A 204,463-nucleotide genomic window follows, 5' to 3' on the forward strand; every position below is an offset into this window, starting at 1 on the left:
ACCTGTTCGAGCTGGTGCCCGAACTGACCCGTGCCCTCAGCTGAAACCCCCACCCCCGCCACTCCCCCTGCGCGCGCAACCCCGGGGGCGCGCGCCGTAACCGATCTCCAGGAGCCGTACCGTCATGAGCAGCTACACCGCACCGATCCGCGACATGAGCTTCGTCATCAACGAACTGGCCGGCCTCGATGCCGTCACCGCCCTGCCCGGTTGCGAGGAGGTCGGTGCCGAGCTGGTCGAGGCGGTGCTGGAGGAGGCCGGCAAGCTCGCCGCGAGCGTGCTCGACCCGCTGAACCACGCCGGCGACCGCAACGGCGCGCGCTGGACCGAGGCCGGCGTGATCGCCGCGCCGGGCTTCAAGGACGCCTACTGGCAGTTCGTCGAGGGCGGCTGGAACGGCCTCGCCTGTCCGGTCGACTACGAGGGGCAGGGCCTGCCCGAACTGCTCGGCACCGCCACCCACGAGATGTGGAACGCCGCCAACATGTCCTTCGCGCTGTGCCCGATGCTGACGCTCGGCGCGATCGAGGCGATCAACCACTACGCGGTCGACGCGCTGAAGGACGCCTACCTGCCGAACATGGTGTCGGGCCGCTGGACCGGCACGATGAACCTGACCGAGCCGCAGGCCGGCTCGGACCTCGCCGCCGTGCGCAGCAAGGCGGTGCCCGACGGCGACGCCTACCGCATCACCGGGCAGAAGATCTTCATCACCTGGGGCGACCACGACATGACCGAGAACGTCGTGCACCTGGTGCTCGCGCGGCTGCCCGACGCGCCCCCCGGCGTCAAGGGCATCTCGCTGTTCCTGGTGCCGAAGTTCGTGCTCGACGCCGACGGCGCGCCGGCGACGCGCAACGGCGTCCACTGCGTCTCGATCGAGCACAAGCTCGGCATCCACGGCAGCCCGACCTGCGTGCTCGCCTTCGAGGACGCCGTCGGCTACCTGGTCGGCACCGCCAACAAGGGCCTCGCGCACATGTTCACGATGATGAACGAGGCGCGCCTGAAGGTCGGCCTGCAGGGCGTGGCGATCGCCGAGCGCGCCTACCAGCAGGCGCGCTGGTACGCCAACGACCGCGTGCAGGGTCGCACCGTGCGCGACAGGGGCGAGGCCAGGTCGCCGATCATCGGCCACCCCGACGTGCGCCGCATGCTGCTGACAATGAAGGCGCAGACCGAGGCGATGCGCGCGCTGGCCTACACCACCGCCGCGCAGGTCGACATCGCCCGCCGCCACCCCGACGAGGCCGAGCGCCGGCGCGCGCAGGCGCGCGTCGACCTGATGATCCCGATCGTCAAGGGCTGGAGCACCGAGACCGGTCAGGACGTGACCTCGATCGGCATCCAGGTGCACGGCGGCATGGGCTACGTCGAGGAGACCGGCGCGGCGCAGTACTTCCGCGATGCGCGCATCACCACGATCTACGAGGGCACCACCGCGATCCAGGCCAACGACCTGGTCGGGCGCAAGCTCGCGCACGACCGCGGCAGCGCGATGCAGGCGCTGCTCGCCGACATGCGCGCCACGCTGGCCGAACTCGCCGATGCCCCCGGCGACGACCTCGCCGCGATCCGCGCCGGCCTCGCCCCGGCGGTCGACGCCCTCGCCGAGGTTACCGACTGGGTGGTCGCGAACCACGAGACCGATCCCGCCGAGGTGCTGGGTGCCGCCTACAACGTGCTGATGCTCGCCGGCTGCGTCTGCGGCGGCTGGCAGATGGCGCGCGCCGCGCTCGCCGCCACGCGCAAGCTCGTCGCCGGCGACGATCCGGCGTTCCACGAGGCCAAGCTGCTCACCGCGCGCTTCTACGCCGAGCAGATCCTGCCGCGCGCCGGCGCGCTGCTCACCGGCGCCAAGGCCGGCGCGCGCACGCTGATGGCGCTGGCGCCCGAGCAGTTCTGAGCTGCGGGCCGCCGATGCGGCCCGATGCGGGGGAGCAGGGGGGCGGCCGTGCGGCCGCCCCCTTCGCTCGTCGGCACCCGCAGGCGGCATCGCTCCGACATGCGCGGATCGTCACGGCGGTCGCGGGGCGCCATCGCCGGGTGGCTGCGCCGGCGCCCGGCCCGGCGCCCATCGGCTATACCTGACGGGCGCGGACGTCGAGGATGTCATGTGCTCCGCCGCCCGCTGCGGTGGGCGGGGCGCAGGCAGGGCAGGCGCGGGGCCGGGCGTGCCCGGCCGGCCATACCTGTCATCGAGCGGATTCGGCCAGCGACGGCTGCGCCCCATCAACCCGAACGCGATGGAGGAGGCCCGTCATGCTCAGCCCGGCGCTCTATGTGAAGGCGTATGCCGACCTGTGGTCGTGGATGGTCGTCGACGGCGACTGGGTCTACACCAGCACGCCGATCGTCAACTACCTGCAGAACGGTCTCGGCGGCCGTTCCGCCAGTGCGAAGCTCGCCTACAAGACCTTCATGTCGAAGCTCGCCACGGTGACGAAGATCCCGGGCGTCGCCGTCGCCAAGACCTTCAACTATCAGGACTACGACTACATCAACGCGTCGATCGCGCGCACCTTCATCGGCAAGGCCTGCCCGTGGGAGATCCAGGAGACGATCCAGCTCGGCTCGCTGATCGGCGCGGTCGGCGCCGATGACACCTACACCTACTGCAACGACAGCATCGGCACCGACTGCGGCGGCTTCGTCGCCAACTACTGGGGCATCGGCGTGCCGCACATGGACAACCCGAATCCGTTCGGCGCGACCGGCATTTCGCCGCGCAGCTTCTGGGCCGACAGCAAGACCTGGCCGGACGTGCTGCGCCGGCGGCGCACCGCGGCGAGCGCGATCGAACCCGGCGACGCGGCGATCTTCTTCAAGGACATCAAGGACAACAACCCTGACATCGCCAAGCAGCGCAACGCCGACGGCAAGCTGATCGCCGGCACCGGCTCGGAGGCCTTTCACATCGGTGTCGTCAACCGGGTGTCGGCGGCGGGCAACACCCTCTCGATGCTCGAGGTCGCCGAGTCGAGCGGTGGGCGTTCGATCTACGGCGGCGACGGCGTCAACGTGCGCGCGGTGGGCGTCAGCGGCAGCGGCAAGTCCGGGCCGTACGCCTACGCCGAAACCGGCAGCAACGAACGCATCTACTTCGTCGCGCCGCCGGCCGGCTGCGGACCGGAGATGCCGTACAGCTACGGCGAGGAGTGAACCGCCGCAGCGGGCAACGCCCTGCGCGGGGTGCCGCCTCGAATCGCCCGCCACCCGTTCGAAGGGAGCCGCTCCGGCGGCTGCGCGGCCGTTCCGCGAACGCCTGTCATGCGCTGCGGGCACGCTCGATGCCCGTCCAGGATGCGCGGGCCGGCGGCATGGTCTACGTTTATGCGCATTGCCTGCCGCTATCGGGGATGTCGATGGCGGTGGATTTCGCCTAACCACGGTCCGTCCGCATCTCCCCCTATCGAGCGCCATCGAGGCTGCGGCCATCGGCGCGACGGGCGCGACCGTAGCCGGAGGACAGATGAGCGACGACTTCGTGCTGGAAACCCGCCAGCTCGTGAAGGAGTTTCGGGGCTTCGTCGCGGTCGACCACGTCGACCTGAAGGTGCGCCGGGGCCACATCCATGCGCTGATCGGCCCCAACGGTGCCGGCAAGACCACGGTCTTCAACCTGCTGACCAAGTTCCTGACGCCGACGCGCGGCCAGATCCACTTCAACGGCGCCGACATCACCTATGCCAAGCCGGCCGAGATCGCGCGCAGGGGCATCGTGCGCTCGTTCCAGATCTCGGCGGTGTTCCCGCACCTGACCGCGCTCGAGAACGTGCGCGTGGCGCTGCAGCGCTCGCTCGGCACCTCGTTCCACTTCTGGCGCTCCGGGCGCTCGCTCGAGGTGCTGAACGCGCGCGCCGAGGCGCTGCTCGCCGACGTCGGCCTGAGCGACTACCGCGACACGGTGACCGTGGAGATGCCCTACGGACGCAAGCGCGCGCTGGAGATCGCCACCACGCTCGCGCTCGAACCCGAGCTGATGCTGCTCGACGAGCCCACCCAGGGCATGGGCCACGAGGATGTCGACAAGGTCGCCGAGCTGATCAAGCGGGTGTCGGCCGGGCGCACCATCCTGATGGTCGAGCACAACCTGAGCGTGGTGTCGAAGCTCGCCGACCGCATCACCGTGCTGGCGCGCGGCGCGGTGCTGGCCGAGGGCGACTACGCGACGGTGTCGCAGGACCCGAAGGTGCGCGAGGCCTACATGGGCAAGTCCGACGACGCGGCCGGAGGCCACTGAACATGACCAGTGCCTTCCAGCCCGACTTCGAGCAGTTGCACGTCGAGGACCTGCACGCCTTCTACGGCGAGTCGCACATCCTGCACGGCATCGATCTGCGCGTTAACCGCGGCGAACTGGTCACGCTGCTCGGGCGCAACGGCGCCGGCAAGACCACCACGCTGCGCGCGATCCTCGGCCTGACCGGCCGGCGCACCGGCCGCATCAGCCTGAACGGCCGCGACATCATCGGCTGGCCGACGCACCGCATCGCGCACCTCGGCGTGGGCTACTGCCCGGAGGAGCGCGGCATCTTCGCCAGCCTGTCGGTGGAGGAGAACCTGCTGCTGCCGCCGGCGGTGCGCTCGGGGGGCATGGGCGTGGAGGAGATCTACGCGATGTTCCCGAACCTCGCCGAACGCCGCCGCAGCCAGGGCACGCGGCTCTCCGGCGGCGAGCAGCAGATGCTGGCGATGGCGCGCATCCTGCGCACCGGTGCCAACCTGCTGCTGCTCGACGAGATCACCGAGGGGCTGGCGCCGGTGATCGTGCAGAAGCTCGGCGAGGTGCTGACGGCGCTCAAGGCCAAGGGCTACACCGTGATCCTGGTCGAGCAGAACTTCCGCTTCGCCGCGCCGCTCGCCGATCGCCACTACGTGATCGAGCACGGGCGGGTGGTCGACGAGATCGCGCGCGCCGCGCTGCCCGGCAAGATGGATGCGCTGCACACGCGGCTCGGGGTCTAGCCCCGGCACCGCGCACGGCCGCGTGAGGGGCGCGGCCACCCCGCTTCGCTACCCGAACACAACACCCGAGGAGGACCTCGTCATGCATTTCGCCCGTACGCTCGCCGCCACTGCCGTGACCGTCGCGCTCACCGCCGGCGCGGCCGCCCACGCCGCCATCTCCGACGACGCCGTGAAGATCGGTATCCTCACCGACCTGTCGGGCACCTATTCGGACCTCGCCGGGCCGGGCGTGGTCGTCGCCGCGGAGATGGCGATCGCCGACGTCGGCGGCAAGGTCGCCGGCAAGCCGGTCGTGCTGCTCAAGGCCGATCACCAGAACAAGGCCGACATCGCCGCCAACAAGGCGCGCGAATGGGGTGACGTGGAGAAGGTCGACGCCTACGTCGACCTGGTGACCACCAGCACCGCGCTGGCGGTGATGGAGATCGCCAAGCAGAACCAGAAGGTGGTGCTGATCTCGGGCGCTGGTTCGTCGCGCATCACCAACGAGGACTGCAACCCGACCACGGTGCACTGGACCTACGACACCTACGCGCTGGCCAAGGGCACCGGTTCGGCGGTGGTGAAGGAGGGCGGCAAGACCTGGTTCTTCCTGACCGCCGACTACGCCTTCGGCCAGAACCTGCAGAAGGACGTGGCGGCGGTGGTCGAGGCCAACGGCGGCAAGGTGCTCGGCGCGGTCAAGCACCCGTTCCCGGCGAGCGACTTCAGCTCCTTCATCCTGCAGGCGCAGGCCTCGGGGGCGCAGGTGATCGGGCTCGCCAACGCCGGTTCCGATACCACCAACGCGATCAAGGCGGCGAACGAGTTCGGCGTGGTGCAGGGTGGGCAGAAGCTCGCCGGCCTGCTGGTGTTCATCTCCGACGTGCACAGCCTGGGGCTGCCGGTGGCGCAGGGGCTGACGCTGACCACCGGCTTCTACTGGGACTACGACGACAAGACCCGCGAGTGGTCGAAGCGCTTCTTCGACAAGACCGGCAAGATGCCGACGATGGTGCAGGCGGGGGTGTATTCCTCGCTGATGCATTACTTCAAGGCGATCGAGGCGACCGGCTCCGACGACGGCCCGACGGTGGTGAAGAAGATGAAGGAGACCCCGGTCGAGGACTTCTTCGCGCGCAACGGCAAGATTCGCGAGGACGGGCGCATGGTCCACGACATGTACCTCGCCGAGGTGAAGAAACCGGCCGAGAGCAAGGCGCCGTGGGACTACTACAAGATCCTGCGGGTGATCCCCGGTGACGAGGCCTACCTGCCGCTCGCCGAGAGCAAGTGCCCGCTGGTGAAGAAGTCCTGAGTCGGGGGCGGGGCGGCGAGGCGCTCGCCGCCCCGGAGCGCATCAGCCGTCTGCCCGGGGAGCCGTGATGGACCTGTTCAACATTCCGCTGCCGGCGATACTCAGCCAACTGGTCGTCGGGCTGATCAACGGCTCGTTCTACGCGCTGCTGAGCCTGGGGCTGGCGATCATCTTCGGCCTGCTCAACATCATCAACTTCGCGCACGGCGCGCAGTACATGCTGGGCGCCTTCGCGGCCTGGTTCGGGCTGCAGTACCTCGGCATCAACTATTGGGTGGCGCTGCTCGTCGCGCCGCTCGCGGTCGGTGCCTTCGGCATGCTGCTCGAACGCACGATGCTGAGCCGCCTGTACCGCGAGGATCACCTCTACGGCCTGCTGCTGACCTTCGGCCTGGCGCTGATCATCGAGGGCCTGTTCGTGCAGGGCTTCGGCGTCTCCGGCAACCCCTACGCCACGCCCGAGGCGCTGCGCGGACCGGTCAACCTCGGCTTCATGATGCTGCCGAAGTACCGCCTGTGGGTGATCGTGGTCTCGGTGGTGGTGTGCATCGCCTGCTGGCTGGTGATCGAGCGCACCAAGCTCGGCGCCTACCTGCGCGCCGGCACCGAGAACCCGCGCCTGCTGCAGGCCTTCGGCGTCAACGTGCCGCTGATGATCACGCTCACCTACGGCTTCGGCGTCGCCCTCGCGGCGCTCGCCGGGGTGCTGGCGGCACCGATCTTCCAGGTCAGCCCGAAGATGGGCTCCGACCTGATCATCGTGGTGTTCGCGGTGGTGGTGATCGGCGGCATGGGGTCGATCCTCGGCTCGATCGTCACCGGCCTCGGCCTCGGCGTGATCGAGGGCGCAACCAAGGTGGTGTGGCCCGAGGCCTCGAACACGGTGATCTTCGTGATCATGGCCATCGTGCTGCTGGTGCGCCCCGCCGGCCTGTTCGGCAAAGAGAAATGAACCCGCGGCGGCAGCCCGTCCGCCCGTAACGAGACCGCCATGTACCAGAAGGCGCTTTACACCGCTCTGCTGCTGCTCGGGCTGGTCGCGCCCTACGCGATCTACCCGGTGTTCCTGATGAAGGTGCTGTGCTTCGCGCTGTTCGCCTGCGCCTTCAACCTGCTGCTCGGCTTTGCCGGGCTGCTGTCGTTCGGCCACGCGGCCTTCTTCGGGCTCGCCGGCTACGTCTGCGGCCACGTGCTGAAGGTCTGGGGGCTGCCGACCGAGCTCGGCCTGATCGTCGGCACGCTGGCCGCGGGCGCGCTCGGGCTCGCCGTGGGGGCGCTGGCGATCCGTCGCCAGGGCATCTACTTCGCGATGATCACGCTGGCGCTGTCGCAGATGGTGTACTTCTTCTTCCTGCAGGCGCCCTTCACCGGCGGCGAGAACGGCCTGCAGGGCGTGCCGCGCGGGCATTTTCTCGGCGTCGTCGACCTGCGCAGCGATCTCGCGCTCTATTACGTCGTGCTGGCGGTCTTCGTCGCCGGTTTCTGGCTGGTGCAGCGCACCGTGGACTCGCCGTTCGGGCAGGTGCTGAAGGCCATCCGCGAGAACGAACCGCGCGCGATCTCGCTCGGCTACGAGGTCGATCGCTACAAGCTGGTGGCCTTCGTGCTGTCGGCGAGCCTCGCGGGCCTTGCCGGGGCGCTGAAGTCGGTGGTGCTGCAACTCGCCTCGCTTGGCGACGCGCACTGGCACATGTCGGGCGAGGTGGTGCTGATGACCCTGCTCGGTGGCATGGGCACGATCCTCGGCCCGGTCGTCGGCGCGGCCACCGTGGTGACGCTGCAGAACTACCTGGCTTCCAGCCCGATCGGCAGCTACGTGCCGGCACCGGTGGTGCTCGGCGTGATCTTCGTGCTCTGCGTGCTGGCCTTCCGCCGCGGCATCGTCGGCGAACTCGCCGCGCTGGTGCGCAAGAACCTCAACCTCGGCTGATCACCCGCCGCCGTACGTGCCTGCTGCGGCTGTCGGCGGCATCGCGCCCGCGGCGTCCGCGCGGCAAAAAAGAAGGCCGCCTTGCGGCGGCCTCGAATCTTGGTGGAGCTAATCGGGATCGAACCGATGACCTCTTGCATGCCATGCAAGCGCTCTCCCAGCTGAGCTATAGCCCCGATGTACGGGTGGCGTCCCCAAGGGGATTCGAACCCCTGTTACTGCCGTGAAAGGGCGGTGTCCTAGGCCTCTAGACGATGGGGACGCGGAAATCAAGTGTCCTGCGACGGGCGGGTGGTGGAGCTAATCGGGATCGAACCGATGACCTCTTGCATGCCATGCAAGCGCTCTCCCAGCTGAGCTATAGCCCCGTCTCGCCGGAGACGCGCATTATAGGGAGGAAGGGGCAGGTGTCAATCGGCCTGCCCCGCGGCGTGAACGCTCAGGTACGGCCTGCGACCTTCGACCAGGCGTCGCGCAGGCCGACCGTGCGGTTGAACACCAGCCGCGCCGGCTCGCGCGCGTCGCGGCAGAAATAGCCCTCGCGCTCGAACTGGAAGCGTGCGCCGACGTCGGCCGCGGCAAGCACGGGCTCGACCACGCCCTGCGCGATCGCGAGCGACGCCGGGTTGATGAAGGCGAGGAAGTCGCCTTCTTCACGGTCGGGGAAGGGCACGTTGAACAGGCGATCGTAGAGCCGGATCTCGGCGGGTACGCCGAAGCGTGCCGACACCCAGTGGATCACCCCCTTGACCTTGCGATCCGACGGGTTCGCGCCGAGCGTCGATGCGTCGATGCTGGCGCGCAGCTCGATGACCTCGCCGTCGGCATCGTGGACGACCTCGTCGCAGCGGATCACGTAGGCGCCGCGCAGCCGCACCTCGCCGCCCGGCACCAGCCGCTTGAAGCCCTTCGGCGGGTGTTCGGCGAAATCCTCACGGTCGATCCAGAGTTCGCGCGTGAACGGCACCTGGCGCTCGCCGAGGGCCTCGTCCTTCGGGTGGTTGGGCAGCGCGAGGTATTCGACGTGATCCTCCGCGACGTTGCCGAGCACGACCTTCAGCGGACGCAGCACCGCCATCGCGCGCGGGGCGGTGGCGTCGAGGTCCTCGCGGATGCAGGCGTCGAGCAGTTCCATCTCGACGAGGTTGTCGGACTTGGTGACGCCGATGCGTTCGCAGAAGGCCCGGATGGCCGCCGGCGTACAGCCGCGGCGGCGCAGCCCGGCGATGGTCGGCATCCGCGGATCGTCCCAGGCGTCGACGATGCCTTCGTTCACCAGGCGTGTCAGCCGGCGCTTGCTGGTCACCGCGTACTGCAGCGTCAGCCGCGAGAACTCGTACTGCCGCGGCCGGCTCGCCAGCGTGACGTGCTCGACCAGCCAGTCGTACAGCGGGCGGTGATCCTCGAACTCCAGCGTGCAGATCGAGTGCGTGATGCCCTCGAAGGCGTCCGACAGCGCGTGCGCGAAGTCGTACATCGGGTAGATGCACCAGGCGTTGCCGGTCTGGTGGTGCTCGGCGCGGCGGATGCGGTACAGCGTCGGATCGCGCAGGTTGATGTTCGCCGCCGCCATGTCGATCTTCGCGCGCAGCACCCGGGCGCCGTCGTCGAACTCGCCGGCGCGCATGCGCCGGAACAGGTCGAGGTTCTCGGCCACGCTGCGCTCGCGCCAGGGGCTCGCGCGGCCCGCCTCGGTGAGGGTGCCGCGGTATTCGCGGATGGCCTCGGCGGAGAGGTCGTCGACGTAGGCCAGACCCTTGGCGATGAGTTCCTCGGCGCAGGCGTACAGGGCCTCGAAGTAGTCGGAGGCGAAGTACAGGTGATCGCCCCAGTCGAAGCCGAGCCAGCGCACGTCGGCTTCGATCGCGGCGACGAACTCGGGGTCTTCCTTGGCCGGGTTGGTGTCGTCGAAGCGCAGGTTGCACTGGCCGCCGTAGTCGCGGGCGATGCCGAAGTTCAGGCAGATCGACTTGGCGTGGCCGATGTGCAGGTAGCCGTTGGGTTCGGGCGGGAAGCGCGTGCGCACGCCGCCCGCCGCGATGCGGCCACTGGCGATGTCGGCGTCGATGATCTGACGGATGAAGTTGGTCTTGCTCGGCTCGTGGCTCATCGCGGGGTCCGAAAAGGCTCGTCGTAACGGTCGGGTGGGGCGTCGGGCCGCCGCCGCCGGGCGGCCGCGGCACTCGCGGGTCAGTCGTTGCCGCGGTCGAGGTAGGCGAGGGCGCGGTCGATGCGTTGCAGCACCGGTTGCCGGCCCACCAGCCAGAGCGTCACGTCGATGCCGGGGGAGGCGGCACGGCCGCACACGGCCACGCGCAGCGGCTGCGCCACCTTGCCCAGCTTCAGGTCCAGCGCCGCGGCGCTGGCCTCGACCGCGGCATGGATCGCGGCGGCGCTCCACTCGGGCAGGGCGGCGAGCGCGTCGCGCACGTGGCGCAGCGGCGCGCTCGCCGCGGCCTTGAGGTGGTCCTTCGCCGACTTGGCTTCGTAGTGGTCGAATTCGCGGTACACGTACGCGGCGACCTCGGCGAGCTCCACCAGGGTCTGGGCACGCGCCACGTGCGCCTTGACCACCTCCACCAGATGCTCGGTGTCCTCGGGTTCGATGCCGATCGCCGCCAGGTGCGGTCGCAGCAGCGTGGCCAGGCGCAGCGGGTCGGCCTGCATCAGGTACTGCTGGTTGAGCCAGCGCAGCTTGCCGGTGTTGAAGGCCGAGGCGGCCTTGTTGACGTCACTGGCGTCGAACAGCCGGATCATCTCCTCGCGGCTGAACAGCTCCTGGTCGCCATGCGACCAGCCGAGGCGCACCAGGTAGTTCACCACCGCCTCGGGCAGGTAGCCCTCGTCGCGGTACTGGGTGACGCTGACCGCGCCGTGGCGCTTGGAGAGCTTCAGCCCGTCGTCGCCGAGGATCATCGGCACGTGCGCGTAGCGCGGGATCGCCGCACCCAGGGCGGCGAGGATGTTGATCTGGCGCGGGGTGTTGTTGATGTGGTCGTCGCCGCGCACCACGTGGGTGATGCCCATGTCCATGTCGTCGACGACGACGCAGAAGTTGTACGTGGGCGTGCCGTCGGGGCGGGCGATCACCAGGTCGTCGAGTTCGCGGTTGTCGAACTCGATGCGCCCGTGGATGAGGTCGTCGACCACCGTCACCCCCTCGGCGGGGTTGCGGAAACGCACCACCGGGGCCACGCCCGGCGGCGGCGGTGGCAGGGCCTTGCCCGGCGCGGGGCGCCAGCGCCCGTCGTAGCGCGGCTTTTCCTTGCGCGCGAGCGCGGCCTCGCGCATCTGCTCGACTTCCTCCTTCGAGCAGTAGCAGTGGTAGGCGGTACCCGCGGCGAGCATCTGCGCGATGACCTCGCGGTAACGGTCGAAGCGCCGGGTCTGGTAGTAGGGGCCTTCGTCGTGGTCGAGTCCGAGCCAGTCCAGGCTGTCGAGGATCGCCTGGACCGCTTCCGGCGTCGACCGTTCGAGGTCGGTGTCCTCGATGCGCAGCACGGTGCGGCCGCCGTGGTGGCGGGCGTGCAGCCAACTGAACAGCGCCGTGCGCGCGCCGCCGATGTGCAGGAAGCCGGTCGGGCTGGGAGCGAAACGAGTCTTTACCATGGTGGACCAGACGGAAGGTGACCTTGCGAAGCGCCGCATTCTAGCGCGGAAACCCCGCATCAAGCCGCCCGTTCAGGGGCTTGTCGCAGTGCAGCAGCCGTGCTTGCCTGCATCTTGGGTGACGGTTAAGGTGCGCGCAGACTGCGGCAAGGCCGCACTGTGCACTCACTCGGGGCGGCAGCGATGAAGATCACGATTTTCGGATCGGGTTACGTGGGGCTGGTGACCGGTGCCTGCCTCGCCGAGGTCGGCAACCACGTGCTCTGCGTGGACGTCGACGCCGGCAAGGTCGAGCGCCTGCAGCGCGGCGAGATCCCGATCTACGAGCCCGGGCTCGACGAACTGGTCAAGCGCAATGCCGCCAACGGGACGCTGGCGTTCACCACCGATGTCGGCGCCGGGGTGGCGCACGGCCTGTTCCAGTTCATCGCCGTCGGCACGCCGCCGGACGAGGACGGCTCGGCCGACCTGCAGCACGTGCGTGCGGTTGCGCGCTCGATCGGCGCGTACATGGAGGAGTTCCGCGTCATCGTCAACAAGTCGACCGTACCGGTCGGCACCGCGGACGTGGTGCGCGAGACGGTCACCGCGGAACTGGCCGCGCGTGAGGTCGACCTTGAATTCGACGTGGTCTCGAACCCCGAATTCCTGAAGGAGGGGGCGGCGGTCGAGGACTTCATGCGCCCCGACCGCATCGTCATCGGCACCGACAACCCGCGCACCACCGAACTGCTGCGCATCCTCTACGCGCCCTTCAACCGCAGCCACAGCCGGTTGGTGGAGATGGACGTGCGCTCGGCCGAGCTGACCAAGTACGCGGCCAACGCGATGCTCGCGACCAAGATCAGCTTCATGAACGAGATGGCCAACCTCGCCGAGCGGCTCGGGGCGGACATCGAGAAGGTGCGCATCGGCATCGGTTCCGACCCGCGCATCGGCTATCACTTCATCTATCCCGGCTGTGGCTACGGCGGGTCGTGTTTTCCGAAGGACGTCAAGGCGCTGGAGCGCATCGCGCGCGATGTCGACTACCCCGCCGAACTGCTGCAGGCGGTCGAGGCGGTCAACGACCGGCAGAAGCGCGTGCTGTTCGCGCGTATCCGCGATCATTTCCGCGGCGAGCTCGCCGGGCGGGTGATCGCGCTCTGGGGCCTCGCGTTCAAGCCGCGCACCGACGACATGCGCGAGGCGCCGAGCCGGACGCTGATGGAGGCGCTGTGGGCCGCGGGGGCGAGCGTGCGGGCCTTCGACCCCGAAGCGATGCACGAATGCCGCCGCCTCTACGGCGAGCGGCCGGACCTCGTACTCTGCGAGCGCCCCGAAACCGCGCTCGACGGTGCCGATGCGCTGGCCGTGGTCACCGAATGGAACGTGTTCCGCAGCCCCGACTTCGATGCCGTCAAGGCGCGCATGCGCCAGCCGGTGGTCTTCGACGGCCGCAACCTCTACGACCCGGTGCAGATGCGCAAGTCCGGCTTCGTGCATTACGGCATCGGCCGTCGCGCGCCGGCGTGAGCGTGTCCGCGCCGCCGGTGGTCGGCCAGCGGCGGCGGCCGGCTGCCGCTCGACCTGTCGCCCCGGCGTGCCGGGGCTTCGCCCGTCGTCAACCTCGCAAGGAACTCTCGCGCCCATGATCGTCCCGGTGATCCTGTCCGGTGGCAGCGGCACGCGGCTGTGGCCGCTGTCGCGCGATGCCTATCCGAAGCAGTTCCTGCCGCTCGCCGACGCCCGGACGATGCTGCAGGCCACCGCGTCGCGCGTGCGCGGCCTCGCGGCCGTGACGCCGCCGCTGGTGGTGTGCAACGAGGAGCATCGCTTCATGGTGGCCGAGCAGTTGCGCGAGATCGGCGTGCAGCCGACGGCGGTCATCCTCGAACCGGTGGGGCGCAACACCGCGCCGGCGGTGGCGGTGGCGGCCTTGCACGTGCTCGCCGGCGGCGACGATCCGCTGCTGCTGGTGCTGCCGGCCGACCACGTGATCGCCGACGTCGCGGGGTTCCGTGCCGCGGTGGAGCGCGCCGCCGCCGCCGCCGCGGCCGGTTTCCTGATCACTTTCGGCATCGTGCCGACCGCGGCCGAGACCGGCTACGGCTACATCAAGGCCGGGGCGGCGGCGGGGGAGGGGGTCAGCCGCGTCGAGCGCTTCGTCGAGAAGCCCGATGTCGCCACCGCGTCGGCCTACGTGGCCTCGGGCTCCTACCTCTGGAACAGCGGCATGTTCCTGTTCCGCGCTTCGCGCTATCTCGAGGAACTGCAGCGCTTCAACCCGGCGATCGTCGAGGCCTGCCGCGCGGCACTCGCCAGCGCGCGCGCCGACGTGGACTTCCTGCGGCTGGAGCGTGCCGCGTTCACCGCCTGCCCGTCGGACTCGATCGACTACGCGGTGATGGAGCGCACCCAGACCGCGGCGGTCACGCCGCTGGCCGTCGGCTGGAACGACGTCGGGGCGTGGTCGGCGCTGTGGGACGTGGGCAGCCGCGACGAAGCGGGCAACGTGTTCTGTGGCGACGTGTACGCGCTCGACACCCGCAACACCTACGTGCGTGCCGATCGCCTGGTGGCGACCGTGGGGCTCGACGACGCCGTGATCGTGGAGACGCCCGATGCGGTGCTGGTGGCGCGCCGCGACCGCGTGCAGGACGTGAAGAAAATCGTCGAACGGCTGAAGGCGGAGGGCCGCGGCGAATGGCACCACCACCGCAAGGTGTACCGGCCCTGGGGCGCCTACGACTCGATCGACAACGCCGACCGCTTCCAGGTCAAGCGCATCAGCGTCAAACCGGGGGGGGCGCTCAGCCTGCAGATGCATCATCACCGCGCCGAGCACTGGATCGTGGTCAAGGGCACGGCGCGCATCACCCGCGGCGACGAAACCTTCCTGCTCACCGAGAACCAGTCGACCTACATCCCGCTCGGCATCACCCACCGCCTCGAGAACCCGGGGAAAATCCCCCTGGAACTGATCGAGGTGCAGTCGGGGGCCTATCTCGGAGAAGACGACATCGTGCGCTTCGACGATGTGTACGGTCGCCAAGATGGCCAGTAGAGGGAATCCGATGCCTGCGCTGCGCCTCGACTGCTTCAAGGCCTACGACATCCGCGGGCGCCTGCCCGACCAGATCAACGCGGACATCGCCTGGCGCATCGGGCGTGCCTATGCGGCCGAACTGGCGCCGCGCCAGGTCGTCGTCGGCCACGATGTGCGCCTGCAGAGCCCGGCGCTGGCTGAGGCGCTCACCCGCGGGCTGACCGAAGGCGGCGCGGACGTCATCGACATCGGCCTGTGCGGGACCGAGGAGGTGTACTTCCACACCTTCCACCGCGGCGCCGATGGTGGCGTGATGATCACCGCCAGCCACAACCCGCTGGACTACAACGGCATGAAGCTGGTGCGCGAGGGCTCGCGCCCGATCAGCGGCGACTCGGGGCTCGACGCGATCCGTGCCCGCGCCGAGCGCGGTGCGTTCGCGCCGGCGCCGCGTGCCGGCGTGGTCCGCGTCGACACCGACAAGCGCGCCTACATCCAGCACCTGCTCGGCTACGTGAGCGTGCCGGCGCTGTCGCCGCTGAAGATCGTCGTCAACGCCGGCAACGGCGGTGCCGGCCTGGTGATCGACGAACTGGAGCGCTTCCTGCCGTTCGAGTTCATCAAGGTCCATCACGAGCCGGATGGCCGCTTTCCGCACGGTATACCCAACCCGCTGCTGCCGGAGAACCGCGCGGCCACCGCCGAGGCCGTGCTGGCGCACGGCGCGGATCTCGGCATCGCCTGGGACGGGGATTTCGATCGCTGCTTCTTCTTCGACGAAACCGGGCGCTTCATCGAGGGTTATTACCTGGTCGGCCTCCTGGCCGAGCAGATGCTGGCGAAACACCCCCGGGCCAAGATCATCCACGACCCCCGCCTGACCTGGAACACCGTCGAGACGGTGCGTGCGGCCGGTGGCACGGCGGTGCAGAGCAAGACCGGGCATGCCTTCATCAAGGAACGGATGCGCGCCGAGGATGCGGCGTACGGCGGCGAGATGAGCGCGCACCATTACTTCCGCGATTTCGCCTACTGCGACTCCGGCATGATCCCGTGGCTCCTGGTGGTGGAGCGCCTGTGTCGCAGCCGCCAGCCGTTGTCGGCACTGGTGGAGGCGCGCATGGCGGCCTTTCCGTGCAGTGGCGAGATCAATTTCGAGGTGACCGACAGCGCAGCGGTGATCGAGCGCATCCTCGCGCACTACGAGACCGAAGGCCCGCAGGTCGACCGCACGGACGGTGTCAGCGTGAGTTTCCCCACCTGGCGCTTCAACCTGCGGGCCTCCAATACGGAGCCGCTGCTGCGCCTGAACGTCGAGACCCGCGGCGATGCCCCACTGCTGGCGAGCAGGACTGCCGAGTTGCGTCGCTTGATCACGGCGTGAGCGCGTCGGACGAGGCGCCCTCAGGGGCGGGGTGCACGTCGTAATAGAGTTTTATTTTCATGGGGTTGAATGCCGACCGTCAGGATTTTTGACACGGCGTCGCCATCGTTCGACCGGCTTTCGCGAAAGCCCCGAAACCAGCGCCGGGCCCGGCGCGCGGGCACCGGTGCGGCGGGCGATTCGTGACAGTTGGTTGTGTGTGATCCATCCCGGCCGCTGACGACGCCGGAAGCAGGTTTTAAAACATGATCTTTAACAACATCTTGGTGGTCTGTGTCGGCAACATATGTCGCAGCCCGATGGCGGAGGCATTGCTCGCCGATGCGCTGGCCGACAACGCCGGCGTGACGGTGTCGTCGGCGGGGATTGCCGCCCTGATCGGAGAACCTGCAGACCCGATGGCACAGTCCGTGCTGTCAGAGCTGGGGTTGGACTTGTCGTCGCACCGCGCGCAGCAGCTCACACCTGAACTGACGCGGGCCGCCGACCTGATCCTGGTGATGGAGAGCGGGCACCGCCGGGCGGTGGAGTCGATCGACCGCAGCGTGCGCGGCAAGACGTATCGCTGGGGGGAGTGGGGGGGCTTCGACGTGCCGGATCCGTACCGGCGGCCTCGGGAAGCGTTCGAGCAGAGTCTGGCACTGATCCGCCAGGGGCTCGAAGACTGGTTGCCAAAACTCAAGGGTTGAGTCTGATGATACGAATCACATCGACGGTAGCGGTAGCCGCGCTGATGCTGAATGGCTGCGGCTTCGCGCCTGGCATGATCATGATGAACACCGATGGCGAGTCCAGCGTCGAGGTGCCGGTCGTCGAGAACGGCGTCCCGGTGACGGCCAAGGCCAAGATCACCGAGATCAATGCCCAGGTCGTCGTCGAGCAGGTGGAGCGCCAGCGCCTCGCCTATGCCAATGCGGAACGCCCGCCGCGCGAGAAGTACGACCGCTATCGCCTCGGCCCGCGAGACATCCTCTCGATCACCGTCTGGGATCATCCCGAACTGACCATCCCGGCTGGTGAGTTCCGCTCGGCCGAAGCTGCCGGCACCCTGATCAACGAAGACGGGACGATCTTCTACCCCTACGTCGGCGTACTGAAGGCCGCCGGGCTCACGACCGATCAGCTGCGCGATCAGATCAGCCGGAAGATTTCGACGTACATCGAAAACCCGCAGATCGACGTGCGCGTGGCTGCATACCGCAGCAAGAAGATCTACGTCGTGGGTGAGGTGAAAGAGCCCGGCATCCAGTTCATCAACGACATCCCGATGACCGTCGCGGAGGCGATCAACCGGGCCGGTGGCGTCACCGAGCTCGCCGACCAGCGCACGATCACGTTGTCACGCAACGACAAGGTTTACCGCATCGACCTGCAGGGGCTGTACGAGAACGGTGACCTGCAGCAGAACGTGCTGCTCAGGGACGGTGACGTGCTCAACGCCTGGGACCTCAGCCTCAACAAGATCTTCGTGATGGGAGAGGTCGACAAGCCGCAGTCGCTGCTGATGAGCAAGGGCCGCAAGACGCTCGCCGAGGCCATCAGCGATGCTGGCGGCATCAGCCAGAGCTTCGGCGATCCCGGGCAGTTGTACGTGATCCGCAGCGGCAGCCCGAAGCCCGAGATCTTCCACCTGAACGCCCGCTCGCCCGATTCGATGCTGCTGGCCGACCGTTTCCCGCTGCAGCCGCGTGATGTCGTCTACGTCGATACCGCGGGTGTCACGCGCTGGAACCGTGTGATCTCGCAGATCCTGCCGACGGCACAGGTGCTCAGCGAGTCGACGGTGACGCACTTCCCGCTGTTCCAGGGAGGGACGACCAACACCTTCCAGCACGTCGTGCGCTGAGCGGGCGATGCGCACCGACCCTTCCGATCGCGCGGAGCGCGGCCAGCCATCGGCTGGCGGCGCCGTGCGACCGAACGAACCAGACACTGGCGTGAAGATGAAACAGAACCCCGAATTGCAGCAGTACACCCTGAGCCCGCTCGAGGCCGCCGACGATGACGTCGATCTCGGTGAGTACCTGGCGATTCTGGGCGAATCGAAATGGTTCATCATCGCCGTGGCGCTGGCCATCACCCTGCTCGGCGTGGCGTACGCCTTCCTCGGGCGGCCCACCTACGCGGTCGACGTGCTGATCCAGGTCGAGCAGGACAAGACCTCGGTCGACTCGGCGCTCGGCGACATGGCCTCGCTGCTCGGCAGCCAGTCGCCGACCGAAGCCGAGATGCAGATCCTGCAGTCGCGCATGGTGCTCGGCCAGACCATCCGCAACCTGCGCCTCGACATCCAGACGGAGCCGGGATACTTCCCGGTGCTCGGGCGTAACTGGGCGCGCTACATGCCACCGGACGAAGGGCTGAACGCGCCGCTGTTCGGGCTGGACACCTTTCCCTGGGGCGGCGAGGTGCTGCAGATCGACAGCCTCGAGGTGCCGGTGTCTTATTACAACCAGAAGCTCAGGTTGATCGCCGGCGCCAACGGCCACTACACGCTGCTCGACCCCGACAAGAACCCGGTGCTCGAGGGCGAGGTCGGCAAGCCGGCGGCGAAGACGATCGGCCACGAAACGCTGCGCATCTTCGTCTCCGACCTGCAGGCGCGCCCCGGCGTCGCCTTCAAGGTATACAAGTACGACGAACTGACGGCGCTGACGAACCTGACGAACAATCTCAAGGTCGCAGAGCAGGGCAAGTCGTCGGGCGTGATCGGCGTCGACTACAGCGATTACGATCCCGAACTCGCCACGCGCGCCATCAACGAGATCGCCGACCTCTACCTGCGCCAGAACGTCGAGCGCAAGTCGGCCGAGGCGCAGTCGACGCTCGATTTCCTCGGCAAGCAGTTGCCGCTGCTCAAGCAGAACATGGACACGGCGATGGCGGTGCTCAACGAGTACCGCATCCGCGCCGGCTCGGTCGACATGCCCAAGGAAACGCAGGTCGTGCTCGAGCAGTCGGTGGATCTGCAGTCGCAACTGGTTGCGTTGCGGCAGAAGCGCGAGGAGCTGGTGCAGCGCTTCACGCCTTCGCATCCGCAGGTGGTGGCGATCGACGCGCAGATCGCGCGCATCACCGGGCTGATGAAGACCCTGGACAAGAAGGTGCAGGCCCTGCCCGATGAGCAGAAGCAGATCCTGCAGCTCGAGCGCGATGCCAAGGTCGCGACCGACCTCTACATCACGCTGCTCAACAACGCCCAGCAGCTCGAGATCGCCAAGGCCGGCACCGTCGGCAACGTGCGCATCGTCGACCATGCGGTGGCGCCGATCCAGCAGGACAAGCCCAAGCAGCCGCTGGTGATCGCGATCGCCGCCGTGCTCGGTCTGTTCATGGGGGTGGTGACGGCATTCGTGCGCCACGCCTTGCGCGGCGGCGTCGAGGACCCCGACGTCATCGAGAAGCACCTCGGCCTGCCGGTGTACGCCACCATTCCGCACAGCAAGCTGCAGGAACGCATGGGGCGGCGTCTGCATTCCAACAAGGGGCAGAATCTGGTGCTCGCCACGCAGGATCGCGAGGATCTCGCCATCGAGAGCCTGCGCAGCCTGCGCACCACCCTGCACTTCGTGCTGCTGGAGGCGAAGAACAACGTGCTGATGATCACCGGGCCCAGCCCGGGGCTCGGCAAGTCCTTCATCAGCATGAACCTCGCGGCCGTGCTGGTGGCGGCGGGCAAGCGGGTGCTGATCGTCGACGCCGACTTGCGGCGTGGTCACCTGCATGAGTTCGTCGGGCTGCAGCGTGGTGTGGGCGTGTCGGACTTCGTCAGTGGCCAGTGTGACCTCGATGCCGCGATCCGTCCCTCGGGCGTTGCGGGACTCGACCTGATGAGCACCGGCGCGGTTCCGCCGAACCCGTCGGAGCTACTGCTGCACGAGCGTTTCGCCCAGGCTGTCCAGGAGGTCGGCAAGCGCTACGATCATGTGCTGATCGACTCCCCACCGGTGCTCGCCGTCACCGATGCCGCCGTGGTCGGGCGACTCGCCGGCGCTTCGCTGCTGGTGATCAAGGCCGGCGCGAATCCGTTGCGCGAGGTGGAAGTCAGCGTCAAGCGCCTGCGCCAGGCGGGGATCAATCTGCGCGGCGTGATCTTCAACGACGTGAAGAAGATCGGCAGTCGTTACGGTGCGGGCAAGTACGTGTACCAGTACGCCTACACGAAGAGGAAATAGCGCGGGCGCGGCGGTCCGGGGCTGGTCCGGCCCACGCGATGCGATCCCGTGGCGGCAAGCGTCCGTAGAGCCCGGTGCGGTGCGTGGCTCCCGGCAATGGCACCGGCGGTCGTGCACCTCGCTGAACGGAAAACCACTTGGGCCACCCCCCTCCTTGGTGTCGTTGGCAGCTTGCGCTGCATGCGGTTGAAGCAGGTGGACCTGCGACGAGGAGAGGCGGGGGGGGGGCCGTGGTGCCGGTGCCCGGCCGCAGCAGCGGCTTCCCGGCGCTGTCATCAACCGCATGCTCGCCACCGTGTGGCCGCCTTGCAGGCCACGGTGCCCGTCAGGCGACCCGGGGGGCCGGAATCGTGGGGCTCCTCGGAGCGCTTTCCGCCATGTCCGAGTGTCCGCGATCTCTGCAACGTCGTTGCTCGTGTGGCGTGGTTGCGCGAACACCTGGCACGACCGCGTGGTCAAGACTGCCTGACCACTTCCCGTTCACGGAGTCCATCACCATGCCCCGAATCACCGGCCGCCGCATTTATCGCGTGTTGTTCCAGAGCCAGGGCAAACTCTACGAGGTCTACGCGCGCAAGGTCGTGCAGAGTGACCTGCCTGGCTTCATCGTCATCGAGGACCTCGTTTTCGGCGAGCGCGGCGGCCTGCTGGTAGATCCGGCCGAAGAGCGCCTGCGCAGCGAGTTCAGCGACGTGCGGCGCAGCCTGGTGCCGTTCCATGCGGTGATCCGCATCGACGAGGTGGACAAGGAAGGCGTAGGCAAGCTGACGACGTCCGAGGGCGGGAGCAACGTCGCTTCCTTTCCCGGCTTGCCGCCGCTGCCGCGCGACTGAGCCGCGTGTCACGAGGCGTGTCGGCAGTGGCCGGCGAGGTGGATTCGCCGGGGGCTAAAGGTTATCTTCCGGCCCCGTTTCGATTTTGTGGACTGTTCCGATGGCGACCTTTGACGATGTCCGTACCCTGATCGGCGACGTACTGCAGCTCGGCGAACGCACCGCGCAGATCGTGCCGGACACCGTGCTGCTCGGCGGCATTCCCGAATTCGACTCGATGGCCGTGGTGAGCCTGATCGCGGCGATCGAGGATACGTTCGGCGTCACGGTGGACGACGACGAGATCAGCGCCGACATCTTCGAAACGGCCGGGACCCTGCACGCTTTCGTCACCCGCATCGCCGACTGAGCCGGCTCGGTATGGAGCCGCTGTTCATCGACGCCGGGCGCAAGCGCCTGTTCGCCCTCTTCCTGCCGCCATCCGCCGACAGGCCGCCGCGCGGTGGCGTGCTCTACGTGCCGCCGTTCGCCGAAGAGATGAACAAGTCGCGTGCCATGGCAGTGAGCGCTGCGCGAGCCTTTGCCGCGGCCGGGTGGGGCGTGCTGTTGCCCGATCTCTTTGGCACGGGCGACAGCGAGGGCGATTTCGGTGACGCCCGCTGGGAAGGGTGGCGCGGGGATCTCACCGCCGCGGCGGCGTGGCTGGCGCAACGCTGCCCGGGGACGCCGGTCGTGTGGGGGCTGCGCCTCGGCGCGCTGCTCGCGCTCGACGCCGCGCAGCGGGGTGCACTGGATGCCCGTGCGTTCCTGTTGTGGCAGCCGACGAGCAGCGGCGAACAGGCTCTGACCCAGTTCCTGCGTCTGCGGCTCGCCGCCACGCTGCGCGACGGCGAGCCGGAAACGCCGGCGAGCCTGCGCGCCCGCCTCGCGGCGGGCGAGTCGATCGAGGTGGCCGGCTACGCCCTGAACCCGGAGCTGGCGACTGCCATCGATGCCTGTCGGGCGCCGGCGGCGCCCGCCATGCCCACCGCCTGGATCGAAGTCGTCGCGGAATCGGGCCGAACGCTGTCGCCGGCCACCCGCCGGACACTCGATGCATGGGCCGCCGCAGGATGCTCTGCGCAGGCATCCGCAGTGGTCGGCGAGGCCTTCTGGGGGACCCAGGAAATCGCCGCGGCACCGGCGCTGATCGCTCCCAGCCTGGCCTTTCTGCAGGAACTCCCCGCATGAGCGCTGACGAGCGCGCCTTCACCTTCGACTGCCGCGGCATGCGCCTGCCGGCGATCCTCCATCCGGGGGCCGCCGGCGCCACGCGTGGCGTTCTGGTCGTGGTGGGCGGGCCGCAGTACCGCGTCGGCAGCCATCGGCAGTTCGTGTTGCTGGCGCGAACGCTCGCCGCGGCAGGGATTCCCGTGCTGCGCTTCGATTACCGCGGCATGGGCGACGCGGAGGGCGAGGCACGCGACTTCACCGGCATCGACGCCGACATCGAGGCCGCGATTTCCGCCTTCATAGAGCAGGTGGGCGGCCTGCGCGAGGTGGTGATCTGGGGCCTGTGCGACGCGGCATCGGCCGCCCTGTTCTACGCCTGGCGCGATCCGCGCGTCGCCGGTCTGGTGCTGCTGAATCCCTGGGTGCGCACCGAGGCCGGCGAGGCGAAGGCCTACCTGACGCATTACTACCGCCAGCGCCTGTTCAGCCCGGAACTGTGGCGCAAGGTGTGGCGGTGCGAGTTCGACTGGCGGGGCTCCCTGGTGGCGTTCGCCGGGATGGTGCGACGAGCCCTCACACGTCCGGCCGCGCCAGCGGCCTCCGCCCTCGCCGGCGATGCCGATGCCGGCCTGCCGCTGCCCGAGCGCATGGCCGCCGGGTGGCGCCGTTTCGGCGGACCGGTGCTGCTGATCCTGAGCGGTGACGACCTGACGGCAGCGGAATTTCGTGACGTTACGGCAACCCACGTGGCCTGGCATGGTCTCCTCGAACAGCCCAGGGTCGGCCGGCGCGAGTTTGCCGAGGCGAACCACACGTTCTCCCGCCGTCTCTGGCGCGACCAAGTTGCCCACTGGACCCTGGAGTGGCTGCGTTCATGGTGAACCGAGTCCTGCTCGTTGCCTTTCATTACCCGCCGGTGCGCGAGAGCAGCGGCCTGCAGCGCACGCTGAAGTTCTCCCAGTACCTGCCGGAGTTCGGCTGGGAGCCCGCGGTGCTCAGCGCGCACCCGCGTGCCTACGTGACGACCGGTGACGAACAGTTGCACGAGATTCCGGCCGGCATGCCGCTGAAGCGCGCCTTCGCGTTCGATACCGCGCGCCATTTCGCGTTGGCGGGGCGTTATCCCGGCTTTCTCGCGCTACCCGACCGCTGGGCGCCCTGGTGGCTGGGAGCCGTGGTGTCGGGGCTCGCGCTGATCCGGCAGTTGCGTCCGCGCGCGATCTGGTCGACCTACCCGATCGCCACGGCGCACCTGATCGGCGCGACGCTGGCTCGCCTCAGCGGGCTGCCCTGGATTGCCGACATGCGCGATTCGATGACCGAACCCGGTTACCCCGAGGAGGCCGCCAAGCGGCGCTGGTATCTGCGCATCGAGCGCTGGGCGGCCGAACGCGCCGCGAAAGTGGTGTTCACCGCTCCCGGTGCGCTGCGCATGTATGCCGAGCGCTATCCGCATATTCCCGCGGAACGCTGGGCGGTGATCGGCAACGGCTACGACGAGGAGAACTTCACCCGCGCGGCCGCGATGGCGAGTGCCCCCCCTGCTGCCCCCGGGCATCAACTGCGCCTGGTGCACAGCGGCATCCTGTACCCGTCGGAGCGTGACCCGCGCCCCTTCTTTGCGGCGCTCGCAGAACTGCGCCGCCGCGGCGTGATCGATGCCGCCAACCTGCGCATCGTGTTGCGTGCCACCGGACACGATGCGCTGCATCGCGAGCATGTCGCCGCCGCCGGCATTGCCGACCTCGTCGAGTTTGCGCCGTCGATCCCCTACGAAGCGGCGCTTGCCGAAATGCTCGCCGCCGACGGCCTCCTGCTGTTCCAGGCCGCCAACTGCAACCATCAGATCCCGGCCAAGCTCTACGAGTACCTGCGGGCAGGACGGCCGGTGTTCGCCCTCACCGACCGTGCGGGCGACACCGCCACCACGCTGCTGCAGGCGGGCATCGACACGCTGGTGCCGCTCGACGATGCGACGGCGATCGCACAGGGGCTGGAGCGTTTCGTCGCGCGTGTGCGTGACGGCAGTGCCCCTGCCGTCACGCCGGCGGCGGCGGCGGCCTATAGCCGCTACGCGCGCACCCGCGAACTCGCCGTCCTGCTCGACGAGGTAACGTCGGGACGTCCGCTGCGCTGACCGCAGCGGGCGGCATTGCCGTCATGGCCTGTGGGTTCCGTGCCCATGCGGCGTACAGACGTTGTGTCAGCGCGGTGCCTGATTGGGATGACAGGGGAGCTTGCCGAATTCGATTGCACCGAGATCTGGCTGCGAGGGGTTGCGGGGGTTGCCGCAGAGGTCGTCGGTTACGCCCGGCAGCGGCTTGCCGTGGCTGACGATCGCATCACCATCGCGTAGCCCGAAATCGGCGACATCGGGCTCCATGAACCAGCGCTCGAATTCGCGGCGGCTGCCGATGAGATTGTCGGCCTCGTTCACGCTGGCGCCGTCCCTGCCCTTGATGCGCCCGGTCAGGACATTGTTGCGGATGTCGGCGTCGGTTTCGCCAAAGCGGGCGTCGATGCCGACCGTGCGATAGAGCGTGTTGTTGTAGACCCTGCTGCCGGCGGCGCGGTTGAGATAGATGCCGACGTCGTTGGCGCAGTTCAGCACCAGATTGTTGCGGATGATGCCGTCACGGTGTTCGGTCGAGCAGTCGTTGGCACGGCAGTACGATGCATCCGTACCGCCGCCGCCGAGCGACAGCCCGATGCGCACGCCGGCTTGTCCGCTCAGATGCATCTCGCAGATCACGAGGTTGCGCTCTATCACCGTGCCCTGTGCATTGCCCTTGACGAAGGCCCCGTAACTGGTCCGATCGCTGCGCCCCTTGATGAAGTCAGCGATCAGGTTGCCGCGGATCACCCAGCCGTCGGCACCGACGACGTCGATCGGCGTCACCGAATTGCCGGTGTTGCGCACGGCCGTGTTGTAAAGGGAATTGCCTTCTATCAAGGCCGCGTCCGGAGCGGTGAAGCGCCCTTCGATCTCGAAGCCGTTGGCCTTGATCATCGCATTGAAGTCATAGAGGCGGCTGTTGCGCACCACGGTATGGTGGCCGCGCCCGACGATGTGGAAGGCGTGTTCGCAATCATCGTGATCAGGGCATACGCCGCGGATATCGAGGTTTTCGAAGCGCCAGTACGGTGCTCCGACGACGAAGCCCTCCAGGGTATTCATGCGCAGCTGGGCATCTCCCAGGCGCGCTGCCCTGACCACGATCGGGCGTTCCGCGGTGCCGCCGCGCGACACGTCGATTCCGCGTACGTTGAGCGGGTATACGCCCGCCGCGAGTTCGATCACATCGCCCGGCTGGGCGGCCCGGATTGCCGCGATCAGGGTGGCCGGGTCGTGCACCTCGACGCGACGGAATTCCAGCGGCGGAGGTACCCCGGAGGCTTCGGGTTGCGCACCGATGCCCTGCCACTGCGCAACCGGCGGGAAGGTGCCGGCGGCGAGGGGCAGGTCGCGCAGCCCGAGGACATCGAGGGTGCGTCCCAGGGGCTCCGCGAGCGCGGGAAAGCGTCCCGTCGCCAGTGCTTCCAGCTTGCCCACGGCGACCGGCAGGGGCAGTTCGTTGCGCTGATAACCCCAGATGCCCACGGCGACCACGCTCAGCACGACGAGTGCCAGAAGCGCGATGACGGCCCTGAGCAGCCACTGGGCGAGACGTTTCATGAGCAGCCTCCGGGCTCGCGGTTCAGACCAGCACCTCGACGGCTGCCGGGTGGCTCAGGAAGGCCGCCGGGCTGGCGGTCGGGCCGTACGCGCCCGACTGCAGCACGACCACGAGATCGTCGACGTCGGCACGGGCCAGTTCCATCCGGTCGGCAAGGAGATCGAGGGGCGTGCACAGCGGCCCGACGACGCTCGCGACCTCGCGTGCGCTGCCGCGTACGCGGTTGCCGATGACCACGGGGTAGTTCTTGCGCACGACCTGCCCGAAGTTGCCGCTGGCGGCGAGAGCGTGATGCAGGCCGCCGTCGGTGATCAGGAACACCTGCCCGCGCGAAATCTTGCGGTCGATCACCCGGCACACGTAAACGCCGGCCTCGCCGACCAGGTAGCGCCCGAGCTCGATGATGGGGGCTGCGCGCGGGTGGATGGCGTGCAGGCGCTCCAGCAGGCCGGCGAGATTGTCGCCGACCGGTGCGAGGTCGAGCGGGAGATCGCCGGGAAAGTAGGGGATGCCGAAGCCTCCGCCGAAATTGAACATCGTCAGTTCGGCGGGCGCCTGCTCGGCGAGGCGCAGGCCGAGCTCGAAAGTCTTGTCGTGGGCCTCGATCAGCGCTTCGGCACGCAGGTTCTGCGAGCCGCAGAAGATGTGGAAGCCGCGGAAGTCCAGTGCGCGGGCGCCGATCGCGGCGAGCAGCGCCGGTACCCGTTCGGCGTCGACGCCGAAGGGCTTGGGGCCGCCGCCCATCTTCATGCCCGAACTCTTCAGCTCGAAATCGGGATTGACGCGCACCGCCACCTGCGGACGGCGCCCGAGCGCTTCGCCGATGCGCGTGACGCGTTCGAGTTCGGTCTCGGACTCGAGGTTGATGGTGATGCCGGCGGCGACGGCACATTGCAGCTCGGCGGGACGCTTGCCTGGCCCGGCGAAGCTGATGTCGTGCGCCGGCATGCCGGTGTCGAGGGCGACGCGCAGTTCGCCGGCCGAAGCGACGTCGAGCCCGTCGACCAGCGTGGCGAGGTGCTGCACCACCGCCGGCATCGGGTTGGCCTTCATCGCGTAGTGGATCTGCACGCCGTCGGGGAGCGCCGCGCGCAGCGTCGCCACGCGCTCGCCGATCAGGCGCCGGTCATAGGCGTAGAAGGGCGTCCGGCCGACGCGCGCGGCGAGTTCGGGCAGCGCGATGCCGCCGACCACCAGGCAGTCGTCGACCACCGGAAACTGCGTCAGCGGGGCATGCCCGGGGCGCGTCGCGCTCATGCCTCGGCTCCCGTGAACAGGCCCTCGATCTCGGCGGCCAGCGATTTGCGGTCGATCTTGCCGTTCGGGTTGCGGGGCAGGGCATCGCGGTGTACCACGGCGAGCGGCACCATGAAATTGGGTAGCTGGCGCCGGCAGTGCGCGAGCAGCGCATCGTCGCTGCCGGCGTCGTCGGCCGGCTTGATGACGGCGACGATGGCCTGGCCGAGCGTCGGATGGCTGATGCCGATCGCCGCCGCTTCGGCGACCAGGCCCGAAGCGTAGACGACCTCCTCGACCTCGGTGGGGCTCACGCGGTAGCCCGAGGTCTTGATCATGTCGTCCTTGCGGCCGATGAAGTACAGGAAGCCGTCCTCGTCCATCCTCACGGTGTCGCCCGACCACACCGCGAGTTCGGGGTTGACCAGTCCCGTCGGCTGTCCGGGCGCCGGGCGGTAGCGCTCGCGGGTCTTGTCGGGGTCGTTCCAGTAGCCCAGACCGACCAGCGAGCCACGGTGTACCAGTTCACCCGGCTCACCCGGCGCGCAGGGCGAGCCGTCCTCGCGCACGACCACGATCTCGGCGTACGGGATGGCCTTGCCGATCGAATCGGGGCGCCGGTCGAGCTCCTCCGGGGGCAGGAAGGTGGAGCGGAACGCCTCGGTGAGGCCGTACATCAGGTAGGGCGTGGTGTGCGGCAGGCGTGCGCGCAGGGTGTCGAGCGTCGCGCGCGGCATCTTGCCGCCGGAGTTGGTGATGTAGCGCAGGCTCGCGACGGCGCCGGCCGGCCACTCCAGCTGCGCCAGCTGGACCCACAGCGGCGGCACCGCGGCCAGCCCGGTGATGCCTTCGCGGGCGACCGCGTTGACCACGTCGCGCGGCAGCAGGTAATCCATCAGCGTCACCCGGGCGCCGACATGGAACGCCGTGGTGAGCTGCGACAGGCCGTAGTCGAACGAGAAGGGCAGCACGGCGAGCAGGTGGTCGTCGGCGGTGTTGCCGAGGTAGCTCGATACGCTCCAGGCGCCGCTCAGCATGTTGCGATGCGACAGCACCACGCCCTTCGGCCGACCGGTGCTGCCCGAGGTGTAGAGGATCGCCGCCATGTCGGTGTCGATGCGCCGGTGCGGGCGCCCGGCGGCGCCGGCCTCGAGCAGTTCGTGCCAGTGCAGGGTTTCCACGTGGTGCAGGCGCGGCGCGGCGCCGGTTTCGGCGGTCCCGTCGAGCACCACCCGGGTGTGCAGATCAGGACACTCGCGCAGCACCGGTTCGAGCAGCGCGGCACGCTCGCGGTCGGTCACCAGCACCCGCACGTTGCAGTCGCGCAGGATGTAGGCGACCTGCTCGGCTTTCAGCAGCGGGTTGACCGGCACGAACACACCGCCTGCGGCAGCGGCACCGAAGATGGCGGCGACCGTTTCCGGGCGCTTCGGCAGGTAGACGGCCACGCGCTCGGACGGCCCGAGCCCGAGGGCGGCGAAGGCGCGCCCGAGGCGTTCGACGGTGGCGGCGAGTTCGTCGTAGCGCATGGCGGACTGCTTGTGGCGGATCGCCGGCGCATCGCCGTGGCTGTGCGCTCGGCGCACGATCAGCTGGTGAAGAAGTTCCTGCATGGTCCAAGCTCCGCTTGATCGGAGGGCGGGCGGGCCCGCGGCGGCGGTATTGTGGCAAGTCGCCGCCATCGCGGACACCGGAGGCGGCCGTCGGCCGGCAAATTCTCGCAAACCGTGGCGTCCCGCGGCGGGCGGGTCAGGAGTCGTGGGCGTTCGCGGAGAGCTGCCGGTCGATCATGTGCAGCAGCTTGTACAGCTCGGACGGCATCTGGGAGAAGGCGCTGTCCCGGCGCCAGACGAAGGGCGCGCGCGGGCCGTGGTAGTCGACGACCTCGCCGATCTGCGCGCAGGGCAGCCCGAAGCGACGGATCAGCCGCGCCAGCGGCGGCTCCATCATCGCCACCACGTATTCGCAGCCGGCGTTGAGGCCCATCGCCGTCATCGCCATGAACAGGCTGACCGGCAGGTAGGGGAAGTTGTCGCGTCCGGCGATGGCGACCGGATGCTCCGCCGGCAGGCTCACCGGCTTGTGCTGGTCGGTGGCGCGCCGGCGGAACTGGGCCGGGATCGCCAGGCGCGAGCATTCGCCGATCAGGCGCCGCTCCACCGTCGACGAATCGAACAGGTCGCGACGCAGTGCGTGGCTGCAGTAGCGTTCGAACGGCAAGGGCGCATCGGGATCGGCGGGGTCGGTCAGCACCAGCCGAACGCAACCGGCGGCCTGGCCGGTGGGGCGATGCACAGCCAGGCAGTGCCGCGACTGGTCGTCGTAGTCGTCGCGCTCGAGTCCGTCGGGGCAGTCCTCCTCGCGCTCGAAGCCGAATTCGCGGCAATAGACGTCGTAGCGGATGCGGTGGACACGCTCGCGCAACTGCGACGTGTCGGCGGGGGTGACGTAGAAGTAGCGGTTGAACGCCTCGGTGATCGACGGAGCGTTCATGTCGTGAGGCGCCGGGAGGGGAGGGCGTGCCACGGTGCCTTCGCATACCCCGGCACCCGACGAGTGTCGGGTGCCCGGTTGCATGGATCGGTGAGTGGCAAAAAAACTGACATCATCAGATCGGCGGTATGGACCGCTACACTCCCCATGCTGCGCGTCCGGCTTACGGGGCCGGACGCTTAGCGCACCTCTCGCGGGCCTCTAGCCGCGCCAGCGGTATGATGCGATATCCAATGGATTCATGAGCTTGCGTTCACAGACGAACTGGTGTCGACGCCCACGTGCCCCACGGTATCCGTTGCCTGCGGTGATCTCCGCCGCGTGCCTCACGAAGTCCTTATAGTGACACACACCCGTATGTCAGCAAATGGCGCGCCGACCCACATCGGTGCGACACTTCATCACAGTCGGGAACTTCCGGGCAATCAGCATGTCTTTTTGTTTTCGCATGCAAAGACATGCGTGCTTGCCGACAGGCCACCAGAATCCCTACCACGGAGACGATTGATGAAGTCCTTCCTCGCGATGTGTTTGCTGTTCCTGACGGGCGCGTGGTTCGTGCCGGAGGCCGAGGCTGCGCGCATGGGCGGCGGCAAGAGCATGGGGCGGCAGGAATCCACGTGGTCTCGCCAGGCCGCGCCGGGCCCGTCCGCACCGGCGGCGCAGCCGCGTCCCGCGGCCGACCCGGCGATGGCCAGGCCAGCGGGCAGTCGGTGGGCGGGGCCGATCGCCGGGCTCGTCGCCGGCGGACTGCTCGGCGCCCTGTTCTTCGGCGGTGCCTTCGAGGGCCTGCAGATGGCCGACGTGCTGGTGCTGGTGCTGGTGCTCGCCGCGGTGGTGTTCTTCGTCAGGCGCATGCGTCGCGCGCGCGTCCAGCCGGTGCCGGCGACGGCGCAGGCCTACGCGGCGCCGGCCGCTGCCGCTGCCGCCGGTCGCGTGGCCGCGCCGACGATCGGCTCCGGGCTCGGCGGGCAGGCGGGCGAAGCCCGTCCGGCATGGTTCGACGAGGCCCGCTTCCTGCAGGGCGCCAAGACCCACTTCATCAACCTGCAGGCCGCCTGGGATCGCGGTGACCTCGAGAAGCTGCGCGAGTACGTGACCCCCGAACTGCACGCCGAACTGGCGCGCGAGCGTGCGCAGCCCGGCAACGAAGCGCCTTACACCGAGGTGGTGGAACTGCATGCCGAACTCGTGAGCTTCCGCACCTACCCAGACCACGTGCTCGCCAGCGTGCGCTACTCGGGCCTGATCCGCGAGGCGCGTGGTGCCGAGCCGCAACGCTTCGTCGAGGTCTGGAACGTGCAGCGTGGCATGGGCGATGCCCGCGCCAACTGGTACGTGGCCGGCATCCAGCAGCAGACGGATGCCTGAGCGCGTGAGCGGCGTGCGGCTGTACTCGACGGTGGGCTGTCACCTCTGCGAGCGGGCGCAGCGGATCGTGCTCGAATGCTTGGGGCAGCCGGCGGTCGAGGTCGACATCGCCGACGACGAGGCACTGATGGCGCGCTACGCCACCCGCATCCCGGTGCTGGCGCGCCTCGACACCCGTGCCGAACTCGCCTGGCCGTTCGGGGCCGACGACCTGCGCGCCTTCCTCGGCGCCTGAACGCCGCCGCGCCTGCGTGACGCCGTCACCAAAAAAGAACCCGCCTGACGGCGGGTTCTTTCGTCTTGGGCAGTCGCCTCAGAATTCGCGGCGGCGCTGGGGGCGTCCGTCGGCGCTGGGGCGGCGTGCCGGCGTGCCGTCACGCGGAGCGCGGTGCGATTCGCCGCTGCCGGTGCGCGCGTCGCGGCCGAAGCCGTTGTTGCTGCTGCGCATGCCCTCGCCGCTGCGGCGCGGGCCATAGCCCTTGCCGCGCGGGCCCGAGGAGGACGGGCGGCGCGGGGGCAGGCGGCGCAGCCGGCGCGTCGGCTCCAGGCCTTCGAGCACCGATTCCGGCAGGGCCTGGCCGGTGTAGCGCTCGATGCGCTCCAGGTGGCGGATGTCCTCGGGCGTGGCGAGCGCGATGGCGATGCCCGAGGCGCCGGCGCGCCCGGTGCGGCCGATGCGGTGCACGTAGTCCTCGGCGAACTTCGGCAGGTCGAAATTCACCACGTGGCTGATGCCGCTGACGTCGATGCCGCGCGCGGCGACGTCGGTGGCCACGAGCAGGCGCACGCGCCCGCTGCGTAGGTGCGCGAGGGTGCGGTTGCGTACCGACTGCGGCATGTCGCCGTGCAGCGGCGCAGCTGCCAGGCCGCGTTCACGCAGCGCGTCGGCGAGCGCGTCGACGTCGCGCTTGGTGGCGACGAACACGATCGCCTTGTCGACGCTCGAGCAGCTCAGTACGCGTTCGAGCAGGCGACGCTTGTGGGCGTGGTCGTCGGCGACGTGCAGGCGCTGCTCGATGTTCGCCTGGTTCTCGGCGGTGACCTCGATCGCGACGCGCACCGGGTCACGCAGCAGGCGCTCGGCCAGGCGCTGCATGGTGGCGTCGAGGGTGGCGGTGAACAGCAGGGTCTGGCGGTCTTGCGGCAGGGCGGCCGAAATGGCTTCCACGTCGTCCTTGAAGCCCATGTCGAGCATGCGGTCGGCCTCATCGAGTACCAGCAGTTGCACCTGCGACAGGTCGAGCCGGCCGCGCTCCATGTGGTCGAGCAGGCGGCCCGGCGTGCCGACGACGAGGTCGAGCGGTCCGGAGAGCGCGCGCAACTGCGCGGCGTAGGGCATGCCGCCGACGATGCTGGCGGTGGCGACGCGCAGGTAACGGCCGTACTTCTTGGCGGCGTCGGTGACCTGGGCGGCGAGTTCGCGGGTCGGGGTCAGCACCAGCACGCGCGGCGTGCGGCGGCGTTCGGTGAGCGGCGTGGTGAGGGCCTGCAGCGCCGGCAGCATGAACGCGGCGGTCTTGCCGGTGCCGGTCTGGGCCGAGGCGATCACGTCGCGGCCGGCGAGTGCTTCGGGGATGGCTTCGGCCTGGACCGGCGTCGGCGCGGTGTAGCCGGCCTCGGTCAGGGCGCGGAGGATGGCGGGGTCGAACTGAAAATCGGCAAAGGACATCGGGCGGTTCCATTGTGAGTCACAACGGCACGGCGCACGGACCGCGAGCAGCGGGAGCGGGCAGGACGGGAGGCGCCGGTGCGGGAAACATCGTCGCCAACCGGACTAACGAGGGGCGGCGCGGGCGCCATCCCGGGGAGGGTCAGAGAGCGATGAAGGCATCGCGTCGTGGTCGACGCGAAGGCGCGCACTATACGCATCTGCGCCCCGCGCCGCCAGCGACATCGGCTGCGCGGGGCGCGCGCCGCGCCGCGATCCGCAACGCCGGCGGGTGCCCGCGCGCTACGGGTGTACGCCGAAAGCCACCGTGGCGGGCGTTCGCGGGTGGTTTCACCGACACAGCCGCGTCCGGGACTTGACCTTGTACGGAACTGGCACAGGCTGTTGTTCAGCGCCGGGCGCGTGCCGCCCCGGTGCGGGCCCGACGGCCCCGCCCCCCGACCACCCCAGCAGGGAGATTCACGATGCGACAGCACCACCTTCACGCGGCACTCGTGGCGCTCGCCACCGGCAGCGTGTGCGCCGGCACGGCTCACGCGGCCGGCTTCCAGATCACCGAAGCCAGCGTCGCCGGGCTCGGCCGCGCCTTCGCCGGTGCCGGCCTGGTCGGCGACGACCTCTCGGCGGTGGCCTACAACCCCGCCGGCATGACCCTGCTGAGCGGTACCGCGGTGCAGGGCGGGCTGACCTTCATCGATGCCGACGCCTATTTCAGCGGCAGTTCGACGCGCCACGTCGGCCCGCTCGCGCGCAGCGAGAGCGGACGCGACAACGCCGGTGCCGGTGCGGTGGTGCCGAACGGCTACTTCGTCACCGAGATCAACGAGCGCATGCGCTTCGGCCTCGGCGTCAACGCCCCCTTCGGCCTGCGCACCGAATACGGCCGCGACTGGGTGGGGCGCTACCACGCGGTCGAATCGGACCTGACCACGGTCGACATCAACCCGTCGCTCGCCTTCCGCATCAACGAGCAGTTCTCGATCGGCATCGGCGTGAGCTACCAGTACGTCGACGCCACCCTCACCCAGCGCATTCCCGGCCTGCGCCCGACCGGCACGGTGCCGCCGCTGGTGCCGGCGGCCGACGGCTTCGGCAAGGTCGAGGGCGACGACTGGAGCTGGGGCTGGAACCTCGGTGCGATGTGGGAGATCGACCCCGACACCCGCCTCGGCATCAGCTTCCGCTCGAAGATCAAGCAGGAGCTCGAAGGCGATCTCGAAACCACGCGCAAGGCCGGCACCCTCGTCAACAACCGCCCGCTGCCCGCCGACGTGACCGTGCGCAGCGACGCCTCCGCCGAGGTCGACCTGCCGGAGACGGTCGGCCTGATGTTCTACAAACGGCTCGACCCGAAGTGGGGCGTCGCCGCGGCGGCGCGCTGGACCAACTGGAGCCGCTTCCAGGAACTGCGCATCGAGTCCACCGGCTTCGCCGGCGGCGCCTCGGTGACCGAGGAGAACTGGGAGGACACCTGGGCGCTGTCGGTGGGCGTGGACCACTACTACAACGAGCAGTGGACGCTGCGCGCTGGCATGGCGTGGGACCAGTCGCCGGTGCCGAACAGCGGCGATCGCACCGCGCGCATCCCCGATTCCGACCGCTTCTGGCTCAGCGTCGGCGCGAGCTACCGGCCGAGCAAGAACGTCACCGTCGACATGGGGCTCGCGCACCTGTTCTTCCGCGACGCCGACACCTCCGACGCGATCAGCAGCGGCCCGACCTTCGGTGACCAGCTCAACGGCAGCTACAACAGCAGCGCCAACCTGGTCGGCGTGGCGGTGCAGTACCGTTTCTGAGCGACCGACGCCGCGGCGGCGCCGCAGCCGGCGCAAGGAGAGACCCGATATGACCCGAGGACCGTTCGTTCGCCGCGTGGCCGTGCTCGGCGCCGGCGTGATGGGGGCGCAGATCGCGGCGCACCTCGCCAACGTCGGCGTGGAGGTGTGGCTGTTCGACCTCCCGGCCGACGCCGCCGACCCCCGTCGCACCGCGCGCGACGCCATCGGCCGGCTGGCGAAGCTCGACCCGGCGCCGCTCGCCAGCCCGGCGCGCGCCGGGCTGATCCACCCGGCCAGCTACGCCGGGGACCTCGGCCAGCTCGGCGCCTGCGACCTGGTCATCGAGGCCATCGCCGAGCGCATCGACTGGAAGCACGCGCTGTACGCGCGCATCGCGCCGGCGCTGGCGCCGCACGCGGTCCTCGCCAGCAACACCTCGGGCCTCGGCATCGACCGCCTCGCCGAGGCGCTGCCGGCGGCGCTGCGCGCGCGCTTCTGCGGCGTGCACTTCTTCAACCCGCCGCGCTACATGGCGCTGGTGGAGCTCGTGCCCGGCGCGGCGACCGCGCCCGAGGTGCTGGACCGGCTCGAAACCTTCCTGACCACCACGCTCGGCAAGAGCGTGATTCGCGCCCGCGACACGCCGAACTTCATCGCCAACCGCATCGGCGTGTTCTCGATCCTCGCGGTGATGCACCACACGCAGGCCTTCGGCCTGCCGCTGGACCTGGTCGACGCGCTCACCGGGCCGGCGATCGGGCGGCCGAAGAGCGCCACCTACCGCACCGCCGACGTGGTCGGGCTCGACACCCTCGCGCACGTGGTCAGGGGCTCCGCGGCGGTGCTCGCCGACGACCCCTGGGCCGCGCACATGGTGCTGCCGGCATGGCTCGACGCGCTGATCGCGCGCGGCGCGCTCGGGCAGAAGAGCGGCGCCGGCCTCTACCGCAAGGACGGCAAGGCCATCCTCGTGCTCGACCCGGCGCGCGGCGACTACGTGCCGGTCAGCGCCGCGGTCGACCCCGGGGTCGCCGCGCTGCTCGCCCGGCCCGACCCGGCCGAGCGGCTGGCCGCGCTGCGCGCGAGCGCGCACCCGCAGGCGCGCTTCGTCTGGGCGATCCAGCGCGACGTGTTCCACTACGCCGCGCACTGGCTCGCCAGCATCGCCGACAACGCGCGCGATCTCGACCTGGCGATGCGCTGGGGCTTCGGCTGGGCGCAGGGGCCGTTCGAGACCTGGCAGGCCGCCGGCTGGCGCGAGGTCGCCGGCTGGATCGCCGAGGACATCGCCGCCGGGCGCGCGCTCGGCGCCACGCCGCTGCCGGCCTGGGTCGCGACGGTCGACGGGGTGCACCGGCCGCAGGGCAGCTACGCGCCGGCCGGCGACGCCTGGCGGTCGCGTTCCGCGCTCGCGGTCTACGCGCGCCAGCCCTACCCGGAGCGGGTGTTCGGCGAGGCGCCGCCGGCGTACGGCGAAACCGCCTACGAGGACGCCGGCGTGCGCCTCTGGCACGACGGCGACCGCATCGGCGTGCTGTCGTTAAAGAGCAAGCTGCACACCCTCGGCGCGGCGGTGATCGAGGGTATCAGCGCCGCGCTCGCGCTCGCCGAGACGCGCTTCGACGCGCTGGTGATCTGGCCGACCGAGGCGCCGTTCTCGGTCGGTGCCAACCTGGTCGAATTCGGCCCGCTGCTCGCGGCGGGGGATCTCGCGGGCTTCACCGCTGCCGTCGCGCGCTTCCAGCAGACCCTGCTGGCGCTGCGCGACAGCCCGCTGCCGGTGGTCGCCGCGGTGCAGGGGCTCGCACTCGGCGGCGGCTGCGAGCTGCTGCTGCACTGCGACCGCGTGGTCGCGGCGCTGGAGAGCTACATCGGCCTGCCCGAGGCCGGCGTCGGGCTGCTGCCGGCCGGCGGCGGCAGCAAGGAGCTGGTCCGCCGCGCCGCGCTCGCCGCGCAGGGCGCGGACCTCTACCCCTTCGTCAAGTCGGCCTTCGAAACCATCGCGATGGCCAAGGTCGGCAGGAGCGCCGAGGAGGCGCGCACGCTCGGCTTCCTGCGGCCCGACGACGTGATCGTCGCGCACCCGCGCGAGCTGCTGTACGTGGCGAAGAGCGAGGCGCGCGCGCTCGCCGAGCGCGGCTACCGTCCGCCGCCGGCGCAGCCGATCCGCGTGCTCGGCCGCGGCGGGCTCGGCACGCTGAAGCTCCTGCTGCTGAACATGGCCGAGGGCGGCTTCATCTCCGCGCACGACCACGCCATCGCCGTGCGCGTCGCCGAGGTGCTCTGCGGTGGCGACCTCGATGCCGACAGCGAGGTGACCGAGGCGTGGCTGCTCGACCTGGAGCGCCGCCACTTCGTCGCGCTGGCCGCCACCGCCCCCACGCAGGCGCGCATCGAGCACATGCTGAAAACCGGCAAGCCGCTGCGTAACTGAGGAGAACGCCGATGCCGAGCATCCAGGACGCCTACATCGTCGCCGCCGTGCGCACGCCGGTCGGCAAGGCCCGCGGCGCGCTGCGCAACGCCCGCCCCGACGACCTGCTCGCGCACGCGATCCGCGCGCTGCTGGCGCAATGCCCGGGGCTCGACCCGGCGCGGATCGGCGACGTGATCGTCGGCTGCGCGATGCCCGAGGCCGAGCAGGGCATGAACGTCGCCCGCATCGGTGCGCTGCTCGCCGGCCTGCCCGACGCCACGCCGGGGATGACCGTCAACCGCTTCTGCGCCTCGGGGCTGAACGCGGTGGCGCTCGCCGCCGACCGCATCCGCCTCGGCGAGGCCGAGGTGATGATCGCCGCCGGCACCGAGACCATGAGCCTGATCCCGATGATGGGCAACAAGGTGGTGATGAACCCGGCGCTGTTCGAGCGCGACGAGCTGCGCGGCATCGCCTACGGCATGGGCCTGACCGCCGAGAAGGTGGCTGCGCGCTGGCAGGTGTCGCGCGAGGACCAGGACGCTTTCGCCGCCGCCAGCCACGCGAAGGCGCTGGCGGCGATCGCCGCCGGGCACTTCCGCGCCGAGATCGCGCCCTACACGGCCACCGCGCGCGCGCCGGGTGCGGGCGGCGAGGTGCGCCTGACGCCGCGCGTGGTCGAGCACGACGAAGGGCCGCGCCCCGGCACCACGGTCGAAGCGCTGGCCAGGCTCCGGCCGGTGTTCGCCGCACGCGGTTCGGTGACCGCCGGCAACAGCTCGCAGATGTCCGACGGCGCCGCCGCGGTGCTGCTGATGAGCGAGCGCGCGCTCGCGGCGAGCGGTGCCGTCCCGCTCGCACGCTTCGCCGGTTACGCGGTCGCCGGGGTGGCACCGGCGCTCATGGGCATCGGCCCGGTGGCGGCGATCCCGAAGCTCCTGGCGCAGACCGGGGTGCGCCAGGACGCGGTCGAATGGATCGAGTTGAACGAGGCCTTCGCCGCGCAGGCGCTGGCGGTGCTGCGCGAGCTCGACCTCGACCCGGCGCGCGTCAACCCCCTCGGGGGTGCGATCGCGCTCGGCCACCCGCTCGGCGCCACCGGTGCGATCCGCACCGCCACCGTCGTCCACGCCCTGCGCCGCAGCGGCGCGCGCTACGGCATGGTGACGATGTGCATCGGCACCGGCATGGGTGCCGCCGGCCTGTTCGAACGCTGCTGAAGGGGGAAACGACGATGCCGGCGATCCGTAACTGCCTGTTGGCGCTGCTGCTGCTCGGTCCGGCCGTCGCGCCGGCGGTCGAGGTGGGCGGCGCGAACCTGCCCGACAGCGCCACCGTCGAGCGCACCCCGCTGCCCCTGAACGGGGTGGGGGTGCGCAGCAAGTTCTTCGTCAAGGTCTACGCCGCCGCGCTGTACCTGCCTGCGCCGGCGCGCGAGTTCGACGCGGTGCTCGCGCTGCGCGGGCCGAAGCGGCTGCTGATGCACTTCGTCCACGACCGGGTGGAGCGCGACAAGCTGGTCGAGGCCTGGCGCGAGGGCTTCGCCGCCAACACCGCGGCGGCGCAGCTGCCGGCGCTGCAGGCACGCATCGACACCTTCAACGGCTGGTTCGACACCCTGGTGGCCGGTGACGAGGTCGTGCTCGACCTGCTCGCCGACGGCTCCACGCGGGTGACGATCCGCGACCAGCTGCGCGGGACGATCCCCGGCGTGGATTTCCAGCGGGCCCTGCTCGCGATCTGGCTCGGCGAGCATCCGGCCGACGCCTCGCTCAAGCGCGGCCTGCTCGGCCAGGACAAGCGTTCGTAGGGGAGGGTACAGGCCATGGCGACACTGCAGGGCAGGACGCTGTTCATCAGCGGCGGCAGCCGCGGCATCGGCCGCGCGATCGCGCTGCGCGCCGCGCGCGACGGTGCCAACGTGGTCATCGCCGCCAAGACCACCGAGCCGCATCCCGAGCTGCCCGGCACCATCTACGACACCGCGGCCGAGATCGAGGCGGCCGGCGGCCGGGCGCTCGCACTCGCCGTCGACATCCGCGACGAGGCGCGGGTGCAGGCCGCGGTGGCGCAGGCCGCGGCGCACTTCGGCGGCATCGACGTGCTGGTCAACAACGCCAGCGCGATCAGCCTGACCGGCACGCTCGACACGCCGATGAAGCGCTTCGACCTGATGTTCGGCGTCAACGTGCGCGGCACCTTCGTCTGCTCGCAGGCGTGCATCCCCTACCTGCTGCGGGCGCCGAACCCCCACATCCTCAATCTCGCACCGCCACCGACGCTGGCGCGGCGCTGGTACCGCGACCACGTCGCCTACAGCATGGCGAAGATCGGCATGAGCCTGTGCGTGCTCGGCATGTCCGAGGAGTTCCGCGCGCAGGGGCTCGCGGTCAACGCGCTGTGGCCGCGCACGGTGATCGCCACCGCGGCGATCCGCCTGATCCCGGGGGTGAAACCCGAGAACTGCCGCACCGAGGCGATCCTCGCCGACGCCGCGCACGCGATCCTGCTGCGCGATGCGCGCAGCTGCACCGGGCGCTTCTTCATCGACGAGGAAGTGCTGGCCGAGACCGGCGTCACCGACTTCAGCCGCTACGCGGTGCAGCCGGGCGCGCCGCTGCTGCCCGACATCTTCCTCGACTGAGCCCCCGGCCCGCGCGCAGCGGCGGGGGCGGCCGTCACCACGGCCGGCCGATCAGCATGTAGAAGCCGGTGTCGCCCTCGTCGTTGACGCCGACGCCGAAGTAGGCCGGGCCGAGGAAGGAGTCGACGCCGAAGAACACGCTCGCCGCACCGTGTTCGCCTTCGGCGTCGAGCGGGCTGTGGCTGTCCCAGACGCGGCCGTATTCGAGCGAGCCGCCGAGGTAGAGGTCCATATTCGCCGGGCGCGCGCCGAGCCGGTAGTAGTAGGTCAGCCGGCCGAGCGCGGCCTTGTCGCCGCGGAAACGGTCGGTGTCGTAGCCCGACAGGCGCATGAAGCCGCCCAGCGTGAACTGGTTGTAGAACGGCAGTTCGCCGCTGAAGTTGCTGCCGGCGTAGGCGCTGGCGAGCAGCGTGCCCTGGCCGACGGTGAAGGCGCTGAGCCAGTCGGTGCGCACCCGGCCGTACTCGCTGTCGGCGCCGAACGCCTCCAGCGCCCGGTACGCCGACACCGCGAAGCGGGTGCCGGCGTGCGGGAAGTCGAGGCTGTCGAGCGTGTCGTAGACGAAGCGCAGGCGCAGCCCGCCCTCGTCGAGCCGCTGGTCGGGGAAGGCGTCGACGCCGGTGTCGACGTCGCTCGAACTGCCGCCATACAGCAGCCCCAGGCGCAGTTCGGCGTCGTTGCCGATGGCGCTGCCGACGTCGACGCCGAGGTCGTAGGTCTTGACGTCGTAGCGCGCCACGCGGCGGTCGCCGTCGAACAGGCTGATGGTCTCGCGCTGGCCTTCCACGTAGGGCGCGACGAACAGCCCCGGCCCGGCCTGCAGCGGCTGGTAGAACTCAGAGACGAAGCCGGCGGTGTTGCCGAGCTGGATGTCGGTCTTCCACTCGGCGCCGAGGGCGTTCATCCAGGTGCTGTTGATGCTGCTGCGCAGCGCGAAGTTGCTGTCGCCGCGGAAGTCGGTCGACATGCCGAGGCCGAAGCGGATGTAGGTCGGGCCCCAGGTCTTCTCGACGGTGTCGACGATCGCCAGGTCGCGGCCGTTCTCGCGCAGCACGCGGTAGTCGATGCGCTCGAAGTCGCCGTAGCCGTAGAGCTCGCCGACGCGCTTCTCGAGGTCGGCCCGTGGCAGGCCGTCGCCGCTCTTCGGCGGGATCAGCACGCGCTCGGCGACCGTCGGATTGACCCGCTTCAGGCCGCTGATCCGCACCTCGTCGAGGTGCTCGATCGCCGGGCGCTGCGCGTTGTGCCGGGCCTGCCACGCGGCGTAGGTGACGGGGTCGACGCTGTAGCGCGCGAGCTCGGCGGCGACGGCGCGCGCGGCCCGCTCGCCGCTGGCGATCGCCTGCGGCGCGCGCTCGAAGTCGGCCGCGCTGATGTCGCTGAGCTGCGGCAGGATCAGCACGTCGCGCCCCGGGCGCAGCGCCTGCAACTGCGCCTGCACGTTCTGCTCGGTGAGGATGTTGATCATCTGCGCGGTGACGCCGATCACCGAGCCGAGTTCGTCGCGCTTGAGCAGCGGGGTGCCGAGGTTGACGGCGATCACCACGTCGACCCCCATCGCGCGCACCACGTCGACCGGCAGGTTGCGCGTCAGGCCGCCGTCGACGTACAGGCGGCCGTCGATCTCCACCGGCGCGAAGGCGGTCGGCACCGACATGCTGGCGCGCATCGCCAGCGCGAGGTCGCCCGAGTCGAACACCTTCATCCCCCCGCTTTCGAGGTCGGTGCCGATGGCGCGGAAGGGGATGTTCATCTCGTCGAAGTTGTGGATGCCCTCGGCGTTGCGCGTCAGGTCGCGCAGGAAGATGCCGAGCTTCTGTCCGTTGACCGCGCCCTTGGGCAGGCGCAGCGTGCCCTCGCCGTAGCCGAGGGTGGCGTTGACCACCGAGCGGCGGTCGTCGAGCTTGCGCCGCACCGGCTTCTCCTGGCGCGGCGGGTCGTCCTGGAACAGGTCGCGCCAGTCGATGCGGGTGACGATGGTCTCGAGCTCGGCGGCATCGCGCCCGCTCGCCCAGGCGCCGCCGACGATCGAGCCCATGCTGGTCGCCGCCACCACGTGCACCGGGATGCGCATCTCCTCCAGCACCTTGAGCACGCCGATGTGGGCCGAGCCGCGCGCGCCGCCGCCGGACAGCACCAGGCCGATGCGCGGCGGCTCCGCGGCATGGCCGGGCAGGCTCAGGCCGAGCAGGGCGAGGAGGAGGGGCAGCAGCGGACACAGGCGCGGCATGGGCAGGGCTCCTGGGGATGCGGGGACGGTGTCCGCGCGCCGCGGGCCTGGCCGGCGCCGGACGGGATGGGCGGGGGCGCCGCGCGCGGGCTAGCCGGGCGGGCGCGCGAGCGGCTGGCCCATGCGCACCGGCGCGTCGGCATGGATGCCGGCATCCCAGGCGATCGCGCCGGGGCCGAAGGCGAGGATCACCGTCGAGCCCATGTTGAAGCGCCCGAGTTCCTCGCCGCGCGCGAGGTGCACGCGCGCCTCGCCGCTCGCCGGGTAGTCCCAGCGCCGCACCCGCCCCCCGCGCGGCGGCGTGATGGTGCCGGCCCACACCGTCTGCATCGAGGCGACGTTGATCGCACCCACCAGCACCAGCGCCATCGGGCCGACGGCGGTGTCCCACAGCGTCACCACGCGCTCGTTGCGCGCGAACAGCCCCGGCACGCAGCGCGTGGTGAGCCGCGACACCGAGAACAGCCGGCCGGGCACGTGCAGCATCGCGCGCAGCGTGCCGTCCACCGGCATGTGGATGCGGTGGTAGTCGCGCGGGCTCAGGTAGAGCGTCGCGTAGGCGCCGTCCTGCCAGGGCGCGGCATCGACCGCGGCGCCGCCGAGCAGTGCGGTGAGCGAGTAGCCGTGGCCCTTGGCCTGGAAGACCGTGTCCCCGGCGATCGCGCCGGCCTGGCTCACCGCGCCGTCGACCGGACAGACCAGCGTCGCCGGTTCGGCGGCGAGCGGGCGCACGCCGTCACGCAGCGCGCGCGTGAAGAAGGCGTTGAAGTCGGCGTAGCTGCCGGGGTCGGCGTTCGCCGCCTCGGACATGTCGACGCCGTAGCGGCCGATGAACCAGCGGATCAGCCGGTCCTTGAACCACGGCGCGCGGATGCGCGTGAGCCGGTGCACCCAGGCGGTGACGGCGCCCTGCGGCAGCAGGTACTGCGGCAGGTTGCGCAGGTGCTCGCCGAGGCTCGCGGCGTCGGGGGAGGCGGGGGGCTTGGCGGTCATGGCGCGGGCTCGTGGTCAGTGGGCGGCGGCGTAACGCGCCTTCAACGCGAGCAGGTCGGGCAGCACCGTGTCGGGGCTGTGCGGCGCGGTGAACACCGCGTGCAGGCGCCCGTCGGGGTCGATCAGCGTCAGCGTCGACGAGTGGTCGACCGTGTAGGCGCCGTCGCTGCTGCCGGGCGCGCGCATCGCGATCACGCCGAACTGCGCCATCAGCTTGCGCAGCTCGGCTTCGCTGCCGGTGGCGCCGGCGAAGCGCGGGCTGAAGAAGCGCACGTACTCGCGCAGGCGTGCCGGGGTGTCGCGCTGCGGGTCGATGGTGACCAGCCAGTAGGCCATGTCGCCGTCCTGGCCCTTTTCGGCGAGCGCCGCCTGCACCGCGGCGAGGTCGGTGAGCGCGGTCGGGCAGACGTCGGGGCAGTAGGTGTAGCCGAAGTAGAGCAGCGACCACCTGCCGCGCAGGCGCTCCGGGCCGAACGGCTGGCCGTCCTGGTCGGTGAGGGTGAAGGCCGGCAGCTCCAGCGGCTGCGGCAGCAGGATGCCGGTGATCTTGGGCGGCGGTTCGCTGGCGAAGTAGCGGTTGCCGATCAGGATGCCGCCGAGCAGCCCGCACAGGGCGAGCAGGGCCGCGAAGAGCAGTTTGCGGACGTTCATGCCGGTCGGAAGCGGTGGCGGAAGGCGGCGCAGTGTAGCGCATGCGTGCCGGGCTACCCCATACGGGGTGGGGGGCCGGCGTTCAGCGACGGCGGGCGCTGTGGAATACTGCCGCTCCGATTCCGCGAGCCCCGACCATGACCGACGATCCGGCTGCCCACCTGCGTACCGTGCGCGACTTCATCCGTTGGGGTGCGAGCCGCATGAACGCCGCGGACCTGCACTTCGGCCACGGCACGGTCGACGCCATCGACGAGTCCGCCGCGCTGGTGCTGCACGCGCTGCACCTGCCGGCGGACCTGCACCATGCCTACTTCGAGGCGGCGCTGACCCCCGATGAGAAGGCCGCCGTGCTCGCCCTGTTCGCGCGGCGCATCGACGCGCGCGTGCCGGCCCCCTACCTGACGCAGCGCGCCTGGTTCTGCGGCCTGCCGTACTACGTCGACGAGCGCGTGCTGATCCCGCGCTCGCCGATCGCCGAGCTGATCGAGGCGCGCTTCCAGCCCTGGCTCGAACCGGAGCACGTCACCGCGATCCTCGACCTGTGCACCGGCTCGGGCTGCATCGGCATCGCCTGCGCGCATGCCTTCCCCGAGGCCGAGGTGGACCTGGTGGACATCTCCGCGGACGCCCTCGAGGTGGCCCGCATCAACATCGGGGACCACGGCGTCGGCGAGCGGGTGACGGCGATCCGCTCCGACCTGTTCGCCGGGCTCGCCGGGCGCTGCTACGACCTCATCGTCAGCAACCCGCCCTACGTCGGCGCCGAGGAAATGGCCGGGCTGCCCCCCGAGTACGCGCACGAGCCGGCGCTCGCGCTCGCCGCCGCGGACGACGGCCTCGCCGTGGTGCTCGCCATCCTGCGCGACGCGCCGGCGCACCTGAGTGCGCACGGCGTGCTGGTGGTGGAGGTCGGCAACAGCCAGCACGCGCTGGCCGAGCGCTTCCCGCAGGTGCCATTCCTGTGGCTGGAGTTCGAGCGCGGCGGTGACGGGGTGTTCCTGCTCACCGCCCGGCAGTTGCGCGAGCACGCGGCGAACTTCGCGGCCGGCGTTTGACCGCGGTCAAACGCCGGCGCGAGGGGGCACGCTAGCGTGGCCGGCGGCGGCAGTTGCCGTCGCGACCCGGCGCCGCCCGCGGGCGGCGGCACACACGGCAGGTGACGATGGATACTGCAGCTTCTTCCCAGATCGTCTTCGATCCCGCGCTGATCGCCCGTTACGACACCTCGGGGCCGCGCTACACCTCCTACCCGACCGCGGTGCAGTTCCACGAGCGCTTCACCGCCGCCGACTACGGCGCGCTCGCGCGCGCCAGCAACGCCTCCGGCAAGCCGCTGTCGCTGTACCTGCACATCCCGTTCTGCGACACGGTGTGCTTCTACTGCGCCTGCAACAAGATCATCACCAGGAACCGCCGCCGCGCCGGCCCCTACCTGCAGCGCCTGTGCCGCGAGATCGAGCTGCAGGGGGCGCTGTTCGACCGCGCGCGGCCGGTGGTGCAACTGCACTGGGGCGGCGGGACGCCGACCTTCATCGCCGACGACGAGATGCGCGCGCTGATGGCGGCGACGCGCGAGCACTTCACGCTGCTCGACGGCGACCGCGGCGAGTATTCGATCGAGATCGACCCGCGCGAGGCCGACGCGGCGAAGATCGGGCTGCTGCGCGAGCTCGGCTTCAACCGCCTGAGCATGGGGGTGCAGGACTTCGACCCCGACGTGCAGGTGGCGGTCAACCGCATCCAGCCCAAGGCGGTCACCCTCGCCGCGATCGCCGCGGCGCGCCGCGAAGGCTTCCGCTCGGTCAGCGTCGACCTCATCTACGGCCTGCCTCGGCAGACCGTGGCGAGCTTCGAGCGCACCCTGACGCAGATCCTCGAACTCGATCCCGACCGCCTGTCGGTGTTCAACTACGCGCACCTGCCCGAGCTGTTCAAGACGCAGAAGCAGATCGACGCCGCCGCGCTGCCGAGCGCGGCCGACAAGCTCGAGATCCTCAAGCGCGTGATCACGCGGCTGACCGAGGCCGGCTACGTCTACATCGGCATGGACCATTTCGCCAAGCCGGACGACGAACTCGCCGTCGCGCAGCGCGCCGGCACGCTCTACCGCAACTTCCAGGGCTACAGCACGCACGCCGACTGCGACCTCGTCGCGCTCGGCGCGACCTCGATCGGCATGGTCGGCGACTCCTACAGCCAGAACGTGAAGACGCTCGACGCCTACTATCGTCACCTCGACGCGGGCGAGCTGCCGCTGCTGCGCGGCGTGCACCTGGACGCCGACGACCGGCTGCGCCGCGAGGTCATCACCCGCCTGCTCTGTCATTTCACGCTCGACTTCGCGGTGGTCGGGGCCGCGCACGCAGTGGACTTCGCGCGCTACTTCGCGCCCGAACTGGCGCGCCTGGCGGCGATGGCCGACGACGGCCTGCTCGTGCTCGACGCCCGCGGCATCCGCGTGCAACCGGCCGGGCGCCTGCTGATCCGCAACATCTGCATGGTGTTCGACCGCTACCTGCAAGGGGCGAAGGGCGCGCGTTACTCGAAGGTCATCTGAACCCGTCGCGGCGAGGCTGAGGCGGCCGGCGGGCGTTCGGGAAGGGGGAAGGTCACGGCGACATGCGCCTGCATCACAAGCTATCGCTCGCCCTGCTGCCGGCCGTGCTGCTCGCGGTCGTCGGCTTCGGCGCCTGGGCCTACGCGGCGGCCTACGAGGCCCTGAGCAGCCGCGCGCTGCAGGGCGTGGGCTGGCTCGCCGAGCGCTTCGTGGAGGAGCAGCTGGCGGCGCGCTACGGCGGCGAGGTCGACGCCCTCGGCCGCCAGATGCGCCAGGCCGACGCGCTCGCCGCCATCGCCGGGCTCGCGCGCAGCGGGCCGCAGCGCGTGGTGCTGCTCGACGCCGAGCGGCGGGTGCTGCACGCCTCCGGGGCGGACGTCGCCGAGTGGCCGGCGCGCTGGGGCGATCTGCTCGCCGGCACCGACGCGGCCACCGGGCGCTTCGAGGAGCCCGGTGGCCGTGCCTGGCTGTACGGCGTGCAACGCTTCGAGCCCTGGGGCTGGAGCGTGATGGTGCTCGAACCCGAGGACGACCTCGTCGCGGCGATCGCGCGCATCCGCTGGATCACCGCGTGGACGGCGCTGCTGACCGCGCTGGTCGTGGTCGCGATGGTGCTGTGGGTGTCGCGCGAAATGCTGGCGCGGCCGATCCGCACGCTGCAGCAGGCGGCCGCGCGCATCGCCCGCGACCCGGCGCCGGTGCGCATCGCCATCGACAGCGGCGACGAGCTGGACGACCTCGCGCGCTCGATGGAGGCGATGGCGGCGGCGCTCGCCGCCGAGATCGGCCGCCGCGAGGAGGCCGACCGCCAGCTCGAACGCGTCAAGAACCTCTACGCGGCGCTCGGCGAGACCAACCAGGCGCTGGTGCGCATCCACGCGCGCGGCGAACTGCTCAACGCCCTGTGCCGCATCGCCGTGCAGCACGGGGGCTTCCTGCTCGCCTGGGTCGGCGAGCTCGACCACGCCACCGGCTGGCTGGTGCCGTGCGCGGTGGCGGGCCCGGCGGCGCCGATGGTCGAGCGCATCCGCGTCTCGGTGCTCGGCGAACGGCCCGAGGGCCGCGGCGTCACCGGTCGCGCCTGCCGCGGCGACGGCTGGGCGATCGAGAACGACTTCCTCGGCAACCCCGACATGGCGCCGTGGCGCGAGGCGGCACGCGGTTTCGGCATCGGCTCCGCCGCGGCCTTCGGCCTCTACGAGGAGGGCGAGCTGACCGGGTTCCTGGTGGTCTATGCCGCCGAGGCCGGGTTCTTCCGTGCCGACCTGGTGGCGCTGCTGCGCAGCCTCGCCGCCGACATCTCGTTCGCGCTGTCGGCGCTGCGCCGCGCCGAGGCCCGCGAGCGCGCCGAGCACGCGCAGCGCGATGCCGAGGAGCGGCTGCATTCGGCGCTCGAAGCGAGCGGCGACGGCATCTGGGAGCTCGACCTGGCGAGCGGGCAGTTGATCGCGACGCCGCGCTGCCTGGAGATGCTCGGTTACGTGCCCGGCGACATCCCCACCACCTACCAGGCCTGGGACGAACTGCTGCACCCCGAGGACCGCCGCGACACCGAGGCCGCGATCGAGGCCCACGTGCGCGGCGACAGCGTGCAGTTCGTGCGCGAGCACCGGCTGCGCTGCGCCGACGGACAGTACCGCTGGGTGCGCTCGGCCGGGCGCGTGATGCGGCGCGACGCCGACGGCCACCCCCTGCGCATGTTCGGCACGCTGCACGACATCAACGACCGCAAGGCCGCCGAGGAACGCATCCTGTTCCTCGGCTACCGCGACGTGCTCACCGGCCTGCCCAACCGCGTGCTGTTCGCCGACCGGCTGAGCCAGGCGCTCGCGCACGCGCGGCGCAGCGGCCGGCGCGTGGCGGTGATGTTCCTCGATCTCGACCGCTTCAAGGTGGTCAACGACACCCTCGGCCACGGCGTCGGCGATGCCCTGCTGCGCGCGGTCGCCGACCGCCTGCGCTGCAGCGTGCGCGAGGCCGACACGGTCTGCCGGCGCGGCGGCGACGAGTTCGTGGTGGCGCTGCAGGACGTCGACGAGATCGACAGCGTCACGCGCGTCGCCGGCAAGATCCGCGACCGCCTGGGCGAGCCCTTCGAGCTCGACGGCCACACCGTGCACGTCGGCGCGAGCATCGGCGTGGCGCTGTTCCCCGACGACGGCGCCGAACCGGAGGCGCTGATCCGCCATGCCGACACCGCGATGTACGCTGCCAAGGACGCCGGGCGCGGCACCGTGCAGTTCTTCATGCCGGCGATGGGCACCCGTGCCGAGCGCCGGCGACGGCTCGAAACCGCGCTGCGGCGGGCGCTCGCGGACGGTTTGCTGCACCTCGACCTGCGCGCGCAGGTCGCGCTCGCCGACGGGCGCGTGGTGCGGGGCGAGGCGCTGCTGCGCAGCGACGAGCCCGCGCTGGCGGGCAGCCCGGCCGCCGACATCCTTGCGCTCGCCGACGAATGCGGCCTCGCCGATCCGCTCGACGACTGGCTGATCGCGAGCGCCTGCCGCGAGCAGCGCCGCTGGCACCGGGCCGGCCGACCGCTGCTGCCGGTGGTGGTGAAGCTCGCGGCGGCGCATCTGCGCGGGCAGGAACTGCCGCGACGGGTGGCCGAGGCCCTGGCGGCGGCGCAGATGCCGGCGGAGTGCCTCGAACTCGCCTTCGCCGAGAGCGTGGTGGCGCGCGACCTCGATCTCGCCGGGGCCAACCTGCGCGCGTTGCGGCGCATGGGCGTGCGCATCGCCCTCGACGGCTTCGGCAGTGGCGGTTCGAGCCTGGTCTCGCTGAAGCGCTTCCCGGTCGACCGCCTGGCCATCGACGCCTCGCTGGTCCGCGACCTGCCTGACGATCGCAGCAGCGCCGAACTCACCCGCGCCATCGTCGCGATGGCGCACGCGCTGCAACTGGAGGTCGTCGCCGCAGGCGTCGAGCGGGCCCCGCAGCGGGACTTCCTCGCCGGGGTCGGCTGCGATCATGCCCAGGGGGACGGCATCGCCGCGGCCTGTGACGGCGATGCCTTCGTCGCCTGGCTGGCGGGCCGAGACGCTGCCGGGCCCGGCACCTGAGGCGCGTGCGGGGCCGGCAGCACGGCGACGATGCAAGGCGCCGCGTCGCGCGCTAGGCTCTCGCCGCCCCGTTCCCCGGCCATCCAGAGGAAACCCCGCATGTCGGTCCAAGAGCACGGTCGTATCAACAACGTCAGCGTCGTCTGCAAGGCCAACGTCTACTTCGACGGCAAGGTGATCTCGCATACCGTGCTGCACCCCAACGGCGACAAGCAGACCCTCGGGCTGATCCAGCCCGGCGAATTCCGCTTCGGCACCGAACTGCCCGAGCGCATGGACATCATCGCCGGCGCCTGCCGCGTCAGGCTCGCCGACGCCGACGGCTGGACCACCTACGGCCCCGGCGCCGTGTTCCACGTCCCCGCCCACTCGCACTTCGACATCGCCGTCGACGAGGGGCTGTGCGAGTACCTGTGCAGTTTCGGCTGAACCCTTCGCTACACGCGGGCGGCCCTGTTCCGCGACGCTGCCGGATGTTGGCTTCTTGCGCAGTACAGCAAGCGCGGCGCGGGTCGCGCGATGCTGCGCGGGAGGTCGCAGGTGCTGATGGAGGGGGCCGCCCTCGTCGCGATGGGGGACAACCGCTCTTTCCGCGGCGACGCCGGCCTCATGCTCGGCATCGGCCCGTTCAAGGTCGCGCTGGAGTATGCGAGCGGTCGCAGCGCGAGCGTGATCGGCAAGCCTGCGCCGGCTCTTCCTCGCCGGCTGCACGCGCCTGGGGTTGGCGCCGGCCGCGGTGACGATGCTCGGTGACGACGCCGAGGTCGATGCCGCCGCCGCGCTGGCCGCCGGTCTCGGCGGCTGCCTCGTGCGCACCGGCCAGTTCACGCCGGGCGATGCCGCCAGGTGCCCGGGGGCGCCGGTGTGCGCCGATCTCGGCGATGCGCTCGACAACCCTGTGCGGCACGGCGACCGCCGCCTGAGCGGGGCGGTGACGTACCTTCAGGCGCTGCCGCTCGCCAGGCTCTTGATCCGGCGGGCCGGTGCTCCTCCCCACAATTCGTCAGGCGGGATCACGGTGTCCATCGCGACCACCGAACCGCCGGCGACGATGGCGCGTTCGCCGACGATGACGCCGGGCATCACCACGGCATTGACGCCCACCGTTGCGCCGCGCCTGATCTCCACCGGCTTGAGGATGATGCGCCCGCTGACGATCGCATGGGCCGTGACGACCGATCCCTGCCCGATGATGGCCTCGTCGCCGATCCGTATCAGATGCGCATCCACCAGCGTGCCGCCCAGCGCGATGTCACGCCCCACGGTGGCGCCGAACAGCTTGGCCACCAGCGGGCGGGCGAACATGCTGGTGAACGGGCGCAGGGCGCTGCAGCCGAACTCGTAGCTCACCGTGTACAGCTTCCAGGCGGTGAACACCGGGCTGTCCATCGCATAATCGCCGGGGCCGAGACCGCTGCGCCGGATGACGATGTGCCCGGCGAGTGCGGCACCCAGGCCGAAGCCGAGCAGCGCCAGTGCCAGATCGGCGATCGGGAAGTAGGGGCCGAGCAGCGGGCGCGTGAGCCAGAACGAGCCGAGCCCGGCAAGGCCGAGTGCCAGAGCGGAAAGCACCGTCAGCAGGACGGTGGACAGGACATAGTCAAGCCATTGTGTCTTCACGTTCCACCCACCCGGATGATCCATGTCGGGGCAGCGTCCACACGGCGGTTGCCCATTCGCGCGCGGCCGTTTTCCGATGTCGATACCCATAAAAGAAAAGAGCCCTTGCGGGCTCTTTTCCAGTCCGTCGACGAGGCCGCCCGGATGACGACCTCGCCAGGCGGTAGCGCTCAGGCCTGGCGGCGGCGGCGGGCACCCACCATGCCGAGGGCGCCGAGGCCCAGACCGAACAGCGCCATGCTCGCCGGTTCCGGCACGACCGCATCGACCGACGAGTTGAAGTCGGTGCTGAAGATGAAGTCCGGGCCGCCGTCGGCGCCGCTCGAGCCGTTGATCGTGCCGAGCACCGGCACGATGCTCGCCGCACCGGTGCTGTCGGTGAACAGCTTCGCCGGGTTGACCGTCGTGAACGGGTCGATCAGCGAGATCGCCGAGGTCTGGAAGGTCAGCAGCGGCAGGTTCTTGAAGAACGCGCTGTCGACGGTGGTCGGCGGCAGGTCGACGATGATGTCGTCCTGCGAGCCGCTACCGGACACCGTCTGCTGGCCGGCCCAGTTGTCCGCTCCGAACTTGTCGAGCAGGCCGACCGAGGTCTGCGTGCTGCTGAAGATGCCGTTGTTGGCGGTCACGGTCGACTGCAGGATGCTGGTGCCGTCGCCGAAGCCGAGGCCGGTGAGCTGGTCGGAGTTGGCGGTGCCGTCAAAGAACAGCTCGACGAAGTTCGTGCCGCCGGACACGAACTTGAACGATGCGGCACCCAGCGGACCGACCAGCGAGGCGCCGGTGACCTTCTCCTTGAAGCCGACGATCACGGTGATCTCTTTGCCGGGAGCCATCAGATCCATGTCGAACTGCGTGACGCCGCCGAGCGTGCCGGCGCGCAGCTTCGCCATCGTGTAGACCTGGAACTCGGTTTCGACGCCGGTCGCCAGGAAGGTCTTGATCGCAGTGTTGCCGCCGACGGCGAGCACGCTGGTCGGACCCCAGTCGAGGTTGTCGACGGTGTAGGTGCCGAGCGGGCCGGCACCGTCCGGATCGAACAGCAGGGCGGCGTTGGCAGCGATCGGCGTCGCCAAGGCCAGGGCCAGGGCCGTGGAAAGCTTCGTGAACTTGGTCATTTGTCCCGTTCTCCAGTCGCAGACATTTGTGATTGCAGGGCCCTTGGGCCTTCACGCCTGTTCTTAAAGCAGAGGGCATGCCATAAAAAAAACGGCTTTCCGTGCAAAAGGTTAAGAGCGAATCGCCAATCAAGGCCGGCTTTGTGCCGATGCCTATGTAAAAAACATCGACAAGGTTCCGCAGCGCGCGCGGACGAGCGCGCTGCGTGATCGCTCATTTGACGCGCATGCCCGGTGTTGCGCCGGTGTCGGGCGCGAGCAGGAAGATGCCGCCGGCATCGTCGCCGGCGGCGAGCACCATGCCTTCGGAGACGCCGAAGCGCATCTTGCGGGGCGCGAGGTTGGCGACGACCACGGTCAGGCGTCCCACCAGTTCGTCCGGCGTGTACTTCGCCTTGATGCCCGCAAAGACCGTCCGGGTTTCGCCGCCGAGATCGAGCGTGAGCCTGAGCAGCTTGTCGGCTTCGGCCACGGCTTGCGCGGCGTCGATGCGGGCGATGCGCAGGTCGACCTTCATGAAGTCGTCGATGGCGACGGTCGGGGCCAGCGGCGCCACGGCGGCGGCGGGGGGAGGAACTGCGGCCGTGGGCGCGAGGCTTTCACGCGAGTCGGCGAGCAGCGCCTCGACCTGGGCCGGGTCGATGCGGGCGAGAAGGGGCTTGAACGGGGCGATGACGTGGCCGAGCAGCGGCGTCTGCAGGTCCGTCCAGTGCGGCTGCGGCGTGGCGAGGAATTCGGCGACGTCCGCGGCCAGGCGCGGCAGCACCGGGGCGAGATAAACCGCAAGGGCACGGAACAGGTTGATGCCCTGGGTGCACACGGCCTGTACGTCGTGGCTGCGGGCGGGGTCCTTGGCGAGCACCCAGGGCTTGTGCTCATCGACATACTGGTTGGCGCGGTCGGCGAGCGCCATCACTTCGCGCATCGCGCGGCTGAATTCGCGCCGTTCGTACGCTTCGGCGATGGAATCGCCGGCTGCGACGAAGGTCGCGTAGAGCGAGGCGTCGGGCAGTGCCGTCGCCAGGCGCCCGTCGAACTGGCGGTTGATGAAACCGGCGCAGCGGCTGGCGATGTTGACGAACTTGCCGACCAGGTCGCTGTTCACGCGCAGCTGGAAGTCGTCCAGGCTGAGGTCGATGTCGTCGACGCGATCCGACAGCTTGCTCGCGAAGTAGTAGCGCAGGTACTCGGGGCGCAGGTGGTCGAGGTAGGTGCGGGCCTTGATGAAGGTGCCGCGCGATTTCGACATCTTCTGGCCGTTGACGGTCAGGAAGCCATGGCAGAACACCGCGCTCGGCTTGCGGAAGCCCGCGCCGTGCAGCATCGCGGGCCAGAACAGCGTGTGGAAGTAGGCGATGTCCTTGCCGATGAAGTGATAGAGCTCGGCGCTGGAGTCGGGGCGCCAGTAGGCGTCGAAGTCGAGCCCGGTGCGATCGCAATAGTGTTTGAAGCTCGCCATGTAGCCGATCGGCGCGTCGAGCCACACGTAGAAGTACTTGCCGGGCGCACCGGGGATCTCGAAGCCCCAGTACGGCGCATCGCGCGAGATGTCCCAGGCCTGCAGGCCGTCGTGGAACCACTCCGCCAGCTTGTTGGCGATTTCGTGCTGGATGTGGCCTTCCGCGATCCAGGTGCGCAGCGTGTCCTCGAAATCGGCCAGGCGGAAGAAGTAGTGTTCCGACTCGCGTTCGACCGGCGTGGCGCCCGACAGCACCGAGCGCGGGTTGCGCAGGTCGGTGGGGGAATACGTGGCCCCGCAGACCTCGCAGGCATCGCCGTACTGATCGGCGGCGCCGCAGCGCGGGCACTCCCCCTTGATGAAGCGATCCGGCAGGAACATCTCCCGCTCCGGGTCGTAGCTCTGGCGGATCGTGCGCCGCTCGATGTGTCCGGCGGCGTCGAGGCGTGTGTAGATGAGCTCGGCGAACCGGCGGTTTTCCGGCGAGTGGGTCGAGTGGTACTGGTCGAAGGCGATCAGGAAGCCGTCGAAATCGGCCTGATGCTCGGCACCGATGCGTGCGATCAGTTCGGCGGGCTCGATTCCTTCCTGCTGCGCGCGCAGCATGATGGGCGTGCCGTGCGCGTCGTCGGCGCAGACGTAGGTGCAGCGGTGGCCGCGCAGTTTCTGGAAGCGCACCCAGATGTCGGTCTGGATGTATTCGACGAGGTGGCCGAGGTGGATCGGGCCATTGGCGTAGGGCAGGGCGCTGGTAACGAGGATGTGCCGGGCTGGGGTCGACATGGCTGCGTGCTGGCCTTGGAAAAATGTCGCGGAGTGTATCGCATCGCGACCGGCCTCAGCCGTGCCTTGACACGCACGGGTGTCCACCCGGGGCCCGTGCGTGTGGAGGGCGCGCAAAAGAAAACGGCGGCCCGCAGGCCGCCGCTGTGTAAAGCAATCCGACAGCGTCGATCAGGCGGTCTTGCGACGGCGCGCAGCACCGATGCCGGCGAGACCCAGGCCGAGCAGCGCGACCGAGGCCGGTTCCGGCACGTGGATCGCACCGTTGGCGAGGAACGAGCCGTCGATGACGCCGTTGGCGTTGCTCGGGGGCAGGCCGCCCTGGCCCGACTGCAGGTCGAGCAGGTTCAGCGCACCGCTGAAGCCCTGGCCATTGACGTCGGTTTCGGTCACTTCGATGGTCCACGCACCCTGCGACAGGGTGTGGTGAACGGTCACCGAACCATCACCGATGATCGCCGACAGGATCGGGCTCAGGATCGGGCCGAAGAAGATGCCGAACAGGGGCTTGAACGCGGCAGCGCTCATCGTGAAGTCGCCGCCGGTGACCGGGTTGCCATCGGAGGTGAAGGAGCCATTCGTGAAGTCATACACGAAGTGCTTGCCGCTGATGTCGGTGTAGCCGAAGTTGGCGCTCGCCAGATCGACCCACGCACCGTGGGTGTCGGACGTCAGTTCGGGGCCGGGGATCTGCGGGATGTAGTCGACGTTGAACACGCCGTTGCGCTGGATGGTCCACTGCCCGGGGGGCGGGATCGTCAGGTCCAGCGAGCCGGTGAGGCCGGTCAGCGTCGCCGTGAAGGTGTTCGGGTTGCCGTCATTGTCATTCAGGCCGAAACCCCGGATGTCGAAGTTGCCCTGAAAGTTGTTGGCGTACGAGTAGTAACCGGCGTTGGCGGCGCTGGCGCCCAGCAGCAGCGCGGTACCGACGGCGGCGGAAAGAAGGGTCTTCTTCATGCTTACGATCCCTTGAGTGAAGTATTCGGGGGCGATGACCGACACCTGCCTGCCGGTCACGGTAAAGACCGCGATGGCCTGTGCCTGTGGTCAGCAACAAGCGGGCCACGTTTGCTCAAATGGCTGAATTTGATGCTGTTAATGCCCTGCTTGACGGCCCCTGAGCGGCTCCGTGGCGGTGGTGCTGTAAAGTATCATGACGGTGTGTCCGGCGACCTGCCGGCAGGGGGGCTCGCTATAATGCGCTGGGCTCGCGTGCAGGGGGTGCGCGACGGTGGCAGGTTCGGAAATCAGGCATGAACGAGAAGAAATACGACGTGATCGTCATCGGCAGCGGTCCCGGCGGTGAGGGCGCGGCGATGAAGGCCGCCAAGGCCGGCAAGCTGGTGGGGGTCGTCGAGCGGTACGCGCAGGTGGGCGGGGGCTGCACGCACTGGGGCACGATCCCGTCGAAGGCGCTGCGCCACGCCATCAACCGGATGATGGAGTTCAACCGCAATCCCCTGTACCGCAGCCTGGGGCAGGTCGCGCGCTTTTCCTATCCGGAGTTGCTGAAGACGGCGGAGACGGTCATCGCGCAGCAGGCGGCGATGCGCCGCGATTTCTACACGCGCAACCAGATTCCGGTGCACCGCGGCTTCGCCTGCTTCCTCGACGCCCACACGATCGAGGTGCGGGCCGCCGGGAGCCAGCCGCCGCAGCGCCTGCGTGCCGATTACTTCGTGCTCGCCACCGGCTCGCGTCCGTACCGGCCGGACGACGTCGATTTCAACCACCCGCGGGTGTTCGACAGCGACACCATCCTCAGCATGCCGTACACGCCGGACTCGATCACGATCTACGGCGCGGGCGTGATCGGCTGCGAATACGCCAGCATGTTCCGCAACATGGGCTGCAAGGTGGACCTGGTCGACACGCGCCAGCAACTGCTGTCGTTCCTCGACGACGAGATCGCCCATGCGCTCGGCTATCACCTGCGCGACCAGGGGGTGGTGATCCGCCACAACGAGACCTACGAGCGCGTGGAGCCGCAGTCGGACAGCGTGGTGCTGCAGCTGAAGTCGGGCAAGCGCATCCGCAGCGACGTCGTGCTGTGGGCCAACGGGCGTACCGGCAACGTCCAGCAGATGGGGCTGGAGGCGCTCGGCATCAAGCCGAACCGGCGCGGCCAGCTCGACGTCAACGTCAACTACCAGACCGCCTTGCCGCACATCTACGCCGTGGGCGACGTGGTCGGCTACCCGAGCCTCGCCAGCGCGTCGTACGACCAGGGGCGTTTCGCGGCGTCGCACATCGTGCAGGGCCACTGCGACAGCCATCTGGTCGAATTCATCCCCACCGGCATCTACACCTCGCCCGAGATCAGTTCGGTGGGGCGGACCGAGAGCGAGCTCACCGAAGCCTGCATCCCCTACGAGGTGGGCTACTCGTGGTTCAAGAACCTGGCGCGGGGCCAGATCACCGGCAAGACGGTGGGCATGCTCAAGCTGCTGTTCCATCGCGAAACGCTGGAGATCCTCGGCATCCACTGCTTCGGCGACCAGGCGGCCGAGATCGTCCACATCGGCCAGGCGATCATGTCGCAGCAGGGTGCGGCCAATTCGCTGCTCTACTTTGTCAACACCACGTTCAACTACCCGACCATGGCCGAGGCCTACCGCGTCGCGGCGCTGAACGGCCTCAACCGCGTGCACTGACCCCGCCGCTGCCGCGCGGCCGCTTTGCTGCAGGAGCCCGAACGCATGGACATCACGCCGTATCTGAAGCTGATGGTCGACAAGGAGGCGTCGGACCTCTTCTTCTACGTGGGCGCGCCGGTCAACATCAAGATCGAAGGGCAGGTGATGCCGATCGGGCAGACGCCGCTCAAGCCCGGTGCCGTGCGCGAGCTGGCGTACTCGCTGCTGAGCGATGCCCAGGCTGCCGAATTCGAGCGCGACATGGAGCTCAACTTCGCGCTGTCGGTGACCCAGGTCGGGCGTTTCCGCGCCAACGTGTTCCGCCAGCGCGGCGAGGTGTCGATGGTGATCCGCTACATCAAGCAGCGGATCCCCAAGATCGTCGACCTCGGCCTGCCGCCGGTGCTCGCCAATCTGGTGATGGAGAAGCGCGGGCTGGTACTGCTGGTCGGCGGCACCGGTTCGGGCAAGTCGACCACGCTCGCGGCGATGATCGACCACCGCAACGAGCAGGCCGCGGGCCACATCCTGACGATCGAGGACCCGATCGAGTTCGTGCACCACCACAAGCGTTCGGTGGTGGGCCAGCGCGAGGTCGGCATCGACACGCACAGCTACGGCGCCGCGCTGAAGAACGCGCTGCGCGAGGCGCCCGACGTGATCCTGATCGGCGAGATCCGTGACCAGGACACGATGAAATACGCCCTGGCGTACGCCGAGACCGGCCACCTGTGCCTGTCCACCCTGCATGCCAATCATTCGAGCGGTGCGCTCGACCGCATCGTCAACTTCTTCCCCGAAGGCGCGCGCCAGCAGTTGCTGCTCGACCTGTCGATGAACCTGCGGGCGATCGTCTCGCAGCGCCTGATCATCGGCGTCGACGGGCGGCGCGTGCCGGCCGTGGAGGTGCTGCTGAACACGCCCTACATCAGCGAGTTGATCCTCAAGGGCAAGATCGAGAGCCTCAAGGAAGTGATGGGGCAGGGCACCGAGGTCGGCATGCAGACCTTCGACCAGTCGCTCTACCAGCTCTACAAGGAAGGCAAGATCAGCCGCGACGAGGCCGTACGCAATGCCGATTCGCGCAACAACGTCAGCCTGCAGATCCGCCTGTCGGAAGGGCTGCAGGGGCAGCCGCCCGCGCTCGGCCTGGCGGACGGCGCCGGTCACGCCGACGGCGCGCCGTTCGAGCTGCAGGCCGGCAGCCTCGGCATCAAGCCGCCGCGCTGAATCCACACCATAGCCACGGCCGGCGGCGGGCCCGCCGCCGGCCACACCGTCCGGAACCGTCGATGACCCCGCGCTCTTCCGCCGCTTTGCGGCTTGCGGCCCGCATGGCCGACATCGCCCCGTTTCACGTCATGGAACTGCTGGCGCGCGCCCAGGCGCTCGCCGCCGCGGGGCGCTCGATCATCCACATGGAGGTCGGCGAGCCCGACTTCAGCAGCGCCGAGCCGATCATCGCCGCAGCGTGCCGGGCGCTCGCCGCCGGGCATACGGGCTACACGCCCGCCACCGGCCTGCCGGAGCTGCGCGCCGCGATCGCCGGCGATTACCGCGAGCGCTACGGCGTCGAGATCGACCCCGCGCGCATCGTGGTGACCCCGGGCGCCTCGGGGGCTCTGCTGCTCGCGACCGGGGTGCTGGTCGACCCCGGCGACGAGATCCTGCTCGCCGATCCCAGCTACCCCTGCAACCGGCACTTCGTGCGCTTCTGCGAGGGGCGGGCGGTCGGCGTGCCGGTCGGCGCCGACAGCGACTACCAGCTCACCCCCGAGCGGGTCGAGGCCCACTGGGGGCCGCGTACGGTGGCGGCGATGCTGGCCTCGCCGTCCAACCCGACCGGCACGCTGGTGTCGCGTCCGGCGCTCGAGGGCGTGCTCGACGTCGCCCGCCGTCACGGCGGGCGCCTGATCGTCGACGAGATCTACCACGGCCTGGTCTACGACGAGCAGCCCGCGACCGCGCTCGCGAGCGGTGACGATGTCTTCGTCATCAACAGCTTCTCGAAGTACTTCGGCATGACCGGCTGGCGCCTGGGCTGGCTGGTGGCGCCGCAGGAATGCGTGCGCGAAGCCGAGAAGCTCGCGCAGAACCTGTTCCTCGCCGCGTCCACGCCGGCGCAGCATGCCGCGCTCGCCGCCTTCACCCCGCCGGCGCGGGCGATCTTCGAGGCACGGCGCGAGGCGTTCCGCCAGCGCCGCGACTTCCTGCTGCCGGCGCTGCGCGAGATCGGCTTCGGCGTGCCGGTGACGCCGCGGGGCGCCTTCTACATCTACGCCGATGCCAGCCGCTTCACCGACGACAGCTACGCGTTCTGCTTCCGGCTGCTCGAGGAAACCGGCGTGGCGATCACCCCGGGCATCGATTTCGGCAGCCACGAGGCGGCGCGCTACGTGCGCTTCGCCTACACCACCTCGCTCGAGAACCTGCAGGAGGCGGTCGAGCGCCTGCGCCGTTTCCTCGGCCGCCCGTGAGCGTCCGGCCTCAGCCCTCGCGGACGTAGCTGCCGGGTGCCGCCGGCAGGTCCGCGTCGAGCGGCACGGCGTCGCGCCAGTCGCCGCAGCGCGCGTGCAGCCAGGCGGTCCAGTCGTCCCACCACGAGCCCGGCACCTTGGGCGTGGCGCTGCGCCAGGCTTCGGCGTCGCGCTGGCCGCCGGCATCGCCCACCCAGTAGCGGCGCTTGGGGGGATCGACCGGCGGGTTGATGATGCCGAGGATGTGCCCCGAGGTCGCCAGCACGTAGCGCACCGGCCCGCCGACCAGCGCGCAGGTGCGGAAGGTCTGCTGCCACGGCGCGATGTGGTCCTGCTCGCAGCCGACGGCGTACAGCGGCTGCGTGATGCGGCCGAGGTCGAGGCGGCGCCCGCCGAGCTCGAGCGCGCCCGGCTGCGCCAGCCGGTTGCGCAGGTACAACTCGCGCAGGTACCAGCCGTGCATCGCCGCCGGCATGCGGGTGGTGTCCATGTTCCAGAACAGGATGTCGAAGGGCGGCAGTTCCTCGCCGTACAGGTAGCCGTGCACCACGTAGTGCCAGATCAGGCTGTTCGGGCGTAGCAGGCGGAAGCTGCGCGCCATCTCGGCGCCGTCCAGGTAGCCCTTCGCCGCCATGCCGCGCTCGATGAAGTCGACGGCCTCGTCCGACAGGAACACCGCGATCTCGCCCGGATCGGCAAAGTCCGTCAGCGTGGTGAACAGCGTCCAGTGCGCCACCGGTGCCGCGCCGGCCGGGTCGGCGGCGCACCACGCCATCAGGCTGGCCAGCGTGGTGCCGCCGAGGCAGTAGCCGGCCGCGTGCACCTGCTCGACGCTGCAGACCGCGCGCGCGGCGGCCACCGCGGCGAGGGCGCCGCGCAGCAGGTAGGCGTCGAAGCCGGTGTCGCGCAGCGCCGGCCCGGGGTTCTTCCAGCTCGTCACGAACACGGTGAAGCCCTGCGCCACCAGGTGGCGCACCAGGCTGTTGTGCGGGCGCAGGTCGAGGATGTAGTACTTGTTGATCCACGGCGCGATGAGCACCAGCGGCACGCTGCGCACCCGGGCGGTCGTCGGCGCGTACTGGATCACTTCGAGCAGTTCGTTGCGGTACACCACCCGCCCCGGCGTGGTCGCGAGATCGCTGCCGATGGCGAAGGCGTCGGGCTCGACCATGCGGACGTCGCCGGCGGCGAGGTCGCGGGTGAAGTGGGCGAACCCGCGCGTGAGGCTCTTGCCGCCGCTCTCGACGCAGCGCTGCAGGGCGACCGGGTTGGTCCACAGGCAGTTGCTCGGCGCCAGCGCGTCGAGCCACTGCCGCACCCAGAACGCCGCGCGCCGGGCGGTGCGGGGGTCGAGCCCGGGGGTGGCGAAGATCGCGTCCTGCAGCCAGCGCGTCTGCAGCAGGTAGAGCTGCTTGAGGGCGTCGAAGCCGGGGTGGCGGGTCCACGCCGGGTCCTGGAAGCGCTCGTCGAAGGCGATCGCCGACACCACGTCGGCGCTCTCGGCGCCGAGCAGGTGGCGCCAGTGCTGGCACTGCACGGCGAGCAGGTCGGTGCCGAGGCGGGTGAGCGAGGCGGCGAGCGCCCCCGGATGGGCGAGCCAGGCGGCGGCGGTGTCCTGGCAGGCGCGGCCGATGCCGAACGGGTCCAGGGCGGCGGCGGCGGGCGGTGTCTCGGTGGCGGTCATGGCGCAGGCTCCGGTGGCACGACTCAGAACGCAGTCTAGCCGGCCGGGCGCCCGCGCCGCCGTTCAGCCGTGCGGCCTCACAGGTAGGGCGGGGTGCAGGCGCTGATGATCTCGCACTCGTCGGTGCCGATGTTGCGGAAGCGGTGCGGGATGCGGCTGCTGAAGTGGTAGGCGTCGCCCGGGCCGAGCACCTGGCGGCGATCGCCGACGGTGATCTCGATGTGCCCGCGCAGCACGATGCCGCCCTCCTCGCCGTCGTGGCGCAGCATGGCCTTGCCGGTGTCGGCGCCGGGCGCGTAGTGCTCGTGCAGGATCTGCAGCACGTGGCCCTGCATCGCGCCGACCTGGCGGAACGACACCGCGCCGCGGGTCAGCCGTACCAGTTCGTCGGCGTGGAAGAACACCTGGTCCTGCGGTGGCTGTTCGAGCGCGAAGAACTCCGCCAGCGTCATCGGGATGCCGTCGAGCACCTTCTTCAGTGACGACACGGACGGACTGTTCTTGTTCTGCTCGATCAGCGAGATGGTGCCGTTGGTGACGTTGGCGCGGCGCGCCAGTTCCCGCTGCGACAGCCCCTGCGCCTCGCGCACGGCGCGCAGGCGGGCGCCGACATCGAATCCGATCTCGTCCACCGCTGCGGTGTTCGGCTGTGTCTCGTCGGTGCCAAGCATGCTTCAGCCCTCGATTTCCGTGCGGGGCAGGGTGTCGCGCCGCCACAGTTCTAACAGAACGACTACGCTGCTCACAGGCGGCCGCTGGTGCGCTCGTCGCACCGTCGCCGTGCAGCGGCGGGCCCCATGATTGTTGAAAAAAATTAGCTTCATGATTTCAAAGTAAAAAATAAATGGCACAGGCTGTGCTTTTGGCCGTTCGGCGAATGAATCGGTTCCCGCAGCGTGAGTTTAGAGCGTCAGGGGTAAAGATTGTCTAGATTTTTAAACACTGCTAGTCTTGAAATCCGATGCCACGAAGCGGCAGGGCGCTTTTGTCTCGCGCCCGGCCATGTCGGCAGGCGATGCCAAGGCCGGTGCGACACCACGAAACGAACAACCCTGGAGGATGCCCATGGCGAATGATTCCGGCGCCGACGTGCTGGTCAGCTTCAAGGACGTCCAGAAGACCTACGACGGCGAGCACCTCGTCGTGAAGAACCTGAACCTGGACATCCGCCGCGGCGAGTTCGTGACGATGCTGGGCCCTTCGGGATCGGGCAAGACCACCGGGCTGATGATGCTGGCGGGATTCGAGAACCCCACGCACGGCCAGATCCTTCTGGAGGGGCGGCCGCTGCACAACCTGCCGCCCTACAAGCGCAACATCGGCATGGTGTTCCAGAACTACGCGCTGTTCCCGCACATGACGGTCGAGGAGAACCTCGCCTTCCCGCTGCAGGTGCGCAGGCTCGGCGCCGACGAGACCAGGCGCAAGGTCGCCGCCGCCCTCGACATGGTCAAGCTCGGCCACCTCGCCAAGCGCTACCCGGCGCAGATGTCCGGCGGCCAGCAGCAGCGCATCGCGCTCGCCCGCGCGCTGGTGTTCGAACCCAAGCTGGTGCTGATGGACGAGCCGCTGGGCGCGCTCGACAAGCAGTTGCGCGAGCACATGCAGCTGGAGATCAAGCACCTGCATCGCGACCTCGGCCTCACTGTGGTGTTCGTCACGCACGACCAGAGCGAGGCGCTGACCATGTCGGACCGCGTCGCGGTGTTCAACGAGGGCGTGATCCAGCAGATCGACAGCCCCGGAAACCTCTACGAGCACCCCAGGAATTCGTTCGTCGCCAACTTCATCGGCGAGAACAACCGCCTGCACGGCACGGTGGGCACGGTCGACGGCGAGCTGTGCACGGTGCGCCTCGATGACGGCACCCAGCTGCGCGCCAAGGCGGTGAACGTCGGCGGCGCCGGCAGCGCCACCACGCTGTCGATCCGCCCCGAGCGCGTGGTGCTCGGCACGGCGACCAACAGCGCCGCGCTGGAAAACCATCTCTCCGGGCGCATCCTCGAATTCATCTACCTCGGGGATCACGTGCGGCTGCGCGTGAGCGTGGCCGGTCACGACGACTTCATGGTCAAGGTACCGATCGCCGACCTCGACCCCGCCTGGCGCGAGGGTGACCGTGTCGACGTCGGCTGGAAGGCGCTCGACATTCGCGCGCTCGACCCCATCGCGGCAGCCTGAGAAGCCGCGGCCGGTCCGCTCGGGACGAGCATTCCCGTGGTCGGCCACGCCGACCGTTTCGACACGCTGTGCAGTTGCAGGAGTACCCGACATGAACCATCGCATTCAGCTGCTCGCCCTCGCCGTGAGTGCTGCGCTCGCGGCGGGCGCCGTGCAGGCCGCGGATCTCACGGTGATCTCCTTCGGTGGTGCATCGCAGAAGGCGCAGGACGCGGCGTTCTACAAGCCCTTCGACAAGACCGGCGCCGGCCGGGTGCTGCCGGGCGAGTACAACGGCGAGATGGCGAAGGTCAAGGCCATGGTCGAGACCAACAACATCAGCTGGGACGTGCTCGAGGTCGAAGGGCCCGAGCTCGTGCGCGGCTGTGCCGAGGGCCTGTTCGAGAAGCTCGACTGGAGCCAGCTCGGCGACAAGAGCAAGTTCGTGCCCGAGGCGGTCAGCGAGTGCGGCGCCGGCATCTTCGTGTGGTCGACGGCGCTCGCCTACAACGCCGAGAAGCTCGCCAAGGCGCCGACCTCGTGGGCGGACTTCTGGAACGTCAAGGACTTCCCGGGCAAGCGCGGCCTGCGCAAGGGCGCCAAGTACACGCTCGAGTTCGCGCTGCTCGCCGACGGCGTGAAGCCGGCGGACGTCTACAAGGTGCTCGGCACCAAGGAGGGCATCGAGCGCGCCTTCAAGAAGCTCGACGAGCTGAAGCCGCACATCCAGTGGTGGGAGGCCGGCGCCCAGCCGCCGCAGTGGCTCGCCGCCGGCGACGTGGTGATGAGCTCGGCCTACAACGGGCGCATCGCCGCGGCGCAGAAGGAAGGCAAGAAGCTCGAGGTGGTGTGGAACGGCAGCATCTACGACCTCGACCACTGGACCATCATCAAGGGCTCGAAGAACAAGGACATGGCGATGAAGTTCATCGCTTTCGCCAACCGGGCGGAGAACCAGAAGGTGTTCGCCGAGAACATCCCCTACGGCCCGACCAACAACGACGCCACCAAGCTGCTCGATCCCAAGGTCGCGAGCGGCCTGCCGACCGCGCCCGAGAACCTCGTCGGCGCGCTGGCGACCAGCACCGAGTTCTGGGTGGAGAAGGGCGAGGAGCTCGAGGAGCGCTTCAACGCCTGGGCGGCCGCCAAGTGAGTCCGCCGCCCGCACCGCGCGTGATGCGCGGTGCGGGCACCGCATCGCCCAGCGAGGGTCAATCACCATGAACGAAGCCGCCGCCTCCCTGGTCGCCGACGATGGCGTGCCGCTGAAGCTCAAGCTGCGGCGCGCCGAGCGTGCGCACAAGCTGAAGTCGGTCGCGATGATCGCGCCGCTGTTCCTGTTCCTGCTGCTGAGCTTCGTGCTGCCGATCGGCACGCTGATGTACCGCAGCGTCGACAACCCCGAACTGCACCGCGCGCTGCCGCAGACGGTGGCGGCGCTCGCCGGCTGGGACACCCAGGCGCTGCCGGACGAGCCGGTGTTCGCGGCGCTGGTGCGCGACCTGCGCAAGGCGCAGGAGGAGAGCACGCTGGGGCTCGCCTCGCGCCGCCTCAACTACGAGATCAGCGGCTTCAGCAGCCTGCTGACCAAGCTGGTGCGCAAGCTGCCGCCCGAGGGGGCCGGCGTGCGTGACGCGGTGATCGCGGTCGACGAGCGCTGGGGCCAGCTCACCTACTGGCGCGCGATCGCCCGTGCGGGGACGCCGCTCACCTCGTTCTATCTGCTCAAGGCGGTCGACCACCGGGTCAACGAGGCCGGCGACATCGAGTCCGTGCCCGCCAACGAGGCGGCCTACGTCACCGTGTTCGGCCGCACCTTCTGGATCGCGCTGATCGTCACGCTGTGGGCGCTGGCGCTCGGCTTCCCGGTCGCCTACCTGCTCGCCACGCTCCCGTCGGGGCCGAGCAACCTGCTGATGATCCTGGTGCTGCTGCCGTTCTGGACGTCGCTGCTGGTGCGCACGGCGGCGTGGATCGTGCTGCTGCAGTCGGGTGGCATCCTCAACGGCGCGATGATCGGGCTCGGGCTGATCGCCGAGCCGCTGCAGCTCGTGTTCAACCGCTTCGGCGTCTACGTGGCGATGGTGCACATCCTGCTGCCGTTCATGATCCTGCCGCTGTACAGCGTGATGAAGGGCATCTCGCCGGCCTACGTGCGCGCCGCGGTGTCGCTCGGCGCGCACCCGTTCCTGGCGTTCTGGCGCGTCTACGTGCCGCAGACGATCGCCGGGGTGGCCGCCGGCTGCCTGCTGGTGTTCATCCTCGCCATCGGCTACTACATCACCCCGGCGCTGGTCGGCGGCCCCGACGACCAGATGGTCAGCTACTTCGTCGCCTTCTTCACCAACCGCACGATCAACTGGGGCATGGCCTCGGCGCTCGGCACGCTGCTGCTGATCGCCACGCTGGTGCTCTACGCCGTCTACGGCAAGCTCGCGTCGAGCGACGCCAACAAGGCACGGAGGTAAGCCGCCATGCAGCCGTACGCCACCCCCATCGAGCGTGTGTGGTTCTACGCCTTCCGCGTGATCTGCGGGCTCGTGCTGCTCTACCTGGTGCTGCCGATCCTGGTGATCGTGCCGCTGTCGTTCAATTCGAGCTCGTTCCTGACCTACCCGCTGTCGGGCTTCTCGATGCGCTGGTACGAGGAGTTCTTCGGCTCCCATGAATGGATGATGGCACTGAAGAACAGCCTGATCGTCGCGCCCTCGGCGACCGTGCTGGCGACCTGCTTCGGCACCCTCGCCGCGGTCGGGCTGACGCGCGGCGAGTTCCCCGGCAAGGCGCTGGTGATGGCGATCCTGATCTCACCGATGGTCGTGCCCATCGTCATCGTCGCCGTCGGCCTGTACTTCTTCTTCGCCGACATCGGCCTGCTCAACACCTACGCCGGCCTGATCCTCGCGCACGCGGCGCTCGGCGTGCCCTTCGTGATCATCACCGTCACCGCGACGCTGCAGGGTTACAACACCAACCTGAGCCGCGCCGCGGCGAGCCTCGGCGCGCCGCCGCTGACGGTGTTCTTCAAGGTCGTGCTGCCGCTGATCCTGCCGGGTGTGGTGTCGGGGGCGCTGTTCGCCTTCGCCACCTCGTTCGACGAGGTGGTGGTGACGCTGTTCCTGGCGAGCCCGACGCAGCGCACGCTGCCGCAGCAGATGTTCGGCGGCATCCGCGAGAACATCAGCCCGACCATCGCCTGCGTGGCGACGATCATGATCGTGCTGTCGGTGCTGATGCTGCTGACCATGGAATGGCTGCGGCGGCGCAACGAGAAACTGCGCGGCGCCGGCTGAGTCCGGGGCTTCGCCGCATCGTCGCGGTATTCGGCGCCGCCGCTTCCGGGGACCGGGGGCGGCGGCGCCGTCGTTTGCGCAGTGGCCGTTACACCGATCGCACGGGCCTATTGTTTAATTTTATAAACGAGAGTAGGTTTTCGTTTATTATTTCGGTGCATCGCACGCGCCTGCGCCCGTCCCGCGGGCATCCACCAACGATACGGAGGATTCGAGCATGGCCGAACACAAGATGGCCCCGTTCAAGTGGGAGGACCCGTTCCTGCTCGAGGAGCAACTGGGCGGCGAGGAGCGACAGGTGCTGGACGCCGCGCGCGCCTACTGCCAGGAGCGCCTGCTGCCGCGGGTGCGGGATGCGCACCGCCACGAGCACTTCGACCGCGAGATCATGAGCGAGATGGGCGAGCTGGGGCTGCTCGGCTGCACCATCGACGGCTACGGCTGCGCCGGCCTCAACTACGTCAGCTACGGCCTGATCGCCCGCGAGGTCGAGCGCGTCGACTCGGGCTACCGCTCGGCGATGAGCGTGCAGTCGAGCCTGGTGATGCACCCGATCCACGCCTACGGCAGCGAGGAGCAGCGCAGCAAGTACCTGCCGAAGCTCGCCACCGGCGAATGGGTGGGCTGCTTCGGCCTCACCGAGCCCGACCACGGCTCCGACCCGGCCGGGATGAAGACGCGCGCGCGCAGCGTCGACGGCGGCTACCGGCTGTCGGGCGCCAAGATGTGGATCACCAATTCGCCGATCGCCGACATCTTCGTGGTCTGGGCCAAGACCGACGACGGCGTGATCCGCGGCTTCATCCTCGAGAAGGGCATGCGCGGGCTCTCCGCGCCAAAGATCGAGGGCAAGTTCTCGCTGCGCGCCTCGATCACCGGCGAGATCGTCATGGACGAGGTGTTCGTCCCGGAAAGCCACCTGCTGCCGAACGTCAAGGGGCTGTCGGGCCCGTTCGGCTGCCTCAACCGCGCGCGCTACGGCATCGCCTGGGGGGCACTCGGCGCCGCCGAGTTCTGCTGGCAGGCCGCGCGCCAGTACACGCTCGACCGCCAGCAGTTCGGCCGTCCGCTCGCCGCCAACCAGCTGGTGCAGTGGAAGCTCGCCAACATGCAGACCGAGATCACGCTCGGCCTGCAGGGCTGCCTGCGCGTCGGCCGCCTGCTCGACGAGGGGAAGGCCGCGCCCGAGATGATCTCGCTGATCAAGCGCAACAGCTGCGGCAAGGCGCTCGACATCGCCCGCGTCGCCCGCGACATGCACGGCGGCAACGGCATCAGCGACGAGTACCACGTGATCCGCCACGTGCTGAACCTCGAAGCGGTCAACACCTACGAGGGCACCCACGACGTGCACGCGCTGATCCTCGGGCGCGCGATGACCGGCCTGCAGGCCTTCACCGGGGCCTGAGCGGCAGCGGCCCGCCCGCGCGCGAGCGCGGCGGGCCACGGCGAACGATTGCGGAGCCAGCCATGAGCGGAGCCTTGTCCCACATCCGCGTGCTCGACCTGAGCCGCGTGCTCGCCGGCCCCTGGGCCGGACAGATCCTCGCCGATCTCGGCGCCGAGGTGATCAAGGTCGAGCGCCCCGGCGTCGGCGACGACACCCGCGGCTGGGGGCCGCCCTACGCCAGGGATGCCGCCGGGCAGGACACCGGCGAGGCGGCGTACTACCTGTGCGCCAACCGCGGCAAGCGCTCGGTGACGGTCGACATCGCCAAGCCCGAGGGCCAGCGCCTGGTGCGCGAGCTCGCCGCGCACTGCGACGTGCTGATCGAGAACTACAAGGTCGGCGGCCTCGCCAGGTACGGGCTCGACTACGCCAGCCTGAGCGCCGGGCACCCGGGGCTGATCTACTGCTCGGTGACCGGCTTCGGCCAGACCGGGCCGTACCGCGACCTGCCCGGCTACGACTTCATGGTCCAGGGCCTGGGCGGGCTGATGAGCATCACCGGCGAGCCCGACGGCGTGCCCGGCGGCGGCCCGATGAAGGTCGGCGTGGCGCTCGCCGACGTCATGACCGGCCTCTACGCCACCATCGGCGTGCTCGCCGCGCTCGCGCACCGCGACCAGACCGGCGTCGGCCAGCACATCGACATGGCGCTGCTCGACGTGCAGGTCGCCGTGCTCGCCAACCAGGCGATGAACTACCTCACCACCGGCGTGGCGCCGCAGCGCCTGGGCAACGCGCACCCGAACATCGTCCCCTACCAGACCTTCGCCGCCGCCGACGGCCACCTGATCCTCGCGGTCGGCAACGACGCCCAGTTCGCGCGCTTCTGCGAGGTCGCCGGGGTGGCGGAGCTGGCGCGCGATCCGCGCTTCGCGACCAACCGCGCGCGGGTGGCGCACCGCGCCGAACTGGTCCCGCTGCTCGCCGCGCGCATGGCCCTCAAACCGCGCGATGCCTGGCTCGCCGAACTCGGGCGCGTCAATGTGCCCTGCGGGCCGATCAACACGCTCGACCAGGTGTTCGCCGACCCGCAGGTGCAGCATCGCGGCCTGCGCGTCGACCTGCCGCATCCGCTCGCCGGCAGCGTCCCCGGCGTCGGCAGCCCGCTGAAGCTGTCGGCGACCCCGGTCGAGTACGGCGGCGCGCCGCCGACGCTCGGCCAGCACACCGACAGCGTGCTCGGCGAACTGCTGGGCTACCCGCGCGACGCGATCGAACGCCTGCGCGCGCACGGCGTCGTCTGAAACCCCGAATCCCGCGCCGGCCCCGCGCCGGCGCATCCAAGCGGAGCCGTGGCCCTCGGGCCACAAAAGGAGAATCGCCATGAACCTGACCGACCCGAGCCTGTTCCGTCAGCAGTGCTACATCGGCGGCGAGTGGGTGGACGCCGACAGCGGCGTCAGCATCGCCGTCACCAACCCCGCCACCGGCGAGACGCTCGGCCGCGTGCCGCGGATGGGCGCGGCCGAGACGCGCCGGGCGATCGAGGCCGCCAACGCCGCGCTGCCGGCCTGGCGCGCGCTGACCGCCAAGGAGCGCGCGGCGCGCCTGCGCAAGTGGTACGAGCTGCTGCTCGCGCACCAGGAGGACCTCGCGGTGCTGATGACCAGCGAGCAGGGCAAGCCGCTCGCCGAGTCGCGTGGCGAGATCGCCTACGCCGCGAGCTTCATCGAGTGGTTCGCCGAGGAAGGCAAGCGCATCTACGGCGACACCATCCCGGCGCACGCCGCCGACAAGCGCATCGTGGTGCTGAAGGAGCCGATCGGGGTCTGCGCGGCGATCACGCCGTGGAACTTCCCGGCGGCGATGATCACCCGCAAGGCCGGCCCGGCGCTCGCCGCCGGCTGCACGATGGTGATCAAGCCGGCGACGCAGACGCCGTTCTCGGCGCTCGCGCTCGCCGTGCTCGCCGAGCGCGCCGGTATCCCCAGGGGCGTGCTGTCGGTGGTCACCGGCGGCGCCGCCGAGATCGGCGGCGAGCTCACCGCCAACCCGATCGTGCGCAAGCTCTCCTTCACCGGTTCGACCGAGATCGGCATCAAGCTGATCGAGCAGTGCGCGGCCACGGTCAAGAAGACCTCGATGGAACTCGGCGGCAACGCCCCGTTCATCGTCTTCGACGACGCCGACCTCGATGCCGCGGTCGACGGCGCGATGGCGTCGAAGTACCGCAACGCCGGGCAGACCTGCGTGTGCGCCAACCGCATCCTGGTGCAGGACGGGGTGTTCGACGCCTTCGCCGCCAAGCTCGCCGCCAAGGTGGCGACGCTGAAGGTCGGCAACGGCCTGGAGCACGGCGTCACCACCGGCCCGCTGATCGACGAGCGCGCCGTCGCCAAGGTCGAGGAACTGCTCGCCGACGCCACCGCGCAGGGCGCGCAGGTGCTGACCGGCGGGCGCCGCCACGCGCTCGGCGGCAGCTTCTTCGAGCCGACCATCGTCGCCGGCGTCACCCCGGCGATGCGCTTCGCCCGGGAGGAGATCTTCGGACCGGTGGCGCCGCTGTTCCGCTTCGCCACCGAGGCCGAGGCGATCGCGCTGGCGAACGACACCGAGTTCGGCCTCGCCGCCTACTTCTACGCGCGCGACCTCGGCCGCGTGTGGCGCGTCAGCGAGGCGCTCGAGTACGGCATCGTCGGCATCAACACCGGCCTGATCTCGACCGAGGTCGCCCCCTTCGGCGGCATGAAGTCGAGCGGCACCGGCCGCGAAGGCTCCAAGTACGGGATCGAGGACTACCTCGAGATCAAGTACCTGTGCATGGGCATCTGAACCGGCATCTGAACCCCGGCGCGGTGCCTGTCGGGCAGGGCCGCGCATCACTGTGCCGCCACGAGCGGCAAACGAGAGGTTGATCATGAGCAGCAATCAGGAACTGATGGCCCGGCGGATCGCTGCGCTACCGCGCGGTGTCGGCCAGACCTTCCCGGTGTTCGTCGCGCGGGCGCAGAACGCCGAAGTGTGGGACGTCGAGGGGCGTCGCTACATCGACTTCGCCGGCGGCATCGGCGTGCTCAACGTCGGCCATGGCCACCCCAAGGTGGTGGCGGCGGTGCAGGAGCAGGTCGGACGCTTCAGCCACACCTGCTTCCAGGTGCTGGCCTACGAAAGCTACGTCGCCGTCTGCGAGCGCCTGAACCGGCTCGCGCCGGGGTCGTCGCCGAAGAAGAGCTTCCTCGTCAGCACCGGCGCCGAGGCGGTCGAGAACGCGGTGAAGGTCGCGCGCGCCTACACCGGGCGCTCGGCGGTGATCGCCTTCGGCGGCGGCTTCCACGGCCGCACGCTGCTCGGCATGGGCCTGACCGGCAAGGTGGCGCCGTACAAGACGGGCTTCGGGCCGTTCCCGAACGAGATCTTCCACGCGCCGTTCCCGAGCGCGCTGCACGGCGTCAGCGTCGACGACGCCATCGCCGGGGTCGAGAAGCTGTTCAAGTACGACGTCGATCCGGCCCGCGTGGCGGCGATGATCGTCGAACCGGTGCAGGGCGAGGGCGGTTTCTACGTCGCCCCGGCCGACTTCCTCAAGCGCCTGCGTGCGCTCTGCGATGCGCACGGCATCCTGCTGATCGCCGACGAGATCCAGTCCGGCGCCGGGCGCACCGGCACCTGGCTCGCGATCGAGCACGCGGGCGTGGAGCCCGACCTGATCACGATGGCGAAGTCGATCGGCGACGGCTACCCGGTGGCCGCGGTGATCGGCCGCGCCGACGTGATGGACGCCCCGGCGCCGGGCGGTCTCGGCGGCACCTACGCCGGCAACCCGGTCGCCTGCGCGGCGGTGCTGGCGGTGCTCGACGCCTTCGAGGAGGAGAAGCTGCTCGAGCGCAGCCGCCGGCTCGGCGAGCACCTGACCGCCCGCCTGCGCGACCTGGCCGGGCGCCACGCCTCGATCGCCGAAGTCCGCGGCCTCGGCGCGATGGTCGCGATCGAGCTGTGCAAGGACGGCGACCCGCACCGTCCCGACGCCGATCTGACCAAGGCGCTGACCGCCCGGGCGATCGAGAAGGGGCTGGCGCTGCTGTCCTGCGGCACCTACGGCAACGTGATCCGCATCCTGGTGCCGCTGACCGCCGAGCCGGCGATCGTCGACGAGGGGCTCGACATCATCGCCGCCTGCCTCGCCGAACTCGGCGCCTGAGCGCACCCGCTCCACCCGCACGACGCCCGCAGCCGCGGGCGTCGTCGTTTGTGGGCCGCGCAGCGAGGCGATGGCGGCTTTAATTTCCTTCGGAGATTAAAATCTAATAATAGATTCTTTTTGGTTTTATAAACGATCGCCTATCCTGTACACCGGAGTGTCGTGTCGACGCTCGCAACCCAGGGAGACGCTGCCATGCCCGGCCAGGATCTGATCGATGCCTTCAATGCCCCATTCGCCCGCAGCGCGCCGCGCGCGCATGCCCCCGCCCCGCTCGTGCTGGCCGACGACGGGGCGGTGGTGGGGCAGTTCTGTGGTATGCGGCTCGAAAGCGCCTTCGAGGTGCTGGTGGACCGGCAGGGGCGGGTGTGCGGGCATCAGGCGCGACTGGTGGTGTACGGCCCGCGCGGGCGCGTGGTGTCGGCGTGGGCACCGTACGCGGTGGCGCTCGACGAAGCCGCCATCGTCCACCTGGATCGCCTGGTGCGCACGCTGCATGCGCTGAACGGCGCGTCGCTCGCCGCGCTCGGGCCGCTGTTCCTGCCGCTGCACCCGCGCCACGTCGCGGAGGTGCGCGACGCCCACGGGGAGGTGTTCGTCGGCATCCTGCGCGACTGCGGTCTCGCCGCCGCGCACGTCGTGCTCGAACTCGCCGATGCCGGGCTGGTCGCGCCGGCCCACCTCGAGCGGGCGATGGCGCGCTTTCGCGCGCGCGGCTTCGGCATCGCGCTGTACGAACAGGCACCGGGGGCCGACCCCGCGCTGTGGGAGCGCGTGCAGCCCGGCTTCGTCGTGCTGGGGGCGCCGTTCGTGGCCGCCGCCGAGACCGGCAGCCAGGTGCTCGCCGAGCGCATCGACGCGGTGCACCGCTTCGGCGCACGGGCCTACGTGCGCGGCGTGGAAACGCCCATCCAGGCGGCGCTGGCGCGCACCTTCGGCGCCGACGCCTGGCAGCGGGCGGCCGGGCCGCAGGCGCAGCCCGCCGATCCGCGCACCGTGGCGGGGGGCTGAGATGGCCGTCGGCGTCGTCGTCGTCCCCGGTTACGGGGATTCGGAGCCCGCGCACTGGCAGAGCTTCGCCTGTCGCCGCCATCCGCAGTGGCGGCGCGTGCGCCAGGCCGACTGGGAACGCCCCGAGGTCGAGCCCTGGGTGGTGGCGCTCGATGCCGAAGTGCGCGCGCTCGACGGCCCGCTGGTGCTGGTGGCGCACAGCCTGGGCTGCATCACCGTCGTCGAGTGGGCCGCACGGCGGCGTGCCGACGTGCGCGGCGCGCTGCTGGTGGCGCCGGCGGACACCGACGAACTGCCTTTCTTCGCTGACGTGCCGCTGGCGCCGCTGCCCTTCCCGAGCATCGTGGTGGCGAGCCGCAACGATCCCTATGTGCGTTTCGAGCGTGCGCAGGCGTTCGCCGCGGCCTGGGGCAGCCGCTTGGTCGATGCCGGTGCCGCCGGCCACCTCAACGCCGCGGCCGGCTACGGCGACTGGCCGCGGATCGGGTTCTGGCTCGGCCCCTGGCTCGGCACCACGCCGGGCGCCGGCGCGGCGGCCGGCCGCGGCGTCGCGGCGGTGCTGCCGGGCTGAGCGGCGCCCGGCGGTCGGTGCATCGCGACCGCCCGGCCGTCGGGTCAGTCGCCGAGCCCCTCGAACAGCCGGGTGCTCAGGTAGCGCTCGCCGAAGGAGGGGACGATCACCACGATCAGCTTGCCGGCGTTCTCCGGGCGCTGCGCCTGCTGCAGCGCCGCCCAGATCGCCGCGCCCGAGGAGATGCCGACCAGCAGCCCTTCCTCGCGCGCGGCGCGACGCGCGGTGGCGAGCGCATCGTCGTTGGTGACGCGGGTGACCTCGTCGTAGATGCCGGTGTTCAGCACCTCGGGCACGAAGCCGGCGCCGATGCCCTGGATCAGGTGCGGGCCCTTCTGCCCGCCGGACAGCACCGGCGAGGCGTCGGGCTCGACGGCGACGAGCCTGAGCCCCGGCCGGCGCGGCTTCAGCACCTCGCCGACGCCGGTGATGGTGCCGCCGGTGCCGATGCCGGCGACGAAGATGTCGATCTGGCCGTCGGTGTCGCGCCAGATCTCCTCGGCGGTGGTCTTGCGGTGGATCTCCGGGTTGGCGGGGTTCTGGAACTGCTGCGGGATGTAGTAGTTCGGGTTCGCCGCGGCCATCTCCTCGGCCTTGCGGATCGCGCCCGCCATGCCCTCGGCGCCCGGCGTCAGCACCAGCTCGGCGCCGTAGCCGCGCAGCAGCATGCGCCGCTCCTTGCTCATCGTGTCGGGCATCACCAGGCAGCACTTGTAGCCGCGCGCGGCGCAGACGAAGGCGAGCGCGATGCCGGTGTTGCCGCTGGTGGGTTCGAGGACGATGGTGTCGGGGCCGATCTTCCCGGCCGCCTCGGCGGCGTCGATCATCGCGACGCCGATGCGGTCCTTGACGCTGTGCGCGGGGTTCTGGAATTCGAGCTTGCAGACGACCGTCGCCGCGGCGCCGGCGGTCAGGCGGTTGAGGCGCACCAAGGGGGTGTTGCCGACGAGTTCGGTGACGTTGTTGGCGATGCGCATCGGGGTTTCTCCTGCGGTGGGTGGCGGGTGCAACGAGTCTAGCGCTGTCCCCGCCGATCGCGGCCGGTTCGACGCGGCGGCCGCCGTCGTGCGGTTCAGATCGCGAAATCTCGGGCGGGTTCGGGCGCCGCGTTCGCCGCCGGGTTGACGAACACGCGCAACTGGCGCGGGCGCAGGTACAGCACCTCGCCGCTGCGGAAGGTCTCGGCCTGGTAGCGCTCGCGGGTGATCTCCACCTCGACGGTTTCGCCGGTCGGCGCGGCGATCACCTCCAGGCGCACGATCGGCCCGAGCGGACGCACCTCGGCGACGGTGCCGCGCAGCGCGCCGCCGCCCGGCTGGCGGCTGAGCTCGATGTCGTGCGGGCGCACGTAGGCGAGCGCCGCGGCGTGCTCGACGGCGTCGTGCTCGGGGCTCGGCACGCGCAGCCCGCCGACGTCGGCGACGCCGGCGTGGACGCGGCCGTGGAACAGGTTGACGTTGCCGAGGAACTGGTAGACGAACGGCGTCGCCGGGTGCTCGTAGACCTCGTCGGGGGTGCCGATCTGCTCGATGTGGCCGCGGTTCATCACCACCACGCGGTCGGCGACCTCCAGCGCCTCCTCCTGGTCGTGGGTGACGAACACGCTGGTGACGTGGATCTCGTCGTGCAGGCGGCGCAGCCAGCGGCGCAGCTCCTTGCGCACCTGGGTGTCGAGCGCGCCGAAGGGCTCGTCGAGCAGCAGCACGCGCGGCTCCACGGCGAGCGCGCGGGCGAGCGCGATGCGCTGGCGCTGGCCGCCGGAGAGCTGCGCCGGGTAGCGCCCGGCCAGCCAGTCGAGCTGCACCAGCGCGAGCAGCTTCATCACCCGCTCGCGGATCTCGGCCTCCGGCGGGCGCGTCGCGCGCGGGCGCACGCGCAGGCCGAAGGCGACGTTCTCGAACACGCTCATGTGCTGGAACAGCGCGTAGTGCTGGAACACGAAGCCGACCTGGCGCTCGCGCACGTGGCGGTCGGTGGCGTCCTCGCCGTGGAACAGCACCTGGCCGGCGTCCGGGCGCTCCATGCCGGCGACGATGCGCAGCAGCGTGGTCTTGCCGCAGCCCGAGGGGCCGAGCAGCGCCACCAGTTCGCCGGCGGGCACGTCGAGGCTGACCTCGTCGAGCGCGGTGTAGGCGCCGAAGCGCTTGGTGATGTTGCGGATTTCGATGCTCATGCGGGGTCTCCGACGGCGCGGCCGGGCGTGTCCCCCGCCGCGGTGGCGGCGGGGGGAGCGGCGGGGTGGGGATGGCGGGTCTGCCATTCGATGAAGGTCTTGACGGCGAGCATCACCAGTGCGAGCAGCGTCAGCACCGAGGCGCAGGCGAAGGCGGCGGCGAAGTTGTACTCGTTGTAGAGGATCTCCACGTGCAGCGGCAGCGTGTTGGTGAGGCCGCGGATGTGGCCGGAGACCACGCTGACCGCACCGAACTCACCCATCGCCCGCGCCGTGCACAGGATCACGCCGTAGAGCAGGCCCCACTTGATGTTGGGCAGGGTCACCCGCCAGAACATCTGCCAGCCCGAGGCGCCGAGCACGATCGCGGCCTCCTCCTCCTCGGTGCCCTGCGCCTGCATCAGCGGGATCAGTTCGCGGGCGATGAACGGGAAGGTCACGAACACCGTCGCCAGCACGATGCCCGGCACCGCGAAGATGACCTTGAGGTCGTGCTCGGCGAGCCATGGTCCGAACCAGCCGTGGGCGCCGAACACGAGCACGTAGACCAGGCCGGCGATCACCGGGCTGACCGCGAACGGCAGGTCGATCAGCGTGGTCAGCACGCTCTTGCCGCGGAACTCGAACTTGGCGATGGCCCAGGCGGCGGCGACGCCGAACACCAGGTTGAACGGCACCGCGACCGCCGCGGCGAGGAAGGTCAGCTGGATCGCCGCGCGCGCATCGGGTTCGACCAGCGCCGCCCAGTAGACGCCGAGGCCCTTCTTCAGCGCCTCGGCGAACACCGCCAGCAGCGGCACGAACAGGAACAGGGTGAGGAAGGCGAGCGCCACCGCGATCAGCGTGCGCTGCACCCAGCGCGGCTCGGTGGTGGTTTCGCTGACCAGCGGGGGGGAGAGGATGACGGTACTCATGGGGGCGACTCCGCGGACCGGGGCTCAGGCGGCGATGCGCCGGCGCCCGCTCCACCACTGCAACAGGTTGATGAGCAGCAGCAGCGCGAACGAGAGCACCAGCATCACCACCGCGACCGCGGTGGCGCCGGCGTAGTCGTACTGTTCGAGCTTGCTGATGATGATCAGCGGCGTGATCTCCGACACCATCGGCACGTTGCCGGCGATGAAGATCACCGAGCCGTACTCGCCGACGGCGCGGGCGAAGGCCATCGTGAAGCCGGTCAGCAGCGCCGGCGCCAGCGCCGGGAAGATCACCCGGCGGAAGGTCTGCCAGCGGCTGGCGCCGAGCACCGCGGCCGCCTCCTCGACGTCGTGTTCGAGGTCTTCGAGCACCGGCTGCACCGTGCGCACCACAAAGGGCAGGCCGATGAAGGTCAGCGCCACCACCACGCCGAGCGGCGTGAACGCCACCTTGAACGGCAGGTACTGGCCGATCCAGCCGTTGCCCGCGTACAGCGCGGTGAGCGCGATGCCGGCGACGGCGGTCGGCAGCGCGAACGGCAGGTCGACCAGCGCGTCGACCAGCCGCTTGCCGGGGAAGGCGTAGCGCACCAGCACCCAGGCGACGAGCAGGCCGAACACCGCGTTGATCACCGCCCCGAGCAGCGCCGCGCCGAAGGTGAGGCGGTAGGTCGCCAGCACCCGCGGCGAGGCGACGGCGGCCCAGAAGGCGTCCCAGCTCAGCGTGAACGCCTTCAGGAAGGTTGCCGCCAGCGGGATCAGCACGATCAGGCCGAGGTAGAGCAGGGCATAGCCGAGCGCCAGGCGAAAGCCCGGCAGGACGTATCGCGCACCGGTGCCGGCCATGTCACTTCGCTCCCGCGTAGATCTGGTCGAAGCGACCGCCGTCGGCGAAATGCTCGGCCTGGGCCCTGGCCCAGCCGCCGAAGGCCTGGTCCACCGTCACCAGGCGGATCGGTGCGAAGCGGTCCCTGAACTCGGCGAGGATCGCCGGGTCGCGCGGGCGCAGGTAGTGCCTGGCGGCGAGGCGCTGGCCGTCGGGCGTGAACAGCGCCTGCAGGTAGGCCTCGGCCAGCGCCCGCGAGCCCCTCTTGTCGACCACGCGGTCGACCACCGCCACCGGCGCATCGGCATCGACGCTGAGCGAGGGGACCACGGTCTCGAAGTCGGTGGTGTTGAACTCCTTCGCGATCTGCAGCACCTCGCTCTCGAAGGTCAGCAGCACGTCGCCGATGCCGCGTTGCGCGAAGGTGGTGGTGGCGGCGCGGCCGCCGGCGTCGAGCACCGGCACGTTGTGGAACAGCTTGCCGACGAAGGCCTGCGCCTGCTCGGCCGAGGCGTACTTCTCCTGCGCGTAGGCCCAGGCGCCGAGGTAGCTGTAGCGGCCGTTGCCGGAGGTCTTGGGGTTGGGGATCACCAGCTGCACGCCGTCCCTGACCAGGTCGTCCCAGTCGTGGATGCCCTTGGGGTTGCCCTTGCGCACCAGGAACACGATGGTCGAGGCGTACGGCGCCGCGCCGTAGGGCAGGCGCGTGCGCCAGTCCGGCGCGATCAGTCCGGCCGCGGCGATGGCGTCGATGTCGGTCTGCTGGTTCATGGTGACGACGTCGGCCGCGAGCCCGTCGATCACCGCGCGCGCCTGCTTGCTCGAACCGCCGTGGGACTGGTTGATGGTCACCGTCGCGCCGGTGCGGGCCTTCCAGGCCGGCTCGAACTGGGCGTTGAAGTCCTTGTAGAACTCGCGGGCGACGTCGTAGGAGGCGTTCAGCAGGCTGGCGTCGGCGGCGAGCGCGGGGGCGGAGGCCGCGAGCACGGCCAGCAGGCCGAGCGAACGGGCGTGGAGGGGGAGCGACATGCGGAGTCTCCGTGATGGGCGGCACGATGCCAGCCGCCGCCCGGGGATCGGGCGCGTACGGAGGTCACTATAGGGACGTTTTTTTATGCCTATAAATGCTTATTGATTCTCTTCATATTCAAAAAAGTGCGACGAACATCCCGCCGCGGGCGGTGCGGCAGCGATCGGACCGGGTGCGGGGCGTGTCGACGGGCACGCGCGACGGGGCGCCCGCCTGCGCCCCGGGCGGGCCGCGCCTGTATTGCGGGCGAACGCGGTGCTAGACTCCAGGCCCTTGAATCCACACGAAAACATCGATGGCCCGCAAACTCTACATCAAGACCCACGGTTGCCAGATGAACGAGTACGATTCCGCCCGCATGGGCGACGTGCTGCGTGAGTCCCACGGCCTCGAACTCACCGACGACCCGGCCCAGGCCGACGTGCTGCTGCTCAACACCTGCTCGATCCGCGAGAAGGCGCAGGAGAAGGTGTTCTCCGAGCTCGGCCGCTGGCGCGAGCTGAAGGAGCAGCGCCCGGGGCTGGTGATCGGCGTCGGCGGCTGCGTGGCGAGCCAGGAGGGCGAGGCGCTGCGCGCGCGCGCGCCCTTCGTCGACATGGTGTTCGGCCCGCAGACCCTGCACCGCCTGCCGACGCTGCTGCGCGAGGTGGCCGAGCGCCACGGCGCGGTGGTCGACGTGAGCTTTCCCGAGATCGAGAAGTTCGATGCGCTGCCCGAGCCGCGCGCCGAAGGCCCGACCGCCTTCGTGTCGGTGATGGAGGGCTGCTCCAAGTACTGCTCGTTCTGCGTCGTGCCCTACACCCGCGGCGAGGAGATCAGCCGGCCGTTCGACGACGTGCTCGCCGAGGTGGCGCAGCTCGCCGCGCAGGGCGTGCGCGAGGTGACCCTGCTCGGGCAGAACGTCAACGCCTACCGCGGCCCGATGCACGACGGCACCATCGCCGACTTCGCGCTGCTGCTGGAGTACGTCGCGGCGATCGCCGGCATCGACCGCATCCGCTACACCACCTCGCACCCGATCGAGTTCTCCGAACGCCTGATCCAGGCCTACGCGGAGATCCCGCAACTGGTCGACCACCTGCACCTGCCGGTGCAGAGCGGCTCCGACCGCATCCTCGCGGCGATGAAGCGCAAGCACACGGTGCTCGAATACAAGGCCAAGCTGCGCCGGCTGCGCGCGATCCGGCCGCGCATCAGCCTTTCCACCGACATCATCGTCGGCTTCCCCGGCGAGACCGAGGCCGATTTCGAGGCCACGCTCGCGCTGATCGAGGAGATCGGCTTCGACCAGAGCTTCAGCTTCATCTACAGCCCGCGCCCCGGCACCCCGGCGGCGGCCCTGCCCGACGACGTGCCGATGGCGGTCAAGAAGGCGCGCCTGGCGCGGGTGATCGAGCGCTTCAACACCCAGGCCGCGGCGATCGCGCAGGGCATGGTCGGCACCCGCCAGCGCATCCTGGTCGAGCGCCACGCGCGCAAGGACGGCCGCCAGCTCGCCGGGCGCACCGAGAACAACCGCGTGGTCAACTTCGACGGCCCGGAGCGCCTGCTCGGGCGCTTCGTCGACCTGCGCATCACCGAGGCGCTGCCCAATTCGCTGCGCGGCGAGTTCGTCGCCTGTCCCGATTTCGCCACGTCGCCGCGCGAGGCGCTGGCCCCGTGAGCGCCGATACCCTGATGCCGTCGCCGACCGAGCCGGGGCTGTTCCAGCAGGCGCTGACCCTCGAACCGGCCGACAACCAGCGGCTCGCCAACCTCTGCGGCCACCTCGACGAACACCTGCGGCAGATCGAGCGCCGTCTCGGCGTCGAGATCGGCAACCGCGGCAACCGCTTCCAGGTCGGCGGCAGCCGCGACGCGGTGCGCCTGACCATCGCCGTGCTCGAAGCGCTGTACGACGCCACCGCGGGCGAGCCGCTCGAACCCGAGCAGGTGCACCTGTTCCTGCAGGAGGCCGGCGCCGACGCGCTCGACGCGCCGCTGGCGCGCGACGAGGAACCCGACGAGATCCTGATCCGCACCAAGCGCGGCACCATCCGCGGGCGTGGCGCCAACCAGCAGCGCTACCTGTGGAACATCCGCCACCATGACATCAACTTCGGCGTCGGCCCGGCCGGTACCGGCAAGACCTACCTCGCGGTGGCCTGCGCGGTCGACGCGCTCGAACGCAACGAGGTGCGCCGGCTGGTGCTGGTGCGCCCGGCGGTCGAGGCCGGCGAGCGCCTCGGTTTCCTGCCCGGCGACCTGGTGCAGAAGATCGACCCCTACCTGCGCCCGCTCTACGACGCGCTCTACGAGATGCTCGGCTTCGAGCGCGTGGCGCGGCTGATGGAGCGCAACGTGATCGAGGTCGCGCCGCTCGCCTTCATGCGCGGGCGCACGCTTAACGACGCCTTCATCATTCTCGACGAAGCTCAGAACACGACCGTCGAGCAGATGAAGATGTTCCTGACGCGGATCGGCTTCGGCTCGACCGCGGTGGTCACCGGCGACATCTCCCAGGTCGACCTGCCGCGCGGCGTCACCTCGGGGCTGCGCCAGGTGCTGGAGGTGCTGAAGGACGTGGAGGGCATCAGTACCACGCTGTTCCAGCCGCGCGACGTGGTGCGTCACCCCCTGGTGCAGCGCATCGTGATGGCCTACGAGACGTTCGAGAACCGCAAGGAGGACTGACCGGTGCGCGCTCCTGCGCCCGGCCGACACCATGACACTGCAACTCGATCTGCAAATCGCCGCCGCCGCCGCCGGCCTGCCGGGCGCGACGGACATCGGCCACTGGGCCGAGGCCGCCCTCGCCGGTGCCGCGTTCACCGACCCCGCCGAGATGACCGTGCGCATCGTCGACGAGGCCGAGAGCGCCGAGCTCAACGTCGCCTACCGCGGCAAGCACGGCCCGACCAACGTGCTGTCGTTCCCCTTCGATGCGCCGGCCGGCGTCGAACTCGAACCCGAACTGCTCGGCGACCTGGTCATCTGCGCGCCGGTGGTGGCACGCGAGGCCGTCGAGCAGGGCAAGGCCACGGCGGCCCACTGGGCGCACATGGTCGTGCACGGCACCTTGCACCTGCTCGGCTACGATCACGAGGTCGAGGCCGAGGCCGAGGCCATGGAGCGGCTCGAAACCGGCATACTGCGCGGACTCGGCTTTCCCGATCCCTACGGAGACGACGAACCCCGATGAAGGAAGACCGATCAGTGGAGAGCCAGGGGCAGCGCTCCTGGCTCGAACGACTCGGACAAGTCCTGTCCGGCGAACCTCGCGACCGCGAGGAACTGCGCGAGATCCTCGCCGACGCCCAGGCCAGCGGCGTGCTCGACGCCGAGGCGCTGGCGATGATGGAAGGCGTGCTCGAGGTCGCCGAGATGCAGGTGCGCGACGTGATGATCCCGCGCGCGCAGATGGTGGTGGTGGAGCGCGACTGGTCGCCCGAGCAGGTGACCGCCGAAGTGCTCGCCTCCGGGCATTCGCGCTTCCCGGTGATCGGCGAAGGCCGCGACGAGGTGCTCGGCATCCTCATCGTCAAGGACCTGCTGCGCTACTACGCCCGCGGCGGCGGCCCCTTCGACATCACCGAGTTCATGCGTCCGGCGCGCTTCATCCCCGAAAGCAAGCGCCTCGACGCGCTGCTGCGCGAGTTCCGCAGCACCCGCCTGCACATGGCGATGGTGGTGGACGAGTACGGCGGCGTGGCCGGCCTGGTGACGATCGAGGACCTGCTCGAACAGATCGTCGGCGAGATCGACGACGAGCACGACGCCAGCGTCGAGACCGACGACATCCGCGCGGTCGGCGAGTTCGAGTACGTGATCAAGGCGCTGACGCCGCTGGAGGACTTCAACGAGCACTTCGCCAGCGAGTTCGACGAGGACGAGGTCGACACCGTCGGCGGGCTGGTGATGAAGGACCTCGACCACGTGCCGCGGCGCGGCGAAGTGGTCGACATCGGCCGCTTCCGCTTCCGCGTGCTGCGGGCCGACAACCGCCGCGTGCACCTGTTCGGCCTGACCCTGATGGACGCCGGTACCGCGACCGCCGAACAGTGACCCGCCGCGGCGCTCCCGCCCGCCGCCGCCCGCCCATCCCCCGCACCCGCGCCTGCCGCTGGAATCCGCCTTCGTGACCGCCACACCCGCTCCGGGCCGGCTCGCCGCCGGCCACCCGCTCGCCTTGCTGCTCGCGCCGCTCGCCGGTGCGGCGCTGCCGCTCGCCTACGCCCCCTTCGACCTCTGGCCGCTCGCCCTGCTGCTGCCGGCGCTGCTGCTGTGGCTGCTCGACGGCGAGCGCGCCGGCCGCGCCGCGCTGCTCGGCCTGCTGTTCGGGCTCGGTGCCTTCGGCGTCGGCATCTGGTGGATCTACGTCAGCCTGCACACCTACGGCAACGCGCCGCCGGCCTTCGCCGCGCTGGCGACGGCGCTGGTGGTGCTGACGATGGCCGCCTACCCGGCGGCCTTCGCCGCGCTGCTCGCGCGCCTGGCGCCGGCACCGGGCGCGCGGCGCTGGCTGCTCGCCGCGCCGGCGCTGTGGGCCCTGCTCGAATGGGTGCGCTCGTGGGCGCTGAGCGGCTTCCCGTGGCTCGCGCTCGGCTACAGCCAGATCGACACGCCGCTGGCCGGCTTCGCGCCGCTGGTCGGCGTGTTCGGCGTCGGCTGGGCGGCGATGCTGCTTGCCGGACTGCTGCGCCTCGCCGCGCAGCGCCTGCGCCCGGGCGGCGGGCCGCGGCGTGGCGGCGGCTTCGCGCTGCTCGCAGCCGCGGCCGTGCTGGCGCTCGGCGCCGGGCTCGGCCGGCTCGAGTGGACCCAGCCCGACGGGCCGCCGCTGCGCGTCGCGCTGGCGCAGGGCAACATCAGCCAGGAGCTGAAATGGCGGCCGGAGAAGCTCGCCGAGACGCTCGAACGCTACGCCGAGCTCACCCGCGAGGCGGGCCCGCAGGACGTGATCATCTGGCCCGAGACCGCGATCCCGATCTTCTTCGAGGAGCTCGAGGACGGTTTCGTCGCCGACCTGCGCGCCTACGCCGCCGCGAGCGGTACCGACTTCCTCGTCGGCACGCCCGCCGGCTCGCGGCGCGACCGCGTCTACCGCAACGCCGTTGCCGCCATCGGCCGCAGCCCCGGCTTCTACTACAAGCAGCGGCTGCTGCCGTTCGGCGAGTACCTGCCGCTGCGCGGGCTGTTCGCGATCTTCCGCGACCTGGTCGAGATCCCGATGGCCGACTTCACCGCGGGCGACGCCGACCAGCCGCTGCTGCGGGTGGCCGGGCGTCCGGTCGGGGTGTCGATCTGCTTCGAGGCGGTGTTCGGCGCCGACGTGCGGCGGACGCTGCCGGAGGCGGCGTTCCTGGTCAACGTCAGCAACGACGCCTGGTTCGGCGACTCGATCGCGCCGCACCAGCACCTGCAGATCGCGCGCATGCGCGCGCGGGAAACCGGCCGCGCGCTGGCGCGTGCGACCAATACCGGCATCACCGCGCTGGTGGGCGCCGACGGGCGCATCGAGGCGCGCGCCCCGGCGTTCGTGCCGGCACTGCTGCGCGGCAGCGTACAGCCGCGCCGCGGCGCGACCCCCTACGTGCGCGTCGGCGACGGCCCGGTGGTGTTCGCCGCCGGCCTGGTCCTGGGGCTCGCGGCGTTCGCCCGGCGCCGGCGCCCGTGAGGGCGCGTGCGGGACTCAGCGCGGGTCCTGCCAGTCGGCGATGGTGCGCGGGACCTCGAACGGCAGTTCGAGCTGGCGCGGGTGGGCGACGAACTCCCAGCCGTTGCGCCGCTGGCGCTGGCGCGCAGGCAGGCTCAGGTGTTCGGCGATGCGGCGTAGGCGCTGGCGGTGCAGGCTCGATGCGAGCATGACGGGGTACCGGGGTGGAAGGCGTCCGTGCAGGGTGGCGTTACCGTATTGCATGAACGTGAACGCGGCGGCGCGCGCGCGTTACAGCTCGATCTGTGTGCCGAGCTCGACCACCCGGTTCGGCGGGATGCGGAAGAAGTCCATCGCCCGCGCGGCGTTGCGCGACAGGTTGACGAACAGGCGCTCGCGCCAGCGCGCCATGCCGGGGCGCGTGGTCGAGATCAGCGTCTCGCGGCCGAGGAAGTAGGTGGTGTCCATCGGTTCGAGGTCGAGCCCGTAGGGCCGGCACAGGCCGAGCGCGAGCGGCACGTCGGGCTCCTCCATGAAACCGTAGCGGACCGCCACGCGGAAGAAGCTGTTGCCGATCACGTCCACCCGCACGCGGTCGGCCTCGTCGACACGCGGGACCTCCTCGACCAGCACCGTCAGCAGCACCACGCGCTCGTGCAGTACCTTGTTGTGCTTGAGGTTGTGCAGCAGCGTGTGCGGCACCCCGTCGGGGTCGCTGGTGAGGAACACCGCGGTGCCGGGCACGCGCAGCACCGAGCCGTCCTCGACGTCGGCGAGGAACGCGGTCAGCGGCAACGACCCTTCATGCATGCGCGTGGCGAGCAACTCCCGCCCGCGCTGCCAGGTGGTCATCAGGATGTAGACGCCGGCGCCGGCGACCAGCGGGAACCACCCGCCCTGGCCGATCTTCAGCGCGTTGGCGCCGAAGAACGCGAGATCGATCAGCAGGAACGGGACGATCAGCAACACGCACACGGCCCGCGGCCAGTTCCATACGCGGTGCGCGAGCAGCAGCAGCAGCAGCGCGGTGATCACCATCGTGATGGTCACCGCGATGCCGTAGGCGGCGGCCAGCGCGCTCGACGAGCCGAAGCCGACCACCAGGCCGAGCACCGCCACCAGCAGCCCCCAGTTGACCGACGGGATGTAGATCTGCCCCATCTCGTCGGCCGAGGTGTGGATCACGGTCACGCGCGGGCAGTAGCCGAGCTGCACCGCCTGGCGCGTCAGCGAGTAGACGCCCGAGATCACCGCCTGCGAGGCGATCACCGTCGCCAGCGTCGACAGCGCCACCAGCGGGTACAGCGCCCAGCCCGGCGCGAGCAGGTAGAACGGGTTGTCGGCCGCGGCCGGCATGGCGAGCAGCAGCGCACCCTGGCCGAAGTAGTTCAGCACGATGCCCGGCAGCACCAGCCCGAACCAGGCGAGCCGGATCGGTCGCGCGCCGAAGTGCCCCATGTCGGCGTAGAGCGCCTCGCCGCCGGTCAGGCAGAGGAACACCGCGCCGAGCACGATGAAGCCGTGCCAGCCGTTCTCGGCGAAGAAGCGCACCGCGTGCACCGGCCACAGCGCCGCGAACACCTGCGGCGTCTGCACCGCCTGCACGATGCCGAGCACGCCCAGGACGACGAACCACAGGCACATCACCGGCCCGAAGGAGATGCCGACGCGCGCGGTGCCGTGCGACTGCACCACGAACAGCCCGATCAGGATCAGCAGCGTGATCGGCACGACGTAGGGGTCGAACAGCGGGGTGGCGGTCTTCAGGCCCTCGACCGCCGACAGCACCGAGATCGCCGGCGTGATCATGCCGTCGCCGTAGAACAGCGCGGCACCGAACAGGCCGAGCCCGATCACCAGCCAGCGACCGCGCTGGCCGTGCTGGCGGTTCTCGGCGACCAGTGCCATCAGCGCGAGGATGCCGCCCTCGCCACGGTTGTCGGCGCGCAGCACCAGCACCACGTACTTCAGCGTGACCACGATGATCAGCGACCAGAAGATCAGCGAGATCACGCCGAGCACGTTGTCCGGCGTGGCGGCGATCGCATGCGGGCCGCTGAAGCACTCGCGCAGGGCGTAGAGCGGGCTGGTGCCGATGTCGCCGTAGACGACACCGAGGGCGCCGATGGTCAGGGCGGCCAGCCCGTTGCGCGCGGGGGTGGAGGAGCTCATCGGCGGTCTCGGTGATGGGGGCGGTACGGGGTACCCCGGGACGGCCCGGGGCGCGGGTCCGGCTATCGTGCCAGCCCACATGCGTCCGGTGGAAGCGGCGAACGACTCCCGCTGCGCATGCGTGGGGTCGTCCTGCTCATGCAGCGGCTGCAGGGGGTGACCATCCTCCCGCCGCGCGTGGGGTCGTCAGCTGGTGGCGTCGGCGGCGATGCGCTTGAAGCTTTCGCCGCCGCAGGCGACGCAGGGCAGGATGACGCTGGTGCCGTGCAGCGCCACCTCGGCACCGCAGGCATCGCAGCGCAGCGTGCCGGGGCCGGTGATCTCGCCGGCGCGGTAGTGGCTCGCGCGTTCGAGTTCGTCGGAGAACTGCAGGAAGGCGAGACGCGTGTGATCGGCGGCGGTGCCAAACCATTCGAGCATGCGATCCTCGACCAGTTCGAGGTCGAAGCGCAGCCAGTCCTTGAGCTCGTGACCGGTCTCGGCCAGGTAGTGGCCGGCGTCCTCGACGTCGCGGCGGACGTAGGCGCCGATCAGCTCGGCTTCCTCGCGGGTGAGCTCGCCCAGCCGCACCGAGAGTTCGGCGGCCTCGTCGATGCGGCGGCGCAATTCGGGCAGGGCATCGGCCTCGACCTGTTCGAGTTCCGCGAGCCCGCTGTGCACGCGCTCCATCATGCGTTCGTACGCGGCTATCAACCTGCTGTGCGATTGGTTCATCGATGTCGTTCTTCTGTGGCGGAGGTCCTTGCCGTGCGACACGTCGCGCGCCGCACTGATCGAAGCATAGCGCGTGCCGCCGGCGGCTGGGGATGGTGCGCGCCGCCGGTTTGGTTGTCCGGTGCCCGGGGGGTCGCTATTCTTCACATCTTTTTTCATCTGCCCCAGCCCGGAATCCACCTACCGTGATCGACGAGTCCTACCAGCCGCAGCGCATCGAGGCGCAGGCTCAGGCCTACTGGGAGCGCGAGCAGAGCTTTCGCGCCGTGGAAGACTCCGCCCGCAGCAAGTTCTACTGCCTGTCGATGTTCCCGTACCCGAGCGGTCGCTTGCACATGGGGCACGTGCGCAACTACACGATCGGCGACGTGATCGCCCGCTACCAGCGCATGCTCGGGTGCAACGTGCTGCAGCCGATGGGCTGGGACGCCTTCGGCATGCCCGCCGAGAACGCCGCCATCAAGAACAAGGTGGCGCCGGCGCAGTGGACCTACGAGAACATCGGTTACATGCGCCGGCAGCTGCAGAGCCTCGGGCTCGCCATCGACTGGTCGCGCGAACTCGCCACCTGCCGCCCGGAGTACTACCGCTGGGAGCAGTGGCTGTTCACGAAGCTGTTCGCGCGCGGCGTGATCTACAAGAAGAGCGGCGTGGTGAACTGGGATCCGGTCGACCAGACCGTGCTCGCCAACGAGCAGGTGATCGACGGCCGCGGCTGGCGCTCCGGGGCGCTGGTCGAGCGCCGCGAGATCCCGATGTACTACTTCCGCATCACGCAGTACGCCGACGAGCTGCTGCGCATGCTCGACGAGCTGCCGGGCTGGCCCGAGCAGGTCAAGACCATGCAGCGCAACTGGATCGGCAAGTCGCGCGGCATGGAGGTCGGCTTCCCGCTGGCGGACGCGGAGGGCGCGCTCAAGGTCTTCACCACCCGGCCCGACACCCTGATGGGGGCGACCTACGTCGCCGTCGCCGCCGAGCACCCGCTGGCCCAGGCCGCCGCCGCCGATGACCCGGCCCTCGCCGCGTTCATCGCCGAGTGCCGCAAGGGCGGCGTGGCCGAGGCCGACATCGCCACGCAGGAGAAGCGCGGCATGCCCACCGGGCGTCACGTGCTGCACCCGTTCACCGGCGCGCGCCTGCCGCTGTGGGTCGCCAACTACGTGCTGATGGGCTACGGCGAAGGCGCGGTGATGGCGGTACCGGCGCACGACGAGCGCGACTTCGAATTCGCCACCCGCTACGGGCTGCCGATCCTGCCGGTGATCCGCACCCCGGCCGGCGACACCACCCCCGCGCCGTGGCAGGACGCCTACGCCGAGTACGGCACGCTGATCAACTCCGGCGCGTTCGACGGCCTCGACTTCGACGGCGCCTTCGAGCGCATGGCCGCGGTGCTCGCCGCCAAGGGCCTGGGCGGGCCGCGCACGCAGTTCCGCCTGCGCGACTGGGGCATCTCGCGCCAGCGCTACTGGGGCTGCCCGATCCCGATCATCCACTGTCCCGCCTGCGGCGACGTCCCGGTGCCCGAGGACCAACTGCCGGTGGTGCTGCCCGAGGACGTCGTCCCCGACGGCAGCGGCAACCCGCTCGCGAAGATGCCGGCCTTCTACGCGACCACCTGCCCGCACTGCGGCGGCGCGGCGCGGCGCGAGACCGACACCATGGACACCTTCGTCGAATCGAGCTGGTACTACGCCCGCTACGCCTCGCCCGACTGCGCCGACGGCCTGGTCGACGCGCGCGCCGCTTACTGGCTGTCGGTCGACCAGTACGTCGGCGGCATCGAGCACGCCATCCTGCACCTGCTCTACGCGCGCTTCTTCCACAAGCTGCTGCGCGACGAGGGGGTGGTCGCCACCGACGAGCCCTTCACGCGCCTGCTCACGCAGGGCATGGTGGTTGCCGACACCTACTTCCGCGACGACGGTGCCGGCCACAAGAGCTGGTTCAACCCCGCCGAGGTGCGCGTCGAGCGCGACGGCAAGGGCCGCATCGTCTCCGCGGTGCTCGCCGCCGACGGGGCCCCGGTGACCTTCGGCGGCGTCGAGAAGATGTCGAAGTCGAAGAACAACGGCATCGACCCGCAGGCGCTGATCGACCGCTACGGCGCCGACACCGCGCGGCTGTTCATGATGTTCGCCGCCCCGCCCGACGCCTCGCTGGAGTGGTCCGACGCCGGGGTCGAGGGGGCCAGCCGCTTCCTCAAGCGCCTGTGGGCCTACGCCCACACCCACGCCGCCACGCTCGCCGCGGCGCCGGCGCCGCGTGCGCCCGAGGGCGAGGCGCGCGCGGTGCGCCGCGAGATCCACGAGGCGCTGCGCCAGGCGCGCCACGACTACGACCGCCAGCAGTACAACACCGTGGTCTCGGCCGGCATGAAGATGCTGAACGCGCTGGCGCGCCTCGGCGACGAGCCCGAGGCCGCGGCGGTGCGCGCCGAGGGCGTGTCGATCCTGCTGCGCGTGCTGGCGCCGATCGTCCCGCACCTCACGCACGCGCTCTGGCAGGCGCTCGGCTGGGGCGAGGCGATCATCGACGCGCCGATGCCCGAGCCCGACGAGGCGGCGCTGGTGCGTGCGGCGATCACCCTCGCGGTGCAGGTCAACGGCAAGCTGCGCGCGCAGATCGAAGTCGCCGCCGATGCCGACGAGGCGACGATCCGCGCCGCCGCGCTGGCGCAGGACAACGTGCAGCGCTTCATGGAGGGCAGGCCGCTGCGCAAGCTCATCGTCGTGCCGGGCAAGCTCGTCAACGTGGTGGTGTGAGCATGCGCGCGACCCGCCTCGCCGCCGGCCTGATGGCGGCCCTGATCGGCGCGGCGCTCGGCGGTTGCGGCTTCCAGCTGCGCGGCCAGGCCAACCTGCCGCCGGATATGGCCCGCACCTACATCAAGATCGGGCCGGGGGCCGGCCCGGACCTGGCCACCGGCCTGCGCCGCGCGCTCACCGTCAACGGCGTGACGGTGGTCGACGACCCCAAAGCGGCGACGGCGACGCTCGAAGTCTCCAACGAGGCGGTGCGCCGGCGGGTGATCGTCAAGGGCCCGGGCGGCACCGCGCAGGAGTACGAGCTGTACTACGACGTCACCGCGGCCGTCACCCGCGCCAACGGCACGCCGCTGCTGCCGGCCGAGACCTTCCACCAGAGCCGCGACCTGCAGTACGACGAGGCGGCGGTGCTCGGCCGCGACTCCGGCGAGATCCTCGCCCGCCGCGACATGCGCCAGGACGCCGCCTGGGCGCTGCTGCGACGCCTGCAGGCGCTGGCCGCGCAGCGGTGAAGCTTCGCCCCGAGCAGCTCGCGGGCGCGCTCGGGCGCGGGCTCGCACCGCTGTACCTGGTGTACGGCGAGGAGCCCCTGCTGGCGCAGGAAGCCACCGATGCGATCCGCGCCGCCGCGCGCGCGGCCGGCGTCGACACGCGCGAGGTGTTCGCGGTCGAGGCCGGGTTCGACTGGGGCGCCTTCGCCACGGCGGTGGCGAGCCTGTCGCTGTTCGGCGGGCGGCGCCTGCTCGAACTGCGCCTGCCCGGCGGCAGGCCCGGCGACGAGGGCGGACGGGTGCTGCGCGCCTACGCCGCCGACCCGCCGGCCGACACCGTGCTGCTGGTGCTCGCCGGCAAGCTCGATGCCGCGACGCAGAAGAGCGCGTGGTTCACCGCGCTGGAGGCCGCCGGGGTCGGCGTGGCGTGCCTGCCGGTCGAGGCGCGCGCGCTGCCCGAGTGGCTGGCGCGACGGGCCGCGGCCCGCGGCATGCGCCTCGCCCCCGAGGCGCTCGCGCTGCTCGCCGAGCGCGGCGAAGGCAACCTGCTCGCCGCCGAGCAGGAGCTGGAGAAGCTCTACGTGCTGTACGGGCGCGAGCCCATCGATGCCCCCACCGTGCTCGACGTGGTCGGCGACAGCGCCCGCTACAGCATCTACGACTTCGCCGACGCCGCGCTCGAAGGCGATGCCGCGCGCGTGCTGCGCACGCTGAACGGCCTGCGCGCCGAGGGCGAGGAGCTGCCCCTCGCGCTGTGGGCGCTGGCGCGCGAGGTGCGCCTGCTCGCGCAGGCCGCCGCCGACGCCGAGCGCGGCCTGCCGGCGGACGCCTCGTTCGCCCGGCTGAAGGTGTGGGAGAAGCGCAAGCCGCTGTTGCGCAAGGCACTGGGGCGCATCGGCGTGCGCGAGGCGCGACGCCTGCTCGCCGGCTGCGCACGCGTCGACCGGCAGTTGAAGGGCGCCGAACCCGGCGACGCCTGGGACACCCTGCTCGCGCTGGCGCTGCGCCTGGCCGGCCGCGACCTGCGCCTGGTGCGTTCGGCCTGAGCGCGCGCGGCGGCGGTCGCGGTTGCACGCGGCGGGCGCCCGGTCTGGTAAGGTTGGCACGTTCCCGGTATCCACTCGCGGTGCGCCAGGCGCGCCCCGGGACGCACGGAGGTACACATGAACGCTCAGGTTTCCCCGGTGGCGGCCAGCGACGTCGTCGCCTACATGCAAGGCGTCGGGCAGCGTGCCCGCGCCGCGGCGCGCAGCGTCGGCCGCGCCGACACGCAGACCAAGAACGCGGCGCTCTCCGCCATCGCCGCGCGCCTCGAAGCCGCGCTGCCGGCGCTGCTCGCCGCGAACGAGGCCGACCTCGCCGCCGGGCGCGCCAACGGCCTCGATGCGGCGCTGCTCGACCGCCTCGCGCTCGGCGAGAAGGGCGTGCGCGGCATGGTGCAGGGGCTGCGCGAGGTCGCGGCGCAGAAGGACCCGATCGGCGCCATCACCGACCTCGAGTACCGTCCGTCCGGCATCCAGGTGGGGCGCATGCGCGTGCCGCTGGGGGTGATCGGCATCATCTACGAGTCGCGCCCGAACGTGACCGCCGACGCCGCCGCGCTGTGCCTGAAGGCCGGCAATGCGGCGATCCTGCGCGGCGGTTCGGAGGCGTTCCGCACCAACCGCGCGATCGCCGCGTGCATCCGCGAGGGGCTGGAGGTCGCCGGCCTGCCGCTCGATGCGGTGCAGGTGGTCGACACCACCGACCGTGCCGCGGTCGGCGAGCTGATCCGCATGCGCGATTACGTCGACGTGATCGTGCCGCGCGGCGGCAAGAGCCTGATCGCGCGCATCAGCGCCGAGGCGCGGGTGCCGGTGATCAAGCACCTCGACGGCATCTGCCACGTCTACATCGACGACCGTGCCGATCCCGGCAAGGCGGTCAAGGTCGCCTTCAACGCCAAGTGCCGTCGCTACGGCATCTGTGGCGCGATGGAGACCCTGCTGGTGCACGAGGCGGTCGCGCCCTACGTGCTGCCCCAGCTCGCCGAACTGTACGCGGCCGCCGGGGTCGAGCTGCGTGGCTGCGCGCGCACGCGCCAGCTGCTGCCGGCGTGCGGGGTCGCCACCGAGGATGACTGGCGCACCGAGTACCTGGCGCCGGTGCTGTCGATCCGCGTCGTCGACGACATGGACGCCGCCATCGAGCACATCGAGACCTACGGCTCGCACCACACCGACAGCATCATCACCGAGGACCTGACGCGCGCGCGGCGCTTCCTGCGCGAGGTCGACTCCGCCAGCGTGATGGTCAACGCCAGCACCCAGTTCGCCGACGGCGGCGAGTACGGCCTGGGCGCCGAGATCGGCATTTCCACCGACAAGCTGCACGCGCGCGGCCCGGTCGGCGTCGAGGGCCTGACCACGCAGAAGTTCGTCGTGCTCGGGGACGGTTCCTGCCGTGCGTGAGGCGGTCGGCAGTCCGGCGATCCCCAAGGGCCTCCCGCTCGAGTGGGACGAGTGCGTGCGCCTCGACACCTTCATCGCGCGCATCGGGCACGAGCGCGACCTCGAGTTCGCCGACGGGCTGTTCTGCGCGCTCGGTGTCGTCCCCGGCCCGGTCGAGCCCGAGCAGTGGGTGCGGCCGATCCTCGGCGGCGCCCCCGAGGTGCCGAGCGAGGAGGCCGCGACGATCCGCCACTTGCTGCTGCGCCACTGCTTCGACGTGGTCTCGCGGCTGCGCCTGTCGAGCGACGAGCTCGACCAGGACAGCTTCTACCTGCCGCTGATCACCGAGCGCAGCCGTCCCGAAGGGCCGGCGGTCGGCGAGCGCTGGGCGCGAGGCTTCTTCACCGGCATGGCGGCGTCGGGGGTGGACTGGACGCCGTTGCAGCACGATGCCGAGGGCATGCGCCTGCTGATGCCGATCGCGATGCTGTTCCAGGGCTACGATCCCGAGGCGCCCGAGCAGACGCTCGACCGGCACAAGCTGATCGACCTGCTGCCGGTGCTGGTCTACGGCATGCGCCACTGGTGGGTGGCGAGCGGTCACGCGCTGCGCGTCGCCCGCGAGCGCCGCAACGCGCCGCAGGCCGGGCGCAACGAACCCTGCCCCTGCGGCAGCGGGCGCAAGTTCAAGAAGTGCTGCGGCGCGGCGCGCACCACGCTGCACTAGCACCGCATGCGCCCTCCCATCGGCCTGTTCGGCGGCACCTTCGACCCGGTTCACCACGCCCACCTGCGTCTCGCCGTGGAGGTGCGCGAGGCGCTCGGCCTCGCCGAACTGCGGCTGCTGCCGTGCCACGTGCCGGCGCTGCGCGCAGCGCCGGGAGCGAGCGCGGCGCAACGCCTGGCGATGCTCGAATGCGCCGTGCGCGGCGAGCCGGGCCTGGTGGTCGACGGTCGCGAGCTGCGCCGCACCGGGCCGTCGTACACCGTCGACACCCTCGCCGAGGTGCGCGCCGAGGTCGGTCCCGAGGTGCCGCTGGTGTGGCTGCTCGGGCTCGATGCGCTCGCCGGCCTGCCACGCTGGGAGCGCTGGCGCGAGCTCACCGACTACGCCCACCTCGCCGTGCTCGGCCGCCCCGGCGCCGAGCTGCCCGACGATCCCGCGCTCGCCGCGTTCATCGCCGCGCATGCGGCGAGCCCGGCGCTGCTCACCGAGCGTCCCGCCGGCGGCCTCTGGTTCCAGCCCGCGACCCGGCTCGAGATCGCCGCCACGCAGATCCGCGCCGCGCTCGCGGCAGGACGCTCGGCGCGCTACTGGCTGCCCGATTCCGTACTCGATTACATCGTGCGCGCAGGCCTCTACGGCAGCGCACGTCCGCACGCCCCTCACTGAAGACCCCCATGCAGACCGAAGAACTGAAGAACGTCGTCGTCGATGCCCTCGAAGAACTGAAGGGCGTGAACATCCAGGTGCTCGACGTCCGCGGCAAGGCGAGTTTCACCGACCTCATGGTGATCGCCAGCGGCACCTCCGACCGCCACGTCAGGTCCCTCGCCGGCAAGGTGCAGGACAAATGCCGCGAAGCCGGCGAGCGCCCGCTCGGCGTCGAGGGCGAGCGCGAAGGGCAGTGGGTGCTGATCGACCTCGGCGACGTCGTCGTCCACGTGATGAGCCCGCAGACGCGCGACTTCTACAACCTCGAGAAGCTCTGGGCGGCGTGAGCGGCGCGCCGCTGCGCCGTGCGCGCCCGCCGGCGCGCCGATGAGGATCCTGCTGCTCGCCGTCGGCCAGAAGATGCCCGCCTGGGTCGCGGCCGGCTACGCCGAGTACGCCGCGCGCCTGCCGCGCGAGTGCGGCCTCGAACTGGTCGAGATCGCGGCCGGCAGGCGCACCCGCCATGCCGACGTCGCCCGCATCCTGCGCGACGAGGGCGAGCGCCTGCTCGCCGCGCTGCCGCGCGGCGCGCGCCTGGTGGCGCTCGACCTGCGCGGGCGCCAGGACAGCACCGAGGAGCTCGCCGCCCGCCTCGGTGCCTGGCAGCACGACGGCCGCGACGTCGCGCTGGCGATCGGCGGGCCGGAAGGGCTCGACCCCGCGGTGGCGGCCCGCGCCGAGGAGACCTGGTCGCTGTCGCGCCTGACCTTCCCGCACCCGCTGGTGCGCGTGATCGTCGCCGAGGCGCTGTACCGCGCCTGGAGCCTGTCGGTGGGCCACCCCTACCACCGCGCCTGAAGCCGGGCGCGGACGCCGTGCCGCACTGGCCGGCGCGCGCCGGTGGGGCCAGACTGGTGGCATGCTGATCGACACCCACTGCCACTTCGACGCCCCCGAGTTCGACGCCGACCGCGACGCCGCCTACGCGCGGGCGCTGGCGGCCGGGGTGCGCGCGCAGGTGCTGCCGGCGGTGAGCGCCGCGCTGTGGCCGGGCCTCAAGGCGGTCGCCGCCCGCTACCCCGGCCTGCACGCCGCCTACGGCCTGCACCCGTGCTACCTCGATGAACACCGCCCCGAGCACCTCGACACGCTGCGGCGCTGGATCGAGGCCGAGCGCCCGGTGGCGGTCGGCGAGTGCGGGCTCGACCTGTTCGTCGCCGGGCTCGACCCGCTGGCGCAGGAGCGCTACTTCGTCGCCCAGCTCAAGCTCGCCCGCGACTTCGGGCTGCCGGTGATCGTGCACGCGCGGCGCGCGGTCGATCAGGTGCTGAAGTGCATCGGCCGCATCGGCGCGCTGCGCGGCGTGGTGCACAGCTTCGCCGGCTCGCGCGAGCAGGCCCTGCGCCTGCGCGAACGCGGCTTCCTGGTGAGCCTCGGCGGGCCGCTCGGCTACCCGCGCGCCAACCGCCTGCACCGCCTGGCGCGGGAGCTGCCGCTCGCCTGCCTGATGCTCGAGACCGACGCCCCCGACCAGCCCGGCCCGGCGCACCAGGGAACGCGCAACGAGCCGGCCTACCTGCCCGAGGTGCTGGCGACGCTCGCCGCGCTGCGCGAGGAGGCGCCCGCCGCGATCGCCGCGGCGACCACGCGCAACGCCCTCGAACTGTTCGGCCTGCCGGCGCCCGCGGCCTGACACCATGGGCCGCGGGCGCCGACACCCGTGTCCCTCCGGAGAGCTTCCATGCAGACCTTCGCGCTCGCGATCCACGGCGGTGCCGGCACGGTGCCGGCGGCCAGTCTCACCCCCGAGGCCGCCGCGGCCTACCGCCGCGGCCTCGAGGACGCGCTGCGTGCCGGCCACGCGGTGCTGTGCGGCGGCGGCAGCGCGCTCGACGCCGTCACCGCGGCGGTGTGCGCGCTGGAGGACGACCCGCTGTTCAACGCCGGCCGCGGCGCGGTGTTCAACCTCGCCGGCCGCCACGAGATGGACGCCGCGGTGATGGACGGCCGCGACCGCGCGGCCGGCGCGGTGGCGGCGCTGTGCGACATCCGCAACCCCGTGCGGGTGGCGCGGCGGGTGATGGAGGCGAGCCCGCACGTGCTGCTCGCCGGCGAGGGCGCGCGTGCGTTCGCGCTGGAGCAGGGCTTCGCGGCCGAGCCGGAGGCGTACTTCCACACCGAACGCCGCTGGCAGGCGCTGCAGGAGGAACGCGCCCGGCTGCACGATGGCGGCAGCGCCGCGGACGCCCCCGCCGAGCGCCGCCACGGCACCGTCGGCGCGGTCGCGCGCGACGTGCACGGCCACCTCGCCGCCGCCACCTCCACCGGCGGCATGACCGCCAAGCACGTCGGGCGCGTCGGCGACACGCCGCTGATCGGCGCCGGCACCTTCGCCGACGACGCCAGCTGCGCGGTGTCGGCGACCGGCCACGGCGAGTTCTTCATCCGTCGCGTGGTCGCGCACAGCGTGCACGCACGCATCAGCCTGCTCGGCGAGCCGCTGGCGCGCGCCGCCGAGGTCGTGGTGATGGACGAGCTGCGCGCGCTCGGCGGCGAGGGCGGGCTGGTCGCGGTCGATCGCCACGGCCACATCGCGATGCCGTTCAACTCCGAGGGCATGTACCGCGGCTGCGTGCGCGACGACGGCCGCTGCCTCACCGCGATCCACGGCGAGGCGCCCGCGCTGCGCTGAGGCTGCGGGCGGGGCGGCGGCGGGGGCTGTGTTAGGCTCCGCGCCGATCCGCACGCGAGGACGACCTGCGCCATGAACCGCATGCCCAACCCGCTGACCGAACGCCTGCGCATCCGCCATCCCCTGATCCAGGCGCCGATGGCGGGCGGCCCGAGCACCCCCGCGCTGGTGGCCGCCGTCGCCAACGCCGGCGGGCTCGGTTCGCTCGCCGGCGCCTACCTGCACCCCGCCGCGATCCGCGAGGCGATCGCGCAGGTGCGTGCGCTGACCGACCAGCCGTTCGCCGTCAACCTGTTCGTCCCCACCGCGGTGCGCGACGAGCCCGAGCAGGTCGAGTGGGCGCGCGAGCTGCTCGCACCGCACCGTGCCCGGCTCGGGCTGCCGGCCGACGAGGGCGCGCCGCTGCCGTCGCTGCCGCGCTTCGACGAGCAGCTCGAGGTGCTGGTCGAGGAGGGCGTCGAGGTGTTCAGCTTCGCCTTCGGCGTGCCGAGCGGCGAGCAGCTGACCGAGCTGCAGGACGCCGGCATCGTCACCATCGGCACCGCCACGCACCTGCTCGAAGCCCTGGTGCTGGAGGAGTGCGGGGTCGACTTCATCGTCGCCCAGGGCGCCGAGGCCGGCGCGTACCGCGGCGGCTTCGTCGGCGACCCCGAGCGCGTGCAGGTGGGCACGATGGCGCTGGTGCCGCTGCTCGCCTCGCACCTGCGCACGCCGGTGATCGCCGCCGGTGGCATCATGGACGGCCGCGGCATCGCCGCCGCGCTCGCCCTCGGCGCCGCCGGCGCGCAGCTCGGCACGGCCTTCCTCGCCTGCCCGGAAAGTGGTGCGCACCCGCTGTGGAAGCAGGCGCTGCTCGACGCCACCGAGGTCGGCACTGAGCTGACGCGGGTGCTGACCGGGCGCAGCGCGCGGGCGCTGCGCAACCCGCTGCTGGCGGCGCTCGGCCCCGACGCCGCCGATCTACCCGGCTTCCCGGCGCTGCACCTGCTGACCCAGCCGCTGCGCCACGCCGCCGCCGCCCAGGGCTGCAGCGACTACATGGCGCTGTGGGCGGGGCAGGGCGCGCCGCTGTGCGAGACGCGCCCGGCCGCCGAGCTGGTCGAGGACTGGATGGCGCAGGTCGCCGAGATCCTCGGCGGCTGAGGCGCCGGCTCAGCCGTGCGCGGCGAACGCGCCGACGCCGCGCTCGATGCCGGCGGCGGCCTCGCCGATCAGGCGCAGGCGTCGCACCAGCGCGTGCGGCGCGCTCGGCGGCGCCTGCAGCGGCGGTGACGGGGCCGCGGCATCGGCGGCCTGGCCGAGGCGGCGTTCGGCGCGTTCGAGCGCGGCGCGGGCGGCGCCGAGGGCGGGCACCAGCAGGTGCTCGCGTGTCGCCGCGTCAACCGTGCCCGCGCGGGTCGCCGCGAACACCGCGAGCCCGGCGATCTGCGAGGCGAGCAGGTAGTTCTGCAGCACGAAGTTGTACAGCCAGGTGACGCCGTGCTGCTGGGGGCGCGGCTCGTGCAGCATGCGCTCGAACGCCCCGCCCAGGTTCGCCACCGCCACGTGCACGCCGCGGCGCGCCAGGCGGTAGGCGGCGTCGCCGTCCTGCGGGCGCAGGTAGAGCGCGAGCGCGGCGTCGAGGTAGCCGCGGTTCGCGGCGAGCACCGCCGCCGCCAGCTGCGGCAGCGTGCGGTGCTCCCAGTGCGGCAGCAGGTAGCTGAAGACGAGCGCCAGCGCCGAGCCGACGGCGGTGTCGACGATGCGCTCGCCCACCACCGCCACGCTGCCCGGCATCAGCACGTTGAACTGCAGCAGCACGAGCATGCAGGTGCACATCGCGCTGTAGCGGTAGGCCACCGTCAGCAGGCTTACGCCGAGCACCAGGCAGACGAACATGATCGCCACCTGCAGCGCCGGGCTGTGCACGAAGTGCAGCACGGCGACCGCGGCGAGGCAGCCGGCGGCGGTGCCGATCAGGCGGTCGAGGTTGCGCTGGCGGGTGAGGCCGAAGCTCGGCTTGAGGATGATGACGATCGTCAGCAGCACCCAGTAGCGGTGGCTGAGCGCCGGCAGCAGCTCGGCGAGCACGAAGCCGGTGCCGAGCGCGAGCGCGCTGCGCACGGCGTGGCGCAGCACCGGCGACTGCCAGCGCCCGTGACGGCGCAGCGCCGCGAGCGTGTAGCCCTGCTGCGACAGGAACGGGGCGAAGTCGAGGCGGGGGGCGTCGTCGCCGGCGGCGGCCGGGGTGCGCGGATCGGTCGCCGCGTGCAGGCGGGCGACGATCCCGATCGCCGCCCGCACCTTGTTGAAGGTGGCGCGCAGCGCCATGCGCGCCTCGACGTCGGCCGCCGGGTCCTGCTCCAGCCGCTCCAGCGCGAGCTCGATGGCAGGCAGCTCGGCGCGCTGGCGCGCCTGCGGGCGCGACGGGCGGTCGCGCACCACCGCGTAGGCGATCGCGTCGAGCTCGTCGGCGAGTTCCTGCACCAGGTCGCGCAGGAACAGCATCACGTCGGCGCCGCCGAAGTGGCGGCGCAGCAGTTCGTAGTCGGTCTGCGCCGACACCACGTATTCGTAGAGGTCGATCATCGCGCCGTGCAGCGCGAGCAGCCGGCGTTCGCGCTCGTGCGGCTGGCGGCCGGCGCGCAGCACCACGTCGCGCGCCACCTGCTGGGTCTCGGCGACCACGCCCTGCTGGCGCAGCAGCGCGCGGTAGGCGTTCTCGAGCAGCGTCTCCGGGTCGTAGAAGCGCGCCTTGATGCGCACGTAGCGGGCCAGTTCGATCAGCGCCGCAGCCAGCGCCTGCTGGCCGCCGCGGTGCGCGCGGTAACCGCACAGCGCCAGCGTGAACAGCGTGTAGCCGACGCCGCCGGCGAGGAACAGCAGCACCGCATGCGGCACGTCCGCCGGCGGCACGTGCCCGTCCACCGAGATCGCCATCATCAGCAGCGCGGCGAAGCCGATCATCGCCGCGCGCCGCCCCCAGGCGACCAGCATCGAGGCGGCGAAGCCGAGCGCCACCACGACGGCGCCGAGCAGCCAGGGCCACGGTGCCGCCAGGCTGGTGACGACCAGCGCGAACGCCCCGCAGGCGGTGCTCGCGAGCATCTCGTTGCGCTTGTGGCGCAGCGGCCCCGGCTGGTCGAGCACGCTCGCGCAGAAGGCACCGATCGCCACCGCCATCGCCGCGTGGGCGTCGCCCCACAGCGCAGCGAGCGCGAGCGCCGGGCCGAACACGCCGAGGCCGCAGCGCAGGCCGGCGTGAAAGTAATGGCCGTGGAGGAAGCGGGCGATCTGCTGCGTGCGGGTCATGGCGGTGACGGCGGCTGGGGGCGGCGATGATGCCACGCCGCGCCGTGCCCGGGTGGGCACGGCGGCGCACTCACACCACCTGGAAGCCGTGCGCGTAGGGGTCGCGCGGGTCGAGCGTGATCTCGCTGGTGCCGGTGATGCGCGCCCAGCCCTCGATGCTCGGGATGATCGCGTCGAAGTCGCCGACGCGGGTGGTGGCCTCGATGCGGCCGGTGAACAGGCTGCCGATCAGGCTCTCGTGGACGAAGGGCTCGCCGGGCGCGAGCCGGCCGCGGGCGTGCAGTTGCGCCAGGCGCGCCGAGGTGCCGGTGCCGCAGGGCGAGCGGTCGAGCGCGCCCTCGCCGTAGAGCACGGCGTTGCGCGCGTGCGCGCCGGGGCGCGTCGGCGCGCCGGTCCACTGGCAGTGGCGCACGCCGCGGATGCTCGGGTCCTCGGGGTGGACGAAGCTGTAGCGGGCGTTGAGGTCCTCGCGCAGCGCGCGCCCCAGCGCCACCAGCTCGGCGGCGCTGAAGTCGGCGAGGTCGCGGTAGCCCGGCTGCGGCTCGACGATCGGGTAGAAGTTGCCGCCGTAGGCGACGTCGACGCTGAGGCGGCCGAGGCGCGGCACGTCCACCTCGAGGTCGCGGGCGTAGAGGAAGGACGGCACGTTGGTGATGCGCACCGCGCCGACGTGCGGGCCGTCCAGCGTGTAGCGCGCCACCACCACGCCGGCGGCGGTGTCGAGGCGCAGCTCCCCGGGCGTGCGCGGCGTCACCAGCCCGCGCTCGATCGCCATCGTCACCACGCCGATGGTGCCGTGGCCGCACATCGGCAGGCAGCCGCTGGTCTCGATGAACAGCACGGCGACGTCGCAGTCGGCGCGCGTGCTGGGGTAGAGGAAGGCGCCCGACATCTGGTTGTGGCCGCGCGGCTCGTACATCAGGCCGGTGCGGATCCAGTCGTACTCGGCGATGAAGTGCAGGCGCCGCTCGCCCTGGGTGCTGCCGGCGAGCGGCGGATGGCCGCTCAGCACCAGGCGCACCGGGTTGCCGCAGGTGTGGCCGTCGATGCAGCGGAAGGTCGGCACGGCGTCCATCGCGCGCGCCTCAGCCGAGCCAGCGCGCGTAGAGCGCGGCGAAGGCGTCGCGCTCGTCGGCGGCGAGCGGGTACAGCGGCGGGCGGGTGTCGCCGGCCGGGACGCCGGCGAGCGCGCAGCCGAGCTTGGCCTTCTGCGTGTAGCCGCCGCCCTCCATGCTCGCCAGCAGCGGCAGCAGGCGCTGCAGCTGGGTGCGCGCGGCGGCGAGGTCGCCGGCCAGCGCCGCGTCCAGCACCGCGACGTGCTCGCGCGGCGCGAACGACGCCGCGCCGCCGATCCACGCGCGCACGCCCCAGGCGCAGTACTCGAGGATCTGGTCGTCGCAGCCGCAGATCACCGTGAAGGCGTCGCCGAGCCGGCCGTAGCGTTCGAGCAGGCCGTGCAGCCGGCCGATGTCGCCGCTGCTCTCCTTGATGCCGATCAGGTTCGGGTCCTCGACCAGGGCGTCGAGCACCTCGTAGCCGATCGTGACGCCGCTGCGCGCCGGGAAGTTGTACAGCACCACGGGGATGTCGACCGCCTCGAGCACGGTCTGGAAGTGGCGCGCCAGCTCGCGCTGCGACGGCAGCGCGTAGAACGGCGGGGCGAGCAGCACGGCGTCGTAGCCGAGCTCGTGCGCGCCGCGCGTGTGGGCGATCACCTCGCGGGTGCCGGCGGCGTTGGTGCCGGCGATCAGCGGCACGCGCCCGGCGACGGCCTCGCGCGCGTGGGCGAGCACCTGCCGGCGCTCGGCGTCGCTGCAGGCGTAGAACTCGCCGGTGCTGCCGAGCACGACGATGCCGGCGGCACCGGCGGCGATGACGAAATCCAGCACCCGGCCGAGCGCGTCGAGGTCGAGATCGCCGCTGGCGTTGAACGGCGTGACGAGCGCCGGGTAGACACCTTCGAGTTTCATCGCTTCGCTCCAGTGGGTGGGTGCGGTGGGCGCGCCGGGGGAGGGCGCGGGTCTCAGTGGCCGCCCAGGTAGGCCTCGCGCACCTCGGGGTTGCTGAGCAGTTCGGCGCCGCTGCCTTCCAGGCGGATCTCGCCGTTGACCATCACGTAGCCGCGATCGGCGAGCCTGAGCGCGTGGTTGGCGTTCTGCTCGACCAGGAAGATGGTCTTGCCGCTCTGCGCGACCTCCTTCAGCACCTCGAAGATGCGCTTCACGATCAGCGGCGCGAGGCCGAGGCTCGGCTCGTCGAGCAGGATCAGCTCGGGGCGCCCCATCAGCGCGCGGGCGATCGCGAGCATCTGCTGCTCGCCGCCGGAGAGCGTGCCGGCGCGCTGGTTGCGCCGCTCCTTCAGGCGCGGGAACAGCTCGAACATCGCCTGGCGGTCGGCGTCGAGGTGCGCCTGGCCGATCGGGATGGTGCCCATGACGATGTTCTCCTCCACCGTCATCGCCGGGAAGATGTGCCGGCCCTCGGGCACCTGGGCGATGCCGCGCGTGGCGATCTGGTGCGTGGGCACGCGGGTGATGTCCTCGCCGCGGTAGTAGACCTCGCCCACGGTGGCGCGCGGCGAGCCGAACACGGTCATCAGCAGCGTGGTCTTGCCGGCGCCGTTGGCACCGATCAGCGTGACGATCTCGCCGCGGTCGACGTGCAGCGATACCTGGCGCAGCGCCTGCACCGGGCCGTAGTAGGTGTCGACGCCGCGCACCTCGAGCAGCGGGGCGGTCATGGCGTCACCTCCGTGGTCTCGGTGCCGAGGTAGGCGGCGATCACCGCGGGCGAGCTGCGGATGTGCGCCGGGCCGCCGTCGGCGATCACCTCGCCGTGGTCGAGCACCACGATGTGCTCGGAGATGCCCATCACCAGCCCCATGTCGTGCTCGATCAGCAGCACGGTCACGCCGTGCTCGCCGCGCAGGCGGCGGATCAGCTCCGACAGCTCCTCGGTCTCCGACGGGTTGAGGCCGGCGGCGGGCTCGTCGAGGCACACCAGGCGCGGCCCGGTGCACATCGCGCGGGCGATCTCCAGGCGCCGCTGGCGGCCGTAGGGCAGCGAGCCGGCGAGCTTGTTGGCGTCGTCGAGCAGGTTCATCACCCGCAGCCAGTGGAAGGCGCGCTCGATGCCCTCGTCCTCGGCGGCGCGGAAGCCGGCGCTGTCGAAGGTGCCGGCGAGCAGGTTGCGGTTGAGCCGCTGGTGTTGCGCCACCAGGAGGTTCTCGACCGCGGTCATCTCCTTGAACAGGCGGATGTTCTGGAAGGTGCGGGCGATCCCGGCGCGGGCCACCAGGTAGGAGCCGCCGAGCACCGGGCGGGTCAGCAGCTCGCCGACCTCGACCTCGCCGGCCTCGGTCTGCAGGCGGATGCGGCCCTCGGTGGCCTTGTAGAAGCCGGTGACGCAGTTGAACACGGTGGTCTTGCCGGCGCCGTTGGGGCCGATCAGCGCGGTGATCGAGCCCTGGTCGACGGTGAAGTTGACGTCGTTGTTGGCGACGATGCCGCCGAAGCGCATCGTCAGCCCCTCGACCGTGAGCAGGGCGGGGCGGGAGCTGCTCATCTCAGGCCCCCTTCGGCGCGAACGCCGGGCGCTTGGGGCGGATCAGGCCGCGCGGTCGCCAGATCATCATCAGCACCATCAGCGCGCCGAACAGCAGCACGCGGTAGTCGGCGAAGTCGCGCAGCACCTCGGGCAGCAGCGTCAGCACCAGCGCGGCGATGATCACGCCGAGGGTCGAGCCCATGCCGCCGAGCACGACGATGGCGAGGATCAGCACCGACTCGAAGAAGTTGAACGAGGTCGGGTTGACGAAGCCCTGGTAGGTGGCGAAGAACACCCCGGCGATGCCGCCGGTCATCGCGCCCATCATGAACGCCGTGAGCTTGACCACGACGTGGTTGATGCCGAGCGAGCGGCAGGCGATCTCGTCCTCGCGCAGCGCCTCCCAGGCGCGCCCCATCGGCATCGCGCGCAGCCGCGTGATGAAGCGGATCATTGCCGCCACCACCACGAACAGCACCAGGTAGATGAACAGGAACTTGTAGTCGGCGCTGTATTCGAGCCCGAAGAACTCGTGGAAGGGCGTGTTGCCCTCGCCGCGGGCGACGCGGCCGAACTCCAGGCCGAAGAGGCTCGGGCCGGGCGCCGGTGCGCCGTTGGGGCCGCCGGTGACCTCCAGCCAGTTGTTCAGGATCAGCCGGATGATCTCGCCGAAGCCGAGCGTGACGATGGCGAGGTAGTCGCCGTGCATGCGCAGCACCGGGAAGCCGAGCACCGCGCCGCAGCAGGCGGCGAGGATCGGCGCGCACAGCAGCGCGGTCCAGAAGCCGATGCCGAAGTACTGCGCGCCCAGCGCGAGGAAGTAGGCGCCGACCGCGTAGAAGGCGACGAAGCCGAGGTCGAGCAGGCCGGCGAGGCCGACGACGATGTTGAGCCCGAGCCCGAGCAGCACGTAGATCAGCGCCAGGATCAGGTTGCCGATCCAGGTCTTCGGGAACAGCCCCCAGGCGTTGAACAGCAGCGGCAGCACCAGCCCGGCGACGAACAGCAGCGGCACCAGGATGCGCCACGGGCTCGACTGGCCGCGCCGGCGCAGCGAGCCGAGCCCCTGGCCGAGCACCACGAACAGCACGATCAGCACCAGCGCGGCGGCGCGCTGCACGTCCATCAGGCCGAACCGGCTCAGCACCAGCAGCAGCAGCGACAGCGCGCCGCCGATCACCAGCGGCCGCAGCACGCGGTGCCAGTCGTTGTCGGCGGCGGTCTCGACGGTGACGCCGTGCGCGCCCTTCTGGCCGAAGCGCGTGAGCAGGTCGCGGCCGGCGGGGGTCTGCACGCCGACGGCGACGACGAAGCGCCCCAGCGCGACGACCAGCGCGAGGCCGATGCCGTTGACGATCAGCGGGCCGCGCAGCAGCTCGGCGGTGATCGCGTAGCCGTCGAGCACGAGGTTGGTCACCGGCCCCAGCACCAGCAGCGTCAGCACGCCGGTGACCAGCGCATCGCGCAGGGCATGGCCGAAATCGATGGGTTCATGCACCTTGGCGCGCATTTCAGACTTTCTCCACTTCGGGCCGCCCGAGCAGGCCGCTCGGCTTGAAGATCAGCACGCCCACCAGCACCGCGAACGAGAACACGTCCTTGTAGTCGGTGTTGACGAAGCCGGAGAACAGCGATTCGAGCAGGCCGAGGATCAGCCCGCCGAGCATCGCCCCGGGCAGCGAGCCGATGCCGCCGAGCACCGCGGCGGTGAAGGCCTTGATGCCGGTGACGAAGCCGACGTAGAAGTCGAACGAACCGTAGTTGAGCGTGACCAGCACGCCGGCGACCGCCGCCATCACCGCGCCGATCACGAACACCAGCGAGATGATGCGGTCGGTGTTGACGCCGAGGATCGCCGCCATCTTGCGGTCCTGCTGCACGGCGCGGCACTGGCGCCCGAGGTTGGTGCCGCCGATCAGCCAGCTCAGGCCGGCCATGCAGGCCAGGCTCGCGACCAGGATCAGCACCTGCACGTACTTGATCTGCACGAAGTCCTCGCCGCTGCCGAAGCGGATGGTGCCTTCGATCAGCGTCGGGATGCCCTGCACGCGCGCGCCCTGGCTGATCTGCACGTAGTTCTGCAGCAGCAGCGAGATGCCGATCGCCGAGATCAGCGGCGCGAGGCGGGTCGAGCCGCGCAGCGGGCGGTAGGCCACGCGCTCGATCGACCAGCCGTAGAGGCCGGTGAGCGCCATGGTCACGGCGAGCGTGAGCAGCAGTGCGAAGAACACCGAGTCGATGCCGAAGAAGTGGATGACCGCGAGGGTGATCGCCATCAGATAGGCGCTCACCATGTAGACGTCGCCGTGGGCGAAATTGATCATGCCGATGATGCCGTACACCATCGTGTAGCCGATGGCGATGAGCCCGTAGATCGAGCCGAGGGTGAGGCCGTTGATGATCTGCTGGCCGAGAATGTGCCAATCCATCGAAATCTCCCGATGAATGCAAAGGCCCGTGCACCGGATCCGCGGCGCATGCCAGGCAAAAAAAAAGCCCCCGTACCGATCGGGCTGCGGGGGCTCGCGTGCCGTTATCGGCGCTCGTTCACTTCGTCGGCAGTTCGGCGTACTTGCCCTTGTCGTCCCACTGGTACATCACGTAGTCGGAGACCTTGAGGTCGCCCTTGGCGTCCCAGGCCTTGTCGCCCATCACCGTCTTCACGGTGTGGCTCTTCAGCCACTTGGCGAGCTCGGAGCCCTTGGTGCTCTTGGTCGCCTTGATCGCCTCGGCGATCGCCTGCGTCGCCGCGTACGAGTACAGCACATAGCCCTCGGACTTCAGGCCCTTCTTCTGCAGTTCGTCGACCACCGCCTTGCTCGACGGCAGCTTGCGCGGGTCGGCGCCGAAGGTCATGTACACGCCCTTGGCGTACTGCGGGCCGCCGGCGGCGGTGACGAAGGCCTCGTCGACGATGCCGTCGCCCGAGATGAACGGCGCGTTCATGCCCTGCTCGCGCAGCTGGCGCACCAGCGGGCCGGCTTCGGAGTGCAGGCCGCCGAAGTACACGGCGTCGGCGCCCGAGGCCTTGATCTTGGTGGCGAGCGCGTTGAAGTCCTTCTCGCCGCGGGTCAGGCCCTCGTAGAGCACTTCCTTGACGCCCTGCTTGCCGGCGGCGGCCTTCATCGCATCGGCGAGGCCCTGGCCGTAGGTGTCCTTGTCGTGGATGACCGCGACCTTCTTCGCCTTCAGCGTCTTCAGGATGAAGTCGGCGGCGACCACGCCCTGCTGGTCGTCGCGGCCGCAGGTGCGGAACACCGTCGGCAGCCCGCGCTCGGTGACCTTGGGATTGGTCGACGCCGGCGTGATCGCGAGCTTGTCGGCCTCGGCGTAGATCTCGGTGGCCGGGATCGTGCTCGACGAGCAGAAGTGGCCGACGATGGCGTCGACCTTGTCCTGGTCGACCAGCCGGTTGGCCACCGCGACCGCCTGCTTGGGCTCGCAGGCGTCGTCGGCCTTGATCACCTCGATCTTCTTGCCGTTGACGCCGCCGGCCGCGTTGATGTCGGCCGCCGCCTGCACCGCGCCCACCCACAGCTGTTCGCCGAACGCCGCGTTGGCACCGGTGTGCGGGCCGGCGACGCCGATCTTGATGACGTCCGCGGCGAGCGCGGTGCCAGCGGAGAGGGCGACGGCACCGGCGAGCGCCGAGACGGCGAACATGCGCTGCAAAGACTTTCTCATCATGCGTGACCTCGTGGTTGTGGCGATTGTGGCGTGGCGAGAACGGTGGACGGCCGGTCCGATTCCCGTGGTCGATGCCGGAGCGGACCCGGTGCCGATCCGCCCGCTGTCGTCATACGCATGCCGGCCGTCGCCGCCGCGCCGCGCCGCGACCTCGGCCGCCCGCACGGCCGGCGCGCGTACTGCGCACTACCGTAGCGTGCGCCGGGCGGCGACTCTACACCGTCGGCTGGCCGTGGTGTGCCGGGCATTCGGGCCATCGATCGAAGAACCACGATTCGTGCCATGTCGCGGAGCCGGGCGGTGCAGCGGAACGGCGGTGGGGCTTCAGGCGGCCATGCCGTGCTCATAGGCGAGCACCGCGCCGGCGAGGTCCTCGAGCGCCGTGCCGACCGACTTGAACAGCGTGATCGCGCTGTCGTCGCGCCGCCCGGGATGCGCGCCGCGTGCGAGTTCGGCGAGTTCGGCGCGGATGTCGGCGGCGCCGAGCGCGCCGCTGGCGAGCGGCTGCACGATGTCGCCCGCCTCGGCCATCGCGCCGGCGCGGGTGTCGACGTAGACCTCGGCGCGGCGCACGGCGGTGTCGTCGGCCTCGCGCATCGCCGGCGTGAAGCCGCCGACGAGGTCCAGGTGCGTGCCCGGCCGCAGCCAGTCGCCGCGGATCAGCGGCGTGGTGGCGAGGGTGGCGCAGCTGATGACGTCGGCCTGCGCGGCGCTCGCGGCGAGGTCGGTGACGGCCTGCGCCGGCAGCCCCGCGGCAGCGAGGCGGGCGGCGACCGCCGTCGCGCGCCCGGGGTGCCGGCCCCACACGCTGATGCGCCGCAGGCGGCGCACGCTGGCGTGCGCGGCGGCGAGGTAGTCGCTCAGGCGGCCGGTGGACACCAGCAGCAGGTGCCCGGCGTCGCGCCGCGCGAGGTAGTCGGCGGCGAGTGCCGAGGCCGCCGCGGTGCGCCGGGCGGTGAGTTCGTCGCCGTCGACGAGCGCGAGCATCGCGCCGTCGCGCGCGCTCATCAGCAGGTACTGGCCGGCGACCGCGGGGGCGCCGCGGGCGGCGTTGCCGGGAAAGACGTTGACGATCTTTACACCGAGATAGGCCCCGGGAGTCCACGCCGGCATCAGCAGCAGCGTGGCGTCGGGCGCGCCGGGCACGGCGACGGTGTGGTGGTGGCGCACCGGCGTTTCGCAGCCGGCGGCAAAGGCCGCACGCAGCGCGGCGATCAGCCGCGGCCAGGCGAGTGCGGTACGGACCGCGTCGGCACCGATCACGCGCATGGGCGGCTCCCGCACCCGTCGGGTGCACGCGCGCTGGCAGGCCGGGCGGGCGGGGTGGCGCACGGGCGCACGCGGACGGACGATGGCATCGGGTTCCCCCTGCCGGGGCGCCGCGCGGGCGGCCCCGTCGGTTTCGGAAAATTTTACAGCCGGCCGCCGCCGCGGCCGGGCGTGGCCCGCTCCGCGGGCGACGATCGGGGTCTGCCCGCGGGCCGGGAGTGTCTCCCCGGTCATCGTGACGAAGGCCACGGCATCGATCCGGGTCCGCTGGCTGGCCCCGACCTTGGGCTTCGAGGCTGCTGCGAGCACGAGGATCACGCTCCGGTGAGCGTAGATCAGCCGGGGCTGGGTGGCGGGGCGCGCGTCGATCCTCCCGGCGAGGATCGCCACCACCGCGTACCGGCCCTCGCCGCATGCCACGCAGTGGTGGCCCGGCGTCGGCGGGGGCCCCGGCGGCCCGGGCCGCCGCGGAAATTTCGCGCTGCCGGGCTAAAGTCCGCCGCGGCCCGGCCGATATGCCCTGACAGACGCGGTGCGCACGCATTCACGCATTCGCGCACGACAACAGCCCCGCCGGGCCGGGCCCGGCGGATGAACCCTGACGCTAGCTGGAAGGAGCGCTGTCATGGCCCTCGTGATCAATACCAACGTCCCGTCGCTGAACGCGCAGCGCAACCTGAACGGCACGCAGAACGCCCTCAACACCTCGCTGCAGCGCCTGTCGTCGGGCCTGCGCATCAACAGCGCGAAGGACGACGCCGCGGGCCTGGCCATCTCCGACCGCATGACCGCGCAGATCCGCGGCCTCAACCAGGCGTCGCGCAACGCCAACGACGGCATCTCGCTCGCGCAGACGGCCGAAGGCGCGCTGCAGGAATCCACCAACATCCTGCAGCGCATCCGTGAACTCGCCGTGCAGTCGGCGAACGACACCAACGCCGCCGCCGACCGGGTCTCGCTGCAGAAGGAAGTCGCGCAGCTCCAGCAGGAACTGAACCGCATCGCCAACACCACCTCGTTCAACGGCAAGAAGGTGCTCGACGGCACCTTCACGGCGCAGCAGTTCCAGGTCGGCGCCAACGCCAACCAGACCATCCAGGTCAACATCGGCGACGCGCGCGCGACGGCGATCGGTGCCTACCGGGTCACCAACGGCGACGGCGCGGGCTTCATCAACGCCGCCTCGACCGCCGCCGCCACCGGTTCGGTGGCGAACAACGTCACCGCCGGCGGCACGATCACCGTGGCCGGCTTCAACGGCAGCAAGGACGTCACCTTCAGCAGCGGCGCCTCGGCGCGCGACATCGCCACCGCGGTGACCGCCGAGGAGGCGTCGTCCGGCGTCACCGCCACCGCGATCAGCTTCGCGCAACTCACCGTCGCCGCGAGCGGCACGGTTTCGCTCGACCTGACCGGGCAGGCCACCGGCACGGTCACCGCGCAGATCGTCGATGTCAACGACCTCTCGTCGCTGGCCACGTCGATCAACGACCAGGCCGGCACCACCGGCGTGTTCGCCACGCTGTCGGCGGACAAGACCACGATCACGCTGAGCAATGCCGACGGCTACGACATCAAGGTCGAGGCGCGTACCGGTTCGCAGAGCGTCGGGCTCACCGGCGTGCAGGAGGACGGCACCACCACCTCGGGCTCGGCGGTGACCGTCGCGGCCGGCAACGGCAGCGTGGTCGGCGGCAACCTCATCTTCCAGTCGTCGAAGAACTTCTCGGTGAGCAGTTCGAGCACCTTCCTCTATGCCTCCAGCGCGGCGCAGGCGGGCACGCTCAGCGCGGTGGCGGACATCTCGATCAATTCGCAGGCCGGTGCCAACGATGCGCTGAGCGTGGTCGACAGCGCGCTCGCCTACATCGACGACCTGCGCGCCGACCTCGGTGCGATCCAGAACCGCTTCCAGTCGACCATCGCCAACCTGCAGAACGTGAGCGAGAACATCGCGGCCTCCCGCTCGCGCATCCAGGACACCGACTTCGCCTCCGAGACCGCCGCGCTCAGCCGCAACCAGATCCTGCTGCAGGCGGGCACCGCGATGCTGGCGCAGGCCAACCAGTCGCAGCAGAACGTGCTCACGCTACTCCGCTAGACTGAGGCACGGTGAGGCCAGTCAACCCGGGACGGCAGCCGCCGTCCCGGGCTTTCCCGCTTGATGAGGAGAGGCCGTCATGAGTAACAGCATCAACGTTTCGCCGGGGGCCGCGACGGCGCCGGCAGTGGGTGCTTACTCGGCCGTCGAACGCCACGCCCCGGCCCGCGGGGCGGCGGTGGCGGAGGCGCCGGCGTCGCGTACCGGCGACCCTGCGCCCGTCGCCGTGCCGGCGCGGCCACCGTCGCGCGAACAGTTGCAGGCCGCGGTGAGCACGGCCAACCGCCGTGCCAGCGAACTGCAGGGCACCAACCTGCAGTTCGCGATCGATGACGAATACGGAGCGATGGTGGTCAAGGTGACCGACGCCGAAACCAAGGAGGTGATCCGGCAGATCCCGCCGGAGGCGATGCTGAAGCTGGCCAAGTTCTTCGCCGACCTGGCCGAGGCGCAGCGCGAGACCGACACCGCCGCGACCGGCACCGAGCGCGGCGGCTACGGGGCGTCGGGCGAACGTGCAGTGATCGAGGGACTGCTGATCCGCGTCCAGGCCTGACGCGGGCGCTGGCGCGCCGCGTCGGCAGGGAGGAGGGAGATGCCGACAATCACTTCGGCCGGAATCGGTTCCGGCCTCGACGTCAACGGGCTGGTGACCCAGCTCATCGCCGCCGAGCGCACCCCGACCGCCAACCGGCTCGACAAGCGCGAGGCGGCGCTGCAGGCGCAGGTGTCCGCCCTCGGTTCGTTCAAGAGCGCGCTGGCCGATTTCCGCACCGCGGCCGGTGCCCTCGACGATCCCGGGCGCTTCACCGCGCTCAAGGCGAGCGTCGGCGACGGCTCGCTGTTCAGCGCCACCACCAGCAGCGCGGCCGCGACCGGCAGCTATTCGATCGACGTGCAGTCGCTGGCGCAGGCGCAGCGCCTGTCGACCGCGCGCTACGCCGCGGTCACCGATGCCGTCGGCACCGGCACGCTCACCTTCCGCTTCGGCAGCTACGATGCCGGCGGCACCACCTTCACCCCCAACCCCGAGCGCGCCGCCAGGACCGTCACCATCGCCGCCGCCGACAACTCGCTGGCGGGCATCCGCGATGCGATCAACGCCGCCGACATCGGCGTCACCGCGAAGCTGGTCGGCGACAGCGGCGGCTACCGGCTGGTGCTCGGCAGCGACGCGAGCGGCGCCTCCAACGCCATCGAGGTGACCGGCATCGCCGGCCTCACCTACAGCGCCGCCAGCAAGGACCTGACGCAGACGATCGCCGCGGCCGACGCCCGGCTGGTGGTCGACGGGCTCGACATCCGCAGCGCCACCAACGCCGTCACCGGCGTGGTGCCCGGCGTCACGCTCGACCTGAAGAAGGCCGACCCCGGCAACCCGACCACGCTGACCATCAGCCGCGACAGCGCCGGCGCCAGCGCCGCGGTCAAGGGCTTCGTCGACGGCTACAACAAGTTCGTCGCGCTCACCAAGCAGCTCACCGCCTACGACGCCGACAGCGGCAGCGCCGGCGCCCTGCTCGGCGATGCCACGGTGCGCGGCGTGCAGTCGGAGCTGCGCCGCCTGCTGGGCACCCGCCTCACCGGCGCCGACTCGGCCTTCACCACGCTGAGCGACATCGGCATCAGCACCAAGGCCGACGGCACGCTCGCGCTCGACACCGCCAGGTTCGGCAAGGCGCTCGATGCCGATGCCGAGGGCGTGGCCGGGCTGTTCGCGCGCAACGGCCGCTCGCGCGATGCGCTGATCGACTTCGTGCAGAGCGGCAGCGCCACCGTGCCGGGCCGCTACGGCGTGCGCGTGGACACGCTCGCCAGCCGCTCGAGCCTCACGGCCGGCGCCCTCGGTTCGCTGACCGTCGATGCCGGCAACGACACGCTGGCGCTGCGCGTCGACGGCGTCCTCAGCGGCAGCGTGCAGCTCACGCACAAGACCTACGCCAGCGGCGACGCCCTCGCCGCCGAGATCCAGAGCCGCATCAACGCCAGCAGCGCGCTGCTGGCGGCGGGTGCCGCGGTCAGCGTGAGCTACGCCGGCGGCGCGCTGACCTTCACCTCGCAGCGCTACGGCAGCGCGTCGAACATCGCGATCACCGCGGTCGGCACCACCAGCGCGGCGACGCTCGGCCTCGCGACCGCCACCGGCGCCGCCGGCGTCGACGTCGCCGGTGCCATCGGCGGGACGACGGCGAGCGGCCGCGGGCAGCGCCTGACGGCGAACGCGGGCGGCGCGACGGGCATCGCCCTCGACGTGCGCGGCGGCAGCACCGGCACGCGCGGCGACGTGACGGTGTCCGACGGGATCATGGCGCGCCTCGACGACTACCTCGATGCGGTGCTCGGCGCGGGCGGCACGCTGGAGGCCCGCAGCAAGGGCCTGGATGCGCGCGTGAAGGACGTCGACGACGACCGTGCCCGGCTGGAGACCCGCCTGGCCGGCCTGGAGGCGAATTACCGTCGCCAGTTCAACGCGCTGGACGAGCTGATGTCGCGCATGCAGGCGACCGGCAACTTTTTGACGCAGCAGCTCGCGAATCTCGGCAAGAAAGACTAAGTCCCTGTCTTGAAAACACTCGTCGCCGTCGGCAGGCATCTTGCCTGATGCCGCTCGTGGTGTTTTTCCCGTCAATCCGGCGGCGCCGGTCCGGCGCCTGCAGCAGCGAGGCACATCATGAACATGTCCATGCAAGCCAGTGGCCTGCGTCAGTACCAGGAGGTGCGCGCCGCCGGCGGTACCGCCGACGCGAGCCCGCACCGGCTCATCCAGTTGCTGTTCGAGGGCCTGCTCGAATGCCTCGCGGCGGCGCACGGCCACATCGAGCGCGGCGAGCCCGCGGCCCGGGGCGAGGCGATCGGCAAGGCCATCGCCATCCTCGGCGGCCTGCGCGAGGCGCTCGACTTCGAGCGCGGCGGCGAACTCGCGGCGAACCTCGAGGAACTCTACGCCTACTGCGAGCGCCGGCTGGTCGAGGCGAGCCGCGACAACGACCGCGCGCGGCTCGACGAGGTCGCCGGCCTGATGCGCCAGATCAAGGACGGCTGGGACGCCATCGCGCCCGGGCATGACGCCCGCTGAGTGGGAGGGCGGCGCACAGCGCCTGCGCGATGCCGCCGCGGCGCTGTGCGCCGCGGCCCGTGCCGCCGACTGGGAGGCGGTCGCCGCGCTCGAGGCCGCGCGCGCGCCGCTGCTCGCCGGGCTGCTGCCGGCACCGGTGGCGGTCGCCCCGGCGGCAGCACGCGCGCTGATCGAGAGCCTGCTCGCGGCCGATGCCGAGGTGCTGGCGCTCGCCGCCACGGCGCGCAGCGAGGCGGCGGCGGCGGCGGCGCGGCTCGTCGCCGGCGGCAGGGCCAGGGCCGCCTACGGTGGCTGACGGCACCGGCCTCGCCGTCGCCGCGCACTGGCCGCTGCGCATCCAGGCGCTGGCGGCGCTGCCCGATGCCGCGACGCTGGGCGCGACCGATGCCGCCAACCGCACGGTGTTGCGTGCGCTGCTCGCGCTCGCCGTCGGCGATGCCGGCGACGACGGCGCCGTGCCCGACGACCCGGTCGCGCGCGTCGAGGCGAAGCTCGACGCGGTGCTCGACCTGCTCGCCGGGATGCTCGCCGCGGCCGCACCGCTGCCGCCGGCGGTGGCGCTGGTGCTCGCCGCCGATCGCCTGGAGTGGGCGGCGCCGGCGGGCGCGGGGCCGGTGTGCGTCGAGTTGTACCCGGACCCGCGCTACCCCCGCGCCCTGCGCCTGTACGGCATCGCCGAGCCCACCGAGGCCGGCGGCGGACGCTTGCCGCTCGCCGGCCTCGCCGCCGCCAGCGCCGAGGTGCTGACGCGGCTCGTGTTCGTGCTGCACCGGCGCGCGCACGGCGCCGGGCGGCGGGCGCGCGCGTCGCGTTGACCGCGTGCGCGGTGGTATCGTTCAGCGCGCCGCGGCGGGGTTGGCACTCCGCGCGCAGGAGCGGCCGGATGCCCGCGGCCGGATGCGGGCGATACGCAAGCATGCCAGCGGGCGCCCGAGGTGGCGCCCCCCAGGGGTCAGAGATGAGTACCCTTGCCGTCCTCGTCATCGACGACGATCAGCGCCACGCGCAAGAGCTGCGGGCGATCCTCGAGTTCATGGATGACGCCAGCGTCACCCTGGCCGATGAGGGCGCCGTCGACGACGGTGCGCTCGACCTGCACGACACCGCGGTCGCCTACCTGCGCCGCGCCGAAGACGACGAGCACCTGACGCAGCGCGTGCAGGGCCTGCGGGCACGCAACCCGGCGCTGGCCGTGGTGGTGGTGGACGACGCCCCGCAGCCGTTGCCGTCCGCGCTCGCCGGGCCCGGGGTGTTCGAACTCTCGCGGCCGCTGCGCCAGAGCACGCTGGCCGAGCTGATGGGGCGCATCGCCGAGTTCCGCCAGGCCGGCACGGCCGGGCGCGCCGCGCCGCCGCTGCGCCGGCCGCCCGAGCTGTTCCGCGCGCTGGTCGGGCAGAGCCGCGCCATCGCCGAGGTGCGCACGCTGATCGAGCGTGCCGCCCCCACCGATGCCACGGTGCTGATCCTCGGCGAATCGGGCACCGGCAAGGAGGTGGTCGCGCGCAACCTGCACCACCATTCGGCGCGCCGCAGCGGCCCCTTCGTGCCGGTGAACTGCGGCGCGATCCCCGAGAACCTGCTCGAAAGCGAGCTGTTCGGCCACGAGAAGGGCGCCTTCACCGGCGCCATCACCGCGCGCCGCGGGCGCTTCGAGCTCGCCGAGGGCGGCACCCTGTTCCTCGACGAGATCGGCGACATGCCGCTGCCGATGCAGGTCAAGCTGCTGCGGGTGCTGCAGGAGCGCAGCTTCGAGCGCGTCGGCGGCAACCGTTCGATCAGCGCCGACGTGCGCATCGTCGCCGCGACTCACCGCCAGCTCGAAACTCTGATCGACCGCGGCCAGTTCCGCGAGGACCTCTACTACCGCCTGGCGGTGTTCCCGATCGAGATGCCGCCGCTGCGCGAGCGCAGCGCCGATCTGCCGCTGCTGATCGACGACCTGCTGCGCCGCCAGGAGAACCAGACCGGCGTGCGCCTGGCGCTGACCGCGGCGGCGCTGCGCTGCCTGGCGCGCTACCCCTGGCCCGGCAACGTGCGCGAGTTGGCGAACCTGATCGAGCGCCTGGCGATCCTCAGCGGCGGCGGGCTGGTCGACGTCGCCGCGCTGCCGCCGAAGTTCCGCGCCGGCGTCGAGGGCCTCGACGAGCCCCCCGCGGCGGCGCTCGCCGGCGAGCGCGCGCTGGCGATGAGCGACCCGGGCGCGCTGCCGCCGGGCGGGCTCGACCTGCGCCAGCATCTCGCGGACATCGAGACCCGGCTGATCCTCGGTGCGCTCGCCGAGGCGAACGGCGTGGTCGCGCATGCCGCCGCGCTGCTGCGCATGCGCCGCACCACGCTGGTCGAGAAGATCCGCAAGTACGGGCTGCGCACCGAGGAGGACATGACGTAAATCCGTCGATGCCGCGCCGATGGCCGTCGCGACGGTGGCGAAAATTCGGCGGTGCGTGGCAAGTCCATGACAGGGAAGCGCTTTTGTTGAGGCACGGTTGTTGCTGAGCGTGCACGGTAGCCACCTCACGGCCACCGCAACGAGCGTGACGAACCATGCAAGCCCTTCCGCTTCCCGCCGCTGTCGAGACCCGGCCCGTGACCGCCGCCGTGCCGGCGCGGCAGCCGGGCTTCGCCGCCGGCCACGTCGAACGCCTGCGCGTGCTCAACGACATGGTGGCGCGGGTCAGCGAGCAGATCAGCAGCCCGCTGCCGGCGCCGCTGGCCGACGCCATCGAGGTGCCGGCCGAGGCCGGCCCGCCGCTCGACCACGCGCTGCTCGGCCGCCTGCAGCACCTGGAGTCGCTGGTGCGCCAGCTCCTGGTGTGCGTGCGCGGCGAGCGCGGCGAGCGCCGGCCGCTCGCGCTGGTGCCGTGGTTCGCCGGGCTCGGCGGCGCGCTCGCCGCGCGCGTGGCGGCCGACGGCGGCAGCCTGGAGCTGCGTTGCGTGCTCGACGAGGCGACCGTGCTGGCCGACCCCGAGGCGCTGCTGACGGCAGTGCAGGCGATGCTCGACGCCTGGCCGCGCTGCGCGCGCGGCTACCGCGTGCTGCTGCTGCTGGCAGGCGCCGAGGACGGGGCGTGCGAACTCGTGCTCGCCCGCCACGGCACCGACGACCGGCCGGCCGGCCCGCCGGGCGCGACGGTGCCGACGCTGGGAGCGGCGGCGGCGCGCATCATCGCCCGGGCCCACGGCGGCAGCCTCGACGAGCGCCATGACGCCGACGGCGTGCGCCTGGTGCTGCGCCTGCCGCGCGCCGCCTGAGCCGGAGCCGCACCGATGAGCGAGCCTCTGAGCATGAACACCACGCTGGCGACGCTGCGCGCGCTGGCGCAGGCGGCGCAGGGACCGGCCGCCGCCGATGCGGCCGCACCGGCGGCGCCGGGGGCCGATTTCGCGACCGTCTTCAAGGGCGCGCTCGAGCACGTCAACGCCACGCAGAACCGTGCCAATGCGCTCGCCGAGTCCTTCGAGGCCGGCGCACCGGGGGTGGACCTGTCGGACGTGATGGTGAACCTGCAGAAGTCGCGCGTGGTGTTCCAGGCGACGCTGCAGGTGCGCAACAAGCTGGTCGCCGCCTACCAGGACATCATGAACATGCCGCTGTAGCGGCATACGGCCCAGGGGAGTCGCAAGCGTGGCCGAAGTCAGTGCACCACCCGCGGCGGCGGACGCCGCCGCGCCCGCGCCGGACGCCAGCGCGCGCCCCGACTGGCGCGCCTGGGCCGGGCGCCTGCGCACGCCGGGGCCGCTGCTCTACGGGACGGTCGCCGGCGCCGTGGCGCTGCTCGCGGCGATCGTCGCCGCGTGGCTGTGGGCCGGTGCTTCCGACTACCAGCCGCTCTACCGCGGGCTGTCGGAAGCCGACGCCGGCCAGGTGATGGAAGCGCTGCAGAAGGCCAACGTGCCGTTTCGCGTCGACCGCGACAGCGGTGCCCTGGCGGTGCCCGCCGAGCGCGTGCACGAGACGCGGCTCAAGCTCGCCGCGCAGGGGCTGCCGCGCGGCGCGGTCAGCGGCTTCGAGCTGCTCGACCAGCACAACGGCCTCGGCCAGAGCCAGTTCATGGAGAACGCGCGCTACCAGCGGGCGCTCGAAGGCGAGCTCGCGCGCTCGGTGATGAGCATCGGCGCGGTCGCCAACGCCCGCGTGCACCTGGCGGTGCCGAAGGAGTCGGTGTTCGTGCGCAACCGCCAGCCGCCGAGCGCCTCGGTGCTGCTGCAACTGCAGCCTGGGCGCGTGCTCGACCCCGGCCAGGTCGCGGCGATCGTGCACCTGGTGTCGTCGAGCGTGCCCAAGCTCACCGCCGACCAGGTCGCGGTGGTCGACCAGAACGGCAACCTGCTCACCCGGCCCGCCGGCAGCGGCGGGCTCGGCCTCAACCTCGACCAGATGGAGTACCAGCAGCGGCTCGAAAGCAACTACGTGCGCCGCATCGAGGACCTGCTGAGCCCGATCGTCGGCAACGGGCGGGTGCGCGCGCAGGTGGCGCTCGACCTCGACTTCGCGGCGCGCGAGGAGACCAGCGAGGCGTTCGACCCGCGCCGCGACCCCGGCATGATGCGCAGCGAGCAGTCGCTGGAGGAGTACAACGGGCGCCCCAACCCGCAGGGCATCCCCGGAGCGCTGTCGAACCAGCCGCCGGGCGTGGCCACCGCGCCCGAGCAGGCCGGCGCGGCGAACCCGCCGGCCGCCGGCGCACCGGGCGGGCCACAGGCGCAGGGGGGGCCGCAGGCGCAGGGCGGTGGCCAGGGGCAGTTGCCGCTGACCGAGGCGCAGCGCGAGGCCGATGCCAGCCGTCAGGGCCGGGTGCGCCGCGAGCTGACCCGCAACTACGAACTCGACAAGCGCGTGAGCCACGTGCGCAACGCCCCCGGCCAGGTGCGACGGGTGTCGGTGGCGGTGGTGCTGGACGACCCGATCGGCCTCAACGAGGCGGGTGAGGCCGCGCGCCTGCCGTTCAAGCAGGAACAACTCGACCGCTTCACCGCGCTGGTGAGGGAGGCGGTGGGATTCGACGCCCAGCGGGGCGACACGGTGAACGTGATGAACGCGACCTTCGCAAACACCCCCTTCGACCCCAACCTGCTGCCGATGTGGCGGCAGGACTGGTTCCTCGAACTGGTGAAGTGGGCGGTGATCGGCATCGTCGCGGTGCTGTTCCTGTTCCTGGTGGTGCGCCCGGTGATGAAGCGCCTGCTGCCGCCACCGCCCGCACTGGCCCCGCCGCCGGCACCGTCCGCCGCGCCGCCGGCGCTCGCCGGTGCGGCCGGGCAGGCGCTCGCCGCGGCGGCCGAGGCCGGTGCGGCCGAAGCCGACGCCGCTGCCGGCGAACTCGCCGAGGACCGGCTGGAACTCAGCAGCCGCGCCACCCAGGCGCCGCGCCTCGCCAACGAGGCTGCCGCCGCGCTCGACGAGCAGATCCGCCAGGCGCGCCTGCTGGTGGCGGAAGACCCGAAGCGCGCGGTGCAGGTGCTGCGCGCGTGGATGGAACTGCCGGCCCCGGCGGCGCTCGTTGACGCCCGCGAGACGGCCGAAGCCGAGGAGGCCTGACGCATGAACCCCGACCAACCCGCGCTGGCCGGCGTCGACCGCGCCGCGGTGCTGCTGATGGCGCTCGGCGAGGACCACGCCGCCGACCTGCTGCGGCATTTCGAGCCACGCGAGCTGCACCGCATCGGCGCCTCGATGACCGCGCTGCGCCACGTGGAGCGCGAGCAGGTCGCCGAGATCGTCGCCAGCTTCACCGCGCAGGTCGCCAACGAGAACGCGATGACCGCCGACACGCACACCTTCGTGAAGAACGTGCTGACCCGGGCGATCGGCCGCGACAAGGCCAAGAACCTGATGGACCGCATCCTCAACGCCGACGGCTCGACCGGCGTCGAGGCGCTGAAGTGGATGGAGGCCAAGGCGGTCGCCGCCGGGCTGCGCCGCGAGCACCCGCAGGTGATCGCGCTGGTGCTGTCGTACCTCGAATCCGAGCAGGCCGCCGAAGTGCTCGGCCTGCTCCCCGACGACCTGCGCTACGACGTGCTGATGCGCGTGGCCACGCTCGACAGCGTGCCGACGGTGGCGATCGGCGAGCTCAACGACGTCATCGAGAAGCAGGTGATGCGCAACATCAACGCCGCCACCAGCTTCAAGGTGGGCGGCCCGAAGCGCGCCGCCGAGATCCTCAACCTGCTCGACAGCGGGGTCGAGGGCGCGATCATGGAGAAGCTCAAGGTGCTCGACGAAGGCCTCGCGGTGAAGATCGAGGACCTGATGGTGGTGTTCGAGCACCTGCTCAACGTCGACGACCGCGGCATCCAGAACCTGCTGCGCGAGATCAGCTCCGAGACCCTGCTGATCGCGCTGCGCGGCGCCGACGAGGGCGTGCGCGAGAAGATCCTGAAGAACATGTCGAAGCGCGCCGCCGAGATGATGCGCGACGACCTCGAAAGCATGGGGCCGGTGCGCCTGATCGACGTCGAGGCGGCGCAGAAGGAGATCATGAGCGTCGCCAAGCGCATGGCCGAGGCCGGCGACCTGGCGCTCGGCGGCGGGGGCGGCGGGGGCGGCTATGTGTGAGGCGCGCACCCGGATGCCGGTGGAGGTGAGCCATGTCCGCTAGCGGTCGCGTGATCCCGCGCGATGCCCTCGGCGAGGTGCGCCGCTGGGAGCTGCCGAGCGTCGACGACCCGGAGCCGCCGCTGCCGCCGCAAGCCGAACCAGCGCCGGAGGCGGTCGAGCCCGAGCCCGCGGCGTCCGTCGAGGCGCCGCCGCCCGCCGAACCCGCCATCGAACCCGAGCCCGAGCCCGAACCGCTGCCGGCGCTGCCGACGCTGGAGGAGATCGAGGCGATCCAGCGCGAGGCGCAGGCCGAGGGCTACCAGGCCGGCTTCGAGCAGGGGCTCGCCGAAGGGCGCGAGCGCGGCCATGCCACCGGCCTCGCGGCCGCCGAGGCCGAGGTGCGCGCGCAGCTCGCCGCGCTGCAGGGGGGGCTCGATGCGCTCGCCGCGCCGCTCGCCCGGCTCGACGCCGCGGTCGAGGACGAACTGGTCCAGCTGGTGATCGCCATCGCGCGCCAGTTCGTGCGCCGCGAACTGCGCGCCGCGCCGGGCGAGATCGTCGCGCTGGTGCGCGAGACCGTCGCCCTGCTGCCGCTGGCGAACCGCCCGGTGCAGGTGCGCCTGCACCCCGACGACGCGCGCCTGCTGCGCGACCGCGGCGGCTCCGGCGAGGTCGCCGCCTGGACGCTGGTCGACGACCCGACGCTCGCGCGCGGCGGCTGCGTGGTCGAGGCCGCCGAATCGCGCATCGACGCGAGCGTCGAGGCGCGCCTGAACACGGTGATCGCGACGCTGCTCGGCGGCGAGCGCGACGAGGATGCCCCGCATGAGCCCGCCTGAGACCCCGCCGCCCGCCGGCGGGCTCGCCGCGCGCCTGCGCCGGCGGCGCGAGCGCCTGGCCGCGCTGCCGGCGCTGCCGGTCGAAGGGCGGCTGACGCGCATCGTCGGGCTGACCCTCGAAGCCGCCGGCTGCATCGCCCCGATCGGCGCGCGCTGCCGGGTGGTCGGCAGCGACCGCCGGCCGGTCGAGGCCGAGGTGGTGGGCTTCGCCGACCGCCGCCTGTTCCTGATGCCGAGCGGCGACATCCACGGCCTGATGCCGCATGCGCGGGTGATCCCGAGCGCGGCGTCGAGCACGGTGGCGCTCGGCGAGGAGCTGCTCGGGCGCGTGCTCGACGGCAACGGCCGGGTGCTCGACGGCCGTCCGCCGCCGCAGGCGGCGCGGCGCCTGCCGCTCGCCGGCCGGCGCCTCAACCCGCTGGCGCGCAAGCCGATCCGCGAGCCGCTCGACGTCGGCGTGCGCGCGATCAACGCGCTGCTCACCGTCGGCCGCGGCCAGCGCATGGGACTGTTCGCCGGTTCGGGCGTCGGCAAGAGCGTGCTGCTCGGCATGATGACGCGCTTCACCAACGCCGAGGTGATCGTGGTCGGGCTGATCGGCGAGCGCGGGCGCGAGGTGCAGGAGTTCATCCAGGAGATCCTCGGCCCCGCCGGCATGGCGCGCGCGGTGGTGGTGGCGGCACCGGCCGACGACCCGCCGCTGAAGCGCCTGCACGGTGCCACGCTCGCCACGCGCATCGCCGAGTACTTCCGCGACCAGGGCCGGCAGGTGCTGCTGCTGATGGACTCGCTGACGCGCTACGCGCAGGCGCAGCGCGAGATCGCGCTCGCGATCGGCGAGCCGCCGGCGACCAAGGGCTACCCGCCGTCGGTGTTCGCGCGGCTGCCGAGCCTGGTCGAGCGCGCCGGCAACGACGAGGCCGGCGGCTCGATCACCGCCTTCTACACCGTGCTCGCCGAGGGCGACGACACCAACGACCCGATCGCCGACGCCGCGCGCGCGATCCTCGACGGCCACATCGTGCTGTCGCGGGCGCTCGCCGAAAGCGGCCAGTACCCGGCGATCGACGTCGAGGCGTCGATCTCGCGGCTGCTGCCGCATGTCGCCGACGCCCGCCAGCAGGCGCTGGCGCGGCGCTTCAAGCAGCTCTATTCCAGCTACATGCGCAACCGCGACCTGATCAACGTCGGCGCCTACACCGCGGGCTCCGACCCCGCGGTCGACGAAGCCATGCGTTTCCAGCCGCGCCTGCGCGAGTTCCTGATGCAGGGCATGGACGCGAGCGTGAGCCTGGAGGCGAGCCTGGAACAGCTCGAAGCCCTGCTCGGCGACGGGGTGGCCCGGTGAAGGACCGCATCCGCACCCTGCAGCCGGCGGTCGACGTCGCCCACGAGCGCGAGCACGCGGCGGCGCGCCAGCACGCGCAGGCCCGCGCGCGGCTCGACGAGCAGCGCGTGCGGCTCGAACAGCTGCTCGCCTTCCGCGCCGAGTACGCCGAGCGCCTGCACCAGGACGGCCGCGGCGGGCTGTCGGCGCGGCGCCTGCACGACTATCTGGTCTTCATCGGCAATCTCGACGCCAACATCGCGCAGCTGCGCCGGCAGATCGAGGTGCACGAACTCGAAGTGGCGCACGCGCGCAAGGCCTGGCAGGCGAGCCGCGCCAAGGCGCGCGCGCTGGCCGAGGTGATCGCGCACTACCGGCGCGAGTCGGGGCGCCTCGAAGAGCGCCGCGAGCAGGCGGCGAGCGACGAATTCGCGCTGCAGAAGCACCGCGACCGCCAGGTCCCCTAGGCCGGACCGAGGAGCACGGGCCATGAACAGCATCGAGTCGATCAAGGTCGCCACCGGCGCCACCGCGGCGGGCACGGGGGAGCGGGGCACCGACGCCGCCGAGGGCTTCGCGCAGTTGCTCGCCGGCGTGTCGCCGGCACCTGCAGCGCCCGCTGCGACGGTGGACACCGGCGCGGACCTCCCCGCGGACGGCGAGGCGGCCGACCCCGCCGCGGCCGCGCTCGATCCGCTGCGTGCGCTGCTCGCCAGCCTGCTGCGGCCCCCGCAGGCCGCAGCCCCCGCCGCCGCGACGCCCGCGGCCGCACCCGCGGACCCTGCGGCGCCCCCCGCCCCGGAGGCCGCCGCCGTGGAAGTCGCCGGGGCCGGGGTGACCACGGTCGCTCCGGCGGTGTCCGCGACCGTCCCGGCTGTCGCCGCGGACCCGCCGGATGCCATGCCGCAGGCGGCACCGGCAGCGCCTGCCGGAGGGGCGGCCCCGACCGGGGCGCCGGTCGCCGGCGTCGACGCCGGGAGCGGGCGGGTGGCGCGGAGCTTCCCGCTGCCGGCGGCGAATCCCGCCGCACCGGCGCTGGTGGCGGGTGCCGCCGCTGCGGCGGTGGGCGGGGGTGGGGCGGAGGGCGTGCCGGCGGTGCGTCCCGCGGCGCTGGCGGGGGATGCGGCCGGTGCGTCCGTCGATGCCGCGGGCGCTGGTGCGGTCGTTGATACGGTCGTGCCGACGGATGGCGAGGCGGTCGACGCGGCCGCGACCCCCTCCGATCCGTTGCGCGTACGACTCGCCAGCCTGCCGCGGCCCCAGCCGGCGGCCGCCACCGCGAGGCTTTCCCCCTCCGCGGCGGATCCCGCGGCGGCGCCGGTGGCGGCCGATCCGGCTGCCGTCGCGAATCTGCCGGATGTCGCGCCGCAACCGGGGGGGGCGCCCGTCGAGGTCGCGGCGCCGGCCGAGGTGCCCGTCGGCGGTGTCGACAGCGGTCGCGGGCGGGGGGAGGAGGCCTTCCCGCTGGGGGCCGGGAGCGCCGCCGTGCCGACCCGGGCGGCGAGCGCCGTCCCCCCTCCTGCGGTGCTGGGCGGGGGTGGGGCGGAAGACGCGCCGGCGGCACGGCCTGCGGGGGCAGCGGCCACCGAGGCCGCTGCCCCCGCGATCGCGCCGGTGGCGGCCGATCCGGCCGTCGCCGCGGACCTGCCGGATGCCGCGTCGCAGGCGGCGCCGGCAGCGCCTGCCGGGGGGGCGGCCCCGACCGTGGCGCCGGTCGCCGGCGTCGACGCCGGGCGCGGGCGGGTGGCGCGGACCTTCCCGCTGCCGGCGGTGAACCCTGTCGCGCCGGCCCCGGCGGCGGGGGGCGCCACCGTTGCCGCGGCGGCGGGCGAAGGCGAGGCGGCGGGGGTGCCGGCGGCAGGTCCCGCGGCGCCGGAGGAGGATGCGGCCGATGCGCCCGCGTCCGTCGATGCCAGCGCCCAGGCAACCGTCGCCATCGCCGGCCGCGATGCCGCCGTCACGTCGACTCCTGCGCCCCTCGCGCCGACGGCCGACGCCACGGCCGGGCTCGTCGCCGCCGGCCTCGCGGCCGCACGGCCTTCCCCGCAGCAGACACCGACCGCGGCTCCGGCACGTGCCGGCAGCGCGCGCCTGCCGTCGCCGACGGTGGCGCCACTGCTCGCCGCCCGCACGGCGACGCCCGCGCCGGCCGCCAGCGCCGATGCCGGTGCGGGGACGGTGCCGGCCACGGCGCCCGGCGCGCACGGCGGCGATGCCGGCGCGCCGCCGTCGACGCCCGCCGCCGAGGCCGGCGCGCCGTTCTTCGTGTCGGCACGCGGTGCGGGCGAAGCCGAGCAGGCACCGGCGGGGCCGTCGGCGGGCCTGCCCGGAGCCCCTGCGCCCCCGCCGCCCGCCGACCGGCCGGCGCCGGCGAACGCGCCGTCGCCGCAACTGCCGGTCGAGCAGCCGCGCAGCTGGGCGCCGGCGCTCGGCGAGCAGCTTGCGTGGATGGTGCAGAACCGCGAGCAGCACGCCGAGATCCGCGTCAATCCGCCCCATCTCGGTCCGGTGGAAGTGCGCCTGCAGCTCGCCCAGGACACCGCCGACGTGAGCTTCCGCACCCACGACGCCGGCGTGCGCGAGGCGCTCGAAGCGAGCCTGCCGCGGCTGCGGGAGCTGCTCGGCAGCCAGGGCGTGCAGCTCGGCCAGACGAGCGTCAGCGACCACCCGGCGTCGCGCCAGCCGGGCACGGCCTGGGGCGGTGCCGACGCACAGCGTCAGGGCGACCCGCACGGTGGCGCGCGCGAGCGCCTGCCGCATGACGCGCCCTTCGGTGCCGGCGGCGACGAGCTCGGCATCCCGGTGCGCACGCTGCTCGGCGGCATCGACCACTACGTGTGAATGCCCCCGCGAGGCCGGCAGGCGCCGTGCCACAGGTGTGGTCAGACACGCCCCTTAGAGCGAAAAGTTTGTATCGTTAGCAGCTCGCGCTTTACCTTGCAGCGCAACATTGGGCATGCTCGCCGCGGTTTTGCGCGTGCAGCGCACTCGAAGGCGAAATGGAGCGACGAGCGTGGAAGCGATTTACGTGGCGGTCGGGCTGGGCGTGGGCGTCCTGGTGGGCGTGACCGGCATCGGCGGCGGCGCGCTGATGACCCCCATCCTCGTGCTCGGTTTCGGCATTCCGGTGACCACGGCGGTGGGCACCGACCTCGTCTACGCCTGCGTCACCAAGATCAGCGCCGTGATCGGCTACGCGCGTCGCCATGCGCTGCGCTGGGACGTGGTCGGCCTGTTGCTGTGCGGCAGCCTCCCCGGCGCGATCGCCATGCTGTGGGGGCTGCACGCGGTCGGCACGCAGAGCATCGCCGCCACCGCGGCGATCAGGACCGGGCTCGGCATCGCCGTGGTGGTGTCGGCGCTGCTGCTGTTCGCCAAGCGTCACATCCAGGCGATCGGCCGCGGTGAGCGCCTGCCGCGGCTCAAGGTGTTCGTCAAGCGCTGTCGGCCGGTGTTCACCGTCGCCGTCGGCCTGGTGCTCGGCGCCCTGGTGGCGCTGACCTCGGTCGGCGCCGGCACGCTCGGCACCGCGGCCCTGATCATGCTCTACCCTGGCATGCTGGTGCAGACCATGGTCGGCACCGAAATCGCTCACGCGGTGTTGCTCACGGCGGTGGCCGGTTATGGTCACTGGAGCCAGGGCAACGTCGACCACGAACTGCTGTTTTCACTGCTGGCGGGCTCGATCCCCGGGGCCTACCTCGGGAGCCATCTCGGGCTGCGCCTGCCGGACCGCATCGTCCGGCCACTGGTCGCCTGCTGTCTGATCTTCCTGGGCGGCAAGCTGATCTTCTGATGCCATCCTTCCGTTGTTCCACCGATGCCACTTCGATCCGAGGTTGAGTGACCGATGACCACCCTGATTGCGCCCCATGGCGGCAGCCTGAAGAACCTGTACCTGTCGGCCGACGCCGCCGCCGCCGAGAAGCAGAAGGCGCGCGAGTACGTTTCGTGGGATCTCAGCCACCGCCAGCTCTGCGACATCGAGTTGCTGCTGAACGGCGCCTTCTCGCCGCTCGAGGGCTTTCTGGGTGAGGCCGACTACGACCGCGTGGTGCGCGAGATGCGCCTCGCCGACGGCACGCTGTGGCCGATGCCGATCACCCTCGACGTGTCCGAGGCCTTCGCGGCGACCGTGAAGCGCGGTGAGCGCATCGCGCTGCGCGACCCCGAGGGCGCGCTGATCGCGGTGCTCGAAATCGGCGACATCTACACGCCCGACAAGGCCGTCGAGGCGCAGGGCGTGTTCGGCACCACCGACGACACCCACCCCGGCGTCGCCTACCTGATGCACAAGGCCGGCCCGGTGTATCTCGGCGGGCGCCTGTTCGGCATGGAGGAGCCGCCGCACTACGACTTCCGCCACCTGCGCAACTCGCCGGCCGAACTGCGCGCGCTGTTCAACAAGCTCGGCTGGCGCAAGGTCGTCGCCTTCCAGACGCGCAACCCGATGCACCGCGCGCACCAGGAGCTCACCTTCCGCGCCGCCAAGCTCTCCCAGGCCAACCTGCTGATCCAGCCGGTGGTCGGCATGACCAAGCCCGGCGACATCGATCACTACTCGCGCGTGCGCTGCTACGAGCACCTGATCAAGCAGTACCCCGAGCAGAGCACCATGCTCAGCCTGCTGCACCTCGCGATGCGCATGGGCGGCCCGCGTGAGGCGGTGTGGCACGCGATCATCCGCAAGAACCACGGCTGCTCGCACTTCATCGTCGGCCGCGACCACGCCGGCCCGGGCAAGGGCCGCGACGGCAAGGACTTCTACGGCCCGTACGACGCCCAGGCACTGGTGGCGAAGCACGCCGTGGAGCTCGGCATCGAGATGGTGCCGTTCCAGGAGATGGTCTACGTCGAGGAGCTCGCCGAGTACGTGCCGCAGGACGAGGTCCAGCCCGGCCAGAGCGTGCTCAACATCTCCGGCACCGAGTTCCGCCGCCGGCTGATGGAAGGGCTGGAGATCCCGAGCTGGTTCTCCTACCCCGAGGTCGTCGCCGAACTGCGCCGCACCCACCCGCCCAAGCACCTGCAGGGCTTCACGGTGTTCTTCACCGGGCTCTCGGGGTCGGGCAAGAGCACCATCGCCAACGCGCTGATGGTCAAGCTGATGGAACTCGGCGGGCGGCGCGTGACCATGCTCGACGGCGACCTGGTGCGCAAGAACCTGTCGAGCGAACTGGGCTTCAGCAAGGAACACCGCAACATCAACATCCTGCGCATCGGCTACGTCGCCAGCGAGATCACCAAGAACGGCGGCATCGCCATCTGCGCACCGATCGCCCCCTACGCGCAGACGCGCACGGAGGTGCGCTCGATGATCGCCCCGCTCGGCGGCTTCATCGAGGTGCACGTCGCCACCACCGTCGAGACCTGCGAGCAGCGTGACCGCAAGGGCCTCTACGCCAAGGCCCGCGCCGGCATCATCAAGGAGTTCACCGGCATCTCCGACCCCTACGAGACCCCGGAGAACCCCGAGCTGCGCATCCAGACCGAGGAGTGCACGCCCGACGAGGCCGCGCAGCGCATCCTGCTGAAGCTCGAAAGCCTCGGCTACATCCGCTGACGGCCCGCGTCCCCGCAGCGTCCTGCGGCCCGCCGCGCGCCATGCCGCGCGGCGGGCCGTGTCGTTTGATGGGGGCCGGGTGGCGCGGTGTCCCCGCGCCGCGCGGCGCGGGCGTGTGTCTTAAGGCGGGCTGCCGTCGGCCAGGCGCTTGAGCGCGCGCCCCCGCAGGCGGGCGTAGACGACGCAGCCGACGAACAGCGCGAGCGCGAGCGCGAGCGCGAGCGCGCCGAGGCGGCGGTCCGTGGCCCCGCCGGCGAGGTCGTCGATCGCCAGCACCACGTAGTAGAGCGCGAGGAACGCGGTCCAGGCGTGGGTGTAGGGGCGGCCGTGCAGCAGCCCGCGCAGCGGGAACAGCAGCGGGCCGACTTCGAGCAGCAGCAGGAACACCACCGGGTAGAGCGGGTTCGGTGCGAGCCAGACGATGCGCGCGAACCAGAACGCGAACAGGCCGAACCAGGCCGTCAGCACGAGCCAGCGGGCGGCGGGGATCATGCGCCGGCCAGCCGTCGGGCGGTATCGGCGAGGCGTCGGCCGAGCGCCCGGCACAGGGCCTTCTCGTCGCTGCTGAGGCGCTTGTCGCCGGCCGCCGCGTGGTGGCTGGGCCCGTACGGGGTGCCACCGCTGCGCGTGGTCTCCAGCGCGGCCTCGGTGTAGGGCAGGCCCAGCAGCAGCATGCCGTGGTGCAGCAAGGGCAGCATCATGCTGAGCAGCGTGCTCTCCTGGCCGCCGTGCAGCGTGCCGGTGGAGGTGAACACCCCCGCCGGCTTGCCGGCGAGCGCGCCCGACAGCCACAGCTCCGAGGTTCCGTCGAGGAAGTATTTCAGCGGTGCGGCCATGTTGCCGAAGCGCGTCGGGCTGCCGAGGGCGAGCCCGCTGCAGTCGCGCAGGTCGGCCAGCGTCGCGTAGGGCGGGCCGTCGGCGGGGATGGTGTCGGCGACCGCCTCGCAGACCGTCGACACCGGCGGCACGGTGCGCAGGCGGGCACTCACGCCGTCGATCTCGGCGACGCCGCGGGCGACCAGGCGTGCCATCTCGGCGGTGGCCCCGCTGCGGCTGTAGTAGAGGACCAGGATCTCGATCATCGGGCGAGCAGGGCGTCGAGCTTCTCGAGCGGGCGCGCCAGCACGGCGCGCTCGCCGATCACGACGATCGGCCGCTCGATCAGTTGCGGGCAGGCCACCATCGCCTCGATCAGCGCGCTGTCGGGCAGCGTCGGGTCGTCGAGCTGGCGTTCGCGGTAGGCCGCTTCACCCTGGCGCAGCAGCGCGCGCGCCGGCAGGCCGAGCCGGGCGAGCAGGCGGGTGAGCGTCGCCGCGTCGGGCGGTGCCTCCAGGTACTCGATCACGCGGGGTTCGAAGCCCTGTTCACGGAGCCGCGCGAGTGCTCCGCGCGATTTGGAACAGAGGGGATTGTGGTAGATCGTGACGCTATTTTCTGCGTACATGCAGGCAAAATCTCTCAGGCGAGGGGGCTGTCCAGCTTGCTTGACGGTCTCGGGAGGGGGGTGCTAGCTTGCCGATGACATCGTCGGAAAGCCGCCGCGAGGCATCGTAAGTGAAGTGGGCCGTAATCTCATCCTTGCAGCGCTGCTGACCGCCGTGTGTGCCGCCTGTGCCAGCGCCCCGCCGGTGCAGGAAATGAGCGATGCACGCCAGGCGATCCGTGCGGCCGAGAGTGCCCTCGGCCCGGGCTACGCGGTGCCGCTGCGCTCGGCCCGGGCGCTGCTCGAAAGGGCGCAGTTGCAACTCGAGGCCGGCGCCTATGCCGAAGCCCGCGAATACGCCATCGAAGCCCGCAAGGAGGCGCTGCGCGCCCGTGACCAGGCCGACAACCCGCAGTTGCGCCCCTGAGCGCCGCAGGCGGCGCGCCTGTGCCGCCATCGCGGCCGTGTGGCTGACATGGGCAGCGGCGGGGTTCGCCGCGCCGGTGGATGCCCGCCTGCCCACGCTCGACGGCACCGCGCTGGACTTCGCGCAGCAGCGGGGGCGCTGGCTGGTGCTGAACTTCTGGGCCACCTGGTGCGCGCCCTGCGTCGAGGAGATCCCCGAACTCGAAGCCTTCCACCGCGATCCGCGCCATGCCGACGTGGTGCTGGTGGGGGTCAACTTCGAGCCGGCAGCGCCTGAAGCCGTGCGCGCCTTCCTGCAACGCTTCGACGTGAGTTATCCGATCGCGCTGGCCGGCATCAAGCCGGTCCCCGGGCTGCCGCGCGTCAAGGGGTTGCCGACCACGCTGATCCTCGACCCCCGCGGCGAACTGGTGCGCACCTACGTCGGGCCGCTGACCGCGGCCGGTCTCGAATTCCTGCTCGCCGAACTGCGCGAGGCCGGGGCGCCTACCCCCCATCCCTGAGAGGACGATGCCGATGGCGACGATCTGCAGGCTCGCGCGGGTGCGCGGCCGCGTGCAAGGCGTGGCGTTCCGGGCCCATACGCGCGAACGGGCGCTGCAACTGGGGGTCGTGGGGCAGGCCCGCAATCTCGCCGACGGCAGCGTCGAGGTGCTCGCCTGCGGCGACGAGGCCGCCGTGCGCGCGCTGTGCGACTGGCTGCGTCAGGGGCCGCCCCGGGCGCGGGTCGATGCCGTCGAGGAGCAGGCGTTCGCGCTGCCGCCGGCCCTGCCGGACGATTTCGCGACCGGCTGAAGCATGGCGCGTTGCACGGCATTTGACTTATGCACAGTTCGCTGAACTGCTGCAGCACATACCATGGCCGCGCCCCGGAATCTTGCCTCGCCGTCCAACAGGTTGTTTTTAAAAGAGTTGATCAGGACGGCGCAATTCTTGGTCGAGGCCTGAAAGGGACTTCTGCAGCAAGGGCTTGGCGAATTTTCCACCGGGTTTTCCACAGGGATATCCCCGGGCTTTGTGGATAAACCCGAATCCGCCGGCGGATGAAGCACTTGGCCGGCGTGATCCGAGCCCGCGGCGGCTCACCCGGCAATACGCTCGCGGAGGAAGTCGAGCAGCCCGTCACGTCGCACCGGACGGCTCTCGGCGTCGCGGCGGCCCTTGTATTCGAGCTCGCCGGCCGCGAGGCCCTTGCTGCCGATGACGATGCGGTGCGGGATGCCGACGAGTTCCATGTCGGCGAACATCACCCCCGGACGGGCATCGCGGTCGTCGAGCAGCACCTCGATGCCCGCCGCCTGCAGTTCCGCGTACAGCGCCTCGGCCGCTTCGCGCACCTCCGGCGACTTGCCGGCGTTGATCGGCAGCAGGGCGACCTGGAACGGCGCCATCGCCTGCGGCCAGGCGATGCCGCGCTCGTCGTGGTTCTGCTCGATCGCCGCGGCGACGATGCGTGACACGCCGATGCCGTAGCAGCCCATGGTCATCACCTGGGTGCGGCCGGCCTCGTCGAGCACGGTCGCGTTCATCGCGGCGCTGTACTTGGTGCCCAGCTGGAAGATGTGGCCGACCTCGATGCCGCGCGCGATGCGCAGGCTGCCGTGGCCGTCGGGGCTGGGGTCGCCGGCGACGACCTTGCGCAGGTCGGTGACCGCGGCCTCGGCGAGATCGCGGCCCCAGTTCACGCCGGTGAAGTGGAAGCCGTCGGCGTTGGCGCCGCAGGCGAAGTCCGCGAGCACGGCGGCGGCACGGTCGATGAGCACCGGGCAGGCGAGGCCGAGCGGGCCGATCGAGCCCGCCTCGCAGCCGACCAGAGCCCGGATGGCCTGCGGGGAGGCGAAGGTCAGCGGCTGCGCGATCAGCGGATGCTTCTCGGCCTTGATCTCGTTCAGCGTATGGTCGCCGCGCAGGCACAGCGCGACCAGGCCGCCGTTGCTGCCCTGGACCAGCAGGGTCTTCAGGGTCTGCTCCAGCCCGACGCCGAGGAAGCGGGCGAGATCGTCCATGGTATGCACGCCCGGCGTGGCGCGCTTCGCCAGCGCCGCCGTCGCCGCCGGGCGCGTGGCGGGCGTCACCGCCTCGGCCAGTTCGACGTTCGCCGCGTAGTCGCTCACGGTCGAGAAGGCGATGTCGTCCTCGCCGGAATCGGCCAGCACGTGGAACTCGTGCGAGTGCGCGCCACCGATCGAGCCGGTGTCGGCGAGCACGGCGCGGAAGTCGAGCCCGAGGCGCGTGAAGATCGCCGAGTAGGCGCGGTACATGTCGTCGTAGGTCTTCTGCAGGCACGGCTGGTCGGCGTGGAAGGAGTAGGCGTCCTTCATGATGAACTCGCGGGCGCGCATCACGCCGAAGCGCGGCCGGACCTCATCACGGAACTTGGTCTGGATCTGGTAGTAGGCGAGCGGCAGCTGCCGGTAGCTCTTGATCTCGCGGCGCACCAGGTCGGTGACGACCTCCTCGTGCGTGGGACCGAACACGAAGTCGCGCTCGTGGCGGTCCTTCAGGCGCAGCAGTTCGGGGCCGTAGGCGTCCCAGCGCGTCGATTCCTGCCACAGCTCGGCCGGCTGCACCGCCGGCATCAGCAGCTCCAGGCAGCCGATGCGGTTCATCTCCTCGCGCACCACCGCCTCGACCTTGCGCAGCACCCGCAGGCCCAGCGGCATCCACGTATAGATGCCGGCGGCGATGCGGCGGATCAGGCCCGCCCGCAGCATCAACTGGTGGCTGACGATCTCGGCGTCGGTCGGGGTTTCCTTGACGGTGTTGAGCGGAAAGCGGGATACACGCATGACGGGCCTTCTGCGGTGGTCGGGCGGGAAAGCGGATGCGCCGCGCAGGTGCGGCGTGCGGGGCGCGAGTGTATCCGCGCGGTCGACGGGGCGTACAGCCGGCGCCTGCGGTGCTCAATCGCAGTAGTAGGCGGCGTCCTTGCGTGCCTGCTTCAGGGCCTGCTGGCGGGCGGCGGCGTCGAGCTCGGTGGCCTGGCCGCCGCTGGCGTCGAGCGCGGTGACGGGCTGGTCGCTTTCGAGCAGGGCGACGTTCTCGCGCGCGCGCCTGCAGGCCTCCTCGCGCGTCGCCGGCGCGGCCGCCTTGTCCGGCGCGGCCCGAGGCGGTTCGGCGGGAGGCGCCGGCGTCGGCGTCGGGGCCCGGGGGATGCTGAGCTCCTCGTAGGGCGCGCCGGGGGGCGGCGACGCCGAATAGTGGGTCCTGCCCGTCGCGTCCTGCCACTTGTAGACCCCCGCCTGTGCCAGCGGGGACAACAGCAGGAGCGGCAGTAGCCAGCGTGCCGACATGACGGTTCCTCCTTATCGTGGAGCGCGGGCGCGGTCCGCGTGCGCTTGACCTTTCGCCGACCAGCCTATAGCGTGCGCCGCTCAGTCTTTCGAGTCCCAAATCCAGCCACCCGCTGCACGTGGCTGGCGTGTCCGGCCCGCAAACCAGGCGGAATCCGACGCGAATCCTCACGATGGCCGTCGCGTCGCATGCAACGCCATCACCTACAAGTCCTGCCCGTGGAGGCCAGTGCTGTGGAATTGACCGGTGCCGAGATCGTCGTCCGTTGCCTCAAGGAAGAAGGAGTCGAAGTCCTCTTCGGCTACCCCGGAGGTGCGGTTCTCCATATTTATGATGCGCTGCATGTTCAGGACGAGGTCAAGCACGTCCTCGTGCGTCACGAGCAGGCCGCGGCGCACGCCGCCGACGGCTATGCGCGCGCCAGCGGCAAGCCGGGCGTGTGCCTGGTCACCTCGGGGCCGGGGCTGACCAATGCCGTCACCGGCATCGCCACCGCGTACATGGACTCGATCCCGATGGTGATCCTGTCCGGTCAGGTGCCGACCAAGCTGATCGGCAACGACGCCTTCCAGGAATGCGACTCGGTCGGCATCACGCGCCCGTGCGTGAAGCACAACTTCCTGGTGCGCGACGTCCGCGATCTGGCGGAGACGATCAAGAAGGCGTTCTACATCGCCACCACCGGCCGCCCCGGCCCGGTGCTCGTCGATCTGCCGAAGGATGTCACCGGCGCCCGCGCCGAGTTCGACTACCCGAAGAAGATCAAGATGCGCTCGTACAACCCCACGGTGAAGGGGCACAGCGGCCAGATCCGCAAGGCGACCGAGCTGCTGGCGCAGGCCAAGCGCGCGATGATCTACACCGGCGGCGGCGTGGTGCTGTCCGACGGCTCGAAGGAGCTGATCGAACTCACCCGCATGCTCGGCTTCCCGATCACCAACACGCTGATGGGGCTCGGCGCCTACCCGGCCACCGACCGCCAGTTCGTCGGCATGCTGGGCATGCACGGCACCTACGAATCGAACATGGCGATGCATCACTGCGACGTGCTGTTCGCGGTGGGTGCGCGCTTCGATGACCGCGTCACCGGCAACCTCGAGAAGTTCTGCCCGACCGCGCGCATCATCCACATCGACATCGACCCGTCGTCGATCTCGAAGAACGTGGCGGTGGAGATCCCGATCGTCGGCTCGGTGCCGAACGTGCTGCGCCAGATGATCACCATCCTCAAGGAGGAGGGCCTCGAGCCCGACCGCGAGGCGCTCGCGCGCTGGTGGCAGCAGATCGACGAATGGCGTGCGATCAAGTCGCTCGGCTATCGCAACAGCGACACCATCATCAAGCCGCAGTACGTGATCGAGCAGCTCTACCACGTGACCGACGGCCAGGCGATCGTCACCTCCGACGTCGGCCAGCACCAGATGTGGGCCGCGCAGTACTACCTGTTCGACCGGCCGCGGCAGTGGATCAACTCGGGCGGCCTGGGCACGATGGGCTTCGGCCTGCCGGCGGCGATGGGCGCGAAGCTGGCGTTCCCGGACGTCGACGTGGCCTGCGTGACGGGCGAGGGCAGCATCCAGATGATGCTGCAGGAGCTGTCGACGATGAAGCAGTACCACACGCCCGTGAAGATCGTGAACCTGAACAACCAGTACCTGGGCATGGTGCGGCAGTGGCAGGAGTTCTTCTACGAGAAGCGCTACTCGATGTCGTACATGGAGGCCCTGCCCGACTTCGTGAAGCTGGCCGAGGCCTACGGTCACGTCGGCATGAAGATCGAGCGGCCGGCGGATGTGGAGGGGGCGTTGCGTGAGGCCTTCGCGATGAAGGACCGCACCGTGTTTCTCGATTTCATGACCGACCCCGAAGAGAATGTCTTCCCGATGATCCCCTCGGGCGGTGGCCAGAACGAGATGCTCCTCGCCGGTCGCGACGCGATGAAGAACCGGCACGAAGAAGGGATGATCCTGGTGTAATCATGCGGCACATCATTTCGATCCTGCTGGAAAACGAATCGGGCGCGCTGTCCCGTGTGGCCGGCCTGTTCTCGGCGCGCGGCTACAACATCGAATCGCTGACCGTCGCCCCGACCGAGGACGCCTCGCTGTCGCGGCTCACGCTGGTCACCCGCGGCAACGACCAGATCATCGAGCAGATCGTCAAGCAGCTGAACAAGCTGGTGGACGTGGTCAAGCTCGTCGATCTCACCGAAGGGCCGCACATCGAGCGCGAACTGATGATGGCCAAGATCCGCGCCAGCGGCGAGTCGCGTGCCGAGATGTATCGCCTGGTGGAGATCTTCCGCGGCCACGTGCTCGACGTGACCGAGGGGACCTACACGGTCGAACTCACCGGCCCCGGTGACAAGCTCGATGCGTTCATCGCCACCGTCGGCGACGAGAGCATCGTCGAGGTCGTGCGCTCCGGGGTCACCGGCATCGCCCGCGGTCCCAAGGGCCTGCACGTCTGATCCGCACCGTCCATCGGGGCCGGTGCCTGTCGCCGGCCCGCCCTGCCACGCAAGGAAATTCCGCCTGATCATGAACATCTATTACGACAAAGACGCCGATCTCTCCCTCATCCAGGGCAAGACCGTGGCCATCATCGGCTACGGCTCCCAGGGCCATGCCCACGCCAACAACCTGAGCGAATCCGGCGTCAAGGTGGTGGTCGGCCTGCGCCAGGGCGGCGTGTCGTGGAACAAGGCCGTCAACGCCGGTCTGACCGTGAAGGACGTCGATGCGGCGGTCGAGGGGGCCGACGTCGTGATGATCCTGCTGCCGGACGAGAACATCGCCGAGGTCTACCGGCAGATCGCCGGCAAGATCAAGCAGGGTGCGGCGCTCGCCTTCGCCCACGGCTTCAACGTGCACTACAACCAGGTCGTGCCGCGTGCCGATCTCGACGTCTTCATGGTCGCCCCGAAGGCGCCCGGACATACCGTGCGCTCGACCTACAAGGCCGGCGGCGGCGTGCCGCACCTGATCGCCGTGTACCAGGACAAGTCCGGTGCCGCGCGCGACATCGCGCTGTCGTATGCGGTGGCCAACGGGGGCGGCAAGGCCGGCATCATCGAGACCACCTTCCGCGAGGAGACCGAAACCGACCTGTTCGGCGAGCAGGCGGTGCTCTGCGGCGGCGCGGTCGAGCTGATCAAGACCGGCTTCGAGACCCTGGTCGAGGCGGGCTACGCGCCCGAGATGGCCTACTTCGAGTGCCTGCACGAACTGAAGCTGATCGTCGACCTGATCTACGAGGGCGGCATCGGCAACATGAACTACTCGATCTCGAACAACGCCGAGTACGGCGAATACGTCACCGGGCCGCGCGTGATCGGCGACGAGGCCCGTGCAGCGATGCGCAGGTGCCTGCACGACATCCAGACCGGCGAGTACGCGAAGAGCTTCATCCTCGAGAACCGTGCCGGTGCGCCGACGCTGAATTCGCGCCGCCGCCTGACGGCCGAACACGAGATCGAGATCGTCGGTGAGAAGCTGCGCGCGATGATGCCCTGGATCAAGGCCAACCGCCTGGTCGACACCACGAAGAACTGAGCTGTCCGTTCCTCGGTGCCTTCGGGGGCCGGTGCTTAAACTGGAGGGGCCCGGCGGGCCCCTTTTGCATTGCGGGGGAGGGCTGCCGTCCGTACTGGCGGGCCATCGCCGAAACTGGGTATAAGAGCGCTCCCGCGGGACTTGCGGGCTCACAACGATAACCAGCAATCCGAATGATCCCACGACCGTGCGCATGGGGTTTGCATATGGATGATGTCTTCAGAAAGCGTCTGGCCTTGTGTCCCAACCTGCCGTCGCTGCCGGGAGTGGCGATGCGGGTCATCGAGCTGGGGCGAGACCCTGACGTCGGCATCGCCGACATCACCCAGGTGGTGTCGATGGACCCGGCACTGGCCGCAAAGCTGCTGAAAATCGCCAATTCCCCGATGTACGCCCAGCGGCGGCGGGTCGACAACCTGCGCCAGGCGCTGATGCTGCTCGGCCTCAACGCCGCGATGACGCTTGCGCTCAGCTTCTCGCTGGTGGGGTCGCTGGCGGGGGGGCCGGCGAGCGGCATGGACTACCCGCGCTACTGGCGGCGTTCACTGATCACGGCCCTCGCCTCCCGGGTGATCGGCAAGTCGATGGGGCTTCGCCGCCTCGAAGAGCTTTTCCTCGCCGGCCTGCTGCAGGACATCGGCATGTCGGTCCTCGACGTCGCGCTGCGGGGCGAGTATGCCGCGGTCCTCGCGCAAGGGACGCAGCACGACGCCCTCGTGCGTGCCGAGGCGGGCGCCTTCGGCGCGGATCATGCCGAGGTCGGTGCCTGGATCATGGAACAGTGGGGAATGCCGGACTATCTGCAGGCCGCCGCCCGCAACAGCCATGCGACCGAGCGCAGCGCCGTGGTGTGCGGCGATGACGGCGACGACGACGACGACGACGACGCGACGTTCTGCGCCTGCGTGGCGCTCGCGAGCTGGCTGGCCGAAATGTGGGTGGTGGAATCGCGCGACGAGATCACGGCGCGTATCGGCTGCCATGCCAAGGCCCTGCTCGGACTCGAAGCCGAGCGCCTGCACGAGATCATCGACGAGGTCGGAACCCTGATGCCCGAGGCGTCCTCGGTGTTCGAGATCGAACTCGTCGACAGCATGCGGGTGGCCGCGGTGCTCGATCATGCCCGCGAAGTGCTGATGGTGCGCAACCTGCAGATCATCCACGAAGCGGCGGAAGCCCGGGTGCAGGCCGAGCGCATGGAGGAGCGCGCGCGCGTCGCCGAGGAGCGCAGTCGCCGGGATGCGCTGACCGGGGCTTACAACCGCGCCTTCCTCGAAGACAGCCTGGCGCGCGAGTTCGAACTGGCGACCGAGCGCGGCTGGCCGCTGTCGATCGCCTTCATCGACCTCGATCACTTCAAGCGGATCAACGACACCTGGGGCCACCAGGCGGGCGACGAGATCCTGCGCCGCGTCGTCGAGTTGCTCACCCGTTTCGTGCGCAAGGGCGACATCGTCGCCCGCTACGGCGGCGAGGAGTTCGTGCTCGTGCTGCCCGGGGCGCGGCAGTCGGCGGCCTGCGCGATGATGGACCGGCTGCGCTCGACCATCGCCGCGCAGCCCCACGAACTGGATGACGGCCAGAAGGTGACGGTCACCATCTCGGCGGGCATCGCCACCCATATGGAGAACGGGGTCGCGTGCGTCGACGTATCCTATCTGGTGCGCAATGCCGACCGTGCCGTCTACACCGCCAAGCGCAACGGCCGCAACCGTGTCGAGGTCTACTCGGCCGACGCGTGAGTCCGGAGATCAGCCGCCCGGCGTCCACCACCACGAGGCCGGGTGGTGGTGGACGGCGACCCCGACGATGTAGGTGACCGTCAACAGCGCGGCGACGAACGCCGCCGCTCGCGTCGCCTTGCTGCGCCCCCGCTTCAGCGCGATGGCGCCCAGCACGATGTAGGCCAGCAGGCCGGCGAGCTTGGCGGTAAGCCACGACTGCGCAAAGGGGTACTGGCCGAGCACGAGGGTCAGGGCAATCGCGCTGGCGAGCAGTACCGTATCGACGACATGCGGCAGGATACGGACCCAGCGGTCCTGGAGCCGTGGCGAATCGGCGAGCATCCAGATTCCGCGCAGCGTGAACAGGGCGATGCTGATCACGACGGCCGTGATGTGGATGTGGCGTAAGGCGAGATAGCTCATCGGCGTCGTATCGCGCCTGCCGGTCGATGGACCGGCAGGCGCCGGTTGCAGCGGCGCGCTAGCGCCGGGGATGGCGATGGCGTGCACGCATCGGCGGGAGGGATAGGGGTGTCAGTCGACCGCGACGGCAACCTGCGTGCCGTGCTCGAGCGCATTCTGGACACGCTCGAACTCGCTCCACAGGCCGGTGGGCAGGCGCTCGTCGAACTTCTCGAAGTAGCTGCGGATGTCCTCCAGTTCCGCATTCCAGCGCTGCGCGTCGACGGCCAGCAGCGCGTCGAGCGTCGCGACGTCGACGTCGAGGTGCTGGGTGTTCAGATCCTGCGAACGCGGCAGGAGCCCGATCGGGGTTTCCACGGCCTCGGCACGCCCCGCGCAGCGTTCGAGGATCCATTGCAGCACGCGCAGGTTTTCACCGAAACCGGGCCACAGGAAGCGACCACTGTCGTCCTGGCGGAACCAGTTGACGTGGAAGATCTTCGGCAGGCGATCGGAACGCTCGGCGAAGGACAGCCAGTGCTCCCAGTAGTCGCCGAAGTTGTAACCGCAGAAAGGCTGCATCGCCATCGGATCGCGGCGTACCACGCCGACGGCGCCGGTCGCCGCGGCGGTGGTTTCGGACGCCACCGAGGCGCCGACGAGCACGCCGTGGCGCCAGTCGCGCGCCTGGAATACGAGCGGTGCGAGTTCCTTGCGGCGACCGCCGAAGATGATCGCCGAGATCGGCACACCCTGGGCGTCCTCGGCGCGCGGCGAGTAGCTCGCGCACTGCCGCATCGACACGGTGAAGCGGGAGTTCGGATGCGCGGCCGGCAGGCCGGAGACCGCATCGTAAGGCTGGCCGCGCCAGTCGAAGGCCGGCACTTCTTTCGACTTGCCTTCCCACCACGGCTGATCGTCGGCGGTCAGCGCGACATTGGTGAAGATGCAGTCGTGGTCCAGCATGTTCAATGCGGTGGGATTGGTCTTCGGTCCGGTCCCGGGCGCCACGCCGAAGGCGCCCGCCTCCGGGTTGATGGCCCACAGGCGGCCGTCTTCTCCGAGATGCATCCAGGCGATGTCGTCACCGATGGTCCACACCTTCCAGCCGGGCATCGACGCCGGCGGGATCAGCATCGCCAGGTTGGTCTTGCCGCAGGCGCTCGGGAATGCCGCGGCCACGTAGTGGGTTTCGCCGCGCGGGTTCTGGATGCCGACGATCAGCATGTGCTCGGCGAGCCAGCCTTCGTCGCGCGCCTGCCAGGAGCCCAGGCGCAGGGCATGGCACTTCTTGCCGAGCAGCGCGTTGCCGCCATAACCCGAGCCGATCGACTTGATCGTCAGTTCCTCGGGGAAATGCATGATGAAACGCCGTTCCGGGTTGAGGTCGCCGGTCGAGTGCAGGCCCTTGACGAAGGTGCCCTCGCGCTCGATGCGTGCCAGCGCGGCCTTCCCCATGCGCGTCATGATGCGCATGTTGGCCACCACGTAGGCGCTGTCGGTGATTTCCACGCCGCAGCGGGCGAGCGGCGAGTCGATCGGCCCCATGCAGTAGGGCACCACGTAGAGCGTGCGTCCCTGCATGCAGCCGGCGAACAGGGCGTCGATCTTCGCGTGCGCCTCGGCGGGCGGAATCCAGTTGTTGTTCGGCCCGGCGTCCTCGCGCTGCTCGGTGCAGATGAAGGTCAGGTGCTCGGTACGGGCGACGTCGGTGGGGTGGGAGCGATGCAGGTAGCAATTAGGATGGGTTTCGGCATTCAGCGCGAGCAGTTCACCGCTCTGCACCATCGCTTGGACCAGCTCGGCATATTCCTCTGCGGAGCCATCACACCAGTGGATACGATCGGGCCGGGTCAGGCGCGCAACCTCATCTACCCAGGACTGCAGGGTTGCGTTGTTTGTCGTCATCGGCATGTAACTCCTCAGGAAAATGATGGGTAATGCCGCCTGCGGGGTTGGCGCCCCGTCTTCGTTGTGTTGGTCAACACTCGCGACTATGGCGCGCCATCTTAGCGGCCGGGGCGGACTGCGCCAACCCGGCAGTCGTGCTTGCCGCTGGCCTGTGAAGCCGTATACTCACGCGCCTCCGCGCCGGAGTGGCGGAATGGTAGACGCAGCTGACTCAAAATCAGCCGACGCAAGTCGTGGGGGTTCGAGTCCCTTCTCCGGCACCACGCAGATTCAAGGGCTTACCGTTCGCGGTAGGCCCTTTGTCACTTCTAGTGTCAACCAAGTGTCAACGCGGCTACAGGGTTGAGGCGGACCGCTTCGCGGAGATGGTCGGGGGCGAAGTGGGCGTAACGCATTGTTACAGTGACAGTGGAGTGGCCAAGGATGCGCTGCAGGACAAGGAGGTTGCCGCCCTGCTGCATGAAGTGGCTGGCGAAGGTGTGGCGCAGGACGTGGGTAAGCTGCCCAGCAGGAAGGCAGATGCCGGCGCGCTCGATGCCTGTACGGAAGGCATGGTAGCTCGGACGAAACAAGCGACCGACACGGCGCTTGCCGCGGATGAGGTCGGCGAGGCCCTGAGCGATCGGGACGGATCGGGAGCGGCCGGACTTGGTGCCGAGCCCGTGGAAAGTGACGAGCTCGCCGGTAACGTCCTCGGCGCGAAGCCGTTCAGCCTCGGACCAGCGGGCGCCGGTGGCGAGGCAGAGAAGGACGATTCGACGCACGTCGCCTTCCAGGACGGCTAGCAGATGCTCAATCTGTTCGGCGCTGAGGTAAGCCAGTTCATGTTGCCGTTCACGGATAAGGCGCAGGCCCTGCATGGGGTTCGGGGCGGTCCAGTGACCAAGACGGGCAAGCTCGCCGAAGAGCGCACGCATGTAGGCGTGTTCACGGTTGAGACTGGCGTCTTTGAGCCCATCGGCTCTGCGCTGGGCGCGATAGATGACGAACTGTTCGCGGGCAAAGTCGGAGGCGATGGGGTCGCCCATAGCCTGCACACAGCGCAACAGGGCATCACACCGGCGCTTGCCGTCACGCAGTTGGACGCCGTGGCCTTCGTACCAGAGGCGGACGAGTTCGGAGAGCCGGCGCTTGTCCTGGCGCGGTGGCATCCAGTCGGGCGCACGGTCAACCTGGGCACGCATGTAGCGTTCCCAGCGCTGAGCCTCGGCCCGGGTGTCGAAGGTCTTGCGGTAGCGCTTGGAGCCTCGGCCGCCGGGCTGAATGTCGGCGAGCCAACCCTTGTCAGTGCGCTTGATGGTCATGCTATGAGCCGCTATGAGCCAGGCGCTACGCGGCCTTGCCGATGAGGCGCCTACTTTCGAGGGTTTCGCGGAAGCGCTCGATGAGGTCCTCTTGATCTAGATCCCGTTCGGCGTAGTAGCGCTTGAGCTCGGGCCAGATGCTCAGCCCCTTGAGCTGCTGGAGGAAAAAAAAGGGGTCGACACTGCTGCGGGCGACGACGGAGGCGAGGTTGCCGACGACGTTGGCGAGGTTGCGCCCGATGGCGGCAACGGACTCTTTACGGACGCGGCAGAGGGCAAGACCTTCGGGCGGGGTGATCCACTGCGGATCGTCGCGCAGAAGCTGCCAGATCGGGGCGATGTGGTCCTTGGCGGTCTCAAGGCGGTTGTGGTCGAGGGCGTAGCGCCAGAAGTCGGCAAGCAGGGGGGCGGCTTGGGCGTAGGTGACGCATTCACGGGTCTGGGATCGGGCAAGCTCGGCGGTGACCTGGTGGTGAAACCGCATTTCGAGACGGAAGACGGGGGCCTCTGGCTGGTGGTCGCCGAAGGTGTAGCCGGACCACACGCTGTTCCAGTAGTCGATCTTGTCGAGCTTGGTGGCGAGCAGATCCTTGCGGTAGAGGCAGGTTTGGAGGCTGGCGGCGCTGCCGAAGAGCCAGGTTTCGCCGCGGCCGTAGGTGGCAGCGGCTTGGTTCAGATCGAAGTCACACGCGCTGATGCCGCTGTAGTTGGAGAATCGACGGGCGCGGGTGACGAATCGACGTTCGAGGTCCTGCGGCGGGGTCCAGCCTTGGACATCGACGGCCAGGTGCACGGCGACACCGGACGGGCGGTAGTCGTGCAGGAGGTAATGGGCGACGCGATCGACCCAGGCCTGAAGCTGCTCGGGGCTGCGCGCGGCGATGAAGTGAGGCGACATCTCGATCTTGAGATGTGCGCCGGATTGCTCGAACAGGGCGTAGTAGCTGCCGAGCAGGATGACGACGCCGAGCTCGTTGTTCTGGAAGCGCCAACGGTAGCCGCTGGCCTTGCCAAGCTTGCCGGTTGCCCAGGTGTGGCCCCAGAGCCGGACGGTGCTGCCCGGCTCGATGCGCTCGAGCCAAGCGCCGATGTCGGCCTGCACGGCGCCGGTATAGAGCTGGCGCACGGTATCGACGCCGACCCAGCAGACCTGGACGGCGCTGAGGTCGACCAGGTGGCCACTCTGCTCGGCGAAGATCCGCCCGGCGGGATCGACCACGTTGCGGGCGAGAGACGAAACCGAAAACCGCAAAGAGTCTTTCATGATGCGTTTTGAACCTCTATTGAGCCCACGGGGGGCTGTAGAGCAGACGTGTTACAGGGGCGTCAGCCCCATCTGTAGATTCCGGCGCGTCCCGCATGCCGCAGCCTCCTACTCCTCCTCGATCGGCCGCCAGGGTGCGTGGGGCGGGGCGCCGGGGGGAGCCTTCCTCCAGTCGACCACTCCGCGACGCCTTCCAGTCGGCGACGTTTCACAGGCTCCACTTTGCTTTCCTTCCAGGCTGCTGCGTTCTTCTCCCTGCGAGAAGGCCCCCCCCGGCGCCCCGCCTGATCCACGCACCCCGCTTGCCGCCCGCGTTCGTCGCTTGTCGGCCGCTTCGCAGCACTTTCAGGTGTTCAAGGAGGGAGCACGCCCTACCCCTGATTCGGCAGGACGACACGAGGCCGGTCGAGCTGCTGCGAATGACGATCGAGCGCGGCCGGAGGAGAGCCCACACGCGACGGACGATCAGCGCCCGCTTTCGACTCTTTGGCATCGCCCCTACTCGGATTGAGCTTGCCGAAATCAGGAGCTTCCGGAATCGACTGTTCGTCGCGCCCGCTGTAGTGCGTGATAAGTTCACCCTCAACGATGCAGCGGGTTTCGCCGTAGCCGTTCTGGGTGCAATCGCGCAGACGATCGAGCACGCGCGTATAGCGACCGTCGTAGAGAATCACTTGCTCGTCATGCGGTCCGAATATCCCGGCAATACGCCAGCGCGTAGAGAGCGCAGGAGACGCTTCTTTGCGAGCAGGAGCCAGGACCGGAACCGACACCGGCACCGCTGCGAGCGGCTGCGCCGCCAGATGCTGGACCGGAGCGGCTGCTACCGGCTGCGGCACCCCCTCAACAGCCCCACCCTTGAAGAAATGGCGCAGATTGAGCGATGCCCATACCGCGCCAACCAGAGCAGCCGGAATAACAAGCCAGAAAATCGGACGACGCCAGATCGAAGCCTTAACGCCCTGTAGCTCTTCTTTGCCGTGACCTTCGCCTTTAGTCTGGCTTTTATAGTACTGATAAACCGCAGAATCGTATTTCTTGAAATAGCTTTGAACCAATTGGCGCTTAGGAGCCCGATCGACTCCGACAGGACCCGAAAAAACTTCGAGACGAAAACGATCGGGCGTGCCGAGAGCGGATAGCTTCGTGGTGACGTAAGTACGTTCGACGAGCACGCGAACCCATCCGGCAATCTGCGATAAATCCTGACAAATCAGGACGACCTCAGTCGTCCAATCGCCCGCTGTACGATGACCGTGCTCAGCCAGGAACGAGCGAAATGCCATCGGCGCAACGTTGGACTTCTGCCCACTCGGAAAAAGGCGCCAGCACTCATCAATGATCAGGATGGAACCCGGCTCGACCTGCTCAATACTTTCAGGATCGCGCAGCCATTCCCCCGCATCAAACCAACTCACGGAGGCCGTCGGAAATCGCGACCTGATGACATCCATCATTAACGGGATATTGCACCAGACAGAGCGCCCCTTTTCGAGAGCCGGCAATAGCACATGCTCGATGCAGGAGTAACTTTTGCCAGACCTCGGTTTACCGCAGAAGGAGACAATGGACATGACCGCTATCCGATGAAAGGCAGACGGCGAATGATGAAGCGCAGACCGTAGGCACTGGCGACGACGGAAATTCCGAAACCAATCTGGGCGAAGCCGAGAAACCACCAGATGTACGACGTGATCTGACCGAAGGCGGCACCGACGCCGGCGCCGGTAAAGGATTGACAGGTGCCGCAGAGGCCGAAGACGGTTTCGAGAGCGCCCGCAACCGCACTGAGAAGCCCCGAGAGGACCCAGACGGCAAACGACTCCAAGGCACCCGAAAGCCACTCCGCAAATTGCGTCAACATAAACCCCCCTTACGCACTCAGGACGATTACGAGGCCGAGCACGAGCCAAAGCGCATGAAAGACCGGCGAGAGCATGGACGTCACCGTTTCCATCAATTCGCAATGGACATCCGTGCTAATCGTTTCGCTAAACAACTCAATAGATATGGGCGGACATTGACCAGAGCCGCCGATATTGCCGATCGAGAAGGCGGCACCGATGATCGGCAGCGCGGCGAGACGAGCCTTAAAAGTGTCGAGCACCGATGCAATGGTTTCGGTTTGCGGCTGCTCCGAATTTTCGAATTCGAGCTTGTCCCGAATGTCCTGCAGGGTATTTTCACGAGCGTAATCATCGGGAATTTCCACAGGATTCGGCGAGGGATTAGAGGAGCTTTCAGAACTCGGCGTCGCTTCCGGAGACATCTTTGTTTCCGTACTCGATGAGCCATCCGCATTCAGCGTGAATTCCTGCTGACCTGCCGTAATCGTGCAGCCCGAGCTATTGCATTTAACCTCGGTCATCGGCTTGGTTGTTACTGTCGTCGTTTGCTGAGTGCCATTAGCCGCCGTCGTCGTTTTAGTGGCGACATACTGAGTGCCAAAGAGCCTTTTAACATCTTGATCGTACAAATAGTTACCAGGAGCCCATTTGCCATTTTGCTTGAGCCACACCATCACGGCCTCGGCATTGGATTGCGCCCAATTAGTAATTGCGCCCTGAATATCAGTATCAGTTACAGGAGATGGAGCCCCATAAACACAATTGCCACCCTGACTGTTATAGCCAGGCGGACAACCAGGAACGGAATAAAGCGTCGCCGATTGCCCGTAATACCAGTTATATGGACCGTCATTGCCTATTTTATAGACATAGCTACACTGCCAAGAACTCGGCAACGTACCCGTACAACTCCAACTTAAAACAGTCTGACCAGACCAATTGCATAGATAGCCACTCGCGCAGGCCCCGCCCGCGGCACTAGGCGAACTGCCGGACGACAGATAAATACAATTTCCATTTCGACAATACTGATAATAGGTGCCCGTCTGAGGAAATGATGGATGCGAATTACCACCCGACGGTTTAACTAACTGCCCCTGCTGATCATAAAACCAATCCAGACTACCGCCGGCGATCAACGCCGTCGCCAACAGTGGACTAGTACGCGCCAAAATAACACCCGCCGTTTTAATAACAGCAGGAGCCATCTTTGCAACCTGCTCAATTGTCGCAGCAGGGTATCCAGCACGCGGCGATACCGTCTGCGACCGCGTTGTACTGATGCCGTCTGTCGCGCTGTAGCCGACGTTGCGCTGTACGAGCGTTTCCCAACTTGAATCGGTCGACGAGATGTAGCTTGTGGTTTTATCCGCGACCGAGGCATTAGCCGCAGCAGCAGACAACGCAAGGATCAGGACAGCCAGAAACCGCCGAATCATGGCGATCACCGCAGCGCAGCAAAGGCGCAGCCAGCGCCAAGACAGTAAAGTGTCCAGTACCAGATTTCGGCGCCCATTTATTCACCCCCGATTCCAAAGAAAAGGGGGCCGCGTGACGGCCCCCCGATGATCACCGCCAGCCGATCAGCGCTTGATGAAACCGAGGATGACACGGGCGCCGTAGCTGGCGATCGCCGGGACCGCCTTGAGCGCCGCAACGGCGAGAATGGCCGTCGTGACGCCGGTCAGGATGACCGACTCGGTGAGCGACGAGAAATCCGGACCGTCGGCGAGCGCGAGCGGACCGAAGGTGGCACCGGCACCGGCGAGCGCCGCGACGAGCGCCACACGGGCATTGGCGAGACGGGAAACGGACTTGTTCATGATGAACTCCTATTGATTGATGCGGGGAAAGATTGAGACGAGAACCTGCCGGCATCCCCACGCTACCAGCAAGACGAGACCAATAGAGCCGAACCCAGCAGCGAAGTATTCAGCGCCGATAGCGGGCGAGAACGGCGTTAATTCGCAGTCAGACCAGGAGGCCGAAAGTACGACGTCCGAGCCGCTGACAATATCGTGAAACGTACAGACCTGAGCACCGCCACTGTCGACACAGCCGTTGCAGCTAATGCCATTTCCGGCGGCACCCGAGCACCAGGATTCGGCCTGAGCATGAACATCATCGAAACACTGCGCACCGTAGCGATAGCCCATGATCAATACGCCTACGGCTACGGCTTGGGCGCCGGATTAGCCGGCGGCTGGTTACCGGGCTGCGGGTTCGGCTGCGATTTGGGATTCGCGGGGTTGAGACTGAGAACGAAGAGGGCGAGCTTGCCCTGTGCTCCGGCCCGCAGTTCGACTTCGGCCTGAAAGTCGCCGGGCATGGGCATGCCGCGGCAGGCGTCGACGAGGGCGTAGGGACACGGAACCTTCATGACGTGGGCCCCAACGGTGTTGGGGTCGCCCTCGGCGGGGCTCATGACGTAGGCGGAGGCGCCTTCGCTGCCGTCGACGCTGTAGCGCTTGATGCCGAGGACGTGGAAGTTCATGAGTTGACGCATGGTTTATCTCCTGCCGGTTGAACTACGTTTCTCGGCGCTGTATCCACTCGCCCAGTGTTTGGCGAGTGCGGATTGCCGATTCAGATACGGGTTGTCACAGGGCTTGCAGCCTTCGCGATAGGCTTCGCGGCCTTCCTTGATGGCGGCAATGACGTCATCCAGACGCTTAAGACATTGCTGAACAGTGCTCATGTAGCGGCTCCTTCGGACCGGGCTTCTACGGGCTGCGCTTCGCTCCGGCCCTGCGGGCTTCCCCTCCGAATCCCTGCCGCCTGCGCGCTCCGCTTGCGAAAGACAAGACAAAGACGCTCCCTCGGGCTCTGGCTCAAGGACAGGGGCCAATCCCCTGCCCTCTCGCCGACGCCGCTGGTCGAGCCCCAAGGCTCGGCCAGGCGCGGCCCTATGCCGTCAAGCGGCGCGCTCGCAAGCTCCCGCGCGGCTTGACGGCGGGCCGCGCCTGGCCGGCCTCTGGGCGCGACCGACGGCGACGGCGAGAGGACAGGGGATTTAGGCGGCATGGGTGGGACCCACCCCGGGGGCGGAGGCGGTGCCGTTCTGGCGCGCGGCGCGCTGGTCGGCAATCCATCGGGTGAGCAATTGCGTCGCCAATGTGCGGCCATTCGACATGCCGGATTCCATCGCGCGCTTTTCGAAATAGAGCCAATCATCTGGGGATAAGTCGGCCCGGACTTCGCGGGTGACGGGTTTGGTGGCCATGAGTTTCACCAGTTAGAGGGACATGCCGGCACACCAGCGGGAGGGACCGCGGGCCACTCGGCGGGAGTACCAGGAGGGACGGACGACAGGGGCCGGGATCGGGTCGACATCGCCGGCGAGCGTGAGCTGCACGGGGGCGACAGGGACGGCGGAAACGACACGGACGACGGGAGCAACGGGAGCGGGCTGACGGTCGAGCTCGGCGAGAAGCTCGGCATTCCACTTGCGCAACTCGGCACGAGCACTGCGAGCCATCTGCAGGTCAAAACGCACCGCTTGTCGATACATGGCCTTAATCGGAGGCAAAACAGCCTGGCGATACTTGCGGAAATTCTTGGCAGCCGACGCAACCCAGTACGAATAGGAAGACTCGTCTTTGGCAATGAACTTCTGAAGCAATTCGATGTTCGTCATTTCCCCGCCTCCGCGCATTCCTTCATCAACAAGACAAGATTGATCAGACGGTGACGACCCACTTTCAGAGTCGGGACATAACCGCGATCGATCCAGTTATCGAGAACGCCAAGCTCAATGCCGCTCAACTCGGAAAAGCGTTCCTTGTGCATCACCGGGACAAAGGCCGTCATGCCTTGCGGCATAGCGGGGGCTTGTGGTTCCATTCCTTCCATCTTTGAGCCTCTTTGTGCATCAGCAACATCACATGATGTATGTTATACATCAAGAGATGCTCGACATCAAGCGATGTAGGAACTTTTTTTGACCGACTACAGCAACAAGCTCCGAGCGATCCGAGAAGCCGAAGGGCTGACGCAAAGCGCGTTCGCCGAGGCGGCAGGACTCAACGCCCGCAGCTACCAGAACGCAGAGAACGGCTTTCGAAGCCCCGGGCTTGCAATGATCGAAGCCGTTGCACGCCGATGGCCGCAATACGCCCGATGGCTGCTGACTGACGAGACAAGACCGGATCACGGCGACGTGAGCCCGGAACAGGAGCGGGCGCGCAGGGACTCGGCGAGGGACGGCACGCACGTCGCCTAGCCGCGGAGGTCGCACGCCGATGGAAGGGTAGGGATGCCCGGTAACGGGATGTAGCCGAGGAGAAAACCGATGGGAATCGAAGATCGCGAGTACTACCGCGAGGAGATCAAACGCAAAACGCGGGCCGAGCGCGAAAGATCGTACTACTACCCATCGGTGAAGGAAGACCACTCACCCGACTGGCCACAGGGCCTGAGCAGAATCCCAGGCACACGACGACGTGTATCGCGATGGCTATACGGCGGATCACTGGCGGTCGCCCTCACCCTCGGCGGCAAGGCACTACTCGCAGCGATAGGCATGAACCACCTGCCAGTACCGCAGATCGGCACGCCAAAGCAGGCACCACAACAACAGCCGACCCAGCAGCCGGAACGGCCCCCAACACGGACAGTGATGATGTCAGAAATGACGATTCCAACCCCGCCACCACCGACCGCAACGCGACCGACAACACCACCCGCATCGAGCACGCCGGGACCGGTGCAAACACTCTCGAGCACACCACGCCGGACCCTGCAGGCCTGCATGGCGCCCGGCTCGAACGAGGTCAACGCCAAGGTGCTCGCGTGCATGAACGGTCAGTAGCGTCAACGAAGTGTCAACGCCACTGACGCACGATGACGCCCCTAGATGCGCAAGAAACGCTCAAGCTCTTGATAGTGCACGCATCGACACTTATAAGATGCGCAACAACGCGGACTCAAAATCAGCCGACGCAAGTCGTGGGGGTTCGAGTCCCTTCTCCGGCACCACGCAGATTCAAGGGCTTACCGTTCGCGGTAGGCCCTTTGTCGTTTCTGGTGTCGACGCAGTCGCGGCATCGAGGCGGGCGGTTCCGCGCAGAATGGCCGGAGGCGGAAGGGGCGTAACGCATTGTTACGGCCATGGCGAAATGTCCAGGCCTGCGCTCATGGAGGCGGCCGGCGCGATCGGGACGGATCGGGTACCGGGGCCGAAGGGCGATGCGCCGCCCGTTGCCGCCAGCAGGCTGACGGCAGCGGGTTTCTCCCGCACCACTACACAACATCCCCGGGGGGGCCGGATCGAAGCGCCCGAAATCCGGAGTGGCCTTCAGTCCCACCGCGGCGCGATGCCCGCGGGATCGGCCAGGCGCTCGTTGCGGTCGAGGGCGGCGATCGCGGCCATGTCCGCGTCGCCCAGGACCAGTTCCAGTGCCTTCAGGTTGCCTGCCAGGTTCGCGCGGCGGGTCGACGAGGGGATAACCGAGTAGCCCTGCCGCAGCGCCCAGGCCAGCGCGACCTGCGCGGGGGTGGCGTCGTGCTGCGCGGCAATGGCCTGCAGCAGCGGGTCCTGCAGCACCTTGCCGTAGGCCAGGGTCATGTACGAGGTGATGTGGATGCCCTGCGCGCGGGCGTAGTCGGCGAGCGTGCGGTTCGGCAGGTAAGGGCTGAGTTCGACCGGGTTGGTGGCGATGGCGTCGCGGCCGATGCTGAGGCGGCGATCGCCACGCCGATGTCGGCCTCGTTGGCGTAGATCTGCGCGGTGTCGATCGCGCGGTAGCCGACGTCGAGCGCATCGCGCACCGAGTCGATCACGGTCTGGCCCTGCTGGCCAGCAGCCCGGCGGAGGGGAGGCTCACGCCGAGGTCGGTGGCGATGGTGGGGATCAGGCCGACGATGACGAACTCCGTCGTGCCGATGGCGAAGGCGCTGATGGTCAGCGCCAGCAGGCCACCCGGGACGTGCGCCAGCCCATCCACGCCGTCTACTACCGCAACACCGCGCTGGCGTCCCGCATCACCTGCTTCGTCGACTACGTTGTCGAACGCCTCGGCCGGCAGCCTTTCGATGAAGCCGGCGAGCTTCGGTAGCGGGCGCGACGTATTGTGGGCACCACGCTCCGCGTTGCGCGTGCGCCGATGATTGGGGCCACGACGACACCCCGCACGGCCGAGAGACGACGCCCGAGCCGATGCCTCCACTGCCGCGCCCAGCGCCACCGGTTACAATCCGGCGGCTGCCGCCGCGAGCGCGAACCGGCCACGGCCATGCCGGGCCCGCTGCCGCAGGCGGGCGCGGATGCGTTCTGCCCGCAGGTGTTCGTGACCTGCCGGTCGCCGCTGCGCGAGCGCGGCCGCCGGTGCATCAGCAGGGCGATGCGTTCCGGCCAGCGACGTCCGCGGTTACGCGTGGTGTGCGAGGGGCGTCGGCCGGTCGTGCCGGGTACACGCCAGGGCCGCACCGCAGAACCCCGAAACCCGCTATCAGCGCGGCTCCCGGCACGCCCCGGGGGGCGTGCGTGGTCTCATGCCGATGTTGAGAGCCGATTTCCATTTCGACCTTCCGCCGGAGCTCATCGCCCAGCACCCGCCCGCGCAGCGCGGGGCGAGCCGGCTGCTGGTGCTCGACGGGCCGAGCGGCGCGCTCGCCGATGCCGCGTTCGCCGATCTCCCGCGCTGGCTGCGCGCAGGCGACCTGCTGGTGTTCAACGACACGCGGGTGATCCCGGCGCGCCTGTTCGGTGCGAAGGACAGCGGCGGGCGGGTGGAGGCGCTGGTCGAGCGGCTGCTCGACGCGCACCGCGTGCTCGCGCACGTGCGCGCGAGCAAGGCGCCGCGTCCGGGCAGCGGCATCGTCTTCGCGGGCGGACTGCGCGCGAGCGTGCGCCAGCGCCACGAGGACCTGTTCGAGCTCGCCTTCGAGGATCCGCGGCCGGTGCTCGAACTGCTCGATGCGTACGGCCACGTGCCCCTGCCGCCCTATATCGACCGGCCCGATGCCGCGGGCGATGCCGACCGCTACCAGACGGTCTACGCCCGCGCGCCGGGCGCCGTCGCGGCGCCGACCGCCGGGCTGCATTTCACCGAGGCGCTGCTCGAACAGCTCGCCGCGGCGGGGGTGGAGCGGACCTTCGTGACCCTGCACGTCGGCGCCGGCACCTTCCAGCCGGTGCGCGCCGAGCGCATCGCCGATCACCACATGCATGCCGAGCAGGTCGAGGTCGGCCCCGAGGTGGTCGCGGCGGTGGCAGCGACGCGCGCGCGGGGCGGGCGGGTGGTGGCGGTCGGGACCACGGCGGTGCGCAGCCTCGAAGCCGCGGCCGCCGCGGGCGCACTGGCGCCGTTCAGCGGCGACACGCGGATCTTCATCACGCCGGGCTACCGCTTCCGCGTCGTCGACGCGCTGGTGACCAACTTCCACCTGCCGGAGTCGACCTTGCTGATGCTGGTGTCGGCCTTCGCCGGGCATGCCAGCGTGCTCGCCGCCTACCGCCACGCGGTGGCGGCGCGTTACCGTTTCTTCAGCTACGGCGACGCGATGTTCCTGACCCGGGCCCCCGTCTGAGCCAGCGTGCAACTTTCGCCCGAGCGTCCTGTCTCTGCGGGGACTGCGCTTGCAATGGCGCCTACCGTCCCCACAGAACCGGGGAGGTTCCGTCTGTTCCGAAGAGGAAGCCCATGAAACGCATCATTCTGTTCGTGCTCACCAACATCGCCGTGCTGATCGTGCTCAGCATCACCGCACGACTGCTCGGCGTGGACCGTTTCCTGACGCAGAACGGTCTCAACATGGGGGCTTTGCTGGTGTTCGCCGCCGTGTTCGGCATGGGCGGCTCGTTCATCTCGCTGGCAATGTCGAAGTGGATGGCCAAGTCCTCGGTCGGCGCGGTGGTGATCGACGTGCCGCAGAACGCCACCGAGCGCTGGCTGGTCGACACGGTTGCGCGCCAGGCCCGCGCCGCGGGCATCGGCATGCCCGAGGTCGCGATCTACGATTCGCCGGAGATCAACGCCTTCGCCACCGGCGCGAACCGCGACAAGGCCCTGGTGGCCGTCAGCACCGGCCTGCTGACCAACATGACCGCGGACGAGGTCGAAGGCGTGCTGGCGCACGAGGTCAGCCACGTCGCCAACGGCGACATGATTACGCTGGCGCTGATCCAGGGCGTGGTGAACACCTTCGTGATCTTCCTGTCGCGTGCGGTGGGCTACGTGATCGACCGGGCGCTGTCGGGCAACCGTGACGAGGAGGGCGGGGTCGGCATCGCCTACTACATCAGCAGCATCGTGCTGGAACTGCTGTTCGGCGTGCTCGCCTCGGTGATCGTGATGTGGTTCTCGCGCCAGCGCGAGTTCCGCGCCGATGCCGGCGGCGCGCATCTCGCCGGCCGCGGCAAGATGGTGGCGGCGCTCGAACGGCTGCGCCTGATGCACGAGCCCTCGCACCTGCCCTCGCAGATGGCGGCCTTCGGCATCAACGGCGGCCTGGGCGATGGCCTGAAGCGGCTGTTCATGACCCACCCGCCGCTGGAGGAGCGCATCGCCGCGCTGCTGCGCGCCGCCTGATCGCGCGCGCTGCCCTCACATCTACCCCCTGCGGAGCCCGCCGGCCGGCGGGCTCCGGCCTTTCCGGCCGCTGTCGGCCGGCCCGCCTTCACAGCACGAACTGCTGGAAGTCGAAATCGAGTCGCGGGCTCGCCGCCTGCACGACCGGTCCCTGCACGTGGTCGATGCCGAACCCCCAGGCATTGGCGAGGCGCGACGGCGAAGTGACGTCGACCGCGATCACCTGCGCGCCGAGGGCTTGCGCGCCGTGCACCAGGCCCTCGAGGTCGCGGCGCAGGTCCTTGTCGTTGCCGGCCCGGTCGACGCTGTCCATGTCGAGTTCGACGTAGCTCGGGCGCAGGTGCTCCAGGTAGCGCTGGCTGTCGCCGTGCCTGCCGCAGTGGTGCAGGGCGAGCGCGCAGTCGAGCGGGGCGAGTTGCTTGCGCAGTCGCAAAAGGTCCACCAGATACGGTTCGACCGACTCTTCGGCGATCTCCAGCACGAGGGTGCGGCCGGGCACCTGGACCTCGGCGAGGTGCTGCCCGAGCCAGGCGGGAAAGTCCGCGTCGGTGATCGAGTTGCTCGACAGGCCGAGGAACAGGACGAGCTCGCCGTGCTTGCCGCCGGCGCCGGCGGCTGCCCGCAGGGCCGTGGCGATCAGCCAGCGGTCGATCTGGCGCATCACCCCGCGCGCCTCGGCGAGCGGCACGAGTTCACCGAGGTCGAGCGGGGCGCCGGCGGCATCCGGCGCGAACAGCCGCACCCGGTAGCGCTGCCGCGCGTCGCCGGCGAGCGAGGCGACCGGCTCGTAATGCGCTTCGAGGCGGCGTTCGACCATGGCCGCCCGCAGTTCGCGCAGCAGCGCGTCGCGGCGCGCGGCCGAATCGCGATCGGGGTTGATCGGCGCATACACCTGGACCTGGCCGGGGCCGAGCTGGCGGGCCTGCTCGCAGGCGCGATCGGCGAAAGCGATGATCTGCGTCGGGCTGTGCGCGGCATCGCCGAGCAGGCACACCCCGGCGCAGGCGCGCGTGGAGATCAGCCGCGACTCCACCGCCACCGAGCGCTCGCCGATGCTGCGACACAGGCGCTCGCCCAGTTCCAGCGCCGCCGCCCGGCCGGCGGCCGGCGTGTACACGGTGAAGGTGGCGTCGGCGAAGCGTGCGACCAGGTCGTCCGGGCCGAGCAGGCGCAGCACCGCTTCGGCCACCGCCCGCAGCAGCGTGTCGACCGCCTCCAGGCCGAGGCTCTGCGCGATGTTGCGGTATTCGGTGAGCAGCACGTAGAGCACCGCGCCGCCGGACTGGCCGCTGGTCAGCGCGTGCGTGCGCAGCCGCGTCAGGCGTTCGGTGAAGGAGTGGCGGTTGTAGAAGCCGGTGACCGGGTCGTGCTCGGCGACGTACTGCAGCCGGCTGCGCAGTTCGCTGTCCTCGTCGCTGCGCCGTAGCAGCAACTGCAGGCAGGGTTCCTCGTTCATCCGCGACGGCGTGGCGCACAGCCGGATGTCGACGTTGCCGCCGTCGGCGCGGTGCGCCCGCAGGTCGATCCACTCGGCCGCGGGGGCCTTGCCGGTGGCGTCGTGAGGAGGCTGGTCGACCTGGCGCAGGTAGGCCTTCAGCGCGTCGCGGTCGGCGCGATCGATCAGGTCGACCAGCGTGCAGCCGACCATGTTGTCGCCGTAGCCGAACAGTTCGCGGTAGGCGGGGTTGGCGTAGACGTGTGCGCCCTCGTGGATGTAGGCGACGGCGTCGCGCGCGCCTTCGAGCAGCGCCTGGGCGCGGGCCTCGCTCTCGCGGTACAGCCCCTCCCAGCGTCGCGCCTGGCGGCGCTGTTCGAGGCGGTTGAGCTCGAGGCGCGCGACCATCGGCAGCGAGGTCGGGATGCTCAGCGCGGCGATGCGGTCGGCGCCGGCGCCGAGCAGGCGCGCGGCGACGGCGCTTTCGAGGTTTTCGATCACCGCGATGATCGGGATGTCCTTGAACGCGCCGTCGACCGAATCACGCACGTCCTCGACCCGCGGCAGTCCTTCGCCCGGGCGCACCACGATCAGGTCGAGCGGCTGCTCGTCGATCAGGCGCTGCAGGTCGTCGAGGCGGTCGGCCTGCCAGTGCCGCACCAGGTAGCTGGCGCCGCGCAGCGGGCGCAGGATCGGCTGCACGTCGTGCCGCGGGTGGTCGACGATCAGCAGGCGGATGGCGGCGTCGATGAGCAAGCGGGCCTCCGGGGGCGGGATGGCGGGGCGTCAGCGCGCGACGACGGGGGTCTTGGCGGGCGCTCCGGCCACCTCGCGCACCAGCCGTGGCACCAGGTAGCCGGGCAGCTGCGCGCGCAGCGTATCCATGATAGCCAAGGCCCGCGCGTCGGCGACGGCGAAGTGCGCGGCGCCGCGCACCGCGTCGAGCTGGTGCAGGTAGTAGGGCAGCACGCCGGCGGCGAACAGGCGCTCGCTCAGCTCGGCGAGCACCGCGGCGTCATCGTTGACGCCGGCGAGCAGCACGCTCTGGTTCAGCAGCGTGATGCCGCGGCGGCGCAGCGGCGCGAGCGCCGCGGCGACCTCGGCGTCGAGCTCGTGCGGATGGTTGGCGTGCACCACCAGCACGGTCGCCAGGCGGGTGGCGTCGAGCACGGCGAGCAGGCCACCGTCGACGCGCGCCGGCAGCACCACCGGCTGGCGGCTGTGGATGCGCAGCCGCTGCAGGTGGGGGATGGCGTCGAGCGCCGCGAGCAGCGTCGCCAGGCGCCGGTCGGACAGCGCGAGCGGGTCGCCGCCGCTCAGGATCACCTCGCTGACCTCGGGGGTCGCGCGCAGGTAGTCGAGTGCCGCGTCCCAGGCGCCGCGGCCGGCGCTGGCGGCGCCGTACGGGAACTCGCGGCGGAAGCAGTAGCGGCAGTGCACGCCGCAGGCGCCGGTGGCGACGAGCAGCGCGCGGCCGCGGTACTTGTGCAGCACCCCCGGCACCGGCATCGCGGCGAGGTCGCCGACCGGATCGGCGACGTAGCCCGGCGCGGCGACGAGTTCCTCGGCGAGCGGCAGCACCTGGCGCAGCAGCGGGTCGTGCGCGTCGCCCTTGCGCATGCGGGCGACGAAGCCGCGCGGCACGCGCAGCGGGAACGCCGCCGCGGCACGGCGCGCGGCGGGCAGCCAGGCGGGGTCGAGGTCGAGCGCGTGCAGGAGCTCGGCGGGGTCGGTGTAGGCCGCGGCGAGTTCCACCTGCCAGCGCGGGGGTGCCTCACGCGGCGTCAGCGATGCGGCTATCATGTGCGGCCTTCGGCAGCGGCGGTTTCGATAGAGAAAGGCGGAAATATGGCCACGTACAGTACCAACGAGTTCAAGAGCGGCCTGAAGATCATGCTCGACGGCGATCCCTACGCGATCGTCGAGAACGAGTTCGTCAAGCCCGGCAAGGGTCAGGCATTCAACCGCGTGAAGGTCCGCAACCTCAAGACCGGACGCACCATCGAACGCACCTTCAAGTCGGGCGACACCGCCGAGGGCGCCGACGTGATGGACGTCGAGATGCAGTACCTCTACAACGACGGCGAGTTCTGGCACTTCATGGACCAGCAGAGCTTCGAGCAGATCAGCGCCGATGCCAACGCCGTCGGCGACAGCGGCAAATGGATGAAGGAGAACGACATCTGCCAGATCACGCTGTGGAACGGCGTGCCGCTGACGGTGAACCCGCCGAACTTCATCGTCGCCAAGATCGTCGAGACCGACCCCGGCCTGAAGGGCGACACCTCCGGCGGCGGCGGCAAGCCGGCGACGCTCGAGACCGGCGCGGTGGTGCGCGTGCCGCTGTTCGTGCAGACCGGCGAGGTCGTCAAGGTCGACACCCGTACCGGCGAGTACGTGTCGCGCGTCAAGGAGTGACCGACGCGTGCCGCCACAGGAGCCCGCGGGCCCCCGTGGCGTTTCCGGGAGCCCCCGCATGGCCATCGACACCGACGCCTGGCGCCCGAGCGCGCCGCTCGCGCACCTGCGCCTGCGCGCCGAACTGCTGAACCGCACGCGGGCCTTCTTCGCCGCCCGCGGGGTGCTCGAGGTCGACACCCCGGCGCTGTCCTGCGCCGGCGCCACCGATCCGCACCTGGCGAGCTTCGACACCGTCTACCACGGCCCCGGCCCGCGCCACGGCCAGCGGCTGTACCTGCACACTTCGCCGGAATTCCCGATGAAGCGCCTGCTCGCCGCCGGCAGCGGCTGCATCTGGCAGCTCGCCAAGGTGTTTCGCGACGGCGAGGCGGGGCGGCGGCACAACCCCGAGTTCAGCCTGCTCGAGTGGTACCGCGTCGGCTTCGACCATCGCCGCCTGATGGACGAGGTGGCCGAGCTGGTCACCGCGCTGCTCGCCGACCGCCGCGCGCTCGGTGAACCCGAACGCCTCAGCTATGCCGGCGCGTTCGTGCGCCACTGCGGCTTCGATCCGCATCGCGCCGGCGTGCGCACGCTGCGCGCGGTGTGTCGCGAGCGCGGCATCGAGCCGCCGCCCGGCATGCCCGAGGACGCGCGCGATCCCTGGCTCGACCTGCTGCTGACCCACCTGATCGAGCCCGAACTCGGTCGTGGTCGTCTGACCTTCGTCTACGATTATCCGGCGAGCCAGGCGGCGCTGGCGCGGCTGCGGCCCGGCGATCCGCCGCTGGGGGAGCGCTTCGAGCTGTACCTGGAAGGCGTCGAACTCGCCAACGGCTTCCACGAACTCGGCGACGCGGACGAACAACGCGCGCGCTTCGGGGCCGAGCGCGCGGCGCGCGCCGTCGCCGGGCTGGCCGACGTGCCGGCCGACGAGGCGCTGCTGCAGGCACTGGCCGCCGGCCTGCCGGCCTGCGCGGGGGTGGCGCTCGGTTTCGACCGCCTGCTGATGCTGGCCGCCGGGGCCGGCTCGCTAGCTGCGGTGATGAGCTTCCCGATCGACCGCGCCTGAGCACCGCTGCCGCCGCGCCGACGGCGGTCCGGGCCGCCCGGTGGGCGATCTTGTTTAACGAATTAAACATGGGTATGGTGAATCGATCGCGTTGGCAGTCGCCGGTGCCGCCCGTTGTGGTAACGATCGCCCCAGAATAGCGGCACGAATGCTGCTAGCGGAGGGGCGTGTTTGGCGTTCTGTTGCGCGGAGTGTTTAACCTTTTCAACACTAGATCGCCGCTCCGGATCACCGGCCAGCGGCTGCCCAGGAGCCTCCCGCCGATGACCCCGTTCGCGATTGCCGGCATCCAGATGCACATCGCCGCCCACAACAACATCGACGCCATCCGTCACCGGGTCGATTTGCTGATGCACCTGTATCCCTGGGTGCAGATGATCGTGCTGAGCGAACTCGCGCCGTTCGGTCCGCTGCTCGAACACGCCCAGGAACTGCCCGGCCCGGCCGAGGAGCCGTTCCAGGCGCTCGCGCGCAAGCACCGCGTGTGGATGTGTACCGGCTCGATGTTCGAACGCTGCGAGGGGGCGATCTACAACACCTCCTCGGTGATCAACCCCGACGGCGAGGTGGTCGGGCGCCACCGCAAGGTGTTCCCGTTCTTTCCGTTCGAATCCGGCGTCACCCCGGGCGAAGACTTCCTGCTCTTCGACGTGCCCGACGTCGGCCGCTTCGCGGTGCTGATCTGCTTCGACATGTGGTTCCCCGAGACCACGCGCACCGTCACCGCGATGGGCGCCGAGGTGATCCTGCACCCGGTGCTCACCCATACCATCGACCGCGACGTCGAACTGTCGATGGCGCAGGCCAATGCGGCGATGTTCCAGTGCTACGTGTTCGACATCAACGGCCTCGGCGCCGGCGGCAACGGCCAGTCCTGCGTCGTCGACCCGAGCGGGCGCTACCTGCACAAGTCGCTGACCAACGAGGAGTTCATCCCGATCGAGATCGACCTCGACGTGGTCCGCCGGCAGCGCGAGACCGGCATGCGTGGGCTCGGCCAGACGCTGAAGAGCTTCCGCGACCGGCGCGTCGACCTCACCGTCTACGATCGCAACCGCTGGAACCACCCCTACCTCGACACCCTCGGCAAGCTGGTCAAGCCCTGCCAGGGCTCGGTCGCCGCCGCCGGCACGCCGGGACTCAGGAACAAGGGCGAGGCGTGAGGTGGGCGGGCACGGCGCGGGGGGGCGGTCGGTGGGTTCGGCCGACGACGTGTACCTGACGTTCCGGGCCATCGCCGAGGACCAGCCCGGTCCCAAGTTGCGGGCGCAGTTCGAGCGCTGCTGGCCGTCGTACCGTGAATGGTTCCTGCGCGAGGGCGAGGCGGTGCGTCCCTCGTACGCCGTCTGCCTGCGCATGCTGCGCACCCACATGCCCGAGCTGGTGCCGGTGTACGAACGGCTGATCGGGGCCGTCGACGGCGACGACCAGATGGCGCGCTTCCTGTCGCTGTACAGCCCGACGCCCTTCCTCGCCGCCTGCTCGCAGGCGATGTGGACGCGCGGCGCGCGCCCGGCGCTGCTGCGCAACTACGACTACCGTTCGCACCTGCTCGACGGCGTGATCCTCAAGACCCGCTACACCGGCACGCGCGTGATCGCGATGGCCGACTGCAGCTGGGGCGCGCTCGACGGCATCAACGAGCACGGGCTCGCGGTGTCGCTGGCCTTCGGCGGCCGGCGGCCGGTGGGGCCGGGCTTTGGTATCGCGCTGATCGTCCGCTACCTGCTCGAGACCTGTACCACCACGCGCGAGGCCGCCGCCGTGCTCAGGCGCGTGCCGGTGCAGATGGCCTACAACGTCGCCGTGCTCGACCGCGAGGCGCGTCACCTGACCGCCTTCATCGCGCCCGACCGCGAGCCGGTGGTCACCGCCGCGCAGGTCTCGACCAACCGCCAGGGGGCGATCGACTGGCCCGAGCATGCGCGCATCTGGGCCACCGTCGAACGCGAGCAGGCGCTGGTGCACTGCGTCGCCGACGGCCAGGGATCGCTCGACCAGCTCACCCGTGCCTTCCTGATGCCGCCGGTGTACCGCGCCACGCACGCCGGCGGCTGGGGCACGCTGTACACCTCGCGCTACCTGCCGCGCGAGGGTGCGATGGAATGCCTGTGGCCGGACCGTTCCTGGCGGCTCGGCTTCGACGACTTCGTCGAGGGCGAGCAGCACGTGCGCTACGTCGTGCGCGCGGCCGCACACCCGGCGGGCCCTGCATGAATCATCCTAGCTGGCCGTGGCTGCACCGCCTGCTCAGCGCGGTGCGGCGACTGTTCCGACCACAACAGCCACCCGGAGGACCCATGAATACCGCCGCGCGCCCGTCGCTGAACGGGCTGTCCGAGATCTTCTCGTTCTTCCGTACCAACACGACGCCGATCTACTTCGTCTCGCCGGTGCCCTTCAGCCTGCTCGGCATCGACCGCTGGGTGAAGAACATCGAGTTCATCAACTACTTCGACTCCTTCGACCGGCACCACCCGCGCTGCTTCGTGCCGCACCTGTCGGGCTGGCGCGACTTCATGTCGATGGAGGAGGTCGGCAACTTCCTGCTCGGCCACAAGGAGGTCGTCGACCACATCAAGGCGACCGGCCCCGGCAAGGTCATGCTGGTGATGTTCGACGAGGAGAGCGAGCAGCTGGTGCGCGAACTCGGCTGCGAGATGGCGCTGCCCCCCGACGTGCTGCGCCGGCGCATCGACTCGAAGATCGAGACCACCCGGCTCGGCAACGAGGCCGGCGTCGCCAGCGCCCCCAACACCATGGGCCGCGCGAAGACCTACGCCGAGCTGCTCACGCTCGCGCAGGGCGCGAACCTCGGTACCGACCTGGTGGTGCAGACCCCCTACGGCGACTCCGGCCGCACCACGTTCTTCGTCAAGAGCGAGGCCGACTGGGAGAAGTACGCCGACAAGATGGAGGACGAGGAACTCAAGGTCATGCGCTACATCCGGCACATGCCCGGCACCCTCGAGGCCTGCGCCACCCGCCACGGCACCCTGGTCGGGCCGATGATGATGGACATCACCGGCTTCGAGGAGCTCACGCCGTACAAGGGTGGCTGGTGCGGCAACGACGTCTTCCCCGGCGCGCTGCCGCCGGAGCGCCGCGACAAGGTGCGCAAGATGGCGCAGGCGCTCGGCGACCGGCTGTGGAAGGAAGGCTACAAGGGTGTGTTCTGCGTCGACTTCCTGATCGACACCGACACCGGCGAGGTCTACCTCGGTGAGCTCAACCCGCGCATCAGCGGCGCCTCCCCGCCGACCAACCTGATCACCTCGATGTACGGCGGCGTGCCGCTGTTCCTGTTCCACCTGCTCGAGTTCATGGACGTCGACTACACCATCGACCTCGATGCGGTGCAGGCGCGCTGGGTCGAGTTCGACACCTGGAGCCAGCTGGTGCTGAAGCAGAGCGAGGACAAGGTCGAGCTGATCACCCGTGCGCCGGCCTCGGGCATCTGGAAGCTGAACCCCGATGGCAGCATCCGCTTCGACCGCTTCGCCACCGACTTCACCGAGGTGGTCGGCGAGGACGAAGGCTTCTACATGCGCGTCTACGGCGCCGCCGAGTACCGCTACAAGGGCGCCGACATGGGCATCCTGTTCACCCGCGGGCGCATGCAGACCGACGACCGCGAACTGACCGAGCGCGCGAAGATCTGGGCCAGGGGCATCCTCGCGCAGTTCGAGGGCGTGCCGCCGGCGCCGCACGTGCCGGTGGTCCCGCCCGACCCGTTCGAGGGCAAGATGTTCTGATGTTCCCGGCCCCCGCCCCGTGCGGGGGTCGTGCTTTTCGGGGGGAGCGGCACGGGCGCCGTGTGCAGGATATTGAACACCTCGCGCCAGCGGCTGCAGCGCCCGGGCGGGAGGCTGTGAAAAGACCAGGCGGCCTTGCGGCCGCCTGGTCGGGGAGGGTAGGGGCCTGGCCGCTACCCGTGCTCAGGCGCTCACGACCGGGATCTTGCCGATCTTCGCCTGCCATTCCCGCGGCCCGCTCTGGTGCACCGAGCTGCCCCTGGAATCGACTGCGACCATCACCGGCATGTCCTGCACCTCGAACTCGTAGATCGCTTCCATGCCGATGTCCTCGAAGGCGAGCACCTTCGACTTGCGGATCGCCTTGGAGACGAGGTAGGCCGCGCCGCCGACGGCGATCAGCGACACCGCCTTGTTGTCGCGGATCGCCTCAATCGCCACCGGGCCGCGCTCGGCCTTGCCGATCATGCCGAGCAGGCCGGTGGCTTCGAGCATCTGCCGGGTGAACTTGTCCATGCGCGTGGCGGTGGTCGGGCCGGCCGGGCCGACGATCTCGTCACGCACCGGGTCGACCGGGCCGACGTAGTAGATGAAGCGGTTGTTGAAGTCGACCGGCAGCGCCTCGCCGCGGTTCAGCATGTCGACCATGCGCTTGTGCGCGGCATCGCGCCCGGTCAGCAGCTTGCCGGACAGCAGCAGCACCTCGCCCGGCTGCCAGGCCTGCACGTCCTCGCGGGTGATGCTGTCGAGGTCGACGCGCCGGCCCTTGCTGGCGTCGTAGGTGATCTGCGGCCAGTCGTCGAGCGAGGGCGGGGTCAGCACCGCCGGGCCGCTGCCGTCGAGGTGGAAGTGGGCGTGGCGGGTGGCGGCGCAGTTCGGGATCATCGCCACCGGCAGGTTGGCGGCGTGGGTCGGGTAGTCGAGCACCTTGACGTCGAGCACGGTGGTGAGGCCGCCCAGCCCCTGCGCGCCGATGCCGAGCGCGTTGACCTTCTCGTAGAGTTCGAGGCGCAGTTCCTCGGCGCGGTTCGACGGGCCGCGCGCGATCAGCTCCTGGATGTCGACCGGCGCCATGATCGCTTCCTTGGCGAGCAGCATGGCCTTCTCCGGCGTGCCGCCGATGCCGATGCCGAGGATGCCCGGCGGGCACCAGCCGGCGCCCATCGTCGGCACGGTCTTCAGCACCCAGTCGACCAGGCTGTCGGAGGGATTCAGCATCGCGAACTTCGACTTCGCCTCGGAGCCGCCGCCCTTGGCCGCGCAGATCACCTCGACGTGGTGGCCGGGGACGATCTCGTAGTGCACCACCGCCGGGGTGTTGTCCTTGGAGTTCTGGCGCTTGCCGGCGGGGTCGAGCAGCACCGAGGCGCGCAGCTTGTTGTCGGGGTCGAGGTAGGCGCGGCGCACACCCTCGTTGACCATCTCCTGCAGGCTCAGCGTGGCGTCCCAGCGGACGTCCATGCCGACCTTGAGGAACACCACGGCGATGCCGGTGTCCTGGCAGATCGGCCGGTGCCCCTCGGCGCACATGCGGCTGTTGATCAGGATCTGTGCGATGGCGTCCTTCGCCGCCGGGCTTTCCTCGCGCTCGTAGGCCGCCGCCAGCGCCTTGATGTAGTCGACCGGGTGGTAGTAGCTGATGTACTGGAAGGCGTCGGCGACCGACTGGATGAAGTCTTCTTGGCGGATCGTGGTCATCGTGCGTGGGCTCCGGGCGAGGTGGCCGTGGCTGGCGGGAAAGCCGCGGAATAGTAACAGGAAGCCGCCGGCAGCGGCCGCCCGGGCGGTAGCCGTCCTGTAGTGGGCTACGCATGGACTACAAAGCCCGGCGTGCGTCGCGCGGGCGAACTTATACTGACGATCGGCGGTCCCGTGCGGGCCGCCCAGGGTGGCAGCGCGACGCGGGCGATGCTTCGGACCCCGCCCGGCCCCAGGGGCCGGCACTCGCAACAGAAATGCCCACCAACACGAACAGAGCCGAGGAAGCATCGATGTCCGATGACATGAAGAGCGACGATCTGAAGAGCATGGCCCTGCATTACCACCGCACCCCGGTGCCGGGAAAGATCGAGGTGGCACCGACCAAGCCGCTGGCCACGCAGCGCGACCTGGCGCTGGCGTATTCGCCGGGGGTGGCATACGCGTGCGAGGCGATCGTCGAGGACCCGAACGAGGCGGCGACGGTGACCGCACGCGGCAACCTGGTGGCGGTGATCACCAACGGCACCGCGGTGCTCGGCCTCGGCGCGATCGGCCCGCTCGCCGGCAAGCCGGTGATGGAAGGCAAGGGCGTGCTGTTCAAGAAGTTCGCCGGCATCAACGTGTTCGACATCGAGATCGACGAGCGCGATCCGGAGAAGCTGGTCGAGATCATCGCCAGTCTCGAACCGACCTTCGGCGGCATCAACCTCGAGGACATCAAGGCGCCGGAGTGCTTCTACGTCGAGCAGCAACTGCGCAGCCGGATGAAGATCCCGGTGTTCCACGACGACCAGCACGGCACCGCGATCATCACCGCGGCGGCGGTGCTGAACGGCCTGCGCCTGGTCGGCAAGCGCATCGGGGAGGTGCAGCTGGTGTGCTCGGGCGCCGGCGCGGCGGCGATCGCCTGCCTGGACCTGCTGGTCGCGCTCGGCCTCGACCGCGCCAACACGCTGGTGTGTGACTCCAAGGGCGTGATCTTCGCCGGGCGCGACGAGAAGATGGACGCCTCCAAGGCGCGCTACGCCCGCAGCACCGACGCACGCACGCTCGCCGATGCGATCGTCGGCGCCGACATCTTCCTCGGCGTGTCCGGGCCCGGCGTGCTGACCCAGGACATGGTGAAGACCATGGGGCCGCAGCCGTTGATCCTGGCGCTCGCCAACCCGACGCCGGAGATCCTGCCGGAACTGGCCAAGGCGGTGCGCCCCGACGCGATCATCGCCACCGGGCGTTCGGACTATCCGAACCAGGTCAACAACGTGCTCTGCTTTCCGTACATCTTCCGCGGCGCGCTCGACGTCGGCGCGACGGTGATCAACGAGGAGATGAAGCTCGCCTGCGTGCGGGCGCTCGCCGACCTGACGATGCAGGAGCCGACCGAGGAGGTGATGGCGGCCTACAGCGACCAGACGCTGAGCTTCGGCCCCGAGTACCTGATCCCCAAGCCCTTCGATCCGCGGCTGATCCTGGAGATGCCGATCGCGGTCGCCCGCGCCGCGATGGCCTCGGGCGTGGCCACGCGCCCGATCGAGGACTTCACCGCCTACCGCGAGGAGCTGTCGCGCTTCGTGATCCGCTCCGGCATGGTCATGAAGCCGGTGTTCGAGCGCGCCAAGGCCGACCCCAAACGCGTGGTCTACGCCGAAGGCGAGGACGACCGCGTGCTGCGCGCGGTGCAGGTGGTGGTCGACGACGGCCTGGCCAGGCCGCTGCTGATCGGGCGCCCCGAGCGCATCGCCGAACGCATCAAGGCGCTCGGCCTGCACGTGCGCCCGGGCGAGGACGTCGAGGTCGTCGACATGCGCGACCACCCGTACTACGAGGCCTGCTGGAAGGAATACCACCGCCTGCGCGAGCGCCGCGGCATGACGATGGAGAACGCGCGCATCCGCGTGCGCACCCGCGGCACCGTGCTCGGTGCGCTGATGGTGCGCCTGGGGCTGGCCGACACGATGATCTGCGGCACGGTGGGGCGCTTCCGCCGCCACTACGAGCACATCGTCGACGTCATCGGCCAGCGCAACAGCGTGCAGCAGCCGGCGGCGATGAGCCTGCTGCTGACGCCCAAGGGACCGCTGTTCCTCGCCGACACCCACATCAACATCGAACCGAGCGCGGAGGAGATCGCGCAGATCACGGCGCTGGCGGCCGAGGAGGTGCGCCGCTTCGGCATCACGCCGAAGGTGGCGCTCTTGTCGCACTCCAACTTCGGCTCCGACGAGACCGCCTCGTCGCGCAAGATGGCGCGCGCGTTCGAACTGCTGAAGGACATGGCGCCCGAACTCGAGGTCGAAGGCGAGATGCAGGGCGACACGGCGCTGTCCGAGCCGCTGCGCAACCGCCTGTTCCCGAACTCGACGCTCAGCGGTTCGGCCAACCTGCTGATCCTGCCGACGCTCGATGCCGCCAACATCGCCTACAACCTGGTGAAGATGGTCACCGACGCGGTGGCGATCGGCCCGATGCTGATGGGCGTGGCCAAGCCGGTGCACGTGTTGACCACCGCCGCCACGGTGCGGCGCATCGTCAACATGAGCGCGCTGGCGGCGGTCGATGCGCAGGTGTTCGCCGCGCAGGAGCCCGATCCGAGCATCTGAGTGCGCTTCCCCGCACCGGTGTAGCCCCCGGCGAGGGCGACCGCGAGGTCGCCCTCGCGCTTTTGTCCGCCGTGCCGATACAGGAGTGGATGTCGTGGAGCTCAAATGGCTGGAGGATTTTCTCAGCCTGGCCGAAACCCGCAGTTTCTCGCGCTCGGCCGAGGTGCGTTACGTCACGCAGTCGACCTTCAGCCGGCGCATCAAGGCGCTGGAGCTGTGGATCGGCGTGCCGCTGGTCGATCGCAGTTCCTACCCGACCACGCTGACCCCGGCCGGCGCGGCCTTCCGCGACACCGCCGAGGAAGCCTTGCGCGTGCTCTACGAGATGCGCGACGAGCTGCGCGGCAAGCAGCGCACCAATCGCGACGCGGTGACCTTCTACGCGCTGCACGCGCTGACGGTGACCTTCTTCCCGAAGTGGCTGAGCGCCTGCGTGGCCCGCATCGGGCGCTTCGATTCGCGCCTGGTGCCCGACAACCCCCACAACTGCGTGCGTGCGCTGTTCGAGGGCAGCGCCGACTTCGTGCTGAGCTACGCGCACCCGTCGATCCCGCTGCTGCTCGACCCCGGGCGCTACCCCTCGGTGCACCTGGCGAGCGAGCGTTTCTTCGCGATCAGCGCACCGGATGCACGCGGCGAACCGCGCTACCGGCTGCCGGGCTCGCGCCGCGCGCCGCTGCCGTACCTGGCGTACTCGCCGAACACCTTCCTCGGCCAGGCGGTCGAGTTCATCGTCGGCCAGCAGGCCGAGCCGCCGCACCTGCGCTGCTGCTTCGAGAACCCGATGGCCGACGCGCTGAAGGCGATGGCGGTCGAGGGGCACGGCATCGCCTGGATGCCGGAGAACCTGATCGCCGAGGAACTGCAGCAGGGGCTGCTGGTGCCCGCCGGCGACGCCGGCTTCGCCACCGGGCTCGACGTGCGCCTGTACCGCGCCCTCGGTGGCGAGCGCAGCATCGTCGACACCATCTGGTCGAACCTCGGCTGATCCCGCCGCGGCGTACAACCGTAACTTTATGCATGACATGCATGGGCGCATCCGTGCTCCGCATGCTATGCACGCGACGCATGGGGCCGCGCTGATTTCTCATTGGACCGCGCAGCGCTGTAACTCGAATATGCACGCACCCGCCGGATCGCCCTCGCAGCCGCGAACAAGGGAAATCGCCGGGCCCATGCCACTGCATCTTTCGAGGAACAGACGAGAAATGACGAACGCCCCCGAAAATTTCCGCGTCGAATACGATCTGCTCGGCGAACGCCAGATTCCGAACAGCGCGTATTACGGCGTACAGACCCTGCGTGCGCAGGAGAACTTCCGCATCACCGACATCACCCTCGCGCATTTCCCGAATTTCATCCGCGCGCTGGCGATGGTGAAGAAGGCGGCGGCGATCGCCAACCAGAAGCTCGGCCAGCTTTCCCCGGAACTGAGTGCGGCGATCTGCGTGGCGTGCGATGAGATCATCGCGGGGCGCTTGCACGACGAGTTCGTCGTCGACATGATCCAGGGCGGGGCGGGCACCTCGACCAACATGAACGCCAACGAGGTGATCGCCAATCGCGGGCTGGAACTGCTCGGCCACCGCAAGGGCGAATACCAGTACCTGCACCCGAACAACCACGTCAATCTGTCGCAGTCGACCAATGACGTCTACCCCACGGCGATCCGCCTCGGCCTGCTGCTGAGCTACAACGATCTGGTGCAGGCGATGGAAACCCTGTGCGGCGATCTGCGGTGCAAGGCGGGCGAGTTCGGCGGCGTCATCAAGATGGGCCGCACCCAGTTGCAGGACGCGGTGCCGATGACGCTGGGGCAGGAGTTCGGCGCCTTCGCGACCACGGTCGGCGAGGACATCGACCGCATCCGCGAGATGGTCAAGCTGTTCCGCGAAATCAACATGGGCGCGACCGCGATCGGCACCGGCATCAACACCGATCCCGATTACGCGCCGCTGGTGGTCGCGGAGCTGTCGCAGATCGCCGGCGTGCCGCTGGTGCTGGCCGACAACCTGGTCGAGGCGACCTCCGACACCGGCGCCTTCGTCATGTTCTCCGGCACGCTGAAGCGCGTCGCGGTGAAGATCTCCAAGATCTGCAACGACCTGCGCCTGCTCGCCAGCGGCCCGCGCGCCGGCTTCGGCGAGATCAACCTGCCGCCGATGCAGCCGGGTTCGTCGATCATGCCGGGCAAGGTCAACCCGGTGATCCCCGAGGTGGTGAACCAGGTCGCCTACCAGGTGATCGGCAACGACCTGGTGGTGACCTTCGCCGCCGAGGCCGGGCAGCTGCAGCTCAACGTGATGGAGCCGGTGATCGCCTTCAACATCCTGCAGTCGATGCGGATGATGACGCGTGCGATGGACGTGCTGGCCGAGCGCTGCGTGCGCGGCATCACCGCCAACGAGGCGCGCTGTCGCGAACTGGTCGAGAACAGCATCGGCATCATCACCGCGCTGAACCCCTACATCGGCTACGAGAACTCCACGCGCATCGCCAAGCAGGCGCTGGAGACCGGCCGGCGTGTCGCCGACCTGGTGCTCGAACAGGGCCTGCTGAGCCCCGAGCAGCTCGCCGACATCCTCAAGCCCGAGCACATGACGCAGCCGCGTCGCGTCGCCGGCTAAGTCCCCAGCACTCCAAGCGTTTCACCCCCGACCCGGCGCGACCCGCGCGCGCCGGTAGGGTCTGTTCGTGCCCGTTTCGCCCAAATAAAGAGTCCTGAGAGGAGAACCGACCATGTTGCGCAAGACCCCGATCGCCCTGCTGATCGCCGCCACGCTGTGCACCGGCGCCGCCTTCGCCGGCACCGCCCAGCCCGCGATCAAGGTGCTCGCCACCGGCGGCACCATCGCCGGCACCGGCGAGTCCGCCGGCAGCGGTGCCTACACCTCGGCGCGCCTGCCGATCGACGCGCTGCTCGACGCCGTGCCCGAGGCGAAGAAGCTCGCCCGCCTCAGCGGCGAGCAGGTGGTGCAGCTCGGCAGCCAGGCGATGACCCCCGAGGTGTGGCTGAAGATCGCCCGGCGCGCCAACGAGCTGCTGGCCTCGCCCGAGGTCGACGGCCTGGTGATCACGCACGGCACCGACACGCTGGAAGAGACCGCGTACTTCCTGAACCTCACGCTGCGCAGCGACAAGCCGGTGGTGCTGGTCGGCGCGATGCGCCCGTCGACGGCGATCAGCGCCGACGGCCCGGCGAACCTCTACGAGGCGATCACCCTGGCGGCGTCGCCGCAGGCCGCGGGCAAGGGCGTGCTGGTGGCGATGAACGATCAGGTGCTCGACGCCCGCGGCGTGACCAAGACCAGCACCACCAGCGTCGCCACCTTCCGCTCGCCCAACGAAGGGCCGCTCGGCAGCGTCGCCAACGGCAAGGTGGAGCTGATGCGCACGGTGCTGCGCACCCACACCCGCACGAGCACCTTCGACGTCGCCAAGCTCGACAGCCTGCCGCGGGTCGAGATCGTCTACGGCTACGCCGGCGACAACAGCGCGCAGATCGACGCCGCGGTGAAGAGCGGCGCGGCGGGCATCGTCTTCGCCGGCGTCGGTAACGGCAACTTCAATCCGGCCGTGGAGAAGGCCCTGGCCGAGGCGCGCCAGAAGGGGGTCGCCGTGGTCCGCAGCAGCCGCGCCGGCAGCGGGCGAGTGACGCTGGACGGCGAGGTCGATGACGCCAAGTACGGCTTCGTCGTCGCCGACGATCTCAATCCGCAGAAGGCGCGTGTGCTGCTGATGCTCGCGCTGACGCAGACCCAGGATCCGCAGGCGCTCCAGAAGCTGTTCTTCACGTACTGAGCCGCTGCCCGCCCGCCGTCCGTTGCCGGGGCGGCGGGCCCCGTTTCCAGAGGAGAAGACGAACCATGCGATCCAACAAACTGACGAGCTACATCCTCGTCGCGATGGTGCTCGGCGTGATCACCGGCCAGGCCGTGCGCGAACTGGTGCCCGATCCGGAATGGGTGAAGAGCTTCGCTGCCAACATCTCGCTGCTGACCGAGATCTTCCTGCGCCTGATCAAGATGATCATCGCGCCGCTGGTGTTCACCACGCTGGTGGTCGGCATCGCCAAGATGGACGACATCGGCACCGTCGGCCGCATCGGCGCGAAGACCCTGCTGTGGTTCGTCGGCGCCTCGGCGGTGTCGATCACCCTCGGCATGCTGCTGGTCAACCTGTTCCAGCCCGGCGTGGCCTCCGGCCTCACGCTGCCCGATGCGGGCGCGGTGACCGGCCTGCAGAAGAGCGCGCTGTCGCTGAAGGAATTCGTCGCGCACCTGGTGCCGAAGAGCGTCATCGAGGCGATGGCGACCAACGAGATCCTGCAGATCGTCGTGTTCGCGGTGTTCTTCGGCCTCGCCGCGGCGGCGCTGGGGCAGCGTACCCGCGCGCTGATCGCCGACCTCGACATGCTCGCGCACATCATGCTGAAGGTGACGACCTTCGTGATGAACTTCTCGCCGATCGCGGTGTTCGCGGCGATGGCGGCGATCGTCGCCCGCCAGGGGCTCGGCGTGCTGGCCACCTACGGCAAGTTCATCGGTGAGTTCTACATCGGCATCGCGCTGCTGCTGATCCTGCTGGTGGCCGCCGCGAGCCTCGTGCTCGGCCGCCGCGTCCTGCGCCTGGTGAAGTACCTGCGCGAGCCGACGCTGCTCGCCTTCAGCACCGCGAGCAGCGAGGCCGCCTTCCCGAAGACCCTGGAGCAGCTCGAGCGCTTCGGCTGCAGCAACAAGGTCGCGAGCTTCGTGCTGCCGATGGGCTACTCGTTCAACCTCGACGGCTCGATGATGTTCTGCGCCTTCGCCTCGATGTTCGTCGCCCAGGTCTATGGCGTCGACATGAGCATCGGTTCGCAGGTGGCACTGGCGCTGACGCTGATGATCACCAGCAAGGGCATCGCCGGCGTGCCGCGCGCCTCGCTGGTGGTGGTGGCGGCGACGCTGCCCTCGGTGGGCATCCCCGAAGCGGGCCTGCTGCTGCTGATCGGCATCGACCAGTTCTTCGACATGGGGCGCACCGCGGTCAACGTCATCGGCAATGGCATCGCCACCGCGGTGGTGTCGAAGTGGGAAGGTGACCTGCAGCCGCATGCGCACGCCGAACCCGCGGCGCCGGCCAAGCCCGGTGCGGGCGCCGGCGAGGCGCCGGTGGCCGAACCCGCCGTCTCCTGAGATCCACGCCCGACGAGGCCCCGCGACGCCCGGCACGGATGCCGGTGCGCCGCGGGGCGTACTGCTGCCGCGATGTGGTAGCGACATCCACGATGGCGCACGGACGGGACGCGTCATTGCGTTGGTCGAAACCACGAGCGGACCGTTAACATAGCCCGCCATCCACCTGACCGCCGGGAGCGTACGCGGTCGGGCGGAGCCATCCGCACGCACGAGAATTCGAGGGAGCCCCTAGATGTCCGACGATCTGAAGAGCATGGCCCTGCATTACCACCGCACCCCGGTGCCGGGAAAGATCGAGGTGGCGCCGACCAAACCGCTGGCCACGCAGCGCGACCTGGCGCTGGCGTACTCGCCGGGGGTGGCGTACGCGTGCGAGGCGATCGTCGAGGACCCGAACGAGGCGGCGACGGTGACCGCACGCGGCAACCTGGTGGCGGTGATCACCAACGGCACCGCGGTGCTCGGCCTCGGCGCGATCGGCCCGCTCGCCGCCAAGCCGGTGATGGAAGGCAAGGGCGTGCTGTTCAAGAAGTTCGCCGGCATCAACGTGTTCGACATCGAGATCGACGAGCGCGACCCCGATGCGCTGATCGACACCATCGCCCGGCTCGAACCGACCTTCGGCGGCATCAACCTCGAGGACATCAAGGCGCCGGAGTGCTTCTACATCGAGGAGCAGTTGCGCAGCCGGATGAAGATCCCGGTGTTCCACGACGACCAGCACGGCACCGCGATCGTCGTCGGCTCCGCGGTGTTCAACGCCCTGCGCCTGGTCGGCAAGGACATGCAGAAGGTCAAGCTGGTGTGCTCGGGCGCCGGTGCGGCGGCGCTGGCCTGCCTCGAACTGCTGGTGTCGCTCGGCATCCCGCGCGGCAACATCTGGGTCAGCGACATCGAGGGCGTGGTCTACCAGGGACGCACCACGCTGATGGACGAGCGCAAGGCGCGCTTCGCCCAGGAGACCTCGGCGCGCAAGCTCGCCGAGATCGTCGCCGGCGCCGACATCTTCCTCGGCCTGTCGGCGCCGGGGGTGCTGTCGGGCGAGATGGTCGCCACGATGGCGGCGCAGCCGCTGATCTTCGCGCTGGCCAATCCGACCCCCGAGATCCTGCCCGAGATCGCCAAGGCCGCGCGCCCCGACGCGATCATCGCCACCGGGCGCTCGGACTACCCGAACCAGGTCAACAACGTCCTGGTGTTCCCGTACATCTTCCGCGGCGCGCTCGACGTCGGCGCGACCACCATCAACGAGGAGATGAAGCTCGCCTGCGTGCGGGCGATCGCCGACCTCGCCACGCAGCAACCGACCGAGGAAGTGATGGCGGTCTATGCCGGCCAGGACCTGTCGTTCGGCCCCGAGTACCTGATCCCCAAGCCCTTCGACCCGCGGCTGATCATCGACCTGCCGATCGCGGTCGCCCGCGCGGCGATGGATTCCGGCGTGGCGGCGCGGCCGATCGCCGACTTCGCCGCCTACCGCGAGGAGCTGTCGCGTTACGTCTACCGCTCCGGCATGGTCATGAAGCCGGTGTTCGATCGCGCCCGCACCGAACCCAAGCGCGTGGTGTTCTCCGACGCCGAGGACGACCGCGTGCTGCGTGCGGTGCAGGTGGTGGTGGCCGACGGCCTCGCCCGGCCGATCCTGCTCGGCCGCCGCGAGCGCGTCGAGGCACGCATCCGCGCGCTCGAGCTGAACCTCGTGCTCGGCGAGAACGTCGAGCTCATCGACGTCCGCGACCATCCCTACTTCGACGAGTGCCTGCGCGAATACCACCGCCTGCTGTGCCGCCAGGGCATGACGCTCGACAACGCGCGCATGCGCGTGCGCACCCGCAACACCGTGCTCGGCGCGCTGCTGGTGCGCCTCGACCATGCCGACGCGATGATCTGCGGCACGGTCGGCCGCTACCGGCGCAACCTCGAGCACGTGCTCGACGTGATCGGCCTGCGCCCCGGCGTCAAGAACGCCGCGGCGATGAACATGCTGCTGACGCCGAAGGGGCCGCTGTTCCTCTGCGACACGCACGTCAACTACGACCCCTCGTCGGAGGACATCGCGCACATGACGGTGATGGCCGCCGAGGCGGTGCGCCGCTTCGGCATCACGCCGAAGGTGGCGCTCTTGTCGCACTCCAACTTCGGCTCGGACGATTCGCCGACCGCCCGCAAGATGGCGACGGCGCTGCAGCTCGTCCATGACCTGGCGCCCGGGCTGGAGGTGGAGGGTGAGATGCAGGGCGACACGGCGCTGTCGGAGGTGCTGCGCTCGCGGCTGTTCCCCGATTCGCAGTTGAGCGGCTCGGCCAACCTGCTGATCCTGCCGAACCTCGATGCCGCGAACATTGCCTACAACCTGATCAAGATGGTCTCGGATGCCGTCGCCGTCGGCCCGATGCTGCTCGGCGTGAACCAGCCGGTGCACGTGCTGACCAATGCCTCCACGGTGCGGCGCATCGTCAACATGAGTGCGATCGCGGCGGTCGACGCGCAGCTGCTGGAGGTCGTGCAGGGCGCCTGAGTCCGCGTACCGCGGGGTGAAAAGAAAGGGCGACCCGCGGGTCGCCCTTGTTTTTTGCCACGCGGCCGTCAGCCCGAGTGCAGCAGTGCCTGTTCGATCTCGGCGAAGGTGGTGGGACGGTCGGCCGGGTGGATGTCGAGCCCCAGTTGCTTGCCGATCTGTGCGAGCGAGAAGATGCCGCGGATCGCCTCCTTGCCGGTGGTGTCGTCGAAGTCGAGCACCAGCGCGTGCTGGCGTCCGGAGTCGCGCAGCGTGGCGATGATGTCGCCGACGCGGGCGCGCAGCACGTCCTCCAGCGGCAGCACCTCGAGCTTCGGATACAGCGTCATGATGTCGCGCACCAGCAGCTCCTCGAACTTGCCGCCGGTCTTTTCGAGGATGCGCATCGGCTTCTCGCCCTGGATGTCGCGGCTGGTGATCAGGCCGCGCACGGTGCCGTCGGGGTCGACGACCAGGAGCATGCGCACGCCGCCCTTGACCATCCGTTCGAGCGCCATGCTGAGCGGCGTGGTCAGCGACACCATGATCGCCGCGACCTGACGCAGGTCGGTCATCACGTCGATCGCGGGATCCTCCTGGCGCACCCGCTCGGGCAGGGCCTGGTGGGGGCGGAAGTAGGTGACGCCGACATCGAGCTTACGGAATGTAAGCGTGTTGAACTTGCCATGCTCCATAGGGGCCTCCGGGATGATTGAGACGCGGACCGTCCATAGGCATAGACCTCGGCGATCACCTTGTAAATCCGTGGCTGTCGCGTGATCAGCGCGGCCCGTGCGGGCCCCGCAGGATGTTGTCGGACCAGCGCAGCACCGCGCGCACCCGCGGCGTCAGCAGTTCCCAGGCTTCGTCGCGGCGCACCCAGCGGTACTCGCTGTGCTCGGGGCGCCCCAGCTCGGGGCTCACCGGGAGTTCGACGTGGGTGCAGCCGGTGCAGGCGATGTAGTAGCGCGCCACCTTGGCACCGTGGTTGTAGGGCGGGGTCTCGCGGAACACCTCGCCCCAGCGGAAGTCGAGCTCGGTGATCGTGGTCTCCTCGCGCACCTCGCGGATCGCGGCGGCGAGCGGCGTCTCGCCGGGTTCGCACATGCCCTTGGGGAAGTCCCAGTAGTTGAAGGCGCGCAGCAGCAGGTAGCGCCAGCTCTTGCGTTCGGGGCGGTGCAGCAGGATCACGCCGCAGGACAGGATGCGCACGCCGCTGCCCGCGGCCGGGAGGGTGTCCCTCAGTGCGCTCAGCCTCGACATGGTCGGGCCCTGCTCAGCCGGCCGCGTGGTACGGCCGCGAGAGTTCATGTACGGCATCGATCATCACCCTGGCATGTTCGGGGTCGACCTGCGGGTGGATGCCGTGGCCGAGGTTGAAGACGTGCCCCGGGCCGCGGCCGAAGCTCGCCAGCACCCGCCCGACCTCCTCGCGGATGCGCTCCGGCGGCGCATAGAGCACGCAGGGGTCGAGGTTGCCCTGTAGGGCGACGCGCTCACCGACGCGCGCGCGCGCCGCGCCGAGCTCGGTGGTCCAGTCCAGGCCGAGCGCGTCGCAGCCGCTGTCGGCCATCGCTTCGAGCCACTGGCCGCCGCCCTTGGTGAACAGGATCACCGGCACGCGCCGGCCTTCGGCCGTGCGGGTCAGCCCTTCGACGATGCGCGCCATGTAGGCGAGCGAGAACTCGCGGTAGGGGGTCGGGGCGAGCAGCCCGCCCCAGGTGTCGAACACCATCACCGCCTGCGCGCCGGCCGCGATCTGCGCGTTCAGGTAGGCGGTGACCGCGCGCGCGGTGACGTCGAGCAGGGCGTGCAGCAGTTCCGGGCGGCTGTAGAGCAGGCCCTTGATCAGCGCGAACTCCTTGCTGGAGCCGCCCTCGACCATGTAGGTGGCGAGGGTCCAGGGGCTGCCGGCGAAGCCGATCAGCGGTACGCGGCCGTCGAGCTCGCGGCGGATCAGGCGCACCGCGTCGACGACGTAGCGCAGCTCGCGCTCGGGGTCGGGGACCGCGAGGCGGCGCACGTCGGCCTCGCTGCGCACCGGGCGCGCGAAGCGCGGCCCCTCGCCCTCGGCGAAGGACAGGCCCAGGCCCATCGCGTCGGGCACCGTGAGGATGTCGGAGAACAGGATCGCCGCGTCGAGCGCGAAGCGGGCCAGCGGCTGCAGGGTCACCTCGCAGGCCAGTTCCGGCGTGGTGCACAGGGTCATGAAGCTGCCGGCGCGGGCGCGGGTGCTGCGGTACTCGGGGAGGTAGCGACCGGCCTGGCGCATCATCCAGACCGGGGTGAGGTCGACCGGCTCGCGCAGCAGGGCGCGCAGGAAGCGGTCGTTCTGGAGCGGTTGCATCACGGGTTGCTCGACGAGGGTGCACGCACGGTGCGACCGCGCAAGTGTGGCCGCCGTGTCACAGACCTGCAACTCGGCGGCGCGGCTGCCGGTGCCCGAAAACGGAAAAAGCCGGCGGCCGCCGGCTTTTTCATGGTGCACGCGGGGACGCGCGCGCGTCAGACCTCGAGGAAATCGAGGATGCCGCGCGCCGCCTCGCGCCCTTCGAACACCGCGGTGACGACCAGGTCGGAGCCGCGCACCATGTCGCCGCCGGCGAACACCTTCGGGTTCGCGGTCTGGAACTGGGCGTGGGAGCCGGCGGGACGCACCTGCACGCGCCCGCGCTCGTCGGTGCCGACGCCGAACTCGGCGAACCAGGGCTGCGGATCGGGGCGGAAGCCGAAGGCGATCAGCACGCGGTCGGCGGGGATGATCTCCTCCGAGCCGGGCACCACCTCGGGGGAGCGGCGGCCGCGCGCATCCGGGGCGCCGAGGCGGGTGGTGACGACCTTGACGCCCTCGACCTTCTCGTTGCCGACGATCTCCACCGGCTGGCGGTTCCACAGGAAGCGCACGCCTTCCTCCTTGGCGTTGGCGACCTCACGCTTCGACCCCGGCATGTTGGCCTCGTCGCGGCGGTAGGCGCAGGTGACGCTCGCCGCGCCCTGGCGGATCGAGGTGCGGTTGCAGTCCATCGCGGTGTCGCCGCCGCCGAGCACCACCACGCGACGGCCGTTCATGTCGATGAAGTCGGCGGGGCTCTTCTCGTAGCCGAGCAGGCGGTTGATGTTGGAGATCAGGAAGGGCAGGGCGTCGTACACCCCGGGGAGGTCCTCGCCCGGGAAGCCGCCCTTCATGTAGGTGTAGGTGCCCATGCCGAGGAACACGGCATCGAACTCGTCGACGAGCGTCTGGAAGGCGAGGTCACGGCCGACCTCGACGCCGAGGCGGAATTCGACGCCCATGCCTTCGAGCACCTCGCGGCGGCGCTGCACCACGTCCTTCTCGAGCTTGAACGGCGGGATGCCGAAGGTCAGCAGGCCGCCGATCTGCGGGTGGCGGTCGAACACCACCGCCTTGACGCCGTTGCGGGCGAGCACGTCGGCACAGCCCAGGCCGGCGGGGCCGGCACCGATCACCGCCACGCGCTTGCCGGTGGGCTTGACCTGCGACAGGTCGGGCCGCCAGCCCGCGGCGAGCGCGGTGTCGGTGATGTACTTCTCGACCGAGCCGATGGTGACCGCGCCGAAGCCGTCGTTCAGCGTGCACGCGCCCTCGCACAGGCGGTCCTGCGGACAGACGCGGCCGCAGATCTCGGGCAGGGAGTTGGTCTTGTGCGAGAGCTCGGCCGCCTCGAACAGGTTGCCCTCGTTGACGAGCTGCAGCCAGTTCGGGATGTAGTTGTGCACCGGGCACTTCCACTCGCAGTACGGATTGCCGCAGTGCAGGCAGCGCCCCGACTGCGCGGCCGCGGCCGCGGGTTCGAACTGGCCGTAGATCTCCTTGAACTGGGAGCGGCGGATCTCGGCCGGCACCTTGGCGGGGTCGATGCGGCCGACGTCGAGGAACAGCAGGGGCTTGGCTTTGGACATGGCTATCCGCTTTCCGGTGTAGGCAGTAATCGGGCGGCTGCCGGGGCGGCGCGCGGCCGCCCCGGCGTGGTGCGGGCAGCGGCTCAGGCCGCGCGCCGCAGGGTGTCGATCAGGCCGTTGAGGTCGGCCGCCTTGGGCTTGATCAGCCAGAACTTGCCGACGTAGTGGCGGAAGTCGTCGAGGATCGCCTGGCCCCACGGGCTGCCGGTCTCGGCCACGAACTCCTCGATCATCGAGCGCAGGTAGTTGCGCTGCGGCTCCATCGCCTCGGTCGAGATGCGGTGGATGTCGATCAGCTCGTGGTTGTAGCGGTCGACGAAGTTGTTGTCCTCGTCGAGCACGCAGGCGAAGCCGCCGGTCATGCCGGCACCGAAGTTGACGCCGGTGCGCCCGAGCACCACCACCACGCCGCCCGTCATGTACTCGCAGCCGTGGTCGCCGACGCCTTCCACCACCGCGAACGCCCCCGAGTTGCGCACCGCGAAGCGCTCGCCGGCCTGGCCGGCGGCGAACAGCTTGCCGCCGGTCGCGCCGTACAGGCAGGTGTTGCCGATGATGGTGGCGTGCTGGCTCGCGTAGCTGGCGCTGCGCGGCGGATAGATCACCAGCTTGCCGCCGGCCATGCCTTTGCCGACGTAGTCGTTGGCGTCGCCTTCGAGCACCAGGTTGAGGCCGGCGGCGTTCCACACGCCGAAGCTCTGCCCGGCGGTGCCGGTCAGCCTGAGCGTGATCGGCGTGTCGGCCATGCCGTAGTCGCCATGGCGCTTGGCGATCTCGCCGGACAGCCGCGCACCGATCGAGCGGTTGGTGTTGTTCAGCACGTAGGCGAACTCGCCGCCGGCCTTCTTCTCGATCGCCGGCAGCGTGTCGCGCACCATCTGCTCGGCCAGCTCGCCCTTGTCATAGGGCGCGTTGTGCGGTTCGACGCAGAAGCGCGCGACCTCGGCGGGCACCCCCGCGTCGGACAGCACCGGCGACAGGTCGAGCCGGCCGTGCTTGGGGTGCGTGCCGGCGATGGCTTCGAGCAGGTCGGTGCGGCCGATCAGGTCGGTGAAGCGGGCCACGCCGAGCGCCGCCATCAGCTCGCGCACCTCCATCGCGATGAACCTGAAGTAGTTCATCACCTTCTCGACGGTGCCCTTGTAGTGGTTCAGGCGCAGCACGTTGTTCTGCGTCGCCACGCCGGTCGCGCAGTTGTTGAGGTGGCAGATGCGCAGGTACTTGCAGCCCATCGCGATCATCGGCCCGGTGCCGAAGCCGAAGCTCTCGGCGCCGAGGATCGCCGCCTTGACCACGTCGAGCCCGGTCTTGAGGCCGCCGTCGGTCTGCAGCCGGACCTTGTCGCGCAGGTTGTTGCGGCGCAGCGTCTGGTGCGTCTCGGTCAGCCCGAGTTCCCACGGTGAGCCCGCGTACTTCACCGAGCTCAGCGGGCTCGCGCCGGTGCCGCCGTCGTAGCCGGCGATGGTGATCAGGTCGGCGTAGGCCTTGGCGACGCCGGCGGCGATGGTGCCGACGCCCGCTTCGGCCACCAGCTTCACCGACACCAGCGCCTGCGGGTTGACCTGCTTCAGGTCGAAGATCAGCTGCGCGAGGTCCTCGATCGAGTAGATGTCGTGGTGCGGCGGCGGCGAGATCAGCGCCACGCCGGGGCGCGAGAAGCGCAGCCGGGCGATGGTGTCGTCGACCTTGTCGCCGGGGAGCTGGCCGCCCTCGCCGGGCTTGGCGCCCTGGGCGATCTTGATCTGCAGCACCTCGGCGTTGACCAGGTAGGCCGGGGTGACGCCGAAGCGCCCCGAGGCGACCTGCTTGATCTTCGACATCCGGATGGTGCCGTAGCGCGCCGGGTCCTCGCCGCCCTCGCCGGAGTTCGAGCGTCCGCCCAGGCGGTTCATCGCCTCGGCGAGGGTTTCGTGCGCCTCGGGCGAGAGCGCGCCCAGCGACATGCCGGCGGAGTCGAAGCGCGGCATGATCGACTCGATCGGCTCGACCATTTCCAGCGGCACCGGCGTGCAGGCTTCGGTGCGCAGGCGCAGCAGGTCGCGGAACATCGCCGGCGGGCGCTCGTTGACCGTCGCCGAGTAGTGCTGCCAGCGCTTGAAGTCGCCGCTGTTGACGGCGGCCTGCAGCTCCTGGACCACGTCGGGGTTGTAGGCGTGGTACTCGCCGCCGTGGATGTACTTGAGCAGGCCGCCCTGTTCGAGCGCCACGCGCGGCAGCCAGGCCTTCTGCGCGAGCGTGCGCTGGTCGGCCTCGAGGTCGGCGAAGTTCGCCCCCTGGATGCGGCTCGGCGTGTGCGTGAAGCACAGCTCCACGACCTCGTCGTGCAGGCCGACGATCTCGAACAACTGCGCGCCGCGGTAGCTGTTGATGGTGCTGATGCCCATCTTCGAGATGATCTTGAACAGGCCCTTGTTGATGCCCTTGCGGTAGTTCTCGGCGAGCTTCGCGGTGTCCCTGGTCTCGATCTCGCCGCTGCGCACCAGGTCTTGGATCACCTCGTTGGCGAGGTAGGGGTAGATCAGCGACGCGCCGAAGCCGATCAGCACGGCGAACTGGTGCGGGTCGCGCGCGGTCGCGGTCTCCACCACCAGGTTGCAGCGACAGCGCAGGCCCTCGCGGGTCAGTCGCTGATGGATCGCGCCGACGGCGAGCAGCGCGTGTGCGGGCAGCTTGCCGCGGGCGATCGCGCGGTCGGACAGCACCAGCATCACGCGCCCGGCGTTCACCGCGGCGACCGCCTCGTCGGTGAAGCGCTGCACCGCCGCCGCCAGCCCTTCCTCGGCCGGATAATTGAGGTCGATCAGGTGGTTGGTGTAGCGGCCGCCGAGGCTCATCAGGGCCCGGAACTTGCCCTCCGAGAGGACCGGGCCGCTGACGACGAGGCGTTCCGACAGGCCCTCGTCCTCGACGAACATGTTGCCCTCGGCGCCGAGGCAGCCTTCGAGCGACATCACGATCGCCTCGCGCAGCGGGTCGATCGGCGGGTTGGTGACCTGCGCGAACTGCTGGCGGAAGTAGTCGTAGACCGAGCGCTCCTGGGTGGACAGGACCGCGAACGGGGTATCGTCGCCCATCGAGCCGACCGCCTCCTGGCCACCCTCGGCCAGGATGCGCAGCAGCTGGTCGCGTTCCTCGAAGGTCACCTGGAAGAGCTTCTGGTAGACCTCGAGTTCTTCGGGCTCGAACGGGTCGGCGCAGGCCTTGTCGACCTTGAACACGCTCTTCAGGTAGTGCGTGTTCTTCGCCAGCCACTTGCGGTACGGCTGGCGGGTCTTCAGCAGGTTGTCGATGTCCGCCGGCGTCAGGATCTGGCCGGTCACGGTGTCGATCGCCAGCATCTCGCCGGGCTTGACGCGTCCCTTGGCGACGACGTCCTCGGGCGCGTAGTCGTACACGCCGATCTCGGAGGCGATGGTGAAATGCCGGTCGCGGGTCTGCACCCAGCGCGCCGGGCGCAGGCCGTTGCGGTCGAGCGTGCACGCGGCGTAGCGGCCGTCGGTGAGCACGATGCCGGCGGGGCCGTCCCACGGCTCCATGTGCATCGAGTTGTACTCGTAGAACGCGCGCAGGTCGGCGTCGAGGTGTTCGACGTTCTGCCAGGCCGGCGGCACCAGCAGGCGCATCGCGCGGAACACGTCCATGCCGCCGGCGAGCAGCACTTCGAGCATGTTGTCGAGCGAGCTGGAGTCGGAGCCGGTCATGTTGACCATCGGCCGCAGGTCCTGCATGTCGAACAGCGGCGAATGGAAGGTGTAACCGCGTGTCAGCGCCCAGTTGCGGTTGCCGCGGATGGTGTTGATCTCGCCGTTGTGGGCGAGGAAGCGGAACGGCTGCGCCAGGCGCCACTGCGGCGTGGTGTTGGTCGAGAAGCGCTGGTGGAACACGCAGATCGACGCTTCGAGCCTGGGGTCGCGCAGGTCGGGGTAGAACACCGGCAGCGCGGCCGGCATCACCAGGCCCTTGTAGCCCAGCGTCTGGCTCGACAGCGTGACGACGTAGAAGGCCGGATCGCTGTCCATCAGTTCGCGCGACGCGCGGCGGCGCGCCAGCAGCAGGTGGCGCTCGAACTCGTCGACGCCCATGCCGTCCGGCGCGTTGACGAACACCTGCTCGAAGCGCGGCAGGGTCTTCAGCGCCTCCTCGCCGCAGCACGTGGTGTCGATCGGCACCTCGCGCCAGCCGGCGGTGGCGAGGCCCTCGCGGGCGATCTCGGCTTCGAGCTGGGCGCGGGCCGATGCCGCCAGCGCGGCGTCGGGGTTCAGGAAGATCAGGCCGGCGGCGAAGCTGGCGGCGAGTTCGAACCCGGCCTCCGCGGCGACCGCGCGCAGGAAGCCCTCCGGCGCCTTCATCAGCAGCCCGCAGCCGTCACCCGACTTGCCGTCGGCGGCGACCGCGCCGCGGTGGGTGAGGCGTGCCAGGGCGTTGATGGACGTCTGGACGAGCCAGTGGCTGGCCTTGTCGTCCATGTGCGCGATCAAGCCGAATCCGCAGTTGTCGTGCTCGAAATCGGGCCGGTAGAGGCCCTGGTCAGTCATCGCTTGCATCGTCGCTCCGCCGAGTAGAGAGCCGCCAAGGGGAACGGCACGTCAATGTGGCCGTTCGGACACGTCCGGGGGTGGTCGCGGGGTGGCGTGAGCGGCATGGGACCGTTCCGGAAGGTCCTTGCGCGCATCGCCCGCCGATCGACCGCGCGGCCGCGCAGTATAACGCTGCACTGCCGCAACGTAAACGCATGCTGACACGAAGGTATTGACTTTCTGAAGGTTTTCGGGGTTGTGCACCCGCTCAGTGCGCGCGCTTCGCGCGCAGCGCCCTGCCGCTGCGCACCCACGCACCGGCACTGCGCACGTCATCGGGCAGCTGTGTCAGCGCGGACTCGGCGCGGGTCCGGTCGGGGTACGGGCCGAGCGCCAGCACCTGCCACATGCGGCCCTGGCTTTCAAGCTGCAGATACAAGGGGTTGCGCAGGTTCGCGCGGGCCGCGAAGGCGCGCAGCGTCTGCGTCGTGCCGGCGGCGGCGATCTGCACGACGTATTCGTCGTCGCGCAGTTCCGTCGCGCGCCCGTTGGCGGGGCGCTGCGGCGATGGCACGGCGGCGGCGTCGCTGCGTGAAGGGGGGGCGGCTCCCCGTTGCGGTGCAGGCCGCGCCGCGGTGCGCGGGGGCGGGGCGGTCGGCGCTGTCACGGCAGGAAGTCGCGGCGCATGCGGCGTCGCCACGACGTCCGTGCGCGCTGCCGGTGCAGCGGCAGCGACGTCGGTTGCCCGGAGGACCTCGACGGGCGTGGCGGGCGCCGCCGCACTGCCCGGTTCGACGGGGGCCGCGGCGACGGGTGGTGCCGGCGCAGCGGCCGGTTCCGCCGGCAGCGCCGGCAGCGCCGGCGGGGCGGTGGCGGTCGCCGGCGAATCCGGGGCATCCGGCGCTGCGGGTTCGGTGGCGGTCGCCGGCGTCGCGGCCGTCGTGTCGTGCGTGCTCGCGGGCTCCGGCGGTGCTGCCGGCTCCGGCGGAGCGATCGATGCGACGAGCGGCGTCGCCGCGGCTTGCGGGGCCACGTCCGCGGGGGCGGGGGACGGCGTTGGCGTGGCCGCCAACGGCGGCGGCGATTCCGCCGCGGGCACCGGCGCCGGCGGCAGGGCCGGGGCGTCGCCAGCGTGGGGGCGTTCCCACCAGAGCAGCGCCCCGACCCCGACGGCGGCGGTGATGCCGAGCGCGGCCAGCCAGACCGGTGCAAGGGCCGGCGCACGGCGCGCGCCGTGCGCCTCGGTCAGTCGCTCCAGCGCGCCGGGGTTGCCGCCGGCGCACTGCACCAGCGTCGCGGCGGCGGCACCGAGGCGTGCCGTGGTGGCCGGCCCGAAGCGCCAGCCGAGGTAGGCGCGGCTTTCCTCGGGGCTCAGCGCCGGCATGCTCACCGTGTAGATGCGCTGGCGCGTCAGGCCGGCGCCGGCGCTTTCGAGCAGGCTTTCCAGGTCACCGCTGCCGGCGAGCACCAGGCTCAGCAGGCCCGAGCGGCGCTGGTCGGCGGACAGGCCGAGGCGGATCAGCAGGGCGAGGTCGGTGGCATTGAGGCGCTCGACGTCGTCGATCAGCGCGACCGGAACCTCGTGCTGCGCGTGCAGGGTGGCGAGGTGCTGGATCAGCGTGCGCCGGGTCTCGGCCGGGTCCGCGCCGTTGGCGAGCCCGAAGGCGGCGGCGAGCGCGGCGAGCACGCCGGATTCGCTGCCGGCCAGGCACACGGTCGGGTGCCGTGGAGCGTCCTGCAGCTCGCGGGCGAGCTGGCGCAGCAACTGCGACTTGCCGCTGCCCGGCGCGCCCCGGATCGCACCGATGAACGCGCCGACGCCGGCCAGTTGCACCAGCATCGCGCGCGCGTGGGCGAGCGCCGGGGTGTCGAAGTATTCGTCGTGCCCGGCGGCGTGCAGCGGCGGCGGCCCGGCGCCGTCCGCGAGCGCGTGGGCCCTAGTGGCAGAAGGCATCGAGCGTGGCGCGCAGTGCGGCCGACGGCACGTCGCGCCTCACCACGCCGTGGCCCAGGCCCTGCAGCAGGATCAGCGTCAGTTGGCCGTCGCGGGTCTTCTTGTCGACCGCCATCAGCCCCAGGAAATCCTCGGCGCTCAGGCTCGCGGGTGCCGTCACCGGCAGTTGCGCGCGCGAGAACAGGCGCCGCACGCGCTCGACCGCGGCGGCGTCGAGCCAGCCGAGGCGGGCCGAGAGGTCGAGCGCCATGCAGGTGCCGGCGGCGACCGCCTCGCCGTGCAACCAGACGCCGTAGCCGGTGCCGGTCTCGATGGCGTGGCCGAAGGTATGGCCGAGGTTGAGCAGGGCGCGCTCGCCGCTCTCGCGTTCGTCACGCCCGACGATCTCGGCCTTGCAGCGGCACGAGCGCGCGATGGCCTCGGTGAGCGCGGCACCGTCGCGTGCGAGCAGCGCTTCGAGGTTCGCTTCGAGCCAGTCGAGGAAGGGCAGGTCGCGGATCAGGCCGTACTTGATCACCTCGGCGAGCCCGGCGGCGAACTCGCGGTCGGGCAGGGTGACGAGGGTGCGGGTGTCGATGACCACGGCGCGCGGCTGGTGGAAGGCGCCGATCATGTTCTTGCCCAGCGGGTGGTTGACGCCGGTCTTGCCGCCGACCGAGGAGTCGACCTGCGCGAGCAGCGTGGTCGGCAACTGCACGAAGTCCACGCCGCGCTGGTAGCACGCCGCGGCGAAGCCGGTCATGTCGCCGACCACGCCTCCGCCCAGGGCCAGCAGCGTGCAGTGGCGGTCGAAGCGTGCCCGCAGCAGGGCGTCGAACACGTTGCCGAGCGTGTCGAGCGTCTTGAACGACTCGCCGTCCGGCAGCACCACCGTCTCGACCCGGCGGTCGTCGAAGGCGCTGCAGACGGTTTCGAGGTACAGCGGAGCGACCGTAGTGTTGCTGACCACCATCACCTGTCGTCCGGGGACCGCGGCGCGCCAGACGTCCGGCCGGCCGAGCAGGCCCGGACCGATGTGGATGGGGTAGCTGCGGTCACCGAGATCGACGGTCAGGGTCTGCATGAACGGTTCACGGGGCAGGGGCGGAATGCGCCATGGTGGGTGATGCGTGCCGGGGTCGCAAGCACCGGGGCCGCACGCCGCGCGTCGCTACAGCGAGGCGAGATGGGTGCCGATCATCGCGGCCACGCGCCGGCCGAGCAGGCCGTCGGTGTTGACGGTGAGGTCGGCGATCTCCCGGTACAGCGGCGCCCGGATGCGCAGCAGCTCCTCGAGGCGCCCGCGCGGGTCGGCGGTGCGCAGCAGCGGACGGTTCTCGTCGCGGGCGGTGCGCCGCAGCTGTTCGTCGACCGAGGTCTCCAGGTACACGACCAGCCCGCGGCCGGCGAGGGCGCGGCGGTTGTCGGGGTCGAGGATGGCACCGCCGCCGGTCGCCAGCACCACGCCGTCGCGGCGGGTGAGCTCGTCGATCATCGCCTTCTCGCGGGCGCGGAAACCCGCTTCGCCCTCGAGCTCGAATATCAGCGGGATGCTCGCACCGGTGCGAGTTTCGATCTCGCGGTCACTGTCGAGGAAGGTCTTGGCCAGGGTCTGGGCGAGCAGGCGGCCGACCGTGGTCTTGCCGGCGCCCATCGGGCCGATCAGGAAGATGTTCTGGTGTGCGCTCAGCATCGTAGGGGGCACCGCCCCTGCCGCGGTGCGGCAGGGGCGTTGGGGCTCAGCGGACCACGACATTGCCGTCGACGATCTGCGGCGTGACGAAGATCAGCAGTTCGAGCTTCTGGTTCTGGTTCTGGTTGTTGCGGAACAGCCGGCCGATCATCGGGAGATCGCCGAGGAAGGGTACCTTGCTGACGTTCTCGCGGGTGATCTGCTCGAACACGCCGCCGAGCACGACGGTCTCGCCGTTGCGCACCAGCACCTGGGTGATGACCTCGCGCTTGTCGAGAACCGGCTGGCCGAGCACGCGCTGTCCGGAGTCCTCGTTCTTGGTCACCTTGAGGTCCATGATCACGTTGCGGTCGGGGGTGATCTGCGGCACGACCGTAAGTTCGAGCAACGCGTCCTTGAATGAAACGGTGGGGGGGTTGTTGGCCGAGCCCGCCGTCGTATAGGGAATTTCACGGCCCTGCATGATCGACGCCTTCATGCGGTCGGCGGTGAGCACCCGCGGGTTCGACAGCACCTCGCCGCGGCCCTCGGCCTGCATCGCCGAGAGTTCGAGATCGATCAGGTAGTTGCGGCCGAGGATCGCGAACGCCAGCGACCCGGCCGGCGAAGCCACGGGCAGGTTGACGCCGAGGCGTTCGGCCAGGCTCAGGGCACTGCCATTGCCGACGATCGCGCCGTCATCGGCGAGGCGCGCCGCATTGCCGTCGGCGTTGCCACCGACCACGGCACCCGACTGCGGGCCGCCGATGCCGAGCGCGCCGCCGAAGCGCACGCCGAGCTCCTTGCTGAAGTCGTCGTTGGCGATGACGATGCGCGAGTCGATCATCACCTGGCGCACCGGGATGTCGACCTTCGACACCAGCGCGCGCACGTCGGCGACGCGCTCGGCGACATCCTGGATCAGCAGCGTGTTGGTGCGCTCGTCCACCGACAGCACGCCCCGGTCCGACAGCATCGACGTGTTGGTGTTGTCGTTGCCGGTGTTGCGCTGCTGGCCCTCCACGCTGTTGCCGTTGATCAGCTTGGCGAGCTCGGCGGCCTTGGCGTAGTTGACCTGGATGAGCTCGGAGCGCAGCGGCGCGAGCCCGAGCGACTGCTTGCGCGCCTCGAGCTCCAGGCGCTCGCGCTCGGCGACCTCCGCGGTGGGGGCGATGTAGATGACGTTGCCGGTCTGGCGCTGGGTGAGGCCCTTGGTCTGGGCGATGATGTCGAGGGCCTGGTCCCACGGCACGTTCTTCAGGCGCAGCGTGATGCGCCCGGTCACCGTGTCGCTCACCACCACGTTGAGGCCGGTGAAGTCGGCGATGATCTGCAGCACCGCGCGCACTTCGATGTCCTGGAAGTTCAGCGACAGCAACTGTCCGCGGTAGGCCTTCTCGCGGGTCTCGCCGACCGTCTGCCCGGCCTTGGCCTGCTGCGCCGGGCGCACCTCGATCGTGTAGGCGCCTTCGCTCTGGTAGCCGACCATCTCGTAGCGGCCGTTGGTGCGGATCGACAACTGCGCGTTGCGGCCGCGGTTGACGGCGTCGATGCCGAATACCGGGGTGCCGAAGTCGCTGACGTCGAGGCGGCGCTGCTGGCCCGGGCCGAGGCGGGCATTGGCGAATTCCGCGACGATGCGATCGCCTTCCTCGCGCACGTCCACCGAGGTCGACGGGTCCGACAGGTTCACGATGATCAGCCCCTGGCCATCGCCGCCGCGGCGGAAGTCGACGCGATTGAGGACGCGCGCACCGCCCGCGGCCGCGGCCGCGGCGCGCGTCGGCGCCGCGGAGCCTGCGCTCGGGGCGGGTTCCGGCGCCGCCGTGGCGCTCGCGGTGGTCGCTTCGAGGGTGACCAGCACCGTGTTGCCCTCGGCCTTCACGCTGTAGGGCACCATGCGCGACAGGTTGATCATCGCGCGGGTGCGGCCGCTGCCTTCGAGGATGCTGACGCGTTCGGCGACGCCCGAGCCGATGTCCTGCCGGCGGCTCTGCATTCCGCTGCGGGTCTCGGGGAAATCGACGACGATGCGTGCCGGTTCGGTCACCGAGAAGTGCGTCGGCGTCACCGGGGCGGAGAGCTGGAAGCGCAGCTGCACGCGGTTGCCGGGCAGCGTCCCCACGTCGACCGCCTCGAGCGTCCCCTCGGCGAAGGCGCGGCCGGTGGCGCACAGCAGCAGCAGGCCGAGCAGCCACGCGCCGGAGCGCGCGAGCGCGGCGAGGATCGGGGCGCGTGGCCGGCGGACGAGCGCGCGGGCGGGCATGAAGGTCGCGATCATCGTCGTTCGTCCTCTCACTGAGTCTGCAGACTCAGGGCATTGCGGCGCTCGGCCCAGCCCCCTTGTCCGTCGGGCACGATTTCCAGCAGCTCGACGCGATCGTCGAGCACCGCCGTGACCTTGCCGTAGTCCGCCCCGATGTGGTTGCCGGGGGCGACCGGCTGCACGGAGCCGTCCGGCGCCAGGATCAGGGCCCAGCGGCCCTCGCGTTCGATGGTACCGACCATCTTCAGCGAGCTGAGCGTGTACTTTTCGAGCTCCTCGCGCGGGCGATCGAGATCGGGGCGGATACCGTTGTCGATCTTGGGCGCCACCGGCGTGCGGACGAAGGCGGCGACCTCGAACGGCGACTTCAGGTCCTGCGCCGCGTACGTCAACGGATGATAGACCGGCGGCTCGGGCAGCGGCGGCAAGGGCTTGCCCGGCGCCGAGGCCTTGGTGTTGGCGACGAACTCGCGCAGGTCGCTGACGTCGGGTTCGCTGCAGCCGCCCAGGGCCAGGCAGCCGGCGAGCGCGGCGAGGGTCATCCGCGCCCGCGTCATTGGATGGCCTCCTCGGTGCCGCTCTCGTCCAGGTAGCGATAGGCCTGCAGGGTCGCCTCGATGGTGAGCGGCTCGGCGACGTCGCGGTTGACGTCGTTGATCTTCTGCGCGGTGAGGGTGGCGTTCTCCAGCGTCACGATGCGCGGCAGCGCCGACACCGCGCTGATGAAGGCGGCGAACTGGTGGTAGCTCGCGGTGGCCTTGAGTGCAATCGGGCGTACCGCGTAGAAGTCGCGCGGGATCTCGTCGAGCGGCTTGAACTGCTGGAACACCAGGCCGTTGGTGCGGCCGAGGTCGGAGACGTCTTCGAGCAGCTTCGGCATCTGGGTGCGCGTCGGCAGCTGCCGCAGCAGCCCGGCGAGCATGGTTTCGAGCTGGCGCAGCTGGGCGCGGTAGGCGTCGATGTTGGCCACCACCCTCTGCTTGGTGACGAACTCCTCGCGCAGCGCGGTTTCCTTCGCGCGGACCTCATCGAGTTCGAGCAGGCGGTCGCTGGTGTCCACGTAATAGCCGATGCCGACCACGGCAGCGAAGATGAGCAGCATCAGCACCGCCCTGGCCGGCCACGGCCACTCGCCGCCGCGGTTCAGGTCGAGTTCGAGATTGCGCAGTTCCTCGAGGTTCATGGCGTCTTCTTCTGCGGTGTGGGCGCCGGCTTGGCGGGCGCCAGCTCGCGGCGCTCGACTGTCAGCTCGAAGGCGCTGACGCGCGTGGCACCGACGTCGCGGTTGTCGATCAGGCGCAGCTGCGGTTCCTTGAAACTGGGGGACTGCGCGAGCGCGCGCATGAACTCCGAGATGACGTAGTTCGATTGCGCCGTGCCGCTGATGCTGAGCGCCGTTCCGGTGGTCTTGACGCTGCTGAGGTAGAGCGTTTCGGGCGACACCCGCGCGAGCTGGTCGAAGGCCTTGACCATCAGCGGCCGGCTCGACTGCAGCCCGGCGATGACGTCGAAGCGGGCGGTGAGGCGTGCCTTGGTCTTGTCGAGTTCGCGCATTTCGTTGGCGATGGCGTTGAGGCGCGCGATCTCGCTCTTCAGGAACTCGTTGCGGGCCTCCTGCGCGCCGATGGCGGCACCGATCACCACGTGCACCATGACCACGGCGAGCGCACCGGCCACCGCGGCGCCGGTCAGCGCGGCGACGAAATCGCGCTGCCGGCGGGCACGCCGCTCCTCGCGCCAGGGCAGCAGGTTGATGCGCGTCATCTCAGTCGAAGCTCCTCAGGGCGAGCCCGCAGGCCACGGCGAACATCGCGGCGTTCGTCTGCACGTCGCGCGAACGCAGCCGCGGCGCCACCAGCATCGCCTCGAACGGGTTGCCGACCACCGTCGGGATCTGCAGCGTCGCCCCGACCGCCCGGCTCAGGCCGGGCACCAGCGCACCGCCGCCGATCAGCACCACGTGCTCGACGTTCGAGTGGTGGCTCGACGAGAAGAAGAACTGCAGCATCTGGCCGATCTGCTCGGCGAGCAGGTTGCGGTAGCGCGTCACCACCTCGGCCGAGAAGCTGTCGCCGAGACGGCCCGAGCGCTTCATCAGCTCCGCTTCCGGCCGGCCGACGCCGAGGTTCTCGGCCAGCGCCGCGGTCAGCAGGTCGCCACCGAAGGCCTGCTCGCGCGTGTACACCACGCGCCCGGCCTGCAGCACGTACAGCGAGGAATACGTCGCCCCGACGTCGAGCACCGCGAAGCGTGCATCCTGGCCGTACTGGGGCAGTTTCGAGGCGAGCAGCGGGAACACGTTCTCGATCGCGTAGCTCTCGACGTCGATGACCTCCGCCTTGAGCCCGGCCTCGCGCAGGGCGTCCTGGCGCAGGTCGACGTTCTCGCGCCGCGTGGCCACCAGCATCAGTTCCTGCAGCGCGGCGTCGGAGCGCGAGCGGCCGAGCATCTCGAAGTCGAGGTAGACCTCGTCGATCGGAAACGGGATGTACTGGCCGGCTTCGACGTTCAGCGTGGTTTCGAGGCGCGATTCGTCGAGTTCGGCCGGCAGCGACACGACGCGCGTGATCACGCTGGTCGTCGGCACCGCGATCACCGCCTGTGCCAGGCCGCTGTGCATGTCCCTGACGGCCTTGCGGATCGCCGCGCCGACGACCTGGGCGTCGCTGGGGTTGCGATTCTCGATCGCGCCTTCCGGAATGGGTTCGACCGCGAAGCCTTCGAGCTGGTAGCGCTGCCCCGCCCGGCTGAGTTCGATGAGCTTGACCGATGTCGTGCTCAGATCGATTCCCAGATAGCGGCTTTTCTTATTGAATAAGGACAAGCTTGAGATCCTTTCCGGGCGTGCGCGCCGGCGAGAATACCCCAGAAGATTTTCGGCGTGCCAGATGGCGTCATCGGCTGCGGGCAAGATTAGAACGTGCGCGCCCGATACGCCGGAGCCAGCGCGCGGGCCGCGGAGAAGACCGCAACAACGGGGGCATCATGGCAGCACATCAGCGCGAAGAGGCGCGAACCCGCACCCTGCTGGCGCAGGCCTGCGCCCGCATCATGGCCGAGGAGGGGGTCAAGGATTTCCGCGTCGCCAAGCGCAAGGCGGCGCAGCGGCTCGGCATCAGCAGCCGCCAGGTGCTGCCCTCGAACAGCGAGATCGAACTCGCCATCATCGAGTACCAGCGCCTGTTCCGTGCCGACACCCAGGGCCACCACGTGCGGGTGCTGCGCCAGGCCGCGGCCGAGGCGATGCGCTTCTTCGCGCGCTTCCGGCCGCGGCTGGTCGGTGCGGTGCTCGCGGGCACCGCCGGTTCCGACGCCGACGTCCACCTGCACCTGTTCGCCGAGACCGCCGAGGAGGTCGTGCTCTTCCTGATCGGGCACGACATCCCGTTCGAGACCGGCGAGCGCCGCCTGCGCCTGGCCAACGGCGAGCACGCGAGCTTCCCGACCTACGCCTTCGCGGCCGGCGAGATCGGCATCGACATCACGGTGTTCCCGCTCGACGCCGAACGCGAGGCGCCGCGCAGCCCGGTCGACGGCCGGCCGATGCACCGCGCCGGGCTGCGGGAGCTCGAAGCGCTGCTCGCCGCCGGCGTCGAGGCGGTCGCAGGGGGCGGCTAGCGGCCGCCGCAGGCCGGGCAGGCCGGATCGCGGCGCAGCCGCGCCTGGCGCCAGCGCCCCTGCAGGGCGTCGTAGCTGAGCAGGCGTCCGCCCGGCGCATCGAGGCCGGCGAGCAGCTTGAGCGTCTGCAGCGCCTGCACGGCGCCGATCACGCCGACCAGCGGTGCGAGCACCCCGGTGTGGGCGCAGGCCTCGGCCACTTCCTCGATGTCGGGGTAGAGGCAGTGGTAGCAGGAGGCGTCCGGCGTGCCGGGGCGGAACACGCAGACCTGGCCCTGCCAGCGGATCGCCGAGCCGCTCACCAGCGGCGTGCCGCGGGCGAGGCTCGCGGCGTTGACGGCGAAGCGCGTGGCGAAATTGTCGCAGCCGTCGACCAGCACGTCGACCTGCCCGGCGAGGGCGTCGAGCGCGGCGCCATCCAGGCGCTGCGCGAGCGGCTCGACGTTCACCAGCGGGTTCAGCGCACGCAGCCGCGCGGCGGCCGAGTCGACCTTGAGGCGGCCGACATCGGCCTCGGTGTGGGCGATCTGCCGCTGCAGGTTGGTGCGGTCGACGCGATCGTCGTCGACCAGCAGCAGCTGACCGACCCCGGCGGCGGCGAGGTACAGCGCCACGGCCGAACCCAGGCCGCCGAGCCCGAGCACCAGCACGCGCGCCGCGACCAGGCGTTCCTGGCCGTCGTAGCCGAACTGCGGCAGCAGGATCTGCCGGCTGTAGCGCAGCAGCGCCGCGTCGTCCATCAGCCCGCCCCCGCGCCGCCCGGCCAGCGCCCCCGGCTCACCCGCGGCTGGCCGGCGTCGTCGGCGTGGTCGCTCACCTCGACGTAGCCCGCCGCCCGCAGCAGCGCCGGCACGGCCTCGCCCTGGTCCCAGCCGTGCTCCAGCAGCAGCCAGCCATCCGCCACCAGGTGCGTGCGCGCCGCGGCGACGATCCGCCGCAGGGCGTCGAGGCCGTCGGCCCCGGCGACGAGCGCGACGTGCGGTTCGAAGCGGACGTCGCCCTGCGCGAGGTGCGGATCGCCGGCGGCGACGTACGGCGGGTTCGAGACGATGAGGTCGAAGGTGACGCCGGCGAGCGGTGTGCACCAGTCGCCGAGGCGGAAGTCGACGTGCGCGAGGCCCAGGCGCCCGGCATTGGCGCGGGCGACCGCCAACGCCGCGGCGCTGGCGTCGGTGGCGACGACCTGCGCCTGCGGACGCTCGTGCGCGAGGGCCAGCGCGATGGCGCCGCTGCCGGTGCCGAGGTCGGCGATCCGGCCGGGGCGGTCGGCCGGCAGGCAGGCGAGCGCGAGTTCGACCAGGCGTTCGGTTTCCGGGCGCGGGATCAGCGTCGCCGGGCTCACCGCGAGTTCGAGCGACCAGAATTCGCGCCGGCCGAGGAGGTAAGCCACCGGCTCGCCGGCGCCGCGGCGGGCGAGCAGGGCGGCGAAGTGCTCGGCCTGCGCCGGCGGCACCGCATGCCCGGGCCAGGCGCGCAGGAAGCTGCGCGGGCGGCCGAGGGCATGCGCGAGCAGCAGTTCGGCGTCGCTGCGCGGCGAGTCGCTCACCGCGGCGAGGCGTGTGCCGGCCTCGGCGAGCAGCGCCTGCACGCTCGGTGCGGTCACGAGTGGTGCCGTCATGCGCCGAGCGCCGCCAGCTGGTCGGCCTGGTATTCGTGGATCAGCGGGTCGATCACCGGGTCGAGGGCCCCCTGCAGCACCTCGCCGAGCTTGTACAGCGTCAGGTTCACGCGGTGATCGGTGATGCGCCCCTGCGGGAAGTTGTAGGTGCGGATGCGCTCGGAGCGGTCGCCGCTGCCGACCTGCAGGCGGCGGCTCTCCGAGCGCGCGCTCGCCTGCTTCTCCTGCTCGGCGGCGAGCAGCTTGGCGGCGAGCAGCGACATCGCCCGCGCCCGGTTCTTGTGCTGCGAGCGCTCGTCCTGGCATTCGACCACGATGCCGCTCGGCAGGTGGGTGATGCGGATCGCCGAATCGGTCTTGTTGATGTGCTGACCGCCGGCGCCCGAGGCGCGGTAGGTGTCGACGCGCAGGTCGGCGGGGTTGATGGCCACCGCCTCGACCTCGTCGAGTTCGGGCAGGATCGCCACGGTGGCCGCCGAGGTGTGCACGCGCCCCTGCGACTCGGTCTCCGGCACCCGCTGCACGCGGTGCACCCCCGATTCGAACTTGAGCCGCGAATAGGCGCCGCGACCGATCACGCGGGCGACGACCTCCTTGTAGCCGCCGTGCTCGCCGGGGCTCTCGCTGAGCACCTCGACCTGCCAGCCGCGGCTTTCGGCATAGCGGGCGTACATGCGCAGGAGGTCGCCAGCGAACAGCGCCGCCTCGTCGCCGCCGGTGCCAGCGCGCACTTCGAGGAAGAGGTTGGCGTCGTCGTGCGGGTCGGACGGGATCAGTTGCAGCGCGAGTTCGTGTTCGCGGGCTTCGAGGTCGGCGGTGAGCGTGCGCACCTCGTCGCTGGCGAGCGCGCGCAGCTCCGGGTCGGCGTCCTCGGTCATCGCCTGCGCGGCGGCGATGGCGTCGAGGCGTTCGCGGTAGGCGCCGAAGGCGCGCGCCACCGGTTCGAGTTGGGCGTACTCCTGCGACAGGCTGCGGAAGCGCTCCTGCTGGCCGATGACCTCGGGGTCGCTCAGCAGCGCGCCCACCTCTTCGTGACGTTCGGTGAGGCGTTCGAGCTTGCTGCGGATCGAGTCTTTCATGGGCGGGGGGGGGCGGTTTCGTCCAGCCGGTACAGCGCACTAAGCATCGCGACGGTATCGGCGTCGCCTTGGGCGCTGGCCTCGCGCAGGCCGGCGCTCGGGGCGTGGAGCAGCTTGTTGGTGAGCTGGTGCGCGAGCTGTTCGAGCACCTGCAGCGGGTCGCGGCCCTGGGCGAGCTGGGTGCGCCCCTTCGCCAGCAGTTCGTCGCGGATCGCCTCGGCCTGCCGGCGCAGGGCACGGATCAGGTGGCCGGCGTCCTGCGCGCGCTGCCAAGCCATGAAGTGCGCCACCTGGGTGTCGATGATCTCCTCGGCCTGCTCGGCCGCGGCCTGCCGCGAGCGCAGGTTCTCGCGGATGATCTCCTGCAGGTCGTCGACGCTGTACAGGTAGACGTCGTCGAGTTCGCCGACCGCCGGCGCGATGTCGCGCGGCACGGCGATGTCGACCATCAGCATCGGCTGGTGGCGGCGCTTCTTCAGCGCCTGGCGCACCGGTTCGGCCAGCACCAGCGGCTCGGGGCTCGCGGTGGCGGCGATGACGATGTCGGCCTCGGCGAGGTGAGCGTCGATCTCGGCGAGGCCGATCGCGTAGCCCTGCATCTCGACGGCGAGCGCGTGGGCGCGCTCCAGCGTGCGGTTGGCGATCACCAGGCGGCCGATGCGCTGCTCGCGCAGGTGCCGGGCCACGAGCTCGACGGTTTCGCCGGCGCCGAGCAGCAGCGCGGTGCGCCCGTCGAGGCGGTCGAAGATCTGCCGCGCCAGCGACACCGCGGCGAACGCCACCGACACCGGGCTCGCGCCGATGCTGGTGTCGGTGCGCACCTGCTTGGCCACCGCGAAGGTATGCTGGAACAGGCGTTCGAGCTGGGTGTCGAGGGTGCCGGCGGCGTTGGCGGTCTGGTAGGCATCCTTCACCTGGCCGAGGATCTGCGGCTCGCCGAGCACCATCGAATCGAGCCCCGAGGCCACCCGCAGCATGTGCCGCACGGCGTCCTGCTCGGGGTGCACGTACAGGAAGGGCGAGAGCTCGGCGGCGGGGATGGCGTGATAGCGCGACAGCCACTGCAGGACGTCCTGATGGTCGCCGTGCGCAAGCCCGCAGTAGACCTCGGTGCGGTTGCACGTCGACAGGATCGCGGCTTCGTGCGCGGCACCGTCGGCGACGAGTTCGCGGAGCGCCTGCTGCAGCCGATCCGGCGCAAAGGCGATCCGCTCGCGCATGCTGACCGGCGCCGTCTTGTGATTGATGCCTATGGCCAGCAGGGGCATGATACGGGGCGTCGTGCTGAAACCGCCAGATTCTGCGGGATGGGCCGCATCGGGATCAAGCCGAGCCCTTGCCGCGATCAGCTCCCGCCGTGTCACGGACCTCCGCGGTCCCCGCAATCGAATCCATGCCATGAACGCGCTCAAAGTTTCGGTCGTGCTCGCGATCGCGCTGGCGGCCGTACCCGTACGGGCCGAACAGACGCTCCCGCCACCCAAGCCTGCGCCCGCCGGCACGCTGTACTACGACATCCTCCTCGGCGAGATCGCCGGCAAGCGCGGCGCCCTCGATCAGGCGCTGCGCGCCTATCTCGACGCCGCCGGTCGCAGTGACGACGTGCGCGTGGCCGAGCGCGCCTTCGGCCTCGCGCTGTACGCCGGGCAGCCTGCGCTCGGCGCCGATGCTGCCCGGCGCTGGCTCGCCCTCGCCCCCGACGACCCGCAGGCCCGCCAGGCCCTGGTGCTCGCGCTGGTCGACGCCGGGCAGGTGAACGAGGCGGTGGAGCACCTCGAAGCGGTGCGTGAAAGCCTTGCCGGCCGCGACCGGCAGCAGGGCTTCGCCGCGCTCGCCGGCCTGCTGAACCAGGTGCCGAACAAGCGCGCGGTGTACCTGGCGCTGGCCGAGCTGCGCGCCCGCCACCCCGAGTACGCCGCCGGCTACTACTACGAGGCGGCGGCGGCGCTCGCCGCCGGCGAGCAGGCTCTGGTGCTGCCGCTGCTCGACGCGGCGATACGCGCCGAGCCGCAGTGGGTGCCGGCGCACCTGCTGCGCGCGCGGGCGCTGCTCGATCGCGGCGACATCGACGCCGCGCGCGCCGCGCTCGCGGCCGCCGTGCAGCGCTTTCCCGACGACGGCAAGCTGCGCATGGACTACGCGCGGGTGCTGTACACCGCCGGCGAGGCCGACGCCGCGCTGGTCGAGCTCGAGCGCGTGATCGGTGCCGACCCGCTCGACATCGAGGCCCGCCTCGCCTTCGGCGCGATCGCCATCGAGCGCCGCCAGTATGCGCGCGCGGTGCAGGTGCTGGAGCCCGCGCTGGAGAGCGGCGGGCGCGACGACGAGGTCATGTTCGAACTCGGCCAGGCCGAGGAAGGCCGCGGCGACTTCGCGCGCGCCGCCGCCTGGTACGGGCGCGTGAGTTCGGACACCCGTGCCTTCGCGGCGCGTATCCGCATCGGCGGCCTGCGGCTGCGCGAGTCCGGCCCCGACGCGATGCGGGCCTACTTCGATGCGCAGCGGCGCGAGCACCCGGACGAGGCGCGCCGGCTCTACCTCGGCGAGGCCGACCTGCTGCGTCGCGAGGACCGCTTCGGCGACGCGATGGGCGTGCTCGACGGCGCTCTGGCGGTGCTGCCCGACGACACCGATCTGCTCTACGCGCGGGCGCTGGTGGCCGAGCGCCTCGACCGCGTCGACCAGGCGGAAGCCGACCTGCGCCGGGTGCTGCAACTCGATCCCGACAACGCCATGGCGCTCAACGCGCTCGGCTACACGCTCGCCGACCGTGGCGGGCGCTACGCCGAGGCGCTTCCCTTCGTCGAGCGCGCGCTGGCGCGCACCCCCGACGATGCCGCCACGCTCGACAGCATGGGCTGGATCCTGTTCAAGATCGGCCGGGCCGAGGAAGGCCTCGACTACCTGCGCCGCGCGCGCGCCCGCAGCGACGAGCCCGAGATCACCGCCCACCTGGTCGAAGTGCTGCAGGCCACCGGGCGCGGCGAGGAGGCACGCACGCTGTTCGAGCGCGCTTGGCGCCTGACGCCCGATGACCGCTTCCTGCGCCGCCTGAAGGAGGTGCAGGGATGGTGACGGCGGGCCCGGTGCGGGCCGCCGGCCTCGTCCTGCTGCTCGTCGTCCTCGCCGGCTGCGCCGGCCTGCCGCCGGCGGGGGATGCGGACGATCCGCGCTGGCGCGCGCGCGCCGCCGCGCTTTCCCGGCTCGACCAGTGGCAGGCCAGCGGGCGCATCGGCGTCACCCGCGACAACGAGGCCTGGTCGGGCAGCCTGGACTGGCGCCAGACCGGTGAGCGCTACGCGGTCGACATCGTCGGGCCCTTCGGCCAGGGGCGGCTCGCGGTGGAGGGCGACGCCGACGGCGTGGTGCTGCGTGCCGCCGACGGCCGCGAATTCGGCGCCGCCGACGCCGATGCGCTGATCGAACGGGCCACCGGGGTGAACGTGCCGGTGCGGGGCCTGCGCGACTGGGTGCTCGGCCGGCCGATGCCGGCGCAGCCGGCGCGCCTCGTCACCGACGCCGACGGGCGCCTGCAGTCGCTCGAACAGGCGGGCTGGACCGTCGTCTACGGCGCCTATGAAGAAGGTGTCGCCCTGCCGCTGCCGACGCGCCTGCGCGCGACCCACGGCGATGTGCAGGTGCGCCTCGCGATCGAGCGCTGGACGCGATGAGCGGCTGGTCCGAAGACTGGCCGGCGCCGGCCAAGCTCAACCGTTTCCTGCACATCGTCGGCCGCCGCGCCGACGGCTACCACCGGCTGCAGACGCTGTTCCAGTTCATCGACCGCTGCGATTCGCTCGCCTTCGCCGTGGGCGACGACGGCCGGATCGAGCTCGAAACCCCGCTGCTCGGCGTGGCGCCGCAGGCCGACCTGAGCGTGCGCGCGGCGCAGGCGCTGCGCGAGGCGAGCGGCGTGACGGCGGGCGTGCGCATCCGCGTCGTCAAGCGCCTGCCGCTCGGCGGCGGGCTCGGCGGCGGCAGTTCCGATGCCGCGACCACGCTGGTTGCCCTCAATCACCTGTGGGGTTGTGGCCTGGACGTCGACGCCCTGGCCGGGCTCGGCCTCGGGCTCGGCGCCGATGTCCCTGTGTTCGTGCGCGGCTGTGCGGCCTGGGCCGAAGGTGTCGGCGAACTGCTCACGCCGGTCGAGGTCGACGAGCCGTGGTTCGTCGTGCTGGTCCCGGGTACCGCGGTGGCCACCCGCAGCGTGTTCGAGGACCCTGAATTGACACGTGATTCCCCCCTCATCACAATACGCGACTTTCTTGCGGGGGCCTGCCGCAACGACTGCGAAGCGGTCGTCTACCGTCGTTTCCCGGCGGTCGCGGAGGCTGCCGGATGGCTCGGCAATTACGCGCCGACCCGGCTGACCGGCACCGGTGCCTGCGTATTTGCGGCGTTCGCGTCGCAGGACGATGCCCGGCGGGTATGCGCGGCGCTGCCTCCCGGTTGGGAGGGCTTCGTCGCTCGCGGCCGCAACCGATCGCCGCTGCTGCGGCGGTTGGCAGCGGCGCAGCGCTGAGCCGGCAACAGGACGTTCATCGTTACTATTGGGCCGTCGCCAAGCGGTAAGGCACCGGATTTTGATTCCGGCATTCCCAGGTTCGAATCCTGGCGGCCCAGCCAGTTTCCAGCATCACGGCAGGTCGCATCGTGTCCGAACCCAGAATGATGGTTTTCGCGGGGCGCGCTCACCCCCGTCTCGCGCTACGCATCGTCGAACACCTCGGGCTACCGATGGGCAAGGCGGTCGTCAGCAGTTTCAGTGACGGTGAGTGCATGGTCGAACTGATGGAGAACGTGCGCGGGCGCGACGTCTTCATCGTTCAGCCGACCTGCGCGCCGACCAACGACAACATCATGGAACTGCTGGTGATGGTCGACGCACTGCGACGCTCGTCGGCGATCCGCATCACCGCGGTGATCCCGTACTTCGGCTACTCGCGCCAGGACCGCCGGCCGCGCTCGGCGCGGGTGCCGATCTCGGCCAAGGTGGTGGCGAACATGATCACCTCGGTCGGCGTCGACCGCGTGCTCACCGTCGACCTGCATGCCGACCAGATCCAGGGCTTCTTCGATCTGCCGGTCGACAACATCTACGCGACGCCGATCATGCTCGCCGACATCCGCGCGCTGCCGATCAACGATCTGATGGTGGTGTCGCCCGACGTCGGCGGCGTGGTGCGCGCGCGCGCGCTCGCCAAGCGCCTCGACGACGCCGAACTCGCGATCATCGACAAGCGCCGGCCGCGCGCCAACGAGTCGCAGGTGATGCACATCATCGGCGACGTCGACGGGCGCGACTGCGTGCTGGTCGACGACATGGTCGACACCGCCGGCACCCTGTGCCATGCCGCGCGCGCGCTGAAGGACCACGGCGCGACGTCGGTGCGGGCCTACTGCACCCACGCGGTGCTGTCGGGGCGCGCGATCGAGAACCTGCGGGCCTCGGTGCTCGACGAACTGGTGGTCACCGACAGCATCCCGCTCAGCGCCGATGCCGAAGCCAGCGGCAAGATCCGCCAGCTCAGCGTGGCCGGCCTGCTCGCGGAAACCATTCGCCGCATCCACATCGAGGAGTCGGTCAGCTCGCTGTTCGTCGACTGAGCCGATCCATCCCTTTCGTCCCGGTGCGCCTGGTCGCGGACGCACCGGTTTTCCCCCCGCTGTGCTACCAAACCCGGAGTCTCCGATGAGTGCCGAATTCGAACTGACCGCGCTGCCGCGCGACGAGCAGGGCAAAGGTGCGAGCCGCCGCCTGCGTCGCGAGGGGCGGGTGCCCGCCGTGATCTACGGCGCGGGCCAGGCCCCCGAAGTGGTGTCGCTCGAACACCGTGAACTGAGCCACAACCTCGAGCACGAGGCGTTCTACTCGCACGTGCTCAAGATCAAGCTGGGCGAGCGCGTCGAGACGGCGATCCTGCGCGATCTGCAGCGCCACCCGTACAAGCCGGTGATCCTGCACGTCGACCTGCAGCGCGTCGCCGCCGACCAGAAGATCCACGTCCACGTGCCGCTGCACTTCGTCAACGAGGAGAGCTCGGTCGGCGTCAAGCAGCAGGGCGGTGCCGTCAGCCACCACCTGATCGAAGTCGACGTCGCCTGCCTGCCCGGCCAGCTCCCCGAGTTCATCGCGGTCGATCTGGCCGGACTCGAAGTCGGGCAGTCCCTGCACCTGTCGGACCTGGTCCTGCCCGAAGGGATCGAGCTCACCGCGCTCACCCACGGCACCCATGCCGATCAGGTCGTGGTCAGCATCCACGCTGCGCGCGGCGGTGCCGAGGAAGAGGGCGCCGCGAGCGCCTGATCGCAGCCCGTGGCTGCCGAGCGCAATCCGGTCAGGCTCGTGGTGGGGCTGGGCAATCCCGGCCCTGCCTACGAGCGCACCCGCCACAACGCCGGCTTCTGGTTCGTCGACGCGCTGGCGCAGCGCTACGCCGGCCGCTTTCGCGTCGACCCCAAGCTCAACGCCGAAACCTGCCAGATCAGCGTCGACGGGCAGCCGCTCTGGCTGCTGAAGCCGCTCGCCTTCATGAACCGCAGCGGCCACGCGGTGGCGCGACTGGCCGGCTTTTACAAGTTCCCGCTGCCGACCATCCTGGTCGCCCACGACGAGCTCGACCTGCCGCCCGGCGTGGTGCGCCTGAAGCGCGCCGGTGGTCACGGCGGCCACAACGGCCTGCGCGACGTCATCGCCCAGTGCGGCGGCAATGACTTCCTGCGCCTGCGGCTCGGCATCGGGCATCCCGGCACGGCGGCCGAGGTCGTCGATTTCGTGCTGCGCAAGGCGCCGGCGTCCGAACAGGCCCTGATCGAGCAGGCGCTCGACGACGCCGTGCGGGCCTTCCCGGCCGTGGCGCGCGGTGAGCTCGACAAGGTGATGAACACGTTGCACAGCCGCGCGGTCGGCTGAGCGCAAGCATCGGCGCCGCCGAGCGAGGTATTCCATGGGATTCAAGTGCGGCATCGTCGGCCTGCCGAACGTCGGCAAGTCGACCCTGTTCAACGCCCTCACGCGGGCCGGCATCCAGGCCGAGAACTACCCCTTCTGCACGATCGACCCCAATGTCGGCGTGGTGCCGATGCCCGACGCACGGCTCGCCGCGCTCGCCGCCATCGTCAAGCCGCAGCGCATCCTGCCGACCACGATGGAGTTCGTCGACATCGCCGGCCTGGTCGCCGGCGCTTCGAAGGGCGAGGGGCTCGGCAACCAGTTTCTCGCCAACATCCGCGAAACCGACGCGATCGCCCATGTCGTGCGCTGCTTCGAGAACGACGACGTGATCCACGTCGCCGGCCGGGTCGACCCGCTGTCGGACATCGAGGTCATCAACACCGAACTCGCGCTCGCTGACCTCGCCAGCGTCGAAAAGGCCTTCCAGCGCGCCGAGAAGGCCGCCAAGGCCGGCGGCAAGGATGCCGTCGCCCGGCGCGAACTGCTCGCGCGGGTGCAGGCCCACCTCAACGAGGCGCGGCCGGTGCACGCGCTGGGGCTGGACCACGACGAACTCGACCTGCTGTACGACCTGCACCTGCTGACGATCAAGCCGACGATGTACATCGCCAACGTCCACGAGGACGGCTTCGTCGACAACCCGCTGCTCGAGCGCGTGCGTGCGTTCGCCGCCGCCGAAGGGGCCGAAGTGGTGCCGGTGTGCGCGGCGATCGAGGCCGAGATCGCGCAGCTCGACGACGAGGACAAGATCGACTTCCTCGCCGACATGGGGCTGGACGAACCGGGCCTGAACCGCGTGATCCGCGCCGGCTACAAGCTGCTCGGGCTGCAGACCTACTTCACCGCCGGCGTCAAGGAAGTGCGGGCGTGGACCGTACCGGTCGGCGCCACCGCGCCGCAGGCCGCCGGGGTGATCCACACGGACTTCGAACGCGGCTTCATCCGTGCCGAGGTGATCGCCTACGACGATTTCATTCGCTATCAGGGCGAGGGCGGTGCCAAGGAGGCCGGCAAATGGCGCCTGGAAGGCAAGGAGTACGTCGTCCAGGACGGCGACGTGATGCATTTCCGCTTCAATGTCTAGGCCCGGTCGGCCTGCAGGATAGGCGCCTCGGGCGGTTGACACGGTACCGGCGCCTGTCGATAATGCGCCCCCTCGGAAGCCGCTGCAGGCTTCCGAAAAATTCAAAAAAGGCTATGTAGCTCAGTCGGTTAGAGCACGGCACTCATAATGCCGGTGTCGGTGGTTCGAGTCCACCCATAGCCACCAGATCGACGACAAAGCCCGCTCGCGCGGGCTTTGTCGTTTCCGGCCTCCGGCATCACGTGGCAGGCGACGTGCGTGCAGGCCCGCCATGGGCGGAAACGCATCGAGCACTGCCGCGAAGAGCATCACGTCGTGCCGGCGAGCACCGCTGATGCACACGGCCGGCGGCGTAGCGCGCCCGTCCACGATCAGGTGGCGGCCGTCTGTTTTTTCGATACCGCTACCTTCAATCCGGCAAATAATCCGGATATATGTGGTTTATGGAGCCACCGATGGGCGGCGGCTCTGAAGTGGGAGAGACTGTTGTGACCACCCCAAATGCGCCCAACAAGATTGTTAGGTGGAACTTCGGAAACATCGCCCAGATCAAGGGGGTCAAGTGCCGGGAGATCACTGCCGGCGAGTTGGCCGCCATGCACCGCCAGATCGGTGGCCGCGCCGAACTGGCAGATGCGCTCGATGCGCTACCGGCCGGTGAGATCGTCTATGACGTCGATGATGAGGACGGCATCGGCACCGGAAGCAAGGCCCACGTGGTTTATCGCGAGGATGGCTCCGAGGTCTGGAGCCTGTAAGAGGTCGTCACCCGCAACGGCGGTGAGGCTACCACGCTGGCCACAAACGGCCGGCGCGGGCGCTGGCGAGCAGTTCGGCGAGCACGGCGGCGACATGGCTGGTCGGGTGTGACGCCAGCGTGACACGCCCGACGCGCAGCACGATGCACAGCCGCATTTGATGGTACGAAAGCGCGGGGTGCTTATTTTTATGCTTTTGATTTTAAAATAAATATTTTGTCGGCTATCGTGCTCATGATACCGGTGTCGGTGGTTCGAACCCACCCATAGCCACCAGATCGACGACAAAGCCCGCGCGAGCGGGCTTTGTCGTTTCCGGCTCCGCTACCACGCGTGGAGGGCGTGTGCAGGCCTGCCCGCCGAACCGCACGAGCATCAGCGTATGAAAGTGGGCGGCCCGCACGCACGCCCTCGGTACCCCGATGATCGGCAAGGCTCGGTCGTTGCAGGGCGGCGCAGGCATGGCGTGGAACGCTGGACGCCGCACGTCTTCCGCCATCGGCGCATGAAAAAGGCCCGCACCGTTGCCGGTGCGGGCCTGCGTCGTGAAGCCGTTCGCCGTCCCTGGCGTATGCGATCGCGGCGGCTTACGCGACGTCGACGGTCTCGGCGAGGCGGCGGAAGTCGTCGATCTGGTCGAAGTTCATGTAGCGGTAGATGTCGGCGGCCTGGGCGTTGATCACGCCGATGTTGGCCGTGTA

At 70.2% G+C, this 204,463-nt stretch carries 180 protein-coding genes, 6 tRNA genes and 3 pseudogenes; 111 read left to right on the top strand and 78 right to left on the bottom strand.

Features of this window, described 5'->3' with window-relative positions; translation table 11 throughout:
• The first annotated feature begins 124 nt into the window (after positions 1 to 124).
• The 7 genes from EV699_RS09710 (at position 125) to EV699_RS09740 (ending at position 8,198) form a co-directional block, all read left to right on the top strand.
• Positions 125 to 1,906, top strand: coding sequence for an acyl-CoA dehydrogenase (locus EV699_RS09710; RefSeq protein ID WP_132542108.1), 1,782 nt, complete (start codon positions 125 to 127; stop codon positions 1,904 to 1,906).
• Between the two features lie 356 nt (positions 1,907 to 2,262).
• A complete protein-coding gene (locus EV699_RS09715; RefSeq protein ID WP_132542110.1) occupies positions 2,263 to 3,162 on the top strand; it encodes a hypothetical protein in 900 nt (299 codons plus the stop codon).
• A gap of 310 nt (positions 3,163 to 3,472) precedes the next feature.
• Positions 3,473 to 4,243: an ABC transporter ATP-binding protein gene (locus EV699_RS09720; RefSeq protein WP_132542112.1), complete on the top strand. Its 771-nt coding sequence runs from the start codon at positions 3,473 to 3,475 to the stop codon at positions 4,241 to 4,243.
• A 2-nt stretch (positions 4,244 to 4,245) separates the two neighbouring features.
• Entirely contained in the window at positions 4,246 to 4,968 is a 723-nt protein-coding gene (locus tag EV699_RS09725; RefSeq protein ID WP_132542114.1) for an ABC transporter ATP-binding protein, read from the top strand.
• 82 nt (positions 4,969 to 5,050) lie between these two features.
• Positions 5,051 to 6,268 carry an ABC transporter substrate-binding protein gene (locus EV699_RS09730; RefSeq protein ID WP_132542116.1) on the top strand — a complete coding sequence of 406 codons (1,218 nt, stop codon included), beginning with the start codon at positions 5,051 to 5,053 and terminating at the stop codon, positions 6,266 to 6,268.
• A 64-nt stretch (positions 6,269 to 6,332) separates the two neighbouring features.
• Positions 6,333 to 7,220: a branched-chain amino acid ABC transporter permease gene (locus tag EV699_RS09735; protein WP_132542118.1), complete on the top strand. Its 888-nt coding sequence runs from the start codon at positions 6,333 to 6,335 to the stop codon at positions 7,218 to 7,220.
• Between the two features lie 39 nt (positions 7,221 to 7,259).
• Entirely contained in the window at positions 7,260 to 8,198 is a 939-nt protein-coding gene (locus EV699_RS09740) for a branched-chain amino acid ABC transporter permease (protein WP_132542120.1), read from the top strand.
• 100 nt (positions 8,199 to 8,298) lie between these two features.
• On the opposite strand, the gene EV699_RS09745 is transcribed toward EV699_RS09740, so the two are convergent.
• From EV699_RS09745 to gltX, 5 genes are all read right to left on the bottom strand, one after another.
• Positions 8,299 to 8,374, bottom strand: a tRNA-Ala gene (locus tag EV699_RS09745).
• 10 nt (positions 8,375 to 8,384) lie between these two features.
• Positions 8,385 to 8,460 (bottom strand) — tRNA-Glu (locus tag EV699_RS09750).
• Between the two features lie 30 nt (positions 8,461 to 8,490).
• Positions 8,491 to 8,566, bottom strand: a tRNA-Ala gene (locus tag EV699_RS09755).
• Positions 8,567 to 8,637: 71 nt separating this feature from the next.
• On the bottom strand, positions 8,638 to 10,308 hold the full coding sequence (locus EV699_RS09760) for a glutamine--tRNA ligase/YqeY domain fusion protein (RefSeq protein ID WP_132542122.1): 1,671 nt from the start codon (positions 10,306 to 10,308) through the stop codon (positions 8,638 to 8,640).
• An 80-nt stretch (positions 10,309 to 10,388) separates the two neighbouring features.
• The gene (gltX, locus tag EV699_RS09765) at positions 10,389 to 11,807 is read right to left on the bottom strand and encodes a glutamate--tRNA ligase (RefSeq protein WP_132542124.1); all 1,419 of its coding nucleotides are present in this window, start codon (positions 11,805 to 11,807) and stop codon (positions 10,389 to 10,391) included.
• A gap of 183 nt (positions 11,808 to 11,990) precedes the next feature.
• Between gltX and EV699_RS09770 the strand changes: the two genes are divergently transcribed.
• The 11 genes from EV699_RS09770 to EV699_RS09820 all read left to right on the top strand — a co-directional run bounded on the left by EV699_RS09770 (position 11,991) and on the right by EV699_RS09820 (position 24,516).
• Complete coding sequence (locus tag EV699_RS09770) at positions 11,991 to 13,322, top strand: UDP-glucose dehydrogenase family protein (RefSeq protein ID WP_132542126.1); 1,332 nt, start codon at positions 11,991 to 11,993, stop codon at positions 13,320 to 13,322.
• Positions 13,323 to 13,437: 115 nt separating this feature from the next.
• Positions 13,438 to 14,853, top strand: coding sequence for a mannose-1-phosphate guanylyltransferase/mannose-6-phosphate isomerase (locus EV699_RS09775; RefSeq protein ID WP_132542128.1), 1,416 nt, complete (start codon positions 13,438 to 13,440; stop codon positions 14,851 to 14,853).
• A 19-nt stretch (positions 14,854 to 14,872) separates the two neighbouring features.
• Entirely contained in the window at positions 14,873 to 16,219 is a 1,347-nt protein-coding gene (locus EV699_RS09780) for a phosphohexomutase domain-containing protein (RefSeq protein ID WP_132542439.1), read from the top strand.
• A 248-nt stretch (positions 16,220 to 16,467) separates the two neighbouring features.
• Positions 16,468 to 16,908, top strand: coding sequence for a low molecular weight protein-tyrosine-phosphatase (locus EV699_RS09785; protein WP_132542441.1), 441 nt, complete (start codon positions 16,468 to 16,470; stop codon positions 16,906 to 16,908).
• 5 nt (positions 16,909 to 16,913) lie between these two features.
• Positions 16,914 to 18,065, top strand: a complete 1,152-nt coding sequence (locus EV699_RS09790) for a polysaccharide export protein (RefSeq protein ID WP_132542130.1) — start codon at positions 16,914 to 16,916, stop codon at positions 18,063 to 18,065.
• A gap of 97 nt (positions 18,066 to 18,162) precedes the next feature.
• Positions 18,163 to 20,394, top strand: a complete 2,232-nt coding sequence (locus EV699_RS09795; protein ID WP_132542443.1) for a polysaccharide biosynthesis tyrosine autokinase — start codon at positions 18,163 to 18,165, stop codon at positions 20,392 to 20,394.
• Positions 20,395 to 20,891: 497 nt separating this feature from the next.
• The gene (locus tag EV699_RS09800; protein WP_132542132.1) at positions 20,892 to 21,227 is read left to right on the top strand and encodes a DUF1820 family protein; all 336 of its coding nucleotides are present in this window, start codon (positions 20,892 to 20,894) and stop codon (positions 21,225 to 21,227) included.
• 100 nt (positions 21,228 to 21,327) lie between these two features.
• Positions 21,328 to 21,576, top strand: coding sequence for an acyl carrier protein (locus tag EV699_RS09805; RefSeq protein ID WP_132542134.1), 249 nt, complete (start codon positions 21,328 to 21,330; stop codon positions 21,574 to 21,576).
• 11 nt (positions 21,577 to 21,587) lie between these two features.
• Complete coding sequence (locus EV699_RS09810; RefSeq protein WP_132542137.1) at positions 21,588 to 22,397, top strand: hydrolase 2, exosortase A system-associated; 810 nt, start codon at positions 21,588 to 21,590, stop codon at positions 22,395 to 22,397.
• The gene (locus EV699_RS09815) at positions 22,394 to 23,260 is read left to right on the top strand and encodes a hydrolase 1, exosortase A system-associated (protein ID WP_132542139.1); all 867 of its coding nucleotides are present in this window, start codon (positions 22,394 to 22,396) and stop codon (positions 23,258 to 23,260) included. Before EV699_RS09810 ends, EV699_RS09815 begins: the two co-directional genes overlap by 4 nt.
• Positions 23,254 to 24,516 (top strand): glycosyltransferase, encoded by a 1,263-nt coding sequence (locus EV699_RS09820; protein ID WP_132542141.1) that lies wholly within the window; start codon positions 23,254 to 23,256, stop codon positions 24,514 to 24,516. The genes EV699_RS09815 and EV699_RS09820 overlap by 7 nt, the downstream gene beginning before the upstream one ends.
• 66 nt (positions 24,517 to 24,582) lie before the next feature.
• Here the strand turns inward: EV699_RS09820 and EV699_RS09825 are convergent, their stop codons facing one another.
• The 4 genes from EV699_RS09825 to EV699_RS09840 form a co-directional block, all read right to left on the bottom strand.
• On the bottom strand, positions 24,583 to 26,055 hold the full coding sequence (locus EV699_RS09825) for a right-handed parallel beta-helix repeat-containing protein (RefSeq protein ID WP_132542143.1): 1,473 nt from the start codon (positions 26,053 to 26,055) through the stop codon (positions 24,583 to 24,585).
• A gap of 22 nt (positions 26,056 to 26,077) precedes the next feature.
• On the bottom strand, positions 26,078 to 27,313 hold the full coding sequence (locus EV699_RS09830; RefSeq protein ID WP_132542145.1) for a pyridoxal-dependent decarboxylase, exosortase A system-associated: 1,236 nt from the start codon (positions 27,311 to 27,313) through the stop codon (positions 26,078 to 26,080).
• Positions 27,310 to 28,905: an acyl-CoA ligase (AMP-forming), exosortase A system-associated gene (locus EV699_RS09835; protein WP_132542147.1), complete on the bottom strand. Its 1,596-nt coding sequence runs from the start codon at positions 28,903 to 28,905 to the stop codon at positions 27,310 to 27,312. Before EV699_RS09835 ends, EV699_RS09830 begins: the two co-directional genes overlap by 4 nt.
• A gap of 136 nt (positions 28,906 to 29,041) precedes the next feature.
• Positions 29,042 to 29,785: a PEP-CTERM/exosortase system-associated acyltransferase gene (locus tag EV699_RS09840; RefSeq protein WP_165904087.1), complete on the bottom strand. Its 744-nt coding sequence runs from the start codon at positions 29,783 to 29,785 to the stop codon at positions 29,042 to 29,044.
• Positions 29,786 to 30,292: 507 nt separating this feature from the next.
• Between EV699_RS09840 and EV699_RS09845 the strand changes: the two genes are divergently transcribed.
• Both EV699_RS09845 and EV699_RS09850 read left to right on the top strand, forming a co-directional pair.
• A complete protein-coding gene (locus tag EV699_RS09845; protein ID WP_132542151.1) occupies positions 30,293 to 31,156 on the top strand; it encodes a Tim44 domain-containing protein in 864 nt (287 codons plus the stop codon).
• Positions 31,149 to 31,391: a glutaredoxin family protein gene (locus EV699_RS09850; protein WP_132542153.1), complete on the top strand. Its 243-nt coding sequence runs from the start codon at positions 31,149 to 31,151 to the stop codon at positions 31,389 to 31,391. The genes EV699_RS09845 and EV699_RS09850 overlap by 8 nt, the downstream gene beginning before the upstream one ends.
• A gap of 78 nt (positions 31,392 to 31,469) precedes the next feature.
• Here EV699_RS09850 and EV699_RS09855 read toward each other — a convergent pair whose 3' ends face one another.
• Positions 31,470 to 32,825, bottom strand: coding sequence for a DEAD/DEAH box helicase (locus EV699_RS09855; RefSeq protein ID WP_132542155.1), 1,356 nt, complete (start codon positions 32,823 to 32,825; stop codon positions 31,470 to 31,472).
• Positions 32,826 to 33,289: 464 nt separating this feature from the next.
• Here EV699_RS09855 and EV699_RS09860 point away from each other — a divergent pair, with 464 nt between their 5' ends.
• From EV699_RS09860 to EV699_RS09880, 5 genes are read left to right on the top strand one after another with little or no spacing between them, the layout of a single operon-like run.
• Positions 33,290 to 34,621, top strand: a complete 1,332-nt coding sequence (locus tag EV699_RS09860) for an OmpP1/FadL family transporter (RefSeq protein ID WP_132542157.1) — start codon at positions 33,290 to 33,292, stop codon at positions 34,619 to 34,621.
• Between the two features lie 49 nt (positions 34,622 to 34,670).
• The gene (locus EV699_RS09865; protein WP_132542159.1) at positions 34,671 to 37,037 is read left to right on the top strand and encodes a 3-hydroxyacyl-CoA dehydrogenase/enoyl-CoA hydratase family protein; all 2,367 of its coding nucleotides are present in this window, start codon (positions 34,671 to 34,673) and stop codon (positions 37,035 to 37,037) included.
• Positions 37,038 to 37,048: 11 nt separating this feature from the next.
• The gene (locus tag EV699_RS09870; protein ID WP_132542161.1) at positions 37,049 to 38,239 is read left to right on the top strand and encodes an acetyl-CoA C-acyltransferase; all 1,191 of its coding nucleotides are present in this window, start codon (positions 37,049 to 37,051) and stop codon (positions 38,237 to 38,239) included.
• A 14-nt stretch (positions 38,240 to 38,253) separates the two neighbouring features.
• A complete protein-coding gene (locus tag EV699_RS09875) occupies positions 38,254 to 38,829 on the top strand; it encodes a chalcone isomerase family protein (RefSeq protein WP_132542163.1) in 576 nt (191 codons plus the stop codon).
• Positions 38,830 to 38,844: 15 nt separating this feature from the next.
• Complete coding sequence (locus tag EV699_RS09880) at positions 38,845 to 39,663, top strand: SDR family oxidoreductase (protein ID WP_132542165.1); 819 nt, start codon at positions 38,845 to 38,847, stop codon at positions 39,661 to 39,663.
• 34 nt (positions 39,664 to 39,697) lie between these two features.
• On the opposite strand, the gene EV699_RS09885 is transcribed toward EV699_RS09880, so the two are convergent.
• The 3 genes from EV699_RS09885 to EV699_RS09895 form a co-directional block, all read right to left on the bottom strand.
• Positions 39,698 to 41,893 (bottom strand): patatin-like phospholipase family protein, encoded by a 2,196-nt coding sequence (locus EV699_RS09885; RefSeq protein WP_132542167.1) that lies wholly within the window; start codon positions 41,891 to 41,893, stop codon positions 39,698 to 39,700.
• Between the two features lie 90 nt (positions 41,894 to 41,983).
• The gene (gene asd / locus EV699_RS09890; RefSeq protein ID WP_132542169.1) at positions 41,984 to 42,886 is read right to left on the bottom strand and encodes an archaetidylserine decarboxylase; all 903 of its coding nucleotides are present in this window, start codon (positions 42,884 to 42,886) and stop codon (positions 41,984 to 41,986) included.
• 15 nt (positions 42,887 to 42,901) lie between these two features.
• Positions 42,902 to 43,537, bottom strand: a complete 636-nt coding sequence (locus EV699_RS09895) for an SCO family protein (protein ID WP_132542171.1) — start codon at positions 43,535 to 43,537, stop codon at positions 42,902 to 42,904.
• Positions 43,538 to 43,674: 137 nt separating this feature from the next.
• Here EV699_RS09895 and prmB point away from each other — a divergent pair, with 137 nt between their 5' ends.
• The 6 genes and pseudogenes from prmB to EV699_RS20515 form a co-directional block, all read left to right on the top strand.
• Positions 43,675 to 44,595, top strand: a complete 921-nt coding sequence (gene prmB / locus EV699_RS09900; protein ID WP_132542173.1) for a 50S ribosomal protein L3 N(5)-glutamine methyltransferase — start codon at positions 43,675 to 43,677, stop codon at positions 44,593 to 44,595.
• 107 nt (positions 44,596 to 44,702) lie between these two features.
• Complete coding sequence (hemN, locus tag EV699_RS09905; RefSeq protein WP_132542175.1) at positions 44,703 to 46,097, top strand: oxygen-independent coproporphyrinogen III oxidase; 1,395 nt, start codon at positions 44,703 to 44,705, stop codon at positions 46,095 to 46,097.
• A 62-nt stretch (positions 46,098 to 46,159) separates the two neighbouring features.
• Complete coding sequence (locus EV699_RS09910; protein ID WP_132542177.1) at positions 46,160 to 49,159, top strand: EAL domain-containing protein; 3,000 nt, start codon at positions 46,160 to 46,162, stop codon at positions 49,157 to 49,159.
• Between the two features lie 99 nt (positions 49,160 to 49,258).
• A complete protein-coding gene (gene ppnP, locus EV699_RS09915; protein ID WP_132542179.1) occupies positions 49,259 to 49,588 on the top strand; it encodes a pyrimidine/purine nucleoside phosphorylase in 330 nt (109 codons plus the stop codon).
• Between the two features lie 111 nt (positions 49,589 to 49,699).
• Complete coding sequence (locus EV699_RS09920; RefSeq protein ID WP_132542181.1) at positions 49,700 to 49,912, top strand: HAD family hydrolase; 213 nt, start codon at positions 49,700 to 49,702, stop codon at positions 49,910 to 49,912.
• Positions 49,902 to 49,985, top strand: a pseudogene (locus tag EV699_RS20515) (HAD hydrolase-like protein); the annotation flags it as partial. The gene EV699_RS09920 and the pseudogene EV699_RS20515, both read left to right, overlap by 11 nt.
• 116 nt (positions 49,986 to 50,101) lie before the next feature.
• On the opposite strand, the gene EV699_RS09930 reads toward EV699_RS20515, so the two are convergent.
• The 4 genes from EV699_RS09930 to EV699_RS09945 form a co-directional block, all read right to left on the bottom strand.
• Positions 50,102 to 50,869 (bottom strand): acyltransferase, encoded by a 768-nt coding sequence (locus EV699_RS09930; protein WP_132542183.1) that lies wholly within the window; start codon positions 50,867 to 50,869, stop codon positions 50,102 to 50,104.
• Between the two features lie 80 nt (positions 50,870 to 50,949).
• A complete protein-coding gene (locus EV699_RS09935) occupies positions 50,950 to 51,897 on the bottom strand; it encodes a PEP-CTERM sorting domain-containing protein (RefSeq protein ID WP_132542186.1) in 948 nt (315 codons plus the stop codon).
• Between the two features lie 214 nt (positions 51,898 to 52,111).
• On the bottom strand, positions 52,112 to 54,139 hold the full coding sequence (gene metG, locus EV699_RS09940) for a methionine--tRNA ligase (protein ID WP_132542188.1): 2,028 nt from the start codon (positions 54,137 to 54,139) through the stop codon (positions 52,112 to 52,114).
• A gap of 171 nt (positions 54,140 to 54,310) precedes the next feature.
• Positions 54,311 to 55,096: a PEP-CTERM sorting domain-containing protein gene (locus tag EV699_RS09945; RefSeq protein WP_132542191.1), complete on the bottom strand. Its 786-nt coding sequence runs from the start codon at positions 55,094 to 55,096 to the stop codon at positions 54,311 to 54,313.
• 296 nt (positions 55,097 to 55,392) lie between these two features.
• On the opposite strand from EV699_RS09945, the gene sthA reads away from it, so the two are divergent.
• The 3 genes from sthA (at position 55,393) to EV699_RS09960 (ending at position 59,252) form a co-directional block, all read left to right on the top strand.
• Complete coding sequence (gene sthA / locus EV699_RS09950) at positions 55,393 to 56,793, top strand: Si-specific NAD(P)(+) transhydrogenase (RefSeq protein WP_132542193.1); 1,401 nt, start codon at positions 55,393 to 55,395, stop codon at positions 56,791 to 56,793.
• Positions 56,794 to 56,838: 45 nt separating this feature from the next.
• Positions 56,839 to 58,005: a PilT/PilU family type 4a pilus ATPase gene (locus EV699_RS09955; protein ID WP_132542195.1), complete on the top strand. Its 1,167-nt coding sequence runs from the start codon at positions 56,839 to 56,841 to the stop codon at positions 58,003 to 58,005.
• Positions 58,006 to 58,067: 62 nt separating this feature from the next.
• Entirely contained in the window at positions 58,068 to 59,252 is a 1,185-nt protein-coding gene (locus EV699_RS09960; RefSeq protein WP_132542197.1) for a pyridoxal phosphate-dependent aminotransferase, read from the top strand.
• 10 nt (positions 59,253 to 59,262) lie between these two features.
• Here EV699_RS09960 and EV699_RS09965 read toward each other — a convergent pair whose 3' ends face one another.
• Positions 59,263 to 60,936, bottom strand: coding sequence for a PHA/PHB synthase family protein (locus EV699_RS09965; RefSeq protein WP_132542199.1), 1,674 nt, complete (start codon positions 60,934 to 60,936; stop codon positions 59,263 to 59,265).
• A 77-nt stretch (positions 60,937 to 61,013) separates the two neighbouring features.
• Positions 61,014 to 61,559, bottom strand: coding sequence for a cupin domain-containing protein (locus EV699_RS09970; RefSeq protein ID WP_132542445.1), 546 nt, complete (start codon positions 61,557 to 61,559; stop codon positions 61,014 to 61,016).
• Positions 61,560 to 62,001: 442 nt separating this feature from the next.
• On the opposite strand from EV699_RS09970, the gene EV699_RS09975 reads away from it, so the two are divergent.
• The 10 genes from EV699_RS09975 (at position 62,002) to EV699_RS10020 (ending at position 73,559) form a co-directional block, all read left to right on the top strand.
• Positions 62,002 to 63,117, top strand: coding sequence for an ABC transporter ATP-binding protein (locus tag EV699_RS09975; protein ID WP_132542202.1), 1,116 nt, complete (start codon positions 62,002 to 62,004; stop codon positions 63,115 to 63,117).
• A 91-nt stretch (positions 63,118 to 63,208) separates the two neighbouring features.
• Positions 63,209 to 64,249, top strand: coding sequence for an ABC transporter substrate-binding protein (locus tag EV699_RS09980; RefSeq protein ID WP_132542204.1), 1,041 nt, complete (start codon positions 63,209 to 63,211; stop codon positions 64,247 to 64,249).
• A 67-nt stretch (positions 64,250 to 64,316) separates the two neighbouring features.
• Positions 64,317 to 65,564: an ABC transporter permease gene (locus tag EV699_RS09985; RefSeq protein ID WP_132542206.1), complete on the top strand. Its 1,248-nt coding sequence runs from the start codon at positions 64,317 to 64,319 to the stop codon at positions 65,562 to 65,564.
• A gap of 6 nt (positions 65,565 to 65,570) precedes the next feature.
• The gene (locus EV699_RS09990; RefSeq protein ID WP_132542208.1) at positions 65,571 to 66,389 is read left to right on the top strand and encodes an ABC transporter permease; all 819 of its coding nucleotides are present in this window, start codon (positions 65,571 to 65,573) and stop codon (positions 66,387 to 66,389) included.
• A 232-nt stretch (positions 66,390 to 66,621) separates the two neighbouring features.
• Entirely contained in the window at positions 66,622 to 67,797 is a 1,176-nt protein-coding gene (locus EV699_RS09995; protein WP_132542447.1) for an acyl-CoA dehydrogenase, read from the top strand.
• A gap of 62 nt (positions 67,798 to 67,859) precedes the next feature.
• Complete coding sequence (locus EV699_RS10000) at positions 67,860 to 69,083, top strand: CaiB/BaiF CoA transferase family protein (RefSeq protein WP_132542210.1); 1,224 nt, start codon at positions 67,860 to 67,862, stop codon at positions 69,081 to 69,083.
• Positions 69,084 to 69,162: 79 nt separating this feature from the next.
• Complete coding sequence (gabD, locus tag EV699_RS10005) at positions 69,163 to 70,611, top strand: NADP-dependent succinate-semialdehyde dehydrogenase (RefSeq protein WP_132542212.1); 1,449 nt, start codon at positions 69,163 to 69,165, stop codon at positions 70,609 to 70,611.
• An 85-nt stretch (positions 70,612 to 70,696) separates the two neighbouring features.
• Positions 70,697 to 71,977 carry a 4-aminobutyrate--2-oxoglutarate transaminase gene (gabT, locus tag EV699_RS10010; RefSeq protein ID WP_132542214.1) on the top strand — a complete coding sequence of 427 codons (1,281 nt, stop codon included), beginning with the start codon at positions 70,697 to 70,699 and terminating at the stop codon, positions 71,975 to 71,977.
• A gap of 195 nt (positions 71,978 to 72,172) precedes the next feature.
• Positions 72,173 to 72,988 carry an EAL domain-containing protein gene (locus EV699_RS10015; RefSeq protein ID WP_132542216.1) on the top strand — a complete coding sequence of 272 codons (816 nt, stop codon included), beginning with the start codon at positions 72,173 to 72,175 and terminating at the stop codon, positions 72,986 to 72,988.
• A 1-nt stretch (position 72,989) separates the two neighbouring features.
• Positions 72,990 to 73,559, top strand: a complete 570-nt coding sequence (locus EV699_RS10020) for an RBBP9/YdeN family alpha/beta hydrolase (protein WP_132542218.1) — start codon at positions 72,990 to 72,992, stop codon at positions 73,557 to 73,559.
• Positions 73,560 to 73,603: 44 nt separating this feature from the next.
• On the opposite strand, the gene cysK is transcribed toward EV699_RS10020, so the two are convergent.
• The 5 genes from cysK to EV699_RS10045 form a co-directional block, all read right to left on the bottom strand.
• A complete protein-coding gene (gene cysK, locus EV699_RS10025) occupies positions 73,604 to 74,536 on the bottom strand; it encodes a cysteine synthase A (protein WP_132542220.1) in 933 nt (310 codons plus the stop codon).
• 95 nt (positions 74,537 to 74,631) lie between these two features.
• Positions 74,632 to 75,732 carry a sulfate/molybdate ABC transporter ATP-binding protein gene (locus EV699_RS10030; RefSeq protein ID WP_132542222.1) on the bottom strand — a complete coding sequence of 367 codons (1,101 nt, stop codon included), beginning with the start codon at positions 75,730 to 75,732 and terminating at the stop codon, positions 74,632 to 74,634.
• Complete coding sequence (cysW, locus tag EV699_RS10035) at positions 75,729 to 76,646, bottom strand: sulfate ABC transporter permease subunit CysW (protein WP_132542224.1); 918 nt, start codon at positions 76,644 to 76,646, stop codon at positions 75,729 to 75,731. The genes EV699_RS10030 and cysW overlap by 4 nt, the downstream gene beginning before the upstream one ends.
• Positions 76,647 to 76,670: 24 nt before the next feature.
• Positions 76,671 to 77,495 carry a sulfate ABC transporter permease subunit CysT gene (cysT, locus tag EV699_RS10040; protein WP_132542226.1) on the bottom strand — a complete coding sequence of 275 codons (825 nt, stop codon included), beginning with the start codon at positions 77,493 to 77,495 and terminating at the stop codon, positions 76,671 to 76,673.
• A gap of 1 nt (position 77,496) precedes the next feature.
• Positions 77,497 to 78,504: a sulfate ABC transporter substrate-binding protein gene (locus tag EV699_RS10045; protein WP_132542228.1), complete on the bottom strand. Its 1,008-nt coding sequence runs from the start codon at positions 78,502 to 78,504 to the stop codon at positions 77,497 to 77,499.
• Between the two features lie 296 nt (positions 78,505 to 78,800).
• Here EV699_RS10045 and miaB point away from each other — a divergent pair, with 296 nt between their 5' ends.
• The 5 genes from miaB to lnt all read left to right on the top strand — a co-directional run bounded on the left by miaB (position 78,801) and on the right by lnt (position 84,158).
• Positions 78,801 to 80,168 carry a tRNA (N6-isopentenyl adenosine(37)-C2)-methylthiotransferase MiaB gene (gene miaB, locus EV699_RS10050; RefSeq protein ID WP_132542230.1) on the top strand — a complete coding sequence of 456 codons (1,368 nt, stop codon included), beginning with the start codon at positions 78,801 to 78,803 and terminating at the stop codon, positions 80,166 to 80,168.
• Between the two features lie 14 nt (positions 80,169 to 80,182).
• Entirely contained in the window at positions 80,183 to 81,178 is a 996-nt protein-coding gene (locus EV699_RS10055) for a PhoH family protein (RefSeq protein ID WP_132542449.1), read from the top strand.
• Between the two features lie 31 nt (positions 81,179 to 81,209).
• Positions 81,210 to 81,686: an rRNA maturation RNase YbeY gene (ybeY, locus tag EV699_RS10060; protein WP_132542232.1), complete on the top strand. Its 477-nt coding sequence runs from the start codon at positions 81,210 to 81,212 to the stop codon at positions 81,684 to 81,686.
• Complete coding sequence (locus tag EV699_RS10065; protein WP_132542234.1) at positions 81,683 to 82,549, top strand: HlyC/CorC family transporter; 867 nt, start codon at positions 81,683 to 81,685, stop codon at positions 82,547 to 82,549. Before ybeY ends, EV699_RS10065 begins: the two co-directional genes overlap by 4 nt.
• Before the next feature lie 73 nt (positions 82,550 to 82,622).
• Positions 82,623 to 84,158, top strand: coding sequence for an apolipoprotein N-acyltransferase (lnt, locus tag EV699_RS10070; protein ID WP_165904088.1), 1,536 nt, complete (start codon positions 82,623 to 82,625; stop codon positions 84,156 to 84,158).
• 15 nt (positions 84,159 to 84,173) lie between these two features.
• Here the strand turns inward: lnt and EV699_RS19930 are convergent, their stop codons facing one another.
• The 3 genes from EV699_RS19930 to EV699_RS10080 all read right to left on the bottom strand — a co-directional run bounded on the left by EV699_RS19930 (position 84,174) and on the right by EV699_RS10080 (position 87,023).
• A complete protein-coding gene (locus tag EV699_RS19930; protein WP_165904089.1) occupies positions 84,174 to 84,347 on the bottom strand; it encodes a hypothetical protein in 174 nt (57 codons plus the stop codon).
• 81 nt (positions 84,348 to 84,428) lie between these two features.
• Positions 84,429 to 86,309 carry a potassium transporter Kup gene (locus tag EV699_RS10075; protein ID WP_243662620.1) on the bottom strand — a complete coding sequence of 627 codons (1,881 nt, stop codon included), beginning with the start codon at positions 86,307 to 86,309 and terminating at the stop codon, positions 84,429 to 84,431.
• A gap of 186 nt (positions 86,310 to 86,495) precedes the next feature.
• On the bottom strand, positions 86,496 to 87,023 hold the full coding sequence (locus tag EV699_RS10080) for a zinc ribbon-containing protein (RefSeq protein WP_132542240.1): 528 nt from the start codon (positions 87,021 to 87,023) through the stop codon (positions 86,496 to 86,498).
• Between the two features lie 188 nt (positions 87,024 to 87,211).
• Between EV699_RS10080 and leuS the strand changes: the two genes are divergently transcribed.
• The 11 genes from leuS (at position 87,212) to EV699_RS10135 (ending at position 97,924) form a co-directional block, all read left to right on the top strand.
• Positions 87,212 to 89,791: a leucine--tRNA ligase gene (leuS, locus tag EV699_RS10085; RefSeq protein ID WP_132542451.1), complete on the top strand. Its 2,580-nt coding sequence runs from the start codon at positions 87,212 to 87,214 to the stop codon at positions 89,789 to 89,791.
• Between the two features lie 2 nt (positions 89,792 to 89,793).
• A complete protein-coding gene (locus EV699_RS10090; protein WP_132542242.1) occupies positions 89,794 to 90,306 on the top strand; it encodes an LPS-assembly lipoprotein LptE in 513 nt (170 codons plus the stop codon).
• Positions 90,303 to 91,331, top strand: coding sequence for a DNA polymerase III subunit delta (gene holA, locus EV699_RS10095; protein ID WP_132542244.1), 1,029 nt, complete (start codon positions 90,303 to 90,305; stop codon positions 91,329 to 91,331). Before EV699_RS10090 ends, holA begins: the two co-directional genes overlap by 4 nt.
• A 117-nt stretch (positions 91,332 to 91,448) precedes the next feature.
• Positions 91,449 to 92,735 carry a glutamate-5-semialdehyde dehydrogenase gene (locus tag EV699_RS10100; protein ID WP_132542246.1) on the top strand — a complete coding sequence of 429 codons (1,287 nt, stop codon included), beginning with the start codon at positions 91,449 to 91,451 and terminating at the stop codon, positions 92,733 to 92,735.
• The gene (locus EV699_RS10105) at positions 92,728 to 93,441 is read left to right on the top strand and encodes a UPF0149 family protein (RefSeq protein WP_132542248.1); all 714 of its coding nucleotides are present in this window, start codon (positions 92,728 to 92,730) and stop codon (positions 93,439 to 93,441) included. The genes EV699_RS10100 and EV699_RS10105 overlap by 8 nt, the downstream gene beginning before the upstream one ends.
• Before the next feature lie 6 nt (positions 93,442 to 93,447).
• Positions 93,448 to 94,107 carry a nicotinate-nucleotide adenylyltransferase gene (gene nadD, locus EV699_RS10110; protein WP_132542250.1) on the top strand — a complete coding sequence of 220 codons (660 nt, stop codon included), beginning with the start codon at positions 93,448 to 93,450 and terminating at the stop codon, positions 94,105 to 94,107.
• Between the two features lie 8 nt (positions 94,108 to 94,115).
• Entirely contained in the window at positions 94,116 to 94,436 is a 321-nt protein-coding gene (gene rsfS / locus EV699_RS10115) for a ribosome silencing factor (RefSeq protein ID WP_132542252.1), read from the top strand.
• A 40-nt stretch (positions 94,437 to 94,476) separates the two neighbouring features.
• On the top strand, positions 94,477 to 94,947 hold the full coding sequence (gene rlmH / locus EV699_RS10120; RefSeq protein ID WP_132542254.1) for a 23S rRNA (pseudouridine(1915)-N(3))-methyltransferase RlmH: 471 nt from the start codon (positions 94,477 to 94,479) through the stop codon (positions 94,945 to 94,947).
• Between the two features lie 61 nt (positions 94,948 to 95,008).
• Entirely contained in the window at positions 95,009 to 95,782 is a 774-nt protein-coding gene (locus EV699_RS10125) for a TatD family hydrolase (protein WP_132542256.1), read from the top strand.
• Positions 95,783 to 95,830: 48 nt separating this feature from the next.
• Positions 95,831 to 96,781: an isoaspartyl peptidase/L-asparaginase family protein gene (locus EV699_RS10130; RefSeq protein ID WP_132542258.1), complete on the top strand. Its 951-nt coding sequence runs from the start codon at positions 95,831 to 95,833 to the stop codon at positions 96,779 to 96,781.
• A 72-nt stretch (positions 96,782 to 96,853) separates the two neighbouring features.
• Positions 96,854 to 97,924, top strand: a complete 1,071-nt coding sequence (locus EV699_RS10135; RefSeq protein WP_243662621.1) for an NAD(P)H-dependent flavin oxidoreductase — start codon at positions 96,854 to 96,856, stop codon at positions 97,922 to 97,924.
• Between the two features lie 9 nt (positions 97,925 to 97,933).
• On the opposite strand, the gene EV699_RS10140 is transcribed toward EV699_RS10135, so the two are convergent.
• The 9 genes from EV699_RS10140 to lhpI all read right to left on the bottom strand — a co-directional run bounded on the left by EV699_RS10140 (position 97,934) and on the right by lhpI (position 108,574).
• Positions 97,934 to 100,072: an FUSC family membrane protein gene (locus EV699_RS10140; RefSeq protein WP_132542260.1), complete on the bottom strand. Its 2,139-nt coding sequence runs from the start codon at positions 100,070 to 100,072 to the stop codon at positions 97,934 to 97,936.
• A 70-nt stretch (positions 100,073 to 100,142) separates the two neighbouring features.
• Positions 100,143 to 101,147: a 4-hydroxyproline epimerase gene (locus EV699_RS10145; protein WP_132542262.1), complete on the bottom strand. Its 1,005-nt coding sequence runs from the start codon at positions 101,145 to 101,147 to the stop codon at positions 100,143 to 100,145.
• A 10-nt stretch (positions 101,148 to 101,157) separates the two neighbouring features.
• Complete coding sequence (locus EV699_RS10150; protein WP_132542264.1) at positions 101,158 to 102,042, bottom strand: dihydrodipicolinate synthase family protein; 885 nt, start codon at positions 102,040 to 102,042, stop codon at positions 101,158 to 101,160.
• Between the two features lie 53 nt (positions 102,043 to 102,095).
• Positions 102,096 to 102,812, bottom strand: coding sequence for an ABC transporter ATP-binding protein (locus EV699_RS10155; protein WP_132542266.1), 717 nt, complete (start codon positions 102,810 to 102,812; stop codon positions 102,096 to 102,098).
• Positions 102,809 to 103,636, bottom strand: coding sequence for an ABC transporter ATP-binding protein (locus EV699_RS10160; protein WP_132542268.1), 828 nt, complete (start codon positions 103,634 to 103,636; stop codon positions 102,809 to 102,811). The genes EV699_RS10155 and EV699_RS10160 overlap by 4 nt, the downstream gene beginning before the upstream one ends.
• Position 103,637: 1 nt before the next feature.
• Complete coding sequence (gene livM, locus EV699_RS10165) at positions 103,638 to 105,128, bottom strand: high-affinity branched-chain amino acid ABC transporter permease LivM (protein WP_243662622.1); 1,491 nt, start codon at positions 105,126 to 105,128, stop codon at positions 103,638 to 103,640.
• 1 nt (position 105,129) lies between these two features.
• Complete coding sequence (locus EV699_RS10170; protein WP_132542270.1) at positions 105,130 to 106,047, bottom strand: ABC transporter permease subunit; 918 nt, start codon at positions 106,045 to 106,047, stop codon at positions 105,130 to 105,132.
• A 118-nt stretch (positions 106,048 to 106,165) separates the two neighbouring features.
• Positions 106,166 to 107,302 carry a branched-chain amino acid ABC transporter substrate-binding protein gene (locus tag EV699_RS10175; RefSeq protein WP_424450029.1) on the bottom strand — a complete coding sequence of 379 codons (1,137 nt, stop codon included), beginning with the start codon at positions 107,300 to 107,302 and terminating at the stop codon, positions 106,166 to 106,168.
• A 327-nt stretch (positions 107,303 to 107,629) separates the two neighbouring features.
• Complete coding sequence (lhpI, locus tag EV699_RS10180; protein WP_132542274.1) at positions 107,630 to 108,574, bottom strand: bifunctional Delta(1)-pyrroline-2-carboxylate/Delta(1)-piperideine-2-carboxylate reductase; 945 nt, start codon at positions 108,572 to 108,574, stop codon at positions 107,630 to 107,632.
• 625 nt (positions 108,575 to 109,199) lie between these two features.
• On the opposite strand from lhpI, the gene EV699_RS10185 reads away from it, so the two are divergent.
• The 17 genes from EV699_RS10185 to EV699_RS10265 all read left to right on the top strand — a co-directional run bounded on the left by EV699_RS10185 (position 109,200) and on the right by EV699_RS10265 (position 128,021).
• The gene (locus tag EV699_RS10185) at positions 109,200 to 110,675 is read left to right on the top strand and encodes a flagellin (protein ID WP_132542276.1); all 1,476 of its coding nucleotides are present in this window, start codon (positions 109,200 to 109,202) and stop codon (positions 110,673 to 110,675) included.
• Positions 110,676 to 110,754: 79 nt separating this feature from the next.
• Positions 110,755 to 111,231, top strand: a complete 477-nt coding sequence (locus EV699_RS10190) for a flagellar protein FlaG (protein WP_132542278.1) — start codon at positions 110,755 to 110,757, stop codon at positions 111,229 to 111,231.
• Positions 111,232 to 111,270: 39 nt separating this feature from the next.
• Positions 111,271 to 113,229 (top strand): flagellar filament capping protein FliD, encoded by a 1,959-nt coding sequence (fliD, locus tag EV699_RS10195; RefSeq protein WP_132542280.1) that lies wholly within the window; start codon positions 111,271 to 111,273, stop codon positions 113,227 to 113,229.
• Between the two features lie 117 nt (positions 113,230 to 113,346).
• Complete coding sequence (gene fliS / locus EV699_RS10200; protein WP_424450028.1) at positions 113,347 to 113,751, top strand: flagellar export chaperone FliS; 405 nt, start codon at positions 113,347 to 113,349, stop codon at positions 113,749 to 113,751.
• Positions 113,738 to 114,046, top strand: coding sequence for a flagellar protein FliT (gene fliT, locus EV699_RS10205; RefSeq protein ID WP_132542283.1), 309 nt, complete (start codon positions 113,738 to 113,740; stop codon positions 114,044 to 114,046). Before fliS ends, fliT begins: the two co-directional genes overlap by 14 nt.
• A complete protein-coding gene (locus tag EV699_RS10210) occupies positions 114,039 to 114,566 on the top strand; it encodes a hypothetical protein (protein WP_165904090.1) in 528 nt (175 codons plus the stop codon). The genes fliT and EV699_RS10210 overlap by 8 nt, the downstream gene beginning before the upstream one ends.
• 143 nt (positions 114,567 to 114,709) lie before the next feature.
• On the top strand, positions 114,710 to 116,140 hold the full coding sequence (locus EV699_RS10215) for a sigma-54 dependent transcriptional regulator (RefSeq protein ID WP_132542287.1): 1,431 nt from the start codon (positions 114,710 to 114,712) through the stop codon (positions 116,138 to 116,140).
• A 197-nt stretch (positions 116,141 to 116,337) separates the two neighbouring features.
• Positions 116,338 to 117,003: an ATP-binding protein gene (locus EV699_RS10220; RefSeq protein ID WP_132542289.1), complete on the top strand. Its 666-nt coding sequence runs from the start codon at positions 116,338 to 116,340 to the stop codon at positions 117,001 to 117,003.
• 15 nt (positions 117,004 to 117,018) lie between these two features.
• Positions 117,019 to 117,348 carry a flagellar hook-basal body complex protein FliE gene (gene fliE / locus EV699_RS10225; protein ID WP_243662623.1) on the top strand — a complete coding sequence of 110 codons (330 nt, stop codon included), beginning with the start codon at positions 117,019 to 117,021 and terminating at the stop codon, positions 117,346 to 117,348.
• Between the two features lie 28 nt (positions 117,349 to 117,376).
• Complete coding sequence (gene fliF, locus EV699_RS10230) at positions 117,377 to 119,290, top strand: flagellar basal-body MS-ring/collar protein FliF (protein ID WP_165904091.1); 1,914 nt, start codon at positions 117,377 to 117,379, stop codon at positions 119,288 to 119,290.
• Between the two features lie 3 nt (positions 119,291 to 119,293).
• Positions 119,294 to 120,310 (top strand): flagellar motor switch protein FliG, encoded by a 1,017-nt coding sequence (gene fliG, locus EV699_RS10235; protein ID WP_132542293.1) that lies wholly within the window; start codon positions 119,294 to 119,296, stop codon positions 120,308 to 120,310.
• 32 nt (positions 120,311 to 120,342) lie between these two features.
• On the top strand, positions 120,343 to 121,131 hold the full coding sequence (locus EV699_RS10240) for a flagellar assembly protein FliH (RefSeq protein ID WP_132542295.1): 789 nt from the start codon (positions 120,343 to 120,345) through the stop codon (positions 121,129 to 121,131).
• Positions 121,118 to 122,479, top strand: coding sequence for a flagellar protein export ATPase FliI (fliI, locus tag EV699_RS10245; protein ID WP_132542297.1), 1,362 nt, complete (start codon positions 121,118 to 121,120; stop codon positions 122,477 to 122,479). Before EV699_RS10240 ends, fliI begins: the two co-directional genes overlap by 14 nt.
• Positions 122,476 to 122,925: a flagellar export protein FliJ gene (gene fliJ / locus EV699_RS10250; RefSeq protein ID WP_132542299.1), complete on the top strand. Its 450-nt coding sequence runs from the start codon at positions 122,476 to 122,478 to the stop codon at positions 122,923 to 122,925. Before fliI ends, fliJ begins: the two co-directional genes overlap by 4 nt.
• Positions 122,926 to 122,947: 22 nt before the next feature.
• Complete coding sequence (locus EV699_RS10255) at positions 122,948 to 125,299, top strand: flagellar hook-length control protein FliK (protein ID WP_132542301.1); 2,352 nt, start codon at positions 122,948 to 122,950, stop codon at positions 125,297 to 125,299.
• Positions 125,300 to 125,471: 172 nt separating this feature from the next.
• Positions 125,472 to 126,254: a sulfite exporter TauE/SafE family protein gene (locus tag EV699_RS10260; RefSeq protein ID WP_243662624.1), complete on the top strand. Its 783-nt coding sequence runs from the start codon at positions 125,472 to 125,474 to the stop codon at positions 126,252 to 126,254.
• 54 nt (positions 126,255 to 126,308) lie between these two features.
• Positions 126,309 to 128,021, top strand: a complete 1,713-nt coding sequence (locus EV699_RS10265) for a bifunctional sulfate adenylyltransferase/adenylylsulfate kinase (RefSeq protein WP_132542305.1) — start codon at positions 126,309 to 126,311, stop codon at positions 128,019 to 128,021.
• A 120-nt stretch (positions 128,022 to 128,141) separates the two neighbouring features.
• Here the strand turns inward: EV699_RS10265 and EV699_RS10270 are convergent, their stop codons facing one another.
• The 3 genes from EV699_RS10270 to arsC are packed head-to-tail and all read right to left on the bottom strand — an operon-like array spanning position 128,142 to position 129,465.
• Positions 128,142 to 128,513, bottom strand: a complete 372-nt coding sequence (locus tag EV699_RS10270; RefSeq protein WP_132542307.1) for a DUF2069 domain-containing protein — start codon at positions 128,511 to 128,513, stop codon at positions 128,142 to 128,144.
• Positions 128,510 to 129,103 carry an NAD(P)H:quinone oxidoreductase gene (gene wrbA, locus EV699_RS10275; protein ID WP_132542309.1) on the bottom strand — a complete coding sequence of 198 codons (594 nt, stop codon included), beginning with the start codon at positions 129,101 to 129,103 and terminating at the stop codon, positions 128,510 to 128,512. The genes EV699_RS10270 and wrbA overlap by 4 nt, the downstream gene beginning before the upstream one ends.
• On the bottom strand, positions 129,100 to 129,465 hold the full coding sequence (gene arsC / locus EV699_RS10280) for an arsenate reductase (glutaredoxin) (protein ID WP_132542311.1): 366 nt from the start codon (positions 129,463 to 129,465) through the stop codon (positions 129,100 to 129,102). Before arsC ends, wrbA begins: the two co-directional genes overlap by 4 nt.
• A gap of 193 nt (positions 129,466 to 129,658) precedes the next feature.
• Here arsC and EV699_RS10285 point away from each other — a divergent pair, with 193 nt between their 5' ends.
• The 3 genes from EV699_RS10285 to yccX are packed head-to-tail and all read left to right on the top strand — an operon-like array spanning position 129,659 to position 130,665.
• Entirely contained in the window at positions 129,659 to 129,871 is a 213-nt protein-coding gene (locus EV699_RS10285; protein WP_132542313.1) for a DUF4398 domain-containing protein, read from the top strand.
• 37 nt (positions 129,872 to 129,908) lie between these two features.
• On the top strand, positions 129,909 to 130,373 hold the full coding sequence (locus EV699_RS10290) for a TlpA disulfide reductase family protein (protein WP_165904092.1): 465 nt from the start codon (positions 129,909 to 129,911) through the stop codon (positions 130,371 to 130,373).
• Positions 130,374 to 130,386: 13 nt separating this feature from the next.
• Complete coding sequence (gene yccX, locus EV699_RS10295) at positions 130,387 to 130,665, top strand: acylphosphatase (protein WP_132542317.1); 279 nt, start codon at positions 130,387 to 130,389, stop codon at positions 130,663 to 130,665.
• A gap of 287 nt (positions 130,666 to 130,952) precedes the next feature.
• Here the strand turns inward: yccX and EV699_RS10300 are convergent, their stop codons facing one another.
• Positions 130,953 to 132,659 (bottom strand): proline--tRNA ligase, encoded by a 1,707-nt coding sequence (locus EV699_RS10300; protein WP_132542319.1) that lies wholly within the window; start codon positions 132,657 to 132,659, stop codon positions 130,953 to 130,955.
• Between the two features lie 114 nt (positions 132,660 to 132,773).
• Positions 132,774 to 133,163 (bottom strand): DUF4124 domain-containing protein, encoded by a 390-nt coding sequence (locus EV699_RS10305; RefSeq protein WP_132542327.1) that lies wholly within the window; start codon positions 133,161 to 133,163, stop codon positions 132,774 to 132,776.
• A 189-nt stretch (positions 133,164 to 133,352) separates the two neighbouring features.
• Between EV699_RS10305 and EV699_RS10310 the strand changes: the two genes are divergently transcribed.
• The 4 genes from EV699_RS10310 to EV699_RS10325 all read left to right on the top strand — a co-directional run bounded on the left by EV699_RS10310 (position 133,353) and on the right by EV699_RS10325 (position 138,460).
• Complete coding sequence (locus EV699_RS10310) at positions 133,353 to 135,140, top strand: acetolactate synthase 3 large subunit (protein ID WP_132542329.1); 1,788 nt, start codon at positions 133,353 to 133,355, stop codon at positions 135,138 to 135,140.
• Positions 135,141 to 135,142: 2 nt separating this feature from the next.
• Positions 135,143 to 135,634 carry an acetolactate synthase small subunit gene (gene ilvN, locus EV699_RS10315; protein WP_132542331.1) on the top strand — a complete coding sequence of 164 codons (492 nt, stop codon included), beginning with the start codon at positions 135,143 to 135,145 and terminating at the stop codon, positions 135,632 to 135,634.
• Positions 135,635 to 135,704: 70 nt separating this feature from the next.
• On the top strand, positions 135,705 to 136,718 hold the full coding sequence (ilvC, locus tag EV699_RS10320) for a ketol-acid reductoisomerase (RefSeq protein ID WP_132542333.1): 1,014 nt from the start codon (positions 135,705 to 135,707) through the stop codon (positions 136,716 to 136,718).
• A 173-nt stretch (positions 136,719 to 136,891) separates the two neighbouring features.
• Positions 136,892 to 138,460 carry a sensor domain-containing diguanylate cyclase gene (locus tag EV699_RS10325; protein ID WP_132542335.1) on the top strand — a complete coding sequence of 523 codons (1,569 nt, stop codon included), beginning with the start codon at positions 136,892 to 136,894 and terminating at the stop codon, positions 138,458 to 138,460.
• A 9-nt stretch (positions 138,461 to 138,469) separates the two neighbouring features.
• Here the strand turns inward: EV699_RS10325 and EV699_RS10330 are convergent, their stop codons facing one another.
• Both EV699_RS10330 and EV699_RS10335 read right to left on the bottom strand, forming a co-directional pair.
• On the bottom strand, positions 138,470 to 138,865 hold the full coding sequence (locus EV699_RS10330; protein ID WP_132542337.1) for a SirB2 family protein: 396 nt from the start codon (positions 138,863 to 138,865) through the stop codon (positions 138,470 to 138,472).
• 111 nt (positions 138,866 to 138,976) lie between these two features.
• Complete coding sequence (locus EV699_RS10335; protein WP_132542339.1) at positions 138,977 to 140,752, bottom strand: phosphoenolpyruvate carboxykinase (GTP); 1,776 nt, start codon at positions 140,750 to 140,752, stop codon at positions 138,977 to 138,979.
• A 182-nt stretch (positions 140,753 to 140,934) separates the two neighbouring features.
• Between EV699_RS10335 and EV699_RS10340 the strand changes: the two genes are divergently transcribed.
• Positions 140,935 to 141,018, top strand: a tRNA-Leu gene (locus EV699_RS10340).
• 51 nt (positions 141,019 to 141,069) lie between these two features.
• Here EV699_RS10340 and EV699_RS10345 read toward each other — a convergent pair.
• The 12 genes from EV699_RS10345 to EV699_RS10400 form a co-directional block, all read right to left on the bottom strand.
• The gene (locus EV699_RS10345) at positions 141,070 to 142,059 is read right to left on the bottom strand and encodes a phage integrase (protein WP_132542341.1); all 990 of its coding nucleotides are present in this window, start codon (positions 142,057 to 142,059) and stop codon (positions 141,070 to 141,072) included.
• A 25-nt stretch (positions 142,060 to 142,084) separates the two neighbouring features.
• Positions 142,085 to 143,323, bottom strand: coding sequence for a hypothetical protein (locus EV699_RS10350; protein ID WP_132542343.1), 1,239 nt, complete (start codon positions 143,321 to 143,323; stop codon positions 142,085 to 142,087).
• 371 nt (positions 143,324 to 143,694) lie between these two features.
• Positions 143,695 to 144,897, bottom strand: coding sequence for a zonular occludens toxin domain-containing protein (locus EV699_RS10355; RefSeq protein ID WP_132542345.1), 1,203 nt, complete (start codon positions 144,895 to 144,897; stop codon positions 143,695 to 143,697).
• A 5-nt stretch (positions 144,898 to 144,902) separates the two neighbouring features.
• A complete protein-coding gene (locus tag EV699_RS10360) occupies positions 144,903 to 145,187 on the bottom strand; it encodes a hypothetical protein (protein WP_132542347.1) in 285 nt (94 codons plus the stop codon).
• Between the two features lie 9 nt (positions 145,188 to 145,196).
• Positions 145,197 to 146,618: a hypothetical protein gene (locus EV699_RS10365; protein ID WP_132542349.1), complete on the bottom strand. Its 1,422-nt coding sequence runs from the start codon at positions 146,616 to 146,618 to the stop codon at positions 145,197 to 145,199.
• A 135-nt stretch (positions 146,619 to 146,753) separates the two neighbouring features.
• Positions 146,754 to 146,993 carry a hypothetical protein gene (locus EV699_RS10370; protein WP_132542351.1) on the bottom strand — a complete coding sequence of 80 codons (240 nt, stop codon included), beginning with the start codon at positions 146,991 to 146,993 and terminating at the stop codon, positions 146,754 to 146,756.
• A 9-nt stretch (positions 146,994 to 147,002) separates the two neighbouring features.
• A complete protein-coding gene (locus EV699_RS10375) occupies positions 147,003 to 147,326 on the bottom strand; it encodes a hypothetical protein (RefSeq protein WP_132542353.1) in 324 nt (107 codons plus the stop codon).
• A 17-nt stretch (positions 147,327 to 147,343) separates the two neighbouring features.
• On the bottom strand, positions 147,344 to 147,676 hold the full coding sequence (locus EV699_RS10380) for a hypothetical protein (RefSeq protein ID WP_132542355.1): 333 nt from the start codon (positions 147,674 to 147,676) through the stop codon (positions 147,344 to 147,346).
• A 3-nt stretch (positions 147,677 to 147,679) separates the two neighbouring features.
• Positions 147,680 to 147,868 (bottom strand): ribosome modulation factor, encoded by a 189-nt coding sequence (locus EV699_RS10385; RefSeq protein ID WP_132542357.1) that lies wholly within the window; start codon positions 147,866 to 147,868, stop codon positions 147,680 to 147,682.
• Between the two features lie 315 nt (positions 147,869 to 148,183).
• Positions 148,184 to 148,393 (bottom strand): hypothetical protein, encoded by a 210-nt coding sequence (locus EV699_RS10390; RefSeq protein WP_132542359.1) that lies wholly within the window; start codon positions 148,391 to 148,393, stop codon positions 148,184 to 148,186.
• Positions 148,394 to 148,405: 12 nt separating this feature from the next.
• Positions 148,406 to 148,807 (bottom strand): hypothetical protein, encoded by a 402-nt coding sequence (locus EV699_RS10395; RefSeq protein ID WP_132542361.1) that lies wholly within the window; start codon positions 148,805 to 148,807, stop codon positions 148,406 to 148,408.
• Complete coding sequence (locus EV699_RS10400; protein WP_243662625.1) at positions 148,804 to 149,022, bottom strand: hypothetical protein; 219 nt, start codon at positions 149,020 to 149,022, stop codon at positions 148,804 to 148,806. Before EV699_RS10400 ends, EV699_RS10395 begins: the two co-directional genes overlap by 4 nt.
• A gap of 88 nt (positions 149,023 to 149,110) precedes the next feature.
• On the opposite strand from EV699_RS10400, the gene EV699_RS10405 reads away from it, so the two are divergent.
• Both EV699_RS10405 and EV699_RS10410 read left to right on the top strand, forming a co-directional pair.
• Positions 149,111 to 149,392: a helix-turn-helix transcriptional regulator gene (locus tag EV699_RS10405; RefSeq protein ID WP_132542363.1), complete on the top strand. Its 282-nt coding sequence runs from the start codon at positions 149,111 to 149,113 to the stop codon at positions 149,390 to 149,392.
• Between the two features lie 69 nt (positions 149,393 to 149,461).
• Positions 149,462 to 149,980 (top strand): hypothetical protein, encoded by a 519-nt coding sequence (locus EV699_RS10410; protein ID WP_132542365.1) that lies wholly within the window; start codon positions 149,462 to 149,464, stop codon positions 149,978 to 149,980.
• Positions 149,981 to 150,466: 486 nt separating this feature from the next.
• Here EV699_RS10410 and EV699_RS10415 read toward each other — a convergent pair.
• Positions 150,467 to 150,951: pseudogene (locus EV699_RS10415) on the bottom strand (aldo/keto reductase).
• A gap of 11 nt (positions 150,952 to 150,962) precedes the next feature.
• Positions 150,963 to 151,106: pseudogene (locus tag EV699_RS19935) on the bottom strand (MFS transporter); the annotation flags it as partial.
• 562 nt (positions 151,107 to 151,668) lie between these two features.
• Here EV699_RS19935 and queA point away from each other — a divergent pair.
• Both queA and htpX read left to right on the top strand, forming a co-directional pair.
• Entirely contained in the window at positions 151,669 to 152,700 is a 1,032-nt protein-coding gene (gene queA / locus EV699_RS10420) for a tRNA preQ1(34) S-adenosylmethionine ribosyltransferase-isomerase QueA (RefSeq protein WP_132542463.1), read from the top strand.
• A 113-nt stretch (positions 152,701 to 152,813) separates the two neighbouring features.
• Complete coding sequence (gene htpX, locus EV699_RS10425) at positions 152,814 to 153,701, top strand: protease HtpX (RefSeq protein WP_132542367.1); 888 nt, start codon at positions 152,814 to 152,816, stop codon at positions 153,699 to 153,701.
• A gap of 88 nt (positions 153,702 to 153,789) precedes the next feature.
• Here htpX and EV699_RS10430 read toward each other — a convergent pair whose 3' ends face one another.
• A complete protein-coding gene (locus tag EV699_RS10430) occupies positions 153,790 to 155,892 on the bottom strand; it encodes an EAL domain-containing protein (RefSeq protein WP_132542369.1) in 2,103 nt (700 codons plus the stop codon).
• Between the two features lie 30 nt (positions 155,893 to 155,922).
• A complete protein-coding gene (gene epmB / locus EV699_RS10435; RefSeq protein WP_132542371.1) occupies positions 155,923 to 156,939 on the bottom strand; it encodes an EF-P beta-lysylation protein EpmB in 1,017 nt (338 codons plus the stop codon).
• Positions 156,940 to 156,984: 45 nt separating this feature from the next.
• Between epmB and efp the strand changes: the two genes are divergently transcribed.
• The 5 genes from efp to EV699_RS10460 all read left to right on the top strand — a co-directional run bounded on the left by efp (position 156,985) and on the right by EV699_RS10460 (position 162,363).
• On the top strand, positions 156,985 to 157,554 hold the full coding sequence (gene efp, locus EV699_RS10440; protein ID WP_132542373.1) for an elongation factor P: 570 nt from the start codon (positions 156,985 to 156,987) through the stop codon (positions 157,552 to 157,554).
• Between the two features lie 58 nt (positions 157,555 to 157,612).
• A complete protein-coding gene (epmA, locus tag EV699_RS10445) occupies positions 157,613 to 158,608 on the top strand; it encodes an EF-P lysine aminoacylase EpmA (protein ID WP_132542375.1) in 996 nt (331 codons plus the stop codon).
• 263 nt (positions 158,609 to 158,871) lie between these two features.
• Complete coding sequence (locus tag EV699_RS10450) at positions 158,872 to 159,771, top strand: carbon-nitrogen hydrolase family protein (protein WP_132542377.1); 900 nt, start codon at positions 158,872 to 158,874, stop codon at positions 159,769 to 159,771.
• A gap of 31 nt (positions 159,772 to 159,802) precedes the next feature.
• The gene (locus tag EV699_RS10455; RefSeq protein WP_243662626.1) at positions 159,803 to 160,825 is read left to right on the top strand and encodes a C45 family autoproteolytic acyltransferase/hydrolase; all 1,023 of its coding nucleotides are present in this window, start codon (positions 159,803 to 159,805) and stop codon (positions 160,823 to 160,825) included.
• An 83-nt stretch (positions 160,826 to 160,908) separates the two neighbouring features.
• Positions 160,909 to 162,363, top strand: coding sequence for a biotin carboxylase (locus EV699_RS10460; protein ID WP_132542379.1), 1,455 nt, complete (start codon positions 160,909 to 160,911; stop codon positions 162,361 to 162,363).
• Positions 162,364 to 162,546: 183 nt separating this feature from the next.
• On the opposite strand, the gene EV699_RS10465 is transcribed toward EV699_RS10460, so the two are convergent.
• Positions 162,547 to 164,061, bottom strand: a complete 1,515-nt coding sequence (locus EV699_RS10465) for a fumarate hydratase (RefSeq protein WP_132542381.1) — start codon at positions 164,059 to 164,061, stop codon at positions 162,547 to 162,549.
• Positions 164,062 to 164,354: 293 nt separating this feature from the next.
• On the opposite strand from EV699_RS10465, the gene EV699_RS10470 reads away from it, so the two are divergent.
• The 6 genes from EV699_RS10470 to EV699_RS10495 all read left to right on the top strand — a co-directional run bounded on the left by EV699_RS10470 (position 164,355) and on the right by EV699_RS10495 (position 174,362).
• Entirely contained in the window at positions 164,355 to 166,664 is a 2,310-nt protein-coding gene (locus EV699_RS10470; protein WP_243662627.1) for an NADP-dependent malic enzyme, read from the top strand.
• A 94-nt stretch (positions 166,665 to 166,758) separates the two neighbouring features.
• A complete protein-coding gene (locus EV699_RS10475; RefSeq protein WP_165904093.1) occupies positions 166,759 to 167,652 on the top strand; it encodes a LysR substrate-binding domain-containing protein in 894 nt (297 codons plus the stop codon).
• Positions 167,653 to 167,872: 220 nt separating this feature from the next.
• Entirely contained in the window at positions 167,873 to 169,291 is a 1,419-nt protein-coding gene (aspA, locus tag EV699_RS10480) for an aspartate ammonia-lyase (protein WP_132542385.1), read from the top strand.
• 112 nt (positions 169,292 to 169,403) lie between these two features.
• The gene (locus tag EV699_RS10485) at positions 169,404 to 170,465 is read left to right on the top strand and encodes a type II asparaginase (RefSeq protein WP_165904094.1); all 1,062 of its coding nucleotides are present in this window, start codon (positions 169,404 to 169,406) and stop codon (positions 170,463 to 170,465) included.
• A 65-nt stretch (positions 170,466 to 170,530) separates the two neighbouring features.
• Positions 170,531 to 171,841, top strand: a complete 1,311-nt coding sequence (locus EV699_RS10490) for a dicarboxylate/amino acid:cation symporter (protein WP_132542387.1) — start codon at positions 170,531 to 170,533, stop codon at positions 171,839 to 171,841.
• Positions 171,842 to 172,076: 235 nt separating this feature from the next.
• Entirely contained in the window at positions 172,077 to 174,362 is a 2,286-nt protein-coding gene (locus EV699_RS10495; protein WP_132542389.1) for an NADP-dependent malic enzyme, read from the top strand.
• Positions 174,363 to 174,430: 68 nt separating this feature from the next.
• Here the strand turns inward: EV699_RS10495 and EV699_RS10500 are convergent, their stop codons facing one another.
• The 13 genes from EV699_RS10500 to pilM form a co-directional block, all read right to left on the bottom strand.
• Complete coding sequence (locus EV699_RS10500; RefSeq protein WP_132542391.1) at positions 174,431 to 175,036, bottom strand: CBS domain-containing protein; 606 nt, start codon at positions 175,034 to 175,036, stop codon at positions 174,431 to 174,433.
• Between the two features lie 85 nt (positions 175,037 to 175,121).
• On the bottom strand, positions 175,122 to 175,604 hold the full coding sequence (locus EV699_RS10505) for an NUDIX domain-containing protein (protein ID WP_132542393.1): 483 nt from the start codon (positions 175,602 to 175,604) through the stop codon (positions 175,122 to 175,124).
• 13 nt (positions 175,605 to 175,617) lie between these two features.
• Positions 175,618 to 176,688, bottom strand: a complete 1,071-nt coding sequence (gene hemE, locus EV699_RS10510; protein ID WP_132542395.1) for a uroporphyrinogen decarboxylase — start codon at positions 176,686 to 176,688, stop codon at positions 175,618 to 175,620.
• Positions 176,689 to 176,846: 158 nt separating this feature from the next.
• Complete coding sequence (locus tag EV699_RS10515) at positions 176,847 to 178,262, bottom strand: FAD-dependent oxidoreductase (RefSeq protein ID WP_132542397.1); 1,416 nt, start codon at positions 178,260 to 178,262, stop codon at positions 176,847 to 176,849.
• 83 nt (positions 178,263 to 178,345) lie between these two features.
• Positions 178,346 to 182,806: a glutamate synthase large subunit gene (gltB, locus tag EV699_RS10520; RefSeq protein WP_132542399.1), complete on the bottom strand. Its 4,461-nt coding sequence runs from the start codon at positions 182,804 to 182,806 to the stop codon at positions 178,346 to 178,348.
• 241 nt (positions 182,807 to 183,047) lie between these two features.
• Positions 183,048 to 184,733, bottom strand: a complete 1,686-nt coding sequence (locus tag EV699_RS10525; RefSeq protein WP_132542401.1) for an AAA family ATPase — start codon at positions 184,731 to 184,733, stop codon at positions 183,048 to 183,050.
• Entirely contained in the window at positions 184,717 to 185,796 is a 1,080-nt protein-coding gene (gene aroB, locus EV699_RS10530) for a 3-dehydroquinate synthase (protein ID WP_132542403.1), read from the bottom strand. The genes EV699_RS10525 and aroB overlap by 17 nt, the downstream gene beginning before the upstream one ends.
• 87 nt (positions 185,797 to 185,883) lie before the next feature.
• Entirely contained in the window at positions 185,884 to 186,405 is a 522-nt protein-coding gene (aroK, locus tag EV699_RS10535; RefSeq protein ID WP_132542405.1) for a shikimate kinase AroK, read from the bottom strand.
• A 46-nt stretch (positions 186,406 to 186,451) separates the two neighbouring features.
• Positions 186,452 to 188,665 (bottom strand): type IV pilus secretin PilQ, encoded by a 2,214-nt coding sequence (locus tag EV699_RS10540; RefSeq protein WP_243662628.1) that lies wholly within the window; start codon positions 188,663 to 188,665, stop codon positions 186,452 to 186,454.
• Positions 188,666 to 188,679: 14 nt separating this feature from the next.
• Complete coding sequence (locus EV699_RS10545) at positions 188,680 to 189,207, bottom strand: pilus assembly protein PilP (RefSeq protein WP_132542407.1); 528 nt, start codon at positions 189,205 to 189,207, stop codon at positions 188,680 to 188,682.
• The gene (locus EV699_RS10550) at positions 189,204 to 189,833 is read right to left on the bottom strand and encodes a type IV pilus inner membrane component PilO (RefSeq protein ID WP_132542409.1); all 630 of its coding nucleotides are present in this window, start codon (positions 189,831 to 189,833) and stop codon (positions 189,204 to 189,206) included. Before EV699_RS10550 ends, EV699_RS10545 begins: the two co-directional genes overlap by 4 nt.
• Positions 189,830 to 190,414, bottom strand: coding sequence for a PilN domain-containing protein (locus EV699_RS10555; RefSeq protein ID WP_132542411.1), 585 nt, complete (start codon positions 190,412 to 190,414; stop codon positions 189,830 to 189,832). Before EV699_RS10555 ends, EV699_RS10550 begins: the two co-directional genes overlap by 4 nt.
• A gap of 1 nt (position 190,415) precedes the next feature.
• Entirely contained in the window at positions 190,416 to 191,474 is a 1,059-nt protein-coding gene (pilM, locus tag EV699_RS10560; protein WP_165904095.1) for a type IV pilus assembly protein PilM, read from the bottom strand.
• A gap of 161 nt (positions 191,475 to 191,635) precedes the next feature.
• On the opposite strand from pilM, the gene EV699_RS10565 reads away from it, so the two are divergent.
• Positions 191,636 to 192,268: a hypothetical protein gene (locus EV699_RS10565; protein WP_132542415.1), complete on the top strand. Its 633-nt coding sequence runs from the start codon at positions 191,636 to 191,638 to the stop codon at positions 192,266 to 192,268.
• On the opposite strand, the gene EV699_RS10570 is transcribed toward EV699_RS10565, so the two are convergent.
• From EV699_RS10570 to hemA, 4 genes are read right to left on the bottom strand one after another with little or no spacing between them, the layout of a single operon-like run.
• Positions 192,265 to 193,008 (bottom strand): HesA/MoeB/ThiF family protein, encoded by a 744-nt coding sequence (locus EV699_RS10570; RefSeq protein WP_132542417.1) that lies wholly within the window; start codon positions 193,006 to 193,008, stop codon positions 192,265 to 192,267. The genes EV699_RS10565 and EV699_RS10570 overlap by 4 nt on opposite strands.
• Entirely contained in the window at positions 193,008 to 193,886 is an 879-nt protein-coding gene (gene prmC, locus EV699_RS10575) for a peptide chain release factor N(5)-glutamine methyltransferase (protein WP_132542419.1), read from the bottom strand. Before prmC ends, EV699_RS10570 begins: the two co-directional genes overlap by 1 nt.
• On the bottom strand, positions 193,883 to 194,965 hold the full coding sequence (prfA, locus tag EV699_RS10580; RefSeq protein ID WP_132542421.1) for a peptide chain release factor 1: 1,083 nt from the start codon (positions 194,963 to 194,965) through the stop codon (positions 193,883 to 193,885). The genes prmC and prfA overlap by 4 nt, the downstream gene beginning before the upstream one ends.
• Entirely contained in the window at positions 194,962 to 196,233 is a 1,272-nt protein-coding gene (hemA, locus tag EV699_RS10585; protein WP_132542423.1) for a glutamyl-tRNA reductase, read from the bottom strand. Before hemA ends, prfA begins: the two co-directional genes overlap by 4 nt.
• Positions 196,234 to 196,363: 130 nt before the next feature.
• On the opposite strand from hemA, the gene EV699_RS10590 reads away from it, so the two are divergent.
• The 10 genes from EV699_RS10590 to EV699_RS10635 all read left to right on the top strand — a co-directional run bounded on the left by EV699_RS10590 (position 196,364) and on the right by EV699_RS10635 (position 203,762).
• Positions 196,364 to 198,040 (top strand): tetratricopeptide repeat protein, encoded by a 1,677-nt coding sequence (locus EV699_RS10590; protein ID WP_132542425.1) that lies wholly within the window; start codon positions 196,364 to 196,366, stop codon positions 198,038 to 198,040.
• The gene (gene lolB / locus EV699_RS10595) at positions 198,034 to 198,636 is read left to right on the top strand and encodes a lipoprotein insertase outer membrane protein LolB (RefSeq protein ID WP_132542427.1); all 603 of its coding nucleotides are present in this window, start codon (positions 198,034 to 198,036) and stop codon (positions 198,634 to 198,636) included. The genes EV699_RS10590 and lolB overlap by 7 nt, the downstream gene beginning before the upstream one ends.
• Positions 198,633 to 199,487: a 4-(cytidine 5'-diphospho)-2-C-methyl-D-erythritol kinase gene (gene ispE, locus EV699_RS10600; protein ID WP_132542429.1), complete on the top strand. Its 855-nt coding sequence runs from the start codon at positions 198,633 to 198,635 to the stop codon at positions 199,485 to 199,487. Before lolB ends, ispE begins: the two co-directional genes overlap by 4 nt.
• 29 nt (positions 199,488 to 199,516) lie before the next feature.
• A tRNA-Gln gene (locus EV699_RS10605) sits at positions 199,517 to 199,591 on the top strand.
• Between the two features lie 42 nt (positions 199,592 to 199,633).
• Entirely contained in the window at positions 199,634 to 200,572 is a 939-nt protein-coding gene (locus EV699_RS10610) for a ribose-phosphate pyrophosphokinase (protein WP_207923007.1), read from the top strand.
• Between the two features lie 85 nt (positions 200,573 to 200,657).
• Positions 200,658 to 201,272 (top strand): 50S ribosomal protein L25/general stress protein Ctc, encoded by a 615-nt coding sequence (locus tag EV699_RS10615; RefSeq protein ID WP_132542433.1) that lies wholly within the window; start codon positions 200,658 to 200,660, stop codon positions 201,270 to 201,272.
• Between the two features lie 9 nt (positions 201,273 to 201,281).
• A complete protein-coding gene (gene pth / locus EV699_RS10620; RefSeq protein ID WP_243662629.1) occupies positions 201,282 to 201,878 on the top strand; it encodes an aminoacyl-tRNA hydrolase in 597 nt (198 codons plus the stop codon).
• A 34-nt stretch (positions 201,879 to 201,912) separates the two neighbouring features.
• Positions 201,913 to 203,004, top strand: a complete 1,092-nt coding sequence (gene ychF, locus EV699_RS10625) for a redox-regulated ATPase YchF (RefSeq protein WP_132542435.1) — start codon at positions 201,913 to 201,915, stop codon at positions 203,002 to 203,004.
• A gap of 109 nt (positions 203,005 to 203,113) precedes the next feature.
• A tRNA-Met gene (locus EV699_RS10630) sits at positions 203,114 to 203,190 on the top strand.
• Between the two features lie 257 nt (positions 203,191 to 203,447).
• Complete coding sequence (locus EV699_RS10635) at positions 203,448 to 203,762, top strand: hypothetical protein (protein ID WP_132542437.1); 315 nt, start codon at positions 203,448 to 203,450, stop codon at positions 203,760 to 203,762.
• Between the two features lie 28 nt (positions 203,763 to 203,790).
• On the opposite strand, the gene EV699_RS20435 is transcribed toward EV699_RS10635, so the two are convergent.
• Entirely contained in the window at positions 203,791 to 203,919 is a 129-nt protein-coding gene (locus EV699_RS20435) for a hypothetical protein (RefSeq protein ID WP_279389406.1), read from the bottom strand.
• Between the last annotated feature and the right edge of the window lie 544 nt (positions 203,920 to 204,463).

The sequence above is a fragment of the Plasticicumulans lactativorans genome (assembly GCF_004341245.1).
GTDB lineage: Bacteria > Pseudomonadota > Gammaproteobacteria > Competibacterales > Competibacteraceae > Plasticicumulans_A > Plasticicumulans_A lactativorans.

Bases quoted from the DNA above. Each gene is read 5' to 3' on its own strand.
- EV699_RS10325 (WP_132542335.1), top strand. From the start codon at position 136,892: ATGATCCCACGACCGTGCGCATGGGGTTTGCATATGGATGATGTCTTC.
- EV699_RS10130 (WP_132542258.1), top strand. From the start codon at position 95,831: ATGCAGACCTTCGCGCTCGCGATCCACGGCGGTGCCGGCACGGTGCCG.
- EV699_RS09835 (WP_132542147.1), bottom strand. From the start codon at position 28,905: ATGCAGGAACTTCTTCACCAGCTGATCGTGCGCCGAGCGCACAGCCAC.
- EV699_RS10410 (WP_132542365.1), top strand. From the start codon at position 149,462: ATGGGAATCGAAGATCGCGAGTACTACCGCGAGGAGATCAAACGCAAA.
- EV699_RS10485 (WP_165904094.1), top strand. From the start codon at position 169,404: ATGTTGCGCAAGACCCCGATCGCCCTGCTGATCGCCGCCACGCTGTGC.
- EV699_RS09825 (WP_132542143.1), bottom strand. From the start codon at position 26,055: ATGAAACGTCTCGCCCAGTGGCTGCTCAGGGCCGTCATCGCGCTTCTG.
- EV699_RS10080 (WP_132542240.1), bottom strand. From the start codon at position 87,023: ATGAACCAATCGCACAGCAGGTTGATAGCCGCGTACGAACGCATGATG.
- EV699_RS10570 (WP_132542417.1), bottom strand. From the start codon at position 193,008: ATGGACGACGCGGCGCTGCTGCGCTACAGCCGGCAGATCCTGCTGCCG.
- EV699_RS09740 (WP_132542120.1), top strand. From the start codon at position 7,260: ATGTACCAGAAGGCGCTTTACACCGCTCTGCTGCTGCTCGGGCTGGTC.
- EV699_RS09895 (WP_132542171.1), bottom strand. From the start codon at position 43,537: ATGAACGTCCGCAAACTGCTCTTCGCGGCCCTGCTCGCCCTGTGCGGG.
- fliS (WP_424450028.1), top strand. From the start codon at position 113,347: ATGAACATGTCCATGCAAGCCAGTGGCCTGCGTCAGTACCAGGAGGTG.
- gltX (WP_132542124.1), bottom strand. From the start codon at position 11,807: ATGGTAAAGACTCGTTTCGCTCCCAGCCCGACCGGCTTCCTGCACATC.
- EV699_RS10545 (WP_132542407.1), bottom strand. From the start codon at position 189,207: ATGACGCGGGCGCGGATGACCCTCGCCGCGCTCGCCGGCTGCCTGGCC.
- EV699_RS09810 (WP_132542137.1), top strand. From the start codon at position 21,588: ATGGAGCCGCTGTTCATCGACGCCGGGCGCAAGCGCCTGTTCGCCCTC.
- EV699_RS10055 (WP_132542449.1), top strand. From the start codon at position 80,183: ATGCCGTCGCCGACCGAGCCGGGGCTGTTCCAGCAGGCGCTGACCCTC.
- EV699_RS09840 (WP_165904087.1), bottom strand. From the start codon at position 29,785: ATGAACGCTCCGTCGATCACCGAGGCGTTCAACCGCTACTTCTACGTC.
- EV699_RS10460 (WP_132542379.1), top strand. From the start codon at position 160,909: ATGAATACCGCCGCGCGCCCGTCGCTGAACGGGCTGTCCGAGATCTTC.
- EV699_RS10495 (WP_132542389.1), top strand. From the start codon at position 172,077: ATGTCCGACGATCTGAAGAGCATGGCCCTGCATTACCACCGCACCCCG.
- EV699_RS10300 (WP_132542319.1), bottom strand. From the start codon at position 132,659: ATGCGTGTATCCCGCTTTCCGCTCAACACCGTCAAGGAAACCCCGACC.
- fliT (WP_132542283.1), top strand. From the start codon at position 113,738: ATGACGCCCGCTGAGTGGGAGGGCGGCGCACAGCGCCTGCGCGATGCC.
- EV699_RS09720 (WP_132542112.1), top strand. From the start codon at position 3,473: ATGAGCGACGACTTCGTGCTGGAAACCCGCCAGCTCGTGAAGGAGTTT.
- EV699_RS09880 (WP_132542165.1), top strand. From the start codon at position 38,845: ATGGCGACACTGCAGGGCAGGACGCTGTTCATCAGCGGCGGCAGCCGC.
- EV699_RS10190 (WP_132542278.1), top strand. From the start codon at position 110,755: ATGAGTAACAGCATCAACGTTTCGCCGGGGGCCGCGACGGCGCCGGCA.
- EV699_RS09775 (WP_132542128.1), top strand. From the start codon at position 13,438: ATGATCGTCCCGGTGATCCTGTCCGGTGGCAGCGGCACGCGGCTGTGG.
- EV699_RS09850 (WP_132542153.1), top strand. From the start codon at position 31,149: ATGCCTGAGCGCGTGAGCGGCGTGCGGCTGTACTCGACGGTGGGCTGT.
- EV699_RS09795 (WP_132542443.1), top strand. From the start codon at position 18,163: ATGAAACAGAACCCCGAATTGCAGCAGTACACCCTGAGCCCGCTCGAG.
- ppnP (WP_132542179.1), top strand. From the start codon at position 49,259: ATGTCGGTCCAAGAGCACGGTCGTATCAACAACGTCAGCGTCGTCTGC.
- EV699_RS10215 (WP_132542287.1), top strand. From the start codon at position 114,710: ATGAGTACCCTTGCCGTCCTCGTCATCGACGACGATCAGCGCCACGCG.
- EV699_RS09715 (WP_132542110.1), top strand. From the start codon at position 2,263: ATGCTCAGCCCGGCGCTCTATGTGAAGGCGTATGCCGACCTGTGGTCG.
- ispE (WP_132542429.1), top strand. From the start codon at position 198,633: ATGAGCGGCTGGTCCGAAGACTGGCCGGCGCCGGCCAAGCTCAACCGT.
- aroB (WP_132542403.1), bottom strand. From the start codon at position 185,796: ATGCAGACCCTGACCGTCGATCTCGGTGACCGCAGCTACCCCATCCAC.
- EV699_RS10185 (WP_132542276.1), top strand. From the start codon at position 109,200: ATGGCCCTCGTGATCAATACCAACGTCCCGTCGCTGAACGCGCAGCGC.
- yccX (WP_132542317.1), top strand. From the start codon at position 130,387: ATGGCGACGATCTGCAGGCTCGCGCGGGTGCGCGGCCGCGTGCAAGGC.
- EV699_RS09960 (WP_132542197.1), top strand. From the start codon at position 58,068: ATGACCCCGCGCTCTTCCGCCGCTTTGCGGCTTGCGGCCCGCATGGCC.
- EV699_RS10150 (WP_132542264.1), bottom strand. From the start codon at position 102,042: ATGAAACTCGAAGGTGTCTACCCGGCGCTCGTCACGCCGTTCAACGCC.
- EV699_RS09865 (WP_132542159.1), top strand. From the start codon at position 34,671: ATGACCCGAGGACCGTTCGTTCGCCGCGTGGCCGTGCTCGGCGCCGGC.
- miaB (WP_132542230.1), top strand. From the start codon at position 78,801: ATGGCCCGCAAACTCTACATCAAGACCCACGGTTGCCAGATGAACGAG.
- htpX (WP_132542367.1), top strand. From the start codon at position 152,814: ATGAAACGCATCATTCTGTTCGTGCTCACCAACATCGCCGTGCTGATC.
- EV699_RS10515 (WP_132542397.1), bottom strand. From the start codon at position 178,262: ATGTCCAAAGCCAAGCCCCTGCTGTTCCTCGACGTCGGCCGCATCGAC.
- gltB (WP_132542399.1), bottom strand. From the start codon at position 182,806: ATGCAAGCGATGACTGACCAGGGCCTCTACCGGCCCGATTTCGAGCAC.
- hemN (WP_132542175.1), top strand. From the start codon at position 44,703: ATGGATACTGCAGCTTCTTCCCAGATCGTCTTCGATCCCGCGCTGATC.
- EV699_RS09945 (WP_132542191.1), bottom strand. From the start codon at position 55,096: ATGAAGAAGACCCTTCTTTCCGCCGCCGTCGGTACCGCGCTGCTGCTG.
- ilvN (WP_132542331.1), top strand. From the start codon at position 135,143: ATGCGGCACATCATTTCGATCCTGCTGGAAAACGAATCGGGCGCGCTG.
- EV699_RS10590 (WP_132542425.1), top strand. From the start codon at position 196,364: ATGAACGCGCTCAAAGTTTCGGTCGTGCTCGCGATCGCGCTGGCGGCC.
- EV699_RS10505 (WP_132542393.1), bottom strand. From the start codon at position 175,604: ATGTCGAGGCTGAGCGCACTGAGGGACACCCTCCCGGCCGCGGGCAGC.
- EV699_RS10375 (WP_132542353.1), bottom strand. From the start codon at position 147,326: ATGGGCTATCGCTACGGTGCGCAGTGTTTCGATGATGTTCATGCTCAG.
- lhpI (WP_132542274.1), bottom strand. From the start codon at position 108,574: ATGCGCGTGATCGGTGCCGACGCGGTCCGTACCGCACTCGCCTGGCCG.
- EV699_RS10330 (WP_132542337.1), bottom strand. From the start codon at position 138,865: ATGAGCTATCTCGCCTTACGCCACATCCACATCACGGCCGTCGTGATC.
- cysT (WP_132542226.1), bottom strand. From the start codon at position 77,495: ATGGCCGGCACCGGTGCGCGATACGTCCTGCCGGGCTTTCGCCTGGCG.
- ilvC (WP_132542333.1), top strand. From the start codon at position 135,705: ATGAACATCTATTACGACAAAGACGCCGATCTCTCCCTCATCCAGGGC.
- EV699_RS10155 (WP_132542266.1), bottom strand. From the start codon at position 102,812: ATGACCGCCCCGCTGCTCGAGGTGCGCGGCGTCGACACCTACTACGGC.
- EV699_RS10490 (WP_132542387.1), top strand. From the start codon at position 170,531: ATGCGATCCAACAAACTGACGAGCTACATCCTCGTCGCGATGGTGCTC.
- EV699_RS10400 (WP_243662625.1), bottom strand. From the start codon at position 149,022: ATGGAAGGAATGGAACCACAAGCCCCCGCTATGCCGCAAGGCATGACG.
- EV699_RS10125 (WP_132542256.1), top strand. From the start codon at position 95,009: ATGCTGATCGACACCCACTGCCACTTCGACGCCCCCGAGTTCGACGCC.
- EV699_RS09980 (WP_132542204.1), top strand. From the start codon at position 63,209: ATGAACCATCGCATTCAGCTGCTCGCCCTCGCCGTGAGTGCTGCGCTC.
- EV699_RS09855 (WP_132542155.1), bottom strand. From the start codon at position 32,825: ATGTCCTTTGCCGATTTTCAGTTCGACCCCGCCATCCTCCGCGCCCTG.
- EV699_RS10135 (WP_243662621.1), top strand. From the start codon at position 96,854: ATGAACCGCATGCCCAACCCGCTGACCGAACGCCTGCGCATCCGCCAT.
- EV699_RS10030 (WP_132542222.1), bottom strand. From the start codon at position 75,732: ATGAGCATCGAAATCCGCAACATCACCAAGCGCTTCGGCGCCTACACC.
- ychF (WP_132542435.1), top strand. From the start codon at position 201,913: ATGGGATTCAAGTGCGGCATCGTCGGCCTGCCGAACGTCGGCAAGTCG.
- EV699_RS09910 (WP_132542177.1), top strand. From the start codon at position 46,160: ATGCGCCTGCATCACAAGCTATCGCTCGCCCTGCTGCCGGCCGTGCTG.
- prfA (WP_132542421.1), bottom strand. From the start codon at position 194,965: ATGAAAGACTCGATCCGCAGCAAGCTCGAACGCCTCACCGAACGTCAC.
- aroK (WP_132542405.1), bottom strand. From the start codon at position 186,405: ATGCTGAGCGCACACCAGAACATCTTCCTGATCGGCCCGATGGGCGCC.
- arsC (WP_132542311.1), bottom strand. From the start codon at position 129,465: ATGTACGCAGAAAATAGCGTCACGATCTACCACAATCCCCTCTGTTCC.
- prmB (WP_132542173.1), top strand. From the start codon at position 43,675: ATGACCGACGATCCGGCTGCCCACCTGCGTACCGTGCGCGACTTCATC.
- EV699_RS10465 (WP_132542381.1), bottom strand. From the start codon at position 164,061: ATGACCACGATCCGCCAAGAAGACTTCATCCAGTCGGTCGCCGACGCC.
- EV699_RS09995 (WP_132542447.1), top strand. From the start codon at position 66,622: ATGGCCCCGTTCAAGTGGGAGGACCCGTTCCTGCTCGAGGAGCAACTG.
- rsfS (WP_132542252.1), top strand. From the start codon at position 94,116: ATGCAGACCGAAGAACTGAAGAACGTCGTCGTCGATGCCCTCGAAGAA.
- EV699_RS09985 (WP_132542206.1), top strand. From the start codon at position 64,317: ATGAACGAAGCCGCCGCCTCCCTGGTCGCCGACGATGGCGTGCCGCTG.
- cysW (WP_132542224.1), bottom strand. From the start codon at position 76,646: ATGAGTACCGTCATCCTCTCCCCCCCGCTGGTCAGCGAAACCACCACC.
- ybeY (WP_132542232.1), top strand. From the start codon at position 81,210: ATGACACTGCAACTCGATCTGCAAATCGCCGCCGCCGCCGCCGGCCTG.
- EV699_RS09990 (WP_132542208.1), top strand. From the start codon at position 65,571: ATGCAGCCGTACGCCACCCCCATCGAGCGTGTGTGGTTCTACGCCTTC.
- EV699_RS10170 (WP_132542270.1), bottom strand. From the start codon at position 106,047: ATGGATTGGCACATTCTCGGCCAGCAGATCATCAACGGCCTCACCCTC.
- EV699_RS10450 (WP_132542377.1), top strand. From the start codon at position 158,872: ATGACCCCGTTCGCGATTGCCGGCATCCAGATGCACATCGCCGCCCAC.
- EV699_RS10255 (WP_132542301.1), top strand. From the start codon at position 122,948: ATGAACAGCATCGAGTCGATCAAGGTCGCCACCGGCGCCACCGCGGCG.
- asd (WP_132542169.1), bottom strand. From the start codon at position 42,886: ATGACCGCCAAGCCCCCCGCCTCCCCCGACGCCGCGAGCCTCGGCGAG.
- queA (WP_132542463.1), top strand. From the start codon at position 151,669: ATGTTGAGAGCCGATTTCCATTTCGACCTTCCGCCGGAGCTCATCGCC.
- EV699_RS10090 (WP_132542242.1), top strand. From the start codon at position 89,794: ATGCGCGCGACCCGCCTCGCCGCCGGCCTGATGGCGGCCCTGATCGGC.
- nadD (WP_132542250.1), top strand. From the start codon at position 93,448: ATGCGCCCTCCCATCGGCCTGTTCGGCGGCACCTTCGACCCGGTTCAC.
- EV699_RS10550 (WP_132542409.1), bottom strand. From the start codon at position 189,833: ATGAACCTCGAGGAACTGCGCAATCTCGAACTCGACCTGAACCGCGGC.
- EV699_RS10380 (WP_132542355.1), bottom strand. From the start codon at position 147,676: ATGCGTCAACTCATGAACTTCCACGTCCTCGGCATCAAGCGCTACAGC.
- EV699_RS10555 (WP_132542411.1), bottom strand. From the start codon at position 190,414: ATGACGCGCATCAACCTGCTGCCCTGGCGCGAGGAGCGGCGTGCCCGC.
- EV699_RS10395 (WP_132542361.1), bottom strand. From the start codon at position 148,807: ATGACGAACATCGAATTGCTTCAGAAGTTCATTGCCAAAGACGAGTCT.
- fliI (WP_132542297.1), top strand. From the start codon at position 121,118: ATGAGCCCGCCTGAGACCCCGCCGCCCGCCGGCGGGCTCGCCGCGCGC.
- gabD (WP_132542212.1), top strand. From the start codon at position 69,163: ATGAACCTGACCGACCCGAGCCTGTTCCGTCAGCAGTGCTACATCGGC.
- prmC (WP_132542419.1), bottom strand. From the start codon at position 193,886: ATGACGGCACCACTCGTGACCGCACCGAGCGTGCAGGCGCTGCTCGCC.
- aspA (WP_132542385.1), top strand. From the start codon at position 167,873: ATGACGAACGCCCCCGAAAATTTCCGCGTCGAATACGATCTGCTCGGC.
- EV699_RS10045 (WP_132542228.1), bottom strand. From the start codon at position 78,504: ATGTCGCTCCCCCTCCACGCCCGTTCGCTCGGCCTGCTGGCCGTGCTC.
- EV699_RS10360 (WP_132542347.1), bottom strand. From the start codon at position 145,187: ATGTTGACGCAATTTGCGGAGTGGCTTTCGGGTGCCTTGGAGTCGTTT.
- EV699_RS09830 (WP_132542145.1), bottom strand. From the start codon at position 27,313: ATGAGCGCGACGCGCCCCGGGCATGCCCCGCTGACGCAGTTTCCGGTG.
- wrbA (WP_132542309.1), bottom strand. From the start codon at position 129,103: ATGATCGAGATCCTGGTCCTCTACTACAGCCGCAGCGGGGCCACCGCC.
- EV699_RS10500 (WP_132542391.1), bottom strand. From the start codon at position 175,036: ATGGAGCATGGCAAGTTCAACACGCTTACATTCCGTAAGCTCGATGTC.
- EV699_RS09815 (WP_132542139.1), top strand. From the start codon at position 22,394: ATGAGCGCTGACGAGCGCGCCTTCACCTTCGACTGCCGCGGCATGCGC.
- EV699_RS10635 (WP_132542437.1), top strand. From the start codon at position 203,448: ATGGAGCCACCGATGGGCGGCGGCTCTGAAGTGGGAGAGACTGTTGTG.
- EV699_RS09930 (WP_132542183.1), bottom strand. From the start codon at position 50,869: ATGGGTATCGACATCGGAAAACGGCCGCGCGCGAATGGGCAACCGCCG.
- EV699_RS09760 (WP_132542122.1), bottom strand. From the start codon at position 10,308: ATGAGCCACGAGCCGAGCAAGACCAACTTCATCCGTCAGATCATCGAC.
- sthA (WP_132542193.1), top strand. From the start codon at position 55,393: ATGAACGAGAAGAAATACGACGTGATCGTCATCGGCAGCGGTCCCGGC.
- EV699_RS10240 (WP_132542295.1), top strand. From the start codon at position 120,343: ATGTCCGCTAGCGGTCGCGTGATCCCGCGCGATGCCCTCGGCGAGGTG.
- EV699_RS10100 (WP_132542246.1), top strand. From the start codon at position 91,449: ATGAACGCTCAGGTTTCCCCGGTGGCGGCCAGCGACGTCGTCGCCTAC.
- EV699_RS10370 (WP_132542351.1), bottom strand. From the start codon at position 146,993: ATGAACAAGTCCGTTTCCCGTCTCGCCAATGCCCGTGTGGCGCTCGTC.
- EV699_RS10390 (WP_132542359.1), bottom strand. From the start codon at position 148,393: ATGGCCACCAAACCCGTCACCCGCGAAGTCCGGGCCGACTTATCCCCA.
- efp (WP_132542373.1), top strand. From the start codon at position 156,985: ATGGCCACGTACAGTACCAACGAGTTCAAGAGCGGCCTGAAGATCATG.
- EV699_RS09805 (WP_132542134.1), top strand. From the start codon at position 21,328: ATGGCGACCTTTGACGATGTCCGTACCCTGATCGGCGACGTACTGCAG.
- EV699_RS10525 (WP_132542401.1), bottom strand. From the start codon at position 184,733: ATGCCTTCTGCCACTAGGGCCCACGCGCTCGCGGACGGCGCCGGGCCG.
- EV699_RS10350 (WP_132542343.1), bottom strand. From the start codon at position 143,323: ATGAAAGACTCTTTGCGGTTTTCGGTTTCGTCTCTCGCCCGCAACGTG.
- EV699_RS10470 (WP_243662627.1), top strand. From the start codon at position 164,355: ATGTCCGATGACATGAAGAGCGACGATCTGAAGAGCATGGCCCTGCAT.
- EV699_RS10355 (WP_132542345.1), bottom strand. From the start codon at position 144,897: ATGTCCATTGTCTCCTTCTGCGGTAAACCGAGGTCTGGCAAAAGTTAC.
- hemE (WP_132542395.1), bottom strand. From the start codon at position 176,688: ATGCAACCGCTCCAGAACGACCGCTTCCTGCGCGCCCTGCTGCGCGAG.
- EV699_RS20435 (WP_279389406.1), bottom strand. From the start codon at position 203,919: ATGCGGCTGTGCATCGTGCTGCGCGTCGGGCGTGTCACGCTGGCGTCA.
- EV699_RS09870 (WP_132542161.1), top strand. From the start codon at position 37,049: ATGCCGAGCATCCAGGACGCCTACATCGTCGCCGCCGTGCGCACGCCG.
- EV699_RS10020 (WP_132542218.1), top strand. From the start codon at position 72,990: ATGGCCGTCGGCGTCGTCGTCGTCCCCGGTTACGGGGATTCGGAGCCC.
- epmA (WP_132542375.1), top strand. From the start codon at position 157,613: ATGGCCATCGACACCGACGCCTGGCGCCCGAGCGCGCCGCTCGCGCAC.
- EV699_RS09975 (WP_132542202.1), top strand. From the start codon at position 62,002: ATGGCGAATGATTCCGGCGCCGACGTGCTGGTCAGCTTCAAGGACGTC.
- EV699_RS10385 (WP_132542357.1), bottom strand. From the start codon at position 147,868: ATGAGCACTGTTCAGCAATGTCTTAAGCGTCTGGATGACGTCATTGCC.
- EV699_RS10565 (WP_132542415.1), top strand. From the start codon at position 191,636: ATGGCAGCACATCAGCGCGAAGAGGCGCGAACCCGCACCCTGCTGGCG.
- EV699_RS09820 (WP_132542141.1), top strand. From the start codon at position 23,254: ATGGTGAACCGAGTCCTGCTCGTTGCCTTTCATTACCCGCCGGTGCGC.
- EV699_RS09730 (WP_132542116.1), top strand. From the start codon at position 5,051: ATGCATTTCGCCCGTACGCTCGCCGCCACTGCCGTGACCGTCGCGCTC.
- EV699_RS09885 (WP_132542167.1), bottom strand. From the start codon at position 41,893: ATGCCGCGCCTGTGTCCGCTGCTGCCCCTCCTCCTCGCCCTGCTCGGC.
- EV699_RS10015 (WP_132542216.1), top strand. From the start codon at position 72,173: ATGCCCGGCCAGGATCTGATCGATGCCTTCAATGCCCCATTCGCCCGC.
- EV699_RS09935 (WP_132542186.1), bottom strand. From the start codon at position 51,897: ATGACCAAGTTCACGAAGCTTTCCACGGCCCTGGCCCTGGCCTTGGCG.
- EV699_RS10265 (WP_132542305.1), top strand. From the start codon at position 126,309: ATGACCACCCTGATTGCGCCCCATGGCGGCAGCCTGAAGAACCTGTAC.
- EV699_RS10335 (WP_132542339.1), bottom strand. From the start codon at position 140,752: ATGACGACAAACAACGCAACCCTGCAGTCCTGGGTAGATGAGGTTGCG.
- EV699_RS09875 (WP_132542163.1), top strand. From the start codon at position 38,254: ATGCCGGCGATCCGTAACTGCCTGTTGGCGCTGCTGCTGCTCGGTCCG.
- EV699_RS10145 (WP_132542262.1), bottom strand. From the start codon at position 101,147: ATGGACGCCGTGCCGACCTTCCGCTGCATCGACGGCCACACCTGCGGC.
- hemA (WP_132542423.1), bottom strand. From the start codon at position 196,233: ATGCCCCTGCTGGCCATAGGCATCAATCACAAGACGGCGCCGGTCAGC.
- fliG (WP_132542293.1), top strand. From the start codon at position 119,294: ATGAACCCCGACCAACCCGCGCTGGCCGGCGTCGACCGCGCCGCGGTG.
- epmB (WP_132542371.1), bottom strand. From the start codon at position 156,939: ATGATAGCCGCATCGCTGACGCCGCGTGAGGCACCCCCGCGCTGGCAG.
- EV699_RS10075 (WP_243662620.1), bottom strand. From the start codon at position 86,309: ATGAGCTCCTCCACCCCCGCGCGCAACGGGCTGGCCGCCCTGACCATC.
- EV699_RS10345 (WP_132542341.1), bottom strand. From the start codon at position 142,059: ATGACCATCAAGCGCACTGACAAGGGTTGGCTCGCCGACATTCAGCCC.
- EV699_RS10175 (WP_424450029.1), bottom strand. From the start codon at position 107,302: ATGAGAAAGTCTTTGCAGCGCATGTTCGCCGTCTCGGCGCTCGCCGGT.
- EV699_RS10305 (WP_132542327.1), bottom strand. From the start codon at position 133,163: ATGTCGGCACGCTGGCTACTGCCGCTCCTGCTGTTGTCCCCGCTGGCA.
- EV699_RS10540 (WP_243662628.1), bottom strand. From the start codon at position 188,665: ATGATCGCGACCTTCATGCCCGCCCGCGCGCTCGTCCGCCGGCCACGC.
- EV699_RS10285 (WP_132542313.1), top strand. From the start codon at position 129,659: ATGAGCGATGCACGCCAGGCGATCCGTGCGGCCGAGAGTGCCCTCGGC.
- fliD (WP_132542280.1), top strand. From the start codon at position 111,271: ATGCCGACAATCACTTCGGCCGGAATCGGTTCCGGCCTCGACGTCAAC.
- EV699_RS10270 (WP_132542307.1), bottom strand. From the start codon at position 128,513: ATGATCCCCGCCGCCCGCTGGCTCGTGCTGACGGCCTGGTTCGGCCTG.
- fliE (WP_243662623.1), top strand. From the start codon at position 117,019: ATGAGCGAGCCTCTGAGCATGAACACCACGCTGGCGACGCTGCGCGCG.
- rlmH (WP_132542254.1), top strand. From the start codon at position 94,477: ATGAGGATCCTGCTGCTCGCCGTCGGCCAGAAGATGCCCGCCTGGGTC.
- cysK (WP_132542220.1), bottom strand. From the start codon at position 74,536: ATGCGCATCGCCAACAACGTCACCGAACTCGTCGGCAACACCCCCTTG.
- gabT (WP_132542214.1), top strand. From the start codon at position 70,697: ATGAGCAGCAATCAGGAACTGATGGCCCGGCGGATCGCTGCGCTACCG.
- EV699_RS09725 (WP_132542114.1), top strand. From the start codon at position 4,246: ATGACCAGTGCCTTCCAGCCCGACTTCGAGCAGTTGCACGTCGAGGAC.
- EV699_RS09955 (WP_132542195.1), top strand. From the start codon at position 56,839: ATGGACATCACGCCGTATCTGAAGCTGATGGTCGACAAGGAGGCGTCG.
- EV699_RS10065 (WP_132542234.1), top strand. From the start codon at position 81,683: ATGAAGGAAGACCGATCAGTGGAGAGCCAGGGGCAGCGCTCCTGGCTC.
- lolB (WP_132542427.1), top strand. From the start codon at position 198,034: ATGGTGACGGCGGGCCCGGTGCGGGCCGCCGGCCTCGTCCTGCTGCTC.
- EV699_RS09800 (WP_132542132.1), top strand. From the start codon at position 20,892: ATGCCCCGAATCACCGGCCGCCGCATTTATCGCGTGTTGTTCCAGAGC.
- EV699_RS09790 (WP_132542130.1), top strand. From the start codon at position 16,914: ATGATACGAATCACATCGACGGTAGCGGTAGCCGCGCTGATGCTGAAT.
- EV699_RS09710 (WP_132542108.1), top strand. From the start codon at position 125: ATGAGCAGCTACACCGCACCGATCCGCGACATGAGCTTCGTCATCAAC.
- EV699_RS10000 (WP_132542210.1), top strand. From the start codon at position 67,860: ATGAGCGGAGCCTTGTCCCACATCCGCGTGCTCGACCTGAGCCGCGTG.
- EV699_RS10610 (WP_207923007.1), top strand. From the start codon at position 199,634: ATGATGGTTTTCGCGGGGCGCGCTCACCCCCGTCTCGCGCTACGCATC.
- EV699_RS10310 (WP_132542329.1), top strand. From the start codon at position 133,353: ATGCAACGCCATCACCTACAAGTCCTGCCCGTGGAGGCCAGTGCTGTG.
- EV699_RS09770 (WP_132542126.1), top strand. From the start codon at position 11,991: ATGAAGATCACGATTTTCGGATCGGGTTACGTGGGGCTGGTGACCGGT.
- EV699_RS09860 (WP_132542157.1), top strand. From the start codon at position 33,290: ATGCGACAGCACCACCTTCACGCGGCACTCGTGGCGCTCGCCACCGGC.
- EV699_RS10160 (WP_132542268.1), bottom strand. From the start codon at position 103,636: ATGAGCAGCTCCCGCCCCGCCCTGCTCACGGTCGAGGGGCTGACGATG.
- EV699_RS10615 (WP_132542433.1), top strand. From the start codon at position 200,658: ATGAGTGCCGAATTCGAACTGACCGCGCTGCCGCGCGACGAGCAGGGC.
- livM (WP_243662622.1), bottom strand. From the start codon at position 105,128: ATGCGCGCCAAGGTGCATGAACCCATCGATTTCGGCCATGCCCTGCGC.
- metG (WP_132542188.1), bottom strand. From the start codon at position 54,139: ATGTCGACCCCAGCCCGGCACATCCTCGTTACCAGCGCCCTGCCCTAC.
- EV699_RS09845 (WP_132542151.1), top strand. From the start codon at position 30,293: ATGAAGTCCTTCCTCGCGATGTGTTTGCTGTTCCTGACGGGCGCGTGG.
- EV699_RS10140 (WP_132542260.1), bottom strand. From the start codon at position 100,072: ATGACCCGCACGCAGCAGATCGCCCGCTTCCTCCACGGCCATTACTTT.
- EV699_RS19930 (WP_165904089.1), bottom strand. From the start codon at position 84,347: ATGCTCGCATCGAGCCTGCACCGCCAGCGCCTACGCCGCATCGCCGAA.
- EV699_RS09965 (WP_132542199.1), bottom strand. From the start codon at position 60,936: ATGACCGCCACCGAGACACCGCCCGCCGCCGCCGCCCTGGACCCGTTC.